At 70.9% G+C, this 220,785-nt stretch carries 222 protein-coding genes, 3 tRNA genes and 2 pseudogenes (2 of these 227 only partly in view); 116 read left to right on the top strand and 111 right to left on the bottom strand.

The features are described 5' to 3' along the window. Positions 1-579, bottom strand: the 5' portion of a protein-coding gene (locus tag HUG12_RS06715) for a metallophosphoesterase family protein (RefSeq protein ID WP_179268028.1). The gene continues 54 nt to the left of window position 1, outside the view; the window shows 579 of its 633 coding nt (coding positions 1-579); its start codon is at positions 577-579; the stop codon falls past the left edge of the window. A gap of 243 nt (positions 580-822) precedes the next feature. On the opposite strand from HUG12_RS06715, the gene HUG12_RS06720 reads away from it, so the two are divergent. From HUG12_RS06720 to HUG12_RS06735, 4 genes are all read left to right on the top strand, one after another. After that, complete coding sequence (locus tag HUG12_RS06720; protein WP_179268029.1) at positions 823-1,314, top strand: YciE/YciF ferroxidase family protein; 492 nt, start codon at positions 823-825, stop codon at positions 1,312-1,314. A gap of 157 nt (positions 1,315-1,471) precedes the next feature. Continuing rightward, positions 1,472-2,419, top strand: coding sequence for a hypothetical protein (locus HUG12_RS06725; RefSeq protein ID WP_179268030.1), 948 nt, complete (start codon positions 1,472-1,474; stop codon positions 2,417-2,419). 51 nt (positions 2,420-2,470) lie between these two features. Beyond that, positions 2,471-2,755, top strand: coding sequence for a hypothetical protein (locus HUG12_RS06730; RefSeq protein WP_179268031.1), 285 nt, complete (start codon positions 2,471-2,473; stop codon positions 2,753-2,755). A 19-nt stretch (positions 2,756-2,774) separates the two neighbouring features. After that, positions 2,775-3,722, top strand: coding sequence for an endonuclease/exonuclease/phosphatase family protein (locus HUG12_RS06735; RefSeq protein ID WP_218836416.1), 948 nt, complete (start codon positions 2,775-2,777; stop codon positions 3,720-3,722). Positions 3,723-3,784: 62 nt separating this feature from the next. Here the strand turns inward: HUG12_RS06735 and HUG12_RS06740 are convergent, their stop codons facing one another. The 7 genes from HUG12_RS06740 to HUG12_RS06770 all read right to left on the bottom strand — a co-directional run bounded on the left by HUG12_RS06740 (position 3,785) and on the right by HUG12_RS06770 (position 12,797). After that, complete coding sequence (locus tag HUG12_RS06740) at positions 3,785-4,120, bottom strand: HalOD1 output domain-containing protein (RefSeq protein ID WP_179268032.1); 336 nt, start codon at positions 4,118-4,120, stop codon at positions 3,785-3,787. Positions 4,121-4,235: 115 nt separating this feature from the next. Beyond that, positions 4,236-6,407: a bacterio-opsin activator domain-containing protein gene (locus HUG12_RS06745; protein WP_179268033.1), complete on the bottom strand. Its 2,172-nt coding sequence runs from the start codon at positions 6,405-6,407 to the stop codon at positions 4,236-4,238. Positions 6,408-6,699: 292 nt separating this feature from the next. Continuing rightward, positions 6,700-7,911 carry an ABC transporter ATP-binding protein gene (locus tag HUG12_RS06750; protein WP_179268034.1) on the bottom strand — a complete coding sequence of 404 codons (1,212 nt, stop codon included), beginning with the start codon at positions 7,909-7,911 and terminating at the stop codon, positions 6,700-6,702. Positions 7,912-7,916: 5 nt separating this feature from the next. Further along, entirely contained in the window at positions 7,917-8,843 is a 927-nt protein-coding gene (locus tag HUG12_RS06755) for a carbohydrate ABC transporter permease (RefSeq protein ID WP_179268035.1), read from the bottom strand. Position 8,844: 1 nt separating this feature from the next. Next, a complete protein-coding gene (locus HUG12_RS06760) occupies positions 8,845-9,828 on the bottom strand; it encodes a carbohydrate ABC transporter permease (RefSeq protein WP_179268036.1) in 984 nt (327 codons plus the stop codon). Next, the gene (locus tag HUG12_RS06765) at positions 9,829-11,259 is read right to left on the bottom strand and encodes an extracellular solute-binding protein (RefSeq protein ID WP_246308151.1); all 1,431 of its coding nucleotides are present in this window, start codon (positions 11,257-11,259) and stop codon (positions 9,829-9,831) included. A gap of 338 nt (positions 11,260-11,597) precedes the next feature. Further along, on the bottom strand, positions 11,598-12,797 hold the full coding sequence (locus HUG12_RS06770; RefSeq protein ID WP_179268037.1) for a redox-regulated ATPase YchF: 1,200 nt from the start codon (positions 12,795-12,797) through the stop codon (positions 11,598-11,600). A 155-nt stretch (positions 12,798-12,952) separates the two neighbouring features. On the opposite strand from HUG12_RS06770, the gene HUG12_RS06775 reads away from it, so the two are divergent. The 4 genes from HUG12_RS06775 (at position 12,953) to HUG12_RS06790 (ending at position 15,726) form a co-directional block, all read left to right on the top strand. Then, complete coding sequence (locus HUG12_RS06775) at positions 12,953-13,567, top strand: translation initiation factor IF-2 subunit beta (protein ID WP_179268038.1); 615 nt, start codon at positions 12,953-12,955, stop codon at positions 13,565-13,567. A gap of 80 nt (positions 13,568-13,647) precedes the next feature. Further along, positions 13,648-14,973 carry an arylsulfotransferase family protein gene (locus tag HUG12_RS06780; protein ID WP_179268039.1) on the top strand — a complete coding sequence of 442 codons (1,326 nt, stop codon included), beginning with the start codon at positions 13,648-13,650 and terminating at the stop codon, positions 14,971-14,973. Positions 14,974-15,090: 117 nt separating this feature from the next. After that, complete coding sequence (locus tag HUG12_RS06785) at positions 15,091-15,327, top strand: DUF7385 family protein (RefSeq protein WP_246308191.1); 237 nt, start codon at positions 15,091-15,093, stop codon at positions 15,325-15,327. 96 nt (positions 15,328-15,423) lie between these two features. Beyond that, positions 15,424-15,726: a hypothetical protein gene (locus tag HUG12_RS06790; RefSeq protein WP_179268041.1), complete on the top strand. Its 303-nt coding sequence runs from the start codon at positions 15,424-15,426 to the stop codon at positions 15,724-15,726. On the opposite strand, the gene msrB is transcribed toward HUG12_RS06790, so the two are convergent. After that, a complete protein-coding gene (msrB, locus tag HUG12_RS06795) occupies positions 15,727-16,146 on the bottom strand; it encodes a peptide-methionine (R)-S-oxide reductase MsrB (protein ID WP_179268042.1) in 420 nt (139 codons plus the stop codon). A 112-nt stretch (positions 16,147-16,258) separates the two neighbouring features. Between msrB and HUG12_RS06800 the strand changes: the two genes are divergently transcribed. The 4 genes from HUG12_RS06800 (at position 16,259) to HUG12_RS06815 (ending at position 22,187) form a co-directional block, all read left to right on the top strand. Continuing rightward, entirely contained in the window at positions 16,259-17,476 is a 1,218-nt protein-coding gene (locus HUG12_RS06800; RefSeq protein ID WP_179268043.1) for a molybdopterin molybdotransferase MoeA, read from the top strand. A 161-nt stretch (positions 17,477-17,637) separates the two neighbouring features. Further along, the gene (locus HUG12_RS06805) at positions 17,638-19,509 is read left to right on the top strand and encodes a molybdopterin biosynthesis protein (protein WP_246308192.1); all 1,872 of its coding nucleotides are present in this window, start codon (positions 17,638-17,640) and stop codon (positions 19,507-19,509) included. Positions 19,510-19,658: 149 nt separating this feature from the next. Further along, positions 19,659-20,174 (top strand): DUF5813 family protein, encoded by a 516-nt coding sequence (locus tag HUG12_RS06810; RefSeq protein WP_179268045.1) that lies wholly within the window; start codon positions 19,659-19,661, stop codon positions 20,172-20,174. Between the two features lie 45 nt (positions 20,175-20,219). Then, positions 20,220-22,187, top strand: a complete 1,968-nt coding sequence (locus HUG12_RS06815) for a hypothetical protein (protein ID WP_179268046.1) — start codon at positions 20,220-20,222, stop codon at positions 22,185-22,187. A 153-nt stretch (positions 22,188-22,340) separates the two neighbouring features. On the opposite strand, the gene HUG12_RS06820 is transcribed toward HUG12_RS06815, so the two are convergent. Continuing rightward, the gene (locus HUG12_RS06820) at positions 22,341-22,553 is read right to left on the bottom strand and encodes an Lrp/AsnC family transcriptional regulator (protein WP_179270590.1); all 213 of its coding nucleotides are present in this window, start codon (positions 22,551-22,553) and stop codon (positions 22,341-22,343) included. A gap of 17 nt (positions 22,554-22,570) precedes the next feature. Then, complete coding sequence (locus HUG12_RS06825) at positions 22,571-23,272, bottom strand: potassium channel family protein (RefSeq protein ID WP_179268047.1); 702 nt, start codon at positions 23,270-23,272, stop codon at positions 22,571-22,573. Positions 23,273-23,354: 82 nt separating this feature from the next. On the opposite strand from HUG12_RS06825, the gene HUG12_RS06830 reads away from it, so the two are divergent. The 3 genes from HUG12_RS06830 to HUG12_RS06840 all read left to right on the top strand — a co-directional run bounded on the left by HUG12_RS06830 (position 23,355) and on the right by HUG12_RS06840 (position 25,110). Further along, positions 23,355-23,588, top strand: a complete 234-nt coding sequence (locus HUG12_RS06830) for an Lrp/AsnC ligand binding domain-containing protein (RefSeq protein WP_179268048.1) — start codon at positions 23,355-23,357, stop codon at positions 23,586-23,588. A 341-nt stretch (positions 23,589-23,929) separates the two neighbouring features. Continuing rightward, entirely contained in the window at positions 23,930-24,613 is a 684-nt protein-coding gene (locus HUG12_RS06835) for a hypothetical protein (protein WP_179268049.1), read from the top strand. Between the two features lie 182 nt (positions 24,614-24,795). Next, a complete protein-coding gene (locus HUG12_RS06840) occupies positions 24,796-25,110 on the top strand; it encodes a hypothetical protein (RefSeq protein WP_179268050.1) in 315 nt (104 codons plus the stop codon). Positions 25,111-25,162: 52 nt separating this feature from the next. Here the strand turns inward: HUG12_RS06840 and HUG12_RS06845 are convergent, their stop codons facing one another. Next, on the bottom strand, positions 25,163-25,996 hold the full coding sequence (locus HUG12_RS06845) for a hypothetical protein (RefSeq protein ID WP_179268051.1): 834 nt from the start codon (positions 25,994-25,996) through the stop codon (positions 25,163-25,165). Positions 25,997-26,103: 107 nt separating this feature from the next. After that, entirely contained in the window at positions 26,104-26,691 is a 588-nt protein-coding gene (tmk, locus tag HUG12_RS06850) for a dTMP kinase (RefSeq protein WP_179268052.1), read from the bottom strand. A gap of 512 nt (positions 26,692-27,203) precedes the next feature. Between tmk and HUG12_RS06855 the strand changes: the two genes are divergently transcribed. After that, positions 27,204-27,356: a hypothetical protein gene (locus tag HUG12_RS06855; RefSeq protein ID WP_179268053.1), complete on the top strand. Its 153-nt coding sequence runs from the start codon at positions 27,204-27,206 to the stop codon at positions 27,354-27,356. Between the two features lie 106 nt (positions 27,357-27,462). On the opposite strand, the gene HUG12_RS06860 is transcribed toward HUG12_RS06855, so the two are convergent. Continuing rightward, positions 27,463-28,017, bottom strand: coding sequence for a peptidylprolyl isomerase (locus HUG12_RS06860; protein ID WP_179268054.1), 555 nt, complete (start codon positions 28,015-28,017; stop codon positions 27,463-27,465). A gap of 243 nt (positions 28,018-28,260) precedes the next feature. Between HUG12_RS06860 and HUG12_RS06865 the strand changes: the two genes are divergently transcribed. Both HUG12_RS06865 and HUG12_RS06870 read left to right on the top strand, forming a co-directional pair. Next, positions 28,261-29,220 (top strand): succinylglutamate desuccinylase/aspartoacylase family protein, encoded by a 960-nt coding sequence (locus HUG12_RS06865; RefSeq protein ID WP_179268055.1) that lies wholly within the window; start codon positions 28,261-28,263, stop codon positions 29,218-29,220. 77 nt (positions 29,221-29,297) lie between these two features. After that, positions 29,298-29,882 carry a DNA methylase gene (locus tag HUG12_RS06870; RefSeq protein WP_179268056.1) on the top strand — a complete coding sequence of 195 codons (585 nt, stop codon included), beginning with the start codon at positions 29,298-29,300 and terminating at the stop codon, positions 29,880-29,882. A gap of 57 nt (positions 29,883-29,939) precedes the next feature. Here HUG12_RS06870 and HUG12_RS06875 read toward each other — a convergent pair whose 3' ends face one another. After that, positions 29,940-30,461: a hypothetical protein gene (locus HUG12_RS06875; RefSeq protein ID WP_179268057.1), complete on the bottom strand. Its 522-nt coding sequence runs from the start codon at positions 30,459-30,461 to the stop codon at positions 29,940-29,942. A gap of 53 nt (positions 30,462-30,514) precedes the next feature. Continuing rightward, positions 30,515-31,591, bottom strand: coding sequence for an anthranilate phosphoribosyltransferase (locus tag HUG12_RS06880; RefSeq protein WP_179268058.1), 1,077 nt, complete (start codon positions 31,589-31,591; stop codon positions 30,515-30,517). A gap of 179 nt (positions 31,592-31,770) precedes the next feature. Between HUG12_RS06880 and HUG12_RS06885 the strand changes: the two genes are divergently transcribed. Both HUG12_RS06885 and ahbB read left to right on the top strand, forming a co-directional pair. Then, positions 31,771-32,196, top strand: a complete 426-nt coding sequence (locus tag HUG12_RS06885; RefSeq protein WP_179268059.1) for a hypothetical protein — start codon at positions 31,771-31,773, stop codon at positions 32,194-32,196. An 86-nt stretch (positions 32,197-32,282) separates the two neighbouring features. Next, positions 32,283-33,326 carry a siroheme decarboxylase subunit beta gene (ahbB, locus tag HUG12_RS06890; RefSeq protein ID WP_179268060.1) on the top strand — a complete coding sequence of 348 codons (1,044 nt, stop codon included), beginning with the start codon at positions 32,283-32,285 and terminating at the stop codon, positions 33,324-33,326. A gap of 94 nt (positions 33,327-33,420) precedes the next feature. Here the strand turns inward: ahbB and HUG12_RS06895 are convergent, their stop codons facing one another. Then, complete coding sequence (locus HUG12_RS06895) at positions 33,421-34,560, bottom strand: endonuclease/exonuclease/phosphatase family protein (protein ID WP_179268061.1); 1,140 nt, start codon at positions 34,558-34,560, stop codon at positions 33,421-33,423. Between the two features lie 281 nt (positions 34,561-34,841). Here HUG12_RS06895 and HUG12_RS06900 point away from each other — a divergent pair, with 281 nt between their 5' ends. Continuing rightward, positions 34,842-35,183, top strand: coding sequence for a ferredoxin (locus HUG12_RS06900; protein ID WP_179268062.1), 342 nt, complete (start codon positions 34,842-34,844; stop codon positions 35,181-35,183). Then, positions 35,180-35,695, top strand: coding sequence for a hypothetical protein (locus tag HUG12_RS06905; RefSeq protein WP_345777002.1), 516 nt, complete (start codon positions 35,180-35,182; stop codon positions 35,693-35,695). Before HUG12_RS06900 ends, HUG12_RS06905 begins: the two co-directional genes overlap by 4 nt. Before the next feature lie 62 nt (positions 35,696-35,757). Here HUG12_RS06905 and HUG12_RS06910 read toward each other — a convergent pair whose 3' ends face one another. The 5 genes from HUG12_RS06910 to HUG12_RS06930 all read right to left on the bottom strand — a co-directional run bounded on the left by HUG12_RS06910 (position 35,758) and on the right by HUG12_RS06930 (position 42,042). After that, positions 35,758-37,125, bottom strand: a complete 1,368-nt coding sequence (locus tag HUG12_RS06910) for an ABC transporter ATP-binding protein (RefSeq protein WP_246308152.1) — start codon at positions 37,123-37,125, stop codon at positions 35,758-35,760. Next, positions 37,118-38,242 carry an ABC transporter ATP-binding protein gene (locus HUG12_RS06915; protein WP_179268064.1) on the bottom strand — a complete coding sequence of 375 codons (1,125 nt, stop codon included), beginning with the start codon at positions 38,240-38,242 and terminating at the stop codon, positions 37,118-37,120. The genes HUG12_RS06910 and HUG12_RS06915 overlap by 8 nt, the downstream gene beginning before the upstream one ends. Before the next feature lies 1 nt (position 38,243). Further along, on the bottom strand, positions 38,244-39,221 hold the full coding sequence (locus tag HUG12_RS06920; RefSeq protein WP_179268065.1) for an ABC transporter permease: 978 nt from the start codon (positions 39,219-39,221) through the stop codon (positions 38,244-38,246). Next, positions 39,221-40,153, bottom strand: a complete 933-nt coding sequence (locus HUG12_RS06925; protein WP_179270592.1) for an ABC transporter permease — start codon at positions 40,151-40,153, stop codon at positions 39,221-39,223. The genes HUG12_RS06920 and HUG12_RS06925 overlap by 1 nt, the downstream gene beginning before the upstream one ends. A 284-nt stretch (positions 40,154-40,437) precedes the next feature. Then, positions 40,438-42,042: an ABC transporter substrate-binding protein gene (locus HUG12_RS06930; protein WP_179268066.1), complete on the bottom strand. Its 1,605-nt coding sequence runs from the start codon at positions 42,040-42,042 to the stop codon at positions 40,438-40,440. Between the two features lie 299 nt (positions 42,043-42,341). Between HUG12_RS06930 and HUG12_RS06935 the strand changes: the two genes are divergently transcribed. The 3 genes from HUG12_RS06935 to HUG12_RS06945 all read left to right on the top strand — a co-directional run bounded on the left by HUG12_RS06935 (position 42,342) and on the right by HUG12_RS06945 (position 43,503). Beyond that, positions 42,342-42,426, top strand: a tRNA-Leu gene (locus HUG12_RS06935). 198 nt (positions 42,427-42,624) lie between these two features. Then, positions 42,625-43,212 carry a hypothetical protein gene (locus tag HUG12_RS06940; RefSeq protein ID WP_218836417.1) on the top strand — a complete coding sequence of 196 codons (588 nt, stop codon included), beginning with the start codon at positions 42,625-42,627 and terminating at the stop codon, positions 43,210-43,212. Between the two features lie 102 nt (positions 43,213-43,314). Further along, positions 43,315-43,503 (top strand): hypothetical protein, encoded by a 189-nt coding sequence (locus tag HUG12_RS06945; protein WP_179268067.1) that lies wholly within the window; start codon positions 43,315-43,317, stop codon positions 43,501-43,503. 298 nt (positions 43,504-43,801) lie between these two features. On the opposite strand, the gene HUG12_RS06950 is transcribed toward HUG12_RS06945, so the two are convergent. Beyond that, positions 43,802-45,121, bottom strand: coding sequence for an LLM class flavin-dependent oxidoreductase (locus HUG12_RS06950; protein WP_179270593.1), 1,320 nt, complete (start codon positions 45,119-45,121; stop codon positions 43,802-43,804). Between the two features lie 232 nt (positions 45,122-45,353). Here HUG12_RS06950 and HUG12_RS06955 point away from each other — a divergent pair, with 232 nt between their 5' ends. After that, positions 45,354-46,664 carry a dicarboxylate/amino acid:cation symporter gene (locus HUG12_RS06955; protein ID WP_179268068.1) on the top strand — a complete coding sequence of 437 codons (1,311 nt, stop codon included), beginning with the start codon at positions 45,354-45,356 and terminating at the stop codon, positions 46,662-46,664. Between the two features lie 101 nt (positions 46,665-46,765). Here the strand turns inward: HUG12_RS06955 and HUG12_RS06960 are convergent, their stop codons facing one another. Then, a complete protein-coding gene (locus HUG12_RS06960; RefSeq protein WP_179268069.1) occupies positions 46,766-47,071 on the bottom strand; it encodes a hypothetical protein in 306 nt (101 codons plus the stop codon). Positions 47,072-47,710: 639 nt separating this feature from the next. Here HUG12_RS06960 and HUG12_RS06965 point away from each other — a divergent pair. After that, positions 47,711-48,733 (top strand): DUF1611 domain-containing protein, encoded by a 1,023-nt coding sequence (locus tag HUG12_RS06965; RefSeq protein ID WP_179268070.1) that lies wholly within the window; start codon positions 47,711-47,713, stop codon positions 48,731-48,733. Then, a complete protein-coding gene (locus HUG12_RS06970) occupies positions 48,730-49,770 on the top strand; it encodes a dipeptide epimerase (protein WP_179268071.1) in 1,041 nt (346 codons plus the stop codon). The genes HUG12_RS06965 and HUG12_RS06970 overlap by 4 nt, the downstream gene beginning before the upstream one ends. A gap of 88 nt (positions 49,771-49,858) precedes the next feature. Here the strand turns inward: HUG12_RS06970 and HUG12_RS06975 are convergent, their stop codons facing one another. The 4 genes from HUG12_RS06975 to HUG12_RS06990 form a co-directional block, all read right to left on the bottom strand. Then, positions 49,859-50,536 carry an HAD family hydrolase gene (locus tag HUG12_RS06975; protein WP_179268072.1) on the bottom strand — a complete coding sequence of 226 codons (678 nt, stop codon included), beginning with the start codon at positions 50,534-50,536 and terminating at the stop codon, positions 49,859-49,861. 4 nt (positions 50,537-50,540) lie between these two features. Beyond that, positions 50,541-51,377, bottom strand: a complete 837-nt coding sequence (locus tag HUG12_RS06980) for an inositol monophosphatase family protein (RefSeq protein ID WP_179268073.1) — start codon at positions 51,375-51,377, stop codon at positions 50,541-50,543. A gap of 152 nt (positions 51,378-51,529) precedes the next feature. Next, the gene (locus HUG12_RS06985) at positions 51,530-52,564 is read right to left on the bottom strand and encodes a hypothetical protein (RefSeq protein WP_179268074.1); all 1,035 of its coding nucleotides are present in this window, start codon (positions 52,562-52,564) and stop codon (positions 51,530-51,532) included. Between the two features lie 118 nt (positions 52,565-52,682). Further along, the gene (locus HUG12_RS06990) at positions 52,683-53,510 is read right to left on the bottom strand and encodes a PspA/IM30 family protein (protein WP_179268075.1); all 828 of its coding nucleotides are present in this window, start codon (positions 53,508-53,510) and stop codon (positions 52,683-52,685) included. 88 nt (positions 53,511-53,598) lie between these two features. On the opposite strand from HUG12_RS06990, the gene HUG12_RS06995 reads away from it, so the two are divergent. After that, positions 53,599-54,348 (top strand): alpha/beta hydrolase, encoded by a 750-nt coding sequence (locus HUG12_RS06995; RefSeq protein ID WP_246308153.1) that lies wholly within the window; start codon positions 53,599-53,601, stop codon positions 54,346-54,348. On the opposite strand, the gene HUG12_RS07000 is transcribed toward HUG12_RS06995, so the two are convergent. From HUG12_RS07000 to HUG12_RS07025, 6 genes are all read right to left on the bottom strand, one after another. After that, complete coding sequence (locus HUG12_RS07000; protein ID WP_246308154.1) at positions 54,331-54,741, bottom strand: hypothetical protein; 411 nt, start codon at positions 54,739-54,741, stop codon at positions 54,331-54,333. The two genes, HUG12_RS06995 and HUG12_RS07000, sit on opposite strands and share 18 nt — an antisense overlap. A gap of 44 nt (positions 54,742-54,785) precedes the next feature. Further along, on the bottom strand, positions 54,786-55,109 hold the full coding sequence (locus HUG12_RS07005; RefSeq protein WP_179268076.1) for a transcription factor S: 324 nt from the start codon (positions 55,107-55,109) through the stop codon (positions 54,786-54,788). Between the two features lie 31 nt (positions 55,110-55,140). Then, entirely contained in the window at positions 55,141-55,752 is a 612-nt protein-coding gene (locus HUG12_RS07010; RefSeq protein ID WP_179268077.1) for a hypothetical protein, read from the bottom strand. Beyond that, positions 55,745-56,578, bottom strand: coding sequence for a CopG family transcriptional regulator (locus tag HUG12_RS07015; protein ID WP_179268078.1), 834 nt, complete (start codon positions 56,576-56,578; stop codon positions 55,745-55,747). The genes HUG12_RS07010 and HUG12_RS07015 overlap by 8 nt, the downstream gene beginning before the upstream one ends. 134 nt (positions 56,579-56,712) lie before the next feature. Next, on the bottom strand, positions 56,713-57,549 hold the full coding sequence (locus tag HUG12_RS07020; RefSeq protein ID WP_179268079.1) for an RAD55 family ATPase: 837 nt from the start codon (positions 57,547-57,549) through the stop codon (positions 56,713-56,715). Positions 57,550-57,979: 430 nt separating this feature from the next. Next, positions 57,980-58,948 carry a beta-ribofuranosylaminobenzene 5'-phosphate synthase family protein gene (locus tag HUG12_RS07025; RefSeq protein WP_179270596.1) on the bottom strand — a complete coding sequence of 323 codons (969 nt, stop codon included), beginning with the start codon at positions 58,946-58,948 and terminating at the stop codon, positions 57,980-57,982. A gap of 209 nt (positions 58,949-59,157) precedes the next feature. Here HUG12_RS07025 and HUG12_RS07030 point away from each other — a divergent pair, with 209 nt between their 5' ends. The 3 genes from HUG12_RS07030 to HUG12_RS07040 all read left to right on the top strand — a co-directional run bounded on the left by HUG12_RS07030 (position 59,158) and on the right by HUG12_RS07040 (position 62,149). Then, positions 59,158-59,814, top strand: a complete 657-nt coding sequence (locus tag HUG12_RS07030) for an HAD family hydrolase (protein WP_179268080.1) — start codon at positions 59,158-59,160, stop codon at positions 59,812-59,814. Positions 59,815-59,926: 112 nt separating this feature from the next. Continuing rightward, positions 59,927-60,283, top strand: coding sequence for an Hsp20/alpha crystallin family protein (locus HUG12_RS07035; protein WP_179268081.1), 357 nt, complete (start codon positions 59,927-59,929; stop codon positions 60,281-60,283). A gap of 6 nt (positions 60,284-60,289) precedes the next feature. Next, positions 60,290-62,149 carry an ABC1 kinase family protein gene (locus HUG12_RS07040; RefSeq protein WP_218836418.1) on the top strand — a complete coding sequence of 620 codons (1,860 nt, stop codon included), beginning with the start codon at positions 60,290-60,292 and terminating at the stop codon, positions 62,147-62,149. Here the strand turns inward: HUG12_RS07040 and HUG12_RS07045 are convergent. The 3 genes from HUG12_RS07045 to HUG12_RS07055 all read right to left on the bottom strand — a co-directional run bounded on the left by HUG12_RS07045 (position 62,146) and on the right by HUG12_RS07055 (position 64,582). Beyond that, positions 62,146-63,090, bottom strand: a complete 945-nt coding sequence (locus HUG12_RS07045; RefSeq protein ID WP_179268082.1) for an alpha/beta fold hydrolase — start codon at positions 63,088-63,090, stop codon at positions 62,146-62,148. The genes HUG12_RS07040 and HUG12_RS07045 overlap by 4 nt on opposite strands. Before the next feature lie 108 nt (positions 63,091-63,198). Continuing rightward, the gene (locus HUG12_RS07050) at positions 63,199-63,552 is read right to left on the bottom strand and encodes a hypothetical protein (protein ID WP_246308155.1); all 354 of its coding nucleotides are present in this window, start codon (positions 63,550-63,552) and stop codon (positions 63,199-63,201) included. Continuing rightward, a complete protein-coding gene (locus HUG12_RS07055; RefSeq protein WP_179268083.1) occupies positions 63,542-64,582 on the bottom strand; it encodes a zinc-binding dehydrogenase in 1,041 nt (346 codons plus the stop codon). The genes HUG12_RS07050 and HUG12_RS07055 overlap by 11 nt, the downstream gene beginning before the upstream one ends. 271 nt (positions 64,583-64,853) lie before the next feature. Between HUG12_RS07055 and HUG12_RS07060 the strand changes: the two genes are divergently transcribed. From HUG12_RS07060 to HUG12_RS07090, 8 genes are all read left to right on the top strand, one after another. After that, entirely contained in the window at positions 64,854-65,672 is an 819-nt protein-coding gene (locus tag HUG12_RS07060) for a helix-turn-helix transcriptional regulator (RefSeq protein ID WP_179268084.1), read from the top strand. Between the two features lie 46 nt (positions 65,673-65,718). Beyond that, a complete protein-coding gene (locus HUG12_RS07065) occupies positions 65,719-66,303 on the top strand; it encodes a MogA/MoaB family molybdenum cofactor biosynthesis protein (protein WP_179268085.1) in 585 nt (194 codons plus the stop codon). 84 nt (positions 66,304-66,387) lie between these two features. Continuing rightward, a complete protein-coding gene (gene cmk, locus HUG12_RS07070; protein WP_179268086.1) occupies positions 66,388-66,966 on the top strand; it encodes a (d)CMP kinase in 579 nt (192 codons plus the stop codon). A 6-nt stretch (positions 66,967-66,972) separates the two neighbouring features. After that, the gene (locus HUG12_RS07075) at positions 66,973-67,863 is read left to right on the top strand and encodes an RNA-guided pseudouridylation complex pseudouridine synthase subunit Cbf5 (protein WP_179268087.1); all 891 of its coding nucleotides are present in this window, start codon (positions 66,973-66,975) and stop codon (positions 67,861-67,863) included. Between the two features lie 224 nt (positions 67,864-68,087). Next, positions 68,088-69,188: a succinylglutamate desuccinylase/aspartoacylase family protein gene (locus tag HUG12_RS07080; protein WP_179268088.1), complete on the top strand. Its 1,101-nt coding sequence runs from the start codon at positions 68,088-68,090 to the stop codon at positions 69,186-69,188. Between the two features lie 104 nt (positions 69,189-69,292). Then, a tRNA-Pro gene (locus HUG12_RS07085) sits at positions 69,293-69,363 on the top strand. A 65-nt stretch (positions 69,364-69,428) separates the two neighbouring features. Further along, positions 69,429-69,872: a DUF7563 family protein gene (locus tag HUG12_RS22180; protein ID WP_449405262.1), complete on the top strand. Its 444-nt coding sequence runs from the start codon at positions 69,429-69,431 to the stop codon at positions 69,870-69,872. Positions 69,873-69,937: 65 nt separating this feature from the next. Continuing rightward, entirely contained in the window at positions 69,938-70,702 is a 765-nt protein-coding gene (locus HUG12_RS07090; RefSeq protein WP_179270598.1) for a mechanosensitive ion channel family protein, read from the top strand. Positions 70,703-71,014: 312 nt separating this feature from the next. Here HUG12_RS07090 and HUG12_RS07095 read toward each other — a convergent pair whose 3' ends face one another. Both HUG12_RS07095 and HUG12_RS07100 read right to left on the bottom strand, forming a co-directional pair. After that, the gene (locus tag HUG12_RS07095; protein ID WP_179268089.1) at positions 71,015-72,214 is read right to left on the bottom strand and encodes a cation:proton antiporter; all 1,200 of its coding nucleotides are present in this window, start codon (positions 72,212-72,214) and stop codon (positions 71,015-71,017) included. A gap of 120 nt (positions 72,215-72,334) precedes the next feature. Next, positions 72,335-72,805: pseudogene (locus tag HUG12_RS07100) on the bottom strand (cation:proton antiporter regulatory subunit); the annotation flags it as partial. A 152-nt stretch (positions 72,806-72,957) separates the two neighbouring features. Between HUG12_RS07100 and HUG12_RS07105 the strand changes: the two are divergent. Both HUG12_RS07105 and HUG12_RS07110 read left to right on the top strand, forming a co-directional pair. Continuing rightward, on the top strand, positions 72,958-74,148 hold the full coding sequence (locus HUG12_RS07105; protein ID WP_179268091.1) for a lycopene cyclase domain-containing protein: 1,191 nt from the start codon (positions 72,958-72,960) through the stop codon (positions 74,146-74,148). A 65-nt stretch (positions 74,149-74,213) separates the two neighbouring features. Next, the gene (locus tag HUG12_RS07110) at positions 74,214-74,756 is read left to right on the top strand and encodes a GNAT family N-acetyltransferase (protein WP_179268092.1); all 543 of its coding nucleotides are present in this window, start codon (positions 74,214-74,216) and stop codon (positions 74,754-74,756) included. Positions 74,757-74,777: 21 nt separating this feature from the next. On the opposite strand, the gene ilvD is transcribed toward HUG12_RS07110, so the two are convergent. Together ilvD and HUG12_RS07120 are read right to left on the bottom strand one after the other, a co-directional pair. Further along, positions 74,778-76,556: a dihydroxy-acid dehydratase gene (ilvD, locus tag HUG12_RS07115; RefSeq protein ID WP_179268093.1), complete on the bottom strand. Its 1,779-nt coding sequence runs from the start codon at positions 76,554-76,556 to the stop codon at positions 74,778-74,780. Positions 76,557-77,190: 634 nt separating this feature from the next. Further along, positions 77,191-80,340 carry an adenosylcobalamin-dependent ribonucleoside-diphosphate reductase gene (locus HUG12_RS07120; protein WP_179268094.1) on the bottom strand — a complete coding sequence of 1,050 codons (3,150 nt, stop codon included), beginning with the start codon at positions 80,338-80,340 and terminating at the stop codon, positions 77,191-77,193. A gap of 385 nt (positions 80,341-80,725) precedes the next feature. Between HUG12_RS07120 and HUG12_RS07125 the strand changes: the two genes are divergently transcribed. Continuing rightward, a complete protein-coding gene (locus HUG12_RS07125) occupies positions 80,726-80,935 on the top strand; it encodes a hypothetical protein (RefSeq protein WP_179268095.1) in 210 nt (69 codons plus the stop codon). Positions 80,936-81,060: 125 nt separating this feature from the next. Here the strand turns inward: HUG12_RS07125 and trpG are convergent, their stop codons facing one another. Genes trpG through trpD form a run of 4 tightly spaced genes read right to left on the bottom strand, consistent with a single transcriptional unit; the run spans position 81,061 to position 85,012 of the window. Beyond that, on the bottom strand, positions 81,061-81,657 hold the full coding sequence (gene trpG / locus HUG12_RS07130; RefSeq protein ID WP_179268096.1) for an anthranilate synthase component II: 597 nt from the start codon (positions 81,655-81,657) through the stop codon (positions 81,061-81,063). Next, positions 81,654-83,345, bottom strand: a complete 1,692-nt coding sequence (trpE, locus tag HUG12_RS07135) for an anthranilate synthase component I (RefSeq protein ID WP_179268097.1) — start codon at positions 83,343-83,345, stop codon at positions 81,654-81,656. Before trpE ends, trpG begins: the two co-directional genes overlap by 4 nt. Positions 83,346-83,348: 3 nt before the next feature. Then, positions 83,349-84,023 carry a phosphoribosylanthranilate isomerase gene (locus HUG12_RS07140; protein WP_179268098.1) on the bottom strand — a complete coding sequence of 225 codons (675 nt, stop codon included), beginning with the start codon at positions 84,021-84,023 and terminating at the stop codon, positions 83,349-83,351. Beyond that, positions 84,020-85,012, bottom strand: a complete 993-nt coding sequence (gene trpD / locus HUG12_RS07145) for an anthranilate phosphoribosyltransferase (RefSeq protein ID WP_179270599.1) — start codon at positions 85,010-85,012, stop codon at positions 84,020-84,022. Before trpD ends, HUG12_RS07140 begins: the two co-directional genes overlap by 4 nt. Positions 85,013-85,269: 257 nt before the next feature. Between trpD and HUG12_RS07150 the strand changes: the two genes are divergently transcribed. From HUG12_RS07150 to HUG12_RS07160, 3 genes are all read left to right on the top strand, one after another. Next, the gene (locus HUG12_RS07150) at positions 85,270-85,878 is read left to right on the top strand and encodes an undecaprenyl diphosphate synthase family protein (protein ID WP_179268099.1); all 609 of its coding nucleotides are present in this window, start codon (positions 85,270-85,272) and stop codon (positions 85,876-85,878) included. 605 nt (positions 85,879-86,483) lie between these two features. Next, on the top strand, positions 86,484-86,807 hold the full coding sequence (gene sugE / locus HUG12_RS07155) for a quaternary ammonium compound efflux SMR transporter SugE (protein ID WP_179268100.1): 324 nt from the start codon (positions 86,484-86,486) through the stop codon (positions 86,805-86,807). Positions 86,808-86,904: 97 nt separating this feature from the next. Beyond that, complete coding sequence (locus HUG12_RS07160; RefSeq protein ID WP_179268101.1) at positions 86,905-87,552, top strand: hypothetical protein; 648 nt, start codon at positions 86,905-86,907, stop codon at positions 87,550-87,552. On the opposite strand, the gene uppS is transcribed toward HUG12_RS07160, so the two are convergent. The 6 genes from uppS to HUG12_RS07190 all read right to left on the bottom strand — a co-directional run bounded on the left by uppS (position 87,553) and on the right by HUG12_RS07190 (position 95,325). Continuing rightward, on the bottom strand, positions 87,553-88,485 hold the full coding sequence (uppS, locus tag HUG12_RS07165) for a polyprenyl diphosphate synthase (RefSeq protein WP_179268102.1): 933 nt from the start codon (positions 88,483-88,485) through the stop codon (positions 87,553-87,555). A gap of 93 nt (positions 88,486-88,578) precedes the next feature. Next, entirely contained in the window at positions 88,579-89,442 is an 864-nt protein-coding gene (locus HUG12_RS07170) for a mechanosensitive ion channel family protein (protein ID WP_179268103.1), read from the bottom strand. A gap of 104 nt (positions 89,443-89,546) precedes the next feature. Beyond that, the gene (locus HUG12_RS07175; RefSeq protein ID WP_179268104.1) at positions 89,547-91,319 is read right to left on the bottom strand and encodes a Coenzyme F420 hydrogenase/dehydrogenase, beta subunit C-terminal domain; all 1,773 of its coding nucleotides are present in this window, start codon (positions 91,317-91,319) and stop codon (positions 89,547-89,549) included. Continuing rightward, positions 91,312-93,066: a nitrite/sulfite reductase gene (locus HUG12_RS07180; RefSeq protein ID WP_179268105.1), complete on the bottom strand. Its 1,755-nt coding sequence runs from the start codon at positions 93,064-93,066 to the stop codon at positions 91,312-91,314. The genes HUG12_RS07175 and HUG12_RS07180 overlap by 8 nt, the downstream gene beginning before the upstream one ends. Before the next feature lie 172 nt (positions 93,067-93,238). Continuing rightward, on the bottom strand, positions 93,239-94,387 hold the full coding sequence (gene cofG, locus HUG12_RS07185) for a 7,8-didemethyl-8-hydroxy-5-deazariboflavin synthase subunit CofG (protein ID WP_179268106.1): 1,149 nt from the start codon (positions 94,385-94,387) through the stop codon (positions 93,239-93,241). A 524-nt stretch (positions 94,388-94,911) separates the two neighbouring features. Beyond that, positions 94,912-95,325 carry a DUF7548 family protein gene (locus tag HUG12_RS07190; protein WP_179268107.1) on the bottom strand — a complete coding sequence of 138 codons (414 nt, stop codon included), beginning with the start codon at positions 95,323-95,325 and terminating at the stop codon, positions 94,912-94,914. 311 nt (positions 95,326-95,636) lie between these two features. Here HUG12_RS07190 and HUG12_RS07195 point away from each other — a divergent pair, with 311 nt between their 5' ends. The 4 genes from HUG12_RS07195 to HUG12_RS07210 all read left to right on the top strand — a co-directional run bounded on the left by HUG12_RS07195 (position 95,637) and on the right by HUG12_RS07210 (position 98,644). Then, complete coding sequence (locus tag HUG12_RS07195) at positions 95,637-96,710, top strand: ring-cleaving dioxygenase (protein ID WP_179268108.1); 1,074 nt, start codon at positions 95,637-95,639, stop codon at positions 96,708-96,710. After that, positions 96,703-97,341 carry an alpha/beta hydrolase gene (locus tag HUG12_RS07200; RefSeq protein WP_179268109.1) on the top strand — a complete coding sequence of 213 codons (639 nt, stop codon included), beginning with the start codon at positions 96,703-96,705 and terminating at the stop codon, positions 97,339-97,341. The genes HUG12_RS07195 and HUG12_RS07200 overlap by 8 nt, the downstream gene beginning before the upstream one ends. Positions 97,342-97,427: 86 nt before the next feature. Continuing rightward, a complete protein-coding gene (locus tag HUG12_RS07205) occupies positions 97,428-98,096 on the top strand; it encodes a helix-turn-helix domain-containing protein (RefSeq protein WP_179268110.1) in 669 nt (222 codons plus the stop codon). 146 nt (positions 98,097-98,242) lie between these two features. Continuing rightward, positions 98,243-98,644 carry a DUF7344 domain-containing protein gene (locus HUG12_RS07210; protein WP_179268111.1) on the top strand — a complete coding sequence of 134 codons (402 nt, stop codon included), beginning with the start codon at positions 98,243-98,245 and terminating at the stop codon, positions 98,642-98,644. Here the strand turns inward: HUG12_RS07210 and cofC are convergent. The 3 genes from cofC to HUG12_RS07225 form a co-directional block, all read right to left on the bottom strand. Further along, entirely contained in the window at positions 98,628-99,251 is a 624-nt protein-coding gene (cofC, locus tag HUG12_RS07215; protein ID WP_179268112.1) for a 2-phospho-L-lactate guanylyltransferase, read from the bottom strand. The genes HUG12_RS07210 and cofC overlap by 17 nt on opposite strands. Positions 99,252-99,265: 14 nt before the next feature. Further along, positions 99,266-100,447: a tubulin/FtsZ family protein gene (locus tag HUG12_RS07220; RefSeq protein WP_179268113.1), complete on the bottom strand. Its 1,182-nt coding sequence runs from the start codon at positions 100,445-100,447 to the stop codon at positions 99,266-99,268. A 301-nt stretch (positions 100,448-100,748) separates the two neighbouring features. Next, the gene (locus tag HUG12_RS07225) at positions 100,749-101,687 is read right to left on the bottom strand and encodes a complex I NDUFA9 subunit family protein (protein WP_179268114.1); all 939 of its coding nucleotides are present in this window, start codon (positions 101,685-101,687) and stop codon (positions 100,749-100,751) included. Between the two features lie 206 nt (positions 101,688-101,893). Here HUG12_RS07225 and HUG12_RS07230 point away from each other — a divergent pair, with 206 nt between their 5' ends. From HUG12_RS07230 to HUG12_RS07240, 3 genes are all read left to right on the top strand, one after another. Next, complete coding sequence (locus HUG12_RS07230; RefSeq protein WP_179268115.1) at positions 101,894-103,591, top strand: CTP synthase; 1,698 nt, start codon at positions 101,894-101,896, stop codon at positions 103,589-103,591. After that, the gene (guaA, locus tag HUG12_RS07235; protein WP_179268116.1) at positions 103,591-104,508 is read left to right on the top strand and encodes a glutamine-hydrolyzing GMP synthase; all 918 of its coding nucleotides are present in this window, start codon (positions 103,591-103,593) and stop codon (positions 104,506-104,508) included. Before HUG12_RS07230 ends, guaA begins: the two co-directional genes overlap by 1 nt. 270 nt (positions 104,509-104,778) lie before the next feature. Then, positions 104,779-105,108: a DUF7126 family protein gene (locus tag HUG12_RS07240; protein ID WP_179268117.1), complete on the top strand. Its 330-nt coding sequence runs from the start codon at positions 104,779-104,781 to the stop codon at positions 105,106-105,108. Here the strand turns inward: HUG12_RS07240 and HUG12_RS07245 are convergent, their stop codons facing one another. After that, positions 105,109-105,471: a hypothetical protein gene (locus HUG12_RS07245; RefSeq protein ID WP_179268118.1), complete on the bottom strand. Its 363-nt coding sequence runs from the start codon at positions 105,469-105,471 to the stop codon at positions 105,109-105,111. A 165-nt stretch (positions 105,472-105,636) separates the two neighbouring features. Here HUG12_RS07245 and HUG12_RS07250 point away from each other — a divergent pair, with 165 nt between their 5' ends. Beyond that, complete coding sequence (locus HUG12_RS07250) at positions 105,637-106,461, top strand: hypothetical protein (RefSeq protein ID WP_179268119.1); 825 nt, start codon at positions 105,637-105,639, stop codon at positions 106,459-106,461. A gap of 196 nt (positions 106,462-106,657) precedes the next feature. Beyond that, positions 106,658-106,987 (top strand): cupin domain-containing protein, encoded by a 330-nt coding sequence (locus HUG12_RS07255; protein WP_179268120.1) that lies wholly within the window; start codon positions 106,658-106,660, stop codon positions 106,985-106,987. 84 nt (positions 106,988-107,071) lie between these two features. Here the strand turns inward: HUG12_RS07255 and HUG12_RS07260 are convergent, their stop codons facing one another. Further along, positions 107,072-107,449, bottom strand: a complete 378-nt coding sequence (locus HUG12_RS07260; RefSeq protein ID WP_179268121.1) for a 30S ribosomal protein S8e — start codon at positions 107,447-107,449, stop codon at positions 107,072-107,074. 96 nt (positions 107,450-107,545) lie between these two features. Then, complete coding sequence (radB, locus tag HUG12_RS07265) at positions 107,546-108,238, bottom strand: DNA repair and recombination protein RadB (RefSeq protein ID WP_179268122.1); 693 nt, start codon at positions 108,236-108,238, stop codon at positions 107,546-107,548. A gap of 117 nt (positions 108,239-108,355) precedes the next feature. On the opposite strand from radB, the gene HUG12_RS07270 reads away from it, so the two are divergent. Further along, entirely contained in the window at positions 108,356-109,096 is a 741-nt protein-coding gene (locus HUG12_RS07270) for a hypothetical protein (protein ID WP_179268123.1), read from the top strand. Positions 109,097-109,122: 26 nt separating this feature from the next. Here HUG12_RS07270 and HUG12_RS07275 read toward each other — a convergent pair whose 3' ends face one another. Next, a complete protein-coding gene (locus tag HUG12_RS07275) occupies positions 109,123-109,353 on the bottom strand; it encodes a hypothetical protein (protein WP_179266818.1) in 231 nt (76 codons plus the stop codon). Next, positions 109,350-110,747 carry a nickel pincer cofactor biosynthesis protein LarC gene (gene larC / locus HUG12_RS07280; RefSeq protein ID WP_179268124.1) on the bottom strand — a complete coding sequence of 466 codons (1,398 nt, stop codon included), beginning with the start codon at positions 110,745-110,747 and terminating at the stop codon, positions 109,350-109,352. Before larC ends, HUG12_RS07275 begins: the two co-directional genes overlap by 4 nt. Before the next feature lie 237 nt (positions 110,748-110,984). Between larC and HUG12_RS07285 the strand changes: the two genes are divergently transcribed. The 3 genes from HUG12_RS07285 to HUG12_RS07295 all read left to right on the top strand — a co-directional run bounded on the left by HUG12_RS07285 (position 110,985) and on the right by HUG12_RS07295 (position 114,599). After that, positions 110,985-113,210, top strand: a complete 2,226-nt coding sequence (locus HUG12_RS07285; RefSeq protein WP_179268125.1) for a CDC48 family AAA ATPase — start codon at positions 110,985-110,987, stop codon at positions 113,208-113,210. A 426-nt stretch (positions 113,211-113,636) separates the two neighbouring features. After that, positions 113,637-114,185 (top strand): winged helix-turn-helix transcriptional regulator, encoded by a 549-nt coding sequence (locus tag HUG12_RS07290; RefSeq protein WP_246308156.1) that lies wholly within the window; start codon positions 113,637-113,639, stop codon positions 114,183-114,185. Positions 114,186-114,251: 66 nt separating this feature from the next. Continuing rightward, positions 114,252-114,599, top strand: a complete 348-nt coding sequence (locus HUG12_RS07295) for a DUF7471 family protein (RefSeq protein ID WP_179268126.1) — start codon at positions 114,252-114,254, stop codon at positions 114,597-114,599. 109 nt (positions 114,600-114,708) lie between these two features. On the opposite strand, the gene HUG12_RS07300 is transcribed toward HUG12_RS07295, so the two are convergent. The 6 genes from HUG12_RS07300 to HUG12_RS07325 form a co-directional block, all read right to left on the bottom strand. After that, on the bottom strand, positions 114,709-115,380 hold the full coding sequence (locus tag HUG12_RS07300; protein ID WP_218836419.1) for a FixH family protein: 672 nt from the start codon (positions 115,378-115,380) through the stop codon (positions 114,709-114,711). 574 nt (positions 115,381-115,954) lie between these two features. Continuing rightward, complete coding sequence (gene phoU, locus HUG12_RS07305) at positions 115,955-116,629, bottom strand: phosphate signaling complex protein PhoU (RefSeq protein WP_179268127.1); 675 nt, start codon at positions 116,627-116,629, stop codon at positions 115,955-115,957. Positions 116,630-117,017: 388 nt separating this feature from the next. After that, positions 117,018-117,875: a phosphate ABC transporter ATP-binding protein PstB gene (gene pstB / locus HUG12_RS07310; protein ID WP_179268128.1), complete on the bottom strand. Its 858-nt coding sequence runs from the start codon at positions 117,873-117,875 to the stop codon at positions 117,018-117,020. Positions 117,876-117,880: 5 nt separating this feature from the next. Continuing rightward, on the bottom strand, positions 117,881-119,488 hold the full coding sequence (gene pstA / locus HUG12_RS07315) for a phosphate ABC transporter permease PstA (protein WP_179268129.1): 1,608 nt from the start codon (positions 119,486-119,488) through the stop codon (positions 117,881-117,883). After that, positions 119,485-120,456 carry a phosphate ABC transporter permease subunit PstC gene (gene pstC / locus HUG12_RS07320; protein WP_179268130.1) on the bottom strand — a complete coding sequence of 324 codons (972 nt, stop codon included), beginning with the start codon at positions 120,454-120,456 and terminating at the stop codon, positions 119,485-119,487. Before pstC ends, pstA begins: the two co-directional genes overlap by 4 nt. 119 nt (positions 120,457-120,575) lie before the next feature. Beyond that, positions 120,576-121,598, bottom strand: a complete 1,023-nt coding sequence (locus HUG12_RS07325) for a PstS family phosphate ABC transporter substrate-binding protein (RefSeq protein WP_179268131.1) — start codon at positions 121,596-121,598, stop codon at positions 120,576-120,578. Between the two features lie 282 nt (positions 121,599-121,880). Here HUG12_RS07325 and HUG12_RS07330 point away from each other — a divergent pair, with 282 nt between their 5' ends. From HUG12_RS07330 to HUG12_RS07340, 3 genes are all read left to right on the top strand, one after another. Then, positions 121,881-122,894: a phosphate signaling complex PhoU family protein gene (locus tag HUG12_RS07330; protein WP_179268132.1), complete on the top strand. Its 1,014-nt coding sequence runs from the start codon at positions 121,881-121,883 to the stop codon at positions 122,892-122,894. A 108-nt stretch (positions 122,895-123,002) separates the two neighbouring features. Further along, positions 123,003-124,241: a carboxylate--amine ligase gene (locus tag HUG12_RS07335; protein WP_179268133.1), complete on the top strand. Its 1,239-nt coding sequence runs from the start codon at positions 123,003-123,005 to the stop codon at positions 124,239-124,241. A gap of 187 nt (positions 124,242-124,428) precedes the next feature. Beyond that, positions 124,429-124,854, top strand: coding sequence for a CBS domain-containing protein (locus HUG12_RS07340; RefSeq protein ID WP_179268134.1), 426 nt, complete (start codon positions 124,429-124,431; stop codon positions 124,852-124,854). 127 nt (positions 124,855-124,981) lie between these two features. On the opposite strand, the gene HUG12_RS07345 is transcribed toward HUG12_RS07340, so the two are convergent. From HUG12_RS07345 to HUG12_RS07350, 3 genes and pseudogenes are all read right to left on the bottom strand, one after another. Beyond that, the gene (locus HUG12_RS07345; protein ID WP_179268135.1) at positions 124,982-125,872 is read right to left on the bottom strand and encodes a Vms1/Ankzf1 family peptidyl-tRNA hydrolase; all 891 of its coding nucleotides are present in this window, start codon (positions 125,870-125,872) and stop codon (positions 124,982-124,984) included. An 81-nt stretch (positions 125,873-125,953) separates the two neighbouring features. Beyond that, positions 125,954-126,411: pseudogene (locus HUG12_RS21670) on the bottom strand (NUDIX domain-containing protein); the annotation flags it as partial. A gap of 103 nt (positions 126,412-126,514) precedes the next feature. Continuing rightward, a complete protein-coding gene (locus HUG12_RS07350; protein ID WP_179268136.1) occupies positions 126,515-126,871 on the bottom strand; it encodes a DUF5802 family protein in 357 nt (118 codons plus the stop codon). A 167-nt stretch (positions 126,872-127,038) separates the two neighbouring features. Between HUG12_RS07350 and HUG12_RS07355 the strand changes: the two genes are divergently transcribed. Further along, positions 127,039-127,839, top strand: coding sequence for an aldo/keto reductase (locus tag HUG12_RS07355; RefSeq protein WP_179268137.1), 801 nt, complete (start codon positions 127,039-127,041; stop codon positions 127,837-127,839). Positions 127,840-127,946: 107 nt separating this feature from the next. Continuing rightward, complete coding sequence (locus HUG12_RS07360; protein ID WP_179268138.1) at positions 127,947-128,210, top strand: hypothetical protein; 264 nt, start codon at positions 127,947-127,949, stop codon at positions 128,208-128,210. Between the two features lie 104 nt (positions 128,211-128,314). Here HUG12_RS07360 and HUG12_RS07365 read toward each other — a convergent pair whose 3' ends face one another. Then, entirely contained in the window at positions 128,315-131,023 is a 2,709-nt protein-coding gene (locus tag HUG12_RS07365) for a phosphoenolpyruvate carboxylase (protein WP_179268139.1), read from the bottom strand. A 186-nt stretch (positions 131,024-131,209) separates the two neighbouring features. Here HUG12_RS07365 and HUG12_RS07370 point away from each other — a divergent pair, with 186 nt between their 5' ends. From HUG12_RS07370 to HUG12_RS07385, 4 genes are all read left to right on the top strand, one after another. Next, positions 131,210-132,103: a ubiquinol-cytochrome c reductase iron-sulfur subunit gene (locus tag HUG12_RS07370; RefSeq protein WP_179268140.1), complete on the top strand. Its 894-nt coding sequence runs from the start codon at positions 131,210-131,212 to the stop codon at positions 132,101-132,103. Between the two features lie 66 nt (positions 132,104-132,169). Continuing rightward, the gene (locus HUG12_RS07375; protein WP_179268141.1) at positions 132,170-132,508 is read left to right on the top strand and encodes a hypothetical protein; all 339 of its coding nucleotides are present in this window, start codon (positions 132,170-132,172) and stop codon (positions 132,506-132,508) included. 443 nt (positions 132,509-132,951) lie between these two features. Then, positions 132,952-134,313: a DUF92 domain-containing protein gene (locus HUG12_RS07380; protein WP_179268142.1), complete on the top strand. Its 1,362-nt coding sequence runs from the start codon at positions 132,952-132,954 to the stop codon at positions 134,311-134,313. Continuing rightward, positions 134,310-134,777, top strand: a complete 468-nt coding sequence (locus HUG12_RS07385) for a GNAT family N-acetyltransferase (protein ID WP_179268143.1) — start codon at positions 134,310-134,312, stop codon at positions 134,775-134,777. Before HUG12_RS07380 ends, HUG12_RS07385 begins: the two co-directional genes overlap by 4 nt. A 28-nt stretch (positions 134,778-134,805) precedes the next feature. Here HUG12_RS07385 and HUG12_RS07390 read toward each other — a convergent pair whose 3' ends face one another. Beyond that, positions 134,806-135,471 carry a TVP38/TMEM64 family protein gene (locus HUG12_RS07390; RefSeq protein ID WP_179268144.1) on the bottom strand — a complete coding sequence of 222 codons (666 nt, stop codon included), beginning with the start codon at positions 135,469-135,471 and terminating at the stop codon, positions 134,806-134,808. A 133-nt stretch (positions 135,472-135,604) separates the two neighbouring features. Between HUG12_RS07390 and HUG12_RS07395 the strand changes: the two genes are divergently transcribed. Beyond that, a complete protein-coding gene (locus HUG12_RS07395) occupies positions 135,605-135,979 on the top strand; it encodes a DUF5830 family protein (protein ID WP_179268145.1) in 375 nt (124 codons plus the stop codon). 20 nt (positions 135,980-135,999) lie between these two features. Here the strand turns inward: HUG12_RS07395 and HUG12_RS07400 are convergent, their stop codons facing one another. Continuing rightward, entirely contained in the window at positions 136,000-137,049 is a 1,050-nt protein-coding gene (locus HUG12_RS07400) for a DUF7115 domain-containing protein (RefSeq protein ID WP_179268146.1), read from the bottom strand. 128 nt (positions 137,050-137,177) lie between these two features. Here HUG12_RS07400 and HUG12_RS07405 point away from each other — a divergent pair. Then, positions 137,178-137,325, top strand: a tRNA-Met gene (locus tag HUG12_RS07405). 362 nt (positions 137,326-137,687) lie between these two features. On the opposite strand, the gene HUG12_RS07410 is transcribed toward HUG12_RS07405, so the two are convergent. Then, a complete protein-coding gene (locus HUG12_RS07410) occupies positions 137,688-137,933 on the bottom strand; it encodes a hypothetical protein (RefSeq protein WP_179266819.1) in 246 nt (81 codons plus the stop codon). Positions 137,934-138,234: 301 nt separating this feature from the next. Between HUG12_RS07410 and HUG12_RS07415 the strand changes: the two genes are divergently transcribed. The 4 genes from HUG12_RS07415 to HUG12_RS07430 all read left to right on the top strand — a co-directional run bounded on the left by HUG12_RS07415 (position 138,235) and on the right by HUG12_RS07430 (position 141,030). Next, positions 138,235-138,552, top strand: coding sequence for a hypothetical protein (locus tag HUG12_RS07415; protein ID WP_179268147.1), 318 nt, complete (start codon positions 138,235-138,237; stop codon positions 138,550-138,552). Positions 138,553-138,632: 80 nt separating this feature from the next. Beyond that, the gene (locus tag HUG12_RS07420) at positions 138,633-140,399 is read left to right on the top strand and encodes a nitrite/sulfite reductase (protein ID WP_179268148.1); all 1,767 of its coding nucleotides are present in this window, start codon (positions 138,633-138,635) and stop codon (positions 140,397-140,399) included. Between the two features lie 9 nt (positions 140,400-140,408). Next, the gene (locus HUG12_RS07425) at positions 140,409-140,699 is read left to right on the top strand and encodes a DUF6360 family protein (RefSeq protein ID WP_179268149.1); all 291 of its coding nucleotides are present in this window, start codon (positions 140,409-140,411) and stop codon (positions 140,697-140,699) included. A gap of 94 nt (positions 140,700-140,793) precedes the next feature. Beyond that, positions 140,794-141,030 (top strand): hypothetical protein, encoded by a 237-nt coding sequence (locus tag HUG12_RS07430; protein ID WP_179268150.1) that lies wholly within the window; start codon positions 140,794-140,796, stop codon positions 141,028-141,030. 171 nt (positions 141,031-141,201) lie between these two features. Here HUG12_RS07430 and HUG12_RS07435 read toward each other — a convergent pair whose 3' ends face one another. Next, entirely contained in the window at positions 141,202-141,366 is a 165-nt protein-coding gene (locus tag HUG12_RS07435) for a hypothetical protein (RefSeq protein ID WP_179268151.1), read from the bottom strand. A 125-nt stretch (positions 141,367-141,491) separates the two neighbouring features. On the opposite strand from HUG12_RS07435, the gene HUG12_RS07440 reads away from it, so the two are divergent. Beyond that, the gene (locus tag HUG12_RS07440; protein ID WP_179268152.1) at positions 141,492-142,238 is read left to right on the top strand and encodes an HpcH/HpaI aldolase family protein; all 747 of its coding nucleotides are present in this window, start codon (positions 141,492-141,494) and stop codon (positions 142,236-142,238) included. 84 nt (positions 142,239-142,322) lie between these two features. Here the strand turns inward: HUG12_RS07440 and HUG12_RS07445 are convergent, their stop codons facing one another. The 3 genes from HUG12_RS07445 to HUG12_RS07455 all read right to left on the bottom strand — a co-directional run bounded on the left by HUG12_RS07445 (position 142,323) and on the right by HUG12_RS07455 (position 143,827). Then, the gene (locus HUG12_RS07445) at positions 142,323-142,499 is read right to left on the bottom strand and encodes a hypothetical protein (protein WP_179268153.1); all 177 of its coding nucleotides are present in this window, start codon (positions 142,497-142,499) and stop codon (positions 142,323-142,325) included. 83 nt (positions 142,500-142,582) lie between these two features. Then, the gene (locus HUG12_RS07450; protein ID WP_179268154.1) at positions 142,583-143,134 is read right to left on the bottom strand and encodes a DUF1684 domain-containing protein; all 552 of its coding nucleotides are present in this window, start codon (positions 143,132-143,134) and stop codon (positions 142,583-142,585) included. Positions 143,135-143,230: 96 nt separating this feature from the next. Beyond that, the gene (locus HUG12_RS07455) at positions 143,231-143,827 is read right to left on the bottom strand and encodes a DUF7282 domain-containing protein (RefSeq protein WP_179268155.1); all 597 of its coding nucleotides are present in this window, start codon (positions 143,825-143,827) and stop codon (positions 143,231-143,233) included. A 458-nt stretch (positions 143,828-144,285) separates the two neighbouring features. Between HUG12_RS07455 and HUG12_RS07460 the strand changes: the two genes are divergently transcribed. Then, positions 144,286-144,936 carry a helix-turn-helix domain-containing protein gene (locus HUG12_RS07460; RefSeq protein WP_179268156.1) on the top strand — a complete coding sequence of 217 codons (651 nt, stop codon included), beginning with the start codon at positions 144,286-144,288 and terminating at the stop codon, positions 144,934-144,936. A 169-nt stretch (positions 144,937-145,105) separates the two neighbouring features. Here HUG12_RS07460 and sucD read toward each other — a convergent pair whose 3' ends face one another. Both sucD and sucC read right to left on the bottom strand, forming a co-directional pair. Continuing rightward, positions 145,106-145,975, bottom strand: a complete 870-nt coding sequence (sucD, locus tag HUG12_RS07465) for a succinate--CoA ligase subunit alpha (protein WP_179268157.1) — start codon at positions 145,973-145,975, stop codon at positions 145,106-145,108. Next, a complete protein-coding gene (gene sucC / locus HUG12_RS07470; RefSeq protein ID WP_179268158.1) occupies positions 145,972-147,117 on the bottom strand; it encodes an ADP-forming succinate--CoA ligase subunit beta in 1,146 nt (381 codons plus the stop codon). The genes sucD and sucC overlap by 4 nt, the downstream gene beginning before the upstream one ends. A 629-nt stretch (positions 147,118-147,746) precedes the next feature. On the opposite strand from sucC, the gene HUG12_RS07475 reads away from it, so the two are divergent. Further along, complete coding sequence (locus HUG12_RS07475) at positions 147,747-148,805, top strand: GNAT family N-acetyltransferase (RefSeq protein ID WP_179268159.1); 1,059 nt, start codon at positions 147,747-147,749, stop codon at positions 148,803-148,805. A gap of 14 nt (positions 148,806-148,819) precedes the next feature. On the opposite strand, the gene HUG12_RS07480 is transcribed toward HUG12_RS07475, so the two are convergent. Continuing rightward, positions 148,820-149,113 carry a hypothetical protein gene (locus HUG12_RS07480; protein WP_179268160.1) on the bottom strand — a complete coding sequence of 98 codons (294 nt, stop codon included), beginning with the start codon at positions 149,111-149,113 and terminating at the stop codon, positions 148,820-148,822. A gap of 182 nt (positions 149,114-149,295) precedes the next feature. On the opposite strand from HUG12_RS07480, the gene HUG12_RS07485 reads away from it, so the two are divergent. Together HUG12_RS07485 and HUG12_RS07490 are read left to right on the top strand one after the other, a co-directional pair. Further along, positions 149,296-150,261, top strand: a complete 966-nt coding sequence (locus HUG12_RS07485) for a zinc-binding dehydrogenase (protein WP_179268161.1) — start codon at positions 149,296-149,298, stop codon at positions 150,259-150,261. Positions 150,262-150,363: 102 nt separating this feature from the next. Then, complete coding sequence (locus tag HUG12_RS07490; protein ID WP_179268162.1) at positions 150,364-151,068, top strand: SDR family oxidoreductase; 705 nt, start codon at positions 150,364-150,366, stop codon at positions 151,066-151,068. Between the two features lie 52 nt (positions 151,069-151,120). Here HUG12_RS07490 and HUG12_RS07495 read toward each other — a convergent pair whose 3' ends face one another. The 3 genes from HUG12_RS07495 to HUG12_RS07505 all read right to left on the bottom strand — a co-directional run bounded on the left by HUG12_RS07495 (position 151,121) and on the right by HUG12_RS07505 (position 152,953). Then, positions 151,121-151,630: an SHOCT domain-containing protein gene (locus HUG12_RS07495; RefSeq protein ID WP_179268163.1), complete on the bottom strand. Its 510-nt coding sequence runs from the start codon at positions 151,628-151,630 to the stop codon at positions 151,121-151,123. A 71-nt stretch (positions 151,631-151,701) separates the two neighbouring features. Next, positions 151,702-151,848 (bottom strand): DUF7563 family protein, encoded by a 147-nt coding sequence (locus HUG12_RS07500; protein WP_179268164.1) that lies wholly within the window; start codon positions 151,846-151,848, stop codon positions 151,702-151,704. 187 nt (positions 151,849-152,035) lie between these two features. Further along, entirely contained in the window at positions 152,036-152,953 is a 918-nt protein-coding gene (locus tag HUG12_RS07505) for an HhH-GPD family protein (RefSeq protein WP_179268165.1), read from the bottom strand. A 225-nt stretch (positions 152,954-153,178) separates the two neighbouring features. Here HUG12_RS07505 and HUG12_RS07510 point away from each other — a divergent pair, with 225 nt between their 5' ends. Together HUG12_RS07510 and HUG12_RS07515 are read left to right on the top strand one after the other, a co-directional pair. Then, complete coding sequence (locus HUG12_RS07510) at positions 153,179-153,331, top strand: hypothetical protein (RefSeq protein ID WP_179268166.1); 153 nt, start codon at positions 153,179-153,181, stop codon at positions 153,329-153,331. Positions 153,332-153,369: 38 nt separating this feature from the next. Continuing rightward, positions 153,370-153,690 carry a hypothetical protein gene (locus HUG12_RS07515; RefSeq protein WP_179268167.1) on the top strand — a complete coding sequence of 107 codons (321 nt, stop codon included), beginning with the start codon at positions 153,370-153,372 and terminating at the stop codon, positions 153,688-153,690. 213 nt (positions 153,691-153,903) lie between these two features. Here the strand turns inward: HUG12_RS07515 and HUG12_RS07520 are convergent, their stop codons facing one another. After that, positions 153,904-155,253, bottom strand: coding sequence for an aminotransferase class III-fold pyridoxal phosphate-dependent enzyme (locus HUG12_RS07520; RefSeq protein WP_179268168.1), 1,350 nt, complete (start codon positions 155,251-155,253; stop codon positions 153,904-153,906). A gap of 123 nt (positions 155,254-155,376) precedes the next feature. Beyond that, on the bottom strand, positions 155,377-156,666 hold the full coding sequence (locus HUG12_RS07525; RefSeq protein WP_179268169.1) for an MgtC/SapB family protein: 1,290 nt from the start codon (positions 156,664-156,666) through the stop codon (positions 155,377-155,379). A gap of 121 nt (positions 156,667-156,787) precedes the next feature. Here HUG12_RS07525 and HUG12_RS07530 point away from each other — a divergent pair, with 121 nt between their 5' ends. Continuing rightward, a complete protein-coding gene (locus HUG12_RS07530) occupies positions 156,788-157,945 on the top strand; it encodes an AI-2E family transporter (RefSeq protein ID WP_179268170.1) in 1,158 nt (385 codons plus the stop codon). A 27-nt stretch (positions 157,946-157,972) separates the two neighbouring features. On the opposite strand, the gene HUG12_RS07535 is transcribed toward HUG12_RS07530, so the two are convergent. Next, a complete protein-coding gene (locus HUG12_RS07535; RefSeq protein WP_179268171.1) occupies positions 157,973-158,257 on the bottom strand; it encodes a PadR family transcriptional regulator in 285 nt (94 codons plus the stop codon). Positions 158,258-158,455: 198 nt separating this feature from the next. On the opposite strand from HUG12_RS07535, the gene HUG12_RS07540 reads away from it, so the two are divergent. Then, positions 158,456-158,731: an amphi-Trp domain-containing protein gene (locus HUG12_RS07540; protein WP_179268172.1), complete on the top strand. Its 276-nt coding sequence runs from the start codon at positions 158,456-158,458 to the stop codon at positions 158,729-158,731. A 244-nt stretch (positions 158,732-158,975) separates the two neighbouring features. Here HUG12_RS07540 and HUG12_RS07545 read toward each other — a convergent pair whose 3' ends face one another. After that, positions 158,976-159,122, bottom strand: a complete 147-nt coding sequence (locus tag HUG12_RS07545) for a hypothetical protein (protein WP_179268173.1) — start codon at positions 159,120-159,122, stop codon at positions 158,976-158,978. 79 nt (positions 159,123-159,201) lie between these two features. Next, positions 159,202-159,963, bottom strand: coding sequence for a cytochrome c oxidase subunit II (gene coxB, locus HUG12_RS07550; RefSeq protein WP_179268174.1), 762 nt, complete (start codon positions 159,961-159,963; stop codon positions 159,202-159,204). Between the two features lie 225 nt (positions 159,964-160,188). Between coxB and HUG12_RS07555 the strand changes: the two genes are divergently transcribed. The 3 genes from HUG12_RS07555 to HUG12_RS07565 all read left to right on the top strand — a co-directional run bounded on the left by HUG12_RS07555 (position 160,189) and on the right by HUG12_RS07565 (position 162,863). Further along, a complete protein-coding gene (locus HUG12_RS07555; RefSeq protein ID WP_179270602.1) occupies positions 160,189-161,583 on the top strand; it encodes a heme o synthase in 1,395 nt (464 codons plus the stop codon). After that, a complete protein-coding gene (locus HUG12_RS07560) occupies positions 161,584-162,264 on the top strand; it encodes a DUF7546 family protein (RefSeq protein ID WP_179268175.1) in 681 nt (226 codons plus the stop codon). It abuts the gene before it with no gap. Between the two features lie 356 nt (positions 162,265-162,620). Continuing rightward, a complete protein-coding gene (locus tag HUG12_RS07565) occupies positions 162,621-162,863 on the top strand; it encodes a SelT/SelW/SelH family protein (RefSeq protein ID WP_179268176.1) in 243 nt (80 codons plus the stop codon). A 24-nt stretch (positions 162,864-162,887) separates the two neighbouring features. On the opposite strand, the gene HUG12_RS07570 is transcribed toward HUG12_RS07565, so the two are convergent. Together HUG12_RS07570 and HUG12_RS07575 are read right to left on the bottom strand one after the other, a co-directional pair. Further along, positions 162,888-163,577, bottom strand: a complete 690-nt coding sequence (locus tag HUG12_RS07570) for a class I SAM-dependent methyltransferase (protein ID WP_246308157.1) — start codon at positions 163,575-163,577, stop codon at positions 162,888-162,890. A 71-nt stretch (positions 163,578-163,648) separates the two neighbouring features. Further along, positions 163,649-164,641, bottom strand: a complete 993-nt coding sequence (locus tag HUG12_RS07575; RefSeq protein WP_179270604.1) for an aldo/keto reductase — start codon at positions 164,639-164,641, stop codon at positions 163,649-163,651. Positions 164,642-165,314: 673 nt separating this feature from the next. On the opposite strand from HUG12_RS07575, the gene HUG12_RS07580 reads away from it, so the two are divergent. From HUG12_RS07580 to HUG12_RS07590, 3 genes are read left to right on the top strand one after another with little or no spacing between them, the layout of a single operon-like run. After that, entirely contained in the window at positions 165,315-166,334 is a 1,020-nt protein-coding gene (locus tag HUG12_RS07580) for an ABC transporter ATP-binding protein (protein WP_179268177.1), read from the top strand. Continuing rightward, positions 166,331-167,110, top strand: a complete 780-nt coding sequence (locus HUG12_RS07585) for an ABC transporter permease (RefSeq protein WP_179268178.1) — start codon at positions 166,331-166,333, stop codon at positions 167,108-167,110. Before HUG12_RS07580 ends, HUG12_RS07585 begins: the two co-directional genes overlap by 4 nt. 57 nt (positions 167,111-167,167) lie before the next feature. Then, positions 167,168-168,466 (top strand): FAD-dependent monooxygenase, encoded by a 1,299-nt coding sequence (locus HUG12_RS07590; protein ID WP_179268179.1) that lies wholly within the window; start codon positions 167,168-167,170, stop codon positions 168,464-168,466. Positions 168,467-168,499: 33 nt separating this feature from the next. Here the strand turns inward: HUG12_RS07590 and HUG12_RS07595 are convergent, their stop codons facing one another. Beyond that, positions 168,500-169,588 (bottom strand): S1C family serine protease, encoded by a 1,089-nt coding sequence (locus HUG12_RS07595; protein WP_179268180.1) that lies wholly within the window; start codon positions 169,586-169,588, stop codon positions 168,500-168,502. A 608-nt stretch (positions 169,589-170,196) separates the two neighbouring features. Between HUG12_RS07595 and HUG12_RS07600 the strand changes: the two genes are divergently transcribed. The 4 genes from HUG12_RS07600 to HUG12_RS07615 all read left to right on the top strand — a co-directional run bounded on the left by HUG12_RS07600 (position 170,197) and on the right by HUG12_RS07615 (position 174,995). Next, on the top strand, positions 170,197-170,829 hold the full coding sequence (locus HUG12_RS07600) for a bifunctional 4-hydroxy-2-oxoglutarate aldolase/2-dehydro-3-deoxy-phosphogluconate aldolase (RefSeq protein ID WP_179268181.1): 633 nt from the start codon (positions 170,197-170,199) through the stop codon (positions 170,827-170,829). Between the two features lie 96 nt (positions 170,830-170,925). Continuing rightward, positions 170,926-171,909: a DUF4349 domain-containing protein gene (locus HUG12_RS07605; protein WP_179268182.1), complete on the top strand. Its 984-nt coding sequence runs from the start codon at positions 170,926-170,928 to the stop codon at positions 171,907-171,909. A 97-nt stretch (positions 171,910-172,006) separates the two neighbouring features. Beyond that, the gene (locus HUG12_RS07610; RefSeq protein ID WP_179268183.1) at positions 172,007-172,753 is read left to right on the top strand and encodes a high-affinity nickel-transporter protein; all 747 of its coding nucleotides are present in this window, start codon (positions 172,007-172,009) and stop codon (positions 172,751-172,753) included. Positions 172,754-172,880: 127 nt separating this feature from the next. Continuing rightward, positions 172,881-174,995, top strand: coding sequence for a S9 family peptidase (locus tag HUG12_RS07615; RefSeq protein ID WP_179268184.1), 2,115 nt, complete (start codon positions 172,881-172,883; stop codon positions 174,993-174,995). Between the two features lie 50 nt (positions 174,996-175,045). Here the strand turns inward: HUG12_RS07615 and HUG12_RS07620 are convergent, their stop codons facing one another. Then, a complete protein-coding gene (locus HUG12_RS07620) occupies positions 175,046-175,825 on the bottom strand; it encodes an HFX_2341 family transcriptional regulator domain-containing protein (RefSeq protein WP_179268185.1) in 780 nt (259 codons plus the stop codon). Positions 175,826-175,921: 96 nt separating this feature from the next. Further along, positions 175,922-176,791, bottom strand: a complete 870-nt coding sequence (locus tag HUG12_RS07625; RefSeq protein ID WP_179268186.1) for a DMT family transporter — start codon at positions 176,789-176,791, stop codon at positions 175,922-175,924. A gap of 126 nt (positions 176,792-176,917) precedes the next feature. On the opposite strand from HUG12_RS07625, the gene HUG12_RS07630 reads away from it, so the two are divergent. Next, complete coding sequence (locus HUG12_RS07630) at positions 176,918-177,418, top strand: macro domain-containing protein (protein WP_179268187.1); 501 nt, start codon at positions 176,918-176,920, stop codon at positions 177,416-177,418. A gap of 11 nt (positions 177,419-177,429) precedes the next feature. Here the strand turns inward: HUG12_RS07630 and HUG12_RS07635 are convergent, their stop codons facing one another. Further along, positions 177,430-178,275: a formate/nitrite transporter family protein gene (locus HUG12_RS07635; RefSeq protein ID WP_218836420.1), complete on the bottom strand. Its 846-nt coding sequence runs from the start codon at positions 178,273-178,275 to the stop codon at positions 177,430-177,432. Positions 178,276-178,391: 116 nt separating this feature from the next. On the opposite strand from HUG12_RS07635, the gene HUG12_RS07640 reads away from it, so the two are divergent. After that, positions 178,392-179,777, top strand: a complete 1,386-nt coding sequence (locus tag HUG12_RS07640) for an oxidoreductase (protein WP_179268188.1) — start codon at positions 178,392-178,394, stop codon at positions 179,775-179,777. A gap of 55 nt (positions 179,778-179,832) precedes the next feature. On the opposite strand, the gene HUG12_RS07645 is transcribed toward HUG12_RS07640, so the two are convergent. The 8 genes from HUG12_RS07645 to ribH all read right to left on the bottom strand — a co-directional run bounded on the left by HUG12_RS07645 (position 179,833) and on the right by ribH (position 188,141). Then, the gene (locus HUG12_RS07645) at positions 179,833-181,794 is read right to left on the bottom strand and encodes a DEAD/DEAH box helicase (RefSeq protein WP_179268189.1); all 1,962 of its coding nucleotides are present in this window, start codon (positions 181,792-181,794) and stop codon (positions 179,833-179,835) included. A gap of 71 nt (positions 181,795-181,865) precedes the next feature. After that, entirely contained in the window at positions 181,866-183,098 is a 1,233-nt protein-coding gene (locus HUG12_RS07650) for a PQQ-like beta-propeller repeat protein (protein WP_179268190.1), read from the bottom strand. Further along, positions 183,098-183,571, bottom strand: coding sequence for a nitrile hydratase accessory protein (locus tag HUG12_RS07655; RefSeq protein WP_179268191.1), 474 nt, complete (start codon positions 183,569-183,571; stop codon positions 183,098-183,100). Before HUG12_RS07655 ends, HUG12_RS07650 begins: the two co-directional genes overlap by 1 nt. Further along, positions 183,568-184,203: a nitrile hydratase subunit alpha gene (gene nthA, locus HUG12_RS07660; RefSeq protein ID WP_179268192.1), complete on the bottom strand. Its 636-nt coding sequence runs from the start codon at positions 184,201-184,203 to the stop codon at positions 183,568-183,570. Before nthA ends, HUG12_RS07655 begins: the two co-directional genes overlap by 4 nt. A 385-nt stretch (positions 184,204-184,588) precedes the next feature. Continuing rightward, positions 184,589-185,269, bottom strand: a complete 681-nt coding sequence (gene nthB, locus HUG12_RS07665; protein ID WP_179268193.1) for a nitrile hydratase subunit beta — start codon at positions 185,267-185,269, stop codon at positions 184,589-184,591. 343 nt (positions 185,270-185,612) lie between these two features. Further along, on the bottom strand, positions 185,613-186,164 hold the full coding sequence (locus HUG12_RS07670) for a hypothetical protein (protein WP_179268194.1): 552 nt from the start codon (positions 186,162-186,164) through the stop codon (positions 185,613-185,615). A gap of 418 nt (positions 186,165-186,582) precedes the next feature. Beyond that, on the bottom strand, positions 186,583-187,734 hold the full coding sequence (locus HUG12_RS07675; RefSeq protein ID WP_179268195.1) for a pyridoxal phosphate-dependent aminotransferase: 1,152 nt from the start codon (positions 187,732-187,734) through the stop codon (positions 186,583-186,585). Continuing rightward, a complete protein-coding gene (gene ribH / locus HUG12_RS07680; RefSeq protein ID WP_179268196.1) occupies positions 187,731-188,141 on the bottom strand; it encodes a 6,7-dimethyl-8-ribityllumazine synthase in 411 nt (136 codons plus the stop codon). The genes HUG12_RS07675 and ribH overlap by 4 nt, the downstream gene beginning before the upstream one ends. 818 nt (positions 188,142-188,959) lie before the next feature. Here ribH and HUG12_RS07685 point away from each other — a divergent pair. From HUG12_RS07685 to HUG12_RS07750, 14 genes are all read left to right on the top strand, one after another. Continuing rightward, complete coding sequence (locus tag HUG12_RS07685; RefSeq protein WP_179268197.1) at positions 188,960-190,870, top strand: flippase activity-associated protein Agl23; 1,911 nt, start codon at positions 188,960-188,962, stop codon at positions 190,868-190,870. A gap of 121 nt (positions 190,871-190,991) precedes the next feature. Next, entirely contained in the window at positions 190,992-192,173 is a 1,182-nt protein-coding gene (locus tag HUG12_RS07690) for a 5-(carboxyamino)imidazole ribonucleotide synthase (RefSeq protein ID WP_179268198.1), read from the top strand. After that, entirely contained in the window at positions 192,170-192,784 is a 615-nt protein-coding gene (gene purE / locus HUG12_RS07695) for a 5-(carboxyamino)imidazole ribonucleotide mutase (RefSeq protein WP_179268199.1), read from the top strand. Before HUG12_RS07690 ends, purE begins: the two co-directional genes overlap by 4 nt. Before the next feature lie 231 nt (positions 192,785-193,015). Further along, positions 193,016-193,432, top strand: coding sequence for an NADH-quinone oxidoreductase subunit A (locus HUG12_RS07700; protein WP_179268200.1), 417 nt, complete (start codon positions 193,016-193,018; stop codon positions 193,430-193,432). After that, on the top strand, positions 193,429-194,130 hold the full coding sequence (locus HUG12_RS07705; protein ID WP_179268201.1) for an NADH-quinone oxidoreductase subunit B: 702 nt from the start codon (positions 193,429-193,431) through the stop codon (positions 194,128-194,130). The genes HUG12_RS07700 and HUG12_RS07705 overlap by 4 nt, the downstream gene beginning before the upstream one ends. 2 nt (positions 194,131-194,132) lie before the next feature. Then, entirely contained in the window at positions 194,133-195,800 is a 1,668-nt protein-coding gene (locus HUG12_RS07710) for an NADH-quinone oxidoreductase subunit D (protein WP_179268202.1), read from the top strand. 97 nt (positions 195,801-195,897) lie between these two features. Further along, a complete protein-coding gene (locus HUG12_RS07715) occupies positions 195,898-196,974 on the top strand; it encodes a complex I subunit 1/NuoH family protein (protein ID WP_179268203.1) in 1,077 nt (358 codons plus the stop codon). 2 nt (positions 196,975-196,976) lie between these two features. Further along, on the top strand, positions 196,977-197,438 hold the full coding sequence (locus HUG12_RS07720; RefSeq protein WP_179268204.1) for a NuoI/complex I 23 kDa subunit family protein: 462 nt from the start codon (positions 196,977-196,979) through the stop codon (positions 197,436-197,438). Positions 197,439-198,241: 803 nt separating this feature from the next. Next, complete coding sequence (locus HUG12_RS07725; RefSeq protein ID WP_179268205.1) at positions 198,242-198,523, top strand: NADH-quinone oxidoreductase subunit J; 282 nt, start codon at positions 198,242-198,244, stop codon at positions 198,521-198,523. Beyond that, entirely contained in the window at positions 198,520-198,894 is a 375-nt protein-coding gene (locus HUG12_RS07730; protein WP_246308158.1) for a proton-conducting membrane transporter, read from the top strand. Before HUG12_RS07725 ends, HUG12_RS07730 begins: the two co-directional genes overlap by 4 nt. Further along, complete coding sequence (nuoK, locus tag HUG12_RS07735) at positions 198,894-199,196, top strand: NADH-quinone oxidoreductase subunit NuoK (protein WP_179268206.1); 303 nt, start codon at positions 198,894-198,896, stop codon at positions 199,194-199,196. The genes HUG12_RS07730 and nuoK overlap by 1 nt, the downstream gene beginning before the upstream one ends. A 1-nt stretch (position 199,197) precedes the next feature. Then, entirely contained in the window at positions 199,198-201,246 is a 2,049-nt protein-coding gene (nuoL, locus tag HUG12_RS07740) for an NADH-quinone oxidoreductase subunit L (RefSeq protein ID WP_179268207.1), read from the top strand. Continuing rightward, a complete protein-coding gene (locus HUG12_RS07745; protein ID WP_179268208.1) occupies positions 201,243-202,763 on the top strand; it encodes a complex I subunit 4 family protein in 1,521 nt (506 codons plus the stop codon). Before nuoL ends, HUG12_RS07745 begins: the two co-directional genes overlap by 4 nt. Then, positions 202,764-204,263 (top strand): NADH-quinone oxidoreductase subunit N, encoded by a 1,500-nt coding sequence (locus HUG12_RS07750; RefSeq protein ID WP_179268209.1) that lies wholly within the window; start codon positions 202,764-202,766, stop codon positions 204,261-204,263. 518 nt (positions 204,264-204,781) lie between these two features. Here HUG12_RS07750 and HUG12_RS07755 read toward each other — a convergent pair. Then, on the bottom strand, positions 204,782-205,864 hold the full coding sequence (locus tag HUG12_RS07755; RefSeq protein ID WP_179268210.1) for a right-handed parallel beta-helix repeat-containing protein: 1,083 nt from the start codon (positions 205,862-205,864) through the stop codon (positions 204,782-204,784). Positions 205,865-205,944: 80 nt separating this feature from the next. After that, a complete protein-coding gene (locus HUG12_RS07760) occupies positions 205,945-207,639 on the bottom strand; it encodes an acyl-CoA synthetase (RefSeq protein ID WP_179268211.1) in 1,695 nt (564 codons plus the stop codon). Positions 207,640-207,825: 186 nt separating this feature from the next. Between HUG12_RS07760 and HUG12_RS07765 the strand changes: the two genes are divergently transcribed. Next, the gene (locus HUG12_RS07765) at positions 207,826-209,451 is read left to right on the top strand and encodes a potassium channel family protein (RefSeq protein WP_179268212.1); all 1,626 of its coding nucleotides are present in this window, start codon (positions 207,826-207,828) and stop codon (positions 209,449-209,451) included. Here the strand turns inward: HUG12_RS07765 and HUG12_RS07770 are convergent. Beyond that, positions 209,432-210,025 (bottom strand): DUF998 domain-containing protein, encoded by a 594-nt coding sequence (locus HUG12_RS07770; protein ID WP_179268213.1) that lies wholly within the window; start codon positions 210,023-210,025, stop codon positions 209,432-209,434. The two genes, HUG12_RS07765 and HUG12_RS07770, sit on opposite strands and share 20 nt — an antisense overlap. A 222-nt stretch (positions 210,026-210,247) precedes the next feature. On the opposite strand from HUG12_RS07770, the gene HUG12_RS07775 reads away from it, so the two are divergent. After that, entirely contained in the window at positions 210,248-211,042 is a 795-nt protein-coding gene (locus tag HUG12_RS07775; RefSeq protein ID WP_179268214.1) for an aldo/keto reductase, read from the top strand. An 80-nt stretch (positions 211,043-211,122) separates the two neighbouring features. Here HUG12_RS07775 and HUG12_RS07780 read toward each other — a convergent pair whose 3' ends face one another. Both HUG12_RS07780 and HUG12_RS07785 read right to left on the bottom strand, forming a co-directional pair. After that, the gene (locus tag HUG12_RS07780) at positions 211,123-211,266 is read right to left on the bottom strand and encodes a hypothetical protein (protein ID WP_179268215.1); all 144 of its coding nucleotides are present in this window, start codon (positions 211,264-211,266) and stop codon (positions 211,123-211,125) included. Positions 211,267-211,291: 25 nt separating this feature from the next. Further along, positions 211,292-212,410 (bottom strand): mechanosensitive ion channel family protein, encoded by a 1,119-nt coding sequence (locus HUG12_RS07785; protein WP_179268216.1) that lies wholly within the window; start codon positions 212,408-212,410, stop codon positions 211,292-211,294. An 86-nt stretch (positions 212,411-212,496) separates the two neighbouring features. On the opposite strand from HUG12_RS07785, the gene HUG12_RS07790 reads away from it, so the two are divergent. After that, positions 212,497-212,991: a metal-dependent hydrolase gene (locus tag HUG12_RS07790; protein ID WP_179268217.1), complete on the top strand. Its 495-nt coding sequence runs from the start codon at positions 212,497-212,499 to the stop codon at positions 212,989-212,991. 37 nt (positions 212,992-213,028) lie between these two features. Here the strand turns inward: HUG12_RS07790 and HUG12_RS07795 are convergent, their stop codons facing one another. Then, the gene (locus HUG12_RS07795) at positions 213,029-213,661 is read right to left on the bottom strand and encodes a hypothetical protein (protein ID WP_179268218.1); all 633 of its coding nucleotides are present in this window, start codon (positions 213,659-213,661) and stop codon (positions 213,029-213,031) included. Between the two features lie 185 nt (positions 213,662-213,846). On the opposite strand from HUG12_RS07795, the gene HUG12_RS07800 reads away from it, so the two are divergent. After that, positions 213,847-214,443, top strand: coding sequence for a peroxidase-related enzyme (locus HUG12_RS07800; protein ID WP_179268219.1), 597 nt, complete (start codon positions 213,847-213,849; stop codon positions 214,441-214,443). Between the two features lie 70 nt (positions 214,444-214,513). Here the strand turns inward: HUG12_RS07800 and HUG12_RS07805 are convergent, their stop codons facing one another. Then, on the bottom strand, positions 214,514-214,711 hold the full coding sequence (locus HUG12_RS07805; RefSeq protein WP_179268220.1) for a heavy-metal-associated domain-containing protein: 198 nt from the start codon (positions 214,709-214,711) through the stop codon (positions 214,514-214,516). Between the two features lie 181 nt (positions 214,712-214,892). On the opposite strand from HUG12_RS07805, the gene HUG12_RS07810 reads away from it, so the two are divergent. Then, a complete protein-coding gene (locus tag HUG12_RS07810; protein ID WP_179268221.1) occupies positions 214,893-217,544 on the top strand; it encodes a heavy metal translocating P-type ATPase in 2,652 nt (883 codons plus the stop codon). A gap of 108 nt (positions 217,545-217,652) precedes the next feature. Then, positions 217,653-218,132, top strand: coding sequence for a VOC family protein (locus HUG12_RS07815; RefSeq protein ID WP_179268222.1), 480 nt, complete (start codon positions 217,653-217,655; stop codon positions 218,130-218,132). A gap of 12 nt (positions 218,133-218,144) precedes the next feature. Here HUG12_RS07815 and HUG12_RS07820 read toward each other — a convergent pair whose 3' ends face one another. The 3 genes from HUG12_RS07820 to HUG12_RS07830 all read right to left on the bottom strand — a co-directional run bounded on the left by HUG12_RS07820 (position 218,145) and on the right by HUG12_RS07830 (position 220,678). Continuing rightward, complete coding sequence (locus tag HUG12_RS07820) at positions 218,145-218,513, bottom strand: DUF6069 family protein (protein ID WP_179268223.1); 369 nt, start codon at positions 218,511-218,513, stop codon at positions 218,145-218,147. A gap of 159 nt (positions 218,514-218,672) precedes the next feature. Next, positions 218,673-219,716: an alpha/beta fold hydrolase gene (locus tag HUG12_RS07825; protein WP_218836461.1), complete on the bottom strand. Its 1,044-nt coding sequence runs from the start codon at positions 219,714-219,716 to the stop codon at positions 218,673-218,675. Continuing rightward, positions 219,677-220,678, bottom strand: a complete 1,002-nt coding sequence (locus tag HUG12_RS07830; protein ID WP_179268224.1) for a hypothetical protein — start codon at positions 220,676-220,678, stop codon at positions 219,677-219,679. Before HUG12_RS07830 ends, HUG12_RS07825 begins: the two co-directional genes overlap by 40 nt. A 101-nt stretch (positions 220,679-220,779) precedes the next feature. Here HUG12_RS07830 and HUG12_RS07835 point away from each other — a divergent pair, with 101 nt between their 5' ends. After that, on the top strand, positions 220,780-220,785 hold the start of the coding sequence (locus tag HUG12_RS07835) for a CopG family ribbon-helix-helix protein (RefSeq protein WP_179268225.1). 393 nt of this gene lie beyond the right edge of the window; 6 of the gene's 399 nt are visible here — the first part of the coding sequence; it begins with the start codon at positions 220,780-220,782; its stop codon lies beyond the right edge, outside the window.

A 220,785-nucleotide genomic window follows, 5' to 3' on the forward strand; every position in this document is an offset into this window, starting at 1 on the left:
GTACCCTTCCCAGGCGGGCGCGAGGCTGACCACGCGCGTCCCGCGGATCTCCGCCTCGCGGTGCGTGTGGTGGTGGCCGACGAGGCAGAGATCCGGGTCGGTCGCGTCGAGCAGGTCGGTGACGTGCTCGCAGCCGGGGTCGTAGCCGTACGAGAGCAACCCGGTCGGCGCCTCGTGGGTCAGGAGGACGTCCACGTCCGTCAGCGCGGCGACCCGCTCGACGTCCTCGCGCGTGAAGTGGCGGCGTCGGTCGCCCGCGAGTTCGCTCCGCGGCAGGTCGTACTTCGTCGGCGCGTAGTTCCCCGAGAGCCCGGCGACCCGCAGGCCCCCGACCTCCGCGACCGTGCCGGCGAGCAGGTGCGCGTTCCGCACGCCCGGCGGCGGCTCGCCGTCCCGGAGGGCGTCGATGGCGTCCAGGTCCTCGTTGTTGCCGGCGACGAACCACGTCGGCGCGGGGAGGTCGTACCACTCCAGGTCGCCGACCTGTAACGCAGCGTCGGGGTCGACGGCGTCGTAGGCGGCCAGGAGCGCCTCCCGGTTGTCGGCGTCGGCCGCGTGTGCGTCTCCGAGAACGAGCACGGCGACCGTTGGCGCGGAACGGGCCTAATCCTTGCCCCGACGATCCGGACGGTTCCTCGCGGGTCCCGACGCGGTGGAGGAACCGGTCGGTCCGGCGCTCTCCGGTCGCGGCCGCGCCGGACCGACCGGTTCGTCCGCGTAAGGATACCCTTCGGAACGCCCGTCGCGAGGTAGCGTGGGCCCCGGACCGGAAACGGACGGGTACCAATGTGGCGCGGCGTCGAACCAGAACCCGGTGATACGATGACCGTGAGTTCACTACAGCAACTGTTCGAGCACGAACTGGAGGACATCTACTACGCCGAGCACGAACTGCTCGACGTGCTCGAGGAACTGGCCGAGAGCACCGAGAACGAGGAGGCCGTCCGGGCGTTCGAGGAGCACCGCGACGAGACGCAGGGGCACGTCGACAGGCTGGAGGAGGTGTTCGAGATGATCGGCGAACCGCCCGAGGAGGAGGAGTGCGAGGGCATCCAGGGGCTGATCAGGGAACACGAAGGGTTCATCGAGCGGGACCCCGACCAGGGGATCCTCGACGTGTACAACCTGACGGCCGCACAGAAGACCGAGCACTACGAGATCGCCGCCTACGGCAACCTCGCGGTGCTGGCCGATCGGCTCGGAATGAGCGAGGCGGGCGACCTCCTCCACGAGAACTTAGAGGAGGAGGAGGCGACCCTCGAGACGCTGAAGGACCTGACCAGCGACTTCGACTACGAGCAGCTTCGGGAGTAGCGCCGGCACCCCGGGAACGCGGCTCCCCCGAGCACCCGTCCGGCCGTCGCCTAGGACGTTCGACCGCCCGCGGCGTCCGTCCTCGGACCGGGCCGATCGACCGAAGCAGCTGCCGGGCACACCCTTTTGCGGACGCGGACCGAACGGGAACGGTGGCATGAGCGAGCTCGGCAGCGGCTTCTGGGAGGAGTTGCGGGAACGGAGCGAGGCCGTCGAACCCGGGGCCGTGCTGGTGACGCCGGTCTCCGGGAGACAGTTCACGGTCGAGTCGACCTACGCGGACCACGTCGCCGTCCGGTTCCGGGACGGCGGCGAGGAGCGGCGGCTCTGGCGCGAGCAGTTCGAGGTGTTCGCACGGCGGCTGGACGAGGGTCCCGTCGCGGTCGCGGAGCTCCCGCCGGGCGTCGAGCCGTACGCGGTCCTGGTGAGCCTCCTCGAGGGGTACGTCGCCGACGGCGAGACCCTCGCACGTGCGTCCGACGCGGAACCCGACGAGGGCGGGGAGCTCGGCGGGAGCCCGTATCTCGTCCCGCCCGAGGAGGCCCGAACGCGACCCGAGCGGCTCCACGACGACGCCCTGTTGCTCTCGGACCTCCTCGAGCGGCTGGACGCCGCCGACCCGGCGTCGCTCGACACGGACTCGCTGACCGACCTGTACGTCCTGCTCTCGGACGTCCAGCACGGCTCAGACCGGCTCCGGCAGTCGTCCCGGGACCCGCTTCTGGGCCGTCTCGGCCCGGGCCAGGAGCTCCACGGCCGGTTCGGGACGGTCCGTCGGACGACCCGCGAGCGCAGGCGGCCGAAGGACGACGAGACGGTCCTTGACGCGCTCGACCGCCACGGCATCCCCCACGAGTGGGTGCTGGGAATCGACCCGGACAGGCTGGACGTCGTGCTCGCCGTGACCGACGTCACGGAGGACGAGGTGTACGACGTCGACGAGCAGGTGTACGTCCAGAAGACCGGCGTCGACGAGGGGGAGAAGTACTCGCGGCTACGGGGGCTCGCCGACCGGATCGACCGGCTCGAGGGGGCCGAGCGCGAGGACCTCAGGGAGGAACTCACGGACCTCGAGGCGCGTCTCGACGAGGCGCTCTCGGCGTGACGCGGCGACCCGCCACCAACCGCTTTGGGCGTGGCCGTCGAAGGCGGCCACGTGAAGCCCCACGAGATCGCCTTCCTCGAGGAGATCGCCGACAACCGCTCGGCGAGCATCGCGTCGGCGATGCGGGACGGCACGGCCGACGTGGAACTGGTCGAGAGCGAGAGCCGCCTCACCGTCCACGGGCGACTGTGGGTTCGCGGCTACCTGACCGACCGGTTCTCCATGTACAGGGCCGGAACGACCGGGAACCCGAACCTCACGGCGGAGGACCTGGAACGCATCGCGGAGTTCGTCGACGAGCACCAGGCGGGGTTCGCGGCGGAACTCTACTCGTGAGGAGGACGGCGCCCGAGCCATGACCGACCGACCCACTGCCGAGACCGGGGGAGTGGACGACGACGCCGGCGAATCGGACACCGCCGGCGGAACGGACGCCTCCCCGGAACGAGCCGAGGACCGGGAGCGGATCGACACGGACGGGGAGGCCGGCGATTACAGGCCGGACATGTTGCGCGTGATGACGTACAACGTCCGCTACGCCAATCCCAACGACGGGGAGAACGTCTGGCCGAACCGGCGCGACCACGTGGCGACGGCGATCCGGTTCCACAAGCCGGACCTCGTCGGCCTGCAGGAGGCCGTCCACGGCCAGCTAGAGGACCTCCGGACGCGCCTCCCCGACTTCGAGTGGCTCGCCGCCGGCCGCCCCGCGGAGGGAACCGCCGGCGAGTACGTGCCGATCGGCTACCGGCGCAACCGGTTCGAACCCGCCGACGACGGATCCTTCTGGCTGTCGGAGACCCCCGACGCTCCCGGTCGCGGGTGGGACGCCGCGCTCCCGCGACTCGTCCACTACGTTCGCTTCCGGGACCGGGCGACCGGGGTCGCGTTCCGTCACTTCAACACCCACTTCGACCACCGGGGCGGGACGGCCCGACGGCGGAGCGCCGAACTGCTTCGCGACCGGGTCGACGAACTGGCCTCCGACGATCCGATCGTCGTCACCGGCGACTTCAACTCCCGGGAGTCGACGGAGCCGTACCGGGTCCTGACCGAGGAGGGCGGGCACCGCCGGTCGCTGACCGACACCCACCGCATCTCGAAACACCCCCACCACGGCCCCTCGACGAGCATGACCGATTTCGGCAACCTCATCCCGCAGAAGAAGATCGACCACGTGCTCGTGTCGCCCGGAGCCGAGGTGATCAACCACGGGAGCTGTTCGGACACCTACGGCGACGGCCGCTACCCGTCGGACCACCTCCCGGTCGTCGCCGACGTGTCGCTCCCGGATCGCCGGTGACCCATCGCCGGTACCCGGTCAGGGGGGACCGGCGTCGTGGGGGGGCCGACTCGCCCCAGGAATCAGTCGTCGAGCGGCGACGGCTCGGGGGTCGACTCCGACCCGGACGAGACCGGTTCACCCGTGCTCGACCCGGACGCGGCGACGTCGATCTCCCCCCGTCCGTCGACGGCCACCGAACAGCCGGCGAGTTCGAACTCGATCCGCATCCGCACGTCGTCCCTGCCGTCGAAGCGGCTGACCAGCCGATCCAGCGCGTCCGGGTCGACGACGTCGTTCAGTTGCTCCACGTCCATCGGGTCGACCCCCAGCGTCTCGGCGACGGCGACGGCGACGTCGACGCTGACGGACCGATCCGCCGGCCGGACGGCGCCCGGGTTCGATTCGCTACGTCTCACGTAGACTCGAAACGACCTGAAGCGGATAGGCGTTCGTCGTAGATAGCTACCCCTCGGCGACCCGGATGGGGTTAGATAACTAGCCCCCGCTCGCCGGGCGCGGGCGGGCGGGCGGCTACTCGGAACCGAACAGCAGGTCGAACAGCTTCCGCTCGCCCTCCCGGATGTGGCGGCTCACCGTCGGCTGGGAGACCCCCAGGCTCCCGGCGAGTTCCTGGGCGGTCGTCTCGCGCGGCCACTCGAAGAACCCGCACACGTGGGCGGCCTCGATCACCTCGGCCTGTCGGTCGGTCAGCCGCGTCTCGAACTCCGACTGGAACGCCCCGCGGGAACGGATCGGCTCGTCAACCCCGCGCCGGGCGACCAGTTCCACCTCGTCGTACCGGGCCTCGAACAGTTCCACGAACGTCCTGAGGTCGGCGCTCCGCGGGATGCGGATCACGAACCGGCCGTCGCCGTCCGCGGCCGTGATCGTGCGGGGAATCGCGCCCCGGTCCACGAGCACCGAGACGAGCGCGGTCTCGGCCAGCGTACAGCTGAACAGCGAGCCACCCTCCCGATCCGCGACGAGCGTGACGTCCTCGAGGGGCGAGCGCTCCCCGAACTCGACGACCCGCGCGGCGGTGGCCCCGCTGATCGTGAAGAACGCGCGCAACCGCTCGTCGTCGAGGACGACGTTCTCGAACTCGAACTCGCTCCCCGTCCCCTCGACGAACCCGAGGATTGGGTCGGTCTCGTCGACGACGCGGAACTCGAGTTCGACCGACTCCTCGTTCACCAGCGCCTGCCTGCGTTCGAGCGCGTTCAGCGCGTAGCCCATCGTCCGTCCGAGTTCGGCGAACACCTCCGTCTCCGCGTCCGTGAACGCGTCGGTCCGGTCGGTGTACAGCCCCAGGACCCCGTAGAGGGCGTCCCGGTGGACGAGCGGGACCGCGACGATCGAGCCGTACCCCCGCTCGAGCGCCGCCCGTTGCCAGGGGTCGAACGGCGGGTCCGGGGCTGCGGCGCTCAGGGCGCGGGTCTCCCGGGTGCGGGCCGCCACCTCCGTCGGCTCCCCGCGGGGGACCTCCCCGTCGCCGGCGGTGACCGCGTCGAGGTAGCCGTCTCCGTCGCCGGCCGACGCCTCCGGGGAGAGCGTTCCGGCCCCGCGGTCGTACGTCCCGATCCAGGCGAACCGGAACGGCCCGGAGGCGACGAGCCGGTCACACGCCGTGGTCACCACCTCCTCGCGGCTCGTCGCCCGGATCAGGTCCCCGACGATGCCGCGGATGATCGCGTTGCTGCGCCGGACGCGTTCGAGCGTCGCGTCCCGCGCCTCCAGCGCCTCCGCCCGCTCGCGGAGCGCCCGTTCCCGGTCGACCCGCTCGAACGCGGCGACGGCGATCCCGGCCAGGAGCTCCGACAGGTGGACGTCGACCGCCGAGCACGGGCGTTCCCCGGTCGCGCCGGTCACGAACGCGCCGTGCTCCCCGAGCGGGAGGACGACGGCGCTCCGCAGCGACGCGTCGGATTCGGCCGGGGCCGTCCCCGCGGACGGGTCGTCGTACACGGTCCCCTCCTGCGTGACGAACGCCTGCCAGGGCAGGTCCTCCCCCGACGCGAGGAGCCGGCCGTCGCCGACCAGCCCCGAGACCGCCTCCGTCCGCGCGGCGGGGCGCAGCCGACCGCTCCCCTCGTCGTACAGCTGGACCGCCGTGATCGGGAACCCGACCGCGTCGCCGGCGCCCTCGACGACGACGTCGGAGATCTCCCGGTCCGAGTCGGCCGCCCTCAACCGCTTCGGGACGTCGGCGAGCGCCGCGAGCCCTCGATCGGCTGGCGGGCGCCCGGACCGATCCTTCCCGACCGCGGCGGGCCCGGTGAGCGCCCGGGAGCGACCGTCGCTCCGCTCCGTGTCCGTCCCCGTCGCGCGGCCCGTCAGGGCCGCGATCCGGTCGGCCAGCGCGAGCAGTCCGGCGCCGCCCGACCGGTGGAGGTACTCGACGCCGTCGACGGACCGCGCCTCGCGCGCGACGGCCTCGTCGTCCCGATCGGTGAAGAGGAGACAGGGGAGCGCGGGCCGCTCCTCCCGGACCCGTCGGAGGAACGAGAGCGCGTCGGCGTCCGGGAGGTCGGCGGTCGTCACGAGACAGTCCGGCGGCCGGTCCGCGAGGTGGTCCATCGCCCCCTCCGCGGCCCCCCGCGTCCGGACGGCGGCGCCCGGAACGTCGGCCTCCAGCGCGGCGACGGCGTCGGCTCTCCGGTCCCCGTCGCCGTCAACGTAGAGAATTCGGGTCGTAGCTGTCATCACACACCGGGCCGCGACGGGCGTCACCGCGCCCCGTTGGCGGTAGCGCGCGCACGCCGGCACAGATGGGTCAGCTTGGGACTCATCCGTAATGAAACCGGTGAACCGTCCGACCGGTTCGTTCGCGGACGGGAGCGGGTTCGGGGAGCAGGTTCGCGGACGGAAGCAGGTTCGCGTGACGGGGTTCAGTCCTGTTTCGCCGGTCCTCGCGCGACGGTTCCCGATCCGGTCACGTTCCCGGCGCAGTTCGACCCGGGTTCGGTTCGATCCCCGGCGCAGGTCGAACCCCGGGTCAGTTCGGCTCGGTCTCGCGGGTCCCCTCGATCCCGGCCGACCCGGTCGCCCCCGCCGCGTCGCCGGGCCCGGTCGCCTCCCCCCGGTCGGCGTCCCCGTCGAGGCCGTGGAGGATGGCCTCGCCCGTCTCCGCGTCGAACAGGTGGACGCACGCCCGGTCGAGTCGGAGGTCGTGGCTGGTGCCCGCCATCTCCTCGGTCAGGTCGGGGTCCGGGGGCGCCGAGACCAGCAGTTCGTCCTCGGGGCCGTCGCCCTCGAGGACGAAGTAGACGAACACCTCGTCGCCCACGGGTTCGACGACGTCGACGGTCGCCGGGAACGGGTCGGTCGGGTCCGTGAGGCCGTCGGTCCCGTCCGGGAGCGCGAGGTCCTCGGGCCGGATGCCGAGCGTGACCTCCCGGCCCGGCGAGAGGTCGAACCGGGCGGGGTCGAAGCCGACGTGGAACGAGCCCGTCCGGACGCCGTCGGCGTCGATCTCCCCGTCGAAGAAGTTCATGCTCGGCGAGCCGATGAAGCCGGCGACGAACGCGTTCGCCGGCTGGTTGTAACACTCCAGGGGCCTCGCGAACTGCTGGACCTTCCCCTCGTTCATCACCGCGAGCCGGTTCGACATCGTCATCGCCTCCTCCTGGTCGTGGGTGACGTAGACGATGGTGGCGTCCAGCTCCTTGTGGAGCCGCTGGAGTTCGGTCCGCATGTGGACCCGGAGCGCGGCGTCGAGGTTCGCCAGCGGCTCGTCCATGAGGAACACCTCCGGGTCGCGGACGATGGCCCGCGCGATGGCGACGCGCTGGCGCTGACCGCCGGAGAGCTCGTCGGGCATCCGGTCGAGCATCCCCTCCATCTGGACGGTCCCGGCGGCCCGCTCGACCCGCCGGTCGATCTCGTCGTCGTCGAAGTCGCGGAGGCGGAGCCCGAAGCTGATGTTGTCGTGGACGTCCATGTGCGGGAACAGCGCGATGTTCTGGAACACCATCGCGATGCCGCGGTCCTTCGGGGGCAGGTCCGTCACCTCCCGGCCGGCGATGGTGACCGTGCCCGACGTGGGCTTGGTCAGCCCCGCGATCATCTCCAGGGTCGTCGACTTCCCGCAGCCCGAGGGGCCGACGAGGGTCACGAACTCCCCGTCCCGAACGTCGAGCGAGACGTCGTCGACTGCCGTTACGTCCTCGTACCGCTTGATCAGGTTCTCGAGTGTGACGTTTCCCATGAGTATCACTCCTTGAGCGCACCGGCGGTGAGCCCGCTGACGATCCGTTCCTGGGCGACGACCACGAGGATCGCGACGGGGACGACCCCGATGATGCTCGCGGCCGCCATCAGGTTGTACAGGTCGGCGTACTGGCCCTGGAACTGGAGGATGCCCCAGACGACGGGCGCCCAGTTCTGGGCCTGCCCGTCGGTCATCAGGTAGCCGAAGAAGAACTCGTTGTAGACGGCGATGAACGTGAGCACGCCCGCGGTCGCCACGCCCGGCGCCGACAGCGGCATGATGACCCGGAACAGCGCACCCAGTCGGGTCGTCCCCTCGACGCGGGCGGCCTTCTCCAGCCCGTCGGGGATCTGGCCGTAGAACGTCGTGAGGATGAAGATGGACAGCGGGAGGAACAGCGCGCTGTACGGGAGCACGAGCGCCCCCGGCGTGTTGAACAGCACGGGGCTCGTCACCTCGGTCCCGCCCGGCAGCGTCAGGAACGAGACGTTCCCGGTGAACAGCCGGAACAGCGGCAGCAGGAACGCCGCCGGGGGGAAGTACGACACCGCCAGCAGCAGCAGCATGAGCGGGACCTTCCCCGGGAACTCCAGCCGGCCGAACACGTAGCCCGCGATGCTGGCCAGCAGGAGCACGATGGCCGTCGTCACCAGCCCGAGGACGATGCTGTTGAGCATGTACCAGTGGAACGGCACCGTCTCGAAGACGGTCACGAACGCCTCGGGGTTGAACCCGTTGGGGAGGAGGCCGACGTCGGTCATGTTCTCCTCGGGGGTGAGCGCGAGCACGACCAGCCAGTACAGCGGGAACAGCGTCGTCAGCAGGAAGAAGCCGGCCGCGACGACGAACATCGCGCGGTACGCCTTCCCCGGGTTCCGGATGGCGTCGGCGACCCAGCGCTCGTACGGGCCGGCGTCGTCGGTCGCCATCTCAGAACACCTCGCTCTCGGTGTCCGCGTAGCCGACGATGTACACGGTCACGAACAGCGCGATGACCGCCGCCGTCACGAACGCGACGGCGGCGGCGGTGCCGTACTGGCGCGCGCTGAACGTCGTGACGACGAGACACGACAGCGACGGGACGGTGCTACAGCTGGAGACCGTCTCGATGAGCCCGTACACCCGCATCGACTGGATGGTCCGGAACAGCATCGCGACGATGACGGTGGGCGCGACGATGGGGAGCGTGACCATCCGGAACCGCTGGATCGTGGAGGCACCCTCGACGCGCGCGACGTCGTAGAGGCTCCGGTCGACGCTCTGGAGCCCCGCGAGGATGAGCAGCGCCATAAACGCCGAGGTCTTCCACACGTCGGCGATGATGATGATGATCGTCGAGTCGACGCTGTTCACCGTGGGGGTTCCCGAGAAGACGCCCAGGTTCTGGAGCGGCTCGACGAGGAAGCTGACTCCGGGCTGGAACAGGAGGAAGAAGATCATCCCCTGGATGACGATGGGGATCGCCCATGGGAGGATGATGGCCACCCGCACCCACCGCCGGCCGCGGAACTCCCGGTCGAGCACGAGCGCCTGCCCGAACCCGATGACCGTCTCCAGGGCGACGCTCGCGATGGTGAAGATGAACGTCACCGTGAGCGCGCTCCGGAACGGCTGGTCGAGGTCGAAGAACGGCCGGGTTAGCTGCGCGTCGATGTCGCCCGTGAGGAGCGCGACGTAGTTGTCGAGGCCGACGAACGGGCCGAACTGCTGGGAGCCGTAGAGCGCGTCGGCGTGTAGCGACATGGTGAACGTCCTGAACAGCGGCCAGAACGCGATCGCGCCGATCAACAGCAGCATCGGCGAGAGGAGCAGGTACGCGAAGGCGGCGTCGCTCAGGTTCTCGATCCGGCGGCTGAGCCCGGCGAGCACGCCCGACTTGCGCTGCACGCCCGTGGAACCCGTCTCGGCGGCCATCTAGCTCCCCTCCTGGACCGCGTTGTTCTCGATCCGTTCGAGCAGGCCGTTCAGCTCCGACATCGCCGCCGCCGGCGTCCGGTCCCCGCTCAGCGTCGAGCTCACCTGCTGGGAGATCCGGGGCGACTGGATCGGCCAGACGACCGTGGACGGCCGCGGGAGCGCGTGCTCGCCGGCGAACTTCAGCGTGTCGACGTACCGGCCCACCACGTCGACGTCCCGCGCCTCCCGGGAGTCGAGGAGGTCCGGCTTCGGCGGGACGTAGCCGATGAGCTCCATCAGCGTCAGGTAGAAGCTGTCCGAGCTCATCGCCCGCAACACCTCCTTTGCGGCCTCGGGGTGTCTCGCGTTCGGGTTCAGCGTGACGTGCCAGCCGCCGAGCGCGGAGACGGAGCCGCCCATCCCGTCGAACTCCGCCTCGCCGGGTTGGACGCCGAACGGCATCGGCATCACGCCGAGGTCCTCGCCGAACGCCTCCTCCGCGCCGGCCTCGAGCACCGAGTAGGGCCAGTTCCGGTGGGCGACCGCGTCGCCGTTCGTGAACGCCGCGAGCGAGGAGTCCTCCTCCCACTGGAGCACCGCCCGGGGCGAGAGCGGCCCGGCGATCGAGTCGAGCGCCGATTCGCCGTCGGGGCCTTCGAGGAACGACCGGGCCATCCGGGCGGCCCGCACCGTCGGCTCGGCGTCGACCGTGACCGGGCGCTCGCCCACGTTCCGGAGCAGGTTCTCGCGCGCGCCGAAGTAGGAGCCCCCCCAACTCGCCATCCACTCGTTGAACGTACAGCAGGAGAGCCCCTCGTACACCGCGGCCTGGAAGGTGTACCCGTACTCCGTGTCGGCCCCGCTTTGCGCCTCCTGAACGACCTCGGCGAACCGCTCCCACGAGCGGGGGCCGGTCGCCCACCCGCTCGGGTCGAAGCCGGCGTCCTCGACGAGGTCCTTCCGGTAGAGCGTCAGCCCGAAGTCCGAGAACAGGGGGACGCCGTGGAGCGCGCCGCCCGGCCCGGTCGCCGTCGAGACGCTCGCCTCGAAGTAGTTCTCCTTGACCGACGACGCGAGGTCCGGGAGCTCCTCGTCGAGGTTGGCGACCTGCTCGCGCAGGATGAACGGGATGGTCCAGCCGCAGTCCATCCGGAGCAGCGACGGCCGTTCGAGCCCGGCCGTCAGCCACTGGGAGTACTGCTGCTGGGCCGTGTCCGACGAGACCGGCAGGACGTCGACGGTGATGTCCCCCGGCATCCCGGCGTCGTGGAGCGCGTCGTTGATGTCGTCGACGGCCTCGTTCGCCGCGGAGTCGGCGGCCAACTGGACGACGGTGCCGTCCGAGGTGTCGCCCCGCCCGAGCGTACACCCGGCGAGCCCGGTCGCGAGGCCGGCCGCCGCGCCGCTCTTGAGGAACGTTCGCCTGGGGAGGCGGGCGGACGAGGTCACGGCCTCACCCCCCGGCAGGGGCGCCCACGAACCCCGAACACGCTGACCCGGAGCCCGCGGTCGCGTGCGCCCGACGTGCTGGCCCGACTACTCGACGGCTCCGCTCCGGAACCGTCGTTCCGGTCCCCTACCATCGGAGGGGGGTCGGCGTTCGATTGCCCGTTTCGCCGTCCGTCCCGCCCCGTCGGAGGGTGGATACCATCTCCTGCCCGGATTACGCGCCCCGGCCCGTAATCGCGTGCCTTGCAAATGAAGGCCGAGTACGGCGGCCACCCCCGAGCCGGCCGCCGTCGGGCGGGGCGGCGACGTCACGGTCGGTGCGGTCGCGGTCGGCGCGGCTACCCCGTCGTCACGACCTCGAGGACCGCCCGGTGTTCGAGCCGCGTGTCGGCGCCGACCTGCCTGCGACTCCGGCAGTCGATGCCGTGGAGGAAGCCGTCGCCGATGTCCGAGTGGAGGTGGTACGCGAAGTCCTCGGCGGTCGCGTGGCCGGGCAGGACGAAGCAGTCCCGGAACGGTCCCTTCGTCCAGTCGCCGCTCGCGCTCCCCGGGAACACGACCTTCGCGTCGAGTTCCCCGAACAGCGCGGCCTCGATCGCGCCCTGGACGCCCGTGCCGCCGAACTCGGTCGCGAACTCCCGGATGGCCTCGAGGCCCGACTCCTGCTCGGCGGAGACGTCGCCGACGACCTCGAAGTCGGCGTCCCCCGGCGTGTAGTCGACGATCCCTCCCTCGGCGGCCTTCTTCAGCGACTGCTCGGCGTGGGCGCTCGCGGGGACGATCGTCAGGTGGTCGTAGGCGGGGTCGGCCGTGATCTCCGCGTAGTTCTCCCGGGCCGCCGGGGCGTCCATCTTGTTCGCGGCGATCACCATCGGCTTGGTGCGCTTGCGGAGCTCCCGCGCGAGTTCGAACCGGTCGTCGCCGTCCCACGACTCGGGGTCGAGTTCGAGGTCCAGCGAGAGGACCACCTGCTTGATCTCGTCCTTGTTCGTCCGGAACGCGCTCAACTGCTCGGCGAGCACCTCCTCGAGTTTCACCTCGTCGCCCGGGTCGGGACCGACGTACGTCGACTCGTACTTCTCGATGCCCTTCCCCAGGATGCCGAGGTACCACTGGTCCAGTTCGTCCTCGAGGAAGTCGACGTCGTCGCGCGGGTCGTGGCCCTCCGTCGGTTCGCCCTCGAGGTCGGTCTCCCCCGAGAAGTCGACGACGTGGACGAGCACGTCCGCCTCGTTCAGGTCGGTGAGGAACTGGTTTCCCAGCCCCTTCCCCTCGTGAGCGCCGGGGATGAGCCCCGCGACGTCGACCAGTTCCACGGGGACGAAGCGCGTCCCGCCCTCGCAGAAGCCGTGGTTCGGCTCGCACTCCTCGTCGAACTCCGGGGCCGCGCAGTCGACGCCGACGTACGCCTCGCCCACGCTCGGGTCGATGGTGGTGAACGGGTAGGCGCCCTCCGGCACGTCGTTCATCGTGGCCGCGTTGAAGAAGCTGGATTTCCCGACCGAGGGCTTCCCGACGAGGCCGACCGTGTAGCTCATTGGCCCGAGTCGGCGGTCGCGGTTGGAAAGGATTTCTACCCGACCGCGGCGTGGTCGTCGGTGGCACACCCCCCGGCGTTCGGCCCGCACACCGCCGGAACCGTGTGGACCGTTATCTCGGAATCCCTTTAGGCCGGACGCCCCTTCCCTCGTACATGAACTACGATTCCGCGCTCGACCGAGCGTACGAGTCGCTCCCCGAGTCGCCGGCTGAGGCGGGGGACCGACTCGACGTGCCGGACCCGGAGGGACAGACCGACGGGGCGTTCACCCGCCTCACGAACCTCGACGAGATCGCCGACGCGCTCTCGCGCGACGCCGAGCACCTCCACCGCTCGATCCAGCGCGACCTCGGGACGAACGGCCAGTTCGAGAACGGCGTCGCCCGTTACAACGGCTCGTTCTCGGTCGCCGACTTCGAGGGAGCCATCGACGAGTACGTCGCCGAGTTCGTCACCTGCTCGGAGTGTGGCCTCCCCGACACCGTCCTGAAGAACGAGGACGGCATCGACATGCTCCGCTGTCAGGCCTGCGGGGCGTTCCGGCCGGTCGAGAAGCGCTCCGGCTCCGCGACGCGCCAGCGCGCCGGCCCCGACATCGAGGAGGGGAAGACGTACGAACTGAAGATCACCGGCACCGGACGGAAGGGCGACGGCGTCGCCGAGAAGGGGAAGTTCACCATCTTCGTCTCGGGCGCCCAGGAGGGCGACGTGGTGAACGCCTACGTCCACAACGTCTCGGGCACGCTCGCGTTCGCGCGGCCGGCCTGAGCGTCGAACCGAAAACGTCACGGTCTCCCGTTCTATACCCTGGGAGCGACGTGTTACCACGTGTCGAACGGCGGACGCTGGTGCGTGCGACGCTGGCTACGCTCGTGTTCCTCTCGGCGAGTTCGCTGTCAGTGTCCGCCTACTACGGCGTGGACACCGACCCCGACGGGACAGCGTTCACCGAGGGCGAGCGGGCGGTCGAGCCGCGAGACGGCCTCACGGCGGTGACGACGAGCCAGTACGGCGATAACTTCCTCGTCGCGTTCGCGCCGAACGGGAGCGTGCTGTACTACGACGACCAGTACGCGGTCTACGACGAGGTGGAGCACGTGCCGGGGACGAGCGCGACGGTCGTCTACGTCGCCACCCGGAACCTCGACCGACGGGGGTGTCACGCGACGACGCGGTGTAACCGGAACGTCATCGAGCGCGTGAACCTCTCGACAGGCGAGCGCGAGCGCCTCCACGAGCGCGTGAACCCCCGGAGCAGGAACCAGTGGCACGCCATCGACCCCATCGACGAGAATCGCGTGCTCGTCGGCGACATCGCCTACGACCGGGTGTTCGTGCTCGACACCGAGACGGGGCTCATCGAGTGGGAGTGGGAGGCCCAGCAGGAGTTCCCGCTGTCGGGCGGCGGCATCTACCCCGGCGACTGGACCCACCTCAACGACGTGGAGTACCTCGGCGACGGCCGGATGATGGTGAGCCTCCGTAACCAGGACCAGGTGGTCTTCCTCGACGTGGAGGAGGGGCTCCGGGAGGACTGGACGCTCGGGAGCGACGACGACCACGACACCCTCTACGAGCAGCACAACCCGCAGTACATCCCCGAGTCCGGCGGCGGACCGGCCGTGCTGGTCGCGGACTCCGAGAACAACCGGATCCTCGAGTACCGGCGCGAGGACGGCGAGTGGGAGCGAAGCTGGGAGTGGTCGGACGTCCACATGCAGTGGCCCCGGGACGCCGACAGGCTCCCGAACGGTCACACGCTCGTCGTCGACTCCAACGGCGCGAGGGTGATCGAACTCGACCGGTCGGGGGAGATCGTCTGGCAGGTCGACCTGAAGGGGGCCTACGACGTCGAGCACGTCCCGACGGGGGACGGACACGGGACGCCCGAGACCGCCGACCGCCTGGGCCTGCCGGACCGGAGCGACGGCGACGCGTCGCCGCGTGAGGCCGTCGCGGAACCGCGGAGGACGCCGAAGCGGTCGCTGACCGTCCTGAAGGCCGTCCTCCCCGGGCCGGTGCTCAACGGGCTGTTGTACGTCCTCCCGCAGTGGTTCGGCCTCGTCGAACTCGGGACGGCGCTGCTCGGGACGACGACGGCGGCCGGGTGGGGCGTGCTCGAACTCCGCTGGCTCGGCTACCGGATCCGGTCGCCGGTCGTCCGGGTCCGGTGACGGCGGTCCGCCTCCCACGGAACGAACGGCCCGACTCCCGCCGCTCCGCTTCTCGCGGGTGAGAACCGACGCGCAGGATACTTCCCGCGGCGTCGGCGTTCCTCGACCGTGGCAGCGATGGACCTCTCGGATGGATTCGACGTGCACGACTACCGGGCGAAGCTGAAACTGCTCCGGCAGGACGCCGGGTCGATGACCCTCGAGAACCGGGAGGACCTCGCGTGTCCGGCCTGCGACCGGCCGTTCGAGCGCCTGTTCGTCACCGACGACGACCGGGCCACGTTCGGGAGCGCGCCCGACGGACCGATCTGTCTCGCGCGCACCGCGGAGCGGCTGCTGGTGTTGACCCACTGAACCCCGGATCGCCTCCGACGCGGACGGAGCCCTTCCAACGCGGACGGAGCCTCGGCTACCGACGGCCTCTTGGCCTCGCCCGGCCACCCTCCGTCGATGACGACCGCCGGGTTCGCCGACCGAGTCGCCGCCGCGGCGGGGAGCGCCGTCCGGCGGACCGAGGTGCTGGACGGCGGCGCGGTGGGGACGGTTCGCCGGGTCGACCTCGCGTACCTCGCGTGGACGGACACCGTCGGGGAGGGCTTCCTGAACAGGTACCGGGAGCGGAGGGAACTGGGGGACGGATGGGCGGGGCGCCGGCGGGTGTACGAGGTGGTGCCGCTGCTGGAGCACCTGCGCGTCCTCGGGGGGAGGTATCCGGGGGACCTGCGGGCGACGCTCTCGGATCTGGGGTACTGACTACTCCCCGTCCGCGCTCGGCTCGAAGTCCAGCGCGACCGAGTTGATGCAGAAGCGCTCGCCGGTCGGCTCCGGGCCGTCCTGGAACACGTGCCCGAGGTGGCCGTCGCAGGCGGCACACTTCACCTCGACGCGTGTCATCCCGTGGCGGGTGTCCTCCTCCAGGGTCACCGCCGACTCCTCGGCGGCGTAGAAACTGGGCCACCCGCAGGCGGCGTCGTACTTCGTCGACGAGTCGAACAGCACCGTCCCGCAGGCGGCGCAGGTGTACACCCCCTCGTCGTCGCGGTCGACGTGCTCGCCCGAGAAACGCGCCTCCGTCCCCCGCTCGCGGAGGATCCGGTACTCCTCGTCGGTGAGTCGCTCACGCCACTCCTCGTCGGTCGTCGGGAGGTCGGGCTTCGGCTCCGGTTCGCTCATGTCCTCCCCTAGGCGGCGCTCACGGATACCCCTGTCCCCGCTCCGCCGGCGCGCTCGCGTCGGGTGAACGACGGGAGAGCCTTTTACAACCACACGGGGGCAACCCCCACGCATGAACCACGACCGAACGAGCGCCGGGTTCAAGGAGCGGACCCGAGTCGCGGACGCGCGCGAGTGCCTGCTCGCGGCGGTCTCCTGCCACGACCGGACCGAACGGCTCCCCCTCGCGGCGGCGGACGGCCGCGCCGTCGCCGGGACGGTGACCGCGCCGAACCCCGTGCCGGGCTACGACCGCGCGGCGATGGACGGGTGGGCGGTCCGCGCGGCCGACACCTTCGGCGCCTCCGGCCGGTCGCCGGCCGTCCTCCGGGCCGCCGAGGGCGAGGTCACCCCCGGGGAGGCCGTCAGGGTCCACACCGGGAGCGAGCTCCCGGCGGGCGCCGACGCCGTCCTCAAGGTCGAGGAGGCGGAGGAACTGGGCGACGAGGTGGAGGCGTTCGACGCCGTCGCCGAGGGCGAGAACGTCGGCCCGACCGGAGAGGACGTCGCGGAGGACCAGCCACTCTACGAGCCGCCCCACCGGCTCCGCCCCTCCGACCTCGGCCTGCTGAAGTCCGTCGGCCTCGACGAGGTGGAGGCGTTCGAGCGCCCCCGCGTCGCCGTCGTTCCCACGGGCGAGGAACTGGTCCAGTCGGACCCCGAGCCCGGCGAGGTCATCGAGACGAACGGGCTGACCGTCTCCCGACTCGCCGAGCGCTGGGGCGCCGAGTCGACGTACCGCGAGATCGTCACCGACGACGAGGACGCGCTCCGGGCGGCCGTCGAGCGCGACCTCGACCACGACGTCGTCGTCACCACCGGCGGCTCCTCGGTGGGCGAGCGGGACCTGATCCCCGAGGTCGTCGCGGACCTCGGCGAGGTGCCCGTCCACGGCGTCGCGCTGAAGCCCGGCCACCCGGTCGCGCTGGGGATCGTCGAGGGGACGCCCGTGCTGATGCTCCCCGGTTACCCCGTCGCCTGCATCGTCAACGCCGTGCAGTTCCTCCGCCCCGTCGTGAAGCGGGTCGGCGGGCTCCCCGACGAGCCCCACCCCACCCGGCGGGCGACGCTGACGCGGAAGATCAGCTCCGAGCCCGGCACGCGGACGTTCGCCCGGGTGAAACTGGCCGAGGGGTCCGACGGTCTGGAGGCCGAACCCACACGCGCGTCGGGCTCGGGCGTGCTCTCCTCGGTCGCGCTCGCGGACGGCTGGGTCGTCGTCCCGGAGTCGCGCGAGGGGCTCGACGCCGGCGAGACGGTCGACGCGGAGCTGTGGGAGGTGGACGAGTGAGCGACCACGGCGGGCACGGGGACGGGGGCGACCGCCGCGGCCACGACCGCGACGACCACGAACGGGGGGACGGACACGACCACCGCGACGGCGACCACGACGACGGGCCGGGCCGCAAGGAGTTCCGCGACCTCGCCACCCCCGAGGCGGCACACGAGGCCATCGCCTCGCTCGACCTCTCGCCCGACCCCGAGCGGGTCCCGCTCCGCGAGGCGAGGGGCCGGGTGCTCGCCGAGCGGATCGACGCGGAACTGGACGTCCCGGGGTTCGACCGGGCGTCGATGGACGGCTACGCGGTCCGGGCCCGGGACACCTTCGGCGCCGGCGAGGCCGACCCCGCGACCCTCGAACTCGCGGGCGAGGTCCACGCCGGGGCGGAGCCGACGGTGACCGTCGAGCCCGGCACCTGCGCCGAGATATCCACGGGTGCGGTGATGCCCGACGGTGCGGACGCGGTGGTGATGGTCGAGCGGACGACCGAGGCCGGGGACGGCATCGAGATCCGGACGTCGGTCGCGCCGGGCGACCACGTGATGTTCGCCGGCGCGGACGTCGCCGCCGGCGCGCGGGCGCTCGGCCCCGGAACGGAGCTGACGCCCCGCGAGATCGGCCTGCTGGCGGCGCTCGGCGCCGACGAGGTTCCCGTCCGGGGGAGGCCGACGGTGGGGGTCGTCTCCACCGGTGACGAACTCGTCCGACCGGGCGAGGACCTCCACGGCGAGCGCGGCCAGATCTACGACGTGAACAGCGACACGATCGCCGCTGGCATCGACGAGGCGGGCGGCGAGGCCCGCCTCTACCCCCACGCGGGCGACGACTACGACGAGATGGAGCGCCTGCTCGTGGAGGCCAGCGGGGAGTGCGACCTCGTGCTCTCCTCGGGCTCTACGTCCGCGTCGGCGGTGGACGTCATCTACCGCGTCATCGAGGAGCGGGGGGACCTGCTGCTCCACGGCGTCTCCGTGAAGCCGGGCAAGCCGATGCTCGTCGGCCGCGTCGGGGAGTCGGCGTACGTCGGCCTCCCGGGCTACCCGGTGTCGGCGCTCACCATCTTCCGGACGTTCGTCGCGCCGGCGATCCGCGAGGCCGCGGGCAAGCCCGAGCCCCGGACCGCGACCGTGACGGGGCGGATGGCGGTCCAGGAGCGTTACGCGGAGGGACGGATGCGGCTGATGCCCGTGGGGCTGGTCGAGAGCGGGCCGGGCGGCCCGGACGGTGGCGGCGAGGCCGCCGGAACCGCCGGGGGCGAGACGCTCGTCTACCCGGTCGACAAGGGGTCGGGCGCGACGACGAGCCTCGTCGAGGCCGACGGCGTCGTGGTCGTCGACCCGGACACCGACTACCTCGCCGAGGGCGAGCCGGTCGAGGTGCAGCTGTTCTCGCCGGACGTCCGCCCACCCTCGGCGTTCGGCGCCGGCGAGGACGATCCGGCGCTCTCCCGGTTGCTCGACCGGCTGGAACGCCCGCGCTACCTCCCCGTCGGGAGCCGCGAGGGGCTCCGTCGGCTCCGCGACGGGGTACCCGACTTCGCCGTCACGGCCGGCCCCGTCGAGCGGGACGTCGAGGCGACGGACCTCGGCGGCTGGACCCGCGAGTGGGGGCTCGTCGTCCCCGACGGGAACCCCGACGGCGTGACGGGGATCGCGGACCTCGTGGATCGTGACCTCCGGTTCCTCAACCGCGATACGAACTCCGGACTCCGCGCGAGCCTCGAGGACGCCGTCGCGGGCCTGGCCGCCGAGCGCGGCGTCGAGCGGCGCGACCTCGAGGCGTCCGTCGACGGCTTCGACCGCTCGGTCCGGGCCCACGAGTCCCCGGCCAGGCGGGTGCTCGCGGGCGACGCCGACGCGGGGCTGGGGCTCCGCGCGACGGCGGGGAAACTCGGGCTCGGGTTCGTCCCGCTCGGCGAGCAGGACGTCCGCGTGCGGGCGAACCCCGACCGGACGGGCAAATCCGGGGTCGAGGAGCTGGCCGGGGCCGTCGCCGATCTGGACGACGTTCTCGCCGGGCTGACGGGGTACGGGACGGCGTAGGGGGATCGCCGGGACGGGTCACCGGCACGGACGGGTCGCCGGCACGGACGGTCGCCGGCACCGGCGGACCGCCACGGTCGGCGGTCCCCCGAGCGACCCGGCTCCGGCGGAGCGGGGCGCTTATCCGGTCCAGCCGCCTCACTTCTCCCATGAGCGAGCTTCCCGGGCGCGTCCGCCGCGCCCTCAGGGACCACGACGCGTTCGCCGACGACGCCGGGGACGGACCCGCCGGCGGTGACGGCTACCCGGTCACGAGCACCCCGTTCGACGCCGCCGTGAGCGCCGCGGAGCGCGACGGCGGACGCATCTCGTTCGACGTGACCGTCCGGGCGCCGACGATCGACGGCGTGGCGGACGACCACGTCGCCGACGTGGTCGTCGACGGCTGGTACGGGACGTTCGAGCGCCGCATCGCCGCCATCGGCGACGTGACCGCCGCGGGCCACGACCTCGACCCGACAGTCGCGCGGGCGGACGGGGAGGTCGTCGTCGAGGCGTCGTTCGCAGACCTCGACGAGCGCCGCGGCGTGAACGACGCCGCCGCGGTGGTGGACTTCGTGGAGGGAACGTACGTCCAGGGCGTGATCCCGGGCTACGACTACGGCGAACCGGTGACGGGGCTCATCGACCGCGCGCGGGCCGCCGGCGGGAGCGAGGGTGCCTGACCGGCGTATCAAAACGGCTTTCACTCGGGTTTTCGGAGAGCGGTCATGTCACGACGGATTCGCGTCCCCTTCGTCCTTCTCCTCCTCGTGGTCGCGGCCGTGGCCCCGGTCGGCGGAGCGGCGGCGACCGGATCGTCCGACGCGGGGACCGTCGACGTCGCGGGGACGGCCGACCTCGACGGGACCGCGGACGCCGACGTCACCCCCGATACCGCCGCCGGCATCGCCACGAACCACGGCGGCACCATCGTCCGGACGACGACGTTCTCGCTGACGCCCGGGGAACCGGGGAGCGTCGACGCGACGATGCGGTTCGACCTCCCCGACGGCGTCCCCGAACTGACCGTCGGCCCCTTCCCCGACGGGGTCACGGTCGTCGACGAGGGCGGCTTCGACCGCGAGGGCGACCGGTACGTCCGGCGCGACCACGGACGGGCAGCGCTCACGCTCCGGTTCGACCTCCCGTCGGAGCAGCTTTCGACGGCGGACGTCGGCATCGATACCGGCGACTGGGCGTACGTCAGGGTCCCCTACGTCCCGACCGAGTGGTCCTACTACGGCGACGCGCCCGCCTTCCGCGGCGACGCCGCGGTCGACGGCGAGGGGGCCGTCCAGGGCGAGTGGGCGTACCTCGGCGCGACCGAGACGACGACGCGGAGCGCCGGGGACCTCACCGTCCGATACGTGCGCGCCGCGGGGGACCCGGACGCCCCCTCCCCCGACGCGGTGTTCGCGGGCTGGAACTGGCTGGCGACCCGCCTCGGGTCCGGCGGGCGGGACCGGGTGACCGTGTTCGCGCTCCCGACGCCCGACGCGATGGAGTGGCGGCGGTCGCCGGGGCTGGCGAGCGACGAGGACGGCGCCGCGTACGTGTTCTCCCGGGCGCCGGCGACCGGGACGGAGCCGGCGTGGTTCCACGAGTTCGTCCACCTGCTGCAGGGGCCCGAGCCGAGCGAAGGGATGGAGTGGTACCCGGAGGCGAGCGCGACCTACTACGCCCGGCTGGCCGCGCTCAACCTGGGCGCCAGCGAGTACGGGACGTTCCGCGAGGCGTCGACCGTCGAGGAGCCGAGGAACGTCCGGTTCACCCGTCGGAGCTCGTGGCGGTCGCCGACGGACTACCGCCAGGGCGCGCTCGCGCTCGGGGCGATCGACGCCACCGTCGGAGCCGCGAGCGACGGCGACCGGCGGCTCGCGGACGCCCACCGCCGTCTCCGGGACGACGACCGCCTCACGTACGACTCCTTCCGGGACGCGGCCGTCGCGGCCGGGAACGGCTCCGCCGGCGCCGAGGCCGACCGCGTCGTCGACGCCCCCGCCCGCCACGAGTTCGTCGACGACGGACTCGCGTACGCCGACCACGCGCCGGACCGCGACCTCGACGGCGACGGGCTGGACCTCGCGACCGAGCGAGAGCACGGGACGAACCCGTTCCTCGCGGACACCGACGGCGACGGCCTCGACGACCCGGCGGAACTCGACCGCGGGAGCGACCCGCTCGCCGCGACCCGCGACGCCGACGGTAACGACGACGGGGAGGGGTCCGCGGACGAACCCGACCCGAAGACGGTCGACTCCGACGGCGACGGCCTGTCGGACGTCCGCGAGCGGGAACTCGGGACCGATCGAAAGCGGGCCGATACGGACCACGACGGCCTCGCGGACGGCGAGGAGGTCGAGGGCGTGACCGACCCCCTCGACCCCGACACGGACGGGGACGACCTCGGCGACGGCGAGGAGCGGGAATCGGGGACCGACCCGCTCGCGGAGGACACCGACGGCGACGGGCTACCGGACGGCCACGAGGTACACGTCGGGACCGACCCCGCCGACCCCGACACGGACGGCGACGGCGTTCCCGACGGGGAGCAGCACCGGGAGGAGTCCGAGTCGGACGGGGAGGACGTCCCGACGTGGAGCCCCCGAGGCGTCGGCGAAATGGTCGGCGACCTCGTGGAGGACGCGCTGGAACTGCCCCGGATGGTCGCCGACGTCGTCCGGCTGCTGACGTGACGGTCGGTCCGGACGGCACGGGCTAGCCGTCTAGCGGGTGAGAGCGTGCCGACGCTCCGGCATCGTCCCCCGGACGTCCCCTTTCCCCGCTCGGGGTTCGGCGACGTCTCGTGACGCAACCGACTCGGGACGGTCGCCGATCGTTCGCGGACGTCAGTCCATCGCGATGTACGTCCGCGTGTCCTCGACGCCGTCGATGCCCTGGATGCCCTCGGCGCTGACGGCCTTCACTTGGGCCGGCCCGTCGACGACGATCCGGGCCACGAAGTCGACGTCGCCGGCGACGATGTGGGCCTCCTCGACGCCGTCGATGGCCTCGATCTCGCCCTTCACGCGGTCCGCATCGCCGGTGTTCGCCTTCACCATGACGTAGGCGGTGACGGTCACGGCTCACCTCCCGAGGTCGCGGCGGCCATCGTTCCCGCCGAGTCGTCGCCGACCAGCAGCTGCCGGACGTCGTCGAGCACGTCGAAGTCCGCGAGGACGGCGACCCTGTCGCCCGCCTCCAGCGAGTCGTCCGCCAGCGGGATGCCCATCGGCGCGTCCTTCTTGCCGAACGCGAGCAGGCGCGCCTCCGCCGGGAGCGCCACCTCGCTGATGGTGTAGCCGTGCATCGGCGACTCCTTCCGGATGGTGAAAAGCAGCACCTGGAGGTGTTCGGCGATGTCGGCGATGGCCTGGATGTTGCCCCCCAGCAGGGCGTTCTTCGCGCCGATCGCGCCCAGCCGTTCGGGGTAGACGATCTCGTCCACCTCGTCGGCGTACTTCTGGTAGATCTCCTCGCGGTAGTCCTCGTCGATGCGCATGACCGTTCGGCAGCCGTGGTGCTTGGCGATCATGCAGGCCGCGAAGTTGGCGTTCAGATCGCCCGTCAGCGCGCCGACCGCGTCCACGTCCCCGACGCCCGCGGCGACGAGCGTCTCCTCGCGGGAGCCGTCCCCCTCGTGGACCACGAACCCGTTCGTGCGGGCCCGCGCCGCGCGGTCGGCGTCGCGCTCGACGATGACCACCTCGTGGCCCTCCTCGCGAAGGACCCGCGCCGTGCGGAGACCGACCCGCCCGGCGCCGATGACGATGAAGCGCATGCCCCGTGCTATGACGGCACAGGGGATAACTGTACCCCCGAGCCGGGGGAAGGTTTTTGACCGTGTCAAGAGATGGCATACTATGGTCCACGCGTTCGTGATGGTGAAAGCCGGTGCCGGCGAGGCGGGGGCCGTGGCCCGGCGGGTCCGGGACCTCGACACCGTCACCCAGGCACACGTGGTCGCCGGCGAGTACGACGTCATCGCGGAGGTCGACGCGGAGGAGGTGTACGGCGTGCTCGACGCCGTCGCCAGCGGCATCCAGAGCCTCCCCGGCGTCACCGACACGAAGACGTACGTCTCGATGGACGACTGACGCGCGGGTATCGGGGTTCGGGCTCGCTACCGGGGGATGGGCGACTCGTCGCGCCGGAACGACCCGCTCGGACCCCCGGGTTCGAACCTCGCGAGCCGGACCGGCGTCTCGCCCCCTCGGTCGGACGCCGTGGCGCGTCGTCGCTCCCCGTCTCCGTCCGCACGGACCCCGGACGCTGTCGCGGTCCGGCCCTCGCGGCCGTTCGGGCACGCCCGCGTGTTCACCTCCCGCCGAGACGTGCTCGACCATCGTCGCCGGGGCGACCAGTTACTGCCACGCATTTATCCGTTGTGATAACCGGGAGGGCAGTTTGAAATAGCGAGCGGGAACAGCGACGAGGGATGACGAACGATCCGCGAACCGACGGCGGCGTGGCGGTGACGACCCGCGAGGTTCACTCGCGGCCGTACGACGTGCTGGAGGGACTGCTCCTCGGACTTCCGACCCTGTTCGTTCTCGCGCTGGTCGGGTTCGCGGCGCTCTCGCTCACGGGCACGCCCCCGGTCGCCGGCATCGCCGGCCTGTGGCTGCTGAGCATCCCCCTGGGGCTCCTGCTGGCGGTCGCCGTGCCGGTGCTGCTCTACCTCGACGCGAAGGAACTCGGCGAACACGACCTCGACTGGACGCCGAACCCCGGGCTGTACGCCGTGCTCGGCTTCCTCTTCGCCGGGCTGACGATGCTCCACTACCTGTACAAGCGACAGGAGGTCGTCCGCGACGAGGCCGGCGGCGACCGGTGGTGGCTGCTCGCTGTCGGGGCCGTCGCCGCGCCGGTGCTCCTCGGCGCGCTCGCGTCGGTCACCGGCGAGTTCGCGCTGTTCACGGCGGGGTTCGCGCTCGCGTTCCTGCTTCCCGTCGGCGTCTACAAGGACGCCGAGCACGTCCGCGGTCGCGACGCCGGGTGGGAGCCGAACCCGACGATGCAGTTCACCGTCGCGTACGTCTGTGGCTTCACCGTCCTGCTCGGCGTCCCGTACCTCGGGTACTACCTCTACAAACGCCGCTCGAGCGTCGGCCTTCCGTAACGCGACCGGCCGATCGGGAACCGCTCGGTGATCGACTCCGCTCCGCCCGACGCTCCTCCGTTAGACACATCCGCGCTCGACACCCCACCGTCCGACCTCCCACCGTTCGACACCCATCCATCCGATTCACCCCGCTCGGTCCGCTCCGACAGGTCGAAGTCCGCGACCGCCCTACGGGGAGTATGGTCTCGCTCCTCCCGCTCGCGCTCGCCGCCGTCGTGCTCGCGGTGCACACCCTCGTCGCGGCCGTGCTGGCGCGCTTCTTCCGCATTCGGCTGGAGACCCAGTGGGGGTGGGTGCTGTACACGCTTCTCGTCGTTCCGGTCGTGCTCACCGCGACGACGATGCTCGCGGGCGCGGTCATCCCGCCGCTGTTCGGGGACCCCGTCCTGCTCCTCGCGACCTTCGTCGGCGTCCCGCTCGCGCTCGGGTTCACCATCGACCTGCTGTACGTCCCGCCGCCCGAGGAGTACGAACTTCCGAAGACGAGCGACTGAGGGCACGGTTCTGGACGGACACTGGGGGGCTCTCTCAGGACGAAGGAATCCGTCAGGGAGTCGTAGTCGCGGTGACGTTCCCCATCACCTCGTCGGCCCAGGCCGGTCGGTCCACCGTCGTCCCGTCCACGTCGGAGACGCGGAAGCGCTGCACGTAGGTGAACTCGACCCCGTCGCGGGCCGTGTCGTAGCGGGTCGTCATCGACTCCACGACCCCCTCGGGGGTGACCGCGACCGTGAGCCGGTAGTTCCGGGCGTCGGCCCGCTCGTCGCGCTCGACCGTGCCGGCGTCGGCGGTGAGCACGTGGTAGGTCGCGTTCCCGCGGCGCTCGGTCCCGACGTACCGGAACTCCCGGGCGAGGAGCGCCGGTTCGACCACCGACCGGCCCGTGTCGGTGAACCCGATGGCTGGCTCCGAGTCGCCCGGGAGCGTCCCGTGTTCGACGCTGCCGTTCCACTGCTCCTGCCGGACGAGCGTCTCGTTCCCGTCGCTCCAGTACGCGTAGTCCCCGACGTCGCCGAGGAACGCGGGCGCGGCCCCGTCGGTGACCAGCGAGACGGACGACCTGCTGCCGTTCTCCCGCGTCGTCGCCGTCCGGGAGACGAGCGTCGTCCCGTTCGCGGCGACGACGGTCGTGTGGACCCGGACGGCGTTCGGGCGGTCCTCGAGCGCCGCGACGTGGGCGTTCGCCAGTTCGCGGGCGTCCACCCCGTCGGCGGAGACGCCCGGCGGGTAGTCCTCGGTCGGGTCGGGCGTCGCCGTCGCCGACGGCGCGCCGGCGAGGTTCGGGTTGACGGTGCGCTGCTCGTCCGCCGGGCCGGCGAGGCCGCCACAGCCCGCGAGCACCAGCAGCAGCGCGATCGCGATGGAGGGCCGACGAATCACGCCGACACCTTTCGGGGGCGGCGAGAAATACGTTCGGGGAGAGAGGGGCGTACCGGAAGTCCAGCCGTGGAGCGTCGTACCGGGGTCAGTGAGCGTCGTACCGGGGGTCAGTCCGCGAGGAGGTGCGCGAACGCGTCCTCCACCGAGTCGAGCACCTGCTCGGGCGACCGGGAGGCGTCGACGCGGACGAACCGGCCGGGCTCGGCGTCGACGAGTCGTTCGTAGTTCGCCCGCACCTCCGCGAGGAACTCGGCTCGTTCGAACTTGTTCGTCGCGCCCGCGCGGGCGGCGGCCGTCTCCGGGTCGAGGTCGAAGTAGATGGTGGCGTCGGGTTCGCGGGTGAACGCCTGGTGGATGCCGCGGACGTACTCGAGCGGGCGCTCGACCGACGTGTCCGCGAGACTCGCCCCCTGGTAGGCGTACCGGGAGTCGGTGTAGCGGTCGGAGACCACGAGGTTCCCCTCGGCGAGCGCGGGTCGGACCACCCGCGAGAGGTGGTCGGCGTGGTCGGCCGTGAACAGGAACAGTTCCGCGAGCGGGTCGGCCGCCTCCTCCCCCTCCGAGCGCCGGACCGCCCGGCCGTACCACGAGTCGGTCGGCTCGTGCGTGAACGTCGCCCCGGGGTAGACGTCGTGGAGCGCCTCCCACGCGGTCGTCTTGCCGCTCCCGTCGAGCCCCTCGAGCGTGATGAGCATTCGTGTCCACGGGTGTCGGTGACGGGCTTTACCGTTTGCGTGTCGCTGGCGGGTGGGCAGGATACGGCTGCCAGGGAGGTTTCGACGAGTGACGGACACGGAAGGCTCCCACGAATCTCGGCTCCCCGGTTCGGTCGGTCGTCGCGACACGGTCCTCGAAAGCCCCCGCGGCCGTCGGCCCGGTGCGGCCGCTATCGTTCGAAAGGCGCGAAGCGCCTTTCGTGATTCTGTCAGGTTCGAGAGGAACCTTACCGCAAGCGGGAAATCCTTGATTTCCCGCACTGACGAGACGCCGAAGGCGTCTCGAACCGCGCTCCTCAGTCGCTCACTCCGTTCGCTCCTCAGTCGCTCACTCCGTTCGCTCCTTGCGGTGTTTGACGGTCCGCGCCTACGGAAGACCCGCTCCGCCCCTCTTCCGAGTTCTCGTTCGTTGCGCTCACTCCGCTGCGGCTCTTCGCCTGAATCGTCCCCGGGAAAAGCCTATGGCGCGTCTACACGTACCACGCCCGACCATGTCGACCGAGCCGTGCGGCGGGTGCGGGGCGACCGTCCCGTTCGCCCAGGCCGTCCACGTCGTCGTCCACACCCGGACCGAGGAGGGTGTGGTCGACCACTACCTCTGTCGCGACTGCTACGAGGGGGAGCTGGAGCCGCTCTTCGGGTAGCGCCGGGACGAACGACGGTGAGATGATTCGGGAGTGATACTCGTACGATCGCGAGTACGTTCCCGTGTCAACCGGGAATGATGAGGCGTGAACGGCGGATCTCGGCTCAGCGGTCGACGTCGACCGACTCCAGCACGACCTCCTCGCGCGGTTCGTCGTTCCGGCCGGTCGGCACCGAGCCGATCTCCTCGACCACGTCCATCCCGTCGACGACCTTGCCGAACACCGCGTGGCGGTCGTCGAGGTGGGGCTGGGCGCCCAGCGTGATGAAGAACTGCGAGCCGTTCGTGTTCGGGCCGGAGTTCGCCATCGAGAGGACCCCCGCGTCGTCGTGCCGGAGCTCCTCGTGGAACTCGTCGTCGAACTCGTATCCGGGGCCGCCGCGGCCGGTCCCGGTCGGGTCCCCGCCCTGGATCATGAAGTCGGAGATGATCCGGTGGAACTGCACGCCCTCGTACAGCGGGTCGATCCGCTTCTCGCCCGACTCGGGGTCCTCCCACGCGCCGGTGCCGCGACCCACCGTCGCGGCGTCGTAGTCGTCGTCGCCCTCGGCGAGGCCGACGAAGTTCTCCACCGTCTTCGGGGCCCGGTCGGCGTACAGTTCGACCGTGATGTCGCCGTGGTTCGTGTGCAGCGTCGCCGTCGGCAGGTCGTCGCTCATACCCCCGACTGGGCGGGCGAGCGGGAAAAGTCGTGTCATCGGTCGGCGCCCGAGCGGACGCCCCCCACCGGCCGGGGGTCGCCCCGGCGCCCCCGTTCGACACCCGTCGTCCGACCGTCGCGGCCGGCTCACGTCGGCACCGGGGCGTGAATCGGATGCCCCGCCCCTCGCGGGGTTCCTCCCCTCGTCCGCCCCCGTGCCGGGACCTCCACTTACAAGCCGCCGGCCCCCATCGACTCCGGTATGCACACGGCCGAACCCGTCACGCTCGCCCGCCTGCCCTCGGGCGTCGAGGTCGAGACGACCGTCCACGTCTACGGCGACGGCGACCCGACGGTGTACGTCCAGGCCGCCCAGCACGGCCGGGAGATCAACGGCTCCTCCGTGCTCCGCCGCCTCCACGGGGAACTGGAGGGGGCGGAGCTAGACGGCACCCTCGTCGCCGTCCCGGTCGCGGACCCGCTCACCTTCGACCGCGTCTCCTACACGACGCCGGAGGCGTACGACGCGGTGAACCCGAACATGAACCGCTGCTGGCCGGGCGACCCCGACGGCAGCCTCCACGAGCGCATGGCCGCGGCGCTGTGGGAGTACGCCGGCGGGGCGGACTACATCGTCGACCTCCACACCGGGAGCCGGGAGATGCTCACCCATACGGTGTACCTGAAGGGCGACGAGGGCTGCCGGGAGCTCGCGGAGGCGTTCGGCACCGACCTCCTCCTCGCGGAGGCCGCCGGCGAGGACGCCGACGACGAGTGGGAGAAGCGCAGCTTCGGCGGGAAGCTCCGCGTCGCGGCGACCCGCGAGGAGATCCCCTCCATCACGCCCGAACTCGCACACAACAGGGAACTCGTCGAGGACGCCATCGGGGAGGGACTGTCGGGGATGCTCGGGGTACTGCGGTACGCCGGCCTCCTCGAGGGGGACGACGAGGGGGCGCCGGACTGGGACGGCACCCGCGCCCGGAACCACCTCGGGCGCGTGAAGGCGAGCGACTCGGGGCTGTTCCGGGCGGCCGACGGGCTGGGGATCGGCGACGAGGTCGAGGAGGGCGAGTACGTCGGCGAGGTGTTCGACCCGACGTCCTACGAGACGCTCCAGGAGGCCCGCGCCGACCGCGCGGGAATCGTCTACTCGGTCGCGCGGGAGGCGACCGTGACGGCCGGACAGACGCTCGTCGGCGTGGCGATCCGGCTGGACTGAACTCCGCGTCCGGACGCGCTGCCCGGCGATCCGGCCGGCGGCGTTCGATTTCATCCGCTGGAGGCGTACTGCAGACGATGAGCATCGACGACCTCGAATCGAGCGAACCGTACTCGGAGGAACTCGACATCGACCTCCGATCGGGCGACGACGGGGAACTGTTCGAGTGGTTCCTCGCGAGCCTCCCCTTCGACGGACGCATCTCGGAGGGGACCGCCAAGCGAACGTACCGCGCGTTCGAGAACCACGACCTGCTGACGCCCGGGGCGATACTGGACGCCGGGTTCGACTACCCGGTGAACCCGATGATGCGGGAGGGCGGGTACGTTCGCCACGACAATCGGCGCTCCGAGCAGGTGCTCCGCGACTGCGAGACGCTCATCGAGGAGTACGACGGGAGCCTCAACGCCCTCCACGAGGCGGCCGCGGACGCGGAGGCTCTCGAGGAGCGAATCGACGCGTTCCACGGCGTCGGCCCGGTGACGACGAACATCTTCCTCCGGGAACTGCGACCGATCCGGGCGAAGACCGATCCCGAACCGCTCGACGTCGTTCGGGAGGCTGCAGCCCGTGCGAACGTCGATCCCGATCGGTACGACCGGAAAAGCGAGGCGTTCGTTCGGGTCGAGGCGGGACTCATCCGGCGCCGTCACGAGCACTGAGCGATCCCCCGGCGGGTCACTCTGATCGTCCGCGAAGGGACAGGGCGAACGCGGACCTCAGGCGGGCGACACGCTCGTTTCGCGGGGTGACCGCGAGAGCAACGCCGCCGTCGCCCCGCCGGCCAGAACCCCGACGACGAGCATGTACGCGAGGAACCCCCCGTACCAGTCGACGCCGAACAGCGTCGGTCCCCACGAGACGGCCGCCTCCAGCGACGCGCCGGCCGCCTGGGTCACCAGCGCGAACACGAGCGCGGCCATCCAGCCGCCGATGAGGACCCGACACACCTCCCGCCACCCGTGGGCGGTGAGGCCCTTCGCCACGGCGGCGCCGACCGCGAGCGGGACGTAGAGGAAGGCGGCGCCGAGCAGCACCGGAACGCGGGCCGCCTCCGCGCCGAGTCCGCCGACGCCCCCGACCACGGTGAAGGCGCCGACCAGCCCCAGGACGCCGACGAGCGCGCGCTCGTGGCCGATCCGCCGGCCGAGCACGTACGCCGAGAGCGCGAGGAGCACCACCGCGGCGCTGGCCGCGAGGAAGAACAGGCCGTAGACGTTCGCGGTGGCGACCTCGCCCACACGTGCCCTCGTCCCCGCATCCGAAATAAACCCTCCGTGCCGAATATCAGCCGTTAGAACGCCCGCAGGTCCGAGAGCACCGCGGCGGCGCTCCCGTCGTCGATCGCCTCCCGGGCGACATCGAGCCCCTCCTCCAGATCCGCGACGTCCTCCCGGGCGTAGACGCGGAACGCGGCGTTGAGCGCCACCGCGTCGCGCCAGTGGTCCGTCCGGTCGCCCGAGACGACCTCCTCGGCGATGCGGGCCGAATCCGCCGCCACGTCCTCGACCTCGAGGTCGGCCTCCTCGAAGTCCATGCCGAACTCGGGCGTCTCTATCTCGTAGTCCGTGAACGCCGCGTCGTCGCCCTCGCCCGCGTTCCACTCGGCCACCTTGGTGTACCCCGGTCGGATGTCGTCGTACCCCTCCATCCCCTGGAACATGATGACGCGGCGGAGGTCGTGGAACTCCGAGCGCTCGAACGTGTCCACCACCTTCTTCGCGAACGCGAGGTGGTAGAACGAGCCCAGGTGGACGTCGGCGCCGGCGGGGTTCGCGAGCGTCTCGACGGTGTTCACGAACGTCCGGACGCCCATCGCGTCCCGGCGCTCCCACAGCGCGTGGACGTCGGGGTTGAACGACGGCTGGTAGTAGAAGCCGAACCCCGCCTCGTCGACCATGTCGGCCGACTCCGCGGGGTCGAGTTCGGTCCGCACGTCGAGTTCGTCGAGGACGTGCTTGTACGCGTCCTGCTTCTGGGTCGGCACGCGGTCGCCCGAGTGGACGACGACCGGCGTGCCCGCGCCGGCGGCGACGATGCCCGCGGCGACGCCGAGGAGGGCCGTGTCGCCCTTGCCGTCGTAGTTCGCGCCGCAGTCGACCGGGTCGGCGTCGGGCTCGGCGTACTCGACGCGCGAGCACATCTCGTCGACGTAGGCCGCCAGTTCCTCCGGGTCGTTGCGCTTCCAGCGGTTCGCCAGCCAGAACGCCCCGAGGGTGGTGTCGTCGGGTTCGCCCGCGAAGATGCGCCGCAACGCCTCGGTCGCCTGCTCGCGGGTCATGTCGTCGGCGGACTTCGGGCCGGAGCCGCAGACCTCCGTCATGAGGCGCTTGAGGGGCCACTCCCCGAACTCCTCGGTCGCTTGTGCCATGTCGCCGGCTTCGCCCCGTCGGCGCAAAAACGTCCCGTTCGCCCGTGGGAGGTGGACGGACGGTCGGTTACTGGAGTGCGCGTCCCGCCATCCCGGGTCGGGGACGCCGTCAGGTCCCTCGCGAACCGTCATCTGGTGGATGGGAGGGTTCTTCTCCGGTTCGAGAGAAGGGCCGGCACGTGCCACGCTCCGTTCCGACAGTGCTCGTGCTGTCGCTGGTGTTGCTCGTCGGCTGTTCCGAACCACTTTCGTCTCAATCGCCGGCAGCGACGACGTCCTCCCCGACGGTCGAGCGTGACACGTTCGGCACCGGCGGCGTCTTCCGGGTCGCCGACGCGAACACGGCGGTCCCCTCGAGGGACGCGGCGGCGCTCCTCCGATCGGCGCGGTCGAACGGGTCCGTCGACGAACCGGACTCGGCGCGGTTCTCGTACGTTCCGCCCGACGACGTCGACGCCGCGGGAGCGATCCGGGGCGAGATCCATCGGGTCCCCGCGAACGCGACGCCCTATCACTTCCCGTCCGCCACCGAGACGGGCGCTCACAGAACGGTCATCGTCCCGGAAACGGGCCACATCTACCGTGCCTTCGTCGGGGCGTGCTGATGGTACCGGTTCGTCCCGGCGTTCGTCCCCCTTTCCGGTCGTTTCACTCCGAAACCTGTAGGTAGGCCGACCCCTAACCACGGACAATGAGCGCGCTGGAGGGCGGGGACTGGCGCGAGGGCCTCGACGGGGTCGACGCCCGTCTCGTCGACGACTACCAGAGCGGCTTCCCGGTCGCCGAGCGGCCGTTCCGCGTCGTCGCCGGGGACCTCGGAATCGGGGAGGACGAGGTCGTCGAGCGCGTCCGCCGCCTGCGCGACCGGGGTGTCTTCCGGCGCTTCGGCGCCGTGCTCAACCCTCCGGTCATCGGCTCCTCCACGCTGGCGGCGGTGCGGGCGCCCGAGGATCGCTTCGCGGAGGTGGCCGAGGTCGTCAACGGCTACCGGCAGGTGAACCACAACTACCGGCGCGACCACGAGTGGAACGTGTGGTTCGTCGTGACCGCGGGCGACCGGGCGCGCCGGGACGAGATTCTCGCCGAAATCGAGGCGGAGACGGGGTGTGACGTGCTGCACCTCCCGATGCTGACCGACTTCTACATCGACCTGGAGTTCCCGGTGTTCAACGACGACTCGTTCGCGCGGGAGTCCATCGAGCACACCGAGGCGTCCGCGACGCGCATCTCCGAGGACGCCGCGGGCGACCTGTCGGACCTCGACGCGCGACTGCTGCTGGAGATACAGGACGGGTTCCCCCTCTCGGCCACGCCGTACCGCGACGTGGCCGGGGCGGTGGACGCCGACGTGGACGACGTGCTCGCCGCGGTCGAGCGCCTGCGCGAGCGGGGCTGCATCAAGCGCATCGGCTGCGTCGTGAACCACCTCGTCACCGGGTTCCGGAACAACTGCATGGTCGTCTGGGACGTGCCGGACGACCGCCTGGACGAACTCGGCGAGCGCGCCGGCGAACTCCCGTACGTGACGCTGTGTTACCACCGGCCGCGCCGACCCGAACAGGGCTGGGAGTACAACCTGTTCACGATGGTCCACGGCCGGGAGGCGGAGGCGGTGGACGCGAAGGTCGACGAACTGGCCGCCGACTACCTCCCGTTCGAGCACGAGCGGCTCTACTCGACGGAGACGCTGAAGCAGACGGGCGCGCGGTACGAGGATCTGGTCGGTTCGGAGTAGAGCGCTCGTCGTTGTTGATCCCAAAACGATGTTAGAACGCCCATGTCGTATGGAAAGCCGGATTCAGGACGACAGAACGAAACCACGCCCGATCCTAGAGACCGGGTTCGGCCTCGATTTGCTGTTTCACACACCAATCGTATAGCTCCCCCCGAAGGTCATCGGACGTTTCACCGAACAGTTTGCCGAGACGCCAACCCAGGTTCTCCCACGTGAGGCGTTCGAGGGCGTCCTCCATATCCGTCCCAGCTACGGCTTTGTTCCAGCCCGCGTTGAATCGACCACGACGACGATTCGATTTCGGATCGACGACACGGATATCGTCGTCAAACGTCAGACCGCCAGTCGACCGATCCCTCGGCGCTTCCCCGGGCGTGATGTCCTCTTCAGGGGTGGTCGGACGCCGTTGGCGTCGGCTATCGGCCCCGTCTCCCTGTCCTCCATCCGGCGTAAACATCACTTCGAGCGGCGAATGATCGGAGAGATCATCGAACTGGTGGAGATATTCCGCCGTGGTCGCGTCAAGTGACTCGCTGGCGAACACGTGATCGAACCGCCGACGCCATTCCCTGCCTTGGTTTCTGGTCACGAAGCTGTAGGCATCGTCACCGTAGCCGTTGACCTCGCGGTAGGCATCGGTGAGGTCGTGGTTCGCGAGACCGACGATGACGTTACGTTCAGCCTCGACCCACCGATCGTCGCTGCCCCAGACCGTAACCTCGCCATCGTCGCTCTCGGTTTTCGGAGAGTTGAAATCGCCGCAGAGAAATCGAAAGTTCGGTGGATCGTCCTCTGCTAGCCGGTCGTAGATCCCTTCGAACATTTCGACCTTCGTCTCCCCATACTGACTGCCCGGGAGCAGATGGACGGAATGGCCCTCGATTCGGCCGATAGGAGCATGAAATACCGCGGAGAGCGCCTGATGCTGTGCCGGCATCCGGAACGTCTCCGGCGGGAGCACCCGAAACGGCCAGTGACTCGCGAACGCAATGCCCGATGTGTTGTTGGGGTCATCGGATCGAAACTCGTGGCTGTGTGCAGCGTACTCGAAGCCGTGTTCTCGCAGGAGTTGACGCGCTCTCCGGCTTGCTTTGACGCCGACTTCTTGGAGGGCGACGATGTCCGGGTCGCATTCTCGGAGGCCGGTCAGTTGCTCCCTCAGGTTTTCGATCGACGAACGATTGACGTTCCAACTGATCAGTCGTACTTCTGGGTCGGGTTCCGGGTCAGTCATGGATTTTGTCGGCTCTCCGAGCGAATTTGGTGCGCTCGTTACCTTATGGTTCCTTGGTACGATCCGTCTGTTGATTCGAAGAAGGCATCGTCCGAATCGCCACCGAATGACCGGATTCTCGATGGATGAATGGGACACCGACACCGGTCAAAGAATCCGGGAGAGCACGAGGACATCGTTCCGTCGCCAGGACGTTCGCCTCCACGGAATCAAATCCCACATCGAACCCAACCGATGGCGACCGACAGACGAAAGACGACCCGCCGACAACGACGCCCAAGATGAGCGACCTGGAGGCCGAGGTCCGGACCGCCAGCGACTACGGGGGGGAGGGGCCGCCCGTCGAGGAGAAGCCGTACAAGATCGTCTTCGAGGCGAACGCCTGCTTCGGCGCCGGCAAGTGCGCCGAGGTCGCCGACAACTGGGAGATGGACCTTGACTCCGGCATGGCCCGGCCGAAGTCCTACTACGTCGCGGAGGAGGACCTCGAGGAGAACCTCCGCGCCGCCAAGGTGTGTCCCGCGAAGAAGGACGTCGGCTGCATCCACGTCGTCGACCGCCGCACCGACGAGGAACTGGCGCCGGACCCGCACGGGGACGGCACCCTGAGCGTGGACTGGTGATGGACCGTCGCCGCCGGCGCGCCGAGGACCGCACGGGGTTCGACGACACCACGAACTACCTGACGCTGGCGCTGGCGAAACTGGTCCCCCGCTCGGTCGCCCGCCGCGCCGTCTCCGTCGCGGTGTGGACCGACCGCGACGAGTACGAACCCGGCGAGCCGGTCGAGATCACCGTCGAGTTCCACAACCGGCTCCCGGTCCCGGTCGAGGTCCCGACGCCGCGGCGGCGACGGTGGGGCTGGACCGTCGACGGCCTGCTCGAGGCGACCGACGAGCGCCGCTACGTCCGGGGCGAGCCCGCGACGTTCGCGTTCCGCGCCGGCGAGCGGAAGCGCGTCACGACCGCCTGGAACGGCCGCGTTCGCCGGTCGAGCGACGACGACATGGACCGCTCCGAGCCCGCGGGCGCCGGAGAACACACGATAACGGCGTTCCTGGCCACCCGGACCGACGACCCGCCCGCCGACGAGACGACCGTCCGGTTCGTCCGTTCGCGCCGCTCGGAGTCGTAGCGCGACGGCCGGAACCGCCGACGTCGGCTCCGGGTCGCCGGCGCGAACTCCGCTCCGGAGAATCAGTCGCCCGTGCCGGCCGCCTCGCCCGGCACCCGCTCCGTCGCCTCGGCCGCGTCCCCGGTCGCCAGCGCGGCCTCCCGGTTCAGGTGGCAGGCCGCGTAGTGGCGATCGTCGCCGTGGACGGGGGGAACCTCGTACGCCGGCTCCTCCCGCGCGCAGACGCTCTTCTCGGCGAACTCCTCCCGAAGCAACCGCTCGGCCCGGTCCCACTCGCCCTCCGTGATGGAGCCGACGGCCTCCGAGACGATCCGGCCGGCCTCCCCGTCCGGCTCCCCGTCCCGGAAGTACCGCCGTTCGATCTCGGCGCGGCTGGTCGTCTCGAACTCGCGACGGCGCACGCCCCGCGAGAACGCGACGACGTTCCGCCACTCGGCCTCGCCCATGTCGTACTCCGACGGCTGGATGAGCTCCGGACACCGCGTCCGGAACCGGCAGCCGGACGGCGGGTCGAGGGGCGAGGGGACGTCGCCGTGCAGGACCGCCGAGCGGCCGCCCGAACGCGGGTCCGGCACCGGGATGGCGTCGAGCAGCGCCTGCGTGTAGGGGTGCTGGGGGTTCTCGAACAGCTCCTCCTTGTCGGCGAGTTCGACCATCTGGCCCAGGTACATCACGGCCACGCGGTCGGAGATGTGGCGGATGACCGAGAGGTCGTGGGCGATGAACAGGTAGGTGAGGTCGAACTCCTCCTGGAGCCGCTCCATCGTGTTCAGCACCTGCGCCTGGATGGAGACGTCCAGCGCCGACACCGGCTCGTCACAGACGATGAAGTCCGGGTTGACCGACAGCGCCCGCGCGAGGTTGATGCGCTGGCGCTGGCCGCCCGAGAACGCGTGCGGGTGGCGGTTGTAGTGTTGCGGGTCGAGCCCGACCTTCTCGAGCAGTTCCTTCGCGCGGGCCTCCCGGCCCTCGTCGTCGAGCATGTCGTGGGCCTTCATCGGCTCCTCGACGATCCGACCCACCTTCATCCGGGGGTCGAGCGAGGACTGCGGGTCCTGGAAGATCATCTGCATGTCCTTGCGCTTCCGCCGGAGCGGCTCGCCCGACAGCCCCGCGAGGTCCTCGCCCTGGAAGTAGACGCTCCCGTCGGTCGGCTCCAGCAGCCGGAGGACCGTCCGCGCGAGCGTCGACTTCCCGCAGCCGGACTCGCCGACGAGCCCGAGCGTCTCGCCCCGCTTGATGTCGAAACTGACGTCCTCGACCGCCCGGACCCGACGGGAGGACCGGTGGACGAACGGGAACTCGCCGTCGACGCTGACGCCGCCGAACATCCCCTCGTCGTCCTCGAAGTACTTGCAGAGCCCGCGGACCTCCAGCAGCGGGTCCTCGACCCCGGCCGACGCCCCGTCGGCGCCGACGCGCTCACTCATCGCTCCCACCCCCGATCTGGGTGAGCCCGGCGCGGAACCCGCCGGACGCCTCCTCCTCGAGCGGCCTGCTCCCGTCGTAGCCCACGTCGAATGCGTCGTGCATCACGCAGGCTGCGGCGTGTGACGGCTCGCCGGGGTCGCTCACGTCCCGCGGCTCGGGGTGGAACTCAGTGCAGACCTCCCGGGCCTCGGGACAGCGCGGGTGGAACCGACAGCCCGACGGCGGGTTGATCGCCTCGGGCATCACCCCCCGGATCGGCTCCAGCTCCTCGACGGTCTCGTCGGGGCGGGGCATCGAGTCGAGCAGCGCCCGCGTGTACGGGTGCTTGGTGTCGTAGAACAGCTCGTCGACCGGCGCCTGCTCGATGATCTCCCCGAGGTACATCACGTTGACGCGGTCGCAGATCTCGGCGACGACGCTCATGTCGTGGGTGACCCAGACGAACGCGGTGTCGTACTTCTCCTGGAGGTCGCTCACGAGTTCGAGGATCTGGCCCTCGACGGTGACGTCGAGGGCGGTCGTCGGCTCGTCGGCGATGATGAGGTCCGGCTGGCACGCCAGCGCCATCGCGATGAGGACGCGCTGGCGCATCCCGCCCGAGAACTGGTGGGGGTACTCGTCGTAGCGTGCCTCCGGGTCCGGGATGCCGACCTCCCGGAGCATGTCGATCGCCTCCTCCTTTGCCGCGGCCTCGTCCAGGTCCCGGTTGAGTTCGATGAACTCCCTGAGCTGTCCCCCGACGGTGAAGACCGGGTTCAGCGACTCCATCGGGTCCTGGAAGATGATGGCGATCTCGGTCCCCCGGATCTCCCGGCGCATCTCCTCCTCGGAGAGCATCCCGTCGCTCGGCCGGGGCTCGCCGGAGGCGTCCTCCTCGAGGCCGAACAGCGTCCGGCCCTTGAACGTGATCTCGCCGTCGACGATCTCGCCGGGGCTGTCGACGAGCCTGAGGATGCTCGAGGTGGCGACGGACTTGCCGGCCCCGGACTCGCCGACGAGCCCGACGATCTCGCCCTCGTGGACGTCGAAGGAGACGCCGTCGACGGCCCGCACGGTGCCCTCTTCGGTGAAGAACTGCGTCTTGAGGTTCTCGACGCTGAGTAGTGGTTCGCTCATGTCAGTTGTTGATGCGTGGATCGAGTGCGTCCTGGAGCCCGTCGCCGAGGATGTTGAAGCCGATCACGGTGATCAGGATGGCGAGCCCGGGGAAGATGCTGAACGTCGGCGCAGGCAGCATGTAGTTCCGTGACGCCGAGAGCATCTGTCCCCACGACGGCGTCGGCGGCTGGGCCCCGAACCCGAGGAACGACAGGCCGGCGACGATGATGATGCTCACGCCGATCTGCAGGGTCGCCTGCACGAGCACCGGCGCGAAGCTGTTCGGAATGATGTGCCGCAGGATGACGTTCCGGTCCTTCACCCCGGCGGCGCGTGCCGCCTCGACGTAGTCCTCCTCGCGGACGGAGACGACCCGCGAGCGGATGAGCCGGTTGAACACGGGGATGGCGGCGATGCCGACCCCGATCATCGCGAACGTCAGGTCGCGGCCGAACGCGGTCATGAACGCGATGACGAGCACGAGGAACGGGATGGCGTACACCGTCTCCGTCATCCGCTGGAGCACGTCGTCGATCCAGCCGCCGTAGTAGCCCGAGACCGCGCCGACGAGCGTCCCGCCGACCATGCCGATGGCGGTCGCGATGAACCCGACCGTGATGGCGATCCGGGTGCCGTAGATCGTCCGCGTGAGGATGTCCCGCCCCCGATGGTCGGTGCCGAGCGGGTGCGCGAGGACCCCCTCGCCGTACTGGTTCTCCATCCCGATCGGCGGGAGGAGCCTGGTCACGGTGTCGGGGTCCTGTTCGGGGTGGTACAGCACCGCGTTCCCGATCGCGTAGTCGAGCAGGTAGTAGTCGACGGACGCGAACACGGCCACGAACGTGATGACGCCGACGATGCCCATGCCGATGCGGGCGGACGTGTCGCGCGCGACCTGCTTCAGCGTGTACGAGAGGCCGACCCGCGACTCGACCGCGTTCGGTCCCCCCTGTTCGTCATCCGTGCGTTCGTCGACTTCCTGTGTGTTCGTCGCCATTATTTGTCACCGTACGTGACGCGCGGGTCGATGTACGCGTACGCGATGTCCGTGATGATGACGCCAACCACGTAGGCGAGCCCGAACATGAACGTCGTGCCCATGATGAGCTCGTAGTCCTGATTGTTGATGCCGGTGATGATGAGTCGACCCATCCCCTGTATCTCGAACACCGTCTCGGTCAGCACCGCGCCCCCGAGCGCCGTCGACAGCCCGAGGCCGATGATGGTGATGACCGGAAGCTGTGCGACCTGGAACGCGTGTTTGCGGACGATGGTCGACTCGGGAACGCCGTAGGCGCGCGCGAGCTTCACGTATTCGCCCTGCAGGGAGTCGACCATCGACGACCGCTCGATGCGGGTGATCTGTGCCATCTGGAGCGTCCCCAGCGCGACCATCGGGAGGATGAGGTGGTGGATCGACGTGAGGAGCACGCCGAGCCGCGTCGAGGCCCCCCGGACGTCGATCGGGTCGGCCCACGGCAACACCAGCCCGCGTGCGGGGAACACGTCGAGGTGGAAGCCGAAGACGATGATGAGCACCAGCCCGATCCAGAACGACGGCGTCGACACGCCGACCAACGAGACGATCCGCGAGAGGTGGTCCGTGGGCTCGTTGCGCCGCTTCGCCGAGAGCACGCCGAGCGGGACGGCGGTTGCGATGGCGAACGCGAACGACGAGAGCATGAGCAGCAGCGTCACCGGGAGCACGCGGACGATCGTCTCGAGCACCGGGCGGTCGTAGTAGAGGCTGTAGCCCAGGTCGCCGGTGAAGACGCCGGCCATGTACGAGAAGTAGCGCTCGTGGAGCGGCCGGTCGAGCCCGTACTTGGCCCTGATCATCTCGACCTGCTCCTGTGCCGGCGTGGGACCGAGCATGATGCTGACTGGGTCCCCGGGGATCTGGTTAGCCAGGAAGAACGTGATCGTGATGATCCCGACGAGCACCGGGACCGCCTGGACGAACCGCCAGAACGTGTACCGTAGTAGGCTCACTGACGTTCACCCCTCGCTGGTCGTGGTCGGCTCACCGAGGTTCACCCCTCGCTGATCGTAGTAGGTTCACTGAAACTCACCCCTTGCTGGTCGTGATTGGCTCACTGGAACTCACCCCTCGTCGGACCGTGTAGGGTCGTCCGACGCGTTTCCGGACGTGACACGGAAATCGTACCTGTACGTAAATCGCTGGCTCATTGATAAAGAAGTCGGTCGCGGGTTTACTGGACCGAGACGTTGTTGTTGTCGGTGAAGATCTGGACGTTCGTGGAGGCCGCGTGCGCGTGGAAGTCCTCCACGCTGGAGCTGATGCCGTAGGAGTTCATCAGGTTGTACGCCGGGATGTGGACGCGCTCCTCGAGGAGCGTCGTCGTCGCCTCGGTGTACAGCTGCTGGCGCTCCTCCCGGTCGGCCGACTCGCGGGCCCGGGTCAGCTTCTGGGACGCCTCGTCGTAGCCGTGGAAGGTGCCGTTCGTCACGCCCTCGACCTCCTGGGAGAGCAGGTGGTAGGCGAACGAGTCGGGGTCGGGACTGCCGGACCATCCGAGCGTGTACATGTTGAAGTCCGACTCGGTACCGCTCTGGTAGGCCTCGGTGAAGGTCCCCCAGTCGAGGCGCTGGACCTGGACGTTCTCGAAGCCGGCGTTCTGGAGGCCGTCGCCGATGGAGACGCCGATCTGCTCGCGCATGTCGTCCGGCGGGACGATGATGCGCCAGTCGTAGTCCATGCTCACGCCCGCCTCCTCGAACAGCGCCTGTGCCTCCTCGAGGTTCTGGTCGTGCGTGATCGAGCCCCACTCCTCGAGCGGGAACTCCCAGTCCTCGGCCAGCGTCGTCGGGTACGGGCTGACCTGCCGGACGCCCGCCGGTTCGACGAAGTTCGAGACGGCCTGGTCCATCGAGAAGCAGTAGTCGACCGCCTCACGCACGAGCGGGTCGGTGGTCGGCCCCTCGCCGCAGTTGAACGCGAGGTAGAAGTAGCCGATCCCGGGCTCCTCGACGATGCTCGCCCCGTCCATGCCCTCGACGGTCTCGTACATCTGGGGCGGGACGGTCTCGATGATGTCGTTGTCGCCCTGTTCGAGGCTCGTGACGCGGGTCGTCTGCTCCTCGATCGGGTCGAACTCGATCCCCGCGACGTTCGGCGTCCCGGCCTCGTCGGCGTCCCAGTAGTCGTCCCAGCGTTCGAGCGTGGCGTAGTCTTCCTGCTCCCACTCGACGAGCTGGAACGGGCCCGACCCGGTCGGGTCCGTGTTGTACGCGTCGCGGTCCTCGGTCCGGACCGACTCGTTCACGACGTTGCGCACCATCGTCGTCGTGAACGCGCCGTAGGGGTACGCGAGGTCGAACTGGACGGTCGTCTCGTCGACTGCCTCCGCGGAGTCGATCATGTCGAGCTCCGCGGCGTTCTCCGTCTCCTCCTCGACGGGGGCGAGGAACGTGTGGACCACGTCGCTCGCGGTCACTGCGTCGCCGTTCCAGAACTCCGCGCCCTCGCGGAGCGGAACGACGAACCGCGTGCCGTCGCGCTCGACCTCGGGCTGGTCGGCGGCCAGCTTGGGCTGGACGTTGAGCCCCAGGTCGTACTCGTACAGTCCGTCGTAGATCTGACCCGCCACCTGGGCGGAGGGAACGTCGTTCAGGACGACTGGGTCTAGGTCCAAGGGGCCCTTCACCTGGCCGTAGTACAGCGTCCCACCCGAGTCGCCGCCGCCGCCCCCGCCGAGGGGGCCGGTACAGCCGGCGAGGCTCAGCGCCGCCCCGGCGCTGAGGCCCTTCAGCACGCTACGTCGGTCGAGACCGTGGTTCCGTGTTTCGTTAGTCATGGGTTATAGTTACACACCGAGCTAGGCTCCGATTTCCAGTCCCGTCCTAAAAGCATATCGAAACTGCCCTCGTTCCGTTGCGGACCGGTCACGAACTCGCCTATTATCGAAAGTTTGCGTGGTGAACCGGTATAGAATCACAAACATTCGTTATTAAGGGCGGCCTGCAAGCGCATCCGGTATCCGAACGGCGTTTTCTTCCGGTACCTGCAAAAATTACGGGCGGCGGGACGCGGTCACGGACGGTCGAGGCGGCCGCATCGAAAGTAGTTTCCCGGCCGTCGATGTATCGGCGGTGCGCGAGGGTGGCTGAGCCAGGCCAAAAGCGGCGGACTTAAGATCCGCTCCCGTAGGGGTTCATGGGTTCGAATCCCATCCCTCGCAGATCTTCCGAACGAAGCGGGGGGCGAGAGGGGCGGACGACGGCCCGGCGTCGTTCGAACCACCCCCGAAGTTTCGCGAACGGCGGCTGGACCGAACGGCCTCACGTCGCGGACGCGAGTCGGCACCGACGTCCCGCCTTCGCCGGCGGGCTTGATACGCAGGCCCACCCCTTTTCGGCGGTAGCGGCCAACGTCCCCCATGCCGACCCACGTGAGCCCGGAACAGGTCCGCCGCTGGATCGACGACGGCGCCGTCCGGGAGGTGACCGAGCACGACGACGAGGCGACCGAGTTCAACTTCGAACTGACCCTCTCCCGCCTGCCCGTACACGTCATCAAGGAGGAGACGTGGGGGCCGCTCCGCGTCGTCGGGAAGACCGGGTTCGACGCGGACCGGGTGCGGGCGCTCCTGCGCGACGACGACGACCGACAGATACTGCTCCAGCGGCTCGGGCCGATGCTCGCGGCGACGCCCGGGTTCTACACGTTCCTCGACGGGGAGGGAAACGGCTGCGCGTTCCGGAACGCAGAATCGATGCAGACCGAGTACCGGATCTACCCGGACGAGGCGAGCCAGCAGGCGCTGATGGACGGCCTGATGGCGACCGCCTCGGGGATGCGGTACGTCCGGAATACCCTCGCCGCGATGCTCCCGAACCGGGTACCCGCCGAGACCGAGGCGAACCTGGACGCGGTCGTCGAGGACGAATCGGACCGGGACGAATCGACTCGGGACGACTCGGCCGAGGATGCGGCGGCCGAGGACGAGGCGGGCGAGGAGGGGTGAGGACGCGGCGATCGGGACGGACGCGCGGTCGACGCTCACGGCTCCGGTGCCCGGCAGGCGCCGCCACAAGATTGACGGTCCTGGTAATTAGATGTAATTACAATGCTCCCCGCGGACGCCCCGACCCGTGCCGACGCGCTGCTCGTCGTCATCGGCGCGTCGCTCGCGGTCGCGCTGGCGACGGCGCACGTCACTCCCCTCCCGTTCGCGCTCGCGGCAGGGGTGGGGGTCGCCTTCGCCGGGGTCGCGATGCTCGACGGGCTGATCGTCAACCCGCCGAACGACGGGTGAGCGGCGAGGAACGTCGTCTACTCGACGGCCCAACCTCCGAAGAACGCGGTTGCTTCGAACGTGGAAACGAAGGGGCGGCACGCACCGCGAAAGAGTGGTGCGGTGCGGTACCGCCCCGAATTGGTCCCCGCTGACGCTTCGGCCCTCCAGACGAAGCGTCGCCTGAAACCAGTACCCCGACGTACTTAACGATGGCGCCGACGGCGGGAACCCCCGCGGCCAACTCCCCGCCGGTTGTGTGTTTTCTACGCGAGAGCGTCCGCCGTGTGGGCGACGGACCCGTCGATTCCCCGGCCGTTCACCGTCGGCCCGGGTGGTCGACCGGGAGGCGCGGTCCGGCGCCGAACAGTCGCTCGCGGAGCGTGTCCCCCCGCGGTTCCTCCGGAAGGAGTCCCCGCTCGCGGAGCACCGGGGAGACGAGGTCGACGAAGTCGTCGAGGCTCCCGGTGCGGACGACCTCCTTCACGTTGAACCCGTCCACGCCGACCTCGCGGAACCAGTGCTCCAGTTCGTCCGCGACCTCCTCCGGCGTGCCGACGACGACCGGGGAGGTCGTCCCGAGTCCGGAGAACTCCGCGACCTCGCGGACGGTCCACTCCCGGTCCGGGTCCGCCCTCGTGAAGGCGTTCATCGTCCCCTGGATGGCGTCGGTCTCGATGTGCTCGATCCGCCGGTCGGGGTCCAGCTCCGAGAGGTCCACGTCGAGAAACCCCGAGAGGAGCGCGAGCGACGCCTCGACGTCGACGTGCTCGACGAGCGCCTCGTACTTCGCCTCGGCGGCCTCCGCGGTCTCGCCGACGACCGGGACGATGCCGGGGAAGAACGCGAGCGAGTCGGGGTCGCGACCGAGGGCGGCCGCCCGGTCGCGCAGGTCGTCCACGTACTCCAGCACGCCGCGCTCCGTCGGCTGCGAGCAGAAGACGGCCTCGGCGTTGGCGGCCGCGAAGTCCCGCCCGCGGTCGGACGACCCGGCCTGGAAGACGACCGGGGTCCGCTGGGGGGACGGCTCGCAGCCGTGCGGTCCGGGAACGTCGAAGAACTCGCCCTCGTGGTCGATGGCGCGGACCCTGTCGGGCTCCGTGTAGACGCCGCGCTCGGCGTCGCGGACGACCGCGTCCCCGTCCCAGGAGTCCTCCCACAGCCGATAGCAGACCTCCAGGAACTCGTCGGCGCGGTCGTATCTGGTCGCCTTGTCCATGCGCCCGTCGAGCCCGAGGTTCGCCGCCGCGGATTCGAGGTAGGAGGTGACGACGTTGAACGCGACCCTGCCGTCCGTGAGGTGGTCGAGCGTCGAGAACTCGCGGGCGAGCTGGTACGGGTGCGTGTAGGTGGTCGAGCGCGTGACGGCGAAGCCCAGGTCCTCGGTCACCTCGGCCATCGCCGGCACGAGGTAGCTCGGGTCGTTCGAGGGCGTCTGGATGCCCTTCCGGATCGCCGTCTCGCGGTCGCCGCCGAACACGTCGTACACCCCGCGCACGTCCGCGAAGAACACCGAGTCGAAGCCGCCCCGTTCGGCGGTCCGGGCCACGTCGGTCCAGTACTCCCGGTCGGTGTAGCGGTGCGACCGGTCGCCGGGGTACGTCCAGGACCCGGGCGAGACGTGCTCGACCGAGTTCATGGTGAACAGGTTGAGATGGAGACGATCGTTCGCGCTCACGTCCTCCCGTCGACGTCGACGCGGGTAAGCCCCCGCGGAATCGGCCGTCCATGCCGTGACTGTGGCGGAGCGTGGGCGGGCCATGAGACGAGCGCGCGGCCGACGTCGGACGGGCGAGGCGGCGTCCGAGACGCCGGCAAGCGAGCGCAGTGCCCACCCATTTTTAAGTTCCTCAGCGATAAGTCGGAACGGAATGTCAACCAGCCCCACTCGCGGGTACTGGCAGCGGTACCGTTCGATCCCGATCGTCTACCGGATCGGTGCGGCGTTCGTGCTCGGCTCGCTGTTCGGACTGCTCGTCGGGCAGCCGGCGACCCGACTCCAGCCCCTGGGGGACCTGTTCGTCAGGCTGCTGAGCATGCTCATCATCCCCATCGTCGTGTTCACGCTGGTGATGGGGGCCAGACGCCTCACCCCGAGCAACCTCGGGAAGATCGGCGGGCAGGTCGTCGTGCTGTACGCGATCACCTCCGCCGTCGCGGTCGCCATCGGCCTGGCGGTCGCGAACCTCATCAACCCCGGGAGCGGGCTCCAGCTCGGCGACGCCGAGGCGCAGACCGCCGAGGCGCCCGACATCGTCGAGGTGTTCCTCGGCATCGTGCCGGAGAACCCCATCGGCGCGATGGCGAGCGGGGACGTGCTCCCGACCATCTTCTTCGCGGTCGTGTTCGGGCTGGCGCTCGCGCTGGTCGAGCAGACGACCGACAGGGAGGACATCCGCAACGGCGTGGAGGCGTTCTACGACCTCGCGGAGGCGGGCGCCGAGGCGATGTTCAAGGTCGTCTGGGGCGTGATGGAGTACGGCGTCATCGGCGTGTTCGCGCTGATGGCGGCCGTGTTCGGCGAGGCCGGCGCCGACGCGCTCGTGCCGTTCGCGCTGCTCATCGTCACGCTCGCGCTGGCGGTGACGCTCCACATCGCAGTCGTCCACCTCGGCGGCATCGTCGCGCTGCTGGTCGGACAGTCGCCGATGGGCTTCCTCCGGGGCGCCCGGGACGCGCTCATCACCGCGCTCAGCATCCGCTCGTCCAGCGGGACGCTCCCGGTGACGATGTCGAACGCCGACGAGAACCTCCAGGTCGAGGAGGAGGTGTACAGCTTCTCGCTCCCGCTCGGCGCGACCATCAACATGGACGGAACCGCGCTGTACCAGGGGGTAGCGGCGATATTTGCCGCTAACTTGGTCGGCGTCCAGCTCGGGCTCGCCGAGCAGTTCACCGTCGTCGCGGTCGCCGTGCTGGCGAGCGTCGGCGCGGCCGGCGTCCCCGGCACGGGGCTCATCATGCTGACGCTCGTGTTGACCCAGCTCGGACTCCCGCTGGAGGTCGTCGGCTTCGTCGCCGGCGTCGACCCCATCCTCGACCGGATGCGGACGATGACGAACATCAGCGGCGACCTCGCCGTGACGACGCTCGTCGCCAAGTGGAACGACGCCGTGGACTTCACGGGCGGGACGTGGGTCCCCGGCGGCGGGACCGAGGGGGTCGCCGCCGCGGACGACTAGGGCGAGTAGCCGGCGAACTGACGGGACCGGCCCGTCGGGAGTTTCGAATCGCTTTCTCGACCGAGGATCGGTCAGGCTCGCGCACGGTCGACGGGCATCGGTCAGCCTTCCACGGGCCGGAGTCGGTCAACTGCCGTTCGCGCTCCACCGGACAGGCCGACGAGGAGTGTCGATAGCAGGAGGACGTAGATCAGGAACCAAGCGTAGTAACCGACGAGACGGACGAGGAAGCTGCCGCCCCATCGTGGATCGAGTTCGAAGAAGACGTGAAAGACGACGCGGAACACCGGGTCCAGCGGCTTTCCGATGGGATAGCTCAGCACGTTGAAGATCCACAGCCCGACGAGTACCCCGGCGACGAGTAGGACGCGTCTGATGGGAAGGCTTCGCGTCCCTCCTGAGTTCATGTTCGACGGGGGTCACCCGATATGAAGTGTCTTGTGGGATCGTTGCAGCACGTCGAAAAGTGCCAGGTGGCCAGATGATGTTTTAAACGGATCTGAGCGTATCGCTCTCGGCCTCCTGTTTCACTCGGCGCGCGGCGGCCGCGCTCCGCGCGGCCGCCCGTGCGAGGGACGAGCACCGTAGTGGAGTGAGCGGAGCGAACGGAACGAGAAGCACGGTGGCTGCTCACGCGAGCGGAGTCGTTCGAAAGGCGCGAAGCGCCTTTCGTGATGCTGCCAGATTCCGCAGGAATCTGGCCGCTGACGGGAACTCCCCGAGTTCCCGTACTGACGAAAATCTTCGATTTTCGAACCACGAGGGTGAGTTCCGAGGTACGGGAGGGTGAGGCTGCGGTGCGGCGGGCGGCCCCTTTCGGGAACTGCTCCCCGACGACTGTCCCGATTCCGGAGCCAATCGATACAGGGCTTTCGAGGACTGCTCCACGATGACTTGTTCAGTTCCGGGGTCATACGCGACGAGTACGTCCCAGCCGTCCTCCGTCCCGTCGCCGACCCCGATTCGGACGAACCGAAACTACCGTTCCACGGCAACGCGGCGGGGCGAACAACCCATTTAAGCCCGCCGTGGCCCTTCCCCCGGACATGAGCGAACGGGTCGTCGTCCTCGCCCACGAGAAGTTCCCCGACCGGTCGAAGACCGCCAACGGCATCCTCAGGTACGGCGACCGGGAGGTCGTCGCCGTGCTCGACCGCGACCGAGCGGGCGAGCGCGTCCGCGACCACCTCCCGGACGTCCAGGACGCGCCAATCGTCGAGTCGTTCGGCGACGTCGACGGACCCGTCGACGAGTTCGTCGTCGGCATCGCGCCCATCGGCGGCGGCTTCGACGAGTCCTGGCGGCCGGACGTGCGGGCGGCCATCGAGGCCGGCTGCGACGTGACCGCCGGGCTCCACTACTTCCTGAACGAGGACGAGGAGTTCGCGACGCTCGCGGCCGAACGCGGGGTCACCCTGACGGACGTCCGGAAGCCCCACGAGGGGCTCACCGTGAGCGGCGCGCGCTCGGGCGAGGTGAGCGCCGACGTCGTGCTGACGGTCGGCACCGACTGCTCGGTCGGGAAGATGACCGCGACGATGGAGCTCGCGGACGCGGCCGAGGCGGCCGGCATCGACGCCTGCGTGATCCCCACGGGCCAGACCGGCATCATGGTCGAGGGGTGGGGGAACCCGGTCGACCGCGTCGTGTCGGACTTCACCGCCGGCGCCGTCGAGGAGATGATCCTCGAGAAGGGCGACGAGCACGACCTGCTGATCGTCGAGGGGCAGGCGAGCATCGTCCACCCGGCCTACTCGGCGGTCACCTGCGGCATCCTCCACGGCGCGATGCCCGACCGGCTGGTGCTGTGTCACGAGGCAGGACGCGAGGTCGTCCACGGCTACGAGGGGTTCGACCTGCCGCCCCTCGCGGAGTACGTCGACCTGTACGAGTCGCTCGCGGCGCCCGTCGAGGAGGCCGAGGTCGTCGGCGGCGCGCTGAACACGTCCGGGGTCGAGAACGACGCCGACGCGGAGGCCGCGGTCGCGGAGTTCGGCGAGGCCATCGACGCGCCGGCCGCGGACCTCGTCCGGTTCGGCGCCGCGGACCTCGTGGAGGCGATCCGGTGACGCTGTCGACCTCCTTCGAGCGGGTGTCGCTCCCGCTCGAACACGACTTCACCATCTCGCGGGGGACACAGACCGAGGCCGAGAACGTGATCGTCCAGATCGAGGACGAAGGGGGGACGACCGGCGTCGGCGCCGCCGCGCCGTCGGCACACTACGGCGAGACGGCCGACACCGTCGAGGCCGTGCTCCCGGACCTGCTCGCCGCCGTCGAGTCGGTCGACGACCCGCACGCGCTCGCCGAGGTCGAGCGCCGGACCCGCGAGGTGGTCGAGGACAACCCCGCCGCGCGCTGTGCGGTCAGCATCGCCCTGCACGACCTCGCCGCGAAGCGGCTCGGCGTCCCGCTCCACCGCCTCTGGGGGCTCGACCCGACGGACGTCCCGGAGAGTTCGTTCACAATCGGGCTGGACGAAATCGGAACGATGCGGGAGAAGACCCGTGAGGCGGTGGCGGCGGGCTACGGGACGCTGAAGCTGAAGCTCGGCACCGACCGCGACCGGGAGGTCGTCGAGGCGGTCCGCGAGGAGGCGCCCGACGCGACGATCCGCGTGGACGCGAACGAGGCGTGGACGGCCCGCGAGACGGTGGCGAACAGCCGCTGGCTGGCCGACCTGGGCGTGGAGTTCATCGAACAGCCGGTTCCGGCCTCGGACCCCGAGGGGCTGAAGTTCGCCTACGAGCGCTCGGAACTCCCCGTCGCGGCCGACGAATCCTGCGTCACGCTCGCGGACGTCCCCCGGATCGCGGATCGGTGTGACGTCGCGAACCTGAAGCTGATGAAGTGCGGCGGCCTGCTGGAGGCGAAACGGATGGTCCACGCGGCGCGGGCCCACGGGCTGGAGGTGATGCTCGGCTGCATGATCGAGTCGAACGCCGTCATCGCCGCCGGCTGCCAGCTCGCGCCGCTGCTCGACTACGCCGACCTCGACGGGAGCCTGCTGCTCGCCGAGGACCCGTTCGACGGCGTCGCCATGCCGGCCGGGGAGATCGACCTGGCGGGGCAGACGCGGAACGGGACGGGCGCGGTCGAGAACTGAGCGCGGACGGGCCCGGAGCGGTTCGAGGCTCGGGGGTTCGAGCGGATCGGACGATCAGAACGGGTCCGCAATCGGAGCCGCTCGGGAATCAGAGCAGGTCGGGAAGCTCCGCCAGCGACCCCAGTCGGTGGTCCGGTTGAGGGTCCCCCGCGTTCGGGGGCCGCGAGTCCGCTTCGTGCGGGATCCACGCCGACGTGAGTCCGAGGTCGTTCGCCGGTCGAACGTCCTTCCGGAGGGAGTCACCGACCTTCAGCGTCCGTTCCGGCGCCGCGTCGAGCGCGGAGAGCGCCCGCTCGAGCGGCTCCGGATGGGGTTTCACGTGGTCGACGTCGCTCCCGTAGACGACGGCGTCGAACGCGTCGACGAGGCCCACGGCCGACAGTTTTACCGCGTGGGTCCGCTCCCGCCCGTTCGTCACCGCGCCGAGCGCGTACTCGTCCGACAGTTCGTGGACCACCTCCGCGCCCGGCAGCGGCGACACCGCGGCGTGGTCGAGCGCGTCGTCGTACGCCCGTGCGAGCGCCGTCGCGTCCGGGTCGACCCCGGCGTCGTCCCCCGCGACCCGGAAGATCCGGGCGAGGTACGCGAACTCGTCGGTCGATTCGGTGCCCGAACGGGCGACGCGCTCTGCGGCCGTCTCGAACTCGTCCGCGGAGCAGAACCCGTCGACCGACGCGGCCTCGAACGTCCGGGCGAGCACCTCCTCCGTCGTCCGGTCGTGCGCCAGGAGCGTCAGGTCGACGTCGAACAGGACCGCGTCGTACACGGGATCATCCCTCGCTCGGTTCGGCTCCGGCGTCGGCCGTCGTCCCGGGATCGACCGCGCCCGCCGCGATGTCCGCGAGCGAGCCGGCGAGCTCCGGCGTTCGACCCGCGACGTACCACTCCTCGCCCCGCTCGATCACGAGTCCCGCCTCCCCCGCGAGGAGTTCGCCGAACAGCTGTTCCTCCTCGTCGGGCCGGTAGCAGAGCGCGCCGTCCAGCGCCCCGCGGGCCAGCAGCCCCCAGTGGACGGTCGGGCTCCAGCTCTCGAGGCGTCGCTTGCAGGCGTCCTCGACCCCCTCGTTCAGCACCCGCGAGACCGCCGCACGTTCCTCGTGGAGTTTGACATCGTGGCCGACGACGGACATCACCGTCGCCTCGGGGACCGCCGCGCGGGACCCCCCCTCGTCCGGTTCGTTCGTCGCCAGCGGCCGGCCGTTGTACCGGACTCCGTCCGACCGGCGCGCCACGTACAGGTCGTCTGCGACGGGGACGTACGCGACGCCGAGTTCGGTGGTCCCGGCGCGCTCGACGGCGACCGCCGCGGCGAACGACGGGAGCCCCGACTCGAAGTTGTTCGTCCCGTCGAGGGGGTCGATCACCCAGCGCCAGTCCGCGCTCCCCCCGTGGTGGCCCGACTCCTCGGCGTCGAGCTCGTGGGTCGGGAACCGGTCGGTCACCACGTCGAGCATCGCCGACTCGGACTCCCGGTCGGCGCTGGACTTGACGTCGTGCTCGAACCGCTCCACGGTCGTGTCGCCGGTCTCGAAGGCGACGCGGAGCCGCCGTCCGCCGGCGAGACACGCCTCGATCGCCGTCCGCTCGACCGCGTCGCGCTCGCTCACGGGCCGGTCGCCTCCGGGGCGCGGTCGGCCGGGTCCGTTCGGCGGTCGCGGGCGTCCCCGCCGACGCGGGGACGTCCTTCCTGGAGGGGGGGTCCGTTGGTCACGAGGGACTGGTCACCCCCGGCCGGTTTAGTGGTTCGGGGTGCGGTCGGCTACTCCCACTCGACCTCCTGGACCCGGTCGGTGTCGCGCAGGATGAACGGGCCGATGGAGAGGGTGTGTTTCGTCACCGTCGCGATGCGGAGCACGTACGCCAGCAGCACCATGAACGGGACGATCGCCACGGTCGCCGCCAGCGTGACGACGAGCGGGAGGAGCTGGACCCCGGCGAGGACGACCGACAGCCGGGTGGTGTCGACGAACGCGACCATCACGCCGGAGACGACGAGCGCGGGGACGGCGGCCCCGAGCACCGCGCGGGAGAGGCCGATGAGCTCCCACTGGAAGTAGAGCGTCTTGAAGTGCTCCCGGGCGGGCCCGAACAGTTCGAGCGTCTTGACCAGGCTCTCGAGGGAGTCCCGCGCGCCGTCCGACAGCTCCTCGTCGTACCGCTCGCCGATGTACCGTGCCGAGAACAGTTTCCAGGAGTAGTTGAAGTCGACCGCGGCCGAGACGACCTCGAACTGGCCGAACTCGGCCCCGTCGAGTTCGCTCGTGACCTGGTCGGCGTTCTCGGTGATGCTGTTCTCGAGGTCTGCCACCTCCGCGACGAGGTCCTCGTCGGCGGAGTCGGCGACCGCGTCGCGGAACTCCTCGGCCCGCCGTCCGGCGATCTCCACGAGCCCCCGGAGGAGCTGTGCGGGACGGGCCGGGCTGACCGGCGAGCCGAGGACGTCGGCCACGTCCTCGCGGAACTCCATGGCGCCCTGCATCCGCTCGCGCTGGTCGCCGACGGCGCCGAGCTCCTGGGAGAGGACGAGCTGGTTCAGCGTGAGCACGAGCGTGACGCCGGTGATCGTCGCCGTGGTGAGCGCCTGGAACAGCGTGTCCACGGAGTCGCCCGAGCGGATGGACGACATCACGTGGGGTAGCCCGTAGCCGGCGGCGAGGAACCCGAGGAACACGAGCGCGACGAACGCGCCGGTGACGAGCCATCTATCGGCCTCGAGCATGAACCAGAGCTTCCACCTGGACTCGGGAACGCGCCCGCGGAGGGTGTCGCTGGGCGCGTCGTCGCCGTCGGACATACGTCGGTAGTCGTCGGCGACCGGCAAAAACGTCCGGCCGGCGACGGCGCGGGCGACCCGCTCCACGGGCGGCTCCCCGTCCCTACCGCGTCTCACCCCGGGAGGCGAGTCGCCCGGGTTAGGAGGACTCGTCCTCCTCGTTCCGTAGCTCCTCGAGTTCCGCCTCGACCTCCTCGTCGGCGGGTTCGACGTCGCCGTCGGCCGCGACCGACTCCCGGCCGTCCGCTTCGGCCTCCGGTTCCGCGTCGCCCTTGCCGAGTTCGGCCTTCAGCGTGTCCAGTTCGGCGTCGACCTCCCGGTCGGTGCGCCCCGACGAGAGCTCGCGGTCGATGGCGTCCTCGTCCGAGAGCGCGTCCTCGAACGCGCCGGTCTCCTCCAGTTCGTCCATCGCCTGCGAGCGGGCCTCCATCTCCTCGGTGCGCTCCTCGGCGCGCTCGATGGACCGGCTCACGTCGGCCATCTCGTCGCCGACGCCGGTCATCGCCTCCGAGACGCGCGAGGACGCCTCGGCGGCCTCGTAGCGCGCCTTCATCGTCTCCTTCTTCGTCCGGAACTCGTCGATGCGGTTCTGCAGTTCGTCCTTCTTCTCGACGAGCTGGTCCTGGGTGTTCTGGAGGTCGGCGATCTGGCCCTCGAGGTCCTCGATCTGGTTCATCTTGGACTTCTTCTTCTCGAGCGCGCGCCGCGCGAGGTCCTCGCGGTCCTGCTGGACCGCCTCGCGGGCCTGCTCGTTGTGCTTCTCGACGTTCTCCTCCAGGCGGCGCTTCTGGATCTCCAGGCGCTTCTTCTGGGTCGTCAGGTCCGCGATGCCCTGTTTCACCTGCTGGAGTTCGTCGCGCATCTGCTCGTAGCTGTAATCGAGCGTCTCGGTCGGGTCCTCCGCCCGGTTCAGGATCGCGTTGAACTTCGAGCGGATGACGTAGGACGCACGAGAGAGGATTCCCATGGTCGGCTTTGGCGAGTGCGCCGTATAAATCTCACCCGGGTTACGAATCGTCGCCACCGTTTTCGCGCGCCGAGTCCGAGTCGTGACCATGACCGACGGCGACGACGGGGCGGGTGGCGGCTCCGGGACGGGAGACGACTCCACGGCGGACGGCGACCCCGCGGCCGACGGCGACCCCGCGGCCGACGGCGGCACCGTCTCCGACGGCGAAACCGTGCTGGTTCCGGGCGGGCGCGACGTGCGGGCGACGCTCGACGTGGCCCCCGGGGCCGCAACTGCGGGACGCGAGCACGACGCCTGCGTGGTCGCCTGCCCGCCCCACCCCCAGCACCGGGGGAACCGGGGCGACGCGCGCCTCCGGGCCGTCGGCGACGCGCTGACCGACCGCGGGGTCGACTGTCTCCGGTTCGACTACGGCGACTGGGACGGGGGCCGGGGCGAACTCGTCGACGCGCGCAACGCGGTCGGCTGGGCGCGCGAGCGGTACGACGCGGTCGGGCTGTTCGGCTTCAGCTTCGGGGGCTGTATCGCGCTGAACGCCGCGGCCGGGACCGGCGCCGCCGCCGACGCGGCCCCCGGCGTCGCCGCCGTCAGCGTGCTCTCGCCGGCCCGGCGGCTCCCCGCGGACCTCGACTCGGTCGCGGCGCTGGACGACATCGACTGTCCGGTACAGGTCGTGTACGGCGCCCGCGACGACACGGTGGACTGGGAGCCGACCGTCGAGCGCGCCCGCGAACTCGGCCACGAGGTGGTCGAGTTCGCGGCGGACCACTTCTACGTCGGGCGGGCGGGGAGGGTCGGCGAGACGGTCGGCGGGTGGCTAGCCGAGCGGGTCTGACCGCCCGGACTCGCGGTAGCCGACCGCCAGCCAGACTGCGGCCGAGGCGAGGCCGGCCGCCACGACGAACCCCCAGAAGGCGGCCCACGCGGCCGACCCGAGGGATCCGCCCGGGAGGAGGACGGCCGCGCCGACGGCGGCCGCGACGACGAACGGCGCGAGGAACGGGAGGTCGCTCCACGCGCCCCCGGCGTCGCGGTACTCGACGGCGTACCTCCACACGTTGCCGGCCGTGAATCGGAACAGGACGACGGCGAGGAGGCTATAGAGGCCGGCCGTGAACGCCGCGCCGGCCGTCGGCGACTCGGCGCGCGCGAGCGACAGGCCGCCGGCGACGAGGAAGAGGGCGAGCAGGAGGGCGTGTCGGGGGCGAAACCGGCCGTGGAGGGACATGGGAGAGTCGACTCGGGGGCGGGGTAAATGCGTACCGGGGCCGCTCAGTTGTACTCCCGCCACCGATACCCGCACTCCTTGCACTTGAAGAAGCGCGTCGGCGGTTCGTCCGCGGCCCCGGTCTGTTTGATGGTGTACCACGCGACCCCGTGGCCGCACTTCTCGCAGGTCACGTCGTTCGAGGTCGGCTTCCCCTCGAAGTTCGCGCCCTCCTCCGTCTCGATCACGTCGTCCTCGCTCTGCTCCTCGGTCGAGACGAACCGGGAGGCGAGGTCCTCGTCGCGTTCCTCCGCGTGGCCACACGAGGTACAGACCATGACGCCGTCCTCGGAGACCATCATCGAACCGCACTCCTCACAGAACTGCATCGCACGACGGTAGCCGCCCCGGGCGGATAAATCAGGGGCCCTCGAAGCCCGGCGGGCCGTCCCCGGCGGCCATCGGGCAGCCCCGGACCCGGAACCGGTCGGCGTCGACCAGTTCCACGATGTCGGTTCCCTCGTGGCCGCAGGCCACCTCCGGCGGCGCCGAGAGGTACGGGCACCGCTGACAGTACTCGCGCTTGTTCACGACGTGTTCGGGGCGCTCGTCGGCGTCGTCGACGGGTTCCGCCCCGGCGTCCGACTCCGCCCCCTCTCCCGGTCCCGCCCCGCCGTCGGCCCCCGGGTCGCCGTCCGCGTCGGAGAGCGACTCCCAGAGCGCGTCGCGGTCGACCTCGGACACCTCGACCCGCTCGAACGGGTCGTCCTCAGTCCCCTTCCGCCGTCGGTTCCGGGTCTCCGCCGCGAGGCCGGCGAAGGGGGCGTCCGGACCTCCGCCGTCGGAGGGAGCGTCGGGGTCCACGCCGTCGATCGTGGGGGCCGCGTTCGGGCGGGGGTCGTCCGGGCCGGCGGTCGGGGGGGAACCGTCCCGGTCGGCGTCCTCGGCGTCCGTCCGATCGGAGCCGGTTCCGTCCGCGAAGGGGTTCCGGACCTCGGGGGCGTCCTCGTCCCCTGACTCGTCCTCAGCCATCCTCGAAGATGTCCTCCGGGCCGGGTTCCTCGGCCGTGTCGCCCTCCAGGGCGGGCCGGCGTCCGACCGTCAGCGTCGCCGAACCGAAGAAGCCCGCGGGGGGTTCGACCTCCTCGAACGTGCCGCCGCAGGTGGGACACTCGGGCGCCGACAGCAGGCCGAGCCGTACCGGCGAACTGCAGGCGCCACACGTCGCCGTCCCGACGCCGAGTCGGTTCGCCTCGTCCTTCAGCTCCGCCGCGGCGCGCGCGCGCGCCTCGCGCGCCTCCAGGTTCCCGAGCCTCGTCCGGACCGTCGCGAGCACCGAGGCGAGCGTGTCGGCCTTCACCTCCAGGTCCTCGGCGGCGTCGGTGAGGTACCCCAGCACCTCCTCGTAGTTGGCGAACCCCTCCTCGAACGTCGATTCGAGCGCGTCGAGGTCCGCCCTGAGGTCCTCCACGTCGTCCCCGAGGACCTCCGCCGTCTCGGCGGACCGGCGGAGGTCGGGATGGTCGTGGTCCGCGTCGGCCTTCCCGTCGGTCTCGCGTTTCACCTGGACGATGCGGCTCCGCACGTCGTCGATCATCGCCTCGAGGTGGTCCTCGACGGCGGCGACCCGGTCGTCCAGGTCCCCGACCGCTGCGTCGAAGCCGGCGAGGCTTCCGCCCGCCTCCTCGCTCCCGTCGCCGCCGACCGGCGGGAGTTCGCCCCCGTGCTCGCTGAGGAGGCGGTAGGCGGTCGTCGCCCTGGCGAGCACCTCCGCCTGCGTGCGGCCGGTCTCCGCCGCGCGGGAGCCCACCCACTCGCGGAGTTCGTCCGGCAACCCCTCTACCTGTTCCCCGGCCATCTACCGGACCCTCTTCGGTGGCACACTTAAGGATATGGTCGTGTCCGGACGCTGTCGCGTTCGCGGTCGGCGCGGCCGGGGACGGATGGGTCGACCGTCCCGCCGCGCGACGCCGGGGCGGTGTCGACGCGGGGTCACCTGATCTTCCGCACGTCGCTGATGTCCAGCCCGCCCTCGTGGATCTCCGTCTCGAAGCGGACGACGTTCTCCGCCTCGAGTTGGGAGAGCACGCCACGGAACTCCCGCACGACCATCGTCCGGGCGCGCTTGGAACCGCCTGTCTCCCAGTCGAACTGGAACGTGCCGTCGCTCGCGTCGACGAGCTGGCCGAGCTGCCGATCGTCGATCGTGTCGGTGTTCGCGAGCACGAGCAGCAGCCCGCCCCAGGAGTGGGCCGCCTTCCCCAGCCCGCGGACCAGCATCGCCACGTCCTCCCACGTCACCTCCCCGCCGCGGGCGCCGATGAGATCGGTCACCGAGTCGACGACGACGAGGTTACCGGGCGCGTGCTCGGTGAGATACTCGCCGAGCGCCGTCAGCACGCCGTCGCGGCTCGCCCCCTTCCCGAGGTCCCGCAACGAGGTCGCCTCGCCCGCGTACCACTCGCGGGGGATCGAGGAGAGCTGGAAGTACTCCGGGGAGAAGTCCGCGAACCGCATCGGCCCCACGACGGCGTCGACGACGTCGTCGGCCATCGTGTAGCCGAGTTCGCGCTCGACGTACTCCTCGCCGGCCGTGAAGGAGATGTAGTGGGTCTCCTCCGGGAGGACGGCCTCGTCGTCGAGGTCGCCGTAGTAGAGGTCGAACAGCTCCGGGTCCGCCTCCGCGAGCGTGTTCATCGCCGCGCAGGTGTAGACGAACTCGCGGGCGCCGGCGCCGGATTCGCCGGCGACGAGCACGGCGTTCCCCGCCGGGGCCCCGCCGCCGAGCACGGAGTCCAGTTGCGCCACGCCGAACGGTAGGCGAGCCATACCCGGCATGTCGGGGGCGGGCGCTTAGTCGTTGTGCTGCGACCCGTCGGTTCGGCGCTCGGGACCTCGTCCGAAACCGGTTCCTCCGACAGGTACCCGCCGAAGGCGGACGGGACGTCCGTGAAAGCCCCCGCAGTTCTCGACCTGTGGGCCGACGTGGCGGTCGCGAGGCAGTTCCCGAAAGCCCCCGCGGCGCTTGACTCGGTGCGGCCGCCGCGTTCCTCGACTCGCTTCGTTCGTCCGCGGTGCTCGGCGGTCCGCGCCTTCGTCCAGCGCCGTGGCCCCTTTCAGTCCCGCCCGTGGCCGGCTTGGAGAGTCGCTGTCCACGGCTGGTTAGACATCGTCACCCGTGGCCGATCAGAAGTCGTCGCGTGCAGTCGGTCGGACGGCGTCGATCGCGGTGGTCCGGCGGCCGTCGCCGGTCGGGAACTCAGAAGCCGGCGCCCGTCGAAACCTCGGCGCCCTCGTTCCGCGCGCGGACGACCGAGGCGTCGCCCTCCACGCCGGCCGCGTCCAGGGCGCGTTCGCCGGCGTCGAGGGCCGCGTCGGCGTGGTCGACGTCGGTGACGCCGTAGACCGTCGGGCCCCAGGAGGACTGCCCGGCGCCGAACACCGCGGGTGAGCCGTCGAGGGCGGCGACGAGTTCGCCCACCGGCGGGCGGTAGACGCCCCCCTGCTCGTCGGCGAACCAGGCGCCGTTGAGCCGACCGACCTCGGCGACGGCGTCGCCGAACCGCTCGACCGACTCCTCGGCGATCGCGGGGAGCAGGCGCCGCTGGACGACGCCCGCGACGCGGTCGGCCACCCCGGGGTCGGCGTCCTCGACGACCGCCCGCATCGAGTCGTCCTCCGCGCCGTCCGCCCGCCCCGGTTCGGCGTCCGGGACCACGAGCAGGAACCGCCAGTCGTCGGGGACGTCGTGGTGGGCCGCGACGGGCGGGACCGTCCAGTCCCCGTCGGCCGGCCGGTCGGTGGTGAACCGCGCGGTCGGGTGGCCCGCGTCGAGGACGAAGCCGCCGTCCTCGAACGCGGCGACGCCGACCCCGGAGCGCCCGCCGCGTCCCAGCGCCGGCGCCCGCTCGCGGACGCGCGGGTCGCGGTCGTACGCTCGGGCGACGCCGGCCAGCACCGCGAGCGAGAGCTGCGTCCCGCTCCCGAGCCCCATGTGTCGCGGGAGCGTCCGCTCCACCTCGATCCTGGCGCCCGGAACGTCGAGGAGCGAACTGACCCGCTCGGCGTACCGCCGGGCGATCGCGTGGTCGCAGACGACGTCGGCGGCGGGAGCGGCGGTCAGGCGGACGTGGGGGCCGTCGACGCCGACGCCGGCCGCGCCGTAGAGCCGCCCGTGCGCGAGGCTGAGGTTGCCGAATCCGAAGTGGAGGCGCGCGCCGGTCTCCACCCGGACGGCGTCGGGGCTGCCGGGGAGCCCCTCGGCGCCCGCGCGGTCGGCGACGTCGTCGGCGTCGGCGGTCACGGGTCGGAGGTCGTCCCCCCTCGTGCCTGTCGGTTTCGACACCGGCGGATTCGGACGCTACCGGGTCCCCGCGCGTGGGGCCCGCGCTGCCGACTGCAAAGCACTTTGGGCGTTGACACCCTCGTGGTAACCAGATGGTATACGATGCGATCGTGTTCGACAACGACGGCGTGCTCGTCGGGCGGACGAGCTACGACGTCCTCCACGGGGCCGCGTGGGACGCCTTCGACGCGCTCTCGGTAGCGGACCCGGACCCCGAACACGTCGAGTCGATGGTGATCGGCGTCACCCCGAAGCAGGTCGAGTCGGTCTGTGCGACCTACGACCTCACGCCGGGGGAGTTCTGGGCGATCCGCGATCGGACCGCGTTCGAGGCCCAGCGCCGGGAGGTCCGCGCCGGTCGGAAGGACCTGTACGAGGACGTCGAGGCGCTCCGCGACATCGCCGCGCCGCTCGGCATCGTCTCCTCGAACCAGCAGGAGACGGTCGACTTCCTGCTCGACCACTTCGGCGTCGCCGACCTCTTCGGGACCGCCTACGGCCGGGAGCCGACCGTCGAGAGCCTGACTCACAAGAAGCCGAACAGCCACTACCTCGAGCGCGCGCTCGCGGACCTGGACGCCGAGACGGCGCTGTTCGTCGGCGACAACGAGACCGACGTCGAGGCGGCCCACAACGCCGGCGTCGACTCGGCGTTCATCCGTCGGCCGCACCGCGAGGACCACGACCTGTCCGTCTCGCCCACCTACGACGTGCGTGACCTCCACGACGTCGTCGCGCTCTGCCGGTGACCGACGGCGGCCGGCCGGAGCCGGTTCCGTGCCGGACCCACACCGCCCGTTCCGGCGTTCGATCCGACGACCGACCGCGGGCTTTTTCGACCGTCCACCCATAGCGAAAGCCATGTCGACACTGCGCGAGGCGCTCCGGGACCTCCCCGCGGCGGTGTTCGCCGACCTGCTCGAGGGCGAGGAGCGCTACCTCCTCGTCGTCGACCTCCCCGGGGCGACCGCCGAGACGACCGAAGTGACCGTCGAAGGCGGGCGCCTCCGTGTCGAGGCCCGCCGCGAGAAGGACGCCCCCCAGGGGTTCGAGTACCTGCGCGAGGACCGCGAACTGTTCCTCGACGCCGACCTCCCGCTCCCGCCGGACGCGACCGACGAGGGCGCCGAGGCGTCGATGGACCGCGGCGTCCTCGAGGTCAGCCTCCCCAAGCGGGCGGCCGCGGTCGACCGAACCATCCCCGTCACGGACGCGTAGGGCGGGGTGGTGACGCTGGTCTCCCCCCGCGCGTACCGGCGCTTCCCGCTCGTCGTCTATCGCTTCCTCCCGCTCATCGTCGCTTACGCACGCGACCGCCGGCGCTTCCTCCTGTTCGGCGGGTCGCGGGACGTCACGCCCGGGACGCGCCGCGAACGGGCCGAGGTGCTGCTCGACACGCTGCTCACCCTCGGGCCGACGTTCATCAAGCTCGGCCAGATCCTCTCGACCCGGCCGGACGTGCTCCCGCCCGAGTACATCGACGTGCTCTCGACGCTCCAAGACGAGGTCCCCCCGGCTCCCTGGCCCGAGTCGAGGGCGGTGCTGGAGGCCGAACTCGGCCCCGTCGAGGGAACCTTCGACGAGTTCGACACCGACCCCATCTCCGGGGCCAGCCTCGGACAGGTGTACGTCGCGACCTACGAGGGCCAGCGCGTCGCCGTGAAGGTCCGCCGGCCGGGCGTCGAGACGCTGGTGAACGCGGACCTGCGGATCATCAAGTGGTCGCTCCCGCTGCTCTCCCGGTTCGTCGGCGAGGGACAGGCGTTCTCGCTGGAGAACCTCGCCGAGGAGTTCGACCGGACCATCAACCAGGAGATGGACTACGAGCGCGAGCGGGCGATGCTCGAGACCATCCGCGGCAACTTCGAGGGCGAGGATCGGATCGTCATCCCCCGCACGATCCCCGCCGCCTCCGGCCCCACCGTGCTGACGATGGAGTACCGGCCGGGCACGAAGATCAGCGACGTGGCCGCGCTCGAGTCGAAGGGCATCGACCGGACCGCCCTCGCGCGGACCGTCCAGGAGGCGTACCTCCGGATGATCATCGACGACGGCACCTTCCACGCCGACCCCCACCCCGGGAACCTCTCGGTGACCGACGACGGCAGGGTCATCTTCTACGACTTCGGCATGTCGGGTCACGTCGACCCGTACGTCCAGGACCGCATCGTCGACTTCTACGTCGCCATCGCGAACCGGGACATCGACGGCATCCTCGACGCGCTGGTGGCGATGGGGACGCTCTCACCCGACGCCGACCGCGCGGTGATGGCGGAGGTGATGGAACTGGCCATCGCCGACGTGCGCGGGGAGGACATCGAGCAGTACCGCGTCCAGCAGGTGATAGAGCAGGTGGAGTCGACCATCTACGACTTCCCGCTTCGACTCCCCCAGAACATGGCGCTCGTCCTCCGCGTGGCGACGGTCGTCGAGGGGGTCTGCGTCACGCTCGACCCGGACTTCGACTTCATCGAGGTCGCCACCGACTACCTCCGGGAGGAGGGCTACCTGGAGGAGACCGCCGAGCGGTTCGTCCGCGACGCGGCCGACCAGGTCCACGAAACGGCACGGGCCGCCCTGACGGTCCCGCCCAAACTCGACTCGGCGCTCGATAGCCTCCGCCGCGAGGATCTGACGGTGAACGTCACGCTGACCGACGACAGCCGCATCATCGACCGACTGGCGAAGCGGCTCGCCTACTCGATCCTCACCGCGGTCGGCCTGCTGTCGGCCGCGATCGTCTACTCCTTCGGCGACACCCGCGTCCAGACGTACCTGGCGATCGCCATCGTCGGGCTCACGCTCCCCATGGCGTTCTTCCTCCACCGGTCGTTCCGAACGAAGCGGCGTGGCATCCAGGCGAGCCCGCAGTTCACCCGGCAGAGCATGCGGCGCCGGCAGCGGGAGCGCGGCGAGACGGCGGCGGCCGGCGCCTCCGGGGCGGGTTCGGGGACGGTCGGGTCCGCCACCGGGACGTCAGGCGTGGAGGGGTCCACGGGGACGTCCGGGGTCGGCGACTCCACGGGGTCGCCGGGGGCGGCCGACTCCCCCGACCACGGCGACGTCGACGGGGAGGGGCCCTAGCCGAGCTCGTCCAGGATCAGGTCGGCGACCCGGACCGGCTGTTCGTGCTGGACCCAGTGGGTCGCCTCGTCGACGTGCGAAAAGCGGCCGTCGACGCAGTAGCTCAGGCTGTCGTGTGCCATCAGGCGCCGCAGGAACCGGTCGCCGGCCCCCCACACGATCCGCGTGGGTACCGTGACCTCCGGGTCCGACGGTCGGGGCCGTTCCCGGGCCGCCGCCCGGTACCAGTTCAGCATCGCGGTGAACGCGCCCGGTCGCGACCAGGCCGCCCGGTACCGGTCGAAGTCGGCCGCCGAGAACGTCCCGGGCATCGACGACTCCCGCATCAGCCACGTCGGCAGGCGCCAGTTCAGCGCCCTGCTCGCGCGTTCCGGGAGGACGGGAAGCTGGAAGAACGCGGCGTACGAGGAGCGGAGCAGCTGTTCGGGGTCGCTCCGGAGGGTCTCGCGGAAGACGGTCGGGTGCGGAGCGTTCGCGGCGACGAACGTCGAGAGCCGCTCCGGGTGCCGCAGCGCGACCCACCAGCCGACGACGCCGCCCCAGTCGTGACCGACCAGCGCCGCGGTCTCCCGGCCGTGGGCGTCGATGAAGCCGAGCACGTCGGCCGTCAGGTGCTCGATGCGGTAGTCGCGAACGGCCTCCGGCTTCTCGCTGCGGTTGTAGCCGCGCTGGTCGGGGACGACCACGCGGTAGCCGGCCTCCGCGAGCGGTCGGATCTGGTGGCGCCAGCCGTACCAGAACTCCGGGAAGCCGTGGAGGAGAAGCACCAGATCGCCGTCCGCCGGGCCGGCCTCGACGACGTGGAACCGCCGGCCGTTCGCCTCGACGTAGCGCGCCTCGCCGGGCACCTCCGGGGGGAGGTCGTCGGTCGCGTCGACCGCGACGCCGGCACCGTCCGGGTCCGAAGGGTCCACACCGGCCTCGTCGCTCGCGGGGGACATGCGACCCACTACCGCCGCCCGCGGCGAAAACGTACCGGCCGATTCACCCCGGAAGACGGCGGCTCGCCGGGCGCGACCGGGGCGGGGCCGACGGGAGCGTTCCCCGGCTCAGCCGTCCCGCCCCCGCACCGCGCTCCACACCGCGGTCGCGCCGAGCAGCGCGGCGGGGAGCATCGGGAGGACGAGCATCGCCGCGAGGAAGCCGAAGCCGAGTTCGCCGGGCGTCGCCGGTCGGAGGTAGATGACTCCCGGGATCACGAGGAACGCGAGGACGACGACCCCGACGAGCACCCAGCCCGCGCGGCCGAGGCCCTCTCCCGTGTCGTCCGCCGGAGGCCGGCCGCGTGCGTCCGTCCGCTCGTCCCACTGGCCCTCCGGGCGGTGGACGTACCCCTCGTCGACGCCGTTCGCATCGCTGCCGCCCGCGCCGTCCACTCCGGCGGTTCCGGATTCAGAGCTCACTGTCGGGTCTCACCACCACCTTCCCAAAGCCCTCACGGTTCTCCAGCATCTCGTGGGCCCGCGCGGCCTCGGACATCGGGAGCACGTCGCGAACCCGCGGCTCGAACGTCCCGTCCCAGACGAGTTCGAGCACGTCGTCCACCTCGCCGGGCGTCGCCATCGTCGAACCGATGACCGAGAGCTGGTTCCAGAAGATGCGGTTGATGTCCGTCTCGGGGGTGCCGCCGGTGGTCGCCCCGCAGGTGACGACGCGGCCGCCCTTCGCGAGCGATCTCAGCGAGTCGTGCCACGTCGCCGCCCCGACGTGGTCGACGACCATGTCGACGCCGCGCCGGCCGGTGTGCTCGCGGATCTCGTCGGCGAAGTCCTCGTCCTCGTAGTCGACGACGTGGTCGGCGCCGCACTCCTCCGCGTAGCGGAGTTTCTCCTCGCTGGATGCGGTGGCGTACACCTCCGCACCCGCGAAGTCGGCGATCTGGACCGCCGCGTGGCCCACGCCGCCGGACGCGCCGAGCACGAGCACCTTCTCGCCCGGCGAGAGGTCGCCCCGCGAGAGCAGCATCCGCCAGGCCGTCTGGAAGACGAGCGAGGCCGACCCGGCCGTCTCCCAGTCGACGTGGTCGGGCACCGGAACGAGGTTGTCCTCGGGCACCGCGGCGAGCTCGGAGTGGACGCCGCGCTGGTGCTCGCCGATGATGCTGTAGCGGACGCACATCGACTCCTCGCCGTCCCGGCAGAACTCGCAGACGCCACAGGAGACGCCCGCGCTGACGGCGACGTGGTCGCCCTCCTCGAAGCGGGTGACGCCCGCGCCGACCTCCCGCACGACGCCCGCCCCGTCGCTGCCGGGGACGTGTGGCATCTCCAGGTCGACGCCCGGCAGCCCCCGCCGGGTCCAGACGTCCAGGTGGTTCAGCGCGCCGGCCTTCACGTCCACGAGCGCCTCGTCGCGACCGGGTTCCGGGTCGGGGAACTCGTCGTACTCGATGACGTCGCGGTCGCCGTGCCGGGCGAACTGGACTGCCTTCATGGCTCGGACTGGCACGGCCGGGAACAAAACCCTACCCCCCGCGCCGGGATGGTCGGTCGGCGGGGGACGACGTCGGCGCGAAGGCGCGGGGGGACGGGCACCCGTGTCGATCGGTCGGTGGAGGGCCGTCGTCGCGGGCCTGCGGAGGAACGCTCTCCCGCGGCAGTCATCACTTCACCGACCGGGAAGCGTCCCGCCGCGCGGGAACCCGCCCGTCGCGGCGGGGACGGAACGGAACACAAATGACCGTGGCCCGAAACGGACCTCCCGAATGTCGTCCCCCGACGCGGCCGAGGTCGCCCCGGTGCTCGCCAGGCGGCGCGAGTGCCTCCGGGCGCTGACGGACGGACCGGTCCGCAAACGCGACCTCGTCGACTCGCTGGACATGCCGCGCACCACGCTCGACCGCGCGGTGCGGGAGTTGACGGAGGCCGGCCTGGTAGAGCGCGTTTCCGGCGCGGTACGCGCGACCGGGTTCGGCCGCGAGGCGCTCGCGGCGGCCGACGAGTACAGGGACACGCTCGACGGGCTGGCGGACGCGTCGCCCCTCCTCGACGCGCTTCCCGCCGCCACCCCGCTGGGCGCCGCGTTCCTCCGCGGCGCGAGGGTCAGCGTCGCGACCCCGCCTGCGCCCGACCGGGTCGTCGACGACCTGTTCGACTCCGTGGCCGACGCGGACTCCGTTCGCGGCGTCGCGCCGGCCGCGCTCGCCGGCCACATGGCGTCGTTCCGCGAACACGCGAGTTCGGACGGGGCGGTGCCCGAACTGCACGTGACGCCCGCCGTCCTCCGGCAGGTCGTGGAGGTCCGCGGCGGGGCGGCCGTCGAATCGCTCCGGCGCGGCGAACTCGACCTCCTGAGCGGCCCCGTCCCGTTCGACTTCGGGCTCTGGCTCGCGGACGACGCGGAGGCCGGCGTCGTCGTCTACACCGACACCGGGATCCGGGGCGTCGCGGTGAACGACGCCGGGGAGGCGCTCGCGTGGGCCCGCGAGCAGTACGAACGCGTCGCCGAGCGTGGCGAGGCAGTCGCCCCCGAGCACGTCGCCGACATGCTCGACGAGGATCGGCACGGCGCTTCCCCGGAGTGATCGACCGACGCGTCGCTTTTTGTGCGCCCCTCACCAACGGCGAGCCATGAGCGACCACGGGGGCCACGGCCACCACGACGGCCACGATGACGACGACCACGGCCACGACCACCACGATCACGGCCACGACCACCACCACGGCCACGACCTCGAAACCGTGGGCTACGCGGTCGTGACCGTCTCCTCCTCGCGGTCGATCGAGGACGACCCCGCCGGCGACGCGATCGTCGCTGCCGTCGAGGACGCCGGCGACGAACTCGTCACGCGCGAACTCGTCCGGGACGACTACGACGGGGTGCAGGGGGCGATCAACAACCTCGTCGACCGCGACGACGTGGACTGCGTCGTCACCACGGGCGGGACGGGCGTGACGCCCGACGACGTCACCGTCGAGGCGGTCGACCCGCTGTTCGACAAGCGGCTCCCGGGCTTCGGCGAACTGTTCCGGGCCATGTCCCGGGAGGAGATCGGCACGATGGTCGTCGCGACCCGCGCGACGGCCGGCGTCGCGGACGGCGTCCCGGTGTTCTGTCTCCCCGGCAGCGAGAACGCCGCCCTGCTGGGGGCCGAGGGGATCATCGCGCCGGAGGCTCCCCACCTCGCGGGGCTGGCGAGCCGGGACGAAGACTGACCGGGCGACCCTCGACCCCGTCAGGACCCCCCACGCTCCCGGAAACATGGACAGCTTCATTTGTCCGTCCGGCACAGTCGTGATATGTTGATCACCGTCTCCGGCCCGCCCGGCAGCGGGAAGAGCACCACCGCCGCGTCGCTCGCTGAAGCCTTCGGGCTCGACCACGTCTCCGGCGGCGACATCTTCCGCGAACTCGCGGCAGAGAACGGCATGACGCCCGTCGAGTTCAACGAGCTCGCCGAGGAGGACGAGGCGATCGACCGCGACCTGGACCGCCGGCTCCGCGAGGTCGCCCTCGAGCGCGACGACGTGCTGCTCGAGTCCAGGCTCGCGGGCTGGCTCGCGGCCGAACACGCCGACCTCCGCATCTGGCTCGACGCGCCGCTCTCGGTCCGCTGTGAACGCATCGCCGACCGCGAGGGCAAGCCGCTCGACCAGGTTCGCGAGGAGACCGAGCGCCGGGAGCGGAGCGAGGCGAAGCGGTACGAGGAGTACTACAACGTCCGCATCGACGACCTGACCATCTACGACATCTCCTACAACACCGCGCGCTGGTCCGCGGAGGGCGTGCTGGGGATGTTGACGACGGCCGTCGACTCCTACGACCCGAACACCGACGAGGGGAAGACGCCGGTCGTCGGCGTCGAGTACGACTTCTGACCGCACATGCGCCCCGCCCCCGAGAACCGGACCGTCGACGAACTCCTCGAGTTCGGCGTCGTGAACCTCGACAAACCCGCCGGCCCCTCCGCCCACCAGGTGAGCGCCTGGGTCCGGGACGTGGCCGGCGTCGAGCGCGCCGCGCACGCGGGGACGCTGGACCCGAAGGTGACGGGCTGTCTGCCGGTCCTGCTCGGGGACGCGACCAGGCTCGCGCGGGCGTTCCTCGAGGGAACCAAGGAGTACGTCGCGGTGCTCGAACTCCACGGTCGCGCCCCGGCCGACCTCGAGGCCGTCCTCGCCGAGTTCGAGGGGGAACTGTACCAGAAACCGCCGCGCAAGTCCGCGGTCGCCCGTCGGCTCCGCACCCGCGAGGTGTACGACCTCGACGTGCTCGACCGGACCGACCGGAAGGTGCTCCTCCGGATCCGCTGCGAGTCGGGGACCTACGTCCGGAAGCTGTGTCACGACGTCGGGCTGGCGCTCGGGACCGGCGGGCACATGGGCCACCTCCGCCGGACCGCGACGGACCCGTTCGACGACCGCGACCTCCACACCCTGCAGGACCTCGTGGACGGGCTGGCGTACGAACGTGAGGACGGCGACGAGCGCCTGCTCCGCGAGGTCCTCGCGCCAGCGGAACGGGCGCTCACCCACCTCCCGCGGATCACCGTCGCCGACAGCGCCGCCGCCGAGATCGCCAACGGCGCCCCGGTGTACGCCCCCGGCGTCGTCGGCGTGAGCGGGCCGGAGGACGCCCCGGACGCCGAACCCGACGAGGGCGACCTGCTGGTCTGCTACACGGCGGACGGATCGGCCGTCTGTCTCGGCGCGCTCGTCGGCGACCCGGACGCCGAGGCCGGCGAGGTCGTCTCGCTCGAACGGGTGCTCGTCTAACGAACCTCTTTTGCGGGGTCCTCCTCGCTCGGGCAGCCCCCTACCGCCCTCGTTCGTCGAACTCCCGCCAAAACCGTTCACGCCCAAACGTCGCTCGCTCGGTCGCTCCGCTCCTTCGCTCGCGGTACGACTGTTGCAGGTACCGGGCCCGCGCACTCGTCCCACGAAACAGTACGGACTGCCGCCGAACGGGACTTTTTCCCCGCCGCTCGCGAGTCGCGGGTATGACCGATACCATCGAGGTCGGCACCGCGAGCGCGGCGCCCGGCGAGGTCGCGGACGGGTGGCTCCCCGTGGCGGGCCTCCCGACCGGCGGCGAGGAACGGCTCCCGGTCACGGTCGTGAACGGCGCCGAGGCGGGGCCGACGCTGTGGGTCACGGGCGGCGTCCACGGCGACGAGGCCACCGGCGTCGCGGTCGCACAGGACGTCGCGCGGACCGCCCGGGACCTCGCGGGCGACCTGGCCGGCGCCGTGGTCGTCGTCCCGGTCGCCAGTCCGGCGGGCCTGCGGCGCAACGAGCGCACCACCTACTACGGCGACGACGACCCGAACCGCTACTTCCCGGACGTCGAGCGGGAGTCGGCACGCCCGCCCGAGACGCAGGAGCGCGTCGACACGCGCCTGTTCGAGGCGCTCGCCGACTCGGCGGACCTGCTCGTCGACCTCCACACCGCAGGCGTCGGCTCCGTGCCGTTCGCCATCCGCGACCGGGTGCTGTACGGCGAGGGGCGGACCGAACCCGGGGCCGAGGACCTCGCCGCCGACCTCGACAGGCTGGTCGAGGCGTTCGGCCTGCCCGTGCTCACCGAGTACCCCGCCGAGGAGTACCTGGAGGAGTCGCTCCAGCGCTCGACGGCCGGCGCGGCGCTCAACACCGCCGGGATCCCGGCGTTCACCGCCGAACTCGGCGGCCACGGCGTCGTCGAGGAGGACGCCCGGGCGGCCGGCGTCGCGGGGACGCTCGCCGTCGCCGCGGAGTTCGGCCTGCTGGATTCGGTCCCGGCGGACGTCGGGGAACCGGGGGCGGGCGTGCCGGGCGCCCCGGTCGAGTTCCCCGTCCGGCGCTTCGTCGGCCCGCACGCCGAGTCCGCGGGGCTGGTGCGCCACCGCGTCGAGGCCGGTGACGCGGTCGAATCGGGCGAGGTCGTCGCGGACGTGGTGTCGCCCCACGGCGAGGTGCTGGAACGGGTGGAGTCCGAGCACGACGGCTACGTCGTCGGGCGGCGCGAGGGGCTGGCCGTCTACGAGGGCCAGGCGGTGGCGAGCATGGCGGTCCGGGACGACGGCGACCTGGTGGTCCCGCGCGAGGACGACGGGGAGTGAGTCGGCGACCCGGAGCGGAACGGGGGCGGAAGGCTCGGAGTCGGCCGACGGCGGGTCGGCCGAAACGAAGCGCTTAACCCCCGCGCTCGGTTTTGGACGGATGCGGGACCGTAGGGTAGTGGTATCCTCTGCCGATGGGGTCGGTAGGACCTGAGTTCGAATCTCGGCGGTCCCACTCCACTTCTGACCGGAATCGTCCGTATAGGTGTAACCGTCGCCCGACGGTGCGGAGGTCGGGGCATGAACACCCCTCTCGCGTTAGAGGGGTCGAATAGTACCTGCCGGCACTGTAGCTCCCACGTCTCCGAGGGCTTCAGGCGCGTCTTCGCAGCCGCCAGGGGCGTGCGCACCGCCGCCCGAACTGGGTCAGGAGCGAGCGGTTCGTCCCCGTCATCGCCGTCCGCACTGACGATCCGGAACTCCGACGCCTCGTGCTCCGAGTGGGACTCTCGAGTATCGGTCGGACCGGTCGCGTCCGTTCCGAGCGGGTCGCGGTGTACCCGCCACGGGGTCCCGACCGGAACCGTCCCTCGGAGGGGACGGAACGGGACGGTAACGACCGTTCGACCCCCGTCGGACGCCAATTTTCAGCGTTACATACGGTGTAACAGCTGGTTAGTAGGTTCTGATGATGGGCGACGGGACCCCCTCGACGGGCGGTCACAGCGGACCGGACCCCGATGAACAAGTCCACGTTACCGGTTCTCGGTACTTTCTAACTAACTTCGTCGGCGACTTTCACCGACGTGATGCTCGCTACAACGTTACAGGGTCAGGTCGTTCAGGTGTCCGTGCCGGAGTTCCTCCAGGAGACGGTCGCGGGGATCGTCGCGTTCCTGCCGCGGCTGGTCGGGGCGCTCGCGATCCTCCTGATCGGCTGGGTCCTCGGCGTCGCCGTCGGCAAGGCGGTCCGGACGCTGGCCGATCGCGTCGAGATCGACCGCATGGTGCTCGAAACGCCGCTCGGACGGATGATGGGCGGGAGCGAGGACGCCGTCTCGAACGCGTTCGGGACGATCGGGAAGTGGTTCGTCTACGCCGTCTCGATCCTGGCGGCCGCGAACGTGCTGGCGATCCCGCTGCTCTCACAGTGGATCGGGACGGCCGTCTCGTACCTCCCGGCGTTCATCGCCGGCCTGCTGGTGATCACCATCGGGTTCGTCGTCGCGGACTTCATCGGCGACGCCATCACGCGGACCCGTGCGGCGACCCAGACGGCGTACACGTCGTGGTTCGCGTCGGGAACCCGGATGTTCCTGTACTTCACTGCCATCGTCATCGGTCTGGACACGATGGGGATCGACGTCGGCATCCTCTACACGTTCGCCAACGCGGCCGCGTGGGGGCTCGCGGCCGCCATCGCGCTCGGGGCCGGCCTCGCGTTCGGCTGGGGCGGACACAACTACGTCCAGGAGAACATCGACGACTGGGCGGGGCGGGCGTCCTCGGCGTCGCCCGGGCCCCGGGGCCCGGCCCACGCCGACGGCGGCGAGGGAGAAACCACCGACGACTGACCCCTCGATGGTCGGGACTGGCTCTTCGTACGCCCGTTCCCCGGGGAAACTCCGGGTGGGTCGCACGGGTCCAGATGACGACGTCCTGCGTGGACGACGGCTACCCACGGTAGCGCACCGGCGCCCGGCGCGACGAACGGGAACCACCGGCGGGTGCCACGGTGGATCGGAACTACCCACGATTGCCACGGTGGACTAGAGCCGCCCGCAACTGACTGCGACCGTGGAGCGGACCGACCGTCGCCGGTTCCGCCGGACGTCGCCCCGCCCGTGTGCCGTCACGCTCCCGGGCGAACGTCCACCGCCCCGGGATCACCCGCCGGCCCACCCGTCCCCGAACCGACCGGTGAGCACCTCCGCGTTCTGGATCAACACCGTCCCGAGGATGCTCATCACGAGCACGTAGCCGACCGTGAACGCCGGGATCACCGACTGGAGCGTCCCGGTCCCGGAGCCGGCGGCCAGCGCGGCGATGATCAGCGAGAACTCGCCCCGGGGGACCATCCCGACCCCGACCCGGAGCGACCGCGTCGCGTCCAGCCCGTACAAGCGGCCCGAGAGGGTCCCGCTCACCAGCTTTCCGGCCGTCGTCACCACGAGCGCCGCGACCAGCAACCACGCCACGTTCGCCAGCAGCGTGACGTCGGTCGTCAGCCCGATGGCGAAGAAGAACACCGCGGCGAAGAAGTCCCGTGCCGGGGCGACCACGTTCTCGATCCGTTCGGTGTGGTCGGTGGAGCTGAACGCGGTGCCGACGAAGAACGCCGCGACCGCCTCGCTCAGCCCAGCGGTCAGCGCCGCACCCGCGACGAGCGTCGTGGCGCCGAGCACCCGGAGCAGGAACAGTTCGTCCGAGTCGACGCTGAACAGTCGTTCGATGGCCCCGGAGCCGTACCAGGCGACGAGCGCGAGCGCGCCGAGGAAGCCGAACGCGGCCCCGACCGAGGCGGCCGCCTCGGTCACCGACCCGCCGCCGAACGCGACCGCCGACAGCAGCGCCAGGTAGACCGCGATGAGGATGTCCTCGAACACGAGCGTCCCGAGGATGGGGCCGCTCTCGGGGTTGGCGACCCAGCCGTTGTCGATGAGCGACTTCGTGATGACCGCGCTCGAGGAGATGTAGACGATGCCGGCGAGGAACAGCGTCTCGACGACCGAGAAGCCGAACGCGAACCCGAGGACCAGCCCGAGCCCGAAGTTCACCGCGAAGTCGACGCTCCCGATCTTGGCGATGCGGATCCGGTCGGCCAGCAACTGGCCGACGCTGAACTCCAGTCCGAGGAAGAAGAGGAGGAAGACGATGCCGAGCTCCGCAACGGCGTCGATGAACTCGCCGTGATCGACGAGCGTCAGCGAAACGCCCGCGACCGAGGAGGGCTCGTTCGGGCCGACGAGGATCCCGACGAGGATGTACGCGGGGATGACCGAGAGGCCGACGCGGTAGGCGAGCGCGCCCGCCAGCGCGACGGCCGTGAGCGCGATGCCGATCTCGAGGAGGAGCTCCCCCGCCATCCGGGGTCAGGCGTCCTCCGCGGTCCCGCCCTCCCCCGGCCCGTCGCTCGCCTCGTCCCCCGTGTCCCCCTCCGTCGACCCGTCTCCCTCCCCGCCGTCCCCCGTGTTCGCGTTCTCGCGAAGCAGTTCCGCGAACGCCTGCTGTTCCTCGCGCGTCCCGAGCGAGACGAGCGTGTCGCCGGCCTCGATGGTGACGTCCGGCTTCGGGTTCGCGATCGTCTCCTCGCCGCGCTGGATCGCGACGACCGACACCCCGGTCCGGTTCCGGACGTTCGCCTCCTGGAGCGTCTCGCCGACGACCGGCGAGTCCTCGCCGATCTCGACCCACTCGATGATCGACTCCCCGAGCGGGACCTGGATGTCGTCCATCTCGACCGGCTGGAAGTACGCGCCCTCCAGGATCGAGCCGAGCTGTCGCGCCCGCTTCCCGGTGAGCCCGAACAGCTTCTCGCTGTCCTCGTTCGGGCCGGGGCGGAGGTACACCTCCCGCTTGCCGTCGTGGTGGATGAGCACGATCAGGCGTTCGTCCCCGTCGAGTTCCAGTTCGAACTTGTGGCCGACGCCGGGAACCTCGGCCTCGTAGATGGTCATGTCCCCCGAAACGGGCCCCGCGTAGTATAATCATCGGCCCGACCGGAACCTCCGGCCGGCGGCGTCCCGTGGGAGCCGGCGGAGGTGGTGAGGTGACGGGGCCCGGCAGGGACCGGCGGTCGACTTATCCTCCAAGCGTGCGAAATCCACGCATGGCAGTCGCCCGCCACGGGAGCGGACCGGCGGCGACGGTCCGCGCGTTCGCCTCCCAGGTCCACCCCGTGTTCATGCTCCCGCCGCTCGCGTCGTCGCTGTTCGGCGCCGCGCTCGCGGGCGCGTTCGACCCGCGCGTGGCGCTGGTCCACGCCGGGGCGATGTTCTTCGCCGTCTACACCGCCCACGTGAAGGACGGCTACGTCGACTTCTACGGCCGGGGCGAGGACGACGACCACCCGATGACCGAGCGGGGCTGTCGGCTCGGACTCGTCGGCGCCGGCGTCGGCTTCCTCGCCTGCCTCGCGTGGCTGTTCGCGGTCGCGGGCCCGCTCGCGGCGCTGGTCACGCTCCCCACCTGGTTCGTCGGCTTCCTGCACGCCCCGCAACTCGACACGAACCCCGTGACGACGACGCTCGGCTACCCGACCGGCATCTCGCTTTGCGTCCTCGGCGGCTACGTCGCCCAGACCGGCGCCGTGGCCCTCCGACCGCTCGCGCTCGCCGCCGTGTTCCTCGTCGTCCTCGCGGGCGTGAAGGTCGTCGACGACTCGCAGGACTACGACTACGACGCCTCCATCGACAAGCGCACCGTCGCGGTCTCGCTCGGTCGCCGGCGCGCACGGACGCTGGCGTACGCCCTGCTGGGCGCGGGGCTGTTCGCGGTCGTCCCGCTCGCCGTCGCGGGCGTCGTGCCGCCGAGCGCGCCGGCCGCGAGCCTCGTCTACGCCGTCGTGGTCGCGCTGGCGTACCCCGCCGACGCGGAGACGGCGACGATGCTGCTGATCCGCGGGGCGTACCTCTTCCTCGCCGGCCTGCTCGTCGCGACGTTCTTCACCCCGCTCGCCGGGTACGGACTCCCGGACGTCACCGTCCTGGGGCCGTACACGTACCTCGCCACGGAGGTCGTCTTCGGCGCCGTCGCGCTCGCGCTGCTCGCCCGGCAGGGCCGGGGGGCGCTGTGGCGTGCCGGGAGGACCGTCGCCGTGCTGTACCCCGTCGCGTACGTCTGGGACTGGTACACGCTCGAGGTGGGGGTGTTCTCCATTCCGATGCGGACGGGGGTCGAACTGGTAGGGATCCCGCTGGAGGAGCATGTCTTCATGGTGGTCGTGCCGGCGCTGGTGCTGGGGATCCACGAGACGGTGAACGGGGGAGCAGGCGGCGAGTCCCCTTCGGGCGCGGACTGAACCGGTCCGAAGGCCCCGGTTTCGGACCCCCGGATTACTTGTCACGTCCCCCTCGACGGGCACTCATGCCCGGCCCGACGTTCCTCTCCGGCGACCGGACCACCCTCCACCCGGCGACCGAGGACGACCTTCCCTTCCTCCTCGAGAACGAGAACGACGAGCGCGTCAGGCGAACCCGCAGCGGCGCCCTGCCGACCGCGGCCGGGGAGTTCCGTCCGCGACTCGGCGGGACGACCGGCCGGTCGGACGACACGCTCGTCCTGCTCGTCGTCGCGGACGGGGACCCCGTCGGCCTCGTGTACCTGATCCGCGAGCGGCCGAACGACGACACGTTCCGCCGCGCGGAGCTGGCCTACTGGATCGCGCCCGACGAGTGGGGGAACGGGTACGCGACCGACGCCTCGCGCGCCGTCCTGGCTCACGGCTTCGACGCGATCGGGCTCCACAAGGTCACCGCGACCGCGTTCGAGCACAACCCCGCGTCCCGGCGGGTGCTGGAGAAGGCGGGGTTCGAGGGGGAGGGCGTCCACCGCGCGGAGGCGTACGTCGACGGCGAGTGGCGGGACATCCACCGCTACGGCCTGCTGGCCGGGGAGTTCGACGGGTGAGGGGTCCGTCGACGACCGACCTCAGTCCCGCTTCGCCTTCGGATTCGTCACGGCTCCGTTAGCGGCGCTCCCGAAGTCCCGGGCGTACTTCGCCAGCACGCCGCCCGTGTACGCGGGTTCCCGGGGCTCCCACGCGCCCGCCCGCCGCTCCAGTTTCTCGTCGTCCACGTCCACCGACAGCTCCCGGTTCGGGATGTCGACGGTCACCGTGTCGCCGTCCTCCACGAGGCCGATGGGGCCGCCCTCGGCCGCCTCGGGTGCGACGTGGCCGACCATCGGCCCCCGGGTCGCCCCCGAGAAGCGGCCGTCGGTGAGCAGCGCCACGTCGTCCTCGTGGCCTGCGCCGACGACCGCGGCCGTGACGCCGAGCATCTCGCGCATCCCCGGTCCGCCGCGGGGCCCCTCGTTCCGGATGACGAGCACGTCGCCCGACTCGATGTCGCCCGACTGGACGTACGCCATCGCCTCCTCCTCGTCCTCGAACACGCGCGCGGGGCCCTCGTGGTGGAACGCGTCGTCGCCGGTGACCTTCAGCACCGCGCCGTCGGGCGCGAGGTTCCCCGTGAGGACCTTGATCGCGCCCTCCTCCTGGTACGGCTCGTCGACGGTGTAGAGGAAGTCCGCCTCGATGGAATCGTCTTCGGGGAGCGCGCCGCGCTCCTCGAGATGGGCGAGTTCCTCGGCGATCGTGCGGCCGGTGACGGTCATCGCGTCGCCGTGGAGGTAGCCGCCCGCGAGCAGGCGCCGCATCACGACCGGGACGCCGCCGACCTCGTGGAGGTCGAGCATGACGCGCGTGCCCCCGGGTTGGAGGTTGGCGATCTTGGGGGTCCGGCGGGAGATCTCGTCGAACTCCTCGATCGAGAGGTCGACGTCGGCCTCCGCCGCGAGCGCGAGCAGGTGGAGCACCGCGTTGGTCGACCCGCCCATCGCCACCTGCACTGCGATGGCGTTCTCGAACGACTCGCGGCTGACGACGTCCGAGGGGCGGCGATCCTGCTCGACGCACTCCAGCGCGAGTTCGCCCGCGCGGCGCGCGACGTCGAGCCGTTCCTCGGACTCGGCGGGCGGGGAGGCGGCCCCCAGCGGCGCGAGCCCGAGCGCCTCGGAGATGGAGGCCATCGTGTTCGCGGTGAACATCCCGCCACAGGAGCCCGCGCCGGGGCAGGCGTGCCGCTCCAGATCGTCGAGTTCCTCGGCGGACATCTCGCCCTCTGCGTAGGTGCCGACGCCCTCGAAGACGTTCTGGACGGTGACGTCCCGCCCCTCGTGCTCGCCGGGCATGATCGAACCGCCGTAGAGGAACACGGAGGGGAGGTCGGTCCGGACGGCCGCCATCATCATCCCGGGGAGGTTCTTGTCACAGCCCGCGACCGTCACCAGCGCGTCCACGCGCTCGCCGAACGAGACGAGTTCGACGGAGTCGGCGATGACCTCCCGCGAGATGAGGCTGGCCTTCATCCCCTCGGTTCCCATCGAGATGGCGTCCGAGATGGTGACGGTGCCGAACTCGACGGGCATCCCGCCGGCGTTCTCGATCCCCTCGCGGGCGGCCCCCGCGACGTCGTCGAGGTGGACGTTGCAGGGGGTGACGTCCGCGGCGGGGTTCGGGATGGCGACCATCGGCGAGGAGAGGTCGCGGTCGTCGTAGCCCATCGCGCGGAACATCGCGCGGTGGGGCGCGCGCTCGGCCCCGGCGGTGACCTCGTGGCTCGGGAGCTCCTCCGACTTGTCCCCGGCGAACCGCTCCTCGTCGTGTGCTCCGTCCGGTTCGCGGTCCGGGGCCTGCTGGTTGCTCATGGAGGCTGGTCGGTACGGACCCGCATAAACTGTCGCCCACGGACAGTTCTTGCTGTTCGTTCGATAGTGGGTTCAGGCAGCAGGATCCGGTGTGGTGTGAGCGCTTACTCCTGCCAGTCGGAGCGGTCGAGCGCCCGGCCCCTTTCAGTCCCGCTCCGTGGGACGGTCGGGCGAGCGTCGTGGTGGCTCCCCGGGCCTCCCCGGCGGGCGCACCGCGAGCGACCGGCGGGAGCGAGCCGCGCCCGCCGCATCCCCCGACCGTCAGCCGGCAACCGTAACGCCGGACTACCGACGGCGTGCCGGTCGGTAATCGAGCCAGCGACGCTCGGTCGGGAAGCCGGCGGGTGGGAATGGAAGGGGCCGCGGCTCTCGGCGAAGTTCTCGTGAGCGCAGCGAACGAGAATTCGGAAGAGGAGCGGAGCGAGTCTTCGTAAGCGCGGACCGGTAAGCACCACAGCGCGAGGGAGCGGAGCGACCGAGCGCGAGGAGCGCAGCCGGCCGCACCGAGTCGAGAGCCGCGGGGGCTTCCGCGGTCGTCACCACGGCAGTCGCGGTGCTGCCCGCTCCACTGGAAACGAACGAGACCGACTCGAACAAAAATCCGAAGCAGTCGGCGACCCGACTCAACCGGACCCTAACACTCGGACCAGCCGCAGGACTCGCACGTCTTGCAGCCCTCCGAGTAGTACAGCGTCATGCTGCCGCAGTCGGGACACTCGGGCGACTCGCCGTTCGCGATGAGTTCGTCCACCGCGTCGTCCGCGCCGCCGGCGGCCTCCGGTCCGGGTTCGTGGGGGGAGTCGGCCGCCTCCGCGCCGCCGTCCGGCTCCGGAAGCCCCGAGTCGGCCGCGTCGGAGCGTGCCGCCTCCTCGTCGATGTCGTCGAGGCGCTGCTGGTCCGGGTAGCCCTTGTCGACCTCGTCGTCGAGGTAGCGCCGGAGCGCGGTGCCGATGGCGTCCGGGATGGACTGGATCTGCTCGCCCTTGTCCCAGGCGACCTTCGGGCTCCGGGTGCCCTGCAATTCGTCGACGATCTCGCTCGGGTCGACGCCCGAGCGCAGGGCGGTGGAGATGACCTTCGCCAGCGACTCGGTGAAGGAGTTGGTGAACCCGCCCGAGTGGCCGATGTTGGCGAACAGCTCGAACGGCTCGCCCGTGCTCGGGTCCTCGTTGATGGTGACGTACACCTTCCCGTAGCCGGTCTGGATGAGCTGGGTGATGCCGCGCAGCGAGTCGGGCCGCGGGCGCTTCTCGGTGTAGTCGACCGTCGGCTGGTCGGCGGCCTCCAGCAGCCCCTCGACCTCGGCGTCCAGCGCGGCGCGCACGTCCTCGTTCCCCAGGAAGCCCTCGATGCCGCCGAACACCTCCGAGATCTGCTCGACGAGCGCCTCGGCGGCCTCGCTCTCGTCGGCGAACTCCGCGTTGTCCGCGCGGGTCGTGAGCACCTGCTTCGAGCGAGTGCCGTCGCGGTAGTAGGTGACGCCCTTGCCGCCGTGGTCGTAGATGTAGCGGAAGACGTCGTCGGCGTCCTCCACGGTGGAGTCGTTGGGCGCGTTCACCGTCTTCGAGATGGCCGAGTCGACGCCGGCCTGGCAGGCGACCTGGACGCCCGCGTGGTCCTTCGCGGTGAGATCGCCCGTGACGACGAACAGCTCGCCGATGGCGTCCGGAACGGCGTCCAGCCCGTCGACGCCGTCGAACTCGTTGTTCGCCATCTGCTCCTGGGCCTCCGTCTTCACGGCCTCGACGTCGACGTCGTTGGCCTCCAGCGTGCGGAGGAAGTAGTCGTCGAACTCCACGAGCATCTCGTCGCCCTGCACGTCGTCGGAGACGTTCTTGTAGTAGGCGACGTTGTAGATGGGCTCACAGCCGCCCGTGGTGTTGCCGACCATCGAGGTCGTCCCGGTCGGGGCGATCGTCGTCGTGTTGTGGTTCCGGATGGGGAAGCCGTCGGCCCACTTCTCGGGGTCCTCGCCGACGTACTGCTCGAACCACTCGGGGTACTCGGTCGGGTTCGCGTACTTCGAGTCGTCCCAGTCGTCGAACGAGCCGCGCTGCTCGGCGAGGACGTGGGAGGTCCACTTCGAGCCGTGGTTGATGTGGGTCATGAGCTGGCGGGCGATCTCGTTGCCCACGTCGCTGCCGTAGCGGACGCCGAGCTGGATGTACAGCTGGGCCAGTCCCATCACGCCGAGCCCGATCTTGCGCATCTCGCGGACCTTCCGCTCGATCTCCTCGACCGGGAAGTCCGACATCGTGACGACGTTCTCGAGGAACCGGGTGCCGTAGGCGATGCGGTGGTCGAACGCCTCCCAGTCCATCGCGTCCTCGAGGAACGCGTCGACCGCGTCCGCCTGCGAGTCGAACTCGTCCGCGTGTTCCTCGCTCCAGACGCGCCAGTCCGGGGCGTCCAGCGCCGCGAGCGTCGAGAGGTTGATGTGCCCGAGGTTGCACGCCTCGTACTCCTCCAGGGGCTGCTCGCCGCAGGGGTTCGTCGCGAGGATGCGGTGCTCGGGGTGCTCCTCCACGTCGAACGAGTGGAGCTTGTTCACCCGTTCGAGGTAGATGATGCCCGGCTCGCCGTTCTCGTGGGCGCCCTCGACGATGTGCTCCCAGACGGCCTCGGCGGGCACCGAGAGGACCTCGCCGACCTCGACGTGCTCGCCGAGCCCGAACATGTCGTAGAGCTCCTTCGTCTCGGGCGTCGCGACGTGGGGCTCCCCCGTGCGCGGGTTCGTGAACGTGAACTCCTCGCCGGCCTCCAGCGCCGCCATGAAGTCGTCGGTGACGCCGACCGAGATGTTGAAGTTCGAGAGGTGGCCCTCGACGGCGTTCCGAAGGTGTTTCGGGACCTTGCCGTCCTCGCCGATGAGTTCCCGCGCCTCCTCCAGCGCGTCGGCGAAGCTCGTGTGCGTGTAGTCGTCGGGGTCGTTCAGCTTCAGAGTGTTCGCCAGCGAGACGTCCTTGTTCTTCGCGTGGATGAACTGGATGACGTCCGGGTGGGAGACGCGCATGACGCCCATCTGGGCGCCGCGGCGGGCGCCGCCCTGCGCGATGGTCTCGCACATCTGGTCGAACGTCCGCATGAAGGTGATGGGCCCGGAGGCGATGCCGCCGGTGGAGCCGACCGCGTCGCCGTACGGGCGGAGCTTCCAGAACGCGTAGCCCATGCCGCCGCCGGACTGGAACACCTGGGCGGCCTCCTTGGCCGTCTGGTGGATGTCGTCGATGTCGTCGTCGGGCGAGTCGACGAAGCAGGCCGAGAGCTGCTGGAGCTCGTCGCCCGCGTTCATCAGCGTCGGCGAGTTCGGCATGAACGAGAGCCGCTCCATCAGCTCCCGGAACTCGTCGGCCACGTCCTCGACGTGCGCGGCGATCTCCTCGGGGAGCTCGGGGACGACGGTGTCGTAGGCGAACTTGTTGACGTTGTAGACGGAGAGGGCCGTCTCGGCGTCGTCGTCGGGGGCGACGCCCTCGCCGAAGACCTCCGCGGCGAGTTCGTCGCGGCGCGGGTGGTCGGGCTTCAGCTGGTCGGGCGTGACCGTCACCTCGACGTCGCGCTTCTCGGCCTCGTAGACGGCCTCCGCGAGCGCGATGTTCTTCGCGACGCGGACGAACAGCTCCTCCTGGGTCTCGGTGAGTTCCCCGTCGGCGTCCTTGCGAAGATAGCGGGCGGGAAGGATGTTGTCGTAGGCGTTGCCGGTGAGCCGCTCCCGGAGGGTCTCCCCCTGGGTGCGCTTGATCGGCAGGTCGAGTTCGTCAGCGCCGAGGTCCGCGCGACTCATGCGTCGCGCCCCTCCCCGGCGTGGCCCCGCTTCGGGGCGAATTCGGTGATGACGTGGTAGTGTTCCATGTGTAATTCGGACGGACGTTCGCTTCCGGAGCCACCGTCATAACCGTTGTGGGTCCGGTTCCAGTTGCAGTAATTCAACCACGGTTGGGCGCCGTCGCTTCGCGACGACGGTCCTGCCGGGCGAACCGCTACCGGTCGTCCATGGATACGGTCCCAGGAAGTATAAGAGTGTGCAGAGCGGACCGAAAGTTACGCCGTCGTGCGGTTCGGTCGAAAACACGGGGACGGCAACGTGGTGCAGTGTTGCGTATACGTGGTCATTACTGCGGGGTAAGCGAGGGGTAAGCGGTATCAACGAAGAGCACGTACCCCCGGATATGTCGGTGAACCTCGCTTCGCTCACGGCCGCGCTGCTTCAACTACCGGCGGTGTTCGAGACCCAACCGGGCCAGCTGTTCCTCGGCATCGTGGCGTTGCTGGCCGTCATGCTGGTCGGACGGATCGTGCTCAAGATCGCGTGGAAGGTCACCCTCGTCGCGGGGCTCGGCCTCGGCGCGTTCCTGCTCGTCACCACGTTCCTCGTCTGACGGGCCCGGCCGCTCCGCAGCGGAAACGACCGATCCGTAGTCGCGACGCCGGTCCCCGGGGGGCGCGGCGCCGGACGAACCGGTAGCGAACTCTCCGGACGAACCGGTAGCGGACTCCTACCGGCTCAGACGCACTCGGCCAGGAAGTTCCCGACGACGTCGTGGCCCACCGCCGTGAGCACCGACTCCGGGTGGAACTGCACGGCCTCGATGGGGTGCTCCCGGTGGCGCACGCCCATCACGAGCTCCTCGTCGCCGTGGCGGGTCGTCGCCGACACGGCGAAGCAGTCGGGCACCTCGGTGGCGACGAGCGAATGGTAGCGGCCCGCCCGGAACCCCTGGTCCAGGCCGGTGAACACGCCCGCGCCGTCGTGTTCGACCGGGAACGCCTTCCCGTGGACCGGTTCGGGCGCGTGACCGACGCGCCCGCCGTACTCGTACACGGCGGCCTCGAGCCCGAGACAGACGCCGAGCGTCGGAACCTCGGGCGAGAGCTCCCGCAGGACCGGCATCGTCACGCCCACGTCGCGGTCGTTCCGGGGGTGGCCGGGGCCGGGACTGATGACCAGCGCGTCGGGGTCGGTGTCGCGGACCGCCGCGAGCGAGGCGGCGTTCCGCAGCACCTCGATCGAGGGGCGCTCCCCGTCGACCGACAGGTCGCTCACGTACTCCACGAGGTTGTACGTGAACGAGTCGTAGTTGTCGACGACGGTGACCCTCATCGCTCCGCCTCCGACTCGGCGGCGGCCGTCACGGGGTCCTCCGCGTCCGCCCCCCGGCCCGCGAGCGCGCGCTCGACGGCCGCGAGGACGCCGTCCATCTTCCCCTCGGTCTCCTCGTACTCGCTCGCCGGGTCCGAGTCCGCCACGATGCCCGCGCCCGCGCGGACCGTGAGTTCGTCGGCGGCGGTCGAGGCTCGCTCGTCGAGGGTCCCCGGCGACCCGGAGCGGCCGTGTTCCACCGTCGCGGTCCGGATGACGATGGCGAGGTCGGCGTCGTCGGTCCACGAGAAGTAGCCGACGCCGCCGCCGTACACGCCCCGCGGCTCGAGTTCCAGTTCGTCGATCAGCTCCATCGCCCGGACCTTCGGCGCCCCGGTCAGGGTGCCGGCCGGGAACGTCGCCCGCGCCGCGTCGAAGGCGTCCGCGTCGGCCGCGAGCGTCCCGGTCACCGTGGACTCGATGTGCTGGACGTGGCTGTACTTCAGGACGTTCATGAACTCCTCGACCCGGACGGAACCGGGGTCGGAGACGCGCCGGACGTCGTTGCGCGCGAGGTCCACGAGCATCGTGTGCTCGGCGCGCTCCTTCCCGTCGGCGAGCATCTCGCCGGCCAGCCGACGGTCCTCCACGGGCGAGGAGCCGCGCGGACACGTCCCCGCGATGGGGTTCGAGACGACGCGGTCGCCCCGCACCGAGACGAGCGTCTCCGGCGAGGCGCCGACGACCGAGCGGTCGCCGTGCTGCAGGAGGTACATGTACGGCGAGGGGTTCACCGACCGGAGCGACTCGTACAGCGCGAGGTCGTCCACCTCGCCCTCGACCGTTCGCGTCCGGGAGATCACTCCCTGGTAGACGTCGCCGTCGAGGACGTGCTCCTTCGCCGTCCGAACCGCCGCCTCGTACTCGTCGCGCGGGCCCGCCGTCTCGCCGGTCTTTCGGATGCCGCGGGTCTCCGGCGGCTCGGCCGCGCGGAGCGTCTCCGCCACGTCGTCTGCCTCCGCCGCGAGGTCGTCGTAGACGGCGCCGGGGTCGTCGTCGGGGCCGACGACCGGCGTGAACACCAGTTCGACGGTCCCCTCGCGGTCGTCGAACGCGAGCGTCCGCGTCGTGAGCACGAACTCCGCGTCGGGGACGACCGGGTCGGGCCGCTCGACGCCGACCTCCGCGAGGTGGAGGTCGTACACCGCGTCGTACGCCAGAAAGCCCACCAGCCCGCCGTCGAGCGTCTGCCGGTCCGACTCGGGGAACCCGACGCGCTCCACGTCCGGCAGTGCTGCACGAACCCTGTCGAGCACGTCGTCGCCGCCGGTCTCGACGTACTCGGCGGCGGGGCCGAGCCGTTCGACCTCGGTCCGGTCGGGGTGGACGGAGACGACCGCCTCGGGGTCGTAGCCGACGAACGAGAAGCGGGCGTGTCGCTCGGCGCCGCCCGCAGCCGCCTCGCCCGCCGCCCCCCCGGCGCCGGGGACGGTCCCGTTCCCTCCGCTCGGCGCGAACGCGCCGTCCGGGTCGCTGGAGGCGACCTTGCCGGCGCTCTCCAGCAGGAACGAGTGGTCCGAGCGGTCCGCGAGCGCGGCGTACGCCGTCAGGGGTTCGACCTGGGGGTCGAGCGCCGCCGTGAGATGAACGACGGCCGGCCCGTCGACGGACCCCGCCAGGTCGACGAACTCCTCGCGCGAGCGGTTCATGGGCTACCGCCTCCCGTCGACGGGGGTCCCTTCAGCCTCGCCGAGCGACCGGCCGGCGTTCCGGACGAACCGGGAGACCGCGGTGTGGTCCTTGGCGCCGCCCTCGCGTTCGACCCCGGAGGCGACGTCGACGGCGAACGGCTCGACGGTCGAGATGGCCCCGGCGACGTTCTCGGGGGTCAGCCCGCCGGCGAGGACGACCGGCGACACGAGGTCGCGGGCCAGATCGGCGGTCGCGTCCCAGTCGCCCGTCTCGCCGGTGCCGCCGGCGCCCGACTCGGTCGTCGAGTCGACGAGGACGGCGTCGGCGGCCTCGTCGAGTTCGCGCGCCCGGTCAGGGTCGTCGTGGTCGACGACGGGTACGACCTTCACGCCCGCCTCGGCGCGGACGTAGCCGACGTCGGCCGGCCCGAGGTCCTCGCCGTGGACCTGAAGCACGTCGGGGTCGACGAGTCGGGCGGCGTCGACGGCGTCCTGGGCATCGACGGGCATCGTGACCAGCGTCGTCGTGAGGAACGGCGGCGCCGCGGCCGCGAGGTCGGCGGCGGTCGCGAGGTTCACCTCCCGCGGGGTGTCGACGGGCACGTCCGCGATGACGCCGACGGCGTCGGCGCCGGCCTCCGCGACCGCGCGGAGGTCCGTCGCGTTCGTGACTCCGCAGACCTTCACCCGCGTCATTCGCGCATCGCCGCGAGGGTGGCGGCGGCGTCCCCCTCGTCGATGGCGTTCGCGGCGCGTTCGACGCCCTCCTCGACGGTCGCGGCCTCGCCGGCGACGTAGATCGCCGCCCCCGCGTTCGCGAGGATCACGTCGCGCTTGGGCCCGGTCACCTCGCCCGTGAGGATGCCCTCGAGGTCCCGCGCGTTCTCCTCGGGCGTGCCGCCCGCGATCTCCGAGACCGGCGCGCGGTCGAGGCCGACGTCCTCGGGCGTGAGCGTGAACTCGGTCACGCCGTCGCCGTCGATCTCCGCGACCCGCGTCGGCCCGTGGAGCGCGATCTCGTCGGCGCCGTCGCCGTGGACGACCAGCGCGCGCTCGGTCGGCATGTGGGTGAGCGCCTCCGCGAGCAGGGGGACGAGGTCGGGGTCGTACACGCCGAGCACCTGCGCTTCCGCGCCGGCGGGGTTCGTCAGCGGGCCGAGGACGTTGAACAGCGTCCGCATCCCGAGCTCCTTGCGCGGGCCGATGACGGCCTTCATCGCCGGGTGGAACACCGGCGCGAGCATGAAGCCGATGCCGTCGCGCTCGATGGCGCGCTCGACGGCCGGCGGTTCCGCGTCGACCTTGACGCCCGCGACCTCCAGCACGTCCGCGCTTCCGGACGAGGAGGAGACCGAGTAGTTCCCGTGCTTGGCCACGGTGACCCCCGCGCCCGCGGCGACGACGGCCGAGGTCGTGGAGACGTTGATCGTGCTGTAGTCGTCGCCGCCGGTGCCGCAGGTGTCGACGAGCGGGTCCCCGTCGGGGTCGATGGTCCGGGCGGCGTCGCGCATCCCCTGCGCGAAGCCGGCGATCTCGGCCTCCGTCTCGCCCTTCGCCCGCAGCGCCGCGAGGAGGGCGCCGATCTGTGCCTCCGTCGCATCCTCGAAGACGAGCGTCGACGCCTCGCGCGCCTCCGCCACCGTCAGGTCCTCCCCCTCGGTCGCGCGCTCGACGTACTCCTGTATTGTGGACATGGGTGAACGAATCCGTCTTGTGATGTACGAATGTGTGCATCGGGATAAGGCTGTCGCGAGCGTGGTCGTGACACGGTCGTCACGAGGGGATCTGCCGACCGGCGCGAGGTGGGGAGCGAGCCTGCAGCGGGCGGGACCGAACGGGGCCGCGGAGGCTTTCGAGGACGGTCGGACGGTCGCTCCGTGCCGGTATCGCCGACCACGCGAGCGGACAGGCTTTTGAGGAACCCCCGTGCACGTCACCACCAGTGGGCATCTACGACAGGTACCTCGCGCTCCGCCACCGCCTCCACGACGAGGGCCCGCCCGAGCACGTCGCGCTCGTCATCACCGAGCGAGACCTGCTCGAACAGGGCGCCTACGGGACGCTGGAGGACGTGCTCGGCTGGGCGTTCGAGTACGGCGCCGAGCGCGTCACCGTCTCCGTCTCGGTGCTCGACGAGGCGGTGGTCGACACCCTCGCGCGCGAACTCGCGGGGGTCGAGGCCCCCCGGCGCGTCGCGGTCCGGACGCCCGGCGACACCGAGCGCGCGGACGCGCCGGTCCGGGTGAACATCGGCCTCGGCGGCAAGCGGGAGTTCGCCGCCGCCGTCCGGGAGATCGCCGAGGCCGTCGAGGCCGGGGAGCTGACCCCGGCGGACGTCGACGGAACGGACATCGAGGAGCGACTGGTGTTCCCGGAGGAGCCGGACCTGGTGGTCAAGACGGGCGCCGAGCGGCTCTCGGACTTCCTCATCTGGCAGTCGGTGTACTCCGAACTGTACTTCACGGACGTGAACTGGCGCGACTTTCGGCTGCGGGATTACCTGCGGGCGGTGCTGGACTACCAGAACCGGCAGCGTCGATTCGGGCGCTAGGAGAAGTAGTCGTCCACGTGGCTACTCCTGGAGGTTGAGCCGATTCCGCCGGTCGGAACACGTTGAAAGGGGCCGACTTCTGCGCTCGCGCGCCTCGCTGCGCTCCTCGTTACTCGACCTTCGGGCTCGTTCCTGCGGTGCTTGCGTCGTCGTGCTTCCCGCAGAAGCCGGCCCCTTTCAGTCCCGCCCCGTGGGACGGTCGGATGCCATCGCGTGGTGTCCCCGGGCCTCCCCGGCGGGCGCGGCTCGCTCCCACGGGTCGCTCGCGATTGCGCCCGCCGCATCCCGTCGACCGTCCACCGGCCAACGCTCGCCGGACTACCGACGGCGTGCGCGGTCGGTAGTCAGGGCTGCGACGCTCGGCCGAACTTCGGCAGGGTGGGAATGGAAGGGGTCGCGGGTCTCGGGGAAGGCGCGGACCGTCAAGCACCACAGCGCGAGCGGAGCGAGCGCGAGGAGCGCAGCGGCCGCACCGAGCCGAGATCCGCGGGGGCTTCCGAGGCGTTCCGAGTTCCCACGGCTGCTGAACACTCGACGAGGGCGCGAACCACGAGCCAGGCGAACCGGAACCGATAGCCCACCCACGGGCGTACCCCCCAGACGAAATGTCGTGGTTCGTCCTCCTCGTCGCCGGCCTGTTCGAGATCGCCTGGGCCATCGGACTCGAGTACTCCGAGGGCCTCACGAAGCCGCTCCCGACGGCCGGCACCGCCCTAGCGCTCGTCGTCAGCATGGTCCTGCTCGCGCAGGCCGTGAAGGACCTCCCCATCGGCACGGCCTACGCCGTCTGGACGGGCATCGGCGCGGTCGGAACCGCGACGCTCGGCATCGCGCTGTTCGACGAACCGGCGTCGATCGCGCGCGTCTCGTTCATCTCGGTCATCGTCGTCGGCATCGTGGGGCTGCACCTCGTCTCGGGCGGGCACTGACGGCCGGTCGGACCTCCGGTCACGTTCGGCGGATCGACGGAATCGTCGTCGTCAGTTCGGGACAAATAATTAAGTGTTGACAGTTCGTCGGGGTCGCATGGCGTTCACCAACGTCCCGCTCCGGCGCTCGGCCGCGCTCGGCCTCGCGGCCGCCCTCCTCGGCTACCTCCCCGCGTTCGCCCTCGCGACCCTCCGCCGCTCGGCGATCCTCGCGCTCGAACTCCCCGGCGAGTTGCGCGACCCGGCGCCGATGCGCGAGGTGTTCGAGCCGGGGACCGCGACGGTGGCCGGCTGGCTCTGGTACGACGCCCACCTCGTCCCCGCGTCGCTGCCGACGACGGACGTGTTCGCCGGGCGCGCGGCGCTGACGAACGTGAACCTCCTGAACGCCCTCGGCGGCGTCGCGCTCCTGCTGTATCTCGTCCCGCCGGCGCTGCTCGTCGCCGCGGGGTACGCGTTCGTCCGCTCGGGCGGCATCACCCTCGCGATGGCCCCGAGCGGGGGGGCGAGCGTCGCGGTCGGCTACACGCCGGCGATGGTGCTCGGCGCGTTCCTGCCGACGGCGTCGGCCACCACCCCCGGCGGCACGGCCGTCGTCGCCTCGCCGGCCGGCATTCCGGTCATCGTCGCCGGGCTGGCGTATCCGCTCATCTTCGGCGCGCTCGGCGGGGTGCTGGCGAAGCGACGCGTCGAGGCTACTGACGGGTCCGAACCGAGGGGGGGAACCCCGGCGGAGCGCGCCTGATCAGTCCGCCGTCTCGCCCGTCGACTCCAGCGCCTCGTCCACCTCGGCGGCGTCGCCGCTGGGGAGCGTCTCGTGCAGTCGACTCGCCACCGCGCGGGCAGCCTCCGTCTCGGTCGCGGCGAGCGAGCGGACGAGCGCGACGGCCCGCTTCGTCCGGGCGCGGCGCCACGACTCCTCGCGGGCCTCGTAGGTGCGGACGCCCCGCAGGAGGTCGACCTTCGAGAACTCCGGCCAGTACGGCGTACAGAAGAACACCGCCGCCTCGTTGCCGTTGGCGTGCCACGGGAGGAAGTTGGAGGTGCGCTCGTCGCCGCCGGTCCGGATGATGAGGTCCACGTCCCGGACCGGACGGCGGTAGAGCCGCGACTCCACCTCGTCGACGTCGACGTCGGTCGCGGCGAGGCTCCCGTCGGCCACGTCGTCGGCGACCTCCCGAACGGCGCCGAGCAGTTCGTTCCGGCCGCCGTACGCCAGCGCGATGTTGAGGGTGAACCCGTCGTATCCCGCCGTCCGATCCTCCGCGTACTCGACCGCGTCGCGGACCCGGTCGGGGAGCATCCCGACGTCGCCGAGCGCGCGGATGCACACCGACTGCTCGTGGACGCGGTCGGCGTCGGCGAACTCCCGAAGCTTGGACTCGAGGAGGTCGAACAGCGGTTCGAGCTCCTCCTCGGGCCGCTCGAAGTTCTCGGTCGAGAAGGCGTACAGGGTCAACTCCTCGACGCCGAGGTCGGCACACCAGTCGAGCACCCGTTCGGTCGTGTCCGCGCCGGCGCGGTGGCCGTCCGGGGCGTCCCCGCCGTGCTCGCGCGCGTAGCGACGGTTGCCGTCCTGGATGATGGCGACGTGTTCGGGAGCGCCGTCGACCTCGCGGCGGAGGACGCCCTCGTAGGCCCGGTCGAACGCGGCCCGGAGGCGGGAGCGGAGGGTCACGCTGACCCTACCTGCGGCGCCGGAGGATATGTGTCTTTTGAGGCGTGCACGCCCGGTCGGCCCATGGTGGCCGGCGACGGGCACGGAACTTGGTTAATCACCGGCTACGTCCTCCAGCACCTCGACCTCGCCGGTGAGCAGTCGGTGGACGTACGGCATGTCGATCCCCTCCGCGTCGAAGCGCTCCTTCACGGCCTGGACGTACTCGGAGCGGACGCGGACGAAGTCCGAGCGGTCGGGATCCTCGATCCAGAAGTGCGACTGGAGGCCGACCGCCGAGTCCCCGAGCTCCTCGACGCGGACCGACGGGGCCGGCTCGTCGAGGATCCCCGCGTGGGCCTCGGCCTCCTCGACGATGCAGTCGGTCGCCTCGTCGATGTCGTCGTCGTAGCCGATGCCGAAGACGAACTTCTGCCGGAGCGTGTCGTACGCGACCGGGTTCGTTACGGGGTTGTTCGCCAGCTCGCCGTTGGGCACGGTGATCCGCTCGTTGTCGAACGTGCGGACCCGGGTGACCCGGAGGTCGATGTCCTCCACGCGGCCGGCCGTGTCGTCCCACTCGATCCAGTCGCCCACCTCGAACGGCCGGTCCTTCAGGATGAACACGCCGGCGACGAAGTTGCCGATCAGGTCCTGGGCCGCGAAGCCGACCGCCAGCGCCAGCGCGCCCCCGAGCGTCGCGGCGGCGGTGAGGAAACTCGGGAAGCCGGCGGCCATGAACGCGACCGCCAGCGCGGCGAAGAACACGAGGACGGCGACGAGACTGTCCGCGAGCCCCGTCACGCCCGCTTCGAACCCTCGTCGGTCCAGCGTCCGGCGGACGAGCGGGGCGACGACGAGTTTCCCGGCGAGGTAGACGACGACGAACGCGACCAGGAAGAACAGCGCCCGCCTGAGGTACGCCTCGACGTTCGCGAACGGCGCGCCGGCTCCCAGCTGCAGCGCAACGGGGTCCATCGGCCCCGGTTTCGAACGGACTTATAAAGAAGCTGGTGGCGCCGGCCGCGTGTCGACCGCTCGCGCTCGTCGCCCCCGGCCGCCCGTCGTGGCTGGTCGTAGCGCTAGTGGTCGGCCTCGTGGGGGTTCGGCTCCGTCCCGTAGCGCTCGGCGTGCTCCGTGTACTCGATGAACCGGGGAGCGTCCGGGTCGAACGGCCGCTCCAGCGACGCGAACGCCTTCTTCTTGTCCCACGACTGGAGGCCGCCGATGGCCGAGCGGTCCTCCAGGTCGTGGTAGTCGAGGTCCGGCTCCGTCAGATCCCACGCCTTCAGCCCCCGCTCGGTGCGGACGATGACGCTGGAGTACTCGTCGCTCGATCCGACCGAGCCGACCGTGAGGTCCGCGCAGTAGCCGGTGAAGTCGGCGCACTCGTCACAGCCCTTCAGCGCGGCGCCGTGGAACTCCTCGATGTCCTCCTCCAGCAGGAGGTTGCCGTCGGTGTCGTAGACGATCATGTCCCCGTGGAGGACGTCGAGCTTCCCGATGTCCCCGGGCCGGATATCTCGCTTCTCGGCGAGTTGCTCGCCGACGAGGCGCTCGTAGTTGAAGTTCTTCGTGCACATCAGTGCGATGGTGTAGTCGACGGCACGGATGCCCGCCTCCTGTGAGGCGTAGTCCCACTCGAAGTCCTGGAGCGCCCGGATCCCCTCGATCTCGCAGGGCGTCCCGACGAGCGCCAGCGAGAGGTCCGCCGGGTCCTTCTCCGGGAGCTTCTCGGCCCACCGTTCGACGTCGAGGTTCCCGAGCGCCATCGTCTGGTTGTAGAAGCTCCCCGCGTTCGCGATCAGCTCCTCCGGCGTCGTCGCGAGGAAGCTCTCGGCCTTCCAGGGCTCCTCCTCGGATTCGGTGGCGATCAGCGCGCCGTCGATCTCGCCGGCCTCCAGCAGGTGGATCAGGACCGACGTGACGAGCCCGCCGTCCTGGGCGTTCTCGCGCCACGACTCCTCCACCTTCGCGGAGAACTCCGTGATGGGGTCGCCGGCGCCCGTCACGTTGTCCTCGCCACCGGTGATCTTCCACTGGCGCTCGTAGCGCAGGCCGCCGCGCGGGCAGAAGTCCCAGCACAGCGAGCAGCCGGTGCACATCTTCACGAGCTCCGGGAGGTCGTCCTCCCCGATGCCGATGGAGTCCGACGGGCAGGCGGCGACGCAGGTGCCACACTGGATGCAGCGCCCCTCGTCGACGACGGCCGCGTCGAGCTCCATGAACCACGTCTTCCCGTCGGGCGTCTCGATGTCGTTCATCCCCTCCCGGATGGCGTAGCCGGGCGTGTCGAGGTCGACGCCGCCGGGCGGGTTCGGGCGGTCGGTCGGGTCGCCGTCCTCGAGGTCCTGGCTCGCGCCCTCGGCCGGCGGCGTGAACTCAAGGTCCCGGAGGTTCCCCTCGCCGTCGACGTTCGCAGGCGTCGCGCCGCCGTCCGGGGCGGCGGCTCGTCGGCCGTCGGTAGTCCCCTCCCGCTCGTGCCCGCAGCCGCAGTTGCCGCCACAGCCACAGGCGTCAGCGTCCTCGCCGGTTCCGGCTCCGTCGCCGCGCTCGCCATCGTCACGCTCCGGCTCCTCGCCCCGATAGAATCGGATCGGCTTCGCGTCCATTCGGGTGTGGTCGGCACGGGTTCCGGGGTCGTTGGATCCGCTCGTCGGCGGCACCGTGGCCTCGTCGCTCGTCTCCCCGGACCCCGGAACGCGCGGAAGCGGCCGTCCCGTGGCGTCGTCCTCGCTGGAGGCACCGGCTTCGCTGGAGGCTTCGGCCCCGGCGGCGTCCTCGACGAGTTCGGGCGCGACGTCGGCGGGCGCGTTCACCGCGTGCCGCTCATCCCGGCGCTGGTCGTCAGTCATCTGCCGCGACACCTCCGGCGACGTTCGCGTCGGCGCGCCGCATGAGGGTCCGGAGTTCGTCGTTGTCGACGCGGCGGCACCACTCGTAGAATCGCTCCCCGTCGCGCCGTTGATCGGCGTACGCCGCGAACAGTTCCTCCAGCGCCGGGATGATCGACCCCGCGGGCACGGCGGTCTCGACCCAGTCGAGGAACTCGTTGTCCGAGCCGAGGCTGCCGCCGAGGCCGAAGTCCATCCCCTCGACGAGGTTGTCGCCCTCCTCGTTCGTGCTCGCAGGGTCGTCCTCGACCTTGACCGTCTCCCCCCTGAAGCCGATGTCCGCGATCTGCGGCTGGGCGCAGGAGGCCGAACAGCCCGACATGTGCATCCGCACGACCTCCAGGTCGTCCGGCATGTCGATGCGGCGGTCCAGCTCCTTCGCCCACCGGCGGACGCGGTTCTTCGTCTCGATGATGCCGTAGTTGCAGAACTCCGAGCCCGTACAGCCGACGGCGCCTCGCGAGAACGGCCCCGGGTCGGGCTGGTAGTCCGCCGCGAACGGCTCCGCGAGCAGATCGTCGACGTTCGCCTCGGGGACGTGGGTGATCAGGAAGTTCTGGTCGGTGGCGAGCCTGACCGTGGCGTCGTCGGTGCCGTACTTCCGGGCGGCGCGGGCGGCCGCGGCGAACTCGTCGCCGCCCATCCGGCCCGCGATGACGTTGAAGCCGACGTAGCACAGGCCGTCCTGCTTCTGCTCGTGGACGCCGACGTGGTCGCCGGTGTACCCCACGGTGCGGTCGGTTCCTCTCGTGGGCAGGTCGACGTCGCAGCGGTCGCGGACCGCCTCCTCGAACTTCCCGGGGCCGAGCTGCTGGACCAGGTAGCGCATCCGGCAGACGCCCCGGTTGTTCCGGTCGCCGAGTTCCTTGAACGTCTGGGCGACCGCGCGGCAGAACTCCACGGCGTCCCCCGGCGGGACGAACACGTCCAGCGGCGAGGCCATCCGCGGGCCGTCCGAGAGGCCGCCGCCGACCCGGACGTGGAAGCCGTACAGCTCCTCACCTCCGTCGGACGAGTCCGACGGGCCTCGGCTCGCATCGCTCGCCTCACCGTCGACCGTCTTCCTGGCGGGGGTGAGCCCCACGTCGTTGATCTGCGACTGCGCGCAGTCCTCGCGGCAGCCCGTGATCGTCATCTTGAACTTGCGGGGGAGGTTCGCGTACTCCCGGTTCTCCGTGAAGAAGTCCGAGACGGCGTCGACCACTGGCTGGGCGTCGAAGCACTCGTGGTCGGTCAGCCCGGCGGCCGGGCAGCCCAGCACGTTGCGGGCGGAGTCGCCGCAGCCCTGGATCGTGGTGAGGCCGACCTCGTCGTACCGCTCCCAGACGGCGGGCACGTCCTCGACCTCGATCCAGTGCATCTGGACGTCCTGACGGGTGGTGACGTCGAGGAACGCGTCCCCCCAGACCTCGTTCTGCTCGGCGCCGCCGTGCTCCGGGGGCGCGGTCGCGTACTCGTCCGCGACCTCGCCGATCACCTCGGCCTGCTCGGGCGTGAGCCGGCCGCCGGGAACCTTCGTCCGCATCATGAAGTAGCCGTCCTGGCGCCCGTGGGCGTACATCCCGGCCCACTTGAGCCGCTCCCACTCGCCGTCGCCGGCCCGAGCCTCGATCTCGTCGAACGAGAGCCCCTCCTCGGCGTACTCGCGGACGTCCTCGACGACGTCCAGCGGGTGTTTCTCCCGTTTCCACCGTTCGACCGCGTTCATGGGCGGCACGTTCGTCACGAACGACCATGCCCGTTCGTCAGGGGGCGAGTTCTACGCCTACTCCCGGATGCGGGCAGCATTCGTGCGGAGCGGTGACGCGCGACACGGGAGTCGGCGTGCGGCTTCCCGCGCGTCCCGCGGGAGCGCGGCCGGAACGGCCCGGGAACCGCCGTCACGGGTCGAGGTCGTTCTTGCCGGTTTCGAGGGCCGCGCGGAACCGGCTGTCCGTCGACCCGTCCGCCGCGACGGCCTCGCGCGTCCGGCCCGCGATCCAGGCGCCGTCCGCGGCGCCGGGGGCGTCGGCGGACCCGCCCAGGTCCCGCGGGAGATAGCGCTCGTACACGGGGAGCCGTTCGGACAGCGGGACGCCGCCGTCCTCGGCGATCGCCTCCAGTTCGCGGAGCGCGGGCCACGCGTAGTCCGGGTTGATGTAGTCGTCGGTCACGGGGGAGACGCCGCCGAGGTCGTCGACGCCGCAGTCGAGCAGGTCGCGCACTGGTGCGAGATTCGGGGGCGCCTGCACCGACACCTCCTCGGGCAGCGCGGCGCGGGCCATCGCCACGACGCGCCGCATCGTCCCCGTCGAGGGACCGTCGTAGTCGGAGCGCTCGTTCGGGACGACCGGCTGGACGATCACCTCCTGGACGTGGTCGTACCGCTCGTGGAGCTCCCGGATGGCGAGCAGCGACTCGGCGCGGTCGCGCCAGTCCTCCCCGATGCCGACGAGGATGCCGGTCGTGAACGGGACGCGCGCCTCGCCGGCGGCCCGTATCGTGTCGAGCCGCTGGCCCGGCGACTTCCGGCGGGCGCCGCTGTGGGCGGCCACGTCGGCGGTCGTCTCCAGCATCACGCCCATCGAGACGTTCACCTCGCGCAGGCGTTCGAACTCCTCCCGGGTGAGGTCGCCGGGGTTCGAGTGGGGGAGCAGCCCCTCCTCCAGCGCGATCTCGCAGGCGCGGGCGTGGTAGTCGACGATGTCGTCGTACCCCCACTCGTCCAGCCGGTCGTGGACGGCGGTGTACCGGTCGTCGGGCTTGTCGCCGAAGGTGAACAGTGCCTCCGTACAGCCCGCGTCGGCGCCGAGGCGGCACTGCTCGCGGATCTCCTCGGGGCTCATGAGGCTCGCCTCGCCGGGCACGTCGTAGTAGGTGCAATAGGTGCAGGTGTACCGGCAGGCGGTGGTGAGCGGGAGGAAGACGTTGCGGGCGAAGGTGAGTTCCGGCGCCGCCTCGACGTCCTCGGGGGTGACCTGGAGGAGCCGGTCGACCGCCTCGTCGTCGACCGACACGTCCACGTCGTACTCGGTGGCGCCGGGGAACACGGGAACGTGTGGTGTCGGAGTCCCCAAAAGGGAGTCGGTCGCGGCGATGGGAGGGCGGGGTTCCTCCTCTCGACGACCGGGCGATCGGTGCGACTGGCCGGTCCACAGCCGGCCGCGAGCCGAGACGCGAGGGACGTCCCGGACGACTCGTCTCGGTCGTCCCTTCGGTCCCCTTGAACCCGCTCCACCGGACACGACCGGGACTGAAACGGTCGTTCGGTGGAAGTGCGGACGTTACCGTCAGGTGCGTCCTCGGTGACCGAACCGTCCGATTGTGAATGGAAACGGATTCGGCGACCGGCCGCGAAGAGCAAAGGGTCATGCCGGACTTTCGTTGTCACGCCTGTGGACAGCAGTTCTTCGCCGAGGTCGGGAACGAGTACGGTACGTACGAGTTCCACCGATGCCCCCGCTGCGGAAGCGCGAAAACGACGCTCGACTGACGGTTCAGGTTCGCTCCCCCCGGCCTACCGCCACGGACTATCCGTGGAACTAGCCGACCGACGACGTACTGCGAGTACCGTTCACCGGGACCGCGAGAGCAGACCAAGCGTCCTGGCGTGCCATCCAGCGCCGATCAGGAGCAGCACGGAGACGCCGAGAAGAACCCATCGTTGCGCCGGAAACGCCCAGCCCGGTGCCAGGAACACGTCGACACGTCCGGTAACGACCCAGAGGAGTACGATGGCAAACGCGCCGAGACCGAAGCCGAGGACGATTCCCGCGCCCTGCTGGGCTGACAGACGGCCCCGACTGGTCGCGACGAGCGCGACGATGACTCCCAGGGCGAGGATTCCGGCGGCCAGGGGATTGACCATCCCCGACGCGTAGTAGGCGTTGACGTTTCGCGTGGTCTGGGGAACGTACGCCCACCCGAGTACGGCGATGAGTGACAGGCTAGCGCCGAGGCCGATGACGGTTCCCGCTCGATGTCTCACGTCCGGGGACGACGTGTGAAAAAGAGAAAGCGTTTGGGACCAGTTTGCGAGGACGCGCTTCCTCCCGTCGAATCTCCGGCCGTACCGACGGCTTTTCGAACTCCATCGACTTGGCTATCGCTCGGTCATCCCGCCGTACTGACCCCCTCGAGTCAGTGCGTACCTCCCGTGGAGGCCTTCGACGGAGCCGTTCTTCCGAACGTCCTCACCGGGACCCCCGGCAGCCGCGTACCATGGCCAGTAACACCCGCGTAACCGGGTGACCCGGCCGTTCGGGAGGTCTTATCCGACCGGCTCGCCTACGCGGAGTCATGACCCGACCAGATCACCCGGACCCCATCGAGGGCATCCACCACGTGACGGTGATGTCCGGCGACCCGGACGGGAACGTCCGGTTCTTCCGGAACGTGCTGGGCCTGCGACTCGTGAAGCGAACCGTCAACTTCGACGACGTGACGACCTACCACCTCTACTACGGCGACGAGGTCGGCACGCCCGGCACCGTCTACACCGCGTTCCCGTTCGGCGGCGGCCGGCGCGGCCGCAACGGCACGGGCGAGGCGTCGGCCACCGCGTTCGCGGTGCCCGAGGGCAGCCTCGACTACTGGCGCGACCGTCTGGAGTCCCGGGGCGTGGAGGTGCGCGAACCCGAGGAGCGGTTCGGCGCTCGCGTGCTCCCCTTCACCGACCCCGACGGGCAGGAACTCGAACTCGTGGAGCGCGAGGCGCGAAGCGCCTCGGACGGAAGCGGGCGGAGCCCGCAGGAGCCGTTCGGCGGCGTCGAGCCGTGGGCCGACTCTCCGGTCCCCGAGGAGCGCCGGATCCGCGGCTTCCACGGCGTCACCCTCCGGCTCGCGGAGATCGACGCGACCGCCGACCTGCTCGAGTTCATGGGTTACGAGGAGGAGGCGGCGGCGGCCGACCGGACCCGGTTCCGCGGCGCGGGCGACCGCGCGGCGGTCGTGGACCTCGTCGAGCGACCCGACGCGGCTCCCGCGGGCGGCGGCATCGGCTCGGTCCACCACGTCGCCTTCCGCGTGCCCGACGACGAGGCCCAGGTCGCCTGGCAGTCGGCGCTTCGCGAGCGCGGGCAGCACGCGACGCCCGTGAAGGACCGCCGGTACTTCCGCTCCATCTACTTCCGCGAGCCGGGCGGCGTGCTGTTCGAGTTCGCCACCGACGGACCGGGGTTCGACCTCGACGAACCGGTCGAGGCGCTCGGCGGGGAGCTGAAGCTGCCCGACTGGCTGGAGGACGACCGCGAACGCGTCGAGTCGGCGCTGCCGCCGCTGTCTGCCGCCGCCGAACCCGCCGTCCGCGACGCCGACGGGACCACGGACGGAACCGTCGGCGACGCCGAAGCGGGGGTGGCGACGCGTGACTGAGGGTCCCCACGCCGGCCAGCCGGTCGCCACGGCCGGGGCTGACCTGGCGGACGCGCGTGCGGCGGTGGTGACGGTCCACGGGCGGGGCGCGACCGCCCGGAGCATCCTCGGGATGGCCGGCGAGTTCGGCACCGACCGCGTCGCCTACCTCGCCCCGCAGGCCGCGAACCACACCTGGTACCCCCACTCGTTCATGGAGGAGACCGCGCGGAACCAGCCCCACCTCGACTCGGCGCTCGAGTTCCTCGGCGGGACGGTCGCGGAGGCCGCCGACGCCGTGGGCCACGACAGGGTCGCCCTCCTCGGCTTCTCGCAGGGCGCCTGCCTCTCCTCGGAGTGGGTCGCCCGGAACGCGCGGCGGTACGGCGGTCTGATCGCCTTCTCGGGCGGACTCGTCGGTCCGGAGGGCACTCCCCGGGAGTACGATGGCGACCTCGACGGGACGCCGGCGTTCCTCGGCTGCTCGGACGTCGACCCGCACATCCCGCTCGAGCGGGTCCACGAGACGCGCGACGTCCTCGAGGACCTGGGCGCCGAGGTCGACGAGCGCATCTACGAGGGGATGGGCCACGGGGTCAACGAGGACGAGTTCTCGGCGGCGAAGGGCATCGTGACCAGCCTGGAGCGGTAGGTCGCGGGACTGATACCGAGGTCGACCGTCGCGACGCCGAAGCCGACCGCCGGCGTTCTTATCCGCGCTCCCGGCCAACCCGTCGCGTGAGCGTCGTCGTCGAGGTCTCCGTCCCGGCCGAGTCGTTCGCGCTGGCCGACGCGCTGGCGGCCGAACCGGACGTGGCCGTCGAGGCCGAACGGGTGGCCTCCCACAGCCCCGAGTGGATACTTCCGTTCCTCTGGGCCGCCGACGGCGACCGAGAATCGTTCCTCGAGGCGATTCGGCGGGATCCGACCGTCGAGAACGTGATCGTCATCGAACGGGCGGACGGGGACGTGCTGTACGGGGTGGAGTGGTCCGACTCCGTCCGTGAACTGATCACGGAGATGATCGACCAGCACGCGATCATCCTGGAGGCCACGGCCCGGGGGGCCGACTGGCGCCTCAGGCTACGGTTCACCACGGAGGCAGAGGTCACGTCGTTCCGGGAGTACTTCGAGGAGCGCGGCCGGCGGTTCGAGGTGCACATGATCGCGCGCCCCGACGCACCGCGACAGCGCGAGTACGGGCTGACCGAGGAGCAGCACGAGACGCTGATGACCGCGCTCCGGGAGGGGTACTTCGACGTGCCGCGGACCGTCACCATCGAGGAACTCGCGGACGTCCTCGGCGTCTCCTCGAACGCGGTGTCCCAGCGGCTCCGTCGCGCCACGACGAACCTCGTCCGGCACACGCTGGCTATCGAAACCGACGAGTCCGACGGGCGGGAGTAGCGTCGGCCGTGACCGACGGGCGGGAGCAGCGGACCGTGACCGACGAACTGGAATCCTCGCCGGGCGCTTCGGCCGTGCCCCGCGCCATAAACACCGTGAATGTCGCGTCTCCGCCCTTATGGCAGTGGGCGAACAACGTCGGGGGGATGACGAAGAACTCGGGCGAGGCGACCGACGTCCAGCAGTCCGACTCGTCGGTGGAGCGAACTCGCTCGCCGGACGAACTGTTCGACGCGCTCGCGGACCGGCGCCGACGGGACGTCCTCGACTTGCTCCGGACCCACGGGGGGCCGATGTCGCTCGCCGACCTGGCCGACGAGATCGCGGTTCGGGAGGATGAAACCCCCATCACCGAGGTCACGCCGGGGGACGCAACGCGGGTCTACATGTCGCTCTACCACACCCACGTCCCGAAGCTGGCGGACGCGGGGTTCCTCGAGTACGACCGGGCGCGGGACGCGGTCGCGCCGACCGACGGGGCATCGGAACTGGATCCGATCCTGGACGCAGTCGAGGACGCGGAGCGCGAGCTCACCCGGTCCGGGTGAGGTCCACGCGACCGTCACCCGTCTCGAGTTCGAACCCGGCGTCGACGAGCCAGTCCCGCGCCTCGCGCTCGCCGTGTACCAGCACCTCCACCAGGTCGGACGGCTCGTCCACGTCGGTCGCGAGCCGCCAGGAGTCGACCTCGCGCACGCTCGCACCGACGTCCCGCGCCCTCCGCAGGTGGTCGAGGTACGACGCGCCGTGGTAGTCGACCCGGAACCCGGGGTGGCGGACGGCGAGCGCGTTCGTCCCGCCGCCGCGACCCGGCGCGATCACGACGTCGCCGTCGGCGGTCAGCCACGAGAGCGCCGCCGGCGTCGCGAGCGCGAGGTCCGCGGCGACGACCGCGAGCGGTCGGTCCGGCGACGGATCGTGGTCGACGAGCGCGGCGTTCACCGCCTCCGTCAGGGGCCGGTCGTCGACGGTCTCGGGCACGTCCCGGCCCGTCGACTCGGTCGCGAGCAGGCGCGGCGAGAACCCGGCCTCCTCCAGCGCGGAGAGCACGTCCGAGAGCATCGCGTCGGCGAAGGACCGTCGCTCGTCGGGCGAGAGAACCGTTGCGAGGCGCGTCTTCGGCCGTTCGGCCGCGAACGGCACGAGCGCGTGCATCCGTGGCGGGATCGCTAGAACAGCGACTCGAGTTCGTCCTCGTCGTCGCTGACGAGGCTGTCAAGGTTCTCGTCGCTCTCCTGTCTGATCTCGTCGATGTTGTCCTGCGCCTCGATCGCCACCTGCTGGAGCTCCTTGATGCGCGGGACGTTCGTCACGCCCGACAGCAGGATGACCGACGCCACGAAGCCGGAGCCGGAGACGGGGTAGTCGCCGCCCCGGACCTCCATCGAGCCGGTCTGCTCCTCGAGCCACTTGCGGCCGCGCTCGATCCCCTTCCGGTTCAGGTGCTGGGGCGGGCCGGCCATGACGAGCAGGGCGCGCTCGGCGCCCTCGATCTCGCAGGGGAGCGTGAGCCGGCCGAGCGCCGCCTTCCGGACGAGCGAGGTGATGCGGTTCGTCGTGTGGGCCGTGTCGAGGCCGTCGCTGCCGCCGTCGTCGCCGGTGAGCCGCGAGAGCAGGCCGCCCGAGGACCGCTCCTCGACCTCCTCGCTCGCGTAGCCGACCGTCGACACGCCGCCGCCCGAGAGGGTGTTGATGATCTCGCTGGAGTCGACGACGGACTCGGCGACCTCCTGGCCGGCCTCGACCTCGCCGGCGCCGAAGAGGATGCCGAACCGCTTCACGATCTCCTCGTTGATCTCGTCGTAGCCGCCCGACACCGACTCCCCGGTCTTGCGCCAGGCGTCGTTGTCGAACACCATGAGGTTGTCCACCTCGCGGACGAACGTCTGGAACGACCGGGCCGCGTTGAGGGTGTAGATGCCGCCCTCGTCCGAGCCGGGCAGGACGCCCAGCCCGTACACCGGCTCCGTGTAGATGCGCTTGAGGTGCTTGGCGAGCACGGGCGCGCCGCCCGAGCCGGTGCCGCCTCCCAGGCCGGCGACGACGAGGAACGCGTCGACCTCGTGGACCGGGATGGAGTCGACCGCGCCCTGCACCTCGTCGATGTCCTCCTCGGCGATCTCCGCGCCGAGCTCGTTGTCGGCGCCGACGCCGTGACCCTTCACGCGCGACTGACCGATGAGCACGCGTTGCTCGTTCGGAATGTTCTCCAGCCCCATCAGGTCGGCCTTCGCCGTGTTGACCGCGACCGCCGCGCGGACGATGTCGCTCCCGGTCCGACTGTCGTAGTCAACGAACGAGTCGACGATCTTCCCCCCCGCCTGACCGAAGCCGACGAGTGCGAGTTTCATCTATCTCCCCTCCTCATTAGGCGAGAGACAATCCCAGCGTGAATAAAAGGTTTGTGATGCGGCTATCGTTCCTGAGAGAGCGTCGGGCGAATCGCGGCCCGAAACCGCGAGACTGCGTCCTGGTAGGCTCCCATTTCCGGTTCGACCGAACCGTCCGACACCTGTCTGACGCGTCATGTCTACGAGTCGTTTCGGGGACGAGTCCGCATTAGTTACTCCCCCGATAACGCCGGCATTCAGTCGTCCCCTACCGGACGGAATGGGCGTTGCTAACCGGACGTGCTCGAACGTTCGGCGGCGCTTACGCCGTGGCATCGGTCGATTGGGCCGTCCTCCGACCGTCGGCTAGACCGAGGTACTCGCCGAACGTCTCCAGGTCCGCCTCGTCGACGCCGAACGCCCCGACGTCGTTCGTCCCGACCGTGTTGTCGAACTTCAGCGAGCGGTACTGGTCGGGTCCGAGCGGGAAGCCCAGCGCCCCGAGCACCGTCAGTCCGACCCGTGCGAGCGGCATCGGGAGGCCCATCACGGAGATCGACTTCCCCTCCGCTTCGTACACCATCTCGGAGACCTGCCGGAGCGTGAGCACCTCCGGGCCGCCGAGTTCGTACGTCTCCCCGAGGTGTTCCTCCCCCTCGACGCAGTCAGCGAGCATCGGGACGAGGTCCTCCACCCAGATGGGCTGGAACCGTGTCCTCCCGCCCCCGGGAAGCGGAAAGACGGGGATGCCCGGCGCGAACGTGCGCTTCATCCGCTTCGTGAACGAGACGAACTCCCCGCCCTCGCCGAAGACGACCGACGGGCGGGTGACGACGTGGGGGAGGTCGCTCCCCCGGACCGCCTCCTCCGCGCGGCCCTTGGCGCGGATGTAGTGGGTGTCGCCGTTCGGATCGGCGCCGAGCGCGGACTGCTGAACGAAGCGCTCGACGTCGGCCTCCCCGGCGGCCCGCAGGAGGTTCTCGGTTCCCCGCCGGTGGATCCGGTCGTGCATCTCGTTGCCGCCGTCGGGGGTGAAAAGCGGCGAGAGCGCGACGAGATTCACGACCGCGTCCGCGCCCGCGACCGCATCGACGATCGAGTCGTAGTCGGTCACGTCGCCCGCGACCGTCGCCACGCCGTCCGGGAGGGCCGAGTCGTCGGGAGAGCGGGCCATCGCCGTCACGTCGTGGCCGCGGTCGTGGAGTTCCCGACAGAGGAACCCGCCGATGAAGCCGGTTCCGCCCGCGATGAGGACCTTCATACGTCGAGGTGTTTACTCGGGCGTGACATAACGTTGCGGGCCGTGTGGCGGGGTACGCGTTCGGAGCGGAGCGGATTGATCGGACGGAAGCGAATCGATCGGACGGAAGCGAATCGATCGGACGCGGACCGTCGAAAACACGTCATCGAACCGTCGTTCCCGGGGCCCTCCGAAACGGTTTTCCTCGGGCCGGGCGCACGGTCGGTATGCCGATAGAGGAAACGGGGTACGACCCGTCGCTGGGTCGGAAATTCATCTTCGTCACGGGGGGCGTGATGTCGGGGCTCGGAAAGGGCATCACCGCCGCGTCCACCGGCCGCCTGCTCGCCAACGCCGGGTTCGACGTGACGGCGGTGAAGATCGACCCGTACCTGAACGTCGACGCGGGGACGATGAACCCCTACCAGCACGGGGAGGTGTACGTGCTGAAGGACGGGGGCGAGGTGGATCTGGACCTGGGGAACTACGAGCGCTTCCTCGGGGTCGACATGACCTCCGACCACAACGTCACCACCGGGAAGACGTACCAGCACGTCATCGAGAAGGAACGGGCCGGCGACTACCTCGGCAAGACCGTCCAGGTCATCCCGCACGTCACCGACGACATCAAGCGGCGCATCCGCGAGGCGGCCGAGGGCACCGACGTCTGCATCGTCGAGATCGGCGGCACCGTCGGGGACATCGAGGGGATGCCGTACCTCGAGGCGCTCCGCCAGTTCGCCCACGAGGAACCGGAGGACAACGTCCTGTTCACCCACGTCACGCTCGTTCCCTACTCGAAGAACGGCGAGCAGAAGACGAAGCCGACCCAGCACTCCGTGAAGGAACTGCGGAGCATCGGTCTCCAGCCCGACATCGTCGTCGGGCGCTGTGACGACAGGCTCGACCCCGAGACGAAGGAGAAGATCGCGCTGTTCGGCGACGTGCCGACCGAGGCCGTCTTCTCGAACCCGGACGTCGAGGACGTCTATCACGTCCCGCTCGTCGTCGAGGAGGAGGGGCTCGACGAGTACGTGATGGAGCGACTCGACCTGACGGCCGAGGCGCTCCCACCGGGGGAACGCGAGAACACCTGGCGCGAACTCGTCACGCGCGAGCGGACGGGCGAGGTCGACATCGCGCTGGTCGGCAAGTACGACCTCGAGGACGCCTACATGTCGGTCCACGAGGCGCTGAAGCACGCCGGCCTGGAGCGCGGCGTCGACGTGAACGTCCGGTGGGTGAACTCCGACGAGATGCTCGAGCACCACGACGAGCGCCTCCGGGAGGCCGACGGCGTCGTCGTCCCCGGCGGCTTCGGCTCGCGGGGCACCGCCGGGAAGATCGAGGCGATCAGGTACGCCCGCGAGCACGACGTCCCGTTCCTCGGACTCTGTCTCGGCTTCCAGATGGCGGTCGTCGAGCACGCGCGGAACGTCCTCGGTCTGGAGGGCGCCCACTCCGCGGAACTCGACCCCGAGACGCCCCATCCGGTCATCGACCTCCTGCCCGAACAGGCGGACGAGGACGACATGGGCGGGACGATGCGTCTCGGCGCCCACGGGACGGACATCCGGCCCGGGTCGCTCGCCTCCCGCGTGTACGGCGCGGACTCCTGCACCGAACGGCACCGCCACCGCTACGAGGTGAACCCCGAGTACATCGAGGACCTGGAGGCCGGCGACCTGACCTTCTCCGGGACGGCCGGCCGCCGGATGGAGATCTTGGAGCGCGAGAACCACCCGTACTTCCTCGGGACGCAGTTCCACCCGGAGTTCCGCTCGCGCCCGGACCGCGCCAGTCCGCCGTTCGTCGGCCTGCTCGACGCGGTGCTGGAGCGGACCGATCCCCGGCGCTGTGACGGGACCGGCGGGGAAGCCGACGGGAGGGGGGGCGAGGGCGGACACGCGGGGGTGACCCTCTGATGGTCGACGCCGACGCCTTCGTCGAGGAGGCCACCGCCGAGATCGGCGACGAGGTCGGCGACGCCAACGCCGTCATCGCGCTCTCGGGCGGGGTCGACTCCTCGGTCGCGGCGGCGCTCGCGTACCGCGCGCTCGGCGACCGGCTCACCCCGGTGTACGTCGACACCGGGCTGATGCGCAAGGGCGAGACCGAGGCCATCCGCGAGACGTTCTCGTTCATGGACTCCCTGCGGGTCGTGGAGGCCCAGGACCGCTTCCTCGACGCGCTGGCGGGCGTGACCGACCCAGAGGAGAAGCGCAACGTCATCGGCGAGGGGTTCATCCGCGAGTTCGAGCGCGAGGCGAGGGAGGCCGACGCGGACTACCTCGTCCAGGGGACCATCTACCCCGACCGCATCGAGAGCGAGGGGAACATCAAGTCCCACCACAACGTCGGCGGGCTTCCGGACGTCGTGGACTTCGAGGGCATCGTCGAACCGGTCCGCGACCTGTACAAGGACGAGGTCCGCGAGGTCGCCCGCGCGCTCGACCTGGAGGAGGTCGTCTCCGAGCGCATGCCGTTCCCGGGCCCCGGCCTGGCCGTCCGCGTCGTCGGCGAGGTGACCCGCGAGAAGGTCGCGGTCGCCCGCGAGGCGTGTCACGTCGTCGAGGAGGAGACCGAGGAGCACGACCCCTGGCAGGCGTTCGCCGCCGTGCTCGGCAAGGCGACGGGCGTGAAGGGCGACAACCGCGTCCACGGCTGGGTGGTGACGGTTCGGTCGGTCGAGTCGCGCGACGGGATGACCGCCCGAGCCCAGGAACTCCCCTGGGAGACGCTCCAGCGCATCCAGTCGCGGATCACCGGGGAGAACGAGAACGTGGCGCGCGTCGTGTACGACGTGACCCACAAGCCGCCCGCGACGATCGAGTACGAGTAGAGTAGTTCGCGGGCTTCGTTTCACGCCGTTTTCGAGTCGATGGTCGCCTCCGAACGTAACCCGATCGCCTCGAAAGCCCCCGGGCGCTCGCTGAGCCCGGACGAAGTAAGCACCGTAGGGAGGCGAGCGAAGCGAGGCCCCGGAGCCGACAGCCGCGGGGGCTTCCGTGACGTTCCCGACGCCGCCGGCGAACCGATTCCGAAGCACGACGAGGGCCGGTCCGAATCGCGAATAACACGGCTTTTCACCGCGCGAACGCTCCACGGACCCATGACAACGAAGACCGCCATCGTCGCCGGTCCCGACGAGGACGACCTCGGGGACGCCCTCGAAGCCCAGGACCTCGAGGTCACCCGACTCGACGGGGTCGTCACCGGCGACGCCCTCCGGGGAGCCGACGTCGACGGCGCCGCGCTGTTCGTCCTCACCGACGTCGGGGAGGCGACGAGCATCGCCGTCGCGAAGGAACTGAACCCGGACGTCCGGGTGGTCGTCTACGCGCGCGAGTCGCTGCCCGAGTTCGCGGCCGCCCAGGCCGACCTCGCGGTCGACCCGGAGCTCCTCGAGGCCGACGTCGTCGCCGAGGAACTCGCCGGATAGCTACGAGGAGACCGCCTCGATCGCCCGTTCGACCCTGTCCGCGCCCTCGGCCGCCTCGTACGCCTCCATGAACGACCGCGCGACGTCGAGCGCGGCGTCCCGCCCGTCAACGTCGGCGACCGGATCCGTGCGGTCCGGGTCGTCGAAGCGGCCGTGAACGACGGCGACGCGCCAGCGGTCGGTGTCGCTGTGCGGGGCGTTCGGCTCCGACGGGAACGCCTGGACGGCCACGTCGGCCCCCTCGCGCTCGAACAGCGAGACGGCGCGGGCGTCGTACTTCCCGGGCGTCGACTCGAGGTCCTCGACGGGCGTCCACCCGGCCGGGAGGCCGGCGTCCTCGTCCGCGGGGTCGGATGCGACCATGCACCCCGGTTGGGCCGCGAGTCACCTAAGCCCGGGGGCGACGGGAAGGTACCGGTAGCCGGTCGCTTAATCGGAGTTAATCCGGCTTCGGAACGCTTCATACCCGGGAATCCGCGTTCGCCGTTTCCCCCTTTTATGGGGTGTGGGGGAGTCGGGGTGGACGCGATGAACGTTCGACGACTACTCACGGTCGCCGTCGCCGCGCTCCTGGTGAGCGCCGGCGCGGGGGCCGCCGCGGCAAGCACAGGGGGGACGACCACGAGCACGGCGACGGCCGACGTCGACTCGTACGAGGCCGACGCCGGCTACGATAACGGCACGGTGACGTTCGTCGTGACCGCGAACGGCTCCGGCGTCGAGGGGCTCGACGTGGCCGTCGACAACGACTCGGTCGGCACCACCGACGCGAACGGGTCGGTGACCTTCGAGACCGACGAGTCGGCCTTCGAGGTGACGGCGACGGGCGAGAACGTCACCGGCGAGTTCGCGTACGAACTCGAGAACGACTCGCTGACGCTCGTCGAGGGCGGCTTCGAGTACGCCGACGAGGGGGACGACGAGGCCGAAAACGAGACGCGCGGCCCGCCGAGTGAGATGCCCGATCAGGCCGCCGAGCGTGCACTGAACGTCCACGCGGTCATCAACGCCTACCTCGCGGGTGACCTCGACGAGAACACGACGCTCGGCGAGGCGCTCCGGGACGTCGCATCCGGCGACAAGTCGCCCGAGGAGGCCGGGGCACCCGCCGACGCGGGCCGACCGGACCACGCCGGCCCACCCGACGACGATGACGACGAGGACCGCGACCGCGGGAAGCCGGACGACGTCGGGCCGCCCCACGACGACGGGGACGATGACGACGGTGAGGACGACGATGACGACGGTGAGGACGACGATGACGACGGTGAGGACGACGATGACGACGACGAAGACGACGAAGACGACGACGGCGACGACCGTGGGAACGGTAACGGGAACGGCCCGCCGTAGTCGCCCCCTCGGACCCACGACGTCGACCGACCGCGTCGAATCGACCGACCACCGACCGACGGACGGCACCTGATCACGGACGCGCCCCGCCGGGGGCGCGACGAGGCACGCGACGGGGCTGCTCCCGCTCGCCGGGACGGGGGGAACCGGACGGGCACCCACCCACGCTTTTGGTCCAGCGGGAACACCTCCCGCCATGGACCGACTCGCCGACGCACTGGCCGAACTCGACCCCGCCGAAGGGACGGTCGAGACGGCCGAACTGGTCGCCACCGACGACGTGCTCGTGAAGGCGTTCGCGCTCGGTCCGGACGCCGAACTCGACCCCCACGAGCACGCCGACAGCACGAACGTCTTCCACGTCGTCCGCGGCACCGTCACGGTGCTCCGGGACGACGAGGAGGAGCCGGTGACGGCGCCGGGCGTCGTGCTCCACGAGCGCGGCGCCGTCCACGGCGCCCGGAACGACACCGACGAGGTCGTCGCGTTCACCGCGAGCCTCTACCCGATGCCCGGCGGGGGGTGAGTTTGAGGAACGGGGTCCGGCGCCGGGCGGCGACGTCGCTTCGCCACTCGCCGATGTCGACTCGAACGGGAAAACTGGCGGCGACTACTCGTCCACGACGACGGCGTTCACCTGGCCGGACTGCCCCGGCCGGGAGGTGACGCGCGCGCGTCCGGCGCTCGTCTCGATGACGGCGCCCTTCGTGATGATGTTCCGGCGAACGTAGTTCACGTTCGAGGGGTTCTCGACGACGTCCTCGATCTCCGCCTCGGTCGTCTCGCCGCCGTCGGTCACCTGCGCGACGTTCGTCGAGAGCGCGCGGACCTTCTCGCCCGTGCCGCGGGAGGCGACGGTCTGGAACCGGGGCTCGCCGACGGTCGTCTCCGCCGGCTCGCGGCCGAGCTGGTGGCGCTTCTTGTTGCGGAGCGTTCGGCGTCGACCGCCGGTGCGCTTTCGCTTCTGACGGCCGCTCTGATCCTTCATACCAGTACGGACCGGCGGCGGCTACTTGAATCGCTCGACTCCCGTCTCGGGTCCCTACGCGCCCGCTGGCGACCGTTCTTCGGGGGAGCGGGCCGGTCAGGGCTCGTCGGCGTCCTCGATGCCGCCGCCGGCGATCCGGAACCGTGCGGTCCCGCCGGCGGGCTGTGAGCGGTGCTTCTCGAGGGTCGCGCGACGGTTCCCACCCCTGTATCGGTCGAGTCGGACGACGACGCCGGTCCAGTGTTCGAGCGTGTTCCCCCCGAGCGGGCGGATCCGGTCGGCGTCCGGGTCGGTGAACACCTGGTTGGTGACGAGGACCGCGAGGTCGTGCTTGCGGGCGAGCGAGAGGAGGTGGGTGATCTGGGTCGCGACCGTCCGCAGCGACTCGCCGCCCTCCTGGTCGCCGGTGCGTTCGAGCCGGTAGAAGCCCGTCGCCGAGTCGAGCACGACGAGGTCGACCGACTCGGCGAACCCCTCGGCGTCCCTGACCGCCTCCCCCTGCTCCTCGAAGGAGAGCGCCTCGGTGACGATGAGCCGCGAGGCGACCTCCTCGACCGGCTCGTCCGTCCGCGCCTCGACGATCTGCCGGAACCGCTCCATCGACAGGTCCTCCGTGTCGACGTACAGCACGGCGTCGCCGGCGATGGCCGCCTCCGCGGCGGCGGTCAGCGCGACGTTCGTCTTGCCGGCCGCGGGCGGGCCGTACAGCTGCGTGACGACGCCGCGCTCGATGCCGCCGCCGAGGAGGGTGTCGAGGGCGTCGGAGCCGGTGGTGAGCGGGTCGGACACGGCCCGTTCTCGGTCGTCATCGCTTAAGAAGTCCCCGGACTACGGGGGGAGACCGCGGCGCCGGCGGTCCCGCACCGCCGACACGGTAAAGCCGTCGAAGCGACGTAGAACCGGGTAGTGATCGTCGTCGCCACCGAGGACTTCGCCCTCTATCACGCCGCGGTCGGAGAGCTCCGCGACCGCGGGGCTACCTTCACCACCGTCGAACCCGGCGCGGACCTGCCCGAGCGCGCGGACGTCGTCGTCTCGGCGGCCGAGGACGGCGTCTCCTACGAGGACGACGACGTCGAACACGTCACCACGACCGCCGACGACGTTCGGAGCGGCGTGGCCGCCGCCCTCGGCGTGCTCCGCGGTGGCGACGACCGCCTCGTCCTCGGCGTCGACCCCGGCGAGCGGCCGGGCATCGCGGTGCTCTCGGGCGAGACGGTCGTCGCGGCCTACCACGTCCCGGTGGCCGACGCGGTAGAGGCCATCCGCGGGGAGGTCGCGGGCGAACCCGACGCGCTCGTCCGCATCGGCGACGGCGCCCGACTCGAGGGCGCGCGCATCGTGAACGACCTGGAGGACGTGAGCGTCGAACTCGTCGACGAGACCGGGACCACCCCGTCGCTCGGCGCGGGCGCGACGGGGAAGGGGATGGCCGACGTGCTCGCGGCGGTCAACATCGCCGGACGGGAGGGTGACCGCATCGAGACGCGCGACCTCGCTCCCACGCCCGGCGAGATCCAGCGCGTGAAGAACGAGTCGCGCGAGCGCTCGGACGGCGAGGTGACCATCGGCGAGTCGCTCGCGCGGCAGGTCGCGCTCGGCGACCTCACGCTGGAGGAGGCGCTGGCCGAACAGCGGGAGGAGTAGCGACCCGTCCCGACGGCGAAGGCTAGCTACTCGTCCCCGACGAACACGGTTTTCACGCGGCTTCCGCACGCCGGGCAGTTCAGCGTCTGCCACGCGTCGGGGTCGAGTCCGCCCGTCGTCCTCGACCTGACCGCCCGCTCGAGGCCGAACCGCTCGCCGCAGTTGGGACATTCGTAGGCGTCGTCCGTCCGGGCTTCGTCCCCGGCCCTTCCGTCGTCTCCATCCCCGTTCCCGCCGTCACGCTCCCCGCCGCTCATCGCTCGCGGGCGGCCGCCTCGGCGCGGCGCATCACCTCGCGGGTCGGGACGCCCGACTCGCGGGCCGCCGCCGCGGCGTCGTCGTACTCGGCGCTCACGTCGTACACCTCGCCGTCGACGTCCGAGGCCACCTTGACGGCGACGTCGAAGGAGCCTCCCCCGAGTTCGAGTTCGACCGTCTCGAACTCGCGCTCGGCGATCCAGCGGTGGCTCGCGCCGCCCTCCCGCACGCCGAGGGTGCCGGTCTCCTCGGCCAGTCTGCGGGCGACCGCCTCGGCGTCCTCGGGCTTGCAGACGACCTTCACGAGGTGTCCCGGGCGGGACTTCTTCATCGTCGCCGGGAGGACCGCGACGTCGAGCGCGCCGACCTCCCGGAGCGCCCCGTGGAGACCGCCGAGCACCTCCGGCGTCGCGTCGTCGAGGTTCGTCTCGAGGACCGCGACGTCGTCGCGGACGAGGCCCGCACGGCCGGTCGAGGCCGTGGCGGGTTCGATCTCGCCGCCGTCGGCGGCCTCGCCGACGATGGCGCGGAGGACGTTCGGTCGGTCCGGGAAGTCGTAGCCACCGGCGCCGTAGCCGGACTCCGCGACGCGGAGCGGCGGCAGGCGGTCGGTCCCGTCGGCGAAGTGTGCGAGGATGGCCGCGCCGGTCGGGGTGAGCAGTTCGGCGTCGACCGGACCGCCGCGGAGCGACCAGTCGGCCCGCTCGGCGATCTCGACGACCGCGGGGACCGGGACCGGGTAGACGCCGTGGCTGAACTCGACCTCGCCGTCGCCGGTCGCGAGCGGCGTCGTGACGACGTGCTCCGGCGCGAGGTCCGCGAACAGGAGACAGCAGCCGACCACGTCCGCGATGGCGTCGTCCGCGCCGACCTCGTGGAAGTGCGTGTCCGCGAGCGGCTTGCCGTGGACCGAGGACTCGGCCTCGCCCAGGACCTCGAAGGTCGCGAGCGCGTCCGACTCGACGGGTTCCGGGAGGCCCATCCCCTCCACGAACTCGACGACCTCGGCGTAGGTGCGCTGCGGGCCGTGACCCTCCGCGCCGTGGTCGTGATCGTGGCCGTGCGAGCGTCCGTGGCTGTCGTCGTGCGAATGGTCGTGCGAGTGGTGTTCACCGTTTCCGTGGGAGTGGTCGTGGCCGCGGTAGTGATCGTGTGCGTCGTCGTGCCCGTGTGCCTCCCCGTCCTCCCCGCCGTCGGCCCGCGCCTCGTCGTGGACGACGTGTGCGCGGGTCGCCGCGATGCCGCACTTCTCGACGGTCTCGAACTCGTAGGTGACCGGCAGCGCGTCCTCGACCGGGTCCAGCACCGCCGGGTCTGCGCCGGCCGCGACGAGCGCGCCGAGCAACATGTCCCCGGCGGCACCCATCCGGCCGTCGAAGGCGAGCGTTCGCATACCCCCACCGAGGGGGCCCGGGGTAAAGGCGGTACCGTCACGGACGTGTTTCCCCACGGTTCGGAGTCGGCGTCTGCCGCACGTCATCCGGTGACCCGATGCTGTTTTGGGCCCCCGCCCCATACCGTGTCATATCGTGGCACGCCCCGTCGCGAACGGACGGCGAGTGGCGGTAGCAAAGCACTTAACCGCGAACGTGGCGGACAACCCCCACACGAACACCCCGTCCCCCAACACATGAACGAAGTCCAACTCGAAGTTGCGAAAGCCTACCCGAACGACTCGGGGCGCGGCATCGCGCGTCTCGACCCCGACACCCTGCTCCACCTGAAGCTCTCCCCCGGTGACATCATCGAGATCGAGGGCGCGGAGACGACCGCCGCGAAAGTGTGGCGCGCCGACCGGCAGGACTGGAACACCGACACCGTCCGCATCGACGGGTTCACCCGCCAGAACGCCGACGTCGGCATCGGCGAGCGGGTCACCATCCGCAAGGCCGAGGCGACGAAGGCCGAGAGCCTGACGCTCGCTCCCCCCGAGGAGGCGTCGGTCCAGTTCGGCTCGGACGCGGCGGGCATGGTGAAACGACAGATCCTCAAGCGGCCGGTCGTCGAGCGCGACATCGTCCCCGTGATGTCGAGCACGAACCACCCGTTCATGCGCTCGCCCGGCCAGGCCATCCCGCTCATCGCGGTCGACACCGAGCCGGAGGGCGTCGTCCTCATCACCGAGGACACCGAGGTCGAACTCCGCGAGGAGCCCATCTCCGGGTTCGAGAAGACGGGGGGCGGCATCACCTACGAGGACATCGGCGGCCTCCAGGGCGAGATCCAGCGCGTGCGGGAGATGGTCGAACTCCCGATGAAGCACCCGCAGATCTTCCAGAAACTCGGCATCGAGCCGCCCCAGGGCGTCCTGCTTCACGGCCCGCCCGGCACCGGGAAGACGCTGCTCGCCAAGGCGGTCGCCAACGAGACGAGCGCCTCGTTCTTCTCCATCGCGGGCCCCGAGATCATCTCGAAGTACTACGGCGAGTCCGAACAGCAGCTCCGGGAGATCTTCGAGGACGCGAAGGACGACTCACCGTCGATCATCTTCATCGACGAACTGGACTCCATCGCGCCCAAACGCGAGGACGTCACCGGCGAGGTCGAGCGCCGCGTCGTCGCCCAGTTGCTGACGATGATGGACGGGCTGGAGACGCGGGGACAGGTCATCGTCATCGCGGCGACGAACCGCGTCGACTCGGTCGACCCCGCGCTCCGCCGACCCGGCCGCTTCGATCGCGAGATCGAGATCGGCGTGCCGGACGAGTCCGGCCGCAAGGAGGTGCTGCAGATCCACACCCGGGGGATGCCGCTCTCGGACGACGTGAACCTCGACCGCCTGGCCGACGAGACGCACGGCTTCGTCGGCGCCGACATCGAGAGCCTGACGAAGGAGGCCGCGATGAAGGCGCTCCGCCGGTACCTCCCCGAGATCGACCTCGACGAGGAGGACATCCCGCCGAGCCTCATCGACCGGATGATCGTCAAGCGGAGCGACTTCCACGGGGCGCTCGCCGACGTCGAGCCCTCGGCGATGCGGGAGGTGCTCGTCGAACTCCCGAAGATCACCTGGGACGACGTGGGCGGCCTGGAGGACCCCAAACAGAAGGTGAAGGAGGCCGTCGAGTGGCCGCTCTCCGACCCCGAGAAGTTCGACCGGATGGGCGTGGAGGCGCCGAAGGGCATCCTGCTGTACGGCCCGCCCGGCACCGGGAAGACGCTGATGGCGAAGGCCGTCGCCAGCGAGACGAACGCGAACTTCATCTCCGTCAGGGGGCCACAGCTCCTCTCGAAGTGGGTCGGCGAGTCCGAGAAGGCGATCCGGCAGACGTTCCGGAAGGCCCGGCAGGTCTCCCCGACCATCATCTTCTTCGACGAGTTGGACAGCCTCGCGCCCAGCCGCGGGCAGGAGATGGGCAACAACGTCTCCGAGCGCGTCGTCAACCAGCTGCTCACCGAGCTCGACGGGCTGGAGGAGATGGGCGACGTGATGGTCATCGGCGCGAGCAACCGGCCGGACATGATCGACCCGGCGCTGATCCGCTCGGGTCGGTTCGACCGCCTCGTGATGATCGGCCAGCCGGACGAGGAGGGTCGCGAGCAGATCCTCAAGATCCACACCGGCGACACGCCGCTGGCGCCCGACGTGAGCCTCCGCGAACTCGCGGAGATCACCGACGGCTACGTCGGCTCCGACCTGGAGTCGATCGCCCGCGAGGCCGCCATCGAGGCGCTCCGGGAGGACGACGACGCCGAGGAGGTCGGGATGCGACACTTCCGCCAGGCGATGGAGAGCGTTCGTCCGACGATCACCGACGACATCCTGAGCTACTACGAGGGCGTCGAGGAGCAGTTCAAGGGCGGCGGGACGGACTCGCTGCGCAGGGACCAGGGCGGCCGGATCGGGTTCCAGTAGAACCTCTTTTGCCGGGGGCGCGCTCGCTCGTCGACCCCCCGCAAAACCCGGTGATGCCAAAACGCCGCCCGCTGGTGCCGACTGCGGTCGGTCAGTCGGCTTCGTTTCCGTCCGGAGCGTTCTCTCGCCGGCCGGTTCCGATCGCGCTCCGCCGGTCCGAGCGATCGGAACGGACGGAGCGCACGCTGATCGCTCCTGTACCTCCAGGAGTCCGGCGTGAAACGGCAGTTCTCCGTCTGAGCCCGTGACCCCGCTTGGTAAGTATCGGGACCGTATCTCGACGGAATCCGCACCGTAATTCGACGGCAATCCGTGAGTAGGCACATGGCCGAACGCGTCGTTAGGCGGACATAAGATGGCGAAACCGGATTCGCGACGGGAGCAGCGTTCGGCGGCATCGACCCGACGGTGCTGGTCGCGGTGAACGTGATACTCGCGTCAGCTGGCGGGTTCACCCCGACGCGGCGGGCGATCCTCGAGCACATCGAGGCCCACCCCGGGGTGCATTTCAGCGAGCTCGTCCGGAACCTCGACGTCGCGTCGGGACAGGTGCAGTACCACCTCCGGAAGCTCCTGTCGAACGGACAGGTCGCCGAGACGTACCTCTACGGCCGCACTCACTACTACCCCCCCGAGTACGACGCGTGGGAACGGGGCGCGCTCGCGCTCTTCCGCCGCGAAACGGCGCGGGAGATCCTGCTCCACCTCCTCGAACGCGGGCCGTCGACGCCGCGGGACGTGGTCGGGAGCCTCGACATCGCCCGGAGCACGCTCGAGTGGCACCTCGAGCACCTCGTCGAACAGGGACTGGTGGACAAGGAGTACGACGGCGGGAACGGCGTCGTGCTGACGGTGGCGCACCCGCAACGAACGGTGCAGCTGTTGACCGGGGTGATCCCCTCCGCGTCCGATCAGCTCGTGGACCGGTTCCTCAGGTTCGTCGACCAGTTGTTCGCCGGCGGTGACGGCTCTTGAGCGCCGGAAGCTCCCCGCGAACGCTTACGATTTAACACGGATATGCGAGTACTCGGTACCACGCCGATGGGGCCGTCAACGCGGACGCTACAGCTCGGGGCCGACTGGATAGATCCGGGGTACTCGCCGTTGCTCACCGCGACGATCCTCCTGGCGGGGCTCGGCACGACGATGCTCTTTCTCGTCAGCGTGGTCGCGTACCGGCAGCGACGGACCTCCCGGTACCTGCTCGTCGCGGTGGCGCTCGCCGCGCTCGTGGTTCGCACGGGGATCGGACTCGGAACGATGCTCGGGTTCGTCCCGATGACGGTCCACCATCTCGCCTCCCACAGCCTGGACTTTCTCATCGCCGCGGCGATCCTGTACGCCGTGTACCGGAGCGGCCCCGACGTGGAAACGCTCCCCGCCGAGTGACGGCCGCGCCGAGCGGACGCGCCCGTCGCCGTGGGACCCCGCCGTGGGACCCCGTCGGATCGGCCGAAAAGCGACGTCGGCGCGGCGAGCACTCCACGGTGTGGCGCCCTCAGCGTCGTAGGCGGAGCGCACCGACGACCAGCACGGCGGCGATCACGGCGGCCGCGACTCCGACGTCGGCGCCGGCGAGCAAGCCCGCCCGGTCGGTCCCGTCGTCGGGACCGTCGCCCCGGACGTCGTTCTCGTTCCCGTCGGTTCCCGACTCGCCTTCGCTGCCCGCGGCCGACTCGGTCCCGTCGTCGCCGTCCGGTGCCGACTCGGTCCCGTCGTCGTCGGTCTCGTCGGCGTCACCGGGGTACTCGAGGTCGGCCCGGTCGTGGACCTCCTTCTCGAAGTGGGTGTGGATCTCGGTCCCGTCGAGACTGCCTTCCACGTGGACGACGTACTGCCCGGGTTCGGTGAAGACGACCGCCGCCTCGTACACGCCCGGTTCGCCGTGACGCTCGCTCACGTTCAGCGGCGTCTTCTCCCCGCCCGCGCCCTGGACGGACACCTGCAGCGTCCCCGCCTGTCCGTCGACCGGTTCGTCGGTCTCGTTGTCCAGTATTTCGAGCGTCAGCCGCGTCCGTTCGTCGGTGATGACCGGTTCGTCCGCCGCGCCGAAGGTCAGATCGTAGCCCTCCACGGTTTGCTCCTCGTGTGCCAGGGCCGGACCGGCGGCGCCGACCGCCAGCACCACGACCAGACAGAGCGCGACGAGCGACCTCTGTTGTCTTGTCACGCACTAACGTTCGCCGATTTTTCGGAAGACGGTTCTGGTCGGACTCTAGAAGCGAGGTCGTCGGGCGCGAACCCGGCCGTTCGGCGGTCTCCCGGCGGAACGCACGCTTCCCGGCCGCGCCCGACCGGACGCGTTCGCCATCGGGCGCGCTTGCGCGATCGCCCTCGGGAACGGCGGTGGCAGCGTCGTCGCCGCTCCGAAGCCGTGGTGGGAACGTCGAACCCGCGGGAGCGGGGTCCGCGGGAGGTCCGACGCGACCGACCGCGTACGAAGGGGACCCGCCATCGCCGGGGGCGGACGACGCCAGCGGCGGTACCGCGAGCGAGGGAGGCGTGGCGGAGCCACGCCGACCGTGACCGGAGGATCGGGGCTCGCGGCCTTTTGGCACTGACGAGCGGAGCTCGTCTTGCGGCCAGAAACCGACGGGTTCTGGCAGCATTACGGGAAATCTTCGATCTCCCGTCAGCAGTGGGATTCCAGCGGAATCCCACAGCACGAACGGTTTTGCGGGGTTCGACGAACGCGGGCGGCGTAGCCGCCCGCGTGAGGAGGACCCCCGCAAAAGAGGTCCGTTCTAGTAGATGAGTTCGTCGTCGTTCTCGAGCATGTAGAGGGTACGGGCGGCGATGTTGACCGCGTGGTCGCCGACCCGCTCCAGGTCCCGGATGGTGAGGAGCAGGCGGGAGACGTCCGCCATGATGTCCTCGACGTCCTCCTCCGAGTCGACGCCCTCGCGCTGGATGAGGTCGCGGACGACCGCGGAACTGGCCTCCTCGCACATCGCGTCGACGTCGTCGTCGGCCTCCGCCACCTCGTAACAGGCGGCGGTGTCCTCGTCGGCGTAGGCGTTCATCGCGTCCTCCAGCATGTCGAGAGTCGCCTCGCCGATGCGCTGGACGTCCACGTCCGGGAACACGTCGCGCTGGGCCTCCAGCGTGTACCCCCCGAGGTTCGTCGCGAGGTCGCCGATGCGCTCGAGGTCGGTGATGATCTTGAACGACGCCGCGATGAAGCGCAGGTCGCCCGCCACCGGCTGCTGGAGCGCCAGGAGGTCGACGCAGTCCTGTTCGAGTTCGAGGTAGAGCCGGTTCACCTCGGCGTCCTCCTCGATGACGCGGTTGGCGAGCTCCTCGTCCTTCTGTTCGAGCGCGTCCATCCCCATCCGCAGGCGCTCGGCGACGAGTTCGCTCATGTAGAGCACGTCCTCTCGAAGCTCCGCGAGGCGTTCCTGGTACTGTTTCCGGGGCATACCCGAACTGTCGTCGGGCGGCGTGTAAGCGTTGCCCTCGGTCACCCCCTTCGGGTACGGGACTCACACGGGGGCTCCGGAGGTCACGGGCGGGCGATTCGAGGTCCGACCGGGCTCGGGACGTCGCCGACTGGCCGCTGGTTTCGTCGGTCGACGCGCGAGCGGAACGGGACGCGGACGGGAAAACGAGCGTGACCGGATCGTGGAACTGGAGGAGAGACCGGAAGCGGGACCGGGGGAGACCTGGTCAGGAGCGACTGGGGGAGACCAGATCAGGAAGCGGTACTGGAGGAGGCGGATCGGGAAACGTGACCGGAGGATCGGGGTGAGAACGGGATCGGAATCGACGGGCCCCTCCCGCCCGGATCCGACGACGGCGTCCGCCCGGTCATCCGAACTTGCCGGTGATGTAGTCCTCGACGCGGTCGGACTCGGGGTTCTCGAAGATCTCGTTCGTGTCGTCGAACTCGACGAGTTCCCCGCCCGTGAGGAACACGGCGGTCTTGTCCGAGATGCGCGCCGCCTGCTGCATGTTGTGGGTCACGATGACGACCGTGTACTCCTCGGCGAGGTCCGCGATGAGGTCCTCGATCTTCGAGGTCGCCACCGGGTCCAGCGCAGACGCCGGCTCGTCCATCAGGATGACCTCCGGGTCGGCCGCGATGGCGCGGGCGATACAGAGCCGCTGTTGCTGGCCGCCCGAGAGATCCAGCCCGGACTCGTCGAGCTGGTCCTTCACCTCGTCCCAGAGCGCCGAGCGCCGCAGCGCCCGTTCGACCTGTTCGTCCAGGTCGTCCGTCCGGCCCTGAACCCGCAGGCCGTAGGCGACGTTGTCGTAGATGCTCTTGGGGAACGGGTTGGGTTGCTGGAACACCATCCCGATGCGCCGCCGCAGCGCCACCGGGTCGACGTCGTCGTCGTACACGTCCTTCCCGTTGAACAGCAGTTCCCCCTCGACGCGGGCGGCGTCGATGAGGTCGTTCATCCGGTTGATACACCGCAGGAACGTCGACTTCCCGCAGCCCGACGGACCGATCATCGCCGTCACCTGCCGCTCGGGGATCTCCATCGAGACGTCGCGGATCGCCTGCGTGTCGTCGTACCAGACGTTCAGGTGTCGGCTCTCGATGACCGTCGGCGCCGTGCCGGACGCCGCCCCGTCCCGGGAGAGTCCGGCCTCGGCCGGGTCCGTCTCGATCAGTCGGTCGTCCGGTTCCACGTCCACGGTCGTCGTGTCGTCGTTCATGGTTCTCAGGAGCCTCTCTGGTAGTTGTTCCGCACGTAGATGGCGACCGAGTTGATCGACAGCAGGACGACCATCAGGGTCACCACGCCGGCCGCGACCACGCCCTCCCGGAACGCCTCCTGCGGGCGGAACGCCCAGCCGTAGATCTGCATCGGCATCGCCGTCGCCCGTCCGAACAGTTCCGTCGGCGGCGAGAACAGCGTCTGCGCCACCCCGATGATGATGAGCGGCGCCGTCTCCCCGATGGCCCGCCCGAGCGCGAGGATGGAACCGGTCATGATGCCCGGGAGCGCCTCCGGGAGGACGACCGAGCGCACCGTCTGCCACCGCGTCGCGCCCATGCCGTAGGCGGCCTGTCGCTGGGAGTCCGGGACGGACCGTATCGCCTCCTGCGAGGAGATGATGACGATGGGGAGGATGAGCAGAGACAGCGTCATGGCCGCGACGAGCACGATGCCGAATCCGAACCCGACGAGGTTCACGAAGATGCCCAGTCCCAGCAGGCCGTACACGACCGACGGGACGCCTGCCAGGTTCGAGATGTTCACCTGCACGACGCTCGTCGCTAGCCCGCCGTACCCCGACTGCGGGGCGTACTCCTCGAGGTACACCGCACAGCCGACGCCGAAGACGAACGAGAGCACCGCCACGAGCGAGATGACGAACACAGAGCCGATGATGGCCGGATACAGCCCGGCCTCCTCGGCGAACCGCGAGGGCGCGCTCGTGAGGAACTGCCCGTCGAGCCACGGCTCCGGTCCGACGATCCCGAGCGTCGTGACGAGAAGTTGGCCCAGGAGTAACCCAACGAGCACGACTACGGGGAACAGAAGTCCCCGTCGTGCGAGTGGGCGGTCGATCGCCGTCTCGGCGGCGTAGGAGGCGATGAGCGTCCCGGGTACGAGTACGAGGATGACGCCGACCGAAGGGCCGACTCCGGAGACGGACGCCAGGCCGAATCCGGCCGTGGCAGCCGCGACGAGCGTCCCGATCCCAACGAGCGCACCGGCTCTCGTTCCCGTGCGGTCACGCCAGCGGTAGCCGTAGTAGGCCGCAACGGGAACGCCGACCGTCCAGAGGTAGATGATGACGTCCGTCGGGTAGGTGTTGATGGGGCCCTTGAGGACGTAGCCGACCGCCAGTCCGACAACGAGGACGGCCAGCGGAACCGGGAAGGAGAGGCGGTCGTCGTCGTTCGCGCTGCCGTAGATGAGCACCGCGACGGCCGGCACGATCCCGAACGTGTACAGCAGCATCCACAGTTGGATGTCGGTGACGACGAACAGGACGACGAGCGCGAGCGCGAACTCCGTACCGCCGATCAGGCGGACGACGACGCCCTCGACGACGTCCGAGACGCCGGGCGTCCGGACGGCGTACCAGAGGAACCCGACCGCCGGACCGGCGACCGTGAGGAGGAAGACGAGGAACCACGTCGGCTCGGCCGCTCCGATCCCGAACGCGTCGCCCGAAACGTAACCGAGCAGTACCGCGAGCGTCACGATCCCGACGAGCGAGGCGGCGAGCGTCACGTACTCGAAGGCGACGCTCTTCACCCGGCTGACGGAGCCGAAGTCGGTCGTCGCTGACGCCGTCGATTCGGCCGCCGTCATCGGTACTCCTCCCGGTAGCGCCGGACGATCAGTTCGCTGACGACGTTCATGGCGAGCGTGATGACGAACAGGGTGATGCCGATGGCGAACAGTCCGTCGTACGCGAGTGAACCGCCGGTGATGTCGGAGTTCGCGAGCTGGACCATCGCCGAGGTCATCGGCTGGGCCGGCTTCAGAAACACGTCAGCGGGGTGGATGTACGGGATCGAGAGCCCGAGAAGCTGGTCGTAGCGCACCGACGGGAGCCTGGCGTTCGATCCGCTGGCGACCACGACGATCATCGTCTCGCCGATGGCCCGCGAGAGCGCGAGGATGAACGACGAGACGATGCCCGAAATCGCCGCGGGGACGACGATGCCGGTCGACACCTCGAACTTCGTCGCTCCGAGCCCGTAGCCGGCCTGCCGGAGCGAGTCCGGCACCGCGTTCATCGCGTCCTCGCTGATCGAGGCGACCATCGGGATGATCATGATGCCGACCATCAGCGACGCCGAGAGGACGTTGAACGTCGAGATGGACGGGAACAGCGTCGCCCTGAGGAACGGCGTGAGGTAGACGAGCGCGAGGATGCCGTACACGATCGTCGGCACGCCCGCGAGGATCTCGAGGGCGGGCTTCAGGTAGCTCCGGACCCGGGGGCTCGCGTACTCGCTGAGATAGATCGCGGTGAGGACGCCGATGGGTAACGCGACGGCCGCCGCCGTGATCGTCACGACGAGCGTGCCGAACACGAGCGGGAGGACCCCGAACGTGACCGGCTGAATGGCGGGACTCCAGTTCGTGCCGGCGAGGAATCGAAACACCGAGTAGTCGGTGAAGAACCCGACGGCATCGATGACGAGCGCGAAGAGGATCCCGACCGTCGTCAGGACGGAGACGGTCGCACACAGCAGGAAAAGGAGTTGGTACGCACGCTCGCGGAACGAGCGCGTGCCGTTTCCGACCAGGTCCGGCGAATCAACGCTCATTAGTCTGTTTCGGACCAATCTGTCCCGTGAGGCGGTTCATCGTGCGGTGTTGTGGGTGGAGGGGGGAAAAACGGCGTGGATTCCCGTCTTGCCCGTACGGCTACCATCGATTCGGACGTTCACGCGTTGTCGATGAAGGAGTTGAGCTCGTCGAGTTCCTTCTGCATGTCCTCCTGGGTATTGGGGACGTAGCCGATCTGGTCGGAGATGAGCTCCTGGTTCGCGCTCTGCTCGACGAAGTACCGCGCGAACTCGGCCTTGTGCTCCTCTTGCATCGACTCCTGGGACGCGTAGGTGAACAACGGGCGGGAGAGCGGCGTGTACTTCCCGGCCTTCGCGTTCTCAAGCGTCGGCTCGACGGGCCCGTCGCCGTCGTCGATGGCGACCCCTTTCACCTTCTCCTTGTTGCCCTGGTAGTACGCGAAGCCGAAGTAGCCGATCGCGAACTCGCTTCCCGCCACGCCCTGGACGATGGTGTTGTCGTCCTCGGTGGCCTGGTAGTCCTGGGTGTGCGCGCCGCTCTCGCCGACGATGGTCTCGGTGAAGTAGTCGAACGTTCCCGAGGTCTCGGCGGCGCCGAACCGTTCGATGGTCTCGTCGGGCCACTCGCTCCGGACGTCGCTCCACGTCTGATCGTTGCCGGCATCCGGGCCCCAGATCCGAGCGAGTTCGTCGACCGTCATCGAGTCCACGAAATCAGCTTCGTTGTTGACGACGACCGTCAGCGCGTCGGTAGCCACGTTGATTTCCTGCCAGGACACGTCGTTCCCCTCGCACTGCTGCTTCTCCTCCTCCTTGATGGGACGCGACGCGTTGTTGAAGTCCGTCTTGCCGTCGCAGAAGAAGTTCGCGAAGCCGCCGCCCGAGCCGGTCGACTGTACCGAGACGTTCACGTCGGAATGCTCCTTCTGGAACTCCTCGGCGACCGCGCTCGCGATGGGGAAGACCGTCGAGGAGCCGGCGATCGAGATCTCGCCCGACAGGTTCTGACCGCCCGACCCTCCGTTCGAACCGCCGGAGCCGTCGGACCCGCCTGGGTTCTCCTCGCTAGTACAACCCGCGATGCCTGCGACGCCAGCCGCCCCGGTCACGGCGAGGAACTTCCGCCGCGAGAGGCCGCTGAGTCCTTGGTTGTCGGCCATCAACCGAATGGAGCCGACTTGAACATAAATATCCTACTATGTCATCTATATATCGAAGGGGAGGGAACAAGTGACACGGACGCCGTGCCCGCCGGTTCGATTCGGTATCCGCCACTCGAGGTCAGCGTCGTCCACTTGCGCTCGAACCTACCGCTCTCGACCGGTGAGGTACGTCCGGACGAAGCGACACGTACGCGCGGTCCCCGACGATGGCTCGTCCGCCGACCCGGAAATATATAGAATTCCGATAAAGTTATGCCGGGACCGCCGACTATGGAGAACATGGTCGAAACGCGGAAGGTGCAGGTGACTGGCGGGTCCACCTACACCGTCTCCATCCCGAAGGACTGGGCGACCGAGAACGGCGTCAGCGCCGGGAGCACCGTGGAGTTCTACCCGGAGGACGACTCGCTGTTTCTCACGCCCCGGACCGACGAGGAGCGGACCGAGGGGACGCTCGACATCGGCGACCTGTCGGGCGAGGAACTCACGCGCGCGGTGATGACCATGTACGTCTCGGGGTTCGACGTCATCGCGCTCGAGTCGACCCGCATCTCGAACGACCAGCGGCGGACCATCCGCGACTCCACCCAGAGCCTCGTCGGCCTCGAGGTGTTAGAGGAGACGCGCGACCGCGTCGTCGTCCGCGACCTGCTCGACTCCTCGGAGCTGTCGATCCACAACGCAGTCACGCGGATGCGGCTCATCGCGCTCTCGATGCTGGAGGACGCGGTGGCCGCCCTCGCCGACGGCGACGAGGACATGGCGAAGGACGTCATCCAGCGCGACGACGACGTCGACCGCCTCCACATGGTCGTCTCGCGCATCTTCCGGGCGACGCTTCGGACGCCGAAGGCCGCCGACGAACTCGGCGTCGGCCGCGAGACCTGCTTCGACTACCACGCCAGCGCCCGCCAGCTAGAGCGGGTGGGCGACCACGCGACGAAGATCGCCCACATCACGCTCCAGCTCCAGGAGGGGAACGGGGAGGCGATCCCGTCCGAGGTCATCGAGGCCATCGAGGAGATCGAGGCGGAGGCCCGGACCGTCGTCGATCGCGCGATGGACGCCCTGTTCGCCGAGGAGAACGCCGAGGCGACCGAACTCGCGAACGACGCGCGGGCGTCGGTGCTCGAGATCGACGAGCGGGCCCGGGGGATCGACGAACTCCTGCGCGACCAGGAGCCCGCGCGGGCGCAGTTGCTGGGGCTGATCGTCGACTCGGTGTCGCGCTCGGCCGACTACGGCGGAAACATCGCCGAGACGGCGCTCCAGAAGGCCGCCCCGACGCCGTAGGGGTCCGCCCCCGACGAGCCCCCACTGACCGACCGCGCGACCGTCCGGGACGACGGCAGGGACCGCCGAATGCCGGGACTCTTTGCCGCGCGACCGGCTACATCGACCATGGCCGACAGTTTCCACGACACCGGGGGCCTGGTGGCGGCCCTCGAGGACGCCCCGTTCGACCGTCCGCCCGCGCTCGTCGCGAACGCGCACGTGACCGGCGTGAGCGTCGCCCGCGCGCTCGACGCCCACGGGGTGCCCGTCGTCGCGCTCGACCGAACCGACACCGGGGTCGCGTGGCCCTCGGACGCGATCGACTACGCCGGCGAGGTGACCTACCCGCTCGACGACGAGGACGGCTTCCGCGAGGACGTGGAGCGCATCGTCGAGGCGGCCGGGACGGAGTGCGTCGCGTTCGCCTGCATGGACGACTGGGTCCGCGGGTTCGCGCGAACCGAGCCCGACGGCGTCCGCCTGCCGTTCTCGGACCTCGAGGGCATCGAACGCGTGCTCGACAAGGACGACCTCTACCGGCTCGCCGAGGAGCTGGACGTCCCGTACCCCGAGACGTACCGGCTCTCGGAGACGCCCGCAGACGAGGTGATCGAGGCGCTGGGCTTCCCGCTCGTGATCAAACCCGCACACAAGCGGAAGTTCGAGGAGGCGTTCGGCACGAACGTGATCGAGGTCGACTCGCGCGAGGCGTTCGACGAGACGGTCGCCGCCGCGGAGGCGGCGGACGCGACGGTCCTGATCCAGGAGAAGGTGAACGTGGAGGTCGGCGCCGACACCTCGCTGGCCTCCTACGTCCCGCCGTCCGGCGTGGACGACGCCGTCGCGGTCGTCGGCAACGCCGCGGTCCGGTTCCCCCGGCAGTTCGGCACCTCCTGTCTCGTGGAGACCGTCGACCGGCCGGCGATCGCCGAACGCGCGCTCTCGGTGCTCGAGGAGACCGGCTACCACGGCATCAGCGAGTCGGAGTTCGTCTACGACGCCGACCGCGAGGAGCACGTCCTGCTCGACGTCAACACGCGGCCGTGGAAGTGGATCTCCATGCCGGTTCGGGCGGGCGCGAACCTCCCGATGGCCGCCTACGCGGCCGTCACCGACGCCGAGTACGAGGTCGACGAGGTGGGCGAGGCGCGGTGGGTGTACCTCCGGGACTACCTGGAACTGTGCGCGACCGACGAGGCGTTCTGGGACGTGCTCTCCGCTGCGGACTGGGCGAGTCTCGTCTCGGGCACCTTCGAGGACTCGGGGGACCTGACGACGGGCGTGTACCGTCCGTCCGACCCCGAGCCGACCGCACAGCTTCTGGGGACGGAGTTCACCGACCGCGAGTACTACTGCTCCTGTTAGGCCCCGTCCGCCGGGACCCGGCGCCCGCCGACCCCCCGCCGACCGTTCGGTCGCGACCGGGCGGAGTTGCGACCGGATGGAAACCCGATGACGACCGTCCGCCCGACGCTCGGGAGCCGAACGGCGACCGCCTGTTTTGAAATGAAAGCCGAATCGTTACCGGACTCCGTGCCCTCCCTCCGATGCCATGCCCGTTGGACACCTCGGACCGGAGGACGTGGCGACCGTCGAACCGGACGCACAGGTGAGCGAGGCCGTGGACCGGCTCGAATCCGAGAGCGTCGGCGCGGTCGTCGTCGCCGACGGCGACGAACCGATCGGCGTCGTCACCGACCGGGACGTGGCGCTGGCGGTCGGCGGGGACGAACCGGTCGGGACCGAGCCGGTGCGGTCGGTCATGAGCGAGGACCCGGTGACCCTCCACGAGGACGAGGAGGCGATGGAGCTCTCCCGGACGATCGACGAACACGACGTCCGGCGGGTCCCGATCGTCGACGACGACGGCGAACTGACCGGGATCGCGACCGCGGACGACCTCGTCGGGACGGTCGGCGAACAGCTCGATCGCGTCGCCAACACCATCGAGGCCCAGTCGCCGGAGTACAGCCCCTGACCAGGCGGTCCGCCGGCTCCGATCGCGGCACGCGTTCGTCGACGTGACGGGGCCGGCTCCCGCATCCCGAGCGGGCGAACGCGCCGACGTCCCCGGTTTTCCGACCGTACCGCACCGCCCGGACCCCTCAGAGCAGCCGCAGCGTCGCGGTCCAGAAGTCCTCGAACGCGGCCTCCAGCGCCTCCTCGGGGTCGCCGGTCGCGTCGCTGCCGGCGGTCCGGTCGGCGTGTTCGCGGACCTCGGTCAGGACGGTGCGCTCGCCGACCAGGACCACCCTGTCGGCGTCCACGTCGGACAGCCGCTCCCGACAGCGGTCGAGGTGCTCGTCGATCTGCTCGTCGCGGATACGCTCGAAGCGCGCCTGCGAGTAGCCGCCCTTGTCGTGCTCGCTCATCACGTCGGTCGTGAAACCCGCGTAGTCGACGCGCTCGCCGCCCTCGTACGTGCCGAGCGCGAACGTGTCCGACCGGACCAGCCCGAACGCCAGCCGGCCGGTCGGGCGGAACCAGGACCCCTCGACGCGGAACCGGTCGTCCCACTCGCAGAACGGTTCGGGCGGGAGCGGCGGGTCGAGCGCGCAGGAGACGACGCCGGCGTCGTCGCGGTAGACGAGCGTCGGCGCCGCCCTGCGGACGAGCGGCGCGCGGTCGCCCAGCCGCTCCCGGACCGCCTCCGGGACGTCCCCGTCGGTCACCATCGCCGAGAGGGCGCCCTCCGTGCCGGCCTCGACGCTCCGGAGCCGGGAGAGCACCGAATCGAGCCGTCCGCGCCGGAGCGTCTCGGTCCCGCGGAACTCCGCGGCGGCCTCCTCGTCCTCCGCCCGGTCGACCCGGTCCGTCAGCTCCTCGATGCGGTGTTCGAGTTCGTTGACGCGCTCCTCGGCATCCTGCCGCCTGCGGGCGGCCTCGCGGCGGCGCTCCTCCTCCGCGTCGAGTCGCGCGCGCAGCGAGTCGCGCTCCTCCTCCAGGTCCTCGATGCGGGACTTCAGCCCGTCGCGCATGAGGAGTCGGTCGAGCATACCCCGACCCGCGGACCGGTTCGGGAAAAAGCTGCCCTCACGGGCCGAGGGAGGTGGGTCGACGGGGCGCTCTCGCGCCGGGGCCCGCTCGGCGGCGCGGACGGCCTCGATCCCGAGTTCGGCGACGTCCGGGTCGCCCTCGGGCAGGTCCTCGGGCGTGTACCGGCTCCACGAGTCCGCCCCCCCTCGCCGTCGGCCGGGTCGATCTCCCGGCTCGCCGCGGTCGCGGAGAAAATCTGATCGACGTGCTGGTGCCCGACGGTTCCGTCCTCGTGCACGTTGACGTCGTACAGGAGCGGTGACACGGCCGAGGAAGCGCCCGGCCGGCCGGACCCGGGTTCCTCCGGGGGGACGCCAGCAGCGTCGCTTCGAGTCCGAGTTCCTCCCGGACTCGCGCAGCCCGGCCTCGTGCGGGAGTTCGCCCCGGTCGACGTGACCGCCGGGCGGACGGTGACGTCGTGGCGCTCGTGTTCGTGGAGGGCGGTCGCGCCGTCGTCGACGACGTCGACGGTCGCGGTGAGGTGTCGGGTCGTCTCCATGCCGGCGGGACGGGTCCCCCCCGACTTGGTTGCTCGCCGTCCACGGTGGAACTGAAACCCCCGACGTCGGGCGCTCCGGCGGGGGGCTTCCGACTCGTGGAGCTTACGCGCTCGACTCGCCCTCCCAGCCGGTGAACTGGAGGAGGTCCTCCGCACGGTCGGCGTTCGCGAGGAACACCTCGCGGCGGCCGGGGAGCTTCCCCTCCAGGTCGCCGGGGACCGCGTCCTCGGGGAGCGTGAGCGTCCCGCGCGGGACGTCGTCGTCCCCGACGACCGGGTAGTGGCGCGTCCCGACCTTCATGACGAGCGGGTTGTCGAGCCGCTCCACGCCCTCGCCGGTCGCGTAGAGCTGCTCGTTGACCCGCTCGTGGTCGTCGCGCTTGATCGCCGCCTCGCGTTCGCCCCGGGGCTGGACGTAGAGGCGTCCGAGGTAGTAGCCGCTCGAGAAGCGTTCGAACATGCTCTTCGGGTGATGGTAGTCGCCACGACCATGTTAAGCGTTACCAGCAATCGTTATATGGGCGCGCTATCATCCCGGCGCCCGCGGCGGTCCCGTCGCCCACGCGGACTTCGACCCCGCCGACCGCGACCGACGGATTCACCCTCGCGGCGACGGACCGGTTCGACATGCCCGAGTTCCGTCGCTTCGGACAGGGGACCTACAAGCTCGAAGGGGAACGGTGCGCCGAGAGCGTCGAAACGGCGCTCGAACTCGGCTACCGCCACGTCGACACCGCCCAGAGCTACGACAACGAGGGGTACGTCGGCGAGGCGCTCGCCGCCGCGAACGTGGACCGCGAGGACGTGTTCGTCGCGACGAAGCTCGCGACGGGGAACCTCGCGTACGACGACGCGGTGGAGTCGGCCCGCGAGAGCGCCGAGCGGCTCGGGGTCGACGCCATCGACCTGCTGTACGTCCACTGGCCGATCGACACCTACGACGCGGCCGAGACGTGCCGCGCGCTGGACGACCTGGTCGACGAGGGGCTGGTCCGCAACGTCGGGCTCTCGAACTTCCGGCCCGACCAGCTACGGGAGGCGCGCGAACACCTTGAGAGCCCCCTCTTCGCCCACCAAGTGGAGTGCCACCCGCTGTTCCGGCAGGAGGAGCTCCGCGAACTCGCCCGCGAGGACGACCACCGGCTCGTCGCCTACTGCCCGATCGCGCGCAACCAGGTCGCCGACGTCCCCGAGATCCGGGAGATCGCCGGGAAGCACGACGCCACCCCGGCGCAGGTGAGCATCGCCTGGCTCCTCGCGAAGGAGGACGTCGCCGCGATCCCGAAGGCGACCGGCGAGGACCACCTCCGCGAGAACCTCGCGGCGACCGACCTGGAGCTCGACGGGGACGACGTCGCCGCCATCGACGACCTGTCGGAGTCCCGGCGGATCGTCGACTTCGAGGAGGCGCCCTGGAACCGGGTCTGATCGGGACGCGGGGGCCCGGTCGGGGCGCGAGCCCACGGCGACCACATTTACTTTCGCCGCGCCTCCGGCTAAGTATTATCCCCGGATCGGCCGTCTAGCGTGACGCCATGCCAGACACATCCCACACGGAGGTGGAGGCGACCGGAACGGACTCGACGGCGGACGGCGGCGGACGGCGGACCGACGTCCGACTCGTGCTCGGCGTCGCGGTGCTGTTCGCGCTGCTCGGCGCGCTGCTGGTGCGGGTGGCGGGCGGCGGGAGCCTCGACGGGGTCCTCGGCGCCGCGCTCGCGCTGCTGCTCGTCACGGCCGTGGTCGTCGTCTTCGGCGTGGAGACCGTCAGGGCGGCCGCGGAACTCCTCCGGCCGTAGATGTCGGCCCGAGTCACCATCCAGTGCAGGACGAACCAGGCCGCCGGGTGCGGACCGGACGGACGCGAACGGACCGGTTCGTGCGGTCCGCTCGCTGCCGTCGCCTACCCCGTGTTCTTCATGCCGGCCGCGATGCCCTTCACCGTGAGCCGTAGCGCCCGCTCCTCCGCCTCCGACCGGTGGGTCCGAGCGAGCAACTGCACCTGCAGGAGGTTCAGCGGGTCGACGTACGGGTTCCGCCGATCGAGGTTCTCCGCGAGCCACGCCCGACCCGTCAACTCCTCGCGCCCGGTGATCGCCCGGACCAGTTCGACGGCGCGCTCGTACTCCGACTCGATCCGCGGGAAGAAGCGCTCCCGGAGCGGCGGCGGCGCGAGTTCGGCGTACTCGGCGGCGATCTCCAGGTCGGTCCGGGCGAGCGAGAGCGCGACGTGGTCGACGGTCGTCCGGAAGAACGGCCATCCCTCGTACATCTCGCGGAGCGTGTCGAGGTCGCCCGTCCCCGTGCAGTCGTCCGATCCCCCCTCGCCCTCCAGGTAGGCGTCCAGTCCCGCGGCGACCGAGTACCAGCCCGGGAGGATGGCCCGCGACTGGGTCCACGAGAACACCCACGGGATGGCCCGGAGGTCCTCGACGGTCCGCTCGCCCGACCGCGAGGCGGGCCGCGACCCCATGTTCAGTTCCTCGATGACGGCGATGGGGGTCGCGGTCTCGAAGTACCGGACGAACCCCTCCGAGTCGAGCAGGTCGCGGTACGCCGTGCGGGCGCCCGCCGCGGCGGCGTCCATCGCCGCCTCCCACTCCTCCTTCGGCCCGGTCGCCTCGCCCGTGAGCGAGCGGAGCCGTGCGCGAACCTGCGCGTCGAGCATCTGTTCGAGTTCCCGCTCGGCGACGCGGGGGTTGGCGTACTTCTCCGCGATGGCCTCGCCCTGCTCGGTGAACTTCACCTCGCCGGTCGCCGTCTCCGGCGGGAGCGCCAGCAGCGCCTCGTTCATCGGGCCGCCGCCGCGGGAGATGGAGCCGCCGCGCCCGTGGAACAGGCGCAGTTCGACCCCCACGTCCGCGGCGACCTCGGCCAGCCGACGGGCGTTGCGGTGGAGGTCCCACGCGGCCGCCAGCGGCCCGTTCTCCTTGTTCGAGTCGGAGTAGCCGAGCATCACCTCCTGGAGGCCCCCCCGCGCCTCGAGGGCCGCGCCGTACGCGTCGTCGTCGACGAGCGTTCCGAGGATGTCGCGGGCGTTCGAGAGCGCCGAGGCCGTCTCCAGGAGCGGCACCACGTCGAGCCCGCAGTGCTCGGGCAGGTCGACGACTCCGGCGAGATCCGCGAGGTAGAGCACCTCGAGCACGTGTGAGGGCTCCTCGGTCATCGAGATGCAGTAGGCGTCGACGGCCTCGACGCCGTACTCGGCGTGCCAGTCGGCCAGCGCGTCGAACCGCTCGCAGACGCGGGCCGGGGCGTCGGCGAGGCCGTCCGCGTCGAGCTCGCCGATCGACTCCCCGAGCACCGACTCCGTGAGGACGGCCTGCCGCTCGGGCTCGTCCAGTCCCAGGTAGTCGACGCCCTCGCGGTCGAGCACGGCCGCGACGGCCGCGGTGTGGTTCTCCCGGTGGTCCCTGAGATCGAGCGCGGCGAGCGTGAAGCCGAACGTCTCGACCCGCCGCGACAGCGGGTCGACGTGCTCGCGCGCGACCGCGTCGTGCCCGTTCGCCCGCAGGTCGGTAGCGAGGTCGTCGAGCGCCGCCTCCAGTTCCCCGGACGAGTCGAACTCCCCGGGCCTGAGGTCGTCCACCCGGTCGAGTCGGGTCCGGAGGAGGTGGACGAACCGACGGTACGGCTCCTCGGGATGTCGGTCGTCCGCCGTCTCGGCGGCCCGCGGCACCGCGTCGCGCTGGGCGTCGGCGCGGGCCTCGAACGCGTCGGTGTGGGTCAGCCGCCCGCCATCGTGGCTCACGACGCCGGCGAGCGCGTCGAGCTCCGCGTCGTACCGCGACAGCACGGCGTCGCGCTGGGCCGCGAGCGTCTCCGCCGTCACCTCTGGGGTGACGTGCGGGTTGCCGTCGCGGTCGCTCCCGGCCCACGAGCGGAAGGAGAGCACGTCGGGGACGTCGACGGTCGGGTGGTCCTCGCCGACGGCGTCCTCCAGCGCGTCGTAGGCGTCGGCCACCACGTCGAACAGGGTGTTCTCGAGGTACCAGCGCACGTCGCGCGCCTCGTCGGTGGGGACGGGGCGGCGCCGCCGCACCTGTCGCGTCGCCCACAGCGACTCGACCTCCGCCTCGAGGTCGTCGTAGCGCGCGACCGTCTCGCGGCGGGTCAGCCGGCGCTCGTCGAGGTCGGCCAGGACGTCGGCGACGCGACGCAGTTTGGCCTTCACCGTCTTCCGGCGCGCCTCGGTCGGGTGGGCGGTGAACGTCGGAACGACACGCACGTCCGCGAGCGCGTCGGCGACGTCCTCGTCGTCCATCCCGGAGAGCGCGTCGACGGTCGCGCCGAGGCCGTCGGGCAGCGTCCCCTCGTTCTGCCGGCGCCTGACCGTGCGGACGCGTTCGCGCTCCTCGGCGACGTTCACGAGTTCGAAGTACGTCGCGAACGCCCGCGCGACGGTCCGCGTCGTCTCGGGGTCTAGTCCGGCCAGTCGCTCGCGGACCGGGTCCCGACCGTCCGCCGACCCGCGCCGGTAGTCGATGGCGCCGGTCCGGACGTCCTCGACCGCCTCGTACGCCGCCCGCGAGGTCTGCTCCTCCAGGACGTCGCCGAGGAGCGTGCCCAGTTCGCGGACGTCGCGTCGGACGTCGCGCGGTTCGTCCGTCATGTGTTGCCGTACGTCACCCGGCGGGTAGAGGCTTTCCCGTTCGGTCGAAGAATTGCCTCGTAACCGAAGTAATAACTGAGGCGACTCGCCCCGGGCGGGAGGGCGCTACGCCTCCGAAAATCCGGTCACGGCGCGCGCGTCCCGCCTTTCGTCAGGCTTTTGCGTAGTCGCCTCGGAGCCGTAGCCATGAGCGCAGACGACAAGTACCCCGGCGATTCGGGACGTCGCCGGTTCGTCAAGGGCGTCGTGGGGGGAGCGGCCCTGGCAGGGGTCGGCGGCGTGGGGTCCGCGACGGTCAACAGCCTCACGAGCTCGGGCGGGTCGGGCGGCGGGGCCACCGAGGCGATGGCCATCGAGAACACCGCCGGGCCGGCGCCCCGCGGGATGCCCCAGATCCCCATCGAGATCGACGACGAGGGGAACATCGGCGGGCTGTGGCCAGAAGTCTCCACCGAGACCGAACAGGGGGTCGAGGTCCAGGTCGCCCGGACGGACCTCGGCGGCACCACCTACACGACCGAGTGGTTCCAGTACTGCGGGGTCGAGACGTACCAGGGCATCCAGCCCGGCTACGAGCCCGAGGGCGGGAACTACTTCCACGCGGGGGACAGTCCCGCCTACGAGTGGCAGGCCGAGCAGATGAGCGGCGGCGACCAGTTCACGGTCGACATGTTCTCCGACTACGAGTCGTGGGGTAACGGCATCGGCGCCGAGGGGATGGGCAAGCCCGCGACCGGCACCTGGCGGTCCCAGGACACGGAGGACACCATCCCGATCCAGTTGCTCCGGAGCCCCGTCATCGAGCAGCTCGCCGAGAACGGCTCCGCGGAGGCCGCCAACGGCCGGACGTACGAGGTCGACTCCGGCATCCAGCAGTGGCTGCAGGCCTCCACCAGCCAGGGGTTCATCGCGTGGCTGAACAAGTGTACGCACTTCTGCTGTGTCCCCGGGTTCAAGAGCGAGCCCGGTTCGGCCCGGTACGGCGCGGAGGACGGCGTCTACTGCCCGTGCCACCAGTCCGTGTACGTCCCGTTCAGCATCATCCCGACGCTGTTCGTCTCCCGTCCGCGCCCCGAGTAACCCCGCCTCGCGCGGCATCGCCGCGGCGACGACGCGTTTTTGGCCCGGTCGCCCGCATCCACGACCATGAGCGACGAGGACGCGGACGGGTCGACGTTCGAGCGGGAACTGGAGAACGCGCGGACGCTCCTCGAGGCCGACGACGTGACCGCCGTCCACGTCGGCGTCGTCCACGGCGAGGAGGTCGACACGGCGTTCGCACAGACCGCCGACGACCCGCACGAGGAGGGACTCCGCGCGCTGACCCTGCTGGCGACCCACCTCAGGCTGGTCGCCGAGGAGGCGGGCGTCGACTACGAGACGGTCGCCGCCGACGCCGCCTCGCTGGCGGGGTCGGTGGAGGAACTGCCCGACGTGGGCGACCGCGACGCGGAGTCGGTGGGCGACTCCGAACGCGAGGGGTGAGCCGGACCCGGCGGATCGCGATTCGGGGTCGAACGATCCCCGGACGGCCGCGCGGTTCTCGGTCCGAGAGTGGATCCGGCCGCGATCGTACGGTTCCCGGAGAGCCTGCGGCACCCGGCTCCCCTGCCGGTTCGGTCGTCGTGGAGCAGTTCCCGAAAACCCCCTGATTCCGGACTCGGCGCGGCCGCCGTCGTTCGCGTGAGCCTCGCGCGCGTCTACTATATGGCTTCTTCGCCGCTCACGAGACCCCACGAGGGGGCTCGCGTCGCGCGCATCGACCCTCCCGGGCGGACGGGTGGAGCGTTCCGGCCGTCGTTCCGGGGAACGTACGGGGCCGATCGGCGCCGAAGCCGCCGGAATCGCGGAGAAGCGGCCCCGTAGGGGAGGTTACGCTTGGCTATCGTGTCGGGACCGTTAAGTGGCCGTCCGCGATACCGCACCACGTGACTCACCGACTCCGGCGCGCCGGGGCGTTCGCCGCCGTCGCGACCCTCGTGCTCGGAGCCCCCGCGCTCGGACCGGCCGCCGCCGCGCCCTTCGCCCTCGTCGCGGTCCTCGCGGCGTTCGTCGTCGACGAGGGACCCCTCTTCGAGCTGTTCGCCCGGCCGGGCGACCACGAGGACCGCCGACTCAACGGCCTCGCCGGCTTCGCGCTCGCGGCCGCCGGACTCGGCATCCTCACGATGGAGTTCCCGGGGGCGGTGCCGATGCCCGACACCGTGTTCGCGGCCGCCGTGCTCACGCTCGCGTACGGCAATCTCGGGCGCGAACTCGTCCGGACGGCGACGACCGACGAGTTCGCCGTCGTCGCGGGGTTCGTCGCGGCCGCCACGCTCGCCGGCACCGTTGGGCAGGCGTTCGTCGCCGCGCTCGCGGGCGAGTTCTCGGTCGGGGCCGTCCCCGAGTACGCCTTCCTCGCGGCCGTCGGGGCGCTCGTCGCCGCGCTGCTCCGGTCGATCCTCTTCGGCCGCGACGACCCGCTGGTGATGGTCTCGGTCGGCTTCCTCCTCTGGCTGTTCGCCGGGCTCACCGGGACCGTCCCGGCCGTCCTCGTCGCGGTCGGCCTGGGGCTGGCGGTCGCGCTCGGCTGGGTGTCGTACGCGCTCGACGCCGCGTCCGTCCCCGGGATGTTGACGGGCGTCCTCCTCGCGGCGCTCTCGGTCGTCCTCGGCGGCTACGGCTGGTTCGCCGTCCTGATCTCGTTCTTCTCGGTCGGCGCGCTCGCGACGAAGTACCGGTACGAGGAGAAACGGGCCCGCGGCGTCGCGGAGGGGAACGACGGCGCGCGAGGCACCGGCAACGTCCTCGGCAACGCCGCGGTCGCGCTGTTCGCGGTCGTCGGCTACGCGGCGGCGGCCCGCCTGCTGGACCCGGCGCTCCCGCTCGCGGGCGTCGCCCCGACGCTGCTCGCGTTCGCCTTCGCCGGCTCGGTCGCGGCCGCGATGGCGGACACGCTCTCCTCGGAGTTCGGCGGGCTCTACGACGCCCCGCGGCTCGTCACCACCTTCGAACCGGTCGAACCCGGCACCGACGGCGCGGTCACCTGGCAGGGCGAACTCGCGGGGCTCGCCGGCGCGGCGCTCGTCGGGGCCATCGCCGCGTTCCTGATGCCGCTCGGGGGCGCGGCCCCCGCTCTGGTCGTCGTCGCAGGCGCCGGGTTCGTCGGGATGACCGTCGACAGCCTGCTCGGCGCGACCGTCGAGGGAGAGCGCCTGACGAACCAGGCGGTGAACTTCCTCGCGACGCTCGCGGGCGCGCTCGCCGGCGCGGTTATGGCGTTCCCGCTCGTGGTTTCGATCGTGTGACGCGCGTTCGACCGGGACGGGAGACCGACGAATCCGCCCTCCGCGCGCTCCAGTGCCACCTCCGTGAGCCCAGCCCGGACCTGCTCGCGCACGGGCTCCGGGTCGGCGACGTGCTGGTGAGCGTCGCGGGCGAAGGGTCGGACGACGCGCGATCGGTCGACGGGCGGCCGAGCGACCAGAGGCCGGTGGGGTACGTGTTGCCGGTGCCGGGCGGGACGGACGGGAGCGTCCACGTCGCGGAACTCGTCGTCCACCCGGACCACCGCCGCGAGGGGCGTGCCGCGGAGCTGCTCGGGCGCGTCCTCGCGGACGCTGACGCGAGGGTCACGCTCCTCGTCGCGCCGGAAAACGACGCCGCGCTCGCGCTCTACCGGGACCTCGGGTTCGCGGTCGCCGGCCGTCGCCCCGGCTTCTACGACGGCGGCGACGCGCTCGTGATGGCCCGCGAGCCGTCGGACGGGTAGGCGCGGCGTTCGACGGAACGCGTCCGGATCAGGCCCCGGACCGGGAGTTCACGTACCGGCGGTACGCCGGTCCGGCGAGCAACAGGAGCCCCGCGAGCGCCGCGGCGGCGACGAGCCGCGGGTCGAAGGCGGCGCCGACCCCGCCGGCCGCGACCCGGCCGGCCGAGGCGCCCGCGACGGTCGCGGCGACGGCCCAGGGGACCTCCCCGACGGCGGTTCCGACGAGGTACGGCCGGAGCCGGACGCCCGCCAGGCCCGCGGCGACGCTGACGGCGTCGGAGGGGGTCGGAAGGAGCCGCGAGGCCGCGACCGAGCGGAAGTCGCCCGCGACGCCGACGGCGCGCTCGCCCGCCTCGGCCGCCCGGCGCGTCAGCCCCGACGCCCTGCCGGCCCCCCAGCCCTCGCGCCCCCGGAGCGCGACCCGGTACGGCGGGACGCTCGTGAGGGTGATCAGCGCGAGCGCGAGGGGCGCCCCCGCGACTCCGTAGGCGTAGCCGGCGAGCACCCCCAGGAGCGACGTCGGCCACGCGAGCAGCGGACGGACGACCGCGAGCGCGCAGAGCGCGACGGCGAACCGGAGCGGGTCGGCCAGCAGCCAGTCGACCCGCGAGAGGAGCAGGTCGGGCGAGGCGAGCCACGCCGCTACGAGCGCGAGGAGTGCGAGCACCCCGGCCGCGAGGGCGCGGCGGTTCACGCGTCCGGGTCGGCGGCGCGACCGAAAAAGTCGTCCGGTCGAGTTTTGGCCCGACCGCACCGAGACGGCCCGACCCCACCACGCCGTTCGGCGCGACGTTTAAGCGGCCTCCCGAAAACGGGGATACGAGGCCGTGCCGACCGACCGAACCCGAACCGAAACCGTGGAACTCGGCGTCGAACTCCTCGAACACGTCGAGGACGACGAACTCCCGCTCGCGGAGGCGATGGACCGCATCGAGGCGGTGACGACGAGCCCCACCCTCGCGCGCGACATCCTCGACGCGGCCGAGGACCGCGGGGTCATCGACCGCGAGGGCGCGACGGTGCGGACCCGGCGCGGCGGCTCGTTCGTCAGGTTCGACTCCCAGGTCCTCACGCGCGAGGGCGAGTTCTCCTGCCGACGGTGCGGGACCGGTATCACTACCGGCCACTTCGTCCGGTTCGGGACGGGGGAACTGGGGCCGTTCGGCTCCTCGTGTGTCAGGAAGGTGCTCGGTCGGGAGTAGCGCCCGGGGCCGGTCGGGAACTACCGCCCGCGGCGGAGCTCCTCGATGAGCCGTTCGATCAGCTCCCGCTGGCGGTCCAGCCGCTCGTTCTGCGCTTCGACCTGCTGTCTGAGCGCCGCGAACTCCTCGGCGGCGTCGTCGGTCGGCTCGGCGACCTCGAAGCCGGTCTCCTCGAAGGCGTCCTCGTCGGCTCGCGGTTCGGTCGCGGCGGCCGCGGACCCCCCGTTGGCCTGACCGCCGCTCGCCGACTCGCCGCCGCCGGCGGTCGTCGCGGCTGGCTCGGCGCCCGCGTCGTCCCCGAGCACGTCCTCCAGCGGGTCCTCGCGGGTCGCGTTCTCGGGGCTCTCGACCTCCGCCGGCTCCGCCGAGAGCGGGTCCGGGCCGTCGCCGAAGTCGACCTCCCCCCGGTCCTCCTCGTCCTCGCCCTCGGCGTCGGCCGAGAGCGCGCGGAACGCCTCCAGCGAGTCGACGCCGTAGTAGGCCGTGATGACCTCCGTGAGCGACTCGCGGACCGCGCGGGCCTCCTCGGCGGGCGCCTTGAACCGCTCCTGGCGGCCGTTCACCGAGAGGACGACCGAGGTGGCGACGCTCCCCTCCTCGAAGGTGAGGTCGGTCACGTCGTCGAACGGGAACTCCTCGTACTCCTCGTCCCAGACGGCCGCGCCGATGTGTTTGACGACGCGTGCGCTCGTGACGACCAGCGTCAGGTCCGAGAAGCGGAACGTCCGCTCGACGGTCTCGCCGGGGTCGGTGATGTCCGCCGCCGAGAGCACGCCGGCGATGACGGGGTGGAGGACGCCGTCGAACCGCTTCCGGGGGACGGCGAACGACCGCTCGCCGTCGAGCCCGTAATCGAGCGTCAGCTTCGCCTTGCGGCGCGACTCGGAGACCGCGATCCGTTCGGCGTCGTGTGGGTACTCCTCGACCGACTCGTCGGAGAGGAGCCCCTCGCCGCGGTAGATGAGCGTCCGCGTCGGGGTGACGAACAGTTCGTCGTCACCGCCGAGGTGGACCCGGGCGGCGGGGTCCTCCCCGCCCATCTCCCGCTGGACCAGTTCCGGCAGACTCATGCCTCGGATTGACCCGTGCCATGGCTTAAAACCGGTGGGTCGGCGGGGACCGGGGGACGAGGCGACGCCGTCAGGCGGTCGGGGGAGATGGGAAGCTTCAAGGGTATCACCGCGCCACGTTCGAGTGAGCCGGGGTGGCTTAGCTGGACATAGCGCCGCACTCATAGGGTTTCGAGATTCGGTGCGGACCGCCTTGGAAGCCTCCGCCCCACGAGGCCCGCCGAGCCTCGTACCTGGGACATGCGGAGATCGCGGGTTCGGAGCCCGCCCCCGGCATGGTTTCTCTCCGAGCGACGAGTCGACACGCGACGTGCCCCGCCAGCCGGCGAGCGTCGGGTGACGGGGCGCGTACACCGCTCGACGGTCCGGGAGACGGTGACGGCGAACGGTCCATGGCGCGAGAAGATCCGGAGACCCTCCGGACGTTCGGCCGGGTCGCGTGCATGTCGGAGCGACCGGGCCGGCGACGTCCGGCTCGTAGCGGAGGGTCCGGGGGTCTGCAATGGGGCCGCTGAACCATCCCCGGTAGACGCGGTGTACTGCCGCTGGGAAGACAGTTAGCCCTAACAACTTAGGTGTCGGTTGCGTGTCGACCGATCACGGCCGGTCGCTCGGGGCCGCCGTTCGGCTGTGCCGGCCTACTCGTCGTCGTCGGCCGCCTCGCGCTGCTCGCTCAGCTTCTCCCAGATCTCGGTACAGCCCGCCCCCGACGGGACCTCGTCCAGATGGGACCGCTCACCCTCGGCCTCGGCTTCGGAGGTCTCGCCGGTCCCCCCGCGAGCGTCGACGTCCCCCGTCGAACCCGTCGCTCGAAGCGGACCCGCCTCGTCGGTCCCGCCCGCCTCCCGGGTCGCCCGGGCGTCCTCGACAGCCTCGTCGCTCATTCCTCCCCCCGTTCCGCTCTCGCCCGGAACAGCTCCGGCGCGGCGTCGGCCGATGCGTGTTCCCGCGGTTCCTCGTCGGTCATCGACCCCGCCTACTCGTCGGCGACCCATAAGCCGGTCCTCGCGGTCAAGCGCTTCCGGCGCTCCCCGGTACCGGAACGGGTTGCCGTCGTCTCGGTCGGGCGTCGGGACCCGGATCGCCGTCCGGTACCCCGGTTCCGGCGCGGACGGGGCGTCACCGGACGCGACGAGGGTTGCGCCCGCCGACGGGGCTACGGGCGAGCGCCGCGTCCGTCCGGACGTGACCGTCTCGTTGCGAACGCTGGACGACGGCGCCTGGGTGTCGCTGGACGACGAGCGCCGCGCCGGAGCGAGCGAACTCTGGTACGTGGCGGGGGTGTGCGGCTGTCCGGTGGCGGACCTCGTCGTCGAGGGAATCACCGACGTCGCCGTCGACGGGCGGACCGTCGCCGCCGAGACGTACGGCACCTGCATCCGCTGTGGCGCGTCGGTGACGACCGGCCCGGTTCCCGTCGGACGCCTCGTCGGCGCCGGATTCGAACCGCTCGCGGCCGGCGCGGTGCGGACGCCGGGCGGCGGGGGAGACAACCGGAAATAGTTTCCTCATTCGGGTAGCCCCGGGGAGGATTGACGGCGAGGGTCGCTTTAGGGAACTGCGGCCTGGAGGTGTGGGCAAGGATGCCCACGGACGTCGAGCGGTGGAAGTCGGAGACGTACGGCAACGAGATCCGGGAGCACCTGCTCGAGTTCGCCGAGGAGGGCTGGGAGTCGATTCCCGAGGACGAACACGACGCCTGGTTCGAGCGCTTCAAGTGGTGGGGGCTGTACCACCAGCGGAACGGCCAGGAGAGCTACTTCATGATGCGCATCGGCACGCCCAACGGCGTGCTGACGCCGGGACAGCTCCGTGTCGTCGGCGAGATCGCCGACGAGTACGCCCGCGGTCCGGGCGAGAACCCGGAGTTCGGCGCGGCCTACTGCGACTGGACGACCCGCCAGTCGATCCAGCTCCACTGGATCCGGCTGGAGGACATCCCCGACGTCTTCGAGAAACTCGAGGCGAACGGCCTCTCGACCCAGCAGGCCTGCGGCGACTCCTGGCGCAACATCGTCGGCTGCCCGGTCGCGGGCAAGGACAGCAACGAGTTCGTCGACGCGCTGCCGGTGGCCCTGAACCTCCACGACACGTTCAAGGGAGACGACGACCACACCAACCTCCCCCGCAAGTGGAAGGTGTCGGTGACGGGCTGCCGCGAGGGCTGCGGGCAGGGCGACATCAACGACCTCGCGTTCGAGCCGGCCGAGAAGGACGGCCGAAAGGGGTTCAACGTCCGCGTCGGCGGCGGCCTCGCCAGGAACGAGCCGCGGTTCGCCCGCGACATCGACGTGTTCGTCGAGCCGGAGGACGCCAACGAGGTCGCCGGCGGCATGTCGGCGCTGTTCCGCGAGCACGGCAACCGCGAGGACCGCTACTCCGCGCGCATCAAGTTCCTCGTCGACGAGTGGGGCACGGAGAAGGTACGCGACGTCCTGCAGGAGGAGTTCGTCGACTTCGAACTGGAGACGGCGGCCGAGGACCTCCGCGACGAGTACACGTACAACTCCGGGCGCGCGACGGGCGGCCACCACGACCACGTCGGCGTCCACGAGCAGAACGACGGCAACTACTACGTCGGCCTGAACGTCCTCGTCGGCCGGATGGGCGTCGACGACGTGCTGGAGCTCGCGGACCTCGCCGACGAGTACGGCTCCGGCGAGGTGCGGCTCACCCAGCGGCAGAACGTCCTCGTGACCGACGTGCCCGAGGGGAGCCTCGACGATCTGCTCGCGGAGCCGCTGCTGGAGGACTACTCGCCCGATCCGCACCCGTTCATGCGCGGCTCCATCGCCTGCACGGGCACCGAGTTCTGCTCGCTCTCCATCGTGGAGACGAAGAACCGGCAGGTTCGGTACGCCCGCTGGCTGAAGGAGAACGTCGAACTCCCCGACGGCGTCGAGGACTTCCACATCCACCTCTCGGGCTGCACTGCCTCGTGCGCCCAGCCGCAGATCGCGGACATCAGCCTCCGCGGGATGAAGACCCGGAAGGACGGCGAGGCGGTCGAGGCGCTCGACGTCGGCCTCGGCGGCGGCCTCGGCGAGGACCCGCGATTCGCCGACTGGGTCGGCCAGCGTATCCCGGCCGACGAGGTGCCCGGCGCCATCGCGAACCTGCTGGCGAGCTTCGAAGAGCGGCGTGAGGGCGACGAGAGCTTCCGCGACTTCGTCGAGCGCAGCGACGAGGAGACGCTGGAGGAACTCGTCGAGCCCGAGGAGACCTCCTACGAGGACCCGTACATGCACAACACGAAGCTGACGTGGTACCCGTACGCCGAGGAGGACACGATGGACGACAGCCCGGCGCCCGCCCGCGCTGACGGAACGCCCATCACCTCGGACGACTAAGGTCCGCGCATGCCCGACCGGCTCATCCGCGTGAACGCCTACACCACCTTCGACCTCCTCGAGGGGACGGCGACCGGCCACGGCTTCGAGGAGTCCGCGCCGGCCGTCCTGAACGTCACGGCGCCGCGCACGAACCCGGACCACGTCACGCTCGAACTGGAACTCGACAACGCCGACCTGGAGACCCTCCCCGCCCACGCGGACCGGGTGACGCTCTCGGCCGCCGAGGCGCGCGAACTCGCGGACGAACTCGGGTCGTACGCCGACCGGGTCGACGAGGCGTCCGCGTCCGACGAGTAGCGACCGACGGACGAGGCAACGCGTCGACACGAGGGTTCTCGCGGCTGAGAACCCGGGGCGAACCCTTTTGCCGGCCGTCCCGCGACACCTCCCCATGTGGGTCCGCGAGCGAGACGCCGTCGACTACGCCCTGGTGGGCGCCGTCACGCTGCTCCTCTACCTTCGGCTCCCGTTTCGCCCGGCGATCCGCGACCGACTCCGGTGGATCGTGGACTCCGTCGCGACGTGGATCGAGGAGTCGCCGGAGGCGGTCGTCGCGACGTTCGTCGTCGTCGTCGCGCTCGTCGGCGCCGCGTTCGTGCTGGGCGTGGTGCGGCACGCCTCGACCTGAACCTCTCGCACGAACCTCTTTTGCGGGGTCGCTCCTCGCTCGCGCCCCTCCGGCGCGCTCGCTCGTCGAACCCCCGCAAAACCCGTTCATGCCAAAACGCCGCTCGCTGGTGCCGACCGCCTCCGGTGGGTCGGTCGAGCGGCGTCGAATCGGGGTTCGGGGTCCCGCGAATCAGAGCGGGCGGAAAAGCGAGAGGAACCCGTAGAAGGCCCCCAGCAGCAGCATCAGGGCCAGGAGGATCGCGACCCACCTTCGGCCGTTCCCCGGGACGTCAGGGACCTGCGACGGGGAGTACGGCGAGAGCGGGTCGTTCGGCTCCGGATCGTCGCCGGCCATGCTCGGGGGAACGTTCGCCGGACGCATCACTGTTCTGGCGGGGGTGGCCCGCGAGTGGGAGTCCGACGTCGGGCCACGGCGCCGGACTCGCCCCCGTTTTTAGGCCCCGGTCACGATGAGCCGGTATGGCCGATACCATCAGGGAGACGCTCCGTGAGGACTCGCCGGCGGGGAGCTGGCTGTCGATTCCGTCCGCGCAGGTGGCCGAACAGACGGCGGCCGCGGACTTCGACTTCGTCGTGATCGACACCGAGCACGCGTCGACCGACGTCGGGACCGTCGAGTCGATGGTCCGCGCGGTCGACGCGGCCGAGGGGGAGACGGCCCCGCTCGTCCGCGTCGCGTGGAACGACCACGTCCGGATCAAGCGCGTGCTCGACACCGGTGCCGCCGGGGTGATGGCCCCGCAGGTGGACACCGCCGCCGAGGCCGAGGCGTTCGTCGAGGCGACCCGCTACCCGCCGGAGGGTCGTCGCGGCGTCGCCGCCGCGCGGGCGTCGAACTACGTCCGGGAGTTCGAGGAGTACTACGGGTCGGCCAACGACGCGATCGCGACCGTCGCGCAGGTCGAGTCCGCGGAGGCCGTCGGGAACGCGGCCGACGTCGCCGCCGTCGACGGGCTCGACTCGCTGTTCGTCGGGCCGGCGGACCTCTCGGCCGCCCTCGGCGCCTTCGGCGAGTACGAGTCCGAGCCGTTCCTCGACGCCGTGGGGACGGTGCTCTCGGAGAGTTCGGTGCCGGTCGGAACGCTCGCGACCTCGCCGGAGGAGGTCGACCACTGGGCGGACGTGGGGTTCGACTACCAGATCGTCGGGACCGACATGGGGTATCTCGCGCGCGGCGCCGCCGAGTCGCTGGCGCGGTACCGGTAGCCCGGTCGCCGTGGGGCACCGACGGCCCGACGGGACGAACGACCGAGCGGTCGCGTCGAGAAGACTGGTCGGGGTTCGCTCCGGTCAGACCGGTCGCCCGCCCTCGCTCGTGCCGACGAGGTACGTCCCGCAGGTGAGCAGTACCGCTGCCGCGACCAGCCCCGCGCTCGTGAGGACGTCCGCCCCCGGTGCCGCCCCGGGGAGAAAGAGGACCGTGCCCACGACCATCAGCGCCGCACCGACGAGGGTTTGCCGTTCCATGGTGGGGCCTGCGGAGCCGTGGCTAATGAGCGTTACCGTTTACCTCGACGCCGGCGTCCGGTTTCGTGGGATGTCACCGTGGCTCACGGGGCCTTCTCGCCGGCCCGGACCGCGGCGTCGAGCCAGTTCTCGGAGGGAGCCAGCGGGCAGGCGAACGCGTCCGCGAACGCGCAGAACGGCGTGTACGCGAGGTTGAAATCCAGCGCCACCTCGTCGCCGTCCGAGAGGGTCCCTTCGGGGTGGAGGTCCATGTAGCGGCCGCCGTCGTACGTCTCCTGGCCGGTCGTCTTGTCGCGGAACGGGACGAACAGCGTCTCCTCGTCCGGTCGCCGGTAGCCCGCCAGCGTCGCCGACTCGAGGCCGCCGTCGTCGCGCGGGAGCTCGAACGAGAACGTCACGGCCCGCTCGTACCTGACCGCCTCGCCGTTCCGGACCGTCAGTTCGACCGGTTCGGGGTCGTCGTGGACGGTCGCCGCCGCGGTCACCCGGTAGTCCGGGTCCGGCGGGAAGTAGTCCAGCCCGTCGAACCCCTCGCGCGCCTCCGGAGGGAGCGGCGATTGCCGGTGCTCCGTGAGGAACTCGTCCTTCTCGGCGCGGTTGGCACGAACCCGCGCGGCCCACTCGTCGTCGGTCACGTCCGGGTCTTGCCACCCCGGCGGTTTGAGTCCCGCGGCTCGCGGCGGCCGAAAAATCGGAGAACCGTGGTCGATCGGTCGGCGAACGGTCGGCGACTATCGGCGGACCGCGAGGAACGCGGCGCCGAGGAGCGCGACGAGCGTGAGCACGGCGGTGAAGCCGGGCGTCGTCGTGTCGGTCGACTCGCCGTCGGAGCCGTCGGTCCCGTCGGTCGCCTCGGTCACGTCCTCCGTCGGAGTCCCGTCGTCGGCCTCGGTGCGGGAGAAGTCGCCCTCGGAGACGTACGCGCTGTCGCTCACGGTGACGTTATCGTCGGCGGTGTAGGCCGTCTCGTTGCCGACCGCGTAGGACTCGTCGCCGTCGTCCTGGAAGAGCTGGGCGACCGAGACCTGACCGCGTTCGAACTCGCTCTCGAGTTCGACGGTGACGTTCTCGTGGGTGCCGGCCTCGAGGTAGTCGCTGCTACCGACGTAGTTGCCGGACTCGTTGAACACGACGACGAAGCCGCCCTCGGGGAGGGTGGCCTCGGCGACGGTGACCGTCTCACCGACCTCCTGGTCGGGGTAGTCGACGGTCGCGGTTTCGTTCGCCGTCTGGGCGGCGTCCTGGGCGGCCACGGATCCGGCCACCGCTGCGACGCCGACGACGGTGGAGAGCAGTACGAGCGCGGAGATGAGGTGACGTGCGTTCATTGGTATCGTCTCACGACGCTGACAGCCGTCGTGATGTACGTCCCGGTTTCGACGTGACCCGGAAGAGTCCGTCGGTACCGAACGGGACGAGTCCACACACAGCGTGGGGATCGGTCACCAGCATCTGTGATGGAAACGAAATCTTTCGGACAGTGATGGGTCTCCGATTCGGGGGCGTCCGGGCGGGAAATGAGGAGTACATTACAGCATCGCGACGGCGACTGGCCGGCGAATTCGGTCGGCCGACACCGATCGGCGAGCGATCCGACCGGCGGGTGGAGTCGGAGAAGAAAGGCGGCAGATTTACGGCAGTCGTCTGAAAAGAGGCGAACGTTCACGAGTGGGTGCCCCACGCGTGGACAACCTCTGACAGCCCTCCGAACGCGGACACTCCCCCCCTCGTCCGCTTTCGTGTACCGAATCGAACGTGTTTTACCGCGAGGCGGCCATGTGCGGACGTGAGCCTCGTCGCGGAGTTCCGGCTCTCACACGGGGAGTTCCCGCTGGCGGGGGCGCTCGAGCGGGTGCCGGCGATCTCGTTGCGGGCCGAGCAACTGCTGGCGGACGACCCGGCGGCGCCGACGGTGTTCTTCTGGGCCGAGGGCGAGGGGTTCGACCGGTTCGAGGCGGCCATGGACGCGGACGAGGGGGTCGAACGCTGGGAGCGCGTCGAGACGGCCTGCGACCGACGGTTCTATCGGCTGGACGTCGACCCCGCGGAGGCGACGGTGCTGTACCCGACGGACGTGAAACTGGGCGTCTCGCGCCTCGGCTTCTCGATGACGGAGGCGGGCCTGGAGGTCCGTACCCGCTTTCCCGACCGTGACACGATCGGTCGCTACTTCGAGGCCTGCCGAGCCAAGGGGATGGACGTCTCGCTCCTGCGCCTCTACGAGGGCGTCGACGGGGACGACGCCCCGTCGGGCGTCTCGGACAAGCAGGCCGAGGCGCTCCGGCGAGCGGCCGAACTCGGCTTCTTCGGGGTACCGCGGGACTGCGACCTGAGCGCGGTGGCCGCGTCGCTGGGCGTGTCCACGCAGGCGGCCTCCGAGCGGATCCGTCGCGGGACGGAGGCGCTCGTCTGCGAGTCGTTCGATCAGGGGGAGTGAGTTCGAGTCGGTCGATTCCCGTCCGGTCGTGCGTCGTCGTCCTGCGAGACCGCCCCGGAAGCCCCCGCGGCCGGCGTTCCGGGCGCTTTCGAGCTATCGGCGGCGTAGCCGTAACCGACGGTTCCGACGAAAACCGCGAAATCCCGAGTTTACGACGAGAACAGCGAGTCTACAGGTAGTCCTCGATGTGGTCGGCGACCTCGTTCGGCGTGTCCCCGACGGGAACGCCGGCGTCGTTCAGCGCACCGATCTTCGACTCCGCGGTGCCGGTTCCGCTCCCGGAGACGATCGCGCCCGCGTGGCCCATGCGCTTGCCCGGCGGAGCTGTCCGCCCGGCGATGAAGCCCGCGACGGGCGTGTCCATGTTCTCCGCGATGTACCGGGCGGCCTGCTCCTCGTCCTCGCCGCCGATCTCGCCGCACATCACGACCGCCTCGGTGTCCTCGTCGGCCTCGAACGCCTCCAGCGCGTCGACGAACGACGTCCCGATGATGGGGTCGCCGCCGATGCCGACGGCGGTCGTCTGGCCGATGCCGCGCTCGGTGAGGTTCGAGACGACCTGGTAGGTCAGCGTCCCCGAGCGGGAGACGAGGCCGACGTCGCCCGACTCGAAGATGTCGCCCGGCAGGATGCCGAGCTTCGTCTCCCCGGGCGTGATGATGCCGGGGCAGTTCGGCCCGATGAGCCGCGTGTCGACCTCCGAGAGGCGCTTGTTGACCTTCGCCATGTCCTGGGTCGGGATGCCCTCGGTGATGGCGACGACCAGATCGAGCGGCGAGTCGAGCGCCTCGAAGACCGCGTCGCCGGCGAACGCCGGCGGGACGAACACGACCGAGGCGTCCGCGTCCTCCTCGCGGGCGGCCTCAGTGACGGTGTCGTACACCGGGACGCCGGCGACCTCCTGGCCGCCCTTGCCCGGCACCGCGCCCGCGACGATGTTCGTGCCGTACTCGAGCATCTGTTCGGTGTGGAACTTCCCCTCCCCGCCGGTGATGCCCTGCACCACCACGCGGGTGTCGTCGTCGACGAATACGCTCATTGGTTGACCTCCTTCGCGTTCGCGACCGCACGCTGGACGGCGTCCTCCAGCGTCGATTCGACCTGCACCAGGTCGGTGTTCAGGATCTCCATCCCCTCCTCGGCGTTCGTGCCCGCGAGGCGGACGACGACCTTCTTGGGGATCTCGTCGAACCGCTCGAGCGCCCCGTTGATACCCTTCGCGACCTCGTCGCCGCGGGTGATGCCGCCGAAGATGTTGAACACGACCGCGTCGACGTTCTCGTCGGAGAACACCATGTCGAGCGCGTTCGCCACGCGCTCGGCCTTGGCGCCGCCGCCGATGTCGAGGAAGTTGGCGGGCGACCCGCCGTAGTGGTCCACGAGGTCGAGCGTCGTCATCACCAGGCCCGCGCCGTTGCCGATGATGCCGACGTTGCCCGAGAGGCGGACGTAGTCGAAGCCGTAGTCGTTCGCCTTCGCCTCGAGGTCGTCCTCGGCCGCCTCGTCCTCCATCTCGGCGAGTTCGGGCTGTCGGAAGAGGGCGTCCTCGTCGATGTTCATCACGGCGTCGGCCGCGACGACCTCGCGGTCGGCCGTGATCATCACGGGGTTGATCTCGATGTCCGAGGCGTCCTTCGCCTCGTAGAGGTCGTACAGCGTCGAGACGATCGAGGCCACGTCGCCGGCGACGTCGCGCTCGATGCCCGCCTCGTAGACGACCTTGCGGGCCTGGTACGGGTGGAGGCCGAACGCGGGGTCGATGTGTTCCCGGGCGATGGCCTCCGGCGTCTCCGCGGCCACCTCCTCAATGTCGACGCCGCCCTCGGTCGAGACCATCGCGACGGGTTCGCCCTCGCCGCGGTCCATCGTGATGCCGACGTACAGTTCGTTCTCGAAGTCGACGCCGGCCTCGACGAGCACCCTCTCGACGGTGTACCCCTTCAGGTCCATCCCGAGGATGGACTCGGCGGCCTCGCGGGCCTCCTCCTCGTCCGTCACGATCTCGATCCCACCGGCCTTCCCACGCCCGCCGACGTGTACCTGCGCCTTGATGGCCGCCGGGTAGCCGATCTCGCCGACCGCGTCCACGACCTCCCCGACGGTGGACGCGAGCCGCGAGTCCGGCACCGGGATCCCGGCGTCGGCGAAGACCTCCTTCGCCTGATACTCGTGAAGTTTCATAGTGGAGTCGTACGATACTGTGGCAAAGGGAGGGTTAGGAGTATCGATACGGACCGGGAGTGACGGCCGCTCGGGGGGAGGGACCCCGCTTCGGTCACGTGCTTCGCTCCGATCTTCGGTCCGCCGGCGTCATGGTCCTACGTGGACGCCACCACGTCTCCGGTCTACGGGCGTCACGTCGCCAGTCGCCCCGGAGCACGGTCCCACGGCGACGTCCACGGACGGCGTCCGCGAACCCGCTCACCCGACGGGGACGTGTGCGAACCGCGGGAACCCCGCCCGCCGCGCCGGGTTTCGGCTCCGACGCGGTCGAGAGCCCGCTATGTACGAACTAACCCGCCGAACGAGCGGGTTAGTCCCGATAATACAACGTCGGCTCCCCGAAACGTAGCTCGTACGGGATGGGTGGTGTAACTCGTAACATACGGCCCAACCAGGGTCGGGCTCCGAGTGCAACCCTCGGCCCATCCACTCCGGGGAGCATCGTGGTCGAGTCGGACGAGTGGTTCGCGGGACGCCGTCACGGCCGGACGGCTCCCGCCGCGATACCGCCACCTCACACGGCGCATACGACGGTGAGGACGCCGATCGACCACCGCCAGCACCCTCCGGATCAGGAGACGGAAGATATGACTGAGCTCACGGTATCCATTCTCGACAGCATCGAAGACGTCAATCCGAACCAGTGGAACAACCTGGTGACCCAGTCGGACCTCGGGAGCCTCTTTCACCGCCACGAGTGGTTACGACTCGTCGAGACCGCCCTGGAGTGTGAACCGCGCCACGTCGTCGTCGAGAAGGAAACCAACCCGGTCGCCGTCTTCCCGAACTTCTACGACTCGATACACGTCCCCGGCTGGCACGAGGCCGCGAGGTCGTTGCCGGTCCGGGAACTCGTCTCGGTGGCCCCCGGCTACGGCGGTCCCGTGATCGTCGGGGACGAGGACGCCTGCCTCGAACTGGCGTTCGACGCCCTGGAAGACCTCCGCGGGATCCGGACGCTGTTCCACCGCGTGCGGACGAACGACCTCGGGTACGTGCGGTACGGCAAGACGTTCGCGAAGAACGGCTACCGGCCGGTCGGGGTCAACTGCCGCTTCCGGATCGACCTCGAGCGGCCGTGGGAGGAGATCCGGGCCGGGATGGACGCCGACCACCGCCGACGGCTGCGCAGCATGCGCGACCGCGACGTCGAGTACCGCGACGAACCGATCGACGCGGGGTCGCTCGAGGAGACGTACGCCGCGTACGTGAACAACGTCGAGCGCGCCGGCGGGGTCGCCTTCCCGTTCGCCTTCTTCGCGGGACTCGCCGACCTGTTGGCCGACCGCGTGAAGGTGTTCACCGTCCTCGTCGACGGCCGGGAGGTCGGCCGGTACCTCTACCTCCTCGACGAGGAGCAGTCGACGCTACACTACTACTTCGCCGCGATCGGCGACGAGGAGTGCTTCGCGGACAACCCCTCGCAACTCCTCCACGCCCACGCGATCCGGTGGGGCCAGGAGCAGGGGTACCGCTACTACGACTTCGGCGGGACCGGCGCCGACTACAGCGACGGCGTGTTCAGGCACAAGGAGGGGTACGGCGGCGAGGCCGTCCCGACCGGCCAGTGGCAGAAGGGGTTCTCGCGGCTCGGCTGGCCCGCCTTCCGGGCCGCGCGGAGCCTCTACCGGAAGAGCACGTACTGACGCCGGCCGGATCGTCACTCCCCGCCGACGGAGTCGGCGACCTGGCCCGCGGCCGCGACGAGCAGGCCGAGCAGGGCGACGAGGAACGCCACGGCGAAGGAGGGGTCGAGCGCCCTGCCGTCGCACCCGTCCGTGTAGTACACGCGCGGCGGCCACGCCTGGGCGCCCTCGATGGCGAACCCGGAAAGCAGCCGCGGGCCCGGACAGGACACGAGCGTCCCGGAGCCGCCCGGCCCGAGCACGAGCAGGACGGTCCCGACGAACAGCCCGACGGCGAACGTCGTGAACCCGACCCGTTGGAGGGACATGTCCCCGTCATCTCGCGCATCCGAAATCAGTCCGTCGGTCCGACCCGTGGATCGTCCGGCGGTCGGCGGGCAAGCCCGTGGATCGCGGTCCAGTTCGTTCGATCCCGCTCGTCCGATCTCGCTCGTCCGGTCCCGCTCGCCCCGCAGCACGGTTTTATGCGCGTTCCCCCGGTACGGCCCCCATGCGCGCGGTTCGATTCCACGAACACGGCGGACCCGACGTCCTGCGGGTGGACGAGATCGACGGGCGGGATCCCGGTCCCGACGAGGTGCTCCTCGCGGTCGCGGCGGCGGGTGTGAACCCCGTCGACACGTACTTCCGCGAGGGGTCGTACACGCCCTACGACCTCCCGGCCGTCACTGGCGTCGACGCGGCGGGGGAGGTGGTCGCCGTCGGGGACGCCGTCGAGGGCGTCGCCGAGGGCGACCTCGCGTACGCGACGGGGCTGGGTAACACGATGCCGGGAAGCTACGCCGAGTACGTCGCCGTCCCGACGGACCGCCTCGCCGTCCTCCCCGACGACGCGGACCTCCGAGCAGCGGGGGCCGCCGGCGTCGCCGCGGTCACCGCCTGGCGCGCGCTGGTCGACCACGGCGGCCTCCGGCCGGCCGAGACCGCGCTCGTCCACGGCGGGTCGGGCGGCGTCGGCCACGCCGCCGTCCAGGTCGCCGCCGCCGCCGGCGCGCGGGTCGTCACGACCGCCTCGCCGGAGTACCACGACCGACTCCGGGAACTCGGCGCGGACGTGGCGCTGGACTACGCGCGCGAGGACCTCGCCGACGCGGTGACGGACGCGGCCGGCGGCGAGGGCGTCGACGTGACGCTCGACCACCGGCTCGACGACTACCTCCAGTTCGACGCGGACGTCGCGGCCCACGGCGGCCGCGTGGTCGGCATCGGCGAGAACGACCCGGCGACCGGCTTCGAGCGGTCGTCGGCCGTCCGCTCGAAGGACCTCCGGTTCACGTTCATGTCGATGTTCAACACGCCGCGGCTCGCCGACCCGCTCGCCGACCTCGCGACGCTGTGGGGCGAGGGCGATCTGACGATCGAGGTCGCGCGGAGCTACGACCTCGAGGAGGCCGGCGAGGCCCAGCGCGCGGTGATGGAGGACAGCTTCCTCGGGAAGCTGGTGATCGAGCCGTAACTCGCCCAGGAACCGCCGGACCGTGCTCGCTCCGGCGTGCGTTCGTCGGGACCGCGCCGACCCGACGGTACCTTTGTGATGCGCGGGGCCGAACCCCGTGCCATGCACGCCGAGTTCGACTTCACGGACCGCGTCGCGCTCGTCACGGGCGGGTGCGGGGCGCTCGGGAGCGCGGTCGCGGAGGCGTTCGCCGACGCGGGCGCGGACGTCGTCGCTTGCGACGTCGTCGACGTCGACGACGAGGACAGCCAGCTCGACCCCGGGGAGAACATCGCCTTCCACCGGGCGGACCTCACCGACGAGGCGGAGGTGGAGGCTGCCGTCGGGCAGGTGGTCGACGAGCACGGGCGCCTCGACTGCCTGCTCAACATCGCCGGCACCTGGCGCGGCGGGAACCCGGTCCACGAGACGGACGCCGACCAGTTCGACCTGCTCTTCGACGTGAACCTGAAGACGGCGTTCCTCGCGACGAAACACGCCCTGCCGCACCTGCGGGAGACGGAGGGTTCGATGGTCGCCGTCTCGGCGCGGTCGGGGCTGGAGGGCGGCGAGGGCGACGCGCTCTACCGGGCGAGCAAGGCCGGCGTGCGCATCCTCACCGAGTCGGTCGCCGAGGAGAACCTCGGGACGGTTCGGGCGAACTGCGTCATGCCCTCCGTGCTCGACACGCCGATGAACCGCGAGATGATGGAGTACAGCGACGAGTGGGTGAAGCCGGCCGAGGTGGCCCGCGTGATGCTGTTCCTCTGTTCGGACGCGGCGACGCCGACGAGCGGGGCCGCCGTGCCCGTGTACGGGGAGGCGTAGGCGTCGGCCGCTGAACGGGTCCGGGGCCGGCGCCCGGGACCGCCCGCGGGGGCTACCGCGCCGACTCGGTCTCGCGTTCGCCCCCGGCGACCGCGCCGCGGCGGGTCCGGTCACGCCCCCGCTCGTCGGCGTCGAGCAGCGCGTCCAGTTGCTCCTCGAACTCCTCGCGGGAGATGTCCCCCTCGGCGTAGCGCCGTTTCAGCGTCGCCTCCGCGTCGTTCCCGACGTCGTCGCCGACGTTCGTCGGCCGGGAGACGATCCGGGACCCGTCCGGGTACGCCTCGGGCGACTCCACGTTGCCGATGAGCGAGAGGTAGACCGGCCAGAGGCAGACGATTCCGACGACCGCCAGCGGAACGCCCGTGACGATCATGAGGACTCCGATCAGGAACGCCAGAAACGACGTCGGTGCGGAGAGGGCCGCGATGCCGCCGAACAGTAGCAGTGGTCCCCCGACGAGCGCCGTGAGCCCGAGCAGCAGTCGCCCGACCGTCCCGTCGGGCGTGTAGTGTTCGAGAAGCCGGTGCAGGCCGCGGAGGGCGGACGCGTCGGGGCCGGACATACGCCGAGAGTGTCAATCCGAGAGGCAAAGCAGTTGTGGTCCGACGCCACGGGGGCGCCCCGTCCGCGGCGTCAGTTCTTCTTCGGACGGACCGTCTTGCCCCGTCGTACGAGGTCCTCGCAGTGGGGACACGCCCGCGGACTGGTGATGCCCTCCGGTTCGAACACCTTCACGTAGCGTTCCGTGACGAACGACTCACAGTTCTGGCAGGTAGGCATATCACCTCCGCAGGCCGACCCGGATAAACAGTTTTTGCTTCACTGCGAGGGTGTGACGCCCTCTCTCGGTGGCGGCTGACAGATCGATTCCGAGGGGATCCGTCGGTATGTATCACTATTCATGAACGACGTCCGGGGTTTCGTCGCCGGCGCTCGCGCCGGTCGACCAGTCCACGGCGGCGGGCGGCTACCGGCGGAGGCGGACGAACACGTCCCCGTCGCGCTCGGTGGGTTCGACGAGGCCGTCGTCGGCCAGGTCCTCGACCAGCCCCCGGAGCCACTCCTCGCCGGCGTCCCCGCCGTAGTCGACCCTGACCCGGGGGCCGAGTTCGTCCAGCGTCAGTTCGTCGAACTCCCCCAGGGTGCGGACGACGCGCCCGCGGAACTGGCGCCTGGAGCCCTCGAAACTCGGCTGTTCGGGGACGTCGGGGGCGGTGAAGTCGCCCGTCTCGTACGCGTGACACCACCGGCGCCAGGGACAGCCGGACTCGTCACAGCGGGGAGTCCCTCCGCAGGCGACCCCGCCCAGTTCCATGACGGCGTTGTTCCAGACGCGCGAGTCGCCCTCCGGCATGAGAAACGCGGCGGCCCCTTCGAACGCCGCGTCGTCGTCGGGGACCCCGAACGCGCGGTGCAGCACGCGCTTGACGTTCGTGTCCACCACGGCGTCGCCGTCGTTGAACGCGAACGACGCCACCGCGTTCGCCGTGTACGGGCCGACGCCCATCAGTTCCTGCAGTTCCCCCGGCGACTCGGGGAACGTCCCGTCGTACTCCTCCACGACCTGGCCGGCCGCCTCGTGGAGGTACTTCGCGCGGTTGTTGTAGCCGAGCGAGTGGTCCGACCAGAACGCGACGACGTCGCCGCGGTCGGCCGCCGCGAGGGCGTCCACGTCGGGCCACCTGTCGAGGAAGTCGGCGTACGCCCCCTCGACCCGCGAGAGCTGCGTCTGCTGGCTCATCACCTCCGAGACGAGGATGCGGTAGGGGTCCTCGGTGCGGCGCCACGGGAACTCGCGATGGTCGGCCTCGTACCACGACACCAGCGCCCGCCGGACCGCATCGGGGTCGGCGTCGGCGGGCAGTTCCGGGAGCCGGTCGGTCATCGTCGGGGCTCGGGCGGGCGGGCGTTTATGGCTCCCGGTTGGTCGCGGCTGGCGGGCGGGAGTGGCCACGGGCCGGTGGAGGGCGACCGCGGGTTCACGGCCGGCGTCCCGGGGCCGCTCGCACCTCCGGTTCCACGCCCGGTTTCCCGCCACGTCCTGTCGGAGAAAAACACGGTACTGCGCCGGCACGGAAGGCTTACAAGCGTCGCTCGGCTTTCCCCGTCCGTGTCCGGCTCAGCAGTCTCGCTCGGCGTCGGTGCGGGGGTCGTCGCGGTACCGATCGCGCTCGCGGCCGGGTCCTCCTTCGGGCCGTGGGCGGTGCTGGCCGCCATCGTACTGACCGGCGCGGTGACGGCCGCGGTGGTGCGGGGTCCGTAACGCAACTGGTATCCGACGGACCGCCCTCCGTGGGCGACATGGGACTCGACGAACTCGAGGACGCGGTCGGCGACGCGTACGCCGACCTCGACGAGGAGACGACGGTGGAACTGGACAGGGAGAGCCGCAACGAGCTCGCGCTGCTGGCGGCCGCGTTCGGCGCGGACCGCGACGAACTGGTCCGACGGGGGGTCCACGCGCTGTTCCGCACGACCGTCGACACCGGCGATCTGGACTTCAACCTCCGACGGGAGTTCGACGTCACCTACGACGAGTACCTCGCCGGGATGACCTACGACGAGATGACCGGCCGCGACCGGTACCCGCAGCGCGACGACGAGCGGCGGTATCAGATGTAGGAACGAACCTCTTTTGCGGGGGCATGTCCTCGCGCGTCGGCTCCGCCGCCGCGCTACGGCCAGACCCCCGCAAAACCCGTTCATGCCAAAAAGCCGCTCGTCTCGGTCGGCGGGGCTTCGCCCCGCCTCCCTCGCTCGCGGTGGTACTGCTAGTGACCCCGCAGTCGGTCGCTCGGTAGTCGTCGCGGAGAGCGGGTTCGATTCGCTTCGTTCCTACGCCGCTTCCTCGATCGCGTCGAGCAGCATGTTCGCGCCGATGTCGATCTCCCGTTCGGTCACGTCGAGCGGCGGGAGGATTCGGAGGACCGTGGTGCCGCAGGCGAGGGTCAACAGCCCCGAGGTGAGCGCCTCGTGCTGGACATCGTCGCGGCGTTCGGTCGACTCGAACTCGACGCCGAGCATCAGCCCCTTCCCGCGCACGTCGACCACGCCGTCGGGGTCCGCGTCGCGGACGGTCTCCTGGAACTGCTCGCCGCGGGCGGTCGCGTTCGCGAGCAGGTCGTACTCCTCGATGGCCTCCAGGGTGAACACCCCCTGCATCGACGAGACGACGTCGCCGGCGCCCCACGTCGAGGAGAGCCGGGACCGCTCGTCCGGGAACAGCTCACCGCGCCCGATGGTCGCGCCGACGCGGGCCCCCTTCGCGGCCGTGATGACGTCGGGTTCGATCGGGTAGTGGTCGGAGGCCCACCACTCCCCCGTGCGGCCGACCCCCGACTGGATTTCGTCGGCGATCAGCGGGACGTCGTACTCCTCGCAGACGTCCGCGACCTCCCGCAGGAACGCCTCGGAGGGGAAGCGGTAGCCCCCCTCCCCCTGGATCGGCTCCACGACGAGATAGGAGACCTCCCCGGCGTCGACGTGGCCGCGTTTCGGGTGGAGTTTCTCGCGCAGGACGGACGTCTCGCCGCCGTCGAGGAAGAAGCCGCAGGTGCACGAGGCGGGGTCGTCGCCGGCCTCGTCACAGAACGGGACGTCGTGGATCCCCGAGATCTCGGGGAACTCCCTGCGGTACACCGACTTCGAGCGGTTCAGCGAGAGCGCGCCGAGCGTCCGGCCGTGGAACGCCCCCTGGAAGGTGATCCCGTACTTTCCCCCCTCGGAGCGGTCGTAGCAGATCTTGATGGCGTTCTCGACGGCCTCGGCCCCTGAGTTCGAGAGGAAGACGGTGTCCATCCCGTAGTGGCCCGTGAGCTCCGTGAGCTCGTGCATCAGGTCCGCGGGGCCGGGGATGGTCGACTCGCCGGGGTCGCTGCCGTCGGAGACGTAGAAGTCCTGCCCGGCGATCTTCGTCGGGTCGACGAGGTCGAACTCCGCCATGCGGTCCAGTATCTTGGGGTTGTTGTACCCCAGCGGCGCGGCGGCGACGTGGGAGGTGAAATCCAGCAGGACGTTGCCGTCCACGTCGGTGACGAACGGTCCCTCCGCCTCGGCGGTGATGTCCCAGACGAAGTCGTAGACGTAGGTGGTGGTCGCCGCGGCGTCACGGTGGTACTCGGCCCACTCCCGGGCCCGCTCCCCCGGCATCGTCGTGACGCTCGGTTCGACGCTGTCGCGGTCCATGTCGGGCGGAAGGCAGGGCCGAAAATAAACCCGTGGTAATCGTTTTCGTAGCGTCACCGTTTGCCGCCCGCGCCGGCCGTCGAACGGGGTGGGTGCCGGTTTACCCGTGCAGACCGGCGGGGCTCACGCCACGGCCATCAGGACCGTCGCGCCGGCGGCGACCACGAGGAGCGCGGCGCTCCACCCGGCGACTCGCCGGGTGAACCCCCGCGGGCCGGCAGCGGCGAGCCCCGCCTTGACGACGATGCTGGCGGCGGTCGCGAGCAGCACCGCGACGACCGCGGTGTTCTCGCCGATGGTGCCGGCGCGGTAGAGCAGGACCGCGGAGGTCGTCGCGCCCGCCGAGGAGACCAGCCCGGAGACGAGCGCGGTGACGTACAGCCCCGCCGTTCCGAACTCGGTCTGGGCGACCGAACTCGCCGCGAGGATGAGCAGGAAGACGACGCCGAACGCGAGCGCGTTCCGCAGCGAGAACGGCGACTCGATGTCGACGTCGACGTGCTGGTTCCAGTCGGCGGTCACGCCCGCGACGATGAAGCTCCCCAGCACGAGGACCCCGAGCGGGACGAACACGCCGGTCAGCACCGGCCCGTCGTGGCCCACCGTGAACGCGACGGCGATGGCGAGGTTCCGCACCGCCATGGCCGCGTTGGCGAGGAGCACGGCCGCTACCGCGTAGGAGACGCCGTCCTCCTCGCGGCCCTTCACGTAGTCCAGCATCGTGCCGACGACGGCCGTCGAGGACGCCAGTCCGCCGAGGAATCCGGTGACTGCGATTCCCCGCCCGCCGTACGTCCGGACGAGCACGTAGTTCGCCATGCCGATGCCGGCGACGGTCACGACCATCAGCCACGCCACGCGCGGCTCGAACCCGATGCCGTAGACGGTCTGCTGGCCCGCCGGGAGCACCGGGTAGACGACGAACGCGAGGATGGCGAACTCGATCATCGAGCGAAGTTCCTCCTTCGAGAGGTCGCCCGCGAACGAGTGGAGCTCCCGCTTCAACACCAGCAGCGCCGAGGAGACGAACGCCACGGTGACCCCCTCGAGGACGTAGCCCGCGGCGACGAGCGCACCCACGCCGTACGCGACCATGAGCGACACGGAGGTCGTGAGCGAGAGCGACTCGGTCCCGGAGTCGCTCCGGAGCCCCCGGACCGCGAGCAACACCCCCTGCACGATGACGAGCACGCCGCCGACGGCCAGCAGCGCCTCGCCGACGTCGACCCGCATGGCGAGCAGGGTGAACACCGCGGCGACGAGGCTCGTCAGCGAGAACGTCCGGATGCCGGCGGTCTTCTGCGACCACTCGCGTTCGAGCCCCAGGAACAGCCCGAGGGCGGCCGCGAGGACGAGCCGGGCGACCGGCTGTGCGAGCGAGCCGGCGAGCGCGTCCGACTGCAGGGGTACCACGATGGCTATGTAGTACTCAATAGTGCTCCTTAAATCTCTCCCTGCCCGCGATCGGCGGCGGGCGGGCCGACGGCGTCGCCGCGCGCGACACCCTTTTGCCGGTTCCGTGAGGGGAGACTGTATGTCCCTCTCGGAGGTCGACCGCGGCCGCGCGGCCTGGTGGGCGGTCGGCGCGGCTCTCGGGGCGGCCGTCCTCTACGTCGTCTACTCGTTCGTCGGGACGATCGTCTTCGGCGTCTTCATCTACTACGCCACGCGGCCGGTGTACCAGCGCCTCCGGCGTCGGATCCCCCAGCCGAGCGTCGCCGCGGGGGTCGCCATCTTCGCGCTCGCGCTCCCGGCGCTGCTCCTGATGACCTACGCGCTGCTCATCGTCGCCTCGGAGGTCTCGGCGCTCGTCGGGAACGGCGTGTTCGACCCGACCGACGTCCCCGGGGTCGACGAGGACCTGATCGAACTCCTGTCGAACCCCGAGGCGCTGCTCGCGCTCGACTGGAGCCGGTATCTCAACTTCGGGACGCTCCAGGGCGTGTTCGACTCCCTCGGGCAGGCGGTGGACACGATCGCGTTCCTCGGGACCGCGCTGGTCCACCTCTTCGTGATGCTCGCGCTCGCGTTCTACCTCCTGCGGGACGGCGGCCGCCTCGGCCGGTACGTCGTGCGGTACGCCGACTCGGACGGCGTCCTCGAGGCGTACGGCCGGGCGGTCGACCGCGACTACAACAGCATCTTCTTCGGCAACATCCTGAACGCGATCATCACGGGAACCATCGGCGTCATCGTCTACTCGCTGCTCAACGTCTTCGCGCCCGAGGGCGGAGCGATCCCCGCGGCCGCGCTCGTCGGCCTGCTCGCGGGCGTCGCGAGCCTCATCCCCATCGTCGGCATGAAACTCGTCTACGTTCCGGTGGCGCTGTACATGGCCGGGCGGGCGGTCGCGTTCGACGAGACGGGGGCGCTCGCGTTCGTGCTCGCGTTCGCGCTCGTCTCGTTCGTGGTCGTCGACACCATCCCGGACCTGGTGCTCCGGCCGTACGTCTCCGGACGTTCGCTCCACGTGGGGACGGTGATGCTGGCGTACACGCTCGGCCCGCTGCTGTTCGGCTGGTACGGCATCTTCCTGATGCCGATGCTTTTGGTGTTCGTCGTTCACTTCGTCAGGATCGTGCTGCCGGAGCTGGTCGCGGGCACCGAGATAAAGCCGTACGCGGTCGATCCCTCCTATCTCACCGTGGGAGGACCGTTCGTGTACGGCGACGTCGAGTCGGACGAGGAGTGAGTTCGGCTCCGGTCCGGTCGCCGTCGGCTACTCCCCGTCGAGGTCGACGTACTGGGCCTCCCACTCCCGGCGCGCCTCGATCTCCCGGCGGCCGCGGCGGGTGAGCGTGTAGAAGTTCGTCCGCCGGTCGCGCTCGCCCTTCTCCACGAGCCCCTTGTCCACGAGGGTGTCGAGGTTGGGGTAGAGCCGCCCGTGGTGGATCTCCTTCTCGTAGTAGTCCTCCAGTTCGTCCTTGATGGCCAGCCCGTGCGGCTCGTCCTGTCCGGCGATCGTGTACAGCAGGTCGCGCTGAAACCCAGTCAGGTCGTACATCGGTAAGTTCTCATCGGAGATTATTGTCGGTTCGAAATAAACATATCGGCCTCTCGCCGGTACGGCCCCGGCGACCCACGGTTCCGGAACGCTGACCGTCGCCGAAACAGGTAACGTGGATGTAATGTTTTTCCGATAGGGTGCATTCGCGTCCCGACACGCGGACTGCTTATGGCCCGTCGGTCCGTATCGGCGTCCATGGCCGAGGAAGTCATCTTCGAGCTGGAGCGGCGCCGGGATCGGAGCGAGGTCGCGTCGCTGTTGCGGGAGGTCGCCGACGCGCTCGAGGAGGACGGGGAGCTCACGCTGACGGCCGGGGACGACTCGCTGACGCTCGCGGTCCCCTCGGAGGTCGACTTCGCGGTGAAAGCCGAGCGCGAGACGGGCGGCGCAACCGACGAACTGAGCGTGGAGTTCGAACTCGAGTGGGACGAGGGCGACCGGACGGCGGACGGCGCGTTCAGCATCGAGTAGGGTCCCCCTGCAGCGAGCCGGGTCCGGCTACGGCGAGCAGATCACGCACGGCCACGCGTCGTCTACGACGCGTTCGAAACGGACCGGCCGCTCGGAGTCGTGAAAACCGAGGGACGGCCGGCCGCAAAAAAGGCGGCCGGGCGTCCCCGAATTGGTCCCCGCTGACGCTTCGGCCCTCCAGACGAAGCGTCACCTGCGGCTACCGGGGGTTACAACTTAAACCTACCGGGCCATCATGGTCGCGTTATATGTACTCCTCCTCGAGCACCCAGCCGAGGGCCCGCTTGTAGTAGGTGAACATCTGTCGGATGCGCTCGTGACGCATCTCCTCGGAGTCGAGCTGTTCGGCGAGGAACTCGTACTGCTCGCGGATCTCCGCTTCGTCACGCATGGGCGGGACTACGCGGGCCGGGAACTTGAAGAGGGGGACGACGAGCGGCGGGAGAGCGGCGACCGGCGTTCCGAGCCGGTTACTCGGAGGAGTTCGACCCGCCGGACTGGTTCTCCATGATGGCGTCGTAGTCGTCCTGGGGAACGACGACCATCTGGAAGTACATCTGGGAGTGGGAGACGCCGCAGTACTCCGCACAGTAGCCCTGGTAGACGCCCGGCTCGAGGGGATGGGTCTTGATGGTGTTCTCCTGGCCCGGGACCGCGTCCTGCTTCAGCCCGAGCTCGGGGACGTGGATCGCGTGAATCACGTCCCGGGACGTGACGGTGATGTACACGTCCTGCTCGGCCGGCACCAGGAGTATCGGCCCCTCGATCCCCTGGGTCCGCGGATGGTCGACGTCGTTCGCGGTGAGCGCGCTCACGTTCTCCTGGGGGTAGTTCATGTCCCAGTTCCACTGGTAGGCGACCGCCTCGACGTGGACGTCGCCCTCGTTCGGGGCGATGTCGTCGCCGGTGAACGTCACGTCCTCGCTGGCGAGCACGCCGTAGGAGGCGACCCCGACGAACACGAGGATGATCGCCGTGGCGACCGTCCAGGTGATCTCGAGCCGGCGGTTCTCCTTTGTCGGCTGCGCCTCGTCCGAGTCCTTGAACCGAAGGACGGTGTAGATGAGGATGACCTCGACCAGCAGGGTGATCGGGATCGCGATGTAGAGGAGCTTCCCGTTCAGCTCGTTGATGAGCTCGGCGGTCGTGGACGGCTGGGCCGCCGCCGTGCCGACGAATAGCCCGAGGCCGCCGAGCGCGGCCAGGAGGGTCCCGAGACGCGTGCCCTTCATGTTGTCGCGGGATTCGTCCAGCCGACGTAAATACCTGCTGTCTTCGTTCGATTTCGACCCCGCCCGCCCGGGTCGGTGAGGTGTGAACCGGGCGCTCGAAGGGGCCGGCCCTCCGGGGTACGGAACCCGATAGCGGCTCCGGGAAGCGGGGGGTTGATATGCCACGCGCCGATACCCCCCGCTGTGCACCCGAAGCGGCTCCCCGCCCTGCTCGCCGCGACGGCGATGGGCGTGTACCTCCTGCTGGTGGTCGGCGCGACGACGGCCGTCACCGACGCCGCGTCGGCCTGCGGCGCGTGGCCCGCCTGCGGGAACGGCTTCGCCCTCCCGTCATCGACGGCTGGGTGGGTCGCGCTCGGCCACCGCGCGGTCGCGTTCCTCGTCGGCCTGCTCGCGCTCGCCACCGGCGTCGCCGCCCTCCGCGAGCGCCCCTCGACGCGCGTCGCGGCCGCCCTCCTGCTCGCGGTCGTCCTCTACCCCCTGCAGTCGACGCTCGGCGCCTACGTCGCCATCGCCGGCGGCGGCCCGCTCGCGACGGTCGCGGGCGTCACCGTCGCCGCCTCCGCGCTGCACCTCGTCGTCGGGCTCACCATCTTCGGCGGCCTGCTGGCCGCGCTCGCGTGGCGGCTCGAGTCCGAGACGGGCGACCCGGACGACGCGCCCGACGGTGTCCCCGACGGTCCGGCGTCCGCGGGGGAGCCGCTCGCCGACGCGGTCCGCCCGACGCCGCCCGCCTGGCGCGACGCCCCGCTCCGTCGGACCCGACTCGTCGCGGGGGCGTACTTCCGGCTGACGAAGCCCCGGCTGATGTGGCTGCTCTGTCTCGTCGCCTCCGCGGCGATGGCGCTCGCGGGCGGCACCGGACTCTCGCCGCGCGTCGTCGCCACGACGCTCGTCGCCGGCGCGCTCTCGATCGGCGCCTCGGGGACGTTCAACCACGTGCTCGAACGCGACGTGGACCGACGGATGCGGCGCACGAGCGATCGCCCGCTCGCCGTCGACCTCGTCTCGGTCCCAAGCGCGGTCGCGTTCGGCCTGCTGCTCGCGGCCGTCTCGGTCGTGCTGTTCGCCTCGGTGAACCTCCTCTCGGCGGTCCTGGGGCTGACGGCCATCGTCTTCTACTCGGTCGTGTACACGCTCGTCCTGAAGCCCAACACCGTCCAGAACACGGTCATCGGCGGCGCGGCGGGGGCGCTCCCGGCGCTCATCGGCTGGGCCGCGGTCACCGGAACCGTCGGGATCGGCGGGATCGCGCTGGCGACGCTCATCTTCCTCTGGACGCCCGCGCACTTCTACAACCTCGCGCTGGCGTACCGCGACGACTACGAGCGCGGCGGCTTCCCGATGATGCCGGTCGTGCGCGGCGAGACCGCGACCCGTCGACACGTCGTGTGGTACTTCGCGGGCACGCTCGCGGTCGGGGCCGCGCTCGTCGGCTTCGCGCGGCTGGACTGGCTGTACGCGCTCTCGGGCGCCGCGGTCGGGGCGGTGTTCCTCTGGGCCATCGTCCGCCTCCACTACGAGCGGACGGAGGCCGCGGCGTTCCGGGCGTTCCACGCCTCGAACCTCTATCTCGGCACCGCGCTGCTCGCCATCGTCGTGGACGCGCTGGCGGTGTAGATGGCCGCCGCGCTCGCCGGCCGTCGGGTCGAGGTCTCCCGCCGGGACGCCCTGCTGGCGACGCTCCTCGTCAACGCCGAACTCGCGTTCGTCGTCGGCTACTTCGCGCTCACGAACGCGACGCTCACCTCGCCGCTGTTCTCGCTCTACGGGCTGGTCTGGGTGAACGTCGCCCTACTCGTCCTCGCCCGGTACTCGCCCCCCGCGGGGTCGGCGTCGACCCGCCGCCGCGCCGCGGCCGTCGCGGCCGGCTACCTCGCGCTGCTCGCCGTCTTCGGCGGCGTCGTCGGCCCGCCGACGCCCACTACCCCGAGCGGCCTCGGGGTCGCACTCCTGCCGCCCGGGTGGGGACCGGCGGTGGTCTACGGCGGGAGCACGGTCGCCGCGGTGCTGATGCCGGCGAAGGTGCTAGGCTACGCCGCGCTCGCGTACCTGCTGTACGGGACGCTCGTCGAGGCGTCGGGCGCGGGGGTCGCGGGGCTGCTCGGGGTCTTCTCGTGCGTCTCCTGTTCGCTCCCCATCCTCGCGACGGTCGTGGCCTCCGTGTTCGGCGGCGGCGGCGCGCTGCTGGCTGCCGCGGTCGGGGTGGGGTACGGCCCCTCGACGGCCGTCTTCCTGGTGACGGTCGCACTGCTGTGGTGGCGGCCGGGGTTCGACGCGCTCGACTCGTGGCGGTCGTGAGAGGTCCGCCCGTCGTCCCCCCCCTGAGCGACGGAGACGGCTTAGCCACACGGCGCGTGGCGGCCGCCCCTCGTGGGCGGCCGAATCGCGCGAGGGGCGAGGTCGCGACCGAAGGGAGGGACCTCGCCGGTTGGGGAGGGCGAGGCTGCGGTGGGCGGGACTGAAAGGGGCCGCGCGACCCGAGCCCCGCGGGGGCTTTCGGGAACCACGCCACGACGACCGAGCCGACTCCGAAGCCGAGAGCCCCGGGAGCTTTCGGGGTCGACGTCACCGGCCCACTACCTTCGTCCTCCCGACTAACACGGCGTCGCTCGCCCCGGGATTTACGTCACCCCTGCGACAAACCGTAAGATACGATGACGGAAGTCGAGATCGAGTACTGCGTCCCCTGCGGGATGCTCGACCGCGCACAGGACGTCCAGGGTGCGATCCTGGACGAGTACGGCGAGGAAGTCGACCGCGTCGCGCTCGTCACCGGCGATGGCGGGGTGTTCGAGGTCCGCGCCGACGGCGAGGTCGTCTACGACAAGGAGGCCGACGAGTTCGACGAGGCCGCCATCGTCGATGGCGTCGGGTCGCACGTCGGCGCGACTGCCTGAACCACGGTCCGCCCCGCGCCCCTCCTAGTCGCCCCGTTTCTCGGCCGTCAGGAACAGCCACGCGCCCTCCTCCTCGGCGAGTTCGTCACGGACCAGTTTCTCCCCGACGACCTCGAATCCGGCGTCCCGGAGGTGCTCGCGGGTCCGTTCGACGCCCGGGAACGACCACTCCATGCGCGTTCCGCCATCGAGCCAGTCGTCGTTCGCGCCCGACCAGCCCTCCGCGCTCGCGGTGAGCAGCAGGCGCCCGTCGGGGCGGGTCACCCGCGAGAAGTCCGCGATGACCGCCGGGTGGCGCTCGACCGGGACGTGAACGAGCGAGTGCAGCGCCGTCACTGCGTCCACGGCGCCCTCGGCGACGGGGAGCGCGGTCATGTCGGCCCGGAGGAGGGCGGCGTCGGTCGCGGAACGGGCGCGTCGAAGCTGTTCGGCGGAGAAGTCCAGCCCTACGGCGTCGACTCCGGCGGGAAGCCGGTCGAGTACGGGGGTGCCCTGTCCACAGCCGACGTCGAGGAGTCGGCCGCCGCTCGGTAGCGAGTCGAGGAACGATCCGACGAGCGGGGCCTCGGGCGGGTCGCGGGACTTCCCGTAATCGTCGGCCAGCGCGTCGTAGCCGTCGCGGACCGTCCGCCGTTGCGAGCGGTCGTCGTCGGGGTCCGGAGGGGCGTCGTTGTCGGTCGGCACGTCGCGATCCGTCGGGGCGTCGTCGGTCACAGTCGGTGCCTGCGGGGGCGGCGGCAAGTGCCTTCGGGTGTCCAGGGACGGCGCCACGGGGAGGCGGTGAGCTACTCGTCCCCGTCGGACTCCCGCGCGGCGGTGATGCGCCCGCGCTGGTCGTCCGAGAGCGAGAGGGCGACGGCGCCCAGGTTCTCCTCCAGTTGCTCGACCGTCCGCGCGCCGACGATGGGGATGCAGGCGTAGTCGGGGCGCTCCATCAGCCAGCGGAGCGCGACCTGCGCGGGCGTCGCGTCGAGTTCGTCCGCGACCTCCCGGACGGCGTCGAGGACGCGCCAGCTCCGCTCGTCGACGTAGTAGTCCTGGAAGTGGTCGACGAGGTCGGCCCGGGAGCCCTCCGGCCCGACCGCCGAGCCGTCCTCGGCGCGCTCGTACTTCCCGGTGAGGAAGCCGCCTGCGAGCGGGGAGTACGGACAGACCGCGAGGTCCTGGTCGGCGCAGACGTCGAGGTACTCCTCGGTGCCCCGGTATGCGGCGTGGAACAGCGGCTGGGTCACGGTGAAGCGTTCGAGGTCGTTCACCTCGCCCTTCCAGAGCAGCTTGGTCAGCTGCCAGGCCGCCATCGAGGAGCCGCCGAGGTAGTTCACGCGCCCGTCCTCCACCAGGCCGGTGAGCGTCGACAGCGTCTCCTCCACGGGCGTCTCCTCGTCGAAGCGATGGATGTAGTACAGGTCGAGGTAGTCGGTGCCGAGGCGGTCGAGCGTCCCCTCGATCTGCCGGCGGACGTGGGTGCGCGAGAGCCCCGAGCCGTTGGGGTCGTCCGGGTCGAAGCCGTAGTACACCTTCGAGGCGAGCACGTAGTCCTCCCGGTCGCGGCCGGCGAGCCAGTCGCCGATGTACTCCTCGGCGGTGCCGTTCGGGTCGCCGTACACGTTCGCGGTGTCGACGAAGTTCCCGCCCGCGTCGGCGAACGCGTCGAGCAGGTCGTGGGCGTCCGAGCGGTCGGTCTCGACGACGCCGTTCGATCGCTTGCCGAAGCGCCACGTGCCGAAACAGAGGCTCGAGACCTTCGTGCCGGTCGAACCGAGTCGCCGGTACTCCATGTCGGTGGTCATTCGTCGTGACGTTGGGTCGGCGGCGACTAAAACTGGGGTGCCCGTGAGTGCGAATACGAGGTGGAAATGGCCCGTCCTTCGCCAGACCGGTCGTAGAGTAGCGGACCGGGACTGCTTGCACTCTGGCGTCCACCAGTTACCTCGGAGCGAGCCCCTCGGAACGCACCCTCGCTGCGCTCGTGTGAGCCTCCCCAGTCGATTCGCTCGCTGTGGCGCTTCGCGGGACTCGTGGTTCGAGTGACGCTTTTGCCGTTTCTCGTCATCACGAAAGTCTTCGATTTTCGTACGACCGCGCTCGACCCGCGTGCTCTCGTTCGCTCCTTCGTCGCTCACGGGAGCGCCACGGGGGCGCGCCGGCTCGCTTCACCCCTCGCGCACGTTGCTCGCTCCACGAGGGAGCTCGCGTCGCGCGCGCCACCGCTGCTGCCGGCGCGACCGCCGGGTGGCCGGCCGAGCGACCGTCATGCTGGACTACTCACGGCGAGCAGTAGTCGGGCCCTGTCGCTCGGTCGAGATCGCCACAGGAGGATCCTCGAGGCCGTATCGACAACCAAGAGTCCTCGGAAACGGACGAACACGCTTTCGGCCGGTTTCCCTTGGTGGACCCCTCCACCCACCTCGCTTCGACACCCTTACGCCCGAAAGCCCCACAGTTCCGACGATGAGCGACGAATCGGTCGTCCGCGCCGACGCCCTCCACAAATCCTACGACGACACCGTCGCGCTCGACGGCGTCTCGCTCTCCATCCCCCGGGGCGAGGTGTTCGGACTCATCGGGCCGAACGGCGCCGGGAAGACGACGCTCGTCCGGGCCCTCACCGGGACGACCGCCGTCGAGGGCGAGGTCCGGACCTTCGGCGTCGCGCCGACCGAGGCGGACCGCTCGCGGGTCGGCCTGCTCCCGCAGGAGTTCGGCCCGCCCGATCGACTCACCCCCCGCGAACTGCTGGAGTACTACGGCGGCCTGTACGACGAGGCCCGCGACCCGGAGGCGGTGCTGGCCGACGTCGGCCTGACCGAGGAGGCGGACGAGTGGTACGAGACGCTCTCCGGGGGGCAGCGCCGCCGCGCCTGCGTCGGGATCGCCCTGGTCAACGATCCCGACCTGCTGTTCCTCGACGAGCCGACGACCGGCATCGACCCGGCCGGTCGGCGCGACCTGTGGACCCTGCTGGAGGGGCTCGCGGCGGGCGGCACCACGGTCGTCCTCACCAGCCACTCGATGGACGAGGTCGAGCGGCTGGCCGACCGCGTCGGCCTGCTCCGGGACGGCCGCCTCGTGGCCGTGGGTACGCCCGCCGACCTCGTCGCCGAACACGGCGGCCCGTCCCGGCTGGTCGTCGGGGTCGACGCGGGGGCCGACGATCCGGCGGCGACCGGCGACGGGGAGTCCGGGGCCGGGGCGCTCCGCGGGGCCGGCTTCGACGTGGAGGCGGGCGACGGCGAACTCGTCGTCGAGGGCGTCACGCCCGCGGACCTCGCCGGGGCCGTCGCGGCGCTCGACGACGCGGGCGTGGGGTACGAGTCGCTGACGTGGACCGAACCGGGGCTGGAGGACGTCTACCTCCGGCTCACCGGCGAACGGTTCGAGGGCGCGTTCACGCCGGGAGCGAGCGCGGTCGACGGCGAGGACGGCCGGGCGTCGACCGCCCCGGAGGCCGACGCCGAGGTGGGGCGGTGAGCCGCCCCCGCCGCGTGCGCGCCGAGGCGACCGCCGCCTACCGCTCGTTCGTCCGGCGGAAGACGGCCGTCTTCTTCACGTTCCTCTTCCCGGTCATCCTCGTCGTCATCTTCGGCGCGCTCGTTTCCACCCGGCCGGGCGGCGGCGGCCTGTTCGCGGAGCCCGCGGCCTACTACGTGCCGGGCTATCTCGCGACGGTCGTGCTGTTCACGCCGCTCTCGCGGGTCGGCTCCGAGATCGCCCGTCACCGCGAGGGCAACCGGTTCGAGAAGCTGGCGACCACGCCGCTCACCCGGGCCGAGTGGCTGCTCGCCCACACGGCCGTCAACGTCGCCATCATCGGCGCCGCCTCGGCGCTCATCCTCGCGCTCACGCTGCTGCTCACCGACGCGGACGTCCCGGTCACGCCGGCGCTCGCGCTGCTCGTCCCCCTCGTGGTGCTCGGCGTCGTGCTGTTCTGCGGGTTCGGCGCGGTGCTGGGCAGTCTCGCGGATTCCCAGGACGGCGTCATCGCCGCCTCGAACACCATCGCGCTTCCCCTGCTGTTCCTCTCGGACACGTTCCTCACGACCGACCTGCTCCCGGCGTGGTTCGCGCCGGCGGTGAACCTCTCGCCGCTCACCTACTTCGCGCGCGGCGTCCGGGGCGTCACCTACGGGGCCGACGGGGGGTTGTACGTCCCGCCGCTGGGCGTGCTCGGGAACCTCGCCGTGCTGACGGCGCTGGCCGTGGTCTTCTTCGCCGCCGGCGCGGTCGCCATCCCGCGGACGGACTGACTCCCGTCCTCACGGCGCTCCGCGTACCTTCTTACCGGTTCGCGCTCATCCGGACCCATGAGCGAGCGCGACCGCGACGCCGAGGTGGTCGTCGTCGGCGCGGGACCCGGCGGCGCCGTGCTGAGCTACCTCCTCGCGCGGAGCGGCGTCGACGTGACGCTCGTCGAGCGCGAGCGCACCTTCGAGCGGGAGTTCCGCGGCTTCGGCTGGAGCCCCGGCGTCGTCGAACTGTTCGACCGGATGGGACTGCTCTCCGACCTGCTGGACCTCGACCACGAGATCGTCACGGAGGGCGCGGCCACGCTGTACGGCGAGCGCGTGGAACTGTTCGACGTCGGCTCGCTCGACGCTCGCCACCCGTACGTGCTGATGATGGAACAGCCGGCGCTCCTCGAACTGGTCGTCTCGCGGGCCGCCGAGTACGACGGCTTCACGTTCCGCCCGTCGACGACCGTCGAGGGGCTGGTCACCGAGGGCGGACGAACCGTGGACGGCGGGGGGCTCTCGGAGGGCGAACGCGTCGCAGGCGTCCACGCCCGCGACCGCGCGGCGGACGAGGACGTGACGCTACGGGGCTGCCTCGTCGTCGGCGCGGACGGCCGGTACTCGCGTGTCCGCTCGGCCGCCGGCGTCGACGCCGGGCTGTTCGACCCGATCCTCGACCTCGTCTGGTTCAAGCTTCCGGTCGAAGACGCCGACCCGGCCGGGGACACGCAGGTCCGAATCGGCCGCGACGGCATCCTCGTCTCGTTCGGCATCGGCGGCGGCGAGTTCCAGATCGGACTGCCGATCCTCGCGGGAACGTACCCGGAGCTTCGGTCGGCGGGCATCGAGGCGTTCCACGACAGGGTCGCTGCCATCGCCCCGGAGCTCCGGCCCGCGCTGGAGGAGCACGTGACCGACTACGGCGACTGCTCGCTGCTGGAGGTCGCGCCCGGAATCGCCCCGGAGTGGGTCGGAGACGGCTTCCTGTTGCTGGGTGACGCGGCACACGTCGCCTCCCCGGTCGGCGCGCAGGGGAACCCGCTCGCCGTCGCCGACGCGGTCGCCGCCCACGCCACCGTCGTCGGGGCGCTAGAGCGGTCGGAGAGCCCCCTCCCGGCCGGTGTGCTGGCCCGATACGAGGGGCGGCGTCGCCCCCCGGTCCGGCGGATCATCGCGCTGCAGCGTCGCGCCGAGCGCGCGATGGGGCTGTTCCTCCGGTACGGCCGCCACGTCCCGCCGTCGCTGGCGCTCACGGGCGCGAAGGCGAGCGGCTCGCTGCTCGCCCGTTCGCGACTGCTCCGGCGGAGTGTCGAGCGGATGGCGCTGGGAGCGGCCGACGAGCCCGTGGATTCGGCGCGGTTCGTGGACTGATCGGGACCGGCTCCCGGCCGCCCCGACGCCGTACTACCGGACCGGCACGCTGTCGGCGGTGTCGGGCCGCTCGCGGAGTTCGACCGGCACCGTGACCTCGTCCAGGACGCCCTCGCGGAGCACGGTCACCTCGACCGACTCGCCCGGCTCGGTGTCGACGATGAGCCGGCGGATCAGTTCCTCGGCCGAACGGACCGGCTCGCCGCCGAGGCCGACGACGACGTCGCCCCCGACCGGCACCTCGCGACCCCGGACGCGGGCGGTCCGGTCACAGCCCCGGAGCCCGTCGTCGCCGGCCTCGACGACCAGCACGCCGCCCGGTTCCGGGAGCCCGTTCGCCGCCGCGACGGCCGGCGTCGCGTCCAGCGTCCGGGCCCGCAGGTACGAGTGCCGGTAGACGCCGTCGGCGACGAGGCCGGGGACGACCCGGTTCACCAGCCGCGAGGAGACGGCGAACCCGATGTTGTCGCCGCCCCTCGCGCGGTTGACCCCGACGACCTCGTAGGCGGCCTCCGGGGCCGTCGTCCCGTCGTCCCCCGCGTCCTCGTCCCCCGCGTTCCCGTCGCCCGCGTCATCCGCCGCGAAACCGTCCGACGGGCCGTCCCCGGACCCCTCGCCCACCACGTCCCGCCTGCGCGCGACCAGCGGCCCGCCGCTGTTGCCGGGGTTGATGGGGGCGTCCGTCTGCACGACGTCGGGGATGGAGAAGCCGCCCCGCGTCGGCATCGACCGGTTCACGCCGGAGACGATGCCCGCCGAGACGGAGCCGTCGAGCCCCATCGGGTTGCCCAGCGCGGCGACCGGCCGGCCCGGTTCGGGGACGTCGTCGGCGACCGCGAGCGGCGGGGCGTCGTCGGGGAGGTCCGGCACCCGGACGACCGCGAGGTCGGTGTAGGCGTCGCTGCCGACGACGCGCCCGGCGCGCCAGCGGCCGTCCGCGAGGCGGACGTGGACGTCGCGCTCGTCGCGGACGACGTGGTCGTTCGTCACGACGTGGCGCCGGTCGTAGACGAACCCCGATCCCGCGCCGCGAGCGCCCGAGGAGGAGCCCACGTAGACGGAGACGACGGAGGGGGCGACCGCGTCGTAGAGCCGTTCGAAATCGAGAGAGTGCGTGATCATCCCGGATCTACGAGGGCGATTCGCATACCTCGCTCGCGGTCTGGGCGGGGTCGCGCACGACCGATGCTACGTTTCGGACGGGTCGGGGTTCGCCTCGAAATCCCCGCGGCGTTCGGCTTCGATGTCAGTTCAGCGTCGTCGCTGCAGTGCCCGACAGCCGCGGCCCCTTTCAGTCCCACCCGACCGCACCGCCGCCTCGCCCTCCCGTACCTCGGAGCACGCTCCTCGGAACTCACCCTCGTGGTTCGAAAATCGATGACTTTCGACAGTACGGGAACTCGGGGAGTTCCCGTCAGCGGCCAGATTCCTACGGAATCTGGCAGCATCACGAAAGGCGCAAAGCGCCTTTCGAACGGCTCCGCTCGCGTGAGCAGCCTCCTGCGCTCCTCGCCTCGGGCGCTCACTCCGTTCACTCCCTCTGCTGCGGTGTCCGCGGGCGACTTGCGGGTCGCCCGCGGGCTAGCGAGACCGGCGGTCCCGCCGTGCTCGTCCCTCGCACGAGCGGCCGCGCTCCGCGCGGCCGCCGCGCGCCGGTCGGAGTGCCCTTCGTCCCCCGCCGACTCACCGGGACCCCCGCGTTTATTGACGCCCCGAACGTTCACTCGCGCATGAGTACGCTCGATGCGCTGCGGGAGAGCGGGGTCGTCGCCGTGCTTCGCGGCGCGGAGTCGGAGACGGTCGTAGACACGGCCGAGGCGCTCGTCGAGGGCGGCGTCACCGCGCTGGAGGTGACCGCCGACACGGCCGGATCGACCGAGATGATCCGGACGCTCGCCGGGGAACTGGGCGACGAGGTGCTCGTCGGGGCGGGGACGGTGCTCGACGCCGCGACGGCACAGTCGGCCATCGCGGCCGGCGCGGAGTTCGTCGTCTCCCCCTCGTTCCACGAGGACGTGGTGGAGACGTGCAACCGGTACGGCGTCCTCGTCGCGCCGGGCGTCATGACTCCGACCGAGGCCGTCGAGGCGTACGAGGCGGGCGCGGACGTGGTGAAGGTGTTCCCCGCGGCCACGCTCGGGCCCGACCACCTCGCCGCGATGAAGGGCCCGCTCCCCCAGATCCCGATGCTTCCGACGGGCGGCGTCTCGCCCGAAAACGCGGGCGACTACGTCGAGGCCGGGGCGCTCGCGGTCGGCGCCGGGTCCGCGCTCGTGGACCGCGACGCGGTCGAGGCCGGCGAGTTCGGGGCGATCACCGAGCGTGCGCGGACGTTCCGCGGCGTGGTCGAGGACGCGCGGTAGCCCGGCGTCAGGTCACCACCCCCCGGCCGGCTGAAAGGCTCAAACGTCCCTTTCACATTCCCGAGGAGTTAGGACGTCGGGGGAGAACCGACCTCCATGCGTCGAAGACACGTACTCGTCGTCGTCGTCGCCGTCGCCCTCGCGCTCGTGCTCGCCGGCTGTTCGGGCGCGGGCAACGACGGCAACGGCGGCGGCGGACCGAACCTCGCGGGCGACCACGCCGACACGGGCGCCCCCGAGTCGACCCAGTCCGGCGACGGGGCTGGCGGCGACGACGGCGGCGGGAGCGCCGACGTGGGTGCGAACGTCCAGAACCGGGAGATCATCTACACCGCCGAGGTGCGACTCGAGGTCGACGACTACGACGCCGCGCGGGAGAACCTGACCGCGGCGGCCCGCGAGCGCGGCGGCTACGTCGGCGACGCGAACCGGCAGGTCCGCGGGAGCGGCAACGACACGTTCGTCGTCGGCACGGTCACGCTCCGGGTGCCCTCCGGCAACTACTCCGACGCGATGGCGGCCGTGGACGAGAACGGCGAGGTGCTCGAGTCCCGGGAGTCGACCGACGACGTCACCGACCAGGTCGTCGACCTCCGCGCACGCCTCGACAGCCTGCGGACCGAGCGCGACAGGCTCCGGGAGCTGTACGAGGAGGCGAACGACACCGAGGAGGTGCTGGCGGTCCAGCGCGAACTCTCGGACGTCCAGACCGAGATCGAGCGCGCCGAGGCGCGGCTACAGAGCCTGGAGCGGCAGGTCGCGTACAGCACCATCACGGTCCGCATCGAGGAGCCGCGACCCGACCCCCAGCCGCTCGAGGGCACGCGGTTCCACGAGACGCCGCTACTCCAGGCGTTCCTGGCGTCGGTCGACGGGGTCGTCGTGCTCCTCAGGTCCGCCGTGGTGTTCTCGGCGTACGCGCTCCCGTACGCGCTCGTCCTCGGGGTCCCGACGGTCGCCGTCGCGGCGCTGGCCAGGCGCCGCGAACTCCCGTCCCTGCGGGGCGGTGGGAACGGAGGGAATGGGGGGAACCGAGGGAACGGTGAGAACGGGCGGGAGGGGGGCAACGGGGGGGAGTGACGCGGCCGCGACGAGCCACCCGCCGCCGACCGGTCGAGTGCGCGGGAATATCGGCCCGACCGGGGGACCTTTCCCGTCCGGTTCCCGACTCCGGAGCATGACGCTCGCCTCTGCGCTCGCGGCCGGCGCGATCGTCGGCGCCCGACACGCGCTGGAATCGGACCACCTCGCGGCGGTGGCGACCATCGTCGAGGAGGACGAGTCCCGACCCGGCCTGGTGGGCGCGTCGTGGGGCGTGGGTCACTCGCTTCCCGTCGTCCTCCTCGGACTCACGTTCGTCTGGCTCGGCGTTCGACTCCCGGGGGCGTTCACCGTCCTGTTCGAGGCGGTGGTCGGCGCAGTACTGGTGTTCCTCGGCGCCAGGATGCTGTGGCGGGTGCTCCGGGACCGACCGGCGACTGGCCACGACCACCGGGACGGGACGGGATCCCACGAGGACGCGGACGGGACGTCGCCCGCAGACCGCGGCGACGGGACCCGCCACCGGGACGGCGCCGGCGGAACTGGCCACACGCACATCCGGTTCGGCGGCCTCTCACTGGGGCTCACGCACGGCCACCTCGACGGGGAGGGCGTCGCGGTCGGCGTGCTCCACGGGCTGGCCGGGAGCGGCGCGCTCGTCGTCCTGCTCGTCTCGTCGGCCCCGACCGCGGCGGCGGCCGCCTCGTTCCTCGCGTCGTTCGCCCTGCTGTCGGTCGTCACCATGGCGCTGGTCGTGGCGGTCTGGGGGCGGACGCTCGGGACGCGGTTCGAGCGCGTCCTCGAGGTCACGGCGGGGGTCGTCGGCGTCGCCGTCGGTGCGCTCCTGCTCGCCGAGCAGGTCGGGCTCGCGGGCGTCCTCTGAGCCCGCGCGCCCCGGGTCCGATGCCGGGTCGATGGAGGTCGATGCGGACCCGGTCGGCCCGCGGTCGAACCCGGCCGCGCCGACCGGTTGGGGAAGCTATTTCGCCCGGCGACCGTACCCACGAGCGATGAGCGAACTCCCCATCGACGCCCACTACGACCTCACGGAGGTCCGCGACGTCGCCCTCTCGCCCGACGGGAGTCGGGTCGCGTTCCTCGCGGACGAGTTCGACGCCGACGAGGACGAGCGCGTCCCGTCGCTGTTTCTCGTCCCGGCCGACGGCTCGCGGGACCCCCACCGGCTCACGCGCCTCCCCGGCGCGTCGGGTCCGAAGTGGAGCCCGGACGGCGACCGCCTGGCGTTCCTCGCCGCCCGCGAGGAGGACGTCGCGCGCCGCGTGGGGGTCGATGCGGACGGCGACGATGCGGACGGCGAGGGCGGGGACGGGGACGCGACCGCCGACGACGAACCGGCCGGTGACGACGAACCGGACCGGCAGGTCTGGCTGTTCGACCTCGCGCTCGGCGGCGACGCCCGCCAGGTGACCGACTTCCCGGAGGGCGCGGCGGAGTTCGACTGGAGCCCGGACGGCGACAGGCTCGCCGTCGCCGCCCGCGACCCGACCGACGAGGAGCGCGCCTACCTCGACGCGCGCGAGGAGGGCGGCCCCGTGGAGACGGAACGGCTCCAGCACAAGTTGGACGGCGTCGGCTACACCGACACCGTGCGGACGTACCTCCACGTCGTCGACGTCGGGACCGGCGAGGCCGAGAAGCTGGAGGACGCGTACGGCGGCGGTGCCTTCTCCGGGCTCCGCGGCCTCCAGCCCGCGTGGGGCCCGACCGACCGCATCGCCTTCTGCGCGTACCACGGCGAGGACGGCGACGACACGCTCGTCACCGACGTGTTCACCGTCGCGCCCGACGGCACCGACCTGCGGCGACTCACCGACTCGGACCTCTCGGCGAACGCCCCCGAGTGGTCGCCCTCGGGCGAGCGACTCGCGTTCGCCGGAGCGAACCCGGAAAACTGGTGCATCCCGACGCAGCTGTACTGCCACGAGGACGGCGAATACGGGTCGCTGACCGCGGACCTCGACCGGACGCTCGCCCGCGGCGCGGACATCGACTGGGTCGACGACGGGACCCTCTACACGACGATCGGCGACGAGGCGCGCACCCGCCTGCTCCGCGTCTCGGTCGACGGGACGACCGAGCGCACCTTCGAGGCGCAGGGGAACGACCGCGCGCTCGGGAACGTCGACGTCGCCGACGGCAGGGCCGCCTTTACCCTCTCGCACCCGAGCGAGGGCGAGGACGTGTACGCCGTGGACGCGGCGGACCTCGGGGCGGACGAGGAGCCCGAATCGCTCGTCCGCCTCTCCGAGGTCAACGCCGACCTGACCGACGAGTACCCGATGCCCGAGGTCCGGCGCGTCGAGTGGGAGAGCGAGGGCAACGCCATCTCGGGCATCGTCTACCACGACCCCGACGCGGACCCCGAGGACGGCGACCACCCGCTCGTCGTCGCCATCCACGGCGGCCCCGTGAGCTACGACGAGCCGACCTTCTCGTTCGCCCACGCGGCGCTCACCTCCCGCGGCTACGTCGTGCTCCGGCCGAACTACCGCGGCGGCTCCTCGTTCGGCCGCGACTTCTGCGAGGCGCTCCACGGCCAGTGGGGCACCCACGAGGTGACCGACGTCGCCGCCGGCGTCGAGTCGATGGTCGAGCGCGGGTGGGCGGACCCCGACCGCGTGTTCGGCTACGGCTTCTCCTACGGCGGCATCGCGCAGGGGTTCCTCGTCACCCGGGAGCCGGACCTGTTCGCGGCGGCCGCGCCCGAACACGGCATCTACGACCTCCGGTCCGCGTACGGCACCGACGACTCCCACCTCTGGATGGAGAACGAGTACGGCTACCCGTGGGAGGTGCCCGAGGAGATCGACGCCTCCTCGGCCATCACCGACGTCGGGAGCCTCGAGACGCCGCTGCTCGTCACCGCCGGCCGCGACGACTGGCGCTGCCCGCCCTCACAGTCCGAACAGCTCTACGTCGCGGCGAAGGCGCGGGGCGTCGACGCGCGGCTGGTCGTCTACGAGGACGAACACCACGACGTCGGGACGCCCGACCGGGCCGTCCACCGGCTCGAGGAGGTGCTCGCGTGGTACGAGCGCCACGACCCCGCCACCGGGGACGGCGCGGGGACGGACCCGCACGGGCGGTCCGAGACGGGCGAGTAACTCGGGTCCGGCGGGGTCCGGTTCCGGTCGGAACTCGACGTCGTACCCCGTCAGTCCTCGATCCGGTGGCCGAACGCCCTGAGCGTCCGCTCGCCGGCGTCGCTGACCGAGACGTACTTCGACCGGCCGACCGCGGTCACCTCCACGTCCCCCCGCTCCAGGAGCGGGTCGAGGACGTGCGAGTCGAGGAGCCGGTAGTACCCCTTCTCGGTGCTCGCGTCCGAGGAGGCGACGAACGGGAACCCCGACTCGCGCACGTACTCGACGAGGTCACCCTTCGACACGCCCGCGTAGCGCCCCGTCACGTCCCGCCCCTCGTCGGCGGCGTCGACGTGCGCGAGGACGGCGAGCTGTTCGTCGGGCGGCGTCTCAACCGGGTAGGCGGGGAGCGCCTGCACCTCGGCGACGGTCTCGTGGGTCGGCTCGTGGGGGAGCCGGTCGCCGTCCGGGCCGTAGTCGGGCCGGGCGTACAGCGGCGTCGCGCCGGTCATCATGCACGCCATCGCGCCGGCGACGGCGGTGATGCGGCTGCCCGAGGAGATGTTCACGTACACGTCGTCGCCGGCGTGGTCGTCGATGGCGGCCGCGACCGCGCCGAGCGCGTCGTAGAAGTCGAACAGGTCGCAGGCCCTGCGCTCCAGGTCGACGCGGTCGTTCGCCTCGAGTTCCCCCAGGAACTCGGCCAAGTACGGGAGGTCGGCGTCGCCGTCGGCGTACTCCAGCGCCACGACCTTGTCCGCGCGCCAGCGAAACACCGGCTCGCGGAGCCGCGCGTACTCGGCGCCCAGCGGCACCACCTGCACCCGGAGGGGGACCGGCGGGTCGTCCATGGTGGTCGGCCGCCGCGAACGGTAATGACGGTATCGAACCGTCGTGACCGTTCCCGATCGCCGACGTCCCCCGTCCCGTTCGCCGACCGCCCCAGTTCAACCGGTGGCCGCCAGCAGCGCCCCGACCCCGACCACCCCCAGCGCGAGCAGGTCGAGGGGGCTGAGCGACTGTCCGAGCGCGAGCCACCCGAGCGCCGCGACCTGCAGCAGCATCGTGTTGTTGACGACGCTCGCCTCGACGGCGGTGAGCGTCCTGAGCGCGACGTTCCAGAGCCAGAACGCGAGCGCCGTGTTGACGACCGCGAGCCAGGCGACGACCCCGATTTCGGGCGGCGCCAGCGGCGGGATCGGCTCCGTGGCGAGCGCGGTCGCCGCGAGCAGGAGCGCCCCGACGGTCATGCTGACGGTCGTAACCGCCAGCGCCGGGAGCGTCCGGTCACGGTTCGCCGCCCGGCCGACGACCGCCCCGCCGGCGTTCCCGGCGAGCGCGAGCAGGCCGGCGAGCAACCCGGCGCCGAGGGCGGGCGCGGCGTCGAAGTAGAGGACCGCGCCGGCGACGAGCGTCACGACGCCGACGCCGGTCCGGGCGGTCGGGCGCTCGCCCAACGTCGGCCACGCGACCGCCGCGACGACCGCCGGGGTCGCCGTGAGCAGCAGGCTCACCGCCGCGGCCCGGAGCGACGTCAGCGCGAGGAACTGCCCGCCCTGCGTGACGCCGTACAGCAGGACGCCGAGCGCGAGGAGCCGCAGCCACTCGACGCGTGAGGCGCTCGCGAGCGACCGGTGCTGGCCGCGAAGCACCGTCGCGACGGCGAGCATCGCGGCCGCCAGGCCGTAGCGGAGCGCGGCGAACGAAAGCGGCGGAAGCGTCCGGAGGCCGACGTCGATCAGGACGTAGGAACTCGACCAGAGGAACGTGACGAGGAGGCCGAGCCCGATGGCCCGGCGCGTGGAACCGACGTTCACGGGTCCGGGTGGCTATCATGAGGACGTTACGGTACCCCCGTTACCATCGTTACTACCCCTACCGGGCCGGACGCGGCTGGCCGATCCGGAGGTAGAGATACGGGACTCCGACCGAAACCGCCACCCATGGACTTCGAGGTGATTCGCGGCGACATCGCCGATCAGTCCGCCGACGCGCTCGTGAACGCCGCCGGGACCAGCCTCCGGATGGGGTCGGGCGTCGCCGGCGCGCTCCGCCGCCGTGGCGGCGAGGAACTGAACGAGGCCGCGATGGAACGGGGGCCAGTAGACCTCGGCGACGTGGCGGTGACCGACGCCTACGGGCTCGACGCGGCGTACGTGATCCACGCGGCGGCGATGCCCCACTACGGAGACGGGGAGGCGACCGCCGGGAGCGTCCGCGACGCGACGCGGAACGCGCTGGCGACGGCCGACGGACGGGGCTGTGAGTCGCTGGTGATCCCGGCGCTCGGCTGCGGGGTCGCGGGCTTCGACCTCCGCGAGGGCGCCCGGACCATCGCCGAGGAGATACGTTCGTTCGAACCGGAGTCGCTGACGGACGTGCGCTTCATCGCGTACTCGGACGAGGAGTACCGAACGGTTCGCGAGGCGGTCGAGGGCGCGTGACCGGCCCCGGCTCAGTCCTGCTCCGAAGCGTCCGGGTCGAGGTCGACGTCCTCGCCGACGAGCGCGATGTGGCCGTAGTTGAGCAGGCCGACGAACACCGTCCCGCCGACGACGTTGCCGAGGGTGGTCCAGAGGAGGAAGTGGACCAGCCCGCCGACGCCCACCCCCTGTCCGAGCAGGAGCGCGGTCAGCACCTCCGTCGTCCCGAGGATGCTGTGGTGGAACGGCCCGAACCCGATGGCGCCCGTGCCGAGGAGGACGAACGCCGCCCGCCCGATGGTGTCGCGGCTGGCCGCCGAGAGCCACGTCACGAGCCCCATCAGCCAGCCCGCGAGCACGCCGCTGAGGGTGACCGCCCACCAGGGGAGCGGCACCAGCGCGCCGGCGAGGCTGCCGAACGCCGAGGCCGAGAGGACGTCGCGCGAGGCGACGACGCCGGTCAGCAGGGCCGAGAAGACGGCACAGCCGACCAGGTTCGATGCGTAGGTGACCGCCCACAGCCTGCCGAGGTCGCGGCTCGAAGCCTGCCCGTCGAGCACCGGGAGCACGCCGAGCGTGGAGTGTGCCGTGAACAGCTCCGTCTGTCCGACGACGACGAAGAGGAACGCGACCGAGGAGGCGGCCGCGAGCGCGGTCTGCTGGACCAGGTCGGAGTCGAAGCCGCCCGAGAGCGTCAGCACCAGCCCCATGAACAGCGCGCCGAAGCTCAGGTTCAGCCCCGCCGAGATGCCCGAGAGGAACAGCCCCGAGTTCGGCCGGTCCATCTCCGTGAGCGCGTTGTCCATCTCACGCTCGAGGATGTTCCGGTACGAGAGCGTCGCCCCCGAGGGGTCGCCGTCGCCGTCCGTGGACTCCATACCGCCGGTTCGCCACGAGGAGGGTTAATTCGACGGGCCGACCGCCGACCGAACCGCCCCGAACGACGGGTCGGGCCCGCAGTGGCTTCAAACGTTCCCGGGCCGTACTCCGGCCGATGACCGGCTCCACCGCCGCGGCGCTCGAGACCCCACTCCGTGTCGGGGACGTCGCGCTCCCGAACCGGCTCTACCGCGCGCCGCTGCTCGAGTGCGCCGGGAACGGCCCCGGCGCCGTCGACGCGCTCGTCGACGCGCTCGAACCGGCGGCCGCCGCCGGTGCGGGACTGGTCTGTCAGGGCGCGACCATCGTCCGCCCGGAGGGCGGCTGTGCCGCGCCGGGGATGACGCGCGTCCACGATCCGGACTTCGTCGCGGACCTCGAACGGCTCACGGAGGCGGTCCACGCCCACGGCGGACGGATCGCGATCCAGCTCGAACACGGCGGCCTGCGCTCGATGGAGACCTGGCACCACGGGCACCGCGACGCCAACCCGGGCCTCGAACAGCTCGCGGTCTCGGAGCCGCCGCTTCCCCTCCGGGTGCTCGACCGCGCAGGGTTCCTCTCGTACGACCCCCGCGTCCTCTCGACCGACGAGGTGTACGACCTCGCCGCGGACTTCGGCCGGTCCGCGGCGTACGCGGCCGACGCGGGCTACGACCTGATCCACCTCGCGGGCGCGAACATGGGCATCGTCCAGCAGTTCCTGTCCCCGTTCTACAACCGGCGGGACGACGAGTTCGGCGACGGCGTCCGCTTTCTGGAACTCGTCCGGGAGGAGATCCGCGATCGCGCGGGCGACGTGCCCGTGACGACCAAGGTGCCCGCGGAGACCGAGGCGCCGCCGTTCGTCCGCCGGCGGCTCACGGGAGCGGACTGCGTTCGGCTGTGCCAGCGGCTCGAGGCGGCGGGGTACGACGCGCTCGTCCCCGTGTCGGGCTCGGTGTTCTGGGACATGAGCGTGATCCGGGGCGAGTTCCCGGCCCGGTCGTGGCGCGACGATCGGTTCCGCGGGGGGTACGCGGCGGCCTTCGGCTCCCGCTGGCGCGCGGCGCTCGTCGCGCTGGCGAACTGGGTCGAGTCCCTCCGGTACGGCTTCGAGCCCGCCTGGAACGCCGACCTCTGCGGTCGGGTCCGGGAACGGGTCGACGTGCCGGTGTTCTGCGAGGGCGGCGTCCGCGACCGGGGAACGATCGACGACCTGCTGGGAACCGCCTGCGACGCGGTCGGGATGGCCCGCCCGTTCTACGCCGAACCGCGGCTCCCCGCCCGACTGCTCGGCGCTGCGGGTGACGGGGCCACGGGTAACGACGCCGCGGGTGACGGCGCGATCGATGTGCCGCCTGCCGCGGTCGCCTGCGAGAACTGCAACAACTGCGTCGTCCCCCAGGCGTCGGGCGAGTCGGGGATCTGTCGGACGCCGTCGGTGCTCCGCCGGGTCGGGGAGCGGCGGCGGGCCGGCGAGTACGACCGCGACGCGGACCGGTCCGCCGCCGACCCCTGACCGGATCGACGGGCCCCCGTCGGGTCCAGCGTACACGGCCGTCGGCCATGACCTCTCACGGCGCCTCCGTCGAGTCCGGCTGGAGGCTCGCCCGCGTCGACTCAAGCGCCGGGAGATCGATCCCGAGGACGGCCGCGACGGCCCCCGCGGCGCCGAGCAGCCACTCCGTCCGCTCGACCCGCGACTCGAGGTCGCCGGGTCCGATCCGGTAGTCCGCGACGAGCTCCTCGGGGGGAACGCCCTCGACCAGTTCCGCGAGGACGCGGGCGGTCTTCAGCGACTCCAGCCACCCCTCGAAGTCGTCCGTCTCACCCATCCCCGTCGTCAGTTCGCTCCCGTGTTCGCGGGCGTACTGGTACATCGCGGCCCGTTCGCGCTCGCCGAGGTAGGTGTCGTGCATGTCCGGCGTCGCGCAGACGAGTTCGAGCGCGGTGAGCGGGGTCACGTCGGCCGGGTCCATCGCCGCCGCGGTCCGGAGGCCGGCGACCAGTCGCTCCCCGGTTCGAGGGGTCACGTACTGTCTCGACACCTGCTCGCCGAGCTCCGTCGCGGCGATGCCGCCGTCGTCGGGCGCGAGCATGTCCATCTCGATGAGCTCCCCGATCACGTCGCCGACGATTCCCCCGAGGTCGGGGTTCGGCGTCCGGGATGCGTAGAACGTCCCGCCGAGCGCCTCGAGGACGCCCGCCTGCGAGTTCGCGATGCCGGTGGCGACGAGCGCGAGCGTGTGGGTGCGGAGCGCGTCGCGGTCCCGGAGCTGTGACTCGACGGCCTCGGGTTCGCCCTCGACGTAGCGCTCCCACAGCTCGTCGCGGTCGTCCGCGTCGCCGACGAGCACGGCCTCGCCGTAGGGGTCGAGGTGCGGGCGCCCGGCCCGCCCGCACATCTGGTGGACCTCCAGGGCGGGGAGCCACTCGGTCCCCGTGCCGGTGTAGCGCTGCTGGTCCCGGACGACGACCCGGCGGGCGGGGACGTTGACGCCCGCCGCGAGCGTCGGCGTCGCGCAGATGACCGCCAGCCTGCGGTCGCGGAAGGCGTTCTCGACGACCGAGCGGTGTTGCGAGCGGAGCCCGGCGTGGTGGAACGCGACGCCCCAGGCCGCGCTCTCGGCGAGTCGCTCGCCGAGTTCGGTGCCGCCGGCGTCCCGGACCTCCTCGGCGACCGCCGCGGCGTCCGGCCCGATCTCCGCCGCGTCCGCGAGCCCCTCCTCGCGCAGGCGGTCGGCCAGCCGTTCGGCCTCTCTGCGCGAGCGCACGAACGCGAGCGCCTGGCCCCCGCTCGAGACGGCCTCGCGGACGAGCGCGGCGGTCGCCTCGGTGTCGCCCCCGTCCGCGGGGTCGTCAGGGTCGAACCCGTCGACGTCGGCGGTCGTCCCGTCGTCGAACCGGACGGCCGCGTCGGCGTACACCCCCGTCCGGAGGTCGACGGGCCGCCAGTCGGACTCGACGAGTTCGGCGTCGAGCCACGCGGCGACGTGCTCGGGGTTGTCGACGGTCGCGGAGAGCGCGACGACCTGGACGTCCGGCGCCCTGCGGCGGAGCGTCGCGAGCGTCACCTCCAGGGTCGGACCGCGGCCCGGCGCGCCGAGCAGGTGGACCTCGTCGACGACGACGCAGGCGAGGTCCGCCACCCACGCGGCGCCGTTGCGGACGGCCGAGTCGACCTTCTCGGACGTGGCGACGACGACGTCGTGGTCGGCCAGTTCCGCCGCCGGCGAGTCGAAGTCGCCCGTCGAGATGCCGACGCTCACGCCCGGGAGAGCGTCGAACTCCTCGTACTTCTCGCGGGCGAGCGCACGGAGGGGACAGACGTAGAGCCCCGGGCCGTCGGCCGTGAGCAGGCCGAGCTGGGCGAGGAGCGTCTTGCCCGAGGCGGTGGGAACGGCCGCGACGACGTCCCGGCCCTCGCAGACGCCGGCCTCGACGGCGGCCGCCTGCGGCGGGTAGAGTTCCTCGATGCCCTCCGCCCGGAAGTGCTCCACGTACTCGGGGGACAGCGGGAGGTCGTCGACGCGCACGGATGGTGGGTACTCCGTCGCTATGTGGTAAAAGGGTTCGCCGACCGCGGGGCGTCAGTGGTCGCCGTCGGTCACCTCCCCTCGGGGACGCGGCCGACGTGGAGGCGGTACGCGCCGCGGGTGACGGCCTCGTCGTGGTAGCGGATCGGCTCCTCCACGGCCGCGAACCGGCCGTCGGAGAGCGAGGCGGCCGTCACGATTCCCTCCGTGGACGGCGCGGCCACCTCGCCGTCGACCAGGTCGAACAGCTGGAAGCCGTGGGTGCGCGGGTCGCGCGTCCACATGTTCTGGGCCGAGGGAACGAGGACCAGGCCGCCGTCGACGCCGAGTTCGCGCGTCAGTCCCCGCACGTCCGCGCCCCGGCGGTGCTCGCCGGCGGGGGAGAAACAGCGGATCCGATGCTCGTGGGGGTGGAGCGACTCCGCGGCGCGCGGGTACGTGCTCCCCGTGACGAACGCCACGCCTGCTTCGGCTCCGTGGACCGCAGTGGGGTGAGCGTACACCGTCTCACCGTCGACCTCGCGCGGCGTCGCGAGATCGGCGCGCCAGCGCGTGGTGCCGTCCCCGTCGAGCACGTACCCCCGGTGATCCCCGTAGTCGATCGCCACGACCCCCTCCGGGAGGAGCGCCACGTCGCCGACGCGACGCTCGTCCGGGGAAGTCCCGACCCCCCAGCGCATCAGTTCGGTCCCCCGTACGGGGTCGAGCACGACGGCCGGGGCGTCGTGGTCGCCGGGACAGCGGTTGTACGCGACCGCGAGGCGTCCGTCTCGGACCGAGAGTGCGCTGACGCAGGCGTCGGAGCCGTACCGCCACCGGACCTCGCCGGCCGGGTCGAACGCCAGGACGACGCTGGAGTACGCTCTCGAGTCGCCCTCGCGGCTTGCACGTCGGACGGCGACGAACAGCCGATCCCCCTCGGCGACCGCGTCGACGACGAACGGGTGGTCGCCGTCGGCGTCGACCCGCGGCCCGCCGACGTCGTCGCTCGCGGCGTACGTCCACCTGACCGTCCCCCCGTCGATCACCCGCACGGTCCCGTCCGGGTCACGGCCGCCGGCGGCGACGCCCCCGTCGAACGGGGCGAGAGAGACGGCACCCCCGTCGGCGTCGGCGGTCCACCGCGTCGCGAGCGTTCCGGGATCGACCGCGAGGACTCGACCGTCGGCAAGCCCCGTGACGACCGCGTCGTCGACGACGAGGACGCCCGAGCGCCGGGACAGCGACCGGGTGCGTGCGGGCTCGAGTTCGCCCAGCGGGACCGAGTTCGTTCGATCGGGCCGACGTGACCCCGACGGCCCCATCAGTGCGAGTGGTCGTGGCCGCGGTGGTCAGAGCCGTCCGCGTGTCCCTCCGGAAGGCGGTCGGCGTGCGCGCGCGGGTCGCCCTCGACGAACTCGTGGGCGTCGCGGTCGCCGTCGGCGAACTCGGCGGCGCGCTCGGCGAACGCTTCGGCGTCGATCACTCCCCGCTCCGTGAGGAACCGCTCGAGCGCGGCGAGCCACGCGCCGTAGTAGTCGCCCTCGTCGCCGTCGACCTCGTCTCCGGCCTCGGTCCCGCCCCCGGCTCCGGCCGATCGGTCGAGTTCCGCGACGAGCTCGCGCCGGAAGCCGTCCCAGTTCCGGTCGCGCTCGCCCTCGTCGGTGAGCGCCACCGCGAGCGCGAACGCGCGGGCCTGCCAGGGCTCCGCGAACGTCGGCCCCTCGCGTTCGCCGCCCGGGGGACGACGGTGATCGCGTGCTCCGCGCGTCCCTCGCGGGCCGTCCCCGGTGCTCACGCCTCGACACCCCCGAGTCGTTCGACGCCGATCATGGAGTTGCGGGTGACGAGTTCTGCCAGTTCGTCCTCGCTCAGGCCGTCGGTCCCCTCGGGCCGCTGCGGGAGCACCATGTACCGGATCTCCGAGTTGGAGTCCCACACCTCCACGTCGACCGAGTCGGGGAGGTCGGTGTCGAACTCCTCGCGCAGCAGCGCGCGGGGCTCGTCGACGACGCGGGAGCGGTAGGCGGGCGACTTGTACCACGTCGGCGGGAGGCCGAGCACCGCCCAGGGGTAACACGAGCAGAGCGTGCAGACGACGACGTTGTGGACGTCGGGCGCGTTCTCGACCACCCGCAGCTCCATCACCTCGTCGTTCACCTCGACGTCGAGTTCGGCCACCGCCGAGATGCCCTCCTCGAGCAGGCGCTCGCGGTAGTCGGGGTCGGTCCAGGCCCGCGCGACGACCCGGGCGCCGTTCATCGGCCCGACGTCGCTCTCGTAGGTCGATATCACCTCGTCCACCGCGTCGGTGCTCAGGATCCCCTCCTCCACGAGGACGGACTGGAGGGCGCGCGCCCTCGCCTCCGGGTCGACGTCGCGGAGGTCCGGGTTCGGTGTCTCCGGCGGTTCCGGCGTCTCCTCTGCCATGGGAAGTGGTGGCGTTCACGCGGACTTAGCCGTTGGCCCCGAGGCGGTGTTCGGTCAACCGTCCGGCGCGTGCCGGCGCGGACGGAGCCGCGCCGGATGCGCACGAGGGACGAGCGAACGCGGTGAGCGAGGCGGCTGGGGAGGTCACGCGAGTGAACGAAGTGAACGAGCGTGAGTGGCTGCGGTCGGGTGAGACCGAAAGCCCCCGTGCGCTCGGCTCCCGGGCCTCGTTGCGCGCGCTCGGTCGGTCGCTGTCGCTCCCTCCCTCACGTGCTTACGCCGTCCGGGTTCGCCGAGCGCACGGGGGCTTTCGAGGTGTCGTCAGCTGTTGCTAAAATCGAAGCCACTGCGTCACGAGGGACGAATCCCATACTGTACGGACGATTCAGACCGAGTCCAGGTACGGTTCCCAGAGTTCGATGTGGAGCCCGTCCCCGTCGGTGTTCGCTTCCCCCCACAGTTCCCCCGAGTCGAACCGGACGTTGTACAGCGGCTCCGCGCGCTCCTCGCCGTGGGCGTTCGCGTCGGGGAAGACGTGCACGCCCCGGTACGACGCCACCTCACCCACGCAGCCTCGGACGTACCGCGGACAGCGGGTGTGCGAGGACGGATGCTCCTTGCGCACGCGGACCCGGTCGCCCTCCGAGAACGCCGGCTTTCCGACCTCCCCCTCGCGCTCGCTCATGTACACCTCGCGGACTCCCTCGAGGAGCTCGGGGAGGCGCTCCGGATCCGTCTCTTCGGTCACCTCGCGCTCGCCGGCTTCGATGGCCCGGGCGCGTTCGAGCAGTTCCTCGCGGTCGACCACGCCGGCCTCGTCGAACAGCGACTCGACGGCCGTGAGCCATCGCTCGTAGTAGGGGGTCTCGAGGTGGTACTCCGGTTCGTGGGTCTCGAGTTCGTAGCGGAAGCGGTCCAGGTGGAACGCCCCGGAGCCGAGCCCTGCGAGGTAGAGCGCCTGCACGACGCCCTCCCACTCGTGGTGGAACGGGCTGGCGTCGTCGGGCTGGTCCGGGGGGAGGCGCCGGAAGGAGTCCATGCCGCCGACGTCGTGAATGCCGTCCATCACCGGGGTGTCGGGGCGTCGGGTCTAAAAAGTTGGTAGCGATCGACACGGCCGAATTCCTCGTCGAACGTCGATTTCGGACTTCGTTGGTCGATACGGGGACGCCATCGATCGCTCGGTAGCGGCGACGTGTGCATCGTCCGGTACGGATGAGCCAGTCGCCGACCACGAAACCCGTCCCGTCACCGTTCGGCTACCCTCCCGACCCACAGGTTCCTACGAGGACGCCCGAGTTAGAGTCCGTCGAGGTTGACAGGTCCAGTACCCACAGGGAACCGCCAAAGCGGAGGCCGTAGCGCCCGTCAGTTCGACGAAAAATGTGCCGGATAGTCGGGGAGTGGAACTATTGGATCGGCTGCTGCCCGCCCATCTGGGACTGTCCACCCATCTGGGACTGCCCGCCCATCTGTTGCTGGGGCCCTGACTGCATGACTTGCTGGCTCGCCTGTGAAACGGTCTGAGCGAGCTGCTCCGCCTGCTGGACGACCTGTTGGACGCCCGGCACCTGCGACTGCTGGAGCTGCTGGGAGGCTTGCTGGAACGCTTGTTGGGTGCACTGGCTGATCGTTTGCGCGTGCGGGGACTGTCGGAGGAGCAGCTTCTTCTGGACGTGTGCGATGTCGCTGAGGTCCTCCAACTGTATCGCAGTGAAGCGATCTCCCTGGTGGATCGCCTGGGCTTGCGCCCACTCCGCGTCCGTTTCGATCTGTTCGAGCGAGTAGATGGCCTGTGAAACCTGCTGCGGGAGGGACTGCTCGAAGCCCTGCTGTTGCTGTGGCTGCTGTTGCTGTTGCTGTGGCTGCTGTTGCTGTGGCTGCTGTTGCTGTTGCTGTGGCTGCTGTTGTTGTTGTGGCTGCTGTCGCTGCTGTTGCTGTGGCTGCTGCAGTTGTGACATGGTTCACCTCTCCTCCACGATGACGCACTCCGGAGCACGCCCCGCGGAGTGCTACGTTATACAATGCCACGGCTGAAAAACACCGATGACCGTTACTCTTCGCCAGCTAATACTACTCGCTGGTAACGCGACGATGGGCTCGGAAAGCGACGTGCAACGGTAGTAACTGACCCTTAAGAGACGCCTTGTCCTTCACACGACGCCAGTAGCTGTCGGTACTCCGACGGTCGATTCGCCCGGTTTCGCGGGCTCCGTCGAACGGCCGTTCCACGATGAATACCGGCCGGAAAAGGGAGCAAGCGAATCCTTCCCGACGATCACGACGAACGTACCGACCGTGAAAGCCCCCGCCGCTCGGTCCCGCCACGATCGGTCGCACGCTCCTGGCCGGGCGAGTCGGTACCGTCGCCGCCGCGACTCAGATCAGGCCGCCTTCGGCGAGGCGGTCGATGCCCTCGCGGAGGCGCTCCTCGCTGGCCGCGTAGGAGATGCGGGCGTAGCCCGGCGCGCCGAAGGCGGAACCGGGGACGGTGGCGACGTGGGCGTCCTGGATCGCCGACTCGGCCCAGGCGGAGTCGTCCTCGTCCACGGGGAGCATCACGTAGAACGCGCCGTCGGGCTCCGGGGGTTCGACGCCGTACTCGGCGAGCAGGTCGAGCACGAGGTCCCGCCGCTCGCGGAACGCCTCGACCATCTGGTCGACTGCGGTCTCCGTGTTCGTCAGCGCCTCGACGCCCGCGTGCTGGACGAAGTTCGTCGCACAGGAGACGGAGTGGCTGTGGAGCTTTCCGGCCTGTGGGATCAGGTCGCCCTTCGCGTGGAAGTAGCCGAGGCGCCAGCCGGTCATCGAGTACGCCTTCGAGAAGCCGTTGACGGTGACGGTTCGGTCGGCCATCCCGTCGAGGGCGGCGAGGCTCGACGGCTCGACGCCGTAGGTGATCTCCTCGTAGATCTCGTCGGAGATGACGGCGAAGTCGTGCTCGACCGCGAGGTCGCGGACCCCCTCCAGGGCGGCGTCGGAGTACACCGCGCCCGTCGGGTTCGAGGGGGAGTTCACGACGAGCAGTTCGGTGTCGTCGCTCACGGCCGCCCCGAGCGCGTCGAGTCCCGGTTCGAGCTGGAAGTCGTGGGGCGCCAGGTCGACCCGCGTCAGGTCCCCGCCGGCGAGCTTCACCATCGCCTCGTAGGAGACCCACGCGGGGTCGAGCAGCGCCACCTCGTCGCCCTCGTCGATCAGGGTCTGGACGACCTCGTACAGCGACTGCTTCGCGCCGGGCGTGACGATGACCTCGTCCGCCGCGGCGTCGACGCCGTCGTCGCGAAGCTTCCCGGCGATGGCTTCCTTCAGCGTGGGAATCCCGTTCGAGGGCGTGTAGCCCGTGTTTCCGGCGTCCATCGCGTCCTTGCCGGCCCGCACGACGTTCTCGGGGGTCGGGAAGTCCGGCTCCCCCACGGAGAGGTCGACGACGTCCACCCCGTCGGCCTCCAGCGCCGACGCGGCGTTGCCGATGGCGAGCGTCGCGGACGGCTCCACGCGGCCGATCCGGTCGGAGAACTCGTACGCCGTCATGCCGGCAGCCCCTCCGCGAGGTCGACGGCGGCGTTCACGGCCTCGGCGCCCTTCTCGACGCGTTCGCGGGCCACCGCGCCGCTCTGGCCCGGCCCGGAGACGCCGAAGGTGACGGGCTTGTCCCGGTCGAGGCTCACGTCGGTCAGCTTCCGCGCGGCCGCGTGGCCGATGACCTGGTCGTGGTCGGTGTCGCCCGAGACGATGGCGCCGACGACGGCGACGGCGTCCACGTCCTCGCGGCGCGCGAGGCGGTCGGCGGCGAGCGGCGCGTCGTAGACGCCCGGCACGTGGACGGTCTCGCCGACCTCCACGTCGCGGTCGGCGGACGCCTTCAGCGCCGCCTCCTCCATCGGTTCGGTGACGGGCGCGTTGAAGCGCGCCACCACCAGCCCGAGTGTGACTGTCATACGCCAGCGGTCGGCGTCGGCGGTGAAAGGCGTACCGTTCGGGGCCTATGTCGCCCCTCGCGGCCCCGTGTTGGCGGGTGCCGTGGTCGTCGGAGTGGGGCGCGCGAAAACCGGTAGCCGTCGTTGTCGGTGCATACGTACGACGCTCGGCGACGGCGGAGTGATGACCGTGAACGCCCACTCCGCCGGACGTTCGACCGAGCGACAGGGCCCGACTACTGCTCGCCGTGAGTAGTCCAGCATGACGGTCGCTCGGCCGGCCACCCGGCGGTCGCGCCGGCAGCAGCGGTGGCGCGCGCGACGCGAGCTCCTCGTGGAGCGAGCAACGTGCGCGAGGGGTGAAGCGAGCCGGCGCGCCCCCGTGGCGCTCCCGTGAGCGACGAAGGAGCGAACGAGAGCACGCGGGTCGAGCGCGGTCGTACGAAAATCGAAGACTTTCGTGATGACGAGAGACGCCAAAAGCGTCACTCGAACCACGAGTCCCGCGAAGCGCCACAGCGAACGAATCGACTGGGGAGGCTCACGCGAGCGAGGGTGCGTTCCGAGGGGCTCGCTCCGAGGTAACTGGTGGACGCCAGAGTGCAAGCAGTCCCGGTCCGCTCCCTACGCCAGCCGACCCGAGCGAAATCTGGTCCGGAAACACGAGGGAGCGGATCGGCCGGGGAGGTTCGCGGCCGCCGTCGTGCAAGCAGCAGCGGTCCGCTTCTTCGTAGCCCATCACGAGCGTCGTTTCCGGAGGAACCGTCCCGAGCACCTCGGAGTCTCCGAAAACCCGCAATCACAAGAGTTGTTACCGGGGGCGCGCGAGGGAGGAGGCAATGAGCGAGGCGGCCGGCGACGCGCCCTCCAGGGAATCCACCGACCCGCCAGCCGACGCCGGACGCCACACCGCGACCGGTCCGTGGGACCGGTTCCCCGGCGACCCGGCCACGCGGGGCGTCGTCGTCGTCACCGTCGTCTCGCTGCTGCTCCGCCTCGTTGACCTCGGCGGCCGGGTGTTCCACTGGGACGAAGGCCGCGTCGGCTACTGGATCCTCCGGTTCGACGCGACGGGGGAGTTCTTCTACCGGCCCATCATCCACGGCCCGTTCCTCCCCGTCGTGAACAACGCGCTGTTCGACGTCCTCGGCGCCTCGGACTTCACCGCGCGGCTCCCCGTCGCGCTCGTCGGCGGCCTGCTCCCGCTCGCTGCGCTCTGCTTCCGCCGGCGGCTCTCGACGCGCGAGCAGGTCGCGCTCGCGCTCGTGCTCGCGCTCGACCCGCTGCTCGTCTACTACTCGCGGTTCATGCGCTCGGACGTGCTCGTCGGCGCGTTCGCGTTCGGCGCGTTCGCGCTCGTCGTCTACGCCGTCGACCACGAGCGGACGCTCCCGCTGGTGCCCGCCGCCGCGCTGCTGGCGCTCGGGTTCGCCTCCAAGGAGAACGCGCTCGTCTACGTGGCCTGCTTCGCCGGCGCCGCCGCCCTCGTGGTCGACCATCGAGTCGTCCGCGGTTCGACCCGGTCCGGCTCGCTCCTCGACGCGGTCGTCCGCGAGGGCGTCTCGCTCGCCCGGTTCGCCGGCCGGTGGACGGGCGGACGGCGCACGAGGCGGGCGATCGAGCGCCGGGTCGCCGAGCGGGGCGGCCGGAGCGCCCCGTTCGCCCCCGAAATCGGGGCGCTCGGCCACCTCCTCGTCTGGGTGCCGCTCGTCACGGCGGCGATCCTCGGGACGTTCCTCGCCGTCGTCGCGTTCTTCTACGCGCCGCGCCCGGAGCTGTGGGGCGCGCTCGGCGGCGTCGACCCGGTCCAGCCCGTGCTGTACAACGCCACCGTCGTCCCCGGGGAGCGCCTCTACGGCACCTGGGCGGCCGGGTCCCACTCGGGCCACTCCTACGCCCCGTACCTCCTCGACCTCGCGGAGACGCTCGTCTACGGCTCCGGGGTCGTCCTCGTGCTCGCGGCCCTCGGGTTCCTCGCGGACGGCTACGGCGGGCGGAACCGGTCGCTCGTCGCGTTCGCCGTCTACTGGGCGGCCGCCTCGCTCGTCGGCTACCCGGTCGCGACGGACATCCAGGCGCCGTGGGCGGCGGTCCACGTCGTGCTGCCGCTCGCCATCCCCGCCGCCGTGGGAATCGCGACCGTCGCCGACTCGTTCGAGGAGTCGCTCGCCGCCGAGGACGTCGCGAGCCTCGCGCTCGCGGGCCTGCTGGTGTTCGCGGCGGTCGGCGGCGTGGCGGCCGCCAACGTGGACTACTGGAACTCGACCGACCGGGAGGACGAGCAGGTGCTCCAGTGGGCACAGCCGGGCAACGAGATCAGGCCGGCGCTCGACGACGCCCGCCTCGTCGCCGAGCACAACGACGGGACCGACGTCATGTTCGTCGGCACGTACGTCGGCGACTCCACCGAGTTCTACCTGAACGACGAGTCGAGCGTCGAGCGGATGCCCCCCGGCGGCCCCGGCTGGCACGACAGGCTCCCGCTCCCGTGGTACCTCGAACTCTCCGAGGCCGAAACCACGTCCACGCACCCCGACGCCCGCTACGACGGGCTCCCGGACGACCCGCCGCCGGTCATCGTCGCGATGTCGGACGACCGGGAGGGGCTGATGGAGCGGTACGACGGCTACGAGGCCCGGACGTACCCGTTCAAGCTCTGGGGCGAGGACGTCACCTTCCTCTTCGACGAGGAGGCGCTCGCGGAGGCCCGGGCGGCCGAGACGGGCGAGCCCGGGACCGAGGGCGCGTAGGTCGGAGGGCCCGGGTCGAAGCCCCGCCGGCCGGCACGCGATCCCGAATTCTATCCGCGAACGTGCGTATATCCGTCGTGATGTGGCAAGGTTTATTCGCGGAGGTGTCGAACCGACGCCCGTGACACCGACGTGTCCCGGCCCGACGCTCGGCGTCGTCGGCGGCGGGCAGCTCGGCCGGATGCTGGCCGAGGCGGCCTCCCCGCTGGGCGTCGACGTGGTCGTGCTCGACCCGACGCCCGACTGCCCGGCCGCCCGCGTCGCCGAACAGGTCGAGGGAGCGTTCGACGACCCCGACGCGGTGCGGGCGCTCGCGGAGCGGGCGGACGCACTGACCCTGGAGATCGAACTCGCGGACCCGGACGTGCTCGAATCCGCGAGCGCCGAGTACGACGTCCCGGTCCACCCCTCCCCCGACGCGCTGCGGACGATCCGGGACAAACTGGTCCAGAACGGGGCGTTCGCGGACGCCGGCGTCCCGGTCCCGGAGTTCGTCCGGGTGGACGGCGCCGACGACCTCGCGGACGCCGTCGAAGCGCTTCCCGGTTCGGCCGCCATGCTCAAGGCCCGGACCGGCGGCTACGACGGCCGCGGGAACCGACCCGTCGAGGCGGGCGACGACTACGGGGCGGCGCTTGCGGAAGTCGGCGCTGGAGACGGCGGAGCGCTCGCGGAGGAACTGGTCGACTTCGAGCGCGAGGTCGCCGTGATCGGCGTCCGCGGCGACGACGAGGTCCGGGCGTTCCCGCTCACCGAGACGGTCCACGAGGCGGAGATCATGCGGGAGACTGTCGTCCCGGCGCGGACCTCGGACGCGGTCGCGAAACGCGCCCGCGAGGTCGCGCTCGACGCGCTGGACACCCTCGACGGTCGCGGCGTCTTCGGCATCGAACTGTTCGAGACGAGCGAGGGGGAGGTGCTGCTCAACGAGGTCGCCCCGCGGCCGCACAACTCCGGCCACTGGACCATCGAGGGCGCGACGGCGTCGCAGTTCGAACAGCACGTCCGCGCCGTGCTCGGGTGGCCGCTCGCCCCGGCCGAGGCCCGCGCGCCGACCGTGACCGCGAACGTCCTCGGCGACGTGTCCGACCCCGAACCCGCACGACTCCGAGGCGTCGGCGGCGCGCTATCCACGCCGAACGCACACTTCCACTGGTACGGAAAACGGGAAGTCCGTCCGCTCCGCAAGATGGGGCACGTGACCCTCACGCGCGCGGACGCCGACGAGAACGACCTGCTCGCGGAGGCACGCGGCCTCCGGGACGAACTAACGTTCACGACCGACGACCACGACCCACGATGACCACCGTTCAGGACCTCGTCGACGGGCTCGAATCGGAGGCGGAGAGCGACGCCGACCCGGTGACGACCCCCGACGTCGGGGTCATCATGGGCTCGGACTCGGATCTGGACACGATGGCGGGCGCGTTCGACGCGCTCTCGGAGCTCGGATTCGCCGAGCAGACGGACTTCCACGACCCGCCGGAGGCTCGGTTCACCTACGAGAGCTACGTCGTCTCCGCACACCGGACGCCCGAACTCATGTACGCCTACGGCGGGACGGCGGCTGATCGCGGGCTGGACGTGATAATCGCGGGCGCCGGCGGGAAGTCCGCGGACCTGCCGAACATGACCGCGAGCATCGCGTATCCGGTCCCCGTCGTCGGCGTGCCCGTCCAGGAGAAGTCCGTCGACTCGGTCATCGGGATGCCGACCGGCGCCCCAATCGTCGCCGTCGACGCGGGCAAGTCGTTCAACGCCGGGCTCTCGGCCGGGCAGATCCTCGCACGGGAGCACGGGGAACTGCGGGAGGCGCTGGTCTCGTACCACGAGGACCTGCGGGCCGACGTGGCGGCGGTCTCGCGGGACCTCCACGACCGCGGCGTGGACGGGTTCCGCGAGTCGCGGGAGTAGCCTCCGGTCCGGCCCAGCGCCGATCCGTCGCCGTCCTCGCGCCGACCCGTCACCGTTCCGGTGCCGACCCGTCACCGTTCCGGTACCGACCCGCCACCACCCCCGTACCTACTCGCCGCTACCCCGTATCGAACTGCCACGTTCGGCTCGCCGGGGCCCGCGCGGCGGACGCTCGTAAATGAACGCTTATGTACGGGCGTTTCCAAGCCACGGACGATAGGAGAACCCGGAATGAATCCATGGATAGCCATCGGCGCAATGGCGGTGATGGGCGTGGGCATCCCCCTCGGGATGATGGCCGCGTCGGCGATCCTCCGCCCGAGTGTGCCAGAACAGGGGAAGAGCGCCACCTACGAGTCCGGCGAGATCCCCACCGAGTCGGCGATCGGCATCCAGTTCAACATCCAGTACTACATGGTTGCCCTGCTGTTCGTCGTCTTCGACCTGGAGACCGTCCTCGTGTTCCCGTGGGCGGTCATCTACGGCCCCGCGCTGGAGGGGGGCGTCCCGCTCGTGGACGTGCTGCTCCCGATGCTCGTCTTCATCGCGGTGCTGGTCGTCGGACTCGCCTGGGCGTGGAGACAGGGCGCCGTCAACTGGGCGAAGAGCCCGCGTGCGTCCCGACGGAAGACGGAGCGTAGATCATGAGTAGCGACAACAGGCCGTTCATCACGGACGACTCGCAGGTACTGACCGAGACGCGCGACGCCCGGATCGCCGGGCAGGACGACCGCTTCAACTCGAAGCTCCGGGAGGCGTTCGGCTCCTCCCCGTTCATCCTCACCAAGTTCGACAAGTTCATGAACTGGGTGCGGGGCTCCTCGATGTTCATGCTGCAGTTCGGCATCGCCTGCTGCAGCATCGAGATGATGCACACCTACGGGGTCAAACACGACCTCGACCGCTTCGGGTCGGGCGTCCCGCGCGCCTCGCCCCGGCAGGCGGACGTCATCATCGTCCCGGGGACCATCGTCTCGAAGTTCGCCCCGCGGATGAAGCGCGTCTACGACCAGATGCCCGAGCCGAAGTTCGTCGTCGGCATGGGCTCGTGTACCATCTCCGGCGGCCCGTTCCAGGAGGGGTACAACGTGGTCAAGGGCGCCGAGGAGGTCATCCCGGTCGACATCCACGTCCCGGGCTGTCCCCCCCGCCCCGAGGCGCTGGTGTACGGCGTCGTGAAGCTCCAGGAGCGCATCGCCAACGGCGAGTCCTCGCCGGTGACGGTGAAGCCGTACGAACTGGAGCAGTTCGGCGACCTCGAGCGCGACGAGATCGTCGACCAGCTCGCCGCCGAGATCGACGAGGACGACCTCGTGATGCGGTACAACTGGGCCGATTCACCCTGACCATGAGTCTGGAAGAACCAGCACCGGCGGCGATCGAGGAACAGTCCGCCGACGACCTCGCCGACCTGCTCGGCGAGCACGTGCTCGCCCGCGAGGAGCACCTGAACGCGCCGGGCTACGTCGTCCGGCCGGACGCGGTCCAGGACGTGCTCTCGGCGCTGAAGGAGGAGGCCGGCTTCGACCACCTCTCGTGTGTCACCGCCCAGGAGTACGAGGACCGCTACGAGTCCATCTACCACCTGAAGAAGTACGACGACCCGACCCAGGAGGTCAGCGTCGTCGTCCCCACGGACCGCGAGCACCCCGTGAGCCAGTCGGGCGAACCGGTGTTCCGGACCGCGGACTGGCACGAGCGGGAGGCGTACGACCTCGTCGGCGTCGAGTACGACGACCACCCCGACCTGCGCCGCATCCTCCTGCCGGAGACGTGGCAGGGCCACCCCCTCTCGCTCGACTACGACCAGGACCGCCCGCAGGTCGTCCCGCTCCGCGAGCACGCCAACCCGCTCGAGGCGGACAACCGCGCGGAGAACGACCAGGACGCGGACACGATGTTCCTCAACATCGGGCCCCACCATCCGGCGACCCACGGCGTGCTCCACCTGGAGACCACGCTCGACGGCGAGCAGGTCGCCGACGTGGAGTCCGACATCGGCTACCTCCACCGCTGTGAGGAGCAGATGGCCCAGAACGGCACCTACCGCCACCAGATCATGCCGTACCCGGACCGCTGGGACTACATCTCGGCGGGCCTGCTGAACGAGTTCGCGTACGCCCGCGCGGCCGAGGACCTCGCGGACATCGAGGTGCCCGAGTACGCGCAGGTCGTCCGGACGATGGGCGCGGAACTGTGCCGCATTGCGGCCCACATGCTCGCGGTCGGCACGTTCGCGCTCGACATCTACGGCGACTTCACGGCCATCTTCATGTACGCCATCCGGGACCGCGAGAAGGCCCAGAACCTGCTGGAGGACCTGACGGGCCAGCGGCTCATGTTCAACTACTTCCGGCTCGGGGGGGTCGTCTGGGACCTGCCCGAACCCCGCGAGGAGTTCTTCGAGAATGTCCGTGACTTCCTCGACGCGCTCCCGGAGGCGCTCCAGGAGTACCACGACCTCATCTCCTCGAACGAGATCCTCCAGATGCGGACCGTCGACACGGGCGTGCTCCCCCCGGAGGTCGCCAAGGACTACGGCGCGACGGGGCCGGTCGCCCGCGGGTCGGGCGTCGACTACGACCTGCGACGGGACGATCCGTACGGCTACTACGACGAACTCGACTGGAACGTCGTCACCGAGGACGGCTGTGACAACTACGCGCGCCTCCTCGTCCGCCTCCGCGAGGTCGAGGAGTCCGCGAAGATCATCGAGCAGTGCGTCGACCTGCTGGAGGACTGGCCCGAGGACGAGCGGACCATCCAGGCGAACGTCCCCCGGACGCTGAAGCCGGAGGACGACACGGAGGTGTACCGCGCGGTCGAGGGCGCGAAGGGCGAACTCGGCATCTACATCCGCGCGGACGGCACCGACAAGCCGGCCCGGTTCAAGATCCGGTCGCCGTGCTTCTCGAACCTCCAGACGCTGCCCGAGATGGCCCAGGGCGAGTACGTGCCCGACCTGGTGGCCGCGCTCGGTAGCCTGGACATCGTGCTCGGGGAGGTGGACCGGTGATGGCTCTCCGTAGCGGCAGCCGGACCCTGGTGGACATGAAAAGGGCGAGCGGCCGCGGAGCGGCCGCGAGGGCTTTCCGGACGGAGGTGGATCGCTGATGGCCGCGGCCGTCACGCTCCAGCAGATGCTGCCCGAGACCATCGCGGACCTGCTCCCGTTCGGCGGGCTGGCGGCCGACGTCGTCGGCGCGCTGATCGGGGCGTTCCTCGTCGCCAACTTCCTGCTCATCAACACGGCCGTCGCCGGCCCGTGGGCGAAACGGAAGATCACGGCGGCGTTCACCGACCGCATCGCGGTGAACCGCATCGGGCCGTTCGGGCTGTTCGTCATCGTGGCCGACGCGGTCCGCCTGCTCTCGAAGGAGCTCATCATCCCGGAGGGCGCCGATCGACCGGCGTTCGACATCGGGCCGCTGCTCATCCCCTTCTCCGCGCTGCTCGGCTTCGCGGTCATCCCGATGGGGAGCGGCATCCAGCTCGCGGACCCGGAGACCGGGCTCGCGTTCGCGTTCGCCGCGTCCTCGATCGCCTCGCTCGGGCTGGTGATGATGGGCTACGCGTCGAACAACAAGTACTCGCTGCTGGGGGGGCTCCGCGCGGTGGCCTCGAACATCGCCTACGAGATCCCGCTCATCGTCACGGCGCTGTCGGTGGTGCTTTTCACCGGGACGCTCCAGACGAGCCAGATCGTCGCCCAGCAGACCGAGCCGTTCGTGGCGCTGGGCGGGCTGACGATCCCGACGTGGTTCGCGTTCGTCAACCCGTTCGCGTTCGCGCTGTTCACGGCGGCCAACCTCGCGGAGGTCGGACGGAACCCGTTCGACGTGCCCGAGGCGCCGACCGAGATCGTCGCCGGCTTCCAGACGGAGTACAGCTCGGTGTACTTCGTGCTCATCTACCTCGGGGAGTTCATCCACATCTTCCTCGGGGGCGCGCTGGCGGCGACGCTGTTCCTCGGCGGCGGTTCCGCGCCGATCGCGGCGCTGAACGTGATCCCCGGCATCGTCTGGTTCACCGCGAAGATCTGGGCGTTCTTCCTGTTCACCCAGTGGGCGCGCTCGGCGATCCCGCGGCTCCGCGTGGACCAGTTCATCGAGATCGGCTGGAAGGGAATGCTGGTGCTGGCGTTCGCTAACCTCGTCCTCACGGCGATCCTCGTGGGGGTGCTCGCGTAACCATGATCGGAATCCTCAAAGGAATGGCGACGACGATGAAGCACGCGCTGGACGGCACGACGTTCACGGTGGAGTACCCGGACGTCGCGCCCGAAGTGAGCCCCCGGTTCCGCGGGGTGCACAAGTTCTCCCAGGAGCGGTGCATCTGGTGCCGCCAGTGCGAGAACGTCTGTCCGAACGACACGATCCAGATCGTGATGGACGAACAGCGGAACGGCGAACAGTACAACCTCCACATCGGGCAGTGCATCTACTGCCGGCTGTGCGAGGAGGTGTGCCCGGTGGACGCGATCCTGCTCACCCAGAACTTCGAGTTCACCGCGGACACGAAGGACGAGTTCGTCTACAACAAGGAACAGCTGAAGAACGTCCCCTGGTACAAGGGGATCGACCCGCTCGCCTCCCGTGAACCCGACCGCGGCGCGTGGATCGGCGAGGGCGAGGGCGAACTGGACTACCAGTAGTTCGGACGCTCCGTCGTTTCGTCCTTCGATTTCGGGTCCCGTGATTCGGCCGGTTTCGTTCGGTCGACCGTCGCAACTGCCGTAGCGACCGCGAAAGTCACGCCCCCGACGTTCGGCCGAGCGACGCGGACTCGACTGTCGCTCGTACTCGTCGTGGGTAGTCCAGCGTGACGCCCGCCCGGCCAGTCAGCCGGCGGTGGCGTCGGCAGCAGGGGTACGGTAGAGCGCCTGCTGGCGGTCGGGGCGCGTGACGCGAGCGCCCTCGTGGCGCGAGCATTCGCGCGCCAGGGATGAGCGAGCCGGCGCGCCCTCGTGGCGCGCCGAGCACGAGGGAATCGGCTGGGGAGGCTCACGCGAGCGAGCCTGCGAGCGAGGGTGAGTTCCGAGGAGCGTGCTCCGAGGTAACTGGTGGACTCCAGTGGGCAAGCAGTCGTGGTCTGCCCCCTACACCAGCCGACTCGAGCGAAAACCACTCCGGAGACACGAGCGAGCGAATCGGCTGGGGAGGCGGGTGGACTCCAGTCGGCAAGCAGCGGCGGTCCGCTCGTTCGGGACCGGTTCGGCACGTTCGCGGGAGGTCGACCCAGTTCGTTCTTGAGCAACGAGACGGGAGCCGTTACGACCGCCCGACGGACGCCGAACCGGTACGCACGACCGAAATTCACGGATACTGACCGCTCACCGGTCCGATCGACGCCGGCCGAATCCCACCCACACGACACGCGAAAATCACCCCAACGCACACGCATACGCGCGAATCGTTCTCGAAACCTTCAAACGCCCTCCGACGGGAGTACCGCGTAATGGTTGTAGAGACTATCGCGTTCGCGCTGTTCGCCCTCGTCACGGTGGGGGCCAGCCTGGGCGTCGTCCTCGTGGAGGACGTGTGGCACTCCGCACTCCTGCTGGGGGCCGCCCTGCTGAGCGTCGCGGTGCACTACGTGATGCTGCAGGCGGAGTTCCTGGCCGCCATGCAGATCCTCGTCTACGTCGGCGGGGTGCTCGTCCTCATCACGTTCGCCGTGATGCTCGTGCGGACCGACGTTACCGAACCCGAGACCGACGCGGAGGTGACTCGCTCGTGAGCCAGGATGGGGTGCGCGGGTCGAAACCCGAACTGAAGCTCGGCTCGCACCTCGTTCCCGGGCTGGCCGCCGTCGCGCTGTTCGTCGTGATGGCGGTCACCTTCCTCCAGGCGTCGTTCCCGCTCGAGGAGGCGGCTGGCTTCCCCGAAGGGGCCTCCATCACCGCCAGCATCGGCTACGCGATGTTCAACATCAGCGGGGGTCCCGTCCCGGCCGAGGGGTTCCTCGTGGCGTTCCTCGTCATCGCGATCGCGCTGGACATCGCCATCGACGGCGCCATCTTCCTCGCCAAGAGCGGCGAGGAGGGCGTCCTCGGGAAGGCGTTCACCGACGGCGGCTCCGACCGGGCCGGGAAGGGGGGGAACGACTGATGGTCCCCCCGCAGTACTACCTGGTGCTCGCGGCCGCCGTGTTCTGTATCGGCGTGTTCGGCCTGCTCACTCGCCGGAACGCGCTGCTGTTCCTCATGTCAGTGGAACTCATGCTCAACGCCGCGAACATCAACCTCGTCGCGTTCTCCCAGTTCTGGGGGAACGTCACGGGCCAGACGTTCGTGCTGTTCACGATGGCGCTCGCCGCGGCGGAGGTCGCGGTCGGGCTCGGTATCATCCTGGTGCTGTACCGGAACTTCGCGGGCGTCGACGTCACCGACGCGACGACGATGAGGTGGTAAGATGGCGGGTGCATTCGACTACGCGCCGGCGATCGTCCTGCTCCCGTTCCTGTCGTTCCTGCTCTCGCTCGGGGGCTCGCTCCACGGCGAGGGGAAGGGGGTCCTCCCCAAGGGCGGCGCGCTCGGGGGGATCGCGGCGACCGCCGGTTCGCTGCTGCTCTCGATCTGGGTGGCACTGACCGTCGCGGGCGGGAACGTTCACGACGAGACGATCTACACGTGGGCCGCCGCGGGCGACCTCGAACTCACGTTCGGGCTGCTGCTCGACCCGCTCTCGGCGCTGATGCTCGTCATCGTCTCGCTGATCGCGCTGCTGGTCCACGTGTTCTCGCTCGGCTACATGAACGACGAGGGCGAGACGGGCCTCCCGCGCTACTACGCCGGACTCGGCCTGTTCACCGCCTCCATGCTCGGGTTCGTCGTCGCCGACAACCTGCTCATGGCGTTCATGTTCTTCGAGCTCGTCGGGCTCTGCTCGTTCCTGCTCATCGGCTTCCACTTCCGGGAGCCCGGCCCGCCGTCGGCCGCGAAGAAGGCGTTCCTCGTCACCCGCTTCGGGGACTACTTCTTCCTCGTCGGCGTGGTGGCCGTCTTCGCCACCTTCGGCACGGCGCAGTTCGCGGGCGAGGGGTCGTTCCCCGCGCTCGCGGCCGCTGCGCTCGACGGGAACGCCTCGGTGACCACGTACCTCGGGCTCGCCCCCGAGGCGTGGTTCACGGTCGTCGGCCTGCTGATCCTCGGCGGGGTCGTCGGCAAGTCCGCGCAGTTCCCGCTCCACACCTGGCTCCCCGACGCGATGGAGGGCCCGACTCCGGTCTCGGCGCTCATCCACGCGGCGACGATGGTCGCGGCGGGGGTCTACCTCGTCGCCCGGATGTACGGCTTCTACGCCGTCTCCCCGACCGCGCTCGGCGTCATCGCGCTGGTCGGCGGGTTCACCGCGCTGTTCGCGGGCACGATGGGGCTCGTGAAGCGCGAACTGAAGCAGGTGCTCGCGTACTCCACCATCTCACAGTACGGCTACATGATGCTCGCGCTGGGCGCGGGCGGCTACGTCGCGGCGACGTTCCACCTCATGACCCACGCGTTCTTCAAGGCGCTGCTGTTCCTCGGCGCCGGGTCGGTCATCATCGCGATGCACCACAACGAGAACATGTGGGACATGGGCGGGCTGAAGGGGAAGATGCCCGTCACCTACTACACGTTCCTCGCCGGGTCGCTCGCGCTCGCGGGCATCTTCCCGTTCGCGGGGTTCTGGTCGAAGGACGAGGTGCTCTACGAGGCGCTCGCGCACGGCCTCGGCGGGACGCCGCTGCTGTTGCTCGGCTACGCGATGGGGCTGCTCGCAGTGCCCGTCACGGCGTTCTACACGTTCCGGATGGTGGCGCTCACCTTCCACGGCGACGCACGGACCGACCAGGCCGCCTCGCCCGAACCGGTCGGCTGGAACGTGAAGGCGCCCCTCGTCGTGCTCGGCGTGCTCGCGGCCACCGCCGGCTTCGTCAACATGGTGCCGGTCCAGACGCTCACGGGCGCACACATCGACTTCCTGCACTCGTGGCTCGACGGGGGCTTCGAGGGGCTGACCGCCCACCACTACGGGGACGTGACCGGCCAGTTCGCCGGCTACTCCACGGGCACGCTGGCGGGGAGCGAACTCGCCACGGTGCTTGCCGGCGCCGGCCTCTCGCTCGCGCTGGCGCTGCTCGGCGCGGGGCTCGCGTACTCGCTGTACGCGGTTCCGGAGCCCGAGGAGCACACCGCGAGGCTCGGCTCCCTGCAGGACGTGCTGTACAACAACTACTACCAGGACGAGTACCAGGTGTTCATCGCGACGCGGATCGTCGCGCCGCTGTCCCGCGCCGCGGACGCGTTCGACCAGGGCGTGATCGACGGCACGGTCAACGCCGTCTCCTCCGTGAGCCTGTTCTCGAGTTCGCGGATCCGCCGCGTCCAGACCGGCGTCGTGAGTAACTACGCGGCGCTGCTCACGCTCGGCCTGACGGTGCTTCTCATCGCCTTCGGGGTCTACGGAGGCTGGTTACTGTGATACTCGAGACGCTCATCGGAGTGACGTTCGTCGCCGCACTGGCAACCTTCCTCACGCCGGACGAGCACGCGGAACGGGTCGCGTTCGTGCTCAGCCTGCTTCCGGTCGTCGGGAGCCTCTACGCGTGGTACGCGTTCGACGGGACCGGAAACGCCCTCCTCGACGGCGGGAGCCTCGCGTTCGCGACCCAGATCGACTGGCTCACCGTGGGCGGCTACACGCTCCAGTGGTTCGTCGGCCTCGACGGCATCAGCCTCCCGCTGGTCGTGCTCTCGACGGTGCTCACCTCGCTGGCGATCCTGTCGGCGTGGACGCCCATCGACGTGCGACAGAGCCAGTTCTACGGGCTCATGCTGTTCATGGAGGCGAACCTCATCGGCGTGTTCACCGCGCTCGACTTCTTCGTCTGGTTCGTGTTCTGGGAGGCCGTGCTCGTCCCGATGTACTTCCTCATCGGGGTCTGGGGCGGCCCGCGCCGCAAGTACGCGGCGATCAAGTTCTTCGTCTACACGAACGTCGCCTCGCTGGCGATGTTCATCGGCTTCATGGCGCTCGTGTTCAACCTGCCCGTCGACAGCTTCGGGCTGCCGGCGATCGCCGGCGCGCTGCGGGCCGGCGAACTCGGCGGCTTCCTCGGCCTGACGCCCGGGACGCTCGCGGCGGTCGCGTTCGCCGCGATGTTCTTCGGCTTCGCCGTGAAGGTCCCGGTCGCCCCGTTCCACACGTGGCTGCCGGACGCCCACGTCGAGGCGCCCACGCCGGCCTCGGTGATGCTGGCTGGCGTCCTCCTGAAGATGGGGACCTACGCCCTGCTGCGGTTCAACTTCACCATGATGCCCGACGTCGCCGCCCAGTTCGCGGTGCCCATCGCGATCCTCGCGGTCGTGTCGGTCATCTACGGCGCGATGCTCGCGCTGGCCCAGCAGGACCTCAAGCGCATCGTCGCCTACTCGTCGGTCTCCTCGATGGGCTACGTCATCCTGGGACTCGTCGCCTACACCGAACTCGGCGTCGGCGGCGCCACCTTCCAGATGGTCGCCCACGGGCTCATCTCCGGGCTGATGTTCATGGCGGTCGGCGTCATCTACAACGTCACCCACACGCGCATGCTCGGCGACATGGCCGGCATGGCGGACCGGATGCCCGTCACCGCGGGCATCTTCGTCGCCGGCGCGTTCGGCTACATGGGTCTCCCGCTCATGGCCGGCTTCGCCGCGGAGTTCTTCATCTTCCAGGGCTCGTTCACGTCGACGGTCCTCCCGGCGGCGCCGCTGTTCACCGCGACGGCGATGTTCGGCATCGTCATCGTCGCGGGCTACCTGCTCTGGGCGATGCAGCGCACCCTGTTCGGCGAGTTCAGCCTCGAGACCGACTACGAGGTGACGCGCGCGCAGTTCCACGACACGGCGCCGCTCGCGGCGCTCCTGCTGTTCACCATCGCGCTCGGGGTCGCCCCCGAGACGTTCTTCGACATGATCACCGACGCCGTCGTCCCGATGCTCGGAGGTGGTGCGTAGATGTCCGTGATGGAGGGTCTGGTCGCGCTCTCGCCGGCGCTGGCGCTCGCGGTCACGGGCCTGCTGGTGCTGCTCGTCAACACCGTCTACCCGAACGACACGAAGGCGACGCTGCTCGCGGTGCTCTCGGCGGGCGGCGCGCTCGCCTCCCTCGCGGCGGCGGGCGCCCTGCTGACGGGTGCGGGTGCGGTCCTGAGCGGTCCGGACGACAGCGTCGCGCTGTACGCCGACGCGGTCGTCGTCGACGGCATGTCACTGTTCTTCGCGGCCGTGTTCGCCTCCGTGACGGCGCTGGTCGTCGTCGCGAGCTTCGACTACCTCGCCGAGAACCCGCACCGCGCGGAGTTCTACAGCCTCACGCTGTTCGCCGCGACCGGCATGGCGCTGATGGCCTCGGCGAACTCGCTCGCGGTCGCGTTCATCGCGCTCGAACTGGCCTCGCTGCCGTCGTACACGCTCGTCGCGTTCCTCAAGTCGAACCGCGGGAGCGTCGAGGCGGGGCTGAAGTACTTCCTCGTCGGCGCGCTCTCCTCGGCGGTGTTCGTCTTCGGGATCTCGCTCGTCTACGCGGCGACCGGGAGCCTCCTGCTCCCCGAGGTCGCGTCCGGCCTGGCCGAGGCGGGCGACGGGCTCGCGGGCGTCGCGGGCATCGGCATCCTGATGATCGCCGGCGGGGTCGCGTTCAAGACCGCCTCCGTCCCGTTCCACTTCTGGGCGCCGGAGGCGTACGAGGGCGCGCCCGCGCCCGTCAGCGCGTTCCTCTCGTCGGCCTCGAAGGCCGCCGGCTTCGCGCTGGCGTTCCGCGTGTTCGTCGTCGGCTTCCCGCTCGCCGACGTGAGCGCCTCGGTCGACTGGGTGCTGCTGTTCCAGGTGCTCGCGGTCGCCACGATGACGCTCGGCAACTTCGCGGCCGCGACCCAGGAGAACGTCAAGCGCATGCTGGCGTACTCCTCCATCGGCCACGCGGGCTACGCGCTCATCGGCCTCGCCGCGTGGACCCAGGCCGCCGGCGGTTCGGTGCTCGGCGCGTCGATGGCCCACCTGCTGGTGTACGGCTTCATGAACACCGGCGCGTTCCTGTTCGTCGCGCTCGCCGAACACTGGGAGATCGGCCGGACGTTCGAGGACTACGCGGGACTCGGCGCCCGCGCGCCGATGGCCAGCGTGGCCATGTCCGTGTTCATGTTCTCGCTCGCGGGGCTGCCGCCGTTCGGCGGCTTCTTCTCGAAGTACTTCCTGTTCGCGGCGGCCGTGGGCGCGGGCTACTGGTGGCTCGCGGCCGTCGGCGCGATCAACAGCGCGCTGTCGCTGTTCTACTACAGCCGCGTCGTGAAGGCGCTCTGGTTCGACGAGGCGACGACGGAGTTCGACCTCGGCGAGACGCCGACGGCGCTGTACGCCGCGGTCGTGTTCGCCGCGGTCGCGACGCTGCTGCTGCTGCCCGGCTTCGGCCCGGTCATCGAGACGGCCGAGGCGGCCGCGGCGGCGCTCGTTCCCTAGCCGTCGGGGTTTCTCGTTCGACGGTTCCGCGGGTTTTCGTTCGGCAGTTCTCGATCGATGAGCGTCGCGGCTGCCGTGGTGGTCTCGAACGTTCCCGCGGCTCTCGGTTTCGGGGCTAGTCCGTTGGTCGTGCCGTAGCTCCCGAAAGCCCCAGCGGTTCTCGACTCGGGGCCTCGCTGCGCTCCTTAGTCGCTCACTCCGTTCGCTCCTTGCGGTGCTAGCTTCGTCCGCCTTCGCCGAGAACCGCGGCCCCTTTCAGTCCCACCCGGACCGCCCCTCGTCCTCCCTTACCTCGGAGCACGCTCCTCGGAACTCACCCTCGCTCGCAGGCTCGCTCGCGTGACCAGCCTCCTGCGCTCCTCGCCTCGGTCGCTCACTACGCTCGCTCCCTCGGCTCCGGGTGCTCGTCCCTCGCGCGCGTGTGCTCGCGCCACAGGGGCGCTCGCGTCGCACGCGCCGGCCGGTTCGTCGTCCAGTCGTCGCGACCCGGGGAGGCCGACGCGAACCCCACACCCGCCTCAGCCCGTGAGCGAGTTGTTCGCGACCCGGTTCCCCGAGGACCGGACGACGGACACGCCGCGGGCGTTGTCCGAGCCGACGTTGCCCGCGACCACGTTGTCGTCGCTCGAGATAAGGAGCACGGCGGTGTCGCTGCTCGATCGGATCACGTTGTCCGTGACCCGGTTTTCGTCGCTGGAGCGGAGTCTGACCCCGACCGCGTTCCCGTCGGCGACGTTGCCCGAGACGACGTTCCCGCTCGACAGGTCCGCGAGGAAGATCCCGTAGAACCGGTTCGACACCGCGTTGTCGACGACCCGGTTCCCGTCGGCGGCCGAGAGCCAGACGCCGGCCATCCGGTTCCCGGTCGCGTCGGTTCCGGTCACCACGTTCTCGTGGGCGCCGATCAGGACGACGCCGAACTCGTTGCCCGTCGCGGTGGTGTTCGAGAGCGTGTTGTTCCGGGCGCCCCCCTCGACGAGGTGGACGCCGAACAGCCCGTTGCCGGTCGCCGTGTTGTTCGCGAGCGTGTTGTTCGCGCTCGATTCCAGCAGCGAGATGCCCCTGAGTCGGTTGTCGCGGGCGACGTTGTCGGCGACCCGGACCTCGCGCGCGTTCAGGAGCGAGAGCCCCACCCGGTTGTCCGCCGTGACGGTGCCGGCGACCGACCCGTTCGCGACGCCGACGTACCTGATCCCGTCGTCCCAGCCGGTGACGGTCACGTTCCGGACGGTCACGTTCGAGAGGGTCCCGCCCCCGTCCGCCCGGACGACGACGCCGGCGGTGCCGAACGTCCCGACCCCGTCGACCCGGTGGCCGCCCCCGACGAGGACGACGTCGTCCGACCGGATCCGGATGCAGGTGGACGCCTCGCCGTCGACGAGGTCCGCGGTCAGCACGTACCTGCCGGGGTCGGCGATCACCGTACACGAGTCGACGGCCGTGGCGCCGCCGTCGCCCGCAGCCGAGTCCCCGCCCAGCGACGGGGCGGCGGGGGCGGCGGGCGACCCGTCGACGAGCAGCCAGGTCCCGCCGGCGAGGACGCTCGCGAGCAGCAGCGCCAGCGCGAGCGCGCCCGGGCGGGGGCCGTCACCGTCGCGCATCGGTCGGAATCGGTCCGGGACGGCCAAAGTTTTATCGCGGGTCCGGCCCCCGGACGCGCGGTTGGGTTACCTCGGGCGGCCTACTCCCCGAACTTCTCGACCTCGCGCTCGCGGAGTTCGATGCGCCGGGTCTTGCCCGACGAGGTCTTGGGCAACTCGTCCACGAACTCGACCCGCCGCGGGTACTTGTACGGCGCCGTCTCCTCCTTCATGTACTCCTGGAGCTCGCCGGTGAGATCCTCCGAGCCCGAGTACCCGTCCGCGAGGACGACGTACGCCTTCACGACGTTCCCGCGCTCGTCGTGCGGGGAGGCCACGGCGGCGGCCTCCGCGACCGCCTCGTGGCTCACCAGCGCGTCCTCCACCTCGAACGGGCCGATGCGGTAGCCCGCCGAGAGGATGATGTCGTCCGCGCGGCCCTCGAAGAAGAAGTAGCCGTCCTCGTCGAGGCTCGCGAGGTCGCCCGTCCGGTAGTAGTCGCCCGAGAACGTCCTCTCGTCCAGGTTTGGCTTCTCGAAGTAGCCGTCGAAGATGCCCGGGTTGCCCACCGGGACGGCGATCTCGCCGATCTCGTCCGTCCCGACCTCCTCCTCCTCCTGGGTGTCGATGACGGTCGTGCCCAGCCCGGGCGTCGGCTTGCCCATCGAGCCCTCCTTCACGTCGATGCCGGGGTAGTTCGACACGAGCGCGACCGTCTCGGTCTGCCCGTAGCCGTCCCGGGGCGTGATCCCGTAGGCGTCCTGGAGCGCCTCGATCGGCTCGCGGTTCAGCGGCTCGCCCGCCGAGAGCGCCTCCGTCAGGTCGAGGTCGTACGCCGAGAGGTCCGTCTGGGTGAACATCCGGTACTGGGTCGGCACCGCACACAGGCGGGTGACCCCCTCCGCCTCCATCACGGAGAGGAACTCGTCGGCGTCGAACTCGCCCTCGTACAGGAGCTGTGAGGCTCCGGTCGTCAGGCCGACGCCGACGGGCGACCAGAACCACTTCGCCCAGCCGGTCCCCGTGGTCGCCCACAGCAGTTCCTCGTCGAGGTCGACCGGGTCGCTCCCGTCGTCGCCCGAGGCGGCACCGCTCGCCGCCGAGGTGTCGTCGCCCGGCGCCGTCGTCCCCTCGGCGGTGATCCCCCACCAGTACGGGCCGTTCACCAGTTCGAACGCGCGCATCCAGCGGTGCCGGTGGAGCACGGGCTTGGGCTGGCCGGTCGTCCCGGAGGTGTAGTTGATGCTCATCGGCTCTTGCGCGCCGATGGCGGGGCCGTCGTGTTCGTCCGGCTGGCCGTCGAGCAGGTCCCCGAACGACTCCCAGCCGTCGACGTCGCCGTCGAGCGCGATCAGCGTCGAGAGGGGGGTGTCCTCGACCACCGGCTCGACCATGTCGGCCAGGTCCGCGTGGGCAACCATCGTCGTCGCCTCGCAGTCGTTCGCGCGGAACGCGAGGTCCTTCGGCTTCAGCATCGCCGAGCAGGGGACCAGCAGCGCGCCACGCTTCAGCGCGCCCAGCTGGATGGCGAAGGCGTCCGGGTGCCGGGGGACGAGATGCATCACGCGGTCGCCCTCGCCGACGCCCAGTTCGGCGAGCGCGTTCGCGAACCGGTTCGTGTCGCGGGCCAGGTCGGCGTACGTTCGCTCCGCGCGCGTCCCCCCGTCGTCGAGGAACGTCACCGCGACCCGGTCGCCGTGGGCCGCCGCGTGGCCCTCGACGACCGCCGGCAGGTTGTAGTCGTCCGGGACGTCCCACTCGAACTCCGCAACCGCGTCCTCGTATGACACCGCCATACGCGAGGGTGGAAACTATGTGGGTTAATCGTTTGGGTCGTGACCGGGGGTCAGCGAGCGATTCGCCCCCCTCCGACCCCACCGGGGCGACCGGCGAGCCGCCGACCAAGGCGACGAACGGCAGCGACACGTACGCGTCCGACGACGGCCCGGACAGTTAACAACCCACCCGCGGACGAATCGTCAATGAACACGTGGCGCCGCCGGACGGCAGTCTACCTCGCGGCCATCGCGGCGATCATCCTCGCGTACGCGATCGCCTACCACGAGGCCATGCGTGTCTTCGAGGGCGAGCAGCAGACGTTCCTGCACTCGCTCCAGATCGTGGTGGAGACGTTCACCACGACCGGGTTCGGCTCCGACTCGCCGTGGGAGTCGGACGCGATGAACCTCCTCGTGATCGTGATGGACGTCACCGGCGTCCTGCTCATCTTCACGGCGCTCCCGGTGTTCGTGTTCCCCCTGTTCGAGGAGATGCTCTCGACCACGCCACCCACGGCCGTCGAGGACCTCTCCGGCCACGTCGTCGTCTGTGCACACACCTCCCGGGGGCGCGTGCTCCGGAACGAACTCGTCGCGTTCGACGTGCCGTACGTGTTCGTCGTCGGGGACGAGGACGAGGCGATCGACCTCCACGAGGGCGGCGAGCCGGTCGTCCACGGCGACCCGGAGGACGTCGACACCCTCCGGGCCGCCAACGCCGAGCGGGCGACCGCGCTGGTCGCGGACGCCGACGACGAGACGAACGCGAGCGTCGTGCTCTCGGCCCGCGAGGTGTCCGAGACGCTCCGCGTGGTGAGCCTCGTCGAGGACGAGGACGTCGCCGACTACCACCGGTACGCCGGCGCGGACGAGGTCGTCTCGCCCCGGCGGGCGCTCGGGCAGAGCCTCGGCGCGAAGGCGACCCAGACGGTGTCCGACGAACTGGGCGAGGCGGTCGAACTCGGCGAGCACTTCGAGGTGGCCGAACTGCTGGTCCACCGCGACAGCCCGCTCGCCGGGCGGACCGTCGCCGACGCGGGCGTCGGCGAGCGGACCGGCGCGAACATCATCGGCGCCTGGGTGAGCGGCGAGTTCGAGTCGCCGCCGGACCCCGACCGCGTGCTCGACGAGCACACCGTCGTCCTCGCCGCCGGCAGCGAGGAACAGCTCGAGGCGCTGAAACGGCTCACCCTCTCGGAGACGCGGAGGCACCGGCGCGGCCCGGTGATCGTCGCCGGCTACGGCGTCGTCGGGCGGGCGGCCGCCACCGAACTCGCCGCGACCGAGGAGGTGGTCGTGGTCGACCGGGAGGACAAGCACGGCGTCGACGTGGTCGGCGACGTGACCGACCGGGCCACCCTGGAGGAGGCCGGGATCGACGAGGCCCGGTCGGTGCTCATCGCGCTCGGGTCGGACACGACGACCGTGTTCACCGCGCTCGCGGTGAAACAGGTCGCTCCGGAGGTGGAGATCATCGCCCGGGCGAACGACCCCGAGAGCGTCCCGAAGCTGTACCGCGCCGGCGCCGGCTACGTGCTCGCGCTCTCGACCGTCTCCGGACGGATGCTGGCGTCGTACCTGCTCGAGGAGGACGTGCTCCGCCCGGAGTCCCAGATCGAACTCGTCCGGATGAGCGCCCCCCACCTCCGCGGCCGGTCGCTCGGCGGGGCCGACGTGCGCGCCCGGACCGGATGTACGGTCGTCGCCATCGAACGCGACGGCGCCGTGATCGGCGACGTCGGGCCGGACACGGTCGTCCGAAAGGGGGACACGCTCGTCGTCGCCGGCACCGACGAGTCGGTCGCCCGGTTCAGCGAGCGACTCGCCTGACCCCCGCGGGCCCGAGCGGCGCGACGGGCGAACCCGCGACCACCCAGGCGACGAACAGCAGCGCCCCGGCCAGTTCCGGGAGCGCCAGCCCGGGGCCCGGTCGGATTCGGGCGATCCACGCGGCCCAGACGAGGAGGTGGAGTCCGGCGGCGACCAGCGCCGCCCGCCCCCCGGTCGTCGTCAGCCGGCCGAGGCCGTCGACCGCCATCGTCGCCGTCGCGAGCAGGTAGAACGCGAGCGCGGCGGGGAAGTGAAGCGGGCCGCCGGCCGGAAACGCCCCGACGCCCGCCATCGCGACCACCGAGAGCGCGAACGTCGCCGCCGGGATGCGCCCCGCCCCCTCCCCGGCCCGCCACAGCGCCCACGCGTACGGGAGCGCGAACGCGCCCCCGAGGAGGAGGCCCCCGTTGAAGGGGGGCGCCGTCCCCGGGGCGACGCCGAGGTCCGAGAGCGCGTCCGCCCGCCAGGAGAACCACGGCGCGACGAGCGCCGCCGCGAGGATGGCGAGGACCGTGCCGACGGCCGCGGCAGCGCCGACGACCGCGGCGGGCCGCGAACGCGATCGGGTTGCCATCGAGGGCCGTCTCTCGGCGGGGGGTGATAGTCGTTCGTGAACCGCCGACGGCGAGTCGAGTTCCGTTCCGGGTCCCCGGCGAGCCGAGTCCCGTTTCGGGCCCCGGCGGGCCAGTCCCGTTCCGGATCCCCGGCGGAGCCGGTCGCTCGCGGTCGGCGCCGGAATCGGCCGCCGGACTTCCGGCTCCCGCACCCTTTTGCCAGTTCCGGGCACAGAGCGACCATGACGCTCACCCTCCCGTCGATCGGGCTCGGCACCTCCGGCATGGACGACTCCGAGGAGTGCACCGCGGCCGTGGCCGAGGCCCTCGAGACGGGCTACCGCCACGTCGACACCGCCCGGATGTACGGCAACGAGGCCGCCGTGGGGGAGGGACTCGCCCGCGCCGACGTCCCGCGGGAGGAGGTGACGCTCGCGACGAAGGTCCACCCCGACGACCTCGCCTACGACGACGCGAAGCGCACGGCACGGGAGTCGCTCGACCGCCTCGGCGTCGACTCGGTCGACATGCTGTACGTCCACTGGCCGACGTCGGCGTACGACCCGGAGGGGACGCTGCGCGCGATGGACGAACTCCGCGACGAGGGGGTCTGCGAGCACGTCTGCCTCTCGAACTTCACGCCGGACCTGCTCGCGGAGGCCCGGGAGCGACTCGACGCGCCAGTCGCGGCCCACCAGGTCGAGTGTCACCCCCGGCTCCGACAGGAGGAACTCCGGGCGGACGCCCGCGAGCACGGCTACCCGCTCGTCTGCTACTCGCCGCTCGGACAGGGGGAACTGCTGGACGATCCGACCCTCTCGGAGATCGCGGGAAAGCACAGCTCCCCGACCGCGGCGGTCTGTCTCGCGTGGGCGTTCCAGCAGGACGCGCTCGTCCCGATCCCGAAGGGGACGGGCGAGCACGTGCGGGCCAACTACGGGGCGCTCAATCTCACGCTCGACGCCGAGGACCTCGACCGGATCGCGGGGCTCGAGGAACGCCGGTTCGTGGACCCCGACTCGGCCCCCTGGAACTGACGGCGCGGGGCCGACGAGGCGGGTGAGCGCCACGGTGACCCGAGCACGGCCCGCGGGAGAACGTAGCGCGGTCGCGGCGGTCAGCGGAGCGAGGGTCGCCGGCCGAGGAGGCGGTTCAGGAGGAGCAGGCCGAGGTAGCCGATCAGCCCAACCGTGAACACCAGCACGGGCAGGATGAACGGCCCGAACGTCTCCACGAGCGCGTCGACCGGACCCAGTCCCATGGCCCGGGCGTCGCGCGCGAACGGTTTACCGCTTCGGGTCGGCGTCGGCCGGCACGGTGCCTGCCGCCCCGAGCGGAGTGCCGCCCGCCGTCGCGCCCGCGCCGTCTCTGACGGTGACGTCCCGCCGGGGGAACGGGATCTCGATGCCCGCCTCCCGGAGCCCGTCGTGGATGCCGCGGTTCAGCCGGTGGGTCGCCTTCGCGTTCCGGGTCGGCGACGCGACCCAGCAGAGCAGTTCGTACTCCAGCGCCGAGTCGCCGAACGAGCGGAAGCGCATCCGCGGACGCGGCGAGTCGAGCACGAGCGACTCGGCCTCGGCGACGCCGATCACCAGCGCCTCGAACTCGTCGAGGTCGGTCCCGTAGGCGACGCCGATCGGCACCCGTATCCGGCGTCGACGGCCCGGCGCGGACTGGTTGATGACCCGCGACGCGTTGAGCACGGAGTTTGGCACCGTGACCAGCACCTCGTCGCGGGTCCGGAGCGTGGTCGACCGGACGCCGACCTTGACGACGGTGCCCGCGTCGCCCGAGTCGAGTTCCACGTAGTCGCCGACGCGGTAGGTGTCGTCGAAGTAGAGCGCGATGCCGCCGAAGAAGTTGGCCACCGTGTCCTTCGCGGCGAAGCCGACCGCGATGCCGGCGATGCCCGCGCCGGCAAGCAGCGGCGACACGTCGATCCGCCAGATCGAGAGGACGAGCGCCAGCGCGCCGACGAGCACCGCGAGCGTCCAGACGTTCGAGACGACGGGCGCGAAGTCGTAGCGCGCGCCCGACCCCTGGAGGTGGTCGACCGTCCGGTTCACCGCGTCGTTGAGCGCCCACGCCCACAGGAGGACGACGACGGTGAGCGCCGGCCGGCCGAAGAACGACTCCAGCGTCGCCGGCGCCACGGGCACCGCCGCGACGACCGCGGGGAGTCGCGTGAGCGCGTACACGCCGACGAGCGCGAAGGTGAGCACGAACGGGACGCGCACCGCCTCGAGGACCCCTTCGTCCAGTTCCGTCTCCGTCCGGGCGACCGCCCGGCGGGCGAGCGCGACGGCGCCGACCTCCGCGAGGACGGCCGCGCCGAGGGAGGCGGCGAGCACGGCGACCGCGGCCTGCCACGGGGGGAGCGAGTTCACCGTCGTGCCGACGTCCATGCCGCCCGGAACCCGGGGGACGGGATAACCCTTCCCGTCCGTCCCGTCTGTTCAGGTTTATCCCCGATAGCGCCCAATCCCGTGCCGTGTATCGAACGGGCCACCTCGGCGTGGCGATGGCGCTGTTCGCGCCGGTCGCCCACTGGCTGGTGACCGCGGGCTATCCGGGCCTCGCCGTCCTGACGGGCGCGGCGGCGCTGGCGCTCGCGGTCGTGCCCGACCTCGACCTGTCGGTGCCGGGGCTCTCCCACCGCGGGGTCACCCACTCGCTCGCCTTCGCGCTGGCCGCGGGCGCCTGCTGTGGGGCGCTCGCGGCCCGGGGCCTGCCGGCGCTCGGCGTCGCCGTCCCCCCCGCGGTGTCCGCCTTCGCCTTCGGCTTCCTGCTCGGGTTCGGGTCGATACTCGGTCACCTCGCGGCCGACGTCATCACCCCGATGGGGGTGCCGTTCCTCTGGCCGGCGTCCCGTCGGTGGTCGCTGGGCGTGACGCCGTCGCGGGACCCGGTCTGGAACGGGGGCCTGTTCGCGCTCGGGACGGCCTCGCTTGGGCTGTCGATGGGACTCGCGCTCGGAGCGGTCTGACCGGGGTGGGCGCCGACCCGCAGCGAACGCGTGGCGCTCACCGACTCCCGTACTCGAACCCGAGCGCGCGCGAGACGTGGACCACACGCCGGACCAGCCACCCGCCGCCCCCGACCGCGAGCAGGCCGAGGACGGTCAGCGCGATGGCGTCCGGGTGCGCCCGGTCGAGCGCGCAGGCCAGCGTCTCGGTCGCGCAGGCGCCGAACAGTTCCCGCCGGATCGCGCCGAGGTACACCAGCGCGGCCCCCATGCCGGCCGACGCGACGCCGGCGAGCGCCCGGCGTCCGACCTCGGCGGCCGTCGGCGGGTCGGCCGTGATCGCCTCCACGTCCGCCCGCCGGGGCCCGGCGGCCCGCGAGCACAGCGCGGACCCCAGCAGGAGCAGCGCGGCCGGCGCGAGCAGGAAGCCGATGGACGTCGTCCCGACGACGGCGAGCGTCGCCTCGAGGAGGGCGGCCAGCGGGACGAGCGCGGTTCGGCCCGTCCACGCGCCGACGGCGCCCGCGAGCGGGAGGAGGAGGGCGCCGACGAGCACCCACCAGGCGTAGAAGACGTCGGCGAGCGGGTCGGGGAGCAGGAGGACGACCCCCGCGACGGCGCCGGCCACGACCGAGAGGGCGGCCAGCAGGCGGCCGACCCGTCGGAACGACGCGGACTGATTCGGAGGCATACGTCCACTTGGCCGGCAGCCGACAAGTACTCTCGGCGGAGCTCGCCGTGCGTCCGGGTTCGGGCGGTACGGTCCCGTTTCCTCCCCGAAGGAGCGAGTAGGCCGACGTTTCTCCCCGCCGGCGCCGTCCGGGCCGACGGTCCGGAGCCGACGCTTTAAGCCACGGCTCGCCGAACCCACCGCCCATGAGCGACCAGGCCGACGTCGAGCCCGCCCTGAACGACGACGCCCAGCGACGGTTCCCGGTCCCCGACTACGAGGACGTCCCCGAGGACCTCCGGGAGCGCATCGCCGAGGAGACGGAGCGGGCCGGCTTCACGCCGAACGTCTTCGCCGCGCTGGCGTACAAGCCGAGCCACTTCCGCGCGTTCGTCGACTACCACGACGCGCTCGTCGACGACACCGCCCTCGACCGCGAGGAGGTGGAGATGATCATCGTCGCCGTCTCCGGGCGGAACCACTGCCTCTACTGCAACGTCGCCCACGGCGCGCTCGTGCGCATCTACGCGAAGGATCCGCAACTGGCCGACCAGCTCGTCTCGAACCACCGGACCGCGGACGTGAGCGACCGTCGGATGGCGATGCTGGAGGTGGCGGTGAAGCTGACCGAGGAGCCGGACGCCGTGACGGAGGCCGACCTCGACATGCTCGTGGAGGCGGGTTTCAGCGAGGAGGAGGTGTGGGACGTCGGCGCGATCGCCGCCTTCTTCAACCTCAGCAACCGGATGGCGACGTTCGCCGACTGGCGCCCGAACGGGGAGTTCTACACGCTCGGCCGGTAGCGGTCGCTCGGGAACGGAAACTGGAGTACGGGGGACTCGGGAAACGGACGAGGCGGTGTGAGACGCCCGTTCAGGCCGCGTCGGCCTCGTACGGCTCCGGGACCGCGGCGATGAGGTCGAGCGGGTCCGCGTCGCCCTCGACGGTCACGGTGTCGGTCCCCTCGTCGGCGCGCACGTCCTCGACGCCCGCCACGTCCGAGAGCGCCGTCTCGACGCTCTCCTCGCAGCCGCCGCAGGTCATGCCGGTCACGTGGAGTTCGGTTGGCATGGGGGAGGCTACGGACGCCGTCCCAAAGCGGGTTTCGGTTCGCCGCCCGCCGGCGACGCCCGGGAGTTTGGTTTCCAAATTACTCGGGCGGATAGAGGGTTAGGTACCAAAGTTTACTCCCCGTTCATCCGAACTACGAAAGTGGAAAGCCGCTTGAAGGTGGAGCCCCTACGAACGCGTAATGAGCGAGCGAACCCGCGTCACCGTCGGGATAACCGGCATGACCTGCGCGAACTGCTCGGCGACCATCGAGGACGCGCTGGCGGATCTCGAGGGCGTCTCGGCGGACGTGAACTACGCGACCGACGAGGCGACCGTCGAGTACGACCCGGAGCGTACCTCGCTCTCGTCCGTGTTCGGGGCGATCGAGGACGCCGGCTACGAGCCGATCGCGGAGACGGTTTCGGTCGGTATCACGGGGATGACCTGCGCCAACTGCTCTGGGACCATCGAGGACGCCGTGGGAGCGCTCCCCGGCGTCTTCGACGTGGACGCGAACTACGCGACCGACGAGGCCACCGTGAGCTACGTGCCGTCGGCGACGACGCGCGCGGAGATCTACGACGCCGTCGAGGCGGCGGGCTACGAGCCCATCCGCGGCGACGACGGGGAGGGCGGCGAGGCCTCCGAATCCGATCGCCGCGAGGCGGCCCGGGAGGGCGAGATCCGGCGACAGCTCAGGCTGACCCTGTTCGGCGCCGCGCTGACCGCGCCGCTCCTGCTGTTCATGGCCGACAACCTGCTGCTCGGGGGGAGCCTGCTTCCGGACGAGGTGGCGGGCTACTCCGTCGGCTGGGCCGAGTTCCTGCTCGCGACGCCGGTCCAGATCGTGCTCGGCAAGCCGTTCTACGAGAACTCCTACAAGGCGCTCGTGAAGAACGGGCGCGCGAACATGGACGTGCTCATCGCGCTGGGCTCGACGACGGCGTACGTCTACTCCGTCGTCGCGCTGATCGGCGTGCTCCCGGAGGCCGGCCTCTACTTCGACACGGCCGCGCTCATCCTCGTGTTCATCACGCTCGGCAACTACCTCGAGGCCCGATCGAAGGGCCGGGCGAGCGAGGCGCTCCGCTCGCTGCTGGAGATGGAGGCCGAGACGGCGACGGTCGTCCGGGAGGACGACGGGGCGTCGGAGACGCCCCGGGCGGACGGCGAAGCAGTCGACGCCCGCGAGGAGGAGGTCCCACTGGAGGACGTCCAGGTCGGCGACCGACTGAAGGTCCGCCCCGGCGAGAAGATCCCGACGGACGGCGTCGTCCGGGAGGGCGAGTCGGCGGTCGACGAGTCGATGGTCACCGGCGAGTCGATGCCCGTCTCGAAGGAACCGGGCGACGAGGTCGTCGGATCGACCGTGAACGAGAACGGCGTGCTGATCGTCGAGGCGACGAAGGTCGGCGAGGAGACGGCGATCCAGCAGATCGTCCAGCGCGTGAAGGAGGCGCAGTCGCGCCAGCCCGAGATCCAGAACGTCGCGGACCGCATCTCGGCGTACTTCGTCCCCGCGGTCGTCGCGAACGCCCTGCTGTGGGGCGCCGTCTGGTATCTCGCGCCCGAGGCGCTCGCCGGGTTCGTGAGCGGCCTCCCGCTGTGGGGGCTCGCGGCGAGCGGCCCGGCCGCGGTCGGCGCCTCGGAGTTCGCCGTGCTCGTGTTCGCCGCCGCGGTGCTCATCGCCTGCCCCTGCGCGCTGGGGCTCGCGACGCCCGCGGCGACGATGGTCGGGACCGGCATCGGCGCCCGGAACGGCGTGCTGTTCGAGGGCGGCGACGTCCTGGAGCACGTGAAGGACGTGGACGCGGTCGTCTTCGACAAGACGGGGACGCTCACGGAGGGCGAGATGACGCTCACCGACGCCCGCGTCGTGACGCCCGCGGCCGACGGGGCCGTGCCGGAGGACGCGGGGACAGCCGACGCCGAGGCCGGCGCGGGACGCCCGAGGGACGTGACCGAGTCGTTCCTCCTCGAGGTCGCGGCGACCGCCGAGAGCGGGAGCGAGCACCCCATCGGCGAGGCGGTCGTCGCCGGCGCCGGCGAGCGCGGCGTCGAATCCGGCGAGCTCGACGTGCTCCAGAACGTCTCCGGCCGGGGCATCCGCGCGCGGACCGAGCACGGCACCGTCGTCGTCGGCAAGCCGGACCTGCTCGCCGACGAGGGCGCGGACCCCGAGCCGGCGCGGGACGCGATGGCCGAACTGGAGGAGGAGGGCAAGACCGCCGTCCTCGTCGCGCTCGACGGGGAACTGCTCGGCGTGCTCGCGGTCGCCGACGAGGTGAAGCCGACCGCGGCGGAGGCGGTCGCGTCGCTCCGGGAGCGCGGCGTGACGGTCCACATGATCACGGGCGACAACGAGCGGACCGCCCGCGCGGTCGCCCGGGAGGTCGGCATCGACGGCGCGAACGTCCGGGCGGGCGTCCTCCCGGAGGACAAGGCCGACGCGGTCGAGTCGATCCAGGCCGACGGCTCGAGGGCGATGATGGTCGGCGACGGCGTCAACGACGCGCCGGCGCTCGCGTCCGCCTTCGTCGGCGTCGCCATCGGCTCGGGCACCGACGTCGCCATCGAGGCCGCCGACGTGACCCTGATGCGCTCGGACCCGCGGGACGTGGTGAAGGCGATCAACGTCTCGGAGGGGACGCTCGCGAAGATCGAGCAGAACCTGTTCTGGGCGCTCGGCTACAACACCGCGATGATCCCGCTGGCCTCGCTGGGGCTGCTCCAGCCGGTGCTGGCGGCCGGCGCGATGGCGTTCTCGTCGGTGTCGGTGCTCGCGAACAGCATGCTGTTCCGGAAGTACGAGCCCGACGACCGCTACCGCCTCCTCGGCCGGTTCCGGTAGCCTCCCGCGGTACGGCGGCGGTCGCCCGGGCGCGGACGCCGCTCCGGCGGGGCGGCGGTGCCGACGTTCTTTGGTGGTCGGCGTCGACGTGCTACTCGGGTGAACCAGATGTCAGAGACCGACACGTCCCGCGCACGGCTCGTCGGCATCAATCACGTCGCGCTCGAGGTCGCCGACCTCGAGGAGGCGCTCGACTTCTACGGCGCGCTCTTCGAGTTCGACCTCCGCGGACGGATCGGGTCGGCCGCGTTCCTCGACGTGGGAGACCAGTTCCTCGCGCTCGTGGAGGCGGACCAGTCAGCCGGCGGGGAGGCGGCGGAGGCGACGGACGACCACCGCCACTTCGGACTCGTCGTCGACGACGCGGCCGCGGTGGAGGGGGCGCTCGCCGAACGCGGCGTCGAGCCGCTGGGGACGACGGGGCTCGACTTCCACGACCCGTGGGGCAACCGGATCCAGATCGTCGAGTACGGCGAGATCCAGTTCACGAAGGCGGAGCACGTCCTCCGGGGGATGGGCCTCCCGGGCCTCGGGAAGTCCGAGTCCGCGCTGACGGAGCTCCGCGGGAAGGGGATGGGCCCCGAGTAGCCCCCGGCGGGGTCATCGCGTGAGCACGACGAAACAGATCGCCGCCGTGGTGACGTGCATGAGCATCAGGACGGCGATGCCGGCGGTCGTCGCCCCGGGGTCGCCGGGGAGCCACGCCACGTCGGGGACGAACGACAGGAGCAGCGCGACCACCACGACGACGGCGAAGGTGCGCCGCGGTCGGTCGCTCACCCGGCGGACGAGCGCGTACGCGAGCGTCGCGCCGGCCGCGCCGGCCGCCGTGAGGAGGAACACCGGTTGGTAGTTCAGCGGCTCGAACGGCCGGACCGCGCCGGTCGCGGTGACGGCCCACACGACCAGGCCGTTGACGGCCAGCGAGAGGACGACGGCGAGCGCGCCGCGGACTGGCAGTGAGCGCATCTCCGGGTGGAGTATGCGCGGCGTCGGAGTTGTAGTTTGGCGTGGGTCGGACGGTCGGATCGTACGACCGACGGTACCCAGTAGTGGACTGCCGCCGGAGCCGAAGGGGTGGACGATCGCCGGTCGGAACGGTCGCCGGTGGAAACGGTCGTCGGTCGGTCAGTTCGTGTCCCGGACGAACCCGAGCACCTCGTCGACGAACCGGTCCGACGCGGTGTGCACCGCCATGTGGCCCTCTCCCTCGAAGGTGACGACCCGGCCGTCGGGGAGCGCTTCCGTCGCGTCCCCGAAGAACGGCGGGCTCTCGCCGCCGGACAGCAACGGGGTCGGCACGGTCACGTCCGCGAACCGGGCGGGTTCGAACCGGTACTCGGCGATCGCCCGCAACTCGCGGGGGAGCGTACGGGCCGCGTCGACCATCTTCCCCCAGATCGGTGCCGAACGAAGCGCGTCGATCTCGTCGTCCGGGAGGCCGACGACGTCACGCTGAAACGATACGAACGCCCGCTCGCTCTCGCCGCGGTCGACGAGGGTCCGCATCTCGGCCACCTCCTCGGCGACGTCGAGTTCGTTTCCGCCGACCTGTATCGGCGGTTCGTACGGGACGAGCGCGCGGAGATCGTCGGTCCGAAGGGCGGCCTCTAGCGCGTACAGGGCGCCGCCGGAGTGGCCGAGCAGCGTCGCCGGTTCGCCGATCGCCCCGACGACCGCCGCGACGTCCTCGGCCTCCCGCTCGAGTTCGTACCCGGCGGAGTCGCCGCTCTCGCCGCGACCGCGACGCTCGACGGCGTAGACCCGTGGTGGTCCGCGAGCGCGGGCCGAACCCCGCCCTCCTCCCAGAAGTCGCGAACGTCTCCGTTGCCGTAGACGAGCACGAGCGGCGGCCCGCTTCCCGTCCGTTCGAACGCGATCTCGGTCCCGTCGGCTGACGTGGCGGTTCCAGTCTCCCTCCTTCGGTCCGGCGGTGTCGCTTCGACCGTGACCATCCCGAGTACGGGACGAGAGCGCATAGCTTCGCCCCGTGAAAGAGCGGCACAGGTAGATCGTGCGACTCGCCGTGCTGCGGGCGGTCGGCGGACGAGACGCGCCCCACGTCGTCGTTACCCGAAACTTCCCGTCGGCCGCCGTTCCGACGGGACCGTCGGATCGGGTCGGGTGACGGCTCAGAACAGGCCGACCAGGAACCCGACGCCCATCGCGCAGAGCACGACCGCCGAAACCGTCGGGAAGTGCTCGGCGTACCGCTCCATCCGGTCCTCGAACCGCTCGTAGCCCGCGACGAGCGCGAGCGTCAGGGCGGTGATGACGGCCACGACCGTCAGCGCGTACGCGAGCATCAGCCCCAGACAGTGGTCCGAGCCGGCACAGATGGCGATGATCTCGAACTCCTCCTCGTGGGCGAACCCGAGCACGAACGCGGAGACGGCGATGCCGTACAGCCCGTCCTCCGCCGAGGGGGAGCCGTGGTCGTGCGCGTGGCCGCCGTCCCCGCCGACGAGCGGAAGCGCCGCCGCGAGGCGGGCGAGGACCCCGCCGTCGTGGGCGTCGTGGTCGTGTGCGATCCCGTGCTCGTGGGAGCGACCATCCTCATCGTGGGAATGCCCGTAGGTACCTCCGTGTGAGTTATCGTGCGAGTGCCCGCGGGAACCGCCGTGTGCGTGCCCGTCGGGGGTCGCGAACGCCACGTCCTCGTGCAACCGACCGGCAGTGGAGCCGTCCCCCTCGTGGTGGTGTGCGTGATCGGTCCCGTGCGAGTGCGGTCGCCCGTGGTCGTCGCCGTGCGAGTGTGAGTCGCCGTTTCCCTCCTCGTGGGAATGTGAGTGCCCGCCGCCCCGGTACTCCCGGATCCCGAGCAGGATCAGGAGGACGCCGGCGACGACGCCGATGGGCGACCCGACCGGGACGCCGGCGACGGTGAGCGGTTCGGTCAGCCCGTCGAGGTCGAGTTGCGCCTTCAGCAGGAAGAACGCGCCGACGACCGCGAGACTGGAGAGCAGGTGTCCGACCCCGATGACGAGGCCGGCGACCAGGCCGGCGAGCCAGGCGTTCGCCCGGTCGAAGGCGTAGGCGGCGGCGATGGGCCAGCCGTGGCCCGGTTCGGCGCCGTGGACCGCGCCGAGCGCGAGCGCCCCGAGCAGCAGGCCGGGGGCGACGTCGTGGAGCATGCCCCTCCCTCCGCGGCGTCCCCGGAAAACGCCTGTTATGACCGCGTCGCGGGGGGCGTAATACCGAAACGCCGAACCGGCCGGGGGACCGAAGGGAACACATGCGG

Origin of the sequence: Halorarum salinum, from assembly GCF_013402875.1 — an archaeon.
GTDB lineage: Archaea > Halobacteriota > Halobacteria > Halobacteriales > Haloferacaceae > Halorarum > Halorarum salinum.

Bases quoted from the DNA above. Each gene is read 5' to 3' on its own strand.
- HUG12_RS06720 (WP_179268029.1), top strand. From the start codon at position 823: ATGACCGTGAGTTCACTACAGCAACTGTTCGAGCACGAACTGGAGGAC.
- HUG12_RS06725 (WP_179268030.1), top strand. From the start codon at position 1,472: ATGAGCGAGCTCGGCAGCGGCTTCTGGGAGGAGTTGCGGGAACGGAGC.
- HUG12_RS06735 (WP_218836416.1), top strand. From the start codon at position 2,775: ATGACCGACCGACCCACTGCCGAGACCGGGGGAGTGGACGACGACGCC.
- HUG12_RS06745 (WP_179268033.1), bottom strand. From the start codon at position 6,407: ATGACAGCTACGACCCGAATTCTCTACGTTGACGGCGACGGGGACCGG.
- HUG12_RS06750 (WP_179268034.1), bottom strand. From the start codon at position 7,911: ATGGGAAACGTCACACTCGAGAACCTGATCAAGCGGTACGAGGACGTA.
- HUG12_RS06755 (WP_179268035.1), bottom strand. From the start codon at position 8,843: ATGGCGACCGACGACGCCGGCCCGTACGAGCGCTGGGTCGCCGACGCC.
- HUG12_RS06760 (WP_179268036.1), bottom strand. From the start codon at position 9,828: ATGGCCGCCGAGACGGGTTCCACGGGCGTGCAGCGCAAGTCGGGCGTG.
- HUG12_RS06770 (WP_179268037.1), bottom strand. From the start codon at position 12,797: ATGAGCTACACGGTCGGCCTCGTCGGGAAGCCCTCGGTCGGGAAATCC.
- HUG12_RS06775 (WP_179268038.1), top strand. From the start codon at position 12,953: ATGAACTACGATTCCGCGCTCGACCGAGCGTACGAGTCGCTCCCCGAG.
- HUG12_RS06785 (WP_246308191.1), top strand. From the start codon at position 15,091: ATGGACCTCTCGGATGGATTCGACGTGCACGACTACCGGGCGAAGCTG.
- HUG12_RS06790 (WP_179268041.1), top strand. From the start codon at position 15,424: ATGACGACCGCCGGGTTCGCCGACCGAGTCGCCGCCGCGGCGGGGAGC.
- msrB (WP_179268042.1), bottom strand. From the start codon at position 16,146: ATGAGCGAACCGGAGCCGAAGCCCGACCTCCCGACGACCGACGAGGAG.
- HUG12_RS06800 (WP_179268043.1), top strand. From the start codon at position 16,259: ATGAACCACGACCGAACGAGCGCCGGGTTCAAGGAGCGGACCCGAGTC.
- HUG12_RS06810 (WP_179268045.1), top strand. From the start codon at position 19,659: ATGAGCGAGCTTCCCGGGCGCGTCCGCCGCGCCCTCAGGGACCACGAC.
- HUG12_RS06815 (WP_179268046.1), top strand. From the start codon at position 20,220: ATGTCACGACGGATTCGCGTCCCCTTCGTCCTTCTCCTCCTCGTGGTC.
- HUG12_RS06820 (WP_179270590.1), bottom strand. From the start codon at position 22,553: ATGGTGAAGGCGAACACCGGCGATGCGGACCGCGTGAAGGGCGAGATC.
- HUG12_RS06825 (WP_179268047.1), bottom strand. From the start codon at position 23,272: ATGCGCTTCATCGTCATCGGCGCCGGGCGGGTCGGTCTCCGCACGGCG.
- HUG12_RS06830 (WP_179268048.1), top strand. From the start codon at position 23,355: ATGGTCCACGCGTTCGTGATGGTGAAAGCCGGTGCCGGCGAGGCGGGG.
- HUG12_RS06835 (WP_179268049.1), top strand. From the start codon at position 23,930: ATGACGAACGATCCGCGAACCGACGGCGGCGTGGCGGTGACGACCCGC.
- HUG12_RS06840 (WP_179268050.1), top strand. From the start codon at position 24,796: ATGGTCTCGCTCCTCCCGCTCGCGCTCGCCGCCGTCGTGCTCGCGGTG.
- tmk (WP_179268052.1), bottom strand. From the start codon at position 26,691: ATGCTCATCACGCTCGAGGGGCTCGACGGGAGCGGCAAGACGACCGCG.
- HUG12_RS06855 (WP_179268053.1), top strand. From the start codon at position 27,204: ATGTCGACCGAGCCGTGCGGCGGGTGCGGGGCGACCGTCCCGTTCGCC.
- HUG12_RS06860 (WP_179268054.1), bottom strand. From the start codon at position 28,017: ATGAGCGACGACCTGCCGACGGCGACGCTGCACACGAACCACGGCGAC.
- HUG12_RS06865 (WP_179268055.1), top strand. From the start codon at position 28,261: ATGCACACGGCCGAACCCGTCACGCTCGCCCGCCTGCCCTCGGGCGTC.
- HUG12_RS06870 (WP_179268056.1), top strand. From the start codon at position 29,298: ATGAGCATCGACGACCTCGAATCGAGCGAACCGTACTCGGAGGAACTC.
- HUG12_RS06880 (WP_179268058.1), bottom strand. From the start codon at position 31,591: ATGGCACAAGCGACCGAGGAGTTCGGGGAGTGGCCCCTCAAGCGCCTC.
- ahbB (WP_179268060.1), top strand. From the start codon at position 32,283: ATGAGCGCGCTGGAGGGCGGGGACTGGCGCGAGGGCCTCGACGGGGTC.
- HUG12_RS06895 (WP_179268061.1), bottom strand. From the start codon at position 34,560: ATGACTGACCCGGAACCCGACCCAGAAGTACGACTGATCAGTTGGAAC.
- HUG12_RS06900 (WP_179268062.1), top strand. From the start codon at position 34,842: ATGAGCGACCTGGAGGCCGAGGTCCGGACCGCCAGCGACTACGGGGGG.
- HUG12_RS06910 (WP_246308152.1), bottom strand. From the start codon at position 37,125: ATGAGTGAGCGCGTCGGCGCCGACGGGGCGTCGGCCGGGGTCGAGGAC.
- HUG12_RS06915 (WP_179268064.1), bottom strand. From the start codon at position 38,242: ATGAGCGAACCACTACTCAGCGTCGAGAACCTCAAGACGCAGTTCTTC.
- HUG12_RS06920 (WP_179268065.1), bottom strand. From the start codon at position 39,221: ATGGCGACGAACACACAGGAAGTCGACGAACGCACGGATGACGAACAG.
- HUG12_RS06930 (WP_179268066.1), bottom strand. From the start codon at position 42,042: ATGACTAACGAAACACGGAACCACGGTCTCGACCGACGTAGCGTGCTG.
- HUG12_RS06940 (WP_218836417.1), top strand. From the start codon at position 42,625: ATGCCGACCCACGTGAGCCCGGAACAGGTCCGCCGCTGGATCGACGAC.
- HUG12_RS06945 (WP_179268067.1), top strand. From the start codon at position 43,315: ATGCTCCCCGCGGACGCCCCGACCCGTGCCGACGCGCTGCTCGTCGTC.
- HUG12_RS06950 (WP_179270593.1), bottom strand. From the start codon at position 45,121: ATGAACTCGGTCGAGCACGTCTCGCCCGGGTCCTGGACGTACCCCGGC.
- HUG12_RS06955 (WP_179268068.1), top strand. From the start codon at position 45,354: ATGTCAACCAGCCCCACTCGCGGGTACTGGCAGCGGTACCGTTCGATC.
- HUG12_RS06960 (WP_179268069.1), bottom strand. From the start codon at position 47,071: ATGAACTCAGGAGGGACGCGAAGCCTTCCCATCAGACGCGTCCTACTC.
- HUG12_RS06965 (WP_179268070.1), top strand. From the start codon at position 47,711: ATGAGCGAACGGGTCGTCGTCCTCGCCCACGAGAAGTTCCCCGACCGG.
- HUG12_RS06985 (WP_179268074.1), bottom strand. From the start codon at position 52,564: ATGTCCGACGGCGACGACGCGCCCAGCGACACCCTCCGCGGGCGCGTT.
- HUG12_RS06990 (WP_179268075.1), bottom strand. From the start codon at position 53,510: ATGGGAATCCTCTCTCGTGCGTCCTACGTCATCCGCTCGAAGTTCAAC.
- HUG12_RS06995 (WP_246308153.1), top strand. From the start codon at position 53,599: ATGACCGACGGCGACGACGGGGCGGGTGGCGGCTCCGGGACGGGAGAC.
- HUG12_RS07000 (WP_246308154.1), bottom strand. From the start codon at position 54,741: ATGTCCCTCCACGGCCGGTTTCGCCCCCGACACGCCCTCCTGCTCGCC.
- HUG12_RS07005 (WP_179268076.1), bottom strand. From the start codon at position 55,109: ATGCAGTTCTGTGAGGAGTGCGGTTCGATGATGGTCTCCGAGGACGGC.
- HUG12_RS07010 (WP_179268077.1), bottom strand. From the start codon at position 55,752: ATGGCTGAGGACGAGTCAGGGGACGAGGACGCCCCCGAGGTCCGGAAC.
- HUG12_RS07015 (WP_179268078.1), bottom strand. From the start codon at position 56,578: ATGGCCGGGGAACAGGTAGAGGGGTTGCCGGACGAACTCCGCGAGTGG.
- HUG12_RS07020 (WP_179268079.1), bottom strand. From the start codon at position 57,549: ATGGCTCGCCTACCGTTCGGCGTGGCGCAACTGGACTCCGTGCTCGGC.
- HUG12_RS07030 (WP_179268080.1), top strand. From the start codon at position 59,158: ATGGTATACGATGCGATCGTGTTCGACAACGACGGCGTGCTCGTCGGG.
- HUG12_RS07035 (WP_179268081.1), top strand. From the start codon at position 59,927: ATGTCGACACTGCGCGAGGCGCTCCGGGACCTCCCCGCGGCGGTGTTC.
- HUG12_RS07045 (WP_179268082.1), bottom strand. From the start codon at position 63,090: ATGTCCCCCGCGAGCGACGAGGCCGGTGTGGACCCTTCGGACCCGGAC.
- HUG12_RS07055 (WP_179268083.1), bottom strand. From the start codon at position 64,582: ATGAAGGCAGTCCAGTTCGCCCGGCACGGCGACCGCGACGTCATCGAG.
- HUG12_RS07060 (WP_179268084.1), top strand. From the start codon at position 64,854: ATGTCGTCCCCCGACGCGGCCGAGGTCGCCCCGGTGCTCGCCAGGCGG.
- HUG12_RS07065 (WP_179268085.1), top strand. From the start codon at position 65,719: ATGAGCGACCACGGGGGCCACGGCCACCACGACGGCCACGATGACGAC.
- cmk (WP_179268086.1), top strand. From the start codon at position 66,388: ATGTTGATCACCGTCTCCGGCCCGCCCGGCAGCGGGAAGAGCACCACC.
- HUG12_RS07075 (WP_179268087.1), top strand. From the start codon at position 66,973: ATGCGCCCCGCCCCCGAGAACCGGACCGTCGACGAACTCCTCGAGTTC.
- HUG12_RS07080 (WP_179268088.1), top strand. From the start codon at position 68,088: ATGACCGATACCATCGAGGTCGGCACCGCGAGCGCGGCGCCCGGCGAG.
- HUG12_RS22180 (WP_449405262.1), top strand. From the start codon at position 69,429: ATGAACACCCCTCTCGCGTTAGAGGGGTCGAATAGTACCTGCCGGCAC.
- HUG12_RS07090 (WP_179270598.1), top strand. From the start codon at position 69,938: ATGCTCGCTACAACGTTACAGGGTCAGGTCGTTCAGGTGTCCGTGCCG.
- HUG12_RS07095 (WP_179268089.1), bottom strand. From the start codon at position 72,214: ATGGCGGGGGAGCTCCTCCTCGAGATCGGCATCGCGCTCACGGCCGTC.
- HUG12_RS07105 (WP_179268091.1), top strand. From the start codon at position 72,958: ATGGCAGTCGCCCGCCACGGGAGCGGACCGGCGGCGACGGTCCGCGCG.
- HUG12_RS07110 (WP_179268092.1), top strand. From the start codon at position 74,214: ATGCCCGGCCCGACGTTCCTCTCCGGCGACCGGACCACCCTCCACCCG.
- ilvD (WP_179268093.1), bottom strand. From the start codon at position 76,556: ATGAGCAACCAGCAGGCCCCGGACCGCGAACCGGACGGAGCACACGAC.
- HUG12_RS07120 (WP_179268094.1), bottom strand. From the start codon at position 80,340: ATGAGTCGCGCGGACCTCGGCGCTGACGAACTCGACCTGCCGATCAAG.
- HUG12_RS07125 (WP_179268095.1), top strand. From the start codon at position 80,726: ATGTCGGTGAACCTCGCTTCGCTCACGGCCGCGCTGCTTCAACTACCG.
- trpG (WP_179268096.1), bottom strand. From the start codon at position 81,657: ATGAGGGTCACCGTCGTCGACAACTACGACTCGTTCACGTACAACCTC.
- trpE (WP_179268097.1), bottom strand. From the start codon at position 83,345: ATGAACCGCTCGCGCGAGGAGTTCGTCGACCTGGCGGGGTCCGTCGAC.
- HUG12_RS07140 (WP_179268098.1), bottom strand. From the start codon at position 84,023: ATGACGCGGGTGAAGGTCTGCGGAGTCACGAACGCGACGGACCTCCGC.
- sugE (WP_179268100.1), top strand. From the start codon at position 86,484: ATGTCGTGGTTCGTCCTCCTCGTCGCCGGCCTGTTCGAGATCGCCTGG.
- HUG12_RS07160 (WP_179268101.1), top strand. From the start codon at position 86,905: ATGGCGTTCACCAACGTCCCGCTCCGGCGCTCGGCCGCGCTCGGCCTC.
- HUG12_RS07170 (WP_179268103.1), bottom strand. From the start codon at position 89,442: ATGGACCCCGTTGCGCTGCAGCTGGGAGCCGGCGCGCCGTTCGCGAAC.
- HUG12_RS07175 (WP_179268104.1), bottom strand. From the start codon at position 91,319: ATGACTGACGACCAGCGCCGGGATGAGCGGCACGCGGTGAACGCGCCC.
- HUG12_RS07180 (WP_179268105.1), bottom strand. From the start codon at position 93,066: ATGAACGCGGTCGAACGGTGGAAACGGGAGAAACACCCGCTGGACGTC.
- HUG12_RS07195 (WP_179268108.1), top strand. From the start codon at position 95,637: ATGACCCGACCAGATCACCCGGACCCCATCGAGGGCATCCACCACGTG.
- HUG12_RS07210 (WP_179268111.1), top strand. From the start codon at position 98,243: ATGACGAAGAACTCGGGCGAGGCGACCGACGTCCAGCAGTCCGACTCG.
- cofC (WP_179268112.1), bottom strand. From the start codon at position 99,251: ATGCACGCGCTCGTGCCGTTCGCGGCCGAACGGCCGAAGACGCGCCTC.
- HUG12_RS07220 (WP_179268113.1), bottom strand. From the start codon at position 100,447: ATGAAACTCGCACTCGTCGGCTTCGGTCAGGCGGGGGGGAAGATCGTC.
- HUG12_RS07225 (WP_179268114.1), bottom strand. From the start codon at position 101,687: ATGAAGGTCCTCATCGCGGGCGGAACCGGCTTCATCGGCGGGTTCCTC.
- HUG12_RS07230 (WP_179268115.1), top strand. From the start codon at position 101,894: ATGCCGATAGAGGAAACGGGGTACGACCCGTCGCTGGGTCGGAAATTC.
- guaA (WP_179268116.1), top strand. From the start codon at position 103,591: ATGGTCGACGCCGACGCCTTCGTCGAGGAGGCCACCGCCGAGATCGGC.
- HUG12_RS07240 (WP_179268117.1), top strand. From the start codon at position 104,779: ATGACAACGAAGACCGCCATCGTCGCCGGTCCCGACGAGGACGACCTC.
- HUG12_RS07245 (WP_179268118.1), bottom strand. From the start codon at position 105,471: ATGGTCGCATCCGACCCCGCGGACGAGGACGCCGGCCTCCCGGCCGGG.
- HUG12_RS07250 (WP_179268119.1), top strand. From the start codon at position 105,637: ATGAACGTTCGACGACTACTCACGGTCGCCGTCGCCGCGCTCCTGGTG.
- HUG12_RS07255 (WP_179268120.1), top strand. From the start codon at position 106,658: ATGGACCGACTCGCCGACGCACTGGCCGAACTCGACCCCGCCGAAGGG.
- HUG12_RS07260 (WP_179268121.1), bottom strand. From the start codon at position 107,449: ATGAAGGATCAGAGCGGCCGTCAGAAGCGAAAGCGCACCGGCGGTCGA.
- HUG12_RS07275 (WP_179266818.1), bottom strand. From the start codon at position 109,353: ATGAGCGGCGGGGAGCGTGACGGCGGGAACGGGGATGGAGACGACGGA.
- larC (WP_179268124.1), bottom strand. From the start codon at position 110,747: ATGCGAACGCTCGCCTTCGACGGCCGGATGGGTGCCGCCGGGGACATG.
- HUG12_RS07285 (WP_179268125.1), top strand. From the start codon at position 110,985: ATGAACGAAGTCCAACTCGAAGTTGCGAAAGCCTACCCGAACGACTCG.
- HUG12_RS07295 (WP_179268126.1), top strand. From the start codon at position 114,252: ATGGGGCCGTCAACGCGGACGCTACAGCTCGGGGCCGACTGGATAGAT.
- phoU (WP_179268127.1), bottom strand. From the start codon at position 116,629: ATGCCCCGGAAACAGTACCAGGAACGCCTCGCGGAGCTTCGAGAGGAC.
- pstB (WP_179268128.1), bottom strand. From the start codon at position 117,875: ATGAACGACGACACGACGACCGTGGACGTGGAACCGGACGACCGACTG.
- pstA (WP_179268129.1), bottom strand. From the start codon at position 119,488: ATGACGGCGGCCGAATCGACGGCGTCAGCGACGACCGACTTCGGCTCC.
- pstC (WP_179268130.1), bottom strand. From the start codon at position 120,456: ATGAGCGTTGATTCGCCGGACCTGGTCGGAAACGGCACGCGCTCGTTC.
- HUG12_RS07325 (WP_179268131.1), bottom strand. From the start codon at position 121,598: ATGGCCGACAACCAAGGACTCAGCGGCCTCTCGCGGCGGAAGTTCCTC.
- HUG12_RS07330 (WP_179268132.1), top strand. From the start codon at position 121,881: ATGGTCGAAACGCGGAAGGTGCAGGTGACTGGCGGGTCCACCTACACC.
- HUG12_RS07335 (WP_179268133.1), top strand. From the start codon at position 123,003: ATGGCCGACAGTTTCCACGACACCGGGGGCCTGGTGGCGGCCCTCGAG.
- HUG12_RS07340 (WP_179268134.1), top strand. From the start codon at position 124,429: ATGCCCGTTGGACACCTCGGACCGGAGGACGTGGCGACCGTCGAACCG.
- HUG12_RS07345 (WP_179268135.1), bottom strand. From the start codon at position 125,872: ATGCTCGACCGACTCCTCATGCGCGACGGGCTGAAGTCCCGCATCGAG.
- HUG12_RS07350 (WP_179268136.1), bottom strand. From the start codon at position 126,871: ATGTTCGAACGCTTCTCGAGCGGCTACTACCTCGGACGCCTCTACGTC.
- HUG12_RS07355 (WP_179268137.1), top strand. From the start codon at position 127,039: ATGCCCGAGTTCCGTCGCTTCGGACAGGGGACCTACAAGCTCGAAGGG.
- HUG12_RS07360 (WP_179268138.1), top strand. From the start codon at position 127,947: ATGCCAGACACATCCCACACGGAGGTGGAGGCGACCGGAACGGACTCG.
- HUG12_RS07365 (WP_179268139.1), bottom strand. From the start codon at position 131,023: ATGACGGACGAACCGCGCGACGTCCGACGCGACGTCCGCGAACTGGGC.
- HUG12_RS07370 (WP_179268140.1), top strand. From the start codon at position 131,210: ATGAGCGCAGACGACAAGTACCCCGGCGATTCGGGACGTCGCCGGTTC.
- HUG12_RS07375 (WP_179268141.1), top strand. From the start codon at position 132,170: ATGAGCGACGAGGACGCGGACGGGTCGACGTTCGAGCGGGAACTGGAG.
- HUG12_RS07400 (WP_179268146.1), bottom strand. From the start codon at position 137,049: ATGAGTCTGCCGGAACTGGTCCAGCGGGAGATGGGCGGGGAGGACCCC.
- HUG12_RS07410 (WP_179266819.1), bottom strand. From the start codon at position 137,933: ATGAGCGACGAGGCTGTCGAGGACGCCCGGGCGACCCGGGAGGCGGGC.
- HUG12_RS07420 (WP_179268148.1), top strand. From the start codon at position 138,633: ATGCCCACGGACGTCGAGCGGTGGAAGTCGGAGACGTACGGCAACGAG.
- HUG12_RS07425 (WP_179268149.1), top strand. From the start codon at position 140,409: ATGCCCGACCGGCTCATCCGCGTGAACGCCTACACCACCTTCGACCTC.
- HUG12_RS07430 (WP_179268150.1), top strand. From the start codon at position 140,794: ATGTGGGTCCGCGAGCGAGACGCCGTCGACTACGCCCTGGTGGGCGCC.
- HUG12_RS07435 (WP_179268151.1), bottom strand. From the start codon at position 141,366: ATGGCCGGCGACGATCCGGAGCCGAACGACCCGCTCTCGCCGTACTCC.
- HUG12_RS07440 (WP_179268152.1), top strand. From the start codon at position 141,492: ATGGCCGATACCATCAGGGAGACGCTCCGTGAGGACTCGCCGGCGGGG.
- HUG12_RS07445 (WP_179268153.1), bottom strand. From the start codon at position 142,499: ATGGAACGGCAAACCCTCGTCGGTGCGGCGCTGATGGTCGTGGGCACG.
- HUG12_RS07455 (WP_179268155.1), bottom strand. From the start codon at position 143,827: ATGAACGCACGTCACCTCATCTCCGCGCTCGTACTGCTCTCCACCGTC.
- sucD (WP_179268157.1), bottom strand. From the start codon at position 145,975: ATGAGCGTATTCGTCGACGACGACACCCGCGTGGTGGTGCAGGGCATC.
- sucC (WP_179268158.1), bottom strand. From the start codon at position 147,117: ATGAAACTTCACGAGTATCAGGCGAAGGAGGTCTTCGCCGACGCCGGG.
- HUG12_RS07475 (WP_179268159.1), top strand. From the start codon at position 147,747: ATGACTGAGCTCACGGTATCCATTCTCGACAGCATCGAAGACGTCAAT.
- HUG12_RS07480 (WP_179268160.1), bottom strand. From the start codon at position 149,113: ATGTCCCTCCAACGGGTCGGGTTCACGACGTTCGCCGTCGGGCTGTTC.
- HUG12_RS07485 (WP_179268161.1), top strand. From the start codon at position 149,296: ATGCGCGCGGTTCGATTCCACGAACACGGCGGACCCGACGTCCTGCGG.
- HUG12_RS07490 (WP_179268162.1), top strand. From the start codon at position 150,364: ATGCACGCCGAGTTCGACTTCACGGACCGCGTCGCGCTCGTCACGGGC.
- HUG12_RS07495 (WP_179268163.1), bottom strand. From the start codon at position 151,630: ATGTCCGGCCCCGACGCGTCCGCCCTCCGCGGCCTGCACCGGCTTCTC.
- HUG12_RS07500 (WP_179268164.1), bottom strand. From the start codon at position 151,848: ATGCCTACCTGCCAGAACTGTGAGTCGTTCGTCACGGAACGCTACGTG.
- HUG12_RS07505 (WP_179268165.1), bottom strand. From the start codon at position 152,953: ATGACCGACCGGCTCCCGGAACTGCCCGCCGACGCCGACCCCGATGCG.
- HUG12_RS07515 (WP_179268167.1), top strand. From the start codon at position 153,370: ATGGGACTCGACGAACTCGAGGACGCGGTCGGCGACGCGTACGCCGAC.
- HUG12_RS07520 (WP_179268168.1), bottom strand. From the start codon at position 155,253: ATGGACCGCGACAGCGTCGAACCGAGCGTCACGACGATGCCGGGGGAG.
- HUG12_RS07530 (WP_179268170.1), top strand. From the start codon at position 156,788: ATGTCCCTCTCGGAGGTCGACCGCGGCCGCGCGGCCTGGTGGGCGGTC.
- HUG12_RS07535 (WP_179268171.1), bottom strand. From the start codon at position 158,257: ATGTACGACCTGACTGGGTTTCAGCGCGACCTGCTGTACACGATCGCC.
- HUG12_RS07540 (WP_179268172.1), top strand. From the start codon at position 158,456: ATGGCCGAGGAAGTCATCTTCGAGCTGGAGCGGCGCCGGGATCGGAGC.
- HUG12_RS07545 (WP_179268173.1), bottom strand. From the start codon at position 159,122: ATGCGTGACGAAGCGGAGATCCGCGAGCAGTACGAGTTCCTCGCCGAA.
- coxB (WP_179268174.1), bottom strand. From the start codon at position 159,963: ATGAAGGGCACGCGTCTCGGGACCCTCCTGGCCGCGCTCGGCGGCCTC.
- HUG12_RS07555 (WP_179270602.1), top strand. From the start codon at position 160,189: ATGGGCGTGTACCTCCTGCTGGTGGTCGGCGCGACGACGGCCGTCACC.
- HUG12_RS07560 (WP_179268175.1), top strand. From the start codon at position 161,584: ATGGCCGCCGCGCTCGCCGGCCGTCGGGTCGAGGTCTCCCGCCGGGAC.
- HUG12_RS07565 (WP_179268176.1), top strand. From the start codon at position 162,621: ATGACGGAAGTCGAGATCGAGTACTGCGTCCCCTGCGGGATGCTCGAC.
- HUG12_RS07575 (WP_179270604.1), bottom strand. From the start codon at position 164,641: ATGGAGTACCGGCGACTCGGTTCGACCGGCACGAAGGTCTCGAGCCTC.
- HUG12_RS07580 (WP_179268177.1), top strand. From the start codon at position 165,315: ATGAGCGACGAATCGGTCGTCCGCGCCGACGCCCTCCACAAATCCTAC.
- HUG12_RS07590 (WP_179268179.1), top strand. From the start codon at position 167,168: ATGAGCGAGCGCGACCGCGACGCCGAGGTGGTCGTCGTCGGCGCGGGA.
- HUG12_RS07595 (WP_179268180.1), bottom strand. From the start codon at position 169,588: ATGATCACGCACTCTCTCGATTTCGAACGGCTCTACGACGCGGTCGCC.
- HUG12_RS07600 (WP_179268181.1), top strand. From the start codon at position 170,197: ATGAGTACGCTCGATGCGCTGCGGGAGAGCGGGGTCGTCGCCGTGCTT.
- HUG12_RS07605 (WP_179268182.1), top strand. From the start codon at position 170,926: ATGCGTCGAAGACACGTACTCGTCGTCGTCGTCGCCGTCGCCCTCGCG.
- HUG12_RS07610 (WP_179268183.1), top strand. From the start codon at position 172,007: ATGACGCTCGCCTCTGCGCTCGCGGCCGGCGCGATCGTCGGCGCCCGA.
- HUG12_RS07615 (WP_179268184.1), top strand. From the start codon at position 172,881: ATGAGCGAACTCCCCATCGACGCCCACTACGACCTCACGGAGGTCCGC.
- HUG12_RS07620 (WP_179268185.1), bottom strand. From the start codon at position 175,825: ATGGACGACCCGCCGGTCCCCCTCCGGGTGCAGGTGGTGCCGCTGGGC.
- HUG12_RS07630 (WP_179268187.1), top strand. From the start codon at position 176,918: ATGGACTTCGAGGTGATTCGCGGCGACATCGCCGATCAGTCCGCCGAC.
- HUG12_RS07635 (WP_218836420.1), bottom strand. From the start codon at position 178,275: ATGGAGTCCACGGACGGCGACGGCGACCCCTCGGGGGCGACGCTCTCG.
- HUG12_RS07640 (WP_179268188.1), top strand. From the start codon at position 178,392: ATGACCGGCTCCACCGCCGCGGCGCTCGAGACCCCACTCCGTGTCGGG.
- HUG12_RS07650 (WP_179268190.1), bottom strand. From the start codon at position 183,098: ATGGGGCCGTCGGGGTCACGTCGGCCCGATCGAACGAACTCGGTCCCG.
- nthA (WP_179268192.1), bottom strand. From the start codon at position 184,203: ATGGCAGAGGAGACGCCGGAACCGCCGGAGACACCGAACCCGGACCTC.
- nthB (WP_179268193.1), bottom strand. From the start codon at position 185,269: ATGGACGGCATTCACGACGTCGGCGGCATGGACTCCTTCCGGCGCCTC.
- HUG12_RS07670 (WP_179268194.1), bottom strand. From the start codon at position 186,164: ATGTCACAACTGCAGCAGCCACAGCAACAGCAGCGACAGCAGCCACAA.
- HUG12_RS07675 (WP_179268195.1), bottom strand. From the start codon at position 187,734: ATGACGGCGTACGAGTTCTCCGACCGGATCGGCCGCGTGGAGCCGTCC.
- ribH (WP_179268196.1), bottom strand. From the start codon at position 188,141: ATGACAGTCACACTCGGGCTGGTGGTGGCGCGCTTCAACGCGCCCGTC.
- HUG12_RS07685 (WP_179268197.1), top strand. From the start codon at position 188,960: ATGAGCGAGGCGGCCGGCGACGCGCCCTCCAGGGAATCCACCGACCCG.
- purE (WP_179268199.1), top strand. From the start codon at position 192,170: ATGACCACCGTTCAGGACCTCGTCGACGGGCTCGAATCGGAGGCGGAG.
- HUG12_RS07700 (WP_179268200.1), top strand. From the start codon at position 193,016: ATGAATCCATGGATAGCCATCGGCGCAATGGCGGTGATGGGCGTGGGC.
- HUG12_RS07705 (WP_179268201.1), top strand. From the start codon at position 193,429: ATGAGTAGCGACAACAGGCCGTTCATCACGGACGACTCGCAGGTACTG.
- HUG12_RS07710 (WP_179268202.1), top strand. From the start codon at position 194,133: ATGAGTCTGGAAGAACCAGCACCGGCGGCGATCGAGGAACAGTCCGCC.
- HUG12_RS07715 (WP_179268203.1), top strand. From the start codon at position 195,898: ATGGCCGCGGCCGTCACGCTCCAGCAGATGCTGCCCGAGACCATCGCG.
- HUG12_RS07720 (WP_179268204.1), top strand. From the start codon at position 196,977: ATGATCGGAATCCTCAAAGGAATGGCGACGACGATGAAGCACGCGCTG.
- HUG12_RS07725 (WP_179268205.1), top strand. From the start codon at position 198,242: ATGGTTGTAGAGACTATCGCGTTCGCGCTGTTCGCCCTCGTCACGGTG.
- nuoK (WP_179268206.1), top strand. From the start codon at position 198,894: ATGGTCCCCCCGCAGTACTACCTGGTGCTCGCGGCCGCCGTGTTCTGT.
- nuoL (WP_179268207.1), top strand. From the start codon at position 199,198: ATGGCGGGTGCATTCGACTACGCGCCGGCGATCGTCCTGCTCCCGTTC.
- HUG12_RS07750 (WP_179268209.1), top strand. From the start codon at position 202,764: ATGTCCGTGATGGAGGGTCTGGTCGCGCTCTCGCCGGCGCTGGCGCTC.
- HUG12_RS07755 (WP_179268210.1), bottom strand. From the start codon at position 205,864: ATGCGCGACGGTGACGGCCCCCGCCCGGGCGCGCTCGCGCTGGCGCTG.
- HUG12_RS07760 (WP_179268211.1), bottom strand. From the start codon at position 207,639: ATGGCGGTGTCATACGAGGACGCGGTTGCGGAGTTCGAGTGGGACGTC.
- HUG12_RS07765 (WP_179268212.1), top strand. From the start codon at position 207,826: ATGAACACGTGGCGCCGCCGGACGGCAGTCTACCTCGCGGCCATCGCG.
- HUG12_RS07770 (WP_179268213.1), bottom strand. From the start codon at position 210,025: ATGGCAACCCGATCGCGTTCGCGGCCCGCCGCGGTCGTCGGCGCTGCC.
- HUG12_RS07775 (WP_179268214.1), top strand. From the start codon at position 210,248: ATGACGCTCACCCTCCCGTCGATCGGGCTCGGCACCTCCGGCATGGAC.
- HUG12_RS07780 (WP_179268215.1), bottom strand. From the start codon at position 211,266: ATGGGACTGGGTCCGGTCGACGCGCTCGTGGAGACGTTCGGGCCGTTC.
- HUG12_RS07785 (WP_179268216.1), bottom strand. From the start codon at position 212,410: ATGGACGTCGGCACGACGGTGAACTCGCTCCCCCCGTGGCAGGCCGCG.
- HUG12_RS07795 (WP_179268218.1), bottom strand. From the start codon at position 213,661: ATGCCTCCGAATCAGTCCGCGTCGTTCCGACGGGTCGGCCGCCTGCTG.
- HUG12_RS07800 (WP_179268219.1), top strand. From the start codon at position 213,847: ATGAGCGACCAGGCCGACGTCGAGCCCGCCCTGAACGACGACGCCCAG.
- HUG12_RS07805 (WP_179268220.1), bottom strand. From the start codon at position 214,711: ATGCCAACCGAACTCCACGTGACCGGCATGACCTGCGGCGGCTGCGAG.
- HUG12_RS07810 (WP_179268221.1), top strand. From the start codon at position 214,893: ATGAGCGAGCGAACCCGCGTCACCGTCGGGATAACCGGCATGACCTGC.
- HUG12_RS07815 (WP_179268222.1), top strand. From the start codon at position 217,653: ATGTCAGAGACCGACACGTCCCGCGCACGGCTCGTCGGCATCAATCAC.
- HUG12_RS07820 (WP_179268223.1), bottom strand. From the start codon at position 218,513: ATGCGCTCACTGCCAGTCCGCGGCGCGCTCGCCGTCGTCCTCTCGCTG.
- HUG12_RS07830 (WP_179268224.1), bottom strand. From the start codon at position 220,678: ATGCTCCACGACGTCGCCCCCGGCCTGCTGCTCGGGGCGCTCGCGCTC.